Annotated in this window: 199 protein-coding genes and 1 pseudogene; 102 read left to right on the top strand and 98 right to left on the bottom strand. The window is 72.6% G+C overall.

What is annotated here, in order from left to right; all coding sequences use genetic code 11:
* Positions 1–167: 167 nt before the first annotated feature.
* From HNP84_RS37875 to HNP84_RS54075, 3 genes are all read right to left on the bottom strand, one after another.
* Complete coding sequence (locus HNP84_RS37875) at positions 168–2,501, bottom strand: golvesin C-terminal-like domain-containing protein (RefSeq protein ID WP_185054837.1); 2,334 nt, start codon at positions 2,499–2,501, stop codon at positions 168–170.
* A gap of 354 nt (positions 2,502–2,855) precedes the next feature.
* Complete coding sequence (locus tag HNP84_RS37870; RefSeq protein WP_312926661.1) at positions 2,856–3,551, bottom strand: sigma factor-like helix-turn-helix DNA-binding protein; 696 nt, start codon at positions 3,549–3,551, stop codon at positions 2,856–2,858.
* Complete coding sequence (locus tag HNP84_RS54075; protein ID WP_246519186.1) at positions 3,548–3,685, bottom strand: sigma factor; 138 nt, start codon at positions 3,683–3,685, stop codon at positions 3,548–3,550. The genes HNP84_RS37870 and HNP84_RS54075 overlap by 4 nt, the downstream gene beginning before the upstream one ends.
* 83 nt (positions 3,686–3,768) lie before the next feature.
* On the opposite strand from HNP84_RS54075, the gene HNP84_RS56425 reads away from it, so the two are divergent.
* Positions 3,769–4,194, top strand: a complete 426-nt coding sequence (locus tag HNP84_RS56425; protein ID WP_312926658.1) for an amidohydrolase family protein — start codon at positions 3,769–3,771, stop codon at positions 4,192–4,194.
* Positions 4,191–4,607, top strand: a complete 417-nt coding sequence (locus tag HNP84_RS56420) for an amidohydrolase family protein (protein ID WP_312926656.1) — start codon at positions 4,191–4,193, stop codon at positions 4,605–4,607. The genes HNP84_RS56425 and HNP84_RS56420 overlap by 4 nt, the downstream gene beginning before the upstream one ends.
* A gap of 74 nt (positions 4,608–4,681) precedes the next feature.
* Here the strand turns inward: HNP84_RS56420 and HNP84_RS37860 are convergent, their stop codons facing one another.
* Positions 4,682–5,464, bottom strand: a complete 783-nt coding sequence (locus HNP84_RS37860; protein WP_185054836.1) for a MerR family transcriptional regulator — start codon at positions 5,462–5,464, stop codon at positions 4,682–4,684.
* A gap of 74 nt (positions 5,465–5,538) precedes the next feature.
* On the opposite strand from HNP84_RS37860, the gene HNP84_RS37855 reads away from it, so the two are divergent.
* The 5 genes from HNP84_RS37855 to HNP84_RS37835 all read left to right on the top strand — a co-directional run bounded on the left by HNP84_RS37855 (position 5,539) and on the right by HNP84_RS37835 (position 8,943).
* Complete coding sequence (locus HNP84_RS37855; RefSeq protein ID WP_312926654.1) at positions 5,539–6,225, top strand: GNAT family N-acetyltransferase; 687 nt, start codon at positions 5,539–5,541, stop codon at positions 6,223–6,225.
* 122 nt (positions 6,226–6,347) lie between these two features.
* A complete protein-coding gene (locus HNP84_RS54070; protein WP_185054835.1) occupies positions 6,348–7,004 on the top strand; it encodes an arsenate reductase ArsC in 657 nt (218 codons plus the stop codon).
* Positions 7,005–7,069: 65 nt separating this feature from the next.
* Positions 7,070–7,411 (top strand): ArsR/SmtB family transcription factor, encoded by a 342-nt coding sequence (locus tag HNP84_RS37845; RefSeq protein WP_185054834.1) that lies wholly within the window; start codon positions 7,070–7,072, stop codon positions 7,409–7,411.
* 34 nt (positions 7,412–7,445) lie between these two features.
* Positions 7,446–8,540 (top strand): ACR3 family arsenite efflux transporter, encoded by a 1,095-nt coding sequence (gene arsB / locus HNP84_RS37840; protein ID WP_185054833.1) that lies wholly within the window; start codon positions 7,446–7,448, stop codon positions 8,538–8,540.
* Between the two features lie 55 nt (positions 8,541–8,595).
* Positions 8,596–8,943 carry an arsenate reductase ArsC gene (locus tag HNP84_RS37835; RefSeq protein ID WP_246519212.1) on the top strand — a complete coding sequence of 116 codons (348 nt, stop codon included), beginning with the start codon at positions 8,596–8,598 and terminating at the stop codon, positions 8,941–8,943.
* Positions 8,944–8,980: 37 nt separating this feature from the next.
* Here HNP84_RS37835 and HNP84_RS37830 read toward each other — a convergent pair whose 3' ends face one another.
* The 10 genes from HNP84_RS37830 to HNP84_RS56415 form a co-directional block, all read right to left on the bottom strand.
* The gene (locus HNP84_RS37830) at positions 8,981–9,991 is read right to left on the bottom strand and encodes a LacI family DNA-binding transcriptional regulator (RefSeq protein WP_185054831.1); all 1,011 of its coding nucleotides are present in this window, start codon (positions 9,989–9,991) and stop codon (positions 8,981–8,983) included.
* Positions 9,992–10,071: 80 nt separating this feature from the next.
* Complete coding sequence (locus HNP84_RS37825; protein ID WP_185054830.1) at positions 10,072–11,688, bottom strand: hypothetical protein; 1,617 nt, start codon at positions 11,686–11,688, stop codon at positions 10,072–10,074.
* A gap of 21 nt (positions 11,689–11,709) precedes the next feature.
* Complete coding sequence (locus tag HNP84_RS37820) at positions 11,710–12,588, bottom strand: carbohydrate ABC transporter permease (RefSeq protein ID WP_185054829.1); 879 nt, start codon at positions 12,586–12,588, stop codon at positions 11,710–11,712.
* Between the two features lie 13 nt (positions 12,589–12,601).
* Positions 12,602–13,519, bottom strand: a complete 918-nt coding sequence (locus HNP84_RS37815) for a carbohydrate ABC transporter permease (protein WP_185054828.1) — start codon at positions 13,517–13,519, stop codon at positions 12,602–12,604.
* The gene (locus tag HNP84_RS37810) at positions 13,516–14,919 is read right to left on the bottom strand and encodes an ABC transporter substrate-binding protein (protein WP_185054827.1); all 1,404 of its coding nucleotides are present in this window, start codon (positions 14,917–14,919) and stop codon (positions 13,516–13,518) included. Before HNP84_RS37810 ends, HNP84_RS37815 begins: the two co-directional genes overlap by 4 nt.
* A gap of 42 nt (positions 14,920–14,961) precedes the next feature.
* On the bottom strand, positions 14,962–16,206 hold the full coding sequence (locus tag HNP84_RS37805; protein ID WP_185054826.1) for an alpha-L-fucosidase: 1,245 nt from the start codon (positions 16,204–16,206) through the stop codon (positions 14,962–14,964).
* Positions 16,203–18,929, bottom strand: a complete 2,727-nt coding sequence (locus tag HNP84_RS37800) for a heparinase II/III family protein (protein ID WP_185054825.1) — start codon at positions 18,927–18,929, stop codon at positions 16,203–16,205. The genes HNP84_RS37805 and HNP84_RS37800 overlap by 4 nt, the downstream gene beginning before the upstream one ends.
* Before the next feature lie 233 nt (positions 18,930–19,162).
* Positions 19,163–20,074, bottom strand: a complete 912-nt coding sequence (locus HNP84_RS37795) for a hypothetical protein (protein WP_185054824.1) — start codon at positions 20,072–20,074, stop codon at positions 19,163–19,165.
* Positions 20,075–20,150: 76 nt separating this feature from the next.
* Entirely contained in the window at positions 20,151–20,798 is a 648-nt protein-coding gene (locus tag HNP84_RS37790; protein WP_185054823.1) for a response regulator transcription factor, read from the bottom strand.
* Positions 20,789–22,414: a sensor histidine kinase gene (locus HNP84_RS56415; protein ID WP_185054822.1), complete on the bottom strand. Its 1,626-nt coding sequence runs from the start codon at positions 22,412–22,414 to the stop codon at positions 20,789–20,791. Before HNP84_RS56415 ends, HNP84_RS37790 begins: the two co-directional genes overlap by 10 nt.
* 265 nt (positions 22,415–22,679) lie before the next feature.
* On the opposite strand from HNP84_RS56415, the gene HNP84_RS37780 reads away from it, so the two are divergent.
* From HNP84_RS37780 to HNP84_RS37770, 3 genes are all read left to right on the top strand, one after another.
* Positions 22,680–23,051: a hypothetical protein gene (locus HNP84_RS37780; protein ID WP_185054821.1), complete on the top strand. Its 372-nt coding sequence runs from the start codon at positions 22,680–22,682 to the stop codon at positions 23,049–23,051.
* The gene (locus HNP84_RS37775; protein ID WP_185054820.1) at positions 23,038–24,171 is read left to right on the top strand and encodes an SMP-30/gluconolactonase/LRE family protein; all 1,134 of its coding nucleotides are present in this window, start codon (positions 23,038–23,040) and stop codon (positions 24,169–24,171) included. The genes HNP84_RS37780 and HNP84_RS37775 overlap by 14 nt, the downstream gene beginning before the upstream one ends.
* A 232-nt stretch (positions 24,172–24,403) precedes the next feature.
* Entirely contained in the window at positions 24,404–25,105 is a 702-nt protein-coding gene (locus tag HNP84_RS37770; RefSeq protein ID WP_185054819.1) for a class I SAM-dependent methyltransferase, read from the top strand.
* A gap of 12 nt (positions 25,106–25,117) precedes the next feature.
* Here the strand turns inward: HNP84_RS37770 and HNP84_RS37765 are convergent, their stop codons facing one another.
* Positions 25,118–25,750 (bottom strand): TetR/AcrR family transcriptional regulator, encoded by a 633-nt coding sequence (locus HNP84_RS37765; protein ID WP_185054818.1) that lies wholly within the window; start codon positions 25,748–25,750, stop codon positions 25,118–25,120.
* A 75-nt stretch (positions 25,751–25,825) separates the two neighbouring features.
* On the opposite strand from HNP84_RS37765, the gene HNP84_RS37760 reads away from it, so the two are divergent.
* Positions 25,826–26,272 carry a nuclear transport factor 2 family protein gene (locus HNP84_RS37760; protein ID WP_185054817.1) on the top strand — a complete coding sequence of 149 codons (447 nt, stop codon included), beginning with the start codon at positions 25,826–25,828 and terminating at the stop codon, positions 26,270–26,272.
* Between the two features lie 42 nt (positions 26,273–26,314).
* Here HNP84_RS37760 and HNP84_RS37755 read toward each other — a convergent pair whose 3' ends face one another.
* Positions 26,315–27,013 (bottom strand): MerR family transcriptional regulator, encoded by a 699-nt coding sequence (locus HNP84_RS37755; protein WP_185054816.1) that lies wholly within the window; start codon positions 27,011–27,013, stop codon positions 26,315–26,317.
* An 87-nt stretch (positions 27,014–27,100) separates the two neighbouring features.
* Between HNP84_RS37755 and HNP84_RS37750 the strand changes: the two genes are divergently transcribed.
* Positions 27,101–27,571, top strand: a complete 471-nt coding sequence (locus HNP84_RS37750) for a DUF6194 family protein (protein ID WP_185054815.1) — start codon at positions 27,101–27,103, stop codon at positions 27,569–27,571.
* Positions 27,572–27,663: 92 nt separating this feature from the next.
* Here the strand turns inward: HNP84_RS37750 and HNP84_RS37745 are convergent, their stop codons facing one another.
* Complete coding sequence (locus HNP84_RS37745; protein ID WP_185054814.1) at positions 27,664–28,287, bottom strand: TetR/AcrR family transcriptional regulator; 624 nt, start codon at positions 28,285–28,287, stop codon at positions 27,664–27,666.
* An 82-nt stretch (positions 28,288–28,369) separates the two neighbouring features.
* Here HNP84_RS37745 and HNP84_RS37740 point away from each other — a divergent pair, with 82 nt between their 5' ends.
* Positions 28,370–31,075, top strand: coding sequence for a family 78 glycoside hydrolase catalytic domain (locus tag HNP84_RS37740; protein WP_185054813.1), 2,706 nt, complete (start codon positions 28,370–28,372; stop codon positions 31,073–31,075).
* Positions 31,076–31,090: 15 nt separating this feature from the next.
* On the opposite strand, the gene HNP84_RS37735 is transcribed toward HNP84_RS37740, so the two are convergent.
* The 5 genes from HNP84_RS37735 to HNP84_RS37715 all read right to left on the bottom strand — a co-directional run bounded on the left by HNP84_RS37735 (position 31,091) and on the right by HNP84_RS37715 (position 38,870).
* Positions 31,091–33,856 (bottom strand): Ig-like domain-containing protein, encoded by a 2,766-nt coding sequence (locus HNP84_RS37735; RefSeq protein WP_221337253.1) that lies wholly within the window; start codon positions 33,854–33,856, stop codon positions 31,091–31,093.
* Positions 33,857–34,165: 309 nt separating this feature from the next.
* Positions 34,166–35,137 carry a carbohydrate ABC transporter permease gene (locus HNP84_RS37730; protein WP_185054811.1) on the bottom strand — a complete coding sequence of 324 codons (972 nt, stop codon included), beginning with the start codon at positions 35,135–35,137 and terminating at the stop codon, positions 34,166–34,168.
* A gap of 17 nt (positions 35,138–35,154) precedes the next feature.
* On the bottom strand, positions 35,155–36,117 hold the full coding sequence (locus HNP84_RS37725; RefSeq protein WP_221337252.1) for a carbohydrate ABC transporter permease: 963 nt from the start codon (positions 36,115–36,117) through the stop codon (positions 35,155–35,157).
* On the bottom strand, positions 36,096–37,340 hold the full coding sequence (locus HNP84_RS37720; protein WP_185054810.1) for an ABC transporter substrate-binding protein: 1,245 nt from the start codon (positions 37,338–37,340) through the stop codon (positions 36,096–36,098). The genes HNP84_RS37725 and HNP84_RS37720 overlap by 22 nt, the downstream gene beginning before the upstream one ends.
* A 270-nt stretch (positions 37,341–37,610) precedes the next feature.
* Entirely contained in the window at positions 37,611–38,870 is a 1,260-nt protein-coding gene (locus tag HNP84_RS37715; protein WP_185054809.1) for an alpha-L-fucosidase, read from the bottom strand.
* A gap of 189 nt (positions 38,871–39,059) precedes the next feature.
* On the opposite strand from HNP84_RS37715, the gene HNP84_RS37710 reads away from it, so the two are divergent.
* Positions 39,060–39,809, top strand: a complete 750-nt coding sequence (locus HNP84_RS37710; RefSeq protein WP_185054808.1) for an RraA family protein — start codon at positions 39,060–39,062, stop codon at positions 39,807–39,809.
* A 53-nt stretch (positions 39,810–39,862) separates the two neighbouring features.
* Here the strand turns inward: HNP84_RS37710 and HNP84_RS37705 are convergent, their stop codons facing one another.
* Together HNP84_RS37705 and HNP84_RS37700 are read right to left on the bottom strand one after the other, a co-directional pair.
* Positions 39,863–40,768 (bottom strand): aldo/keto reductase, encoded by a 906-nt coding sequence (locus HNP84_RS37705; RefSeq protein ID WP_185054807.1) that lies wholly within the window; start codon positions 40,766–40,768, stop codon positions 39,863–39,865.
* Entirely contained in the window at positions 40,765–42,657 is a 1,893-nt protein-coding gene (locus HNP84_RS37700) for a DUF8034 domain-containing protein (protein ID WP_185054806.1), read from the bottom strand. The genes HNP84_RS37705 and HNP84_RS37700 overlap by 4 nt, the downstream gene beginning before the upstream one ends.
* A gap of 92 nt (positions 42,658–42,749) precedes the next feature.
* Between HNP84_RS37700 and HNP84_RS37695 the strand changes: the two genes are divergently transcribed.
* The 3 genes from HNP84_RS37695 to HNP84_RS37685 all read left to right on the top strand — a co-directional run bounded on the left by HNP84_RS37695 (position 42,750) and on the right by HNP84_RS37685 (position 45,400).
* Entirely contained in the window at positions 42,750–43,610 is an 861-nt protein-coding gene (locus HNP84_RS37695; protein ID WP_185054805.1) for an amidohydrolase family protein, read from the top strand.
* 17 nt (positions 43,611–43,627) lie between these two features.
* A complete protein-coding gene (locus HNP84_RS37690) occupies positions 43,628–44,632 on the top strand; it encodes an acetylxylan esterase (protein ID WP_185054804.1) in 1,005 nt (334 codons plus the stop codon).
* Between the two features lie 135 nt (positions 44,633–44,767).
* Positions 44,768–45,400 (top strand): GntR family transcriptional regulator, encoded by a 633-nt coding sequence (locus HNP84_RS37685; RefSeq protein ID WP_221337251.1) that lies wholly within the window; start codon positions 44,768–44,770, stop codon positions 45,398–45,400.
* Positions 45,401–45,473: 73 nt separating this feature from the next.
* Here the strand turns inward: HNP84_RS37685 and HNP84_RS37680 are convergent, their stop codons facing one another.
* Genes HNP84_RS37680 through HNP84_RS37665 form a run of 4 tightly spaced genes read right to left on the bottom strand, consistent with a single transcriptional unit; the run spans position 45,474 to position 50,089 of the window.
* The gene (locus tag HNP84_RS37680; protein ID WP_185054802.1) at positions 45,474–46,868 is read right to left on the bottom strand and encodes a GH1 family beta-glucosidase; all 1,395 of its coding nucleotides are present in this window, start codon (positions 46,866–46,868) and stop codon (positions 45,474–45,476) included.
* A 29-nt stretch (positions 46,869–46,897) separates the two neighbouring features.
* Positions 46,898–47,770: a carbohydrate ABC transporter permease gene (locus HNP84_RS37675; protein WP_185054801.1), complete on the bottom strand. Its 873-nt coding sequence runs from the start codon at positions 47,768–47,770 to the stop codon at positions 46,898–46,900.
* Positions 47,763–48,782: a carbohydrate ABC transporter permease gene (locus tag HNP84_RS37670; protein WP_312926649.1), complete on the bottom strand. Its 1,020-nt coding sequence runs from the start codon at positions 48,780–48,782 to the stop codon at positions 47,763–47,765. The genes HNP84_RS37675 and HNP84_RS37670 overlap by 8 nt, the downstream gene beginning before the upstream one ends.
* Positions 48,779–50,089: an ABC transporter substrate-binding protein gene (locus HNP84_RS37665; RefSeq protein ID WP_185054800.1), complete on the bottom strand. Its 1,311-nt coding sequence runs from the start codon at positions 50,087–50,089 to the stop codon at positions 48,779–48,781. Before HNP84_RS37665 ends, HNP84_RS37670 begins: the two co-directional genes overlap by 4 nt.
* 161 nt (positions 50,090–50,250) lie before the next feature.
* On the opposite strand from HNP84_RS37665, the gene HNP84_RS37660 reads away from it, so the two are divergent.
* A complete protein-coding gene (locus HNP84_RS37660; protein ID WP_185054799.1) occupies positions 50,251–51,561 on the top strand; it encodes an ROK family transcriptional regulator in 1,311 nt (436 codons plus the stop codon).
* A gap of 67 nt (positions 51,562–51,628) precedes the next feature.
* Here HNP84_RS37660 and HNP84_RS37655 read toward each other — a convergent pair whose 3' ends face one another.
* Together HNP84_RS37655 and HNP84_RS37650 are read right to left on the bottom strand one after the other, a co-directional pair.
* The gene (locus tag HNP84_RS37655; RefSeq protein WP_185054798.1) at positions 51,629–53,779 is read right to left on the bottom strand and encodes a discoidin domain-containing protein; all 2,151 of its coding nucleotides are present in this window, start codon (positions 53,777–53,779) and stop codon (positions 51,629–51,631) included.
* A gap of 38 nt (positions 53,780–53,817) precedes the next feature.
* Complete coding sequence (locus HNP84_RS37650; RefSeq protein ID WP_185054797.1) at positions 53,818–56,823, bottom strand: discoidin domain-containing protein; 3,006 nt, start codon at positions 56,821–56,823, stop codon at positions 53,818–53,820.
* Between the two features lie 287 nt (positions 56,824–57,110).
* On the opposite strand from HNP84_RS37650, the gene HNP84_RS37645 reads away from it, so the two are divergent.
* From HNP84_RS37645 to HNP84_RS37625, 5 genes are all read left to right on the top strand, one after another.
* Positions 57,111–58,469 carry a DUF1996 domain-containing protein gene (locus tag HNP84_RS37645; protein ID WP_185054796.1) on the top strand — a complete coding sequence of 453 codons (1,359 nt, stop codon included), beginning with the start codon at positions 57,111–57,113 and terminating at the stop codon, positions 58,467–58,469.
* A gap of 93 nt (positions 58,470–58,562) precedes the next feature.
* Positions 58,563–59,255: a DUF305 domain-containing protein gene (locus HNP84_RS37640; protein WP_185054795.1), complete on the top strand. Its 693-nt coding sequence runs from the start codon at positions 58,563–58,565 to the stop codon at positions 59,253–59,255.
* Positions 59,256–59,300: 45 nt separating this feature from the next.
* Positions 59,301–62,408, top strand: coding sequence for a glycoside hydrolase family 3 C-terminal domain-containing protein (locus tag HNP84_RS54060; RefSeq protein WP_185054794.1), 3,108 nt, complete (start codon positions 59,301–59,303; stop codon positions 62,406–62,408).
* A 60-nt stretch (positions 62,409–62,468) separates the two neighbouring features.
* Positions 62,469–63,524, top strand: coding sequence for a LacI family DNA-binding transcriptional regulator (locus HNP84_RS37630; RefSeq protein ID WP_185054793.1), 1,056 nt, complete (start codon positions 62,469–62,471; stop codon positions 63,522–63,524).
* A 186-nt stretch (positions 63,525–63,710) separates the two neighbouring features.
* Positions 63,711–65,288: a helix-turn-helix domain-containing protein gene (locus HNP84_RS37625; RefSeq protein WP_185054792.1), complete on the top strand. Its 1,578-nt coding sequence runs from the start codon at positions 63,711–63,713 to the stop codon at positions 65,286–65,288.
* Between the two features lie 24 nt (positions 65,289–65,312).
* On the opposite strand, the gene HNP84_RS37620 is transcribed toward HNP84_RS37625, so the two are convergent.
* The 6 genes from HNP84_RS37620 to HNP84_RS37595 form a co-directional block, all read right to left on the bottom strand.
* Positions 65,313–66,368 (bottom strand): 2,3-butanediol dehydrogenase, encoded by a 1,056-nt coding sequence (locus tag HNP84_RS37620; RefSeq protein ID WP_185054791.1) that lies wholly within the window; start codon positions 66,366–66,368, stop codon positions 65,313–65,315.
* 25 nt (positions 66,369–66,393) lie between these two features.
* Positions 66,394–67,512, bottom strand: coding sequence for an acetoin dehydrogenase dihydrolipoyllysine-residue acetyltransferase subunit (locus HNP84_RS37615; protein ID WP_185054790.1), 1,119 nt, complete (start codon positions 67,510–67,512; stop codon positions 66,394–66,396).
* Complete coding sequence (locus tag HNP84_RS37610; protein ID WP_185054789.1) at positions 67,509–68,525, bottom strand: alpha-ketoacid dehydrogenase subunit beta; 1,017 nt, start codon at positions 68,523–68,525, stop codon at positions 67,509–67,511. The genes HNP84_RS37615 and HNP84_RS37610 overlap by 4 nt, the downstream gene beginning before the upstream one ends.
* Positions 68,526–68,537: 12 nt before the next feature.
* Positions 68,538–69,533, bottom strand: coding sequence for a thiamine pyrophosphate-dependent dehydrogenase E1 component subunit alpha (locus HNP84_RS37605; protein WP_185054788.1), 996 nt, complete (start codon positions 69,531–69,533; stop codon positions 68,538–68,540).
* Positions 69,534–69,751: 218 nt separating this feature from the next.
* Positions 69,752–70,405, bottom strand: a complete 654-nt coding sequence (locus HNP84_RS37600) for a GntR family transcriptional regulator (RefSeq protein WP_185054787.1) — start codon at positions 70,403–70,405, stop codon at positions 69,752–69,754.
* Between the two features lie 194 nt (positions 70,406–70,599).
* The gene (locus HNP84_RS37595; RefSeq protein ID WP_185054786.1) at positions 70,600–71,961 is read right to left on the bottom strand and encodes an ammonium transporter; all 1,362 of its coding nucleotides are present in this window, start codon (positions 71,959–71,961) and stop codon (positions 70,600–70,602) included.
* Between the two features lie 320 nt (positions 71,962–72,281).
* On the opposite strand from HNP84_RS37595, the gene HNP84_RS37590 reads away from it, so the two are divergent.
* Genes HNP84_RS37590 through HNP84_RS37540 form a run of 11 tightly spaced genes read left to right on the top strand, consistent with a single transcriptional unit; the run spans position 72,282 to position 83,671 of the window.
* Positions 72,282–72,941 carry an isochorismatase family protein gene (locus HNP84_RS37590; RefSeq protein ID WP_312926642.1) on the top strand — a complete coding sequence of 220 codons (660 nt, stop codon included), beginning with the start codon at positions 72,282–72,284 and terminating at the stop codon, positions 72,939–72,941.
* A 49-nt stretch (positions 72,942–72,990) separates the two neighbouring features.
* On the top strand, positions 72,991–74,937 hold the full coding sequence (locus tag HNP84_RS37585) for a PEP-utilizing enzyme (protein WP_185054785.1): 1,947 nt from the start codon (positions 72,991–72,993) through the stop codon (positions 74,935–74,937).
* Positions 74,934–76,010 (top strand): PEP/pyruvate-binding domain-containing protein, encoded by a 1,077-nt coding sequence (locus HNP84_RS37580; protein ID WP_185054784.1) that lies wholly within the window; start codon positions 74,934–74,936, stop codon positions 76,008–76,010. Before HNP84_RS37585 ends, HNP84_RS37580 begins: the two co-directional genes overlap by 4 nt.
* Entirely contained in the window at positions 76,007–76,864 is an 858-nt protein-coding gene (locus tag HNP84_RS37575; protein ID WP_185054783.1) for an FAD binding domain-containing protein, read from the top strand. Before HNP84_RS37580 ends, HNP84_RS37575 begins: the two co-directional genes overlap by 4 nt.
* The gene (locus HNP84_RS37570; protein WP_185054782.1) at positions 76,861–77,493 is read left to right on the top strand and encodes an SRPBCC family protein; all 633 of its coding nucleotides are present in this window, start codon (positions 76,861–76,863) and stop codon (positions 77,491–77,493) included. Before HNP84_RS37575 ends, HNP84_RS37570 begins: the two co-directional genes overlap by 4 nt.
* Positions 77,490–78,110, top strand: coding sequence for a hypothetical protein (locus tag HNP84_RS37565; RefSeq protein WP_185054781.1), 621 nt, complete (start codon positions 77,490–77,492; stop codon positions 78,108–78,110). Before HNP84_RS37570 ends, HNP84_RS37565 begins: the two co-directional genes overlap by 4 nt.
* Positions 78,107–78,919 (top strand): alpha/beta fold hydrolase, encoded by an 813-nt coding sequence (locus HNP84_RS37560; protein ID WP_185054780.1) that lies wholly within the window; start codon positions 78,107–78,109, stop codon positions 78,917–78,919. Before HNP84_RS37565 ends, HNP84_RS37560 begins: the two co-directional genes overlap by 4 nt.
* 12 nt (positions 78,920–78,931) lie before the next feature.
* Entirely contained in the window at positions 78,932–79,975 is a 1,044-nt protein-coding gene (locus HNP84_RS37555; RefSeq protein WP_185054779.1) for a 2,5-dihydroxypyridine 5,6-dioxygenase NicX family protein, read from the top strand.
* Positions 79,972–80,520 (top strand): (2Fe-2S)-binding protein, encoded by a 549-nt coding sequence (locus HNP84_RS37550; RefSeq protein WP_312926637.1) that lies wholly within the window; start codon positions 79,972–79,974, stop codon positions 80,518–80,520. Before HNP84_RS37555 ends, HNP84_RS37550 begins: the two co-directional genes overlap by 4 nt.
* Entirely contained in the window at positions 80,517–82,907 is a 2,391-nt protein-coding gene (locus HNP84_RS37545; protein WP_185054778.1) for a xanthine dehydrogenase family protein molybdopterin-binding subunit, read from the top strand. The genes HNP84_RS37550 and HNP84_RS37545 overlap by 4 nt, the downstream gene beginning before the upstream one ends.
* Entirely contained in the window at positions 82,904–83,671 is a 768-nt protein-coding gene (locus HNP84_RS37540) for a maleate cis-trans isomerase family protein (protein ID WP_185054777.1), read from the top strand. Before HNP84_RS37545 ends, HNP84_RS37540 begins: the two co-directional genes overlap by 4 nt.
* Before the next feature lie 22 nt (positions 83,672–83,693).
* Here the strand turns inward: HNP84_RS37540 and HNP84_RS37535 are convergent, their stop codons facing one another.
* Entirely contained in the window at positions 83,694–85,508 is a 1,815-nt protein-coding gene (locus HNP84_RS37535) for a gamma-glutamyltransferase family protein (RefSeq protein WP_185054776.1), read from the bottom strand.
* Positions 85,509–85,782: 274 nt separating this feature from the next.
* On the opposite strand from HNP84_RS37535, the gene HNP84_RS37530 reads away from it, so the two are divergent.
* A complete protein-coding gene (locus tag HNP84_RS37530) occupies positions 85,783–86,505 on the top strand; it encodes a GntR family transcriptional regulator (RefSeq protein WP_221337250.1) in 723 nt (240 codons plus the stop codon).
* A 211-nt stretch (positions 86,506–86,716) separates the two neighbouring features.
* On the opposite strand, the gene HNP84_RS37525 is transcribed toward HNP84_RS37530, so the two are convergent.
* The 10 genes from HNP84_RS37525 to HNP84_RS37480 all read right to left on the bottom strand — a co-directional run bounded on the left by HNP84_RS37525 (position 86,717) and on the right by HNP84_RS37480 (position 96,537).
* Positions 86,717–87,727, bottom strand: coding sequence for a Glu/Leu/Phe/Val dehydrogenase family protein (locus HNP84_RS37525; protein ID WP_185054775.1), 1,011 nt, complete (start codon positions 87,725–87,727; stop codon positions 86,717–86,719).
* A gap of 22 nt (positions 87,728–87,749) precedes the next feature.
* Positions 87,750–88,235 carry a flavin reductase family protein gene (locus HNP84_RS37520; RefSeq protein WP_185054774.1) on the bottom strand — a complete coding sequence of 162 codons (486 nt, stop codon included), beginning with the start codon at positions 88,233–88,235 and terminating at the stop codon, positions 87,750–87,752.
* The gene (locus tag HNP84_RS37515) at positions 88,232–88,891 is read right to left on the bottom strand and encodes a TetR/AcrR family transcriptional regulator (RefSeq protein WP_185054773.1); all 660 of its coding nucleotides are present in this window, start codon (positions 88,889–88,891) and stop codon (positions 88,232–88,234) included. Before HNP84_RS37515 ends, HNP84_RS37520 begins: the two co-directional genes overlap by 4 nt.
* The gene (locus HNP84_RS37510; protein WP_221337249.1) at positions 88,888–89,850 is read right to left on the bottom strand and encodes an alpha/beta hydrolase; all 963 of its coding nucleotides are present in this window, start codon (positions 89,848–89,850) and stop codon (positions 88,888–88,890) included. Before HNP84_RS37510 ends, HNP84_RS37515 begins: the two co-directional genes overlap by 4 nt.
* A gap of 25 nt (positions 89,851–89,875) precedes the next feature.
* Complete coding sequence (locus HNP84_RS37505) at positions 89,876–91,093, bottom strand: acyl-CoA dehydrogenase family protein (RefSeq protein WP_185054772.1); 1,218 nt, start codon at positions 91,091–91,093, stop codon at positions 89,876–89,878.
* Between the two features lie 129 nt (positions 91,094–91,222).
* Positions 91,223–92,650 (bottom strand): APC family permease, encoded by a 1,428-nt coding sequence (locus HNP84_RS37500; RefSeq protein WP_185054771.1) that lies wholly within the window; start codon positions 92,648–92,650, stop codon positions 91,223–91,225.
* A gap of 434 nt (positions 92,651–93,084) precedes the next feature.
* On the bottom strand, positions 93,085–93,540 hold the full coding sequence (locus HNP84_RS37495; RefSeq protein ID WP_185054770.1) for a cupin domain-containing protein: 456 nt from the start codon (positions 93,538–93,540) through the stop codon (positions 93,085–93,087).
* A gap of 558 nt (positions 93,541–94,098) precedes the next feature.
* On the bottom strand, positions 94,099–94,812 hold the full coding sequence (locus HNP84_RS37490) for a hypothetical protein (protein ID WP_246519184.1): 714 nt from the start codon (positions 94,810–94,812) through the stop codon (positions 94,099–94,101).
* A gap of 16 nt (positions 94,813–94,828) precedes the next feature.
* On the bottom strand, positions 94,829–95,365 hold the full coding sequence (locus tag HNP84_RS37485) for a hypothetical protein (protein WP_185054769.1): 537 nt from the start codon (positions 95,363–95,365) through the stop codon (positions 94,829–94,831).
* Between the two features lie 224 nt (positions 95,366–95,589).
* On the bottom strand, positions 95,590–96,537 hold the full coding sequence (locus HNP84_RS37480; RefSeq protein WP_185054768.1) for an NAD-dependent epimerase/dehydratase family protein: 948 nt from the start codon (positions 96,535–96,537) through the stop codon (positions 95,590–95,592).
* 74 nt (positions 96,538–96,611) lie between these two features.
* Between HNP84_RS37480 and HNP84_RS37475 the strand changes: the two genes are divergently transcribed.
* The gene (locus HNP84_RS37475) at positions 96,612–97,058 is read left to right on the top strand and encodes a MarR family winged helix-turn-helix transcriptional regulator (protein WP_185054767.1); all 447 of its coding nucleotides are present in this window, start codon (positions 96,612–96,614) and stop codon (positions 97,056–97,058) included.
* 291 nt (positions 97,059–97,349) lie between these two features.
* Here HNP84_RS37475 and HNP84_RS37470 read toward each other — a convergent pair whose 3' ends face one another.
* The 4 genes from HNP84_RS37470 to HNP84_RS37455 all read right to left on the bottom strand — a co-directional run bounded on the left by HNP84_RS37470 (position 97,350) and on the right by HNP84_RS37455 (position 100,922).
* Positions 97,350–97,994, bottom strand: a complete 645-nt coding sequence (locus tag HNP84_RS37470) for a TetR/AcrR family transcriptional regulator (RefSeq protein ID WP_185054766.1) — start codon at positions 97,992–97,994, stop codon at positions 97,350–97,352.
* Between the two features lie 188 nt (positions 97,995–98,182).
* A complete protein-coding gene (locus HNP84_RS37465) occupies positions 98,183–99,160 on the bottom strand; it encodes a quinone oxidoreductase family protein (RefSeq protein WP_185054765.1) in 978 nt (325 codons plus the stop codon).
* A complete protein-coding gene (locus HNP84_RS37460) occupies positions 99,160–100,125 on the bottom strand; it encodes a 2-hydroxyacid dehydrogenase (protein ID WP_185054764.1) in 966 nt (321 codons plus the stop codon). Before HNP84_RS37460 ends, HNP84_RS37465 begins: the two co-directional genes overlap by 1 nt.
* The gene (locus tag HNP84_RS37455) at positions 100,122–100,922 is read right to left on the bottom strand and encodes an SDR family NAD(P)-dependent oxidoreductase (protein WP_185054763.1); all 801 of its coding nucleotides are present in this window, start codon (positions 100,920–100,922) and stop codon (positions 100,122–100,124) included. Before HNP84_RS37455 ends, HNP84_RS37460 begins: the two co-directional genes overlap by 4 nt.
* Positions 100,923–101,008: 86 nt before the next feature.
* Between HNP84_RS37455 and HNP84_RS37450 the strand changes: the two genes are divergently transcribed.
* Together HNP84_RS37450 and HNP84_RS37445 are read left to right on the top strand one after the other, a co-directional pair.
* Complete coding sequence (locus HNP84_RS37450) at positions 101,009–101,917, top strand: amidohydrolase family protein (protein ID WP_185054762.1); 909 nt, start codon at positions 101,009–101,011, stop codon at positions 101,915–101,917.
* Positions 101,917–102,822 (top strand): 3-hydroxyacyl-CoA dehydrogenase NAD-binding domain-containing protein, encoded by a 906-nt coding sequence (locus HNP84_RS37445; RefSeq protein WP_185054761.1) that lies wholly within the window; start codon positions 101,917–101,919, stop codon positions 102,820–102,822. The genes HNP84_RS37450 and HNP84_RS37445 overlap by 1 nt, the downstream gene beginning before the upstream one ends.
* Before the next feature lie 51 nt (positions 102,823–102,873).
* On the opposite strand, the gene HNP84_RS37440 is transcribed toward HNP84_RS37445, so the two are convergent.
* Together HNP84_RS37440 and HNP84_RS37435 are read right to left on the bottom strand one after the other, a co-directional pair.
* On the bottom strand, positions 102,874–103,626 hold the full coding sequence (locus HNP84_RS37440) for a maleate cis-trans isomerase family protein (RefSeq protein WP_185054760.1): 753 nt from the start codon (positions 103,624–103,626) through the stop codon (positions 102,874–102,876).
* Positions 103,627–103,700: 74 nt separating this feature from the next.
* A complete protein-coding gene (locus tag HNP84_RS37435) occupies positions 103,701–104,339 on the bottom strand; it encodes a TetR/AcrR family transcriptional regulator (protein ID WP_185054759.1) in 639 nt (212 codons plus the stop codon).
* 147 nt (positions 104,340–104,486) lie between these two features.
* Between HNP84_RS37435 and HNP84_RS37430 the strand changes: the two genes are divergently transcribed.
* From HNP84_RS37430 to HNP84_RS37380, 11 genes are all read left to right on the top strand, one after another.
* Positions 104,487–105,353, top strand: coding sequence for an isocitrate lyase/PEP mutase family protein (locus HNP84_RS37430; protein ID WP_221337248.1), 867 nt, complete (start codon positions 104,487–104,489; stop codon positions 105,351–105,353).
* A complete protein-coding gene (gene leuC, locus HNP84_RS37425; RefSeq protein ID WP_246519182.1) occupies positions 105,353–106,801 on the top strand; it encodes a 3-isopropylmalate dehydratase large subunit in 1,449 nt (482 codons plus the stop codon). The genes HNP84_RS37430 and leuC overlap by 1 nt, the downstream gene beginning before the upstream one ends.
* Positions 106,801–107,439 (top strand): 3-isopropylmalate dehydratase small subunit, encoded by a 639-nt coding sequence (leuD, locus tag HNP84_RS37420; protein ID WP_185054758.1) that lies wholly within the window; start codon positions 106,801–106,803, stop codon positions 107,437–107,439. Before leuC ends, leuD begins: the two co-directional genes overlap by 1 nt.
* Before the next feature lie 22 nt (positions 107,440–107,461).
* A complete protein-coding gene (locus tag HNP84_RS37415) occupies positions 107,462–108,781 on the top strand; it encodes a spinster family MFS transporter (protein ID WP_185054757.1) in 1,320 nt (439 codons plus the stop codon).
* Positions 108,782–108,914: 133 nt separating this feature from the next.
* Complete coding sequence (locus HNP84_RS37410; RefSeq protein WP_185054756.1) at positions 108,915–109,394, top strand: hypothetical protein; 480 nt, start codon at positions 108,915–108,917, stop codon at positions 109,392–109,394.
* Between the two features lie 109 nt (positions 109,395–109,503).
* Positions 109,504–110,991 (top strand): mannitol dehydrogenase family protein, encoded by a 1,488-nt coding sequence (locus tag HNP84_RS37405; RefSeq protein ID WP_185054755.1) that lies wholly within the window; start codon positions 109,504–109,506, stop codon positions 110,989–110,991.
* Positions 110,992–111,132: 141 nt separating this feature from the next.
* Positions 111,133–112,608: an extracellular solute-binding protein gene (locus tag HNP84_RS37400; RefSeq protein ID WP_312926623.1), complete on the top strand. Its 1,476-nt coding sequence runs from the start codon at positions 111,133–111,135 to the stop codon at positions 112,606–112,608.
* The gene (locus tag HNP84_RS37395; protein ID WP_185054754.1) at positions 112,609–113,544 is read left to right on the top strand and encodes a carbohydrate ABC transporter permease; all 936 of its coding nucleotides are present in this window, start codon (positions 112,609–112,611) and stop codon (positions 113,542–113,544) included. It abuts the gene before it with no gap.
* Positions 113,541–114,485: a carbohydrate ABC transporter permease gene (locus tag HNP84_RS37390; RefSeq protein ID WP_185054753.1), complete on the top strand. Its 945-nt coding sequence runs from the start codon at positions 113,541–113,543 to the stop codon at positions 114,483–114,485. The genes HNP84_RS37395 and HNP84_RS37390 overlap by 4 nt, the downstream gene beginning before the upstream one ends.
* A gap of 9 nt (positions 114,486–114,494) precedes the next feature.
* Positions 114,495–115,508, top strand: a complete 1,014-nt coding sequence (locus HNP84_RS37385; protein WP_185054752.1) for an NAD(P)-dependent alcohol dehydrogenase — start codon at positions 114,495–114,497, stop codon at positions 115,506–115,508.
* 10 nt (positions 115,509–115,518) lie between these two features.
* Positions 115,519–116,628: an ABC transporter ATP-binding protein gene (locus HNP84_RS37380; RefSeq protein WP_185054751.1), complete on the top strand. Its 1,110-nt coding sequence runs from the start codon at positions 115,519–115,521 to the stop codon at positions 116,626–116,628.
* Here the strand turns inward: HNP84_RS37380 and HNP84_RS37370 are convergent.
* Complete coding sequence (locus tag HNP84_RS37370; RefSeq protein ID WP_221337247.1) at positions 116,603–117,793, bottom strand: carboxylesterase family protein; 1,191 nt, start codon at positions 117,791–117,793, stop codon at positions 116,603–116,605. The genes HNP84_RS37380 and HNP84_RS37370 overlap by 26 nt on opposite strands.
* 100 nt (positions 117,794–117,893) lie before the next feature.
* Between HNP84_RS37370 and HNP84_RS37365 the strand changes: the two genes are divergently transcribed.
* Positions 117,894–118,295, top strand: coding sequence for a winged helix-turn-helix transcriptional regulator (locus HNP84_RS37365; RefSeq protein ID WP_312926618.1), 402 nt, complete (start codon positions 117,894–117,896; stop codon positions 118,293–118,295).
* 98 nt (positions 118,296–118,393) lie between these two features.
* Here HNP84_RS37365 and HNP84_RS37360 read toward each other — a convergent pair whose 3' ends face one another.
* From HNP84_RS37360 to HNP84_RS37340, 5 genes are read right to left on the bottom strand one after another with little or no spacing between them, the layout of a single operon-like run.
* Positions 118,394–119,134: an SDR family NAD(P)-dependent oxidoreductase gene (locus HNP84_RS37360; RefSeq protein ID WP_185054749.1), complete on the bottom strand. Its 741-nt coding sequence runs from the start codon at positions 119,132–119,134 to the stop codon at positions 118,394–118,396.
* A gap of 11 nt (positions 119,135–119,145) precedes the next feature.
* Positions 119,146–120,519 carry an aldehyde dehydrogenase family protein gene (locus HNP84_RS37355; RefSeq protein WP_185054748.1) on the bottom strand — a complete coding sequence of 458 codons (1,374 nt, stop codon included), beginning with the start codon at positions 120,517–120,519 and terminating at the stop codon, positions 119,146–119,148.
* Positions 120,520–120,531: 12 nt separating this feature from the next.
* Positions 120,532–120,843, bottom strand: a complete 312-nt coding sequence (locus tag HNP84_RS37350; RefSeq protein ID WP_185054747.1) for a putative quinol monooxygenase — start codon at positions 120,841–120,843, stop codon at positions 120,532–120,534.
* Positions 120,828–121,685 (bottom strand): fumarylacetoacetate hydrolase family protein, encoded by an 858-nt coding sequence (locus HNP84_RS37345; protein ID WP_185054746.1) that lies wholly within the window; start codon positions 121,683–121,685, stop codon positions 120,828–120,830. The genes HNP84_RS37350 and HNP84_RS37345 overlap by 16 nt, the downstream gene beginning before the upstream one ends.
* Before the next feature lie 10 nt (positions 121,686–121,695).
* Positions 121,696–122,541 (bottom strand): fumarylacetoacetate hydrolase family protein, encoded by an 846-nt coding sequence (locus tag HNP84_RS37340; protein ID WP_185054745.1) that lies wholly within the window; start codon positions 122,539–122,541, stop codon positions 121,696–121,698.
* Between the two features lie 119 nt (positions 122,542–122,660).
* Here HNP84_RS37340 and HNP84_RS37335 point away from each other — a divergent pair, with 119 nt between their 5' ends.
* Genes HNP84_RS37335 through mhpA form a run of 8 tightly spaced genes read left to right on the top strand, consistent with a single transcriptional unit; the run spans position 122,661 to position 131,933 of the window.
* Positions 122,661–124,202 carry a bifunctional 3-(3-hydroxy-phenyl)propionate/3-hydroxycinnamic acid hydroxylase gene (locus HNP84_RS37335; RefSeq protein ID WP_185054744.1) on the top strand — a complete coding sequence of 514 codons (1,542 nt, stop codon included), beginning with the start codon at positions 122,661–122,663 and terminating at the stop codon, positions 124,200–124,202.
* Positions 124,195–125,031 carry an SMP-30/gluconolactonase/LRE family protein gene (locus tag HNP84_RS37330; protein ID WP_185054743.1) on the top strand — a complete coding sequence of 279 codons (837 nt, stop codon included), beginning with the start codon at positions 124,195–124,197 and terminating at the stop codon, positions 125,029–125,031. Before HNP84_RS37335 ends, HNP84_RS37330 begins: the two co-directional genes overlap by 8 nt.
* A 19-nt stretch (positions 125,032–125,050) precedes the next feature.
* Positions 125,051–125,800 (top strand): SDR family oxidoreductase, encoded by a 750-nt coding sequence (locus HNP84_RS37325; protein WP_185054742.1) that lies wholly within the window; start codon positions 125,051–125,053, stop codon positions 125,798–125,800.
* 23 nt (positions 125,801–125,823) lie between these two features.
* Positions 125,824–127,029 (top strand): ABC transporter substrate-binding protein, encoded by a 1,206-nt coding sequence (locus tag HNP84_RS37320; RefSeq protein ID WP_185054741.1) that lies wholly within the window; start codon positions 125,824–125,826, stop codon positions 127,027–127,029.
* Positions 127,030–127,034: 5 nt separating this feature from the next.
* Positions 127,035–128,558, top strand: coding sequence for an ATP-binding cassette domain-containing protein (locus tag HNP84_RS37315; RefSeq protein WP_185054740.1), 1,524 nt, complete (start codon positions 127,035–127,037; stop codon positions 128,556–128,558).
* Positions 128,555–129,415 carry a branched-chain amino acid ABC transporter permease gene (locus tag HNP84_RS37310; protein WP_185054739.1) on the top strand — a complete coding sequence of 287 codons (861 nt, stop codon included), beginning with the start codon at positions 128,555–128,557 and terminating at the stop codon, positions 129,413–129,415. The genes HNP84_RS37315 and HNP84_RS37310 overlap by 4 nt, the downstream gene beginning before the upstream one ends.
* The gene (locus tag HNP84_RS37305; protein ID WP_185054738.1) at positions 129,412–130,386 is read left to right on the top strand and encodes a branched-chain amino acid ABC transporter permease; all 975 of its coding nucleotides are present in this window, start codon (positions 129,412–129,414) and stop codon (positions 130,384–130,386) included. Before HNP84_RS37310 ends, HNP84_RS37305 begins: the two co-directional genes overlap by 4 nt.
* Positions 130,383–131,933 (top strand): bifunctional 3-(3-hydroxy-phenyl)propionate/3-hydroxycinnamic acid hydroxylase MhpA, encoded by a 1,551-nt coding sequence (mhpA, locus tag HNP84_RS37300; protein WP_185054737.1) that lies wholly within the window; start codon positions 130,383–130,385, stop codon positions 131,931–131,933. The genes HNP84_RS37305 and mhpA overlap by 4 nt, the downstream gene beginning before the upstream one ends.
* Before the next feature lie 71 nt (positions 131,934–132,004).
* On the opposite strand, the gene HNP84_RS37295 is transcribed toward mhpA, so the two are convergent.
* Positions 132,005–132,712 (bottom strand): GntR family transcriptional regulator, encoded by a 708-nt coding sequence (locus HNP84_RS37295; RefSeq protein WP_185054736.1) that lies wholly within the window; start codon positions 132,710–132,712, stop codon positions 132,005–132,007.
* Positions 132,713–132,835: 123 nt separating this feature from the next.
* Here HNP84_RS37295 and HNP84_RS37290 point away from each other — a divergent pair, with 123 nt between their 5' ends.
* Positions 132,836–133,741 carry a VOC family protein gene (locus HNP84_RS37290; protein ID WP_185054735.1) on the top strand — a complete coding sequence of 302 codons (906 nt, stop codon included), beginning with the start codon at positions 132,836–132,838 and terminating at the stop codon, positions 133,739–133,741.
* A 61-nt stretch (positions 133,742–133,802) separates the two neighbouring features.
* On the opposite strand, the gene HNP84_RS54055 is transcribed toward HNP84_RS37290, so the two are convergent.
* The 9 genes from HNP84_RS54055 to HNP84_RS37245 form a co-directional block, all read right to left on the bottom strand.
* Positions 133,803–134,561, bottom strand: a complete 759-nt coding sequence (locus HNP84_RS54055) for an ABC transporter permease (RefSeq protein WP_185054734.1) — start codon at positions 134,559–134,561, stop codon at positions 133,803–133,805.
* Positions 134,558–135,355: an ABC transporter permease gene (locus HNP84_RS37280; protein WP_185054733.1), complete on the bottom strand. Its 798-nt coding sequence runs from the start codon at positions 135,353–135,355 to the stop codon at positions 134,558–134,560. Before HNP84_RS37280 ends, HNP84_RS54055 begins: the two co-directional genes overlap by 4 nt.
* Positions 135,352–136,161, bottom strand: a complete 810-nt coding sequence (locus HNP84_RS37275; protein ID WP_185054732.1) for an ABC transporter ATP-binding protein — start codon at positions 136,159–136,161, stop codon at positions 135,352–135,354. Before HNP84_RS37275 ends, HNP84_RS37280 begins: the two co-directional genes overlap by 4 nt.
* A complete protein-coding gene (locus HNP84_RS37270; protein ID WP_185054731.1) occupies positions 136,158–137,180 on the bottom strand; it encodes an ABC transporter substrate-binding protein in 1,023 nt (340 codons plus the stop codon). The genes HNP84_RS37275 and HNP84_RS37270 overlap by 4 nt, the downstream gene beginning before the upstream one ends.
* 250 nt (positions 137,181–137,430) lie before the next feature.
* Entirely contained in the window at positions 137,431–138,297 is an 867-nt protein-coding gene (locus HNP84_RS37265; RefSeq protein WP_185054730.1) for an SDR family NAD(P)-dependent oxidoreductase, read from the bottom strand.
* Positions 138,298–138,323: 26 nt separating this feature from the next.
* Positions 138,324–139,280, bottom strand: a complete 957-nt coding sequence (locus HNP84_RS37260) for an amidohydrolase family protein (RefSeq protein ID WP_221337246.1) — start codon at positions 139,278–139,280, stop codon at positions 138,324–138,326.
* Positions 139,281–139,834: 554 nt separating this feature from the next.
* Positions 139,835–140,485 (bottom strand): carbonic anhydrase, encoded by a 651-nt coding sequence (locus HNP84_RS37255; RefSeq protein WP_185054729.1) that lies wholly within the window; start codon positions 140,483–140,485, stop codon positions 139,835–139,837.
* Positions 140,486–140,662: 177 nt separating this feature from the next.
* The gene (locus HNP84_RS37250; protein WP_185054728.1) at positions 140,663–141,391 is read right to left on the bottom strand and encodes a neutral zinc metallopeptidase; all 729 of its coding nucleotides are present in this window, start codon (positions 141,389–141,391) and stop codon (positions 140,663–140,665) included.
* Between the two features lie 47 nt (positions 141,392–141,438).
* Positions 141,439–142,251: a TetR/AcrR family transcriptional regulator gene (locus tag HNP84_RS37245; RefSeq protein WP_185054727.1), complete on the bottom strand. Its 813-nt coding sequence runs from the start codon at positions 142,249–142,251 to the stop codon at positions 141,439–141,441.
* A gap of 87 nt (positions 142,252–142,338) precedes the next feature.
* Here HNP84_RS37245 and HNP84_RS37240 point away from each other — a divergent pair, with 87 nt between their 5' ends.
* A complete protein-coding gene (locus HNP84_RS37240; RefSeq protein WP_185054726.1) occupies positions 142,339–143,241 on the top strand; it encodes an NAD(P)H-binding protein in 903 nt (300 codons plus the stop codon).
* 88 nt (positions 143,242–143,329) lie between these two features.
* Here HNP84_RS37240 and HNP84_RS37235 read toward each other — a convergent pair whose 3' ends face one another.
* Entirely contained in the window at positions 143,330–144,292 is a 963-nt protein-coding gene (locus tag HNP84_RS37235; RefSeq protein WP_185054725.1) for an aldo/keto reductase, read from the bottom strand.
* A 99-nt stretch (positions 144,293–144,391) separates the two neighbouring features.
* Here HNP84_RS37235 and HNP84_RS37230 point away from each other — a divergent pair, with 99 nt between their 5' ends.
* Positions 144,392–144,970, top strand: coding sequence for a TetR/AcrR family transcriptional regulator (locus HNP84_RS37230; RefSeq protein ID WP_185054724.1), 579 nt, complete (start codon positions 144,392–144,394; stop codon positions 144,968–144,970).
* 18 nt (positions 144,971–144,988) lie between these two features.
* On the opposite strand, the gene HNP84_RS37225 is transcribed toward HNP84_RS37230, so the two are convergent.
* Positions 144,989–145,735, bottom strand: coding sequence for an SDR family NAD(P)-dependent oxidoreductase (locus HNP84_RS37225; protein WP_185054723.1), 747 nt, complete (start codon positions 145,733–145,735; stop codon positions 144,989–144,991).
* A 409-nt stretch (positions 145,736–146,144) separates the two neighbouring features.
* On the opposite strand from HNP84_RS37225, the gene HNP84_RS37220 reads away from it, so the two are divergent.
* The 3 genes from HNP84_RS37220 (at position 146,145) to HNP84_RS37210 (ending at position 150,671) form a co-directional block, all read left to right on the top strand.
* Positions 146,145–147,533 carry an MFS transporter gene (locus HNP84_RS37220; RefSeq protein WP_185054722.1) on the top strand — a complete coding sequence of 463 codons (1,389 nt, stop codon included), beginning with the start codon at positions 146,145–146,147 and terminating at the stop codon, positions 147,531–147,533.
* Positions 147,530–148,318 (top strand): class II aldolase/adducin family protein, encoded by a 789-nt coding sequence (locus HNP84_RS37215; RefSeq protein ID WP_185054721.1) that lies wholly within the window; start codon positions 147,530–147,532, stop codon positions 148,316–148,318. The genes HNP84_RS37220 and HNP84_RS37215 overlap by 4 nt, the downstream gene beginning before the upstream one ends.
* A 259-nt stretch (positions 148,319–148,577) precedes the next feature.
* Positions 148,578–150,671 carry a SpoIIE family protein phosphatase gene (locus HNP84_RS37210; RefSeq protein WP_185054720.1) on the top strand — a complete coding sequence of 698 codons (2,094 nt, stop codon included), beginning with the start codon at positions 148,578–148,580 and terminating at the stop codon, positions 150,669–150,671.
* Between the two features lie 6 nt (positions 150,672–150,677).
* On the opposite strand, the gene HNP84_RS37205 is transcribed toward HNP84_RS37210, so the two are convergent.
* Both HNP84_RS37205 and HNP84_RS37200 read right to left on the bottom strand, forming a co-directional pair.
* Complete coding sequence (locus tag HNP84_RS37205; RefSeq protein ID WP_185054719.1) at positions 150,678–151,811, bottom strand: iron-containing alcohol dehydrogenase family protein; 1,134 nt, start codon at positions 151,809–151,811, stop codon at positions 150,678–150,680.
* A gap of 150 nt (positions 151,812–151,961) precedes the next feature.
* Complete coding sequence (locus tag HNP84_RS37200) at positions 151,962–152,459, bottom strand: MarR family winged helix-turn-helix transcriptional regulator (RefSeq protein ID WP_185054718.1); 498 nt, start codon at positions 152,457–152,459, stop codon at positions 151,962–151,964.
* A gap of 228 nt (positions 152,460–152,687) precedes the next feature.
* Between HNP84_RS37200 and HNP84_RS37195 the strand changes: the two genes are divergently transcribed.
* The 10 genes from HNP84_RS37195 to HNP84_RS37150 all read left to right on the top strand — a co-directional run bounded on the left by HNP84_RS37195 (position 152,688) and on the right by HNP84_RS37150 (position 162,991).
* On the top strand, positions 152,688–154,262 hold the full coding sequence (locus HNP84_RS37195; RefSeq protein ID WP_312926606.1) for a class I adenylate-forming enzyme family protein: 1,575 nt from the start codon (positions 152,688–152,690) through the stop codon (positions 154,260–154,262).
* Positions 154,259–155,047, top strand: coding sequence for an enoyl-CoA hydratase/isomerase family protein (locus HNP84_RS37190; RefSeq protein WP_221337245.1), 789 nt, complete (start codon positions 154,259–154,261; stop codon positions 155,045–155,047). The genes HNP84_RS37195 and HNP84_RS37190 overlap by 4 nt, the downstream gene beginning before the upstream one ends.
* Positions 155,044–155,799: an SDR family NAD(P)-dependent oxidoreductase gene (locus HNP84_RS37185; protein WP_185054716.1), complete on the top strand. Its 756-nt coding sequence runs from the start codon at positions 155,044–155,046 to the stop codon at positions 155,797–155,799. The genes HNP84_RS37190 and HNP84_RS37185 overlap by 4 nt, the downstream gene beginning before the upstream one ends.
* Before the next feature lie 36 nt (positions 155,800–155,835).
* Positions 155,836–157,002, top strand: coding sequence for an acyl-CoA dehydrogenase family protein (locus HNP84_RS37180; protein ID WP_185054715.1), 1,167 nt, complete (start codon positions 155,836–155,838; stop codon positions 157,000–157,002).
* A 31-nt stretch (positions 157,003–157,033) separates the two neighbouring features.
* Positions 157,034–157,822: an SDR family NAD(P)-dependent oxidoreductase gene (locus HNP84_RS37175; RefSeq protein ID WP_221337244.1), complete on the top strand. Its 789-nt coding sequence runs from the start codon at positions 157,034–157,036 to the stop codon at positions 157,820–157,822.
* The gene (locus HNP84_RS37170) at positions 157,819–158,169 is read left to right on the top strand and encodes a Zn-ribbon domain-containing OB-fold protein (protein WP_185054714.1); all 351 of its coding nucleotides are present in this window, start codon (positions 157,819–157,821) and stop codon (positions 158,167–158,169) included. The genes HNP84_RS37175 and HNP84_RS37170 overlap by 4 nt, the downstream gene beginning before the upstream one ends.
* Positions 158,166–159,308 carry a thiolase family protein gene (locus HNP84_RS37165; RefSeq protein WP_185054713.1) on the top strand — a complete coding sequence of 381 codons (1,143 nt, stop codon included), beginning with the start codon at positions 158,166–158,168 and terminating at the stop codon, positions 159,306–159,308. Before HNP84_RS37170 ends, HNP84_RS37165 begins: the two co-directional genes overlap by 4 nt.
* Positions 159,309–159,319: 11 nt before the next feature.
* The gene (locus HNP84_RS37160; RefSeq protein ID WP_185054712.1) at positions 159,320–160,867 is read left to right on the top strand and encodes a class I adenylate-forming enzyme family protein; all 1,548 of its coding nucleotides are present in this window, start codon (positions 159,320–159,322) and stop codon (positions 160,865–160,867) included.
* Positions 160,864–161,985 carry a CaiB/BaiF CoA transferase family protein gene (locus HNP84_RS37155; protein WP_185054711.1) on the top strand — a complete coding sequence of 374 codons (1,122 nt, stop codon included), beginning with the start codon at positions 160,864–160,866 and terminating at the stop codon, positions 161,983–161,985. Before HNP84_RS37160 ends, HNP84_RS37155 begins: the two co-directional genes overlap by 4 nt.
* Before the next feature lie 112 nt (positions 161,986–162,097).
* Positions 162,098–162,991: a 2-dehydropantoate 2-reductase gene (locus tag HNP84_RS37150; RefSeq protein WP_185054710.1), complete on the top strand. Its 894-nt coding sequence runs from the start codon at positions 162,098–162,100 to the stop codon at positions 162,989–162,991.
* A 17-nt stretch (positions 162,992–163,008) separates the two neighbouring features.
* Here HNP84_RS37150 and HNP84_RS37145 read toward each other — a convergent pair whose 3' ends face one another.
* A complete protein-coding gene (locus tag HNP84_RS37145) occupies positions 163,009–163,593 on the bottom strand; it encodes a DUF1707 SHOCT-like domain-containing protein (RefSeq protein ID WP_185054709.1) in 585 nt (194 codons plus the stop codon).
* Positions 163,594–163,676: 83 nt separating this feature from the next.
* Between HNP84_RS37145 and HNP84_RS37140 the strand changes: the two genes are divergently transcribed.
* Positions 163,677–164,417 carry a TetR/AcrR family transcriptional regulator gene (locus HNP84_RS37140; RefSeq protein ID WP_185054708.1) on the top strand — a complete coding sequence of 247 codons (741 nt, stop codon included), beginning with the start codon at positions 163,677–163,679 and terminating at the stop codon, positions 164,415–164,417.
* 155 nt (positions 164,418–164,572) lie between these two features.
* Positions 164,573–167,344, top strand: a complete 2,772-nt coding sequence (locus HNP84_RS37135) for a CARDB domain-containing protein (protein ID WP_185054707.1) — start codon at positions 164,573–164,575, stop codon at positions 167,342–167,344.
* A gap of 34 nt (positions 167,345–167,378) precedes the next feature.
* Here the strand turns inward: HNP84_RS37135 and HNP84_RS37130 are convergent, their stop codons facing one another.
* Positions 167,379–168,017 carry a class F sortase gene (locus HNP84_RS37130; RefSeq protein WP_312926600.1) on the bottom strand — a complete coding sequence of 213 codons (639 nt, stop codon included), beginning with the start codon at positions 168,015–168,017 and terminating at the stop codon, positions 167,379–167,381.
* A 10-nt stretch (positions 168,018–168,027) separates the two neighbouring features.
* Complete coding sequence (locus HNP84_RS37125; RefSeq protein ID WP_185054706.1) at positions 168,028–168,300, bottom strand: hypothetical protein; 273 nt, start codon at positions 168,298–168,300, stop codon at positions 168,028–168,030.
* A 165-nt stretch (positions 168,301–168,465) separates the two neighbouring features.
* On the opposite strand from HNP84_RS37125, the gene HNP84_RS37120 reads away from it, so the two are divergent.
* From HNP84_RS37120 to HNP84_RS37110, 3 genes are read left to right on the top strand one after another with little or no spacing between them, the layout of a single operon-like run.
* Complete coding sequence (locus tag HNP84_RS37120) at positions 168,466–169,149, top strand: response regulator (RefSeq protein ID WP_185054705.1); 684 nt, start codon at positions 168,466–168,468, stop codon at positions 169,147–169,149.
* 44 nt (positions 169,150–169,193) lie between these two features.
* Positions 169,194–170,654: an ATP-binding protein gene (locus tag HNP84_RS37115; RefSeq protein WP_246519178.1), complete on the top strand. Its 1,461-nt coding sequence runs from the start codon at positions 169,194–169,196 to the stop codon at positions 170,652–170,654.
* Positions 170,651–171,181: a hypothetical protein gene (locus tag HNP84_RS37110; RefSeq protein ID WP_185054703.1), complete on the top strand. Its 531-nt coding sequence runs from the start codon at positions 170,651–170,653 to the stop codon at positions 171,179–171,181. The genes HNP84_RS37115 and HNP84_RS37110 overlap by 4 nt, the downstream gene beginning before the upstream one ends.
* A gap of 53 nt (positions 171,182–171,234) precedes the next feature.
* On the opposite strand, the gene HNP84_RS55505 is transcribed toward HNP84_RS37110, so the two are convergent.
* Entirely contained in the window at positions 171,235–173,568 is a 2,334-nt protein-coding gene (locus tag HNP84_RS55505; RefSeq protein ID WP_185054702.1) for a fibronectin type III domain-containing protein, read from the bottom strand.
* Between the two features lie 225 nt (positions 173,569–173,793).
* Between HNP84_RS55505 and HNP84_RS37100 the strand changes: the two genes are divergently transcribed.
* Genes HNP84_RS37100 through HNP84_RS37080 form a run of 5 tightly spaced genes read left to right on the top strand, consistent with a single transcriptional unit; the run spans position 173,794 to position 179,812 of the window.
* Positions 173,794–174,735 (top strand): carbohydrate ABC transporter permease, encoded by a 942-nt coding sequence (locus tag HNP84_RS37100; protein WP_185054701.1) that lies wholly within the window; start codon positions 173,794–173,796, stop codon positions 174,733–174,735.
* A gap of 12 nt (positions 174,736–174,747) precedes the next feature.
* Positions 174,748–175,629: a carbohydrate ABC transporter permease gene (locus HNP84_RS37095; protein WP_185054700.1), complete on the top strand. Its 882-nt coding sequence runs from the start codon at positions 174,748–174,750 to the stop codon at positions 175,627–175,629.
* Positions 175,630–175,654: 25 nt separating this feature from the next.
* Positions 175,655–177,016 (top strand): ABC transporter substrate-binding protein, encoded by a 1,362-nt coding sequence (locus HNP84_RS37090; RefSeq protein ID WP_185054699.1) that lies wholly within the window; start codon positions 175,655–175,657, stop codon positions 177,014–177,016.
* A gap of 56 nt (positions 177,017–177,072) precedes the next feature.
* A complete protein-coding gene (locus HNP84_RS37085; RefSeq protein WP_185054698.1) occupies positions 177,073–178,569 on the top strand; it encodes a glycoside hydrolase family 36 protein in 1,497 nt (498 codons plus the stop codon).
* Positions 178,570–178,627: 58 nt separating this feature from the next.
* On the top strand, positions 178,628–179,812 hold the full coding sequence (locus HNP84_RS37080; protein WP_221337242.1) for an ROK family transcriptional regulator: 1,185 nt from the start codon (positions 178,628–178,630) through the stop codon (positions 179,810–179,812).
* Between the two features lie 87 nt (positions 179,813–179,899).
* Here the strand turns inward: HNP84_RS37080 and HNP84_RS56915 are convergent, their stop codons facing one another.
* From HNP84_RS56915 to HNP84_RS37050, 7 genes and pseudogenes are all read right to left on the bottom strand, one after another.
* Positions 179,900–180,115 (bottom strand): hypothetical protein, encoded by a 216-nt coding sequence (locus tag HNP84_RS56915; RefSeq protein WP_376772018.1) that lies wholly within the window; start codon positions 180,113–180,115, stop codon positions 179,900–179,902.
* Between the two features lie 53 nt (positions 180,116–180,168).
* A pseudogene (locus tag HNP84_RS37075) lies at positions 180,169–180,624 on the bottom strand (PfkB family carbohydrate kinase); the annotation flags it as partial.
* A 5-nt stretch (positions 180,625–180,629) separates the two neighbouring features.
* On the bottom strand, positions 180,630–181,928 hold the full coding sequence (locus HNP84_RS37070; protein WP_221337240.1) for a hypothetical protein: 1,299 nt from the start codon (positions 181,926–181,928) through the stop codon (positions 180,630–180,632).
* A 98-nt stretch (positions 181,929–182,026) separates the two neighbouring features.
* Positions 182,027–183,040, bottom strand: coding sequence for an ABC transporter permease subunit (locus HNP84_RS37065; RefSeq protein ID WP_185054696.1), 1,014 nt, complete (start codon positions 183,038–183,040; stop codon positions 182,027–182,029).
* Positions 183,037–184,575 carry a sugar ABC transporter ATP-binding protein gene (locus tag HNP84_RS37060; RefSeq protein WP_185054695.1) on the bottom strand — a complete coding sequence of 513 codons (1,539 nt, stop codon included), beginning with the start codon at positions 184,573–184,575 and terminating at the stop codon, positions 183,037–183,039. The genes HNP84_RS37065 and HNP84_RS37060 overlap by 4 nt, the downstream gene beginning before the upstream one ends.
* A 45-nt stretch (positions 184,576–184,620) precedes the next feature.
* Positions 184,621–185,583 (bottom strand): ABC transporter substrate-binding protein, encoded by a 963-nt coding sequence (locus tag HNP84_RS37055; protein ID WP_221337239.1) that lies wholly within the window; start codon positions 185,581–185,583, stop codon positions 184,621–184,623.
* 167 nt (positions 185,584–185,750) lie between these two features.
* A complete protein-coding gene (locus HNP84_RS37050) occupies positions 185,751–186,806 on the bottom strand; it encodes a LacI family DNA-binding transcriptional regulator (protein WP_185054694.1) in 1,056 nt (351 codons plus the stop codon).
* 272 nt (positions 186,807–187,078) lie between these two features.
* On the opposite strand from HNP84_RS37050, the gene HNP84_RS37045 reads away from it, so the two are divergent.
* Both HNP84_RS37045 and HNP84_RS37040 read left to right on the top strand, forming a co-directional pair.
* A complete protein-coding gene (locus HNP84_RS37045) occupies positions 187,079–187,588 on the top strand; it encodes a SigE family RNA polymerase sigma factor (RefSeq protein ID WP_185054693.1) in 510 nt (169 codons plus the stop codon).
* Positions 187,588–188,289: a hypothetical protein gene (locus HNP84_RS37040; protein ID WP_185054692.1), complete on the top strand. Its 702-nt coding sequence runs from the start codon at positions 187,588–187,590 to the stop codon at positions 188,287–188,289. Before HNP84_RS37045 ends, HNP84_RS37040 begins: the two co-directional genes overlap by 1 nt.
* Before the next feature lie 42 nt (positions 188,290–188,331).
* Here the strand turns inward: HNP84_RS37040 and mftF are convergent, their stop codons facing one another.
* Genes mftF through mftA form a run of 6 tightly spaced genes read right to left on the bottom strand, consistent with a single transcriptional unit; the run spans position 188,332 to position 192,896 of the window.
* The gene (gene mftF, locus HNP84_RS37035) at positions 188,332–189,834 is read right to left on the bottom strand and encodes a mycofactocin biosynthesis glycosyltransferase MftF (protein WP_185054691.1); all 1,503 of its coding nucleotides are present in this window, start codon (positions 189,832–189,834) and stop codon (positions 188,332–188,334) included.
* Positions 189,831–189,995 (bottom strand): hypothetical protein, encoded by a 165-nt coding sequence (locus HNP84_RS37030; protein ID WP_185054690.1) that lies wholly within the window; start codon positions 189,993–189,995, stop codon positions 189,831–189,833. Before HNP84_RS37030 ends, mftF begins: the two co-directional genes overlap by 4 nt.
* The gene (gene mftD, locus HNP84_RS37025; protein ID WP_185054689.1) at positions 189,992–191,173 is read right to left on the bottom strand and encodes a pre-mycofactocin synthase MftD; all 1,182 of its coding nucleotides are present in this window, start codon (positions 191,171–191,173) and stop codon (positions 189,992–189,994) included. The genes HNP84_RS37030 and mftD overlap by 4 nt, the downstream gene beginning before the upstream one ends.
* A complete protein-coding gene (gene mftC, locus HNP84_RS37020; RefSeq protein ID WP_185054688.1) occupies positions 191,170–192,405 on the bottom strand; it encodes a mycofactocin radical SAM maturase in 1,236 nt (411 codons plus the stop codon). The genes mftD and mftC overlap by 4 nt, the downstream gene beginning before the upstream one ends.
* Before the next feature lie 22 nt (positions 192,406–192,427).
* On the bottom strand, positions 192,428–192,766 hold the full coding sequence (gene mftB / locus HNP84_RS37015) for a mycofactocin biosynthesis chaperone MftB (protein ID WP_185054687.1): 339 nt from the start codon (positions 192,764–192,766) through the stop codon (positions 192,428–192,430).
* A 10-nt stretch (positions 192,767–192,776) separates the two neighbouring features.
* Positions 192,777–192,896 (bottom strand): mycofactocin precursor MftA, encoded by a 120-nt coding sequence (gene mftA, locus HNP84_RS37010; RefSeq protein WP_185054686.1) that lies wholly within the window; start codon positions 192,894–192,896, stop codon positions 192,777–192,779.
* 250 nt (positions 192,897–193,146) lie between these two features.
* On the opposite strand from mftA, the gene mdo reads away from it, so the two are divergent.
* The 4 genes from mdo to mftM all read left to right on the top strand — a co-directional run bounded on the left by mdo (position 193,147) and on the right by mftM (position 198,353).
* Positions 193,147–194,439: an NDMA-dependent methanol dehydrogenase gene (mdo, locus tag HNP84_RS37005; protein WP_185054685.1), complete on the top strand. Its 1,293-nt coding sequence runs from the start codon at positions 193,147–193,149 to the stop codon at positions 194,437–194,439.
* Between the two features lie 181 nt (positions 194,440–194,620).
* Positions 194,621–195,700, top strand: coding sequence for an AAA family ATPase (locus HNP84_RS37000; RefSeq protein WP_312926592.1), 1,080 nt, complete (start codon positions 194,621–194,623; stop codon positions 195,698–195,700).
* 177 nt (positions 195,701–195,877) lie between these two features.
* Entirely contained in the window at positions 195,878–197,401 is a 1,524-nt protein-coding gene (locus HNP84_RS36995) for a VWA domain-containing protein (protein ID WP_185054684.1), read from the top strand.
* 4 nt (positions 197,402–197,405) lie between these two features.
* Positions 197,406–198,353 (top strand): mycofactocin oligosaccharide methyltransferase MftM, encoded by a 948-nt coding sequence (mftM, locus tag HNP84_RS36990; protein ID WP_185054683.1) that lies wholly within the window; start codon positions 197,406–197,408, stop codon positions 198,351–198,353.
* Between the two features lie 9 nt (positions 198,354–198,362).
* Here the strand turns inward: mftM and HNP84_RS36985 are convergent, their stop codons facing one another.
* From HNP84_RS36985 to HNP84_RS36975, 3 genes are read right to left on the bottom strand one after another with little or no spacing between them, the layout of a single operon-like run.
* Positions 198,363–199,118, bottom strand: a complete 756-nt coding sequence (locus tag HNP84_RS36985) for a MadR family response regulator transcription factor (RefSeq protein WP_246519176.1) — start codon at positions 199,116–199,118, stop codon at positions 198,363–198,365.
* Positions 199,108–200,475, bottom strand: coding sequence for a MadS family sensor histidine kinase (locus tag HNP84_RS36980; protein ID WP_185054682.1), 1,368 nt, complete (start codon positions 200,473–200,475; stop codon positions 199,108–199,110). The genes HNP84_RS36985 and HNP84_RS36980 overlap by 11 nt, the downstream gene beginning before the upstream one ends.
* Positions 200,472–201,716: an iron-containing alcohol dehydrogenase gene (locus HNP84_RS36975; protein ID WP_246519175.1), complete on the bottom strand. Its 1,245-nt coding sequence runs from the start codon at positions 201,714–201,716 to the stop codon at positions 200,472–200,474. Before HNP84_RS36975 ends, HNP84_RS36980 begins: the two co-directional genes overlap by 4 nt.
* A 413-nt stretch (positions 201,717–202,129) precedes the next feature.
* Here HNP84_RS36975 and HNP84_RS36970 point away from each other — a divergent pair, with 413 nt between their 5' ends.
* The 3 genes from HNP84_RS36970 to grpE are packed head-to-tail and all read left to right on the top strand — an operon-like array spanning position 202,130 to position 205,305.
* Complete coding sequence (locus HNP84_RS36970) at positions 202,130–202,627, top strand: J domain-containing protein (RefSeq protein WP_185054681.1); 498 nt, start codon at positions 202,130–202,132, stop codon at positions 202,625–202,627.
* Between the two features lie 57 nt (positions 202,628–202,684).
* Positions 202,685–204,562 (top strand): molecular chaperone DnaK, encoded by a 1,878-nt coding sequence (gene dnaK / locus HNP84_RS36965; RefSeq protein WP_185054680.1) that lies wholly within the window; start codon positions 202,685–202,687, stop codon positions 204,560–204,562.
* The gene (gene grpE, locus HNP84_RS36960; protein ID WP_185054679.1) at positions 204,559–205,305 is read left to right on the top strand and encodes a nucleotide exchange factor GrpE; all 747 of its coding nucleotides are present in this window, start codon (positions 204,559–204,561) and stop codon (positions 205,303–205,305) included. The genes dnaK and grpE overlap by 4 nt, the downstream gene beginning before the upstream one ends.
* On the opposite strand, the gene HNP84_RS36955 is transcribed toward grpE, so the two are convergent.
* Entirely contained in the window at positions 205,213–205,617 is a 405-nt protein-coding gene (locus HNP84_RS36955) for a VOC family protein (RefSeq protein WP_185054678.1), read from the bottom strand. The genes grpE and HNP84_RS36955 overlap by 93 nt on opposite strands.
* Before the next feature lie 139 nt (positions 205,618–205,756).
* On the opposite strand from HNP84_RS36955, the gene HNP84_RS36950 reads away from it, so the two are divergent.
* From HNP84_RS36950 to HNP84_RS36935, 4 genes are all read left to right on the top strand, one after another.
* Positions 205,757–206,707 carry an ABC transporter ATP-binding protein gene (locus HNP84_RS36950; protein WP_185054677.1) on the top strand — a complete coding sequence of 317 codons (951 nt, stop codon included), beginning with the start codon at positions 205,757–205,759 and terminating at the stop codon, positions 206,705–206,707.
* A gap of 3 nt (positions 206,708–206,710) precedes the next feature.
* A complete protein-coding gene (locus HNP84_RS36945; protein ID WP_185054676.1) occupies positions 206,711–207,442 on the top strand; it encodes an ABC transporter permease in 732 nt (243 codons plus the stop codon).
* 118 nt (positions 207,443–207,560) lie between these two features.
* A complete protein-coding gene (locus HNP84_RS36940) occupies positions 207,561–208,826 on the top strand; it encodes a sensor histidine kinase (RefSeq protein ID WP_185054675.1) in 1,266 nt (421 codons plus the stop codon).
* Positions 208,823–209,428 carry a response regulator transcription factor gene (locus HNP84_RS36935; RefSeq protein WP_185054674.1) on the top strand — a complete coding sequence of 202 codons (606 nt, stop codon included), beginning with the start codon at positions 208,823–208,825 and terminating at the stop codon, positions 209,426–209,428. Before HNP84_RS36940 ends, HNP84_RS36935 begins: the two co-directional genes overlap by 4 nt.
* Before the next feature lie 81 nt (positions 209,429–209,509).
* On the opposite strand, the gene HNP84_RS36930 is transcribed toward HNP84_RS36935, so the two are convergent.
* Positions 209,510–210,475 (bottom strand): alpha/beta fold hydrolase, encoded by a 966-nt coding sequence (locus tag HNP84_RS36930; protein ID WP_185054673.1) that lies wholly within the window; start codon positions 210,473–210,475, stop codon positions 209,510–209,512.
* Positions 210,476–210,553: 78 nt separating this feature from the next.
* Here HNP84_RS36930 and HNP84_RS36925 point away from each other — a divergent pair, with 78 nt between their 5' ends.
* Entirely contained in the window at positions 210,554–211,390 is an 837-nt protein-coding gene (locus HNP84_RS36925; protein WP_221337237.1) for a helix-turn-helix domain-containing protein, read from the top strand.
* A 37-nt stretch (positions 211,391–211,427) separates the two neighbouring features.
* Here the strand turns inward: HNP84_RS36925 and HNP84_RS36920 are convergent, their stop codons facing one another.
* Positions 211,428–212,108: a GAP family protein gene (locus tag HNP84_RS36920; RefSeq protein WP_185054672.1), complete on the bottom strand. Its 681-nt coding sequence runs from the start codon at positions 212,106–212,108 to the stop codon at positions 211,428–211,430.
* Between the two features lie 81 nt (positions 212,109–212,189).
* Here HNP84_RS36920 and HNP84_RS54040 point away from each other — a divergent pair, with 81 nt between their 5' ends.
* The gene (locus HNP84_RS54040; RefSeq protein ID WP_185054671.1) at positions 212,190–212,825 is read left to right on the top strand and encodes a TetR/AcrR family transcriptional regulator; all 636 of its coding nucleotides are present in this window, start codon (positions 212,190–212,192) and stop codon (positions 212,823–212,825) included.
* 24 nt (positions 212,826–212,849) lie between these two features.
* On the opposite strand, the gene HNP84_RS36910 is transcribed toward HNP84_RS54040, so the two are convergent.
* On the bottom strand, positions 212,850–213,707 hold the full coding sequence (locus tag HNP84_RS36910) for a helix-turn-helix transcriptional regulator (protein WP_185054670.1): 858 nt from the start codon (positions 213,705–213,707) through the stop codon (positions 212,850–212,852).
* An 87-nt stretch (positions 213,708–213,794) separates the two neighbouring features.
* Here HNP84_RS36910 and HNP84_RS36905 point away from each other — a divergent pair, with 87 nt between their 5' ends.
* Both HNP84_RS36905 and HNP84_RS36900 read left to right on the top strand, forming a co-directional pair.
* Positions 213,795–214,568 carry an SDR family NAD(P)-dependent oxidoreductase gene (locus tag HNP84_RS36905; protein WP_185054669.1) on the top strand — a complete coding sequence of 258 codons (774 nt, stop codon included), beginning with the start codon at positions 213,795–213,797 and terminating at the stop codon, positions 214,566–214,568.
* A 62-nt stretch (positions 214,569–214,630) separates the two neighbouring features.
* Positions 214,631–214,822: an alpha/beta fold hydrolase gene (locus HNP84_RS36900; RefSeq protein ID WP_185054668.1), complete on the top strand. Its 192-nt coding sequence runs from the start codon at positions 214,631–214,633 to the stop codon at positions 214,820–214,822.
* Between the two features lie 78 nt (positions 214,823–214,900).
* On the opposite strand, the gene HNP84_RS36895 is transcribed toward HNP84_RS36900, so the two are convergent.
* Positions 214,901–216,280 (bottom strand): DUF4832 domain-containing protein, encoded by a 1,380-nt coding sequence (locus HNP84_RS36895; protein ID WP_185054667.1) that lies wholly within the window; start codon positions 216,278–216,280, stop codon positions 214,901–214,903.
* 262 nt (positions 216,281–216,542) lie between these two features.
* Between HNP84_RS36895 and HNP84_RS36890 the strand changes: the two genes are divergently transcribed.
* On the top strand, positions 216,543–219,224 hold the full coding sequence (locus HNP84_RS36890; protein ID WP_185054666.1) for a fibronectin type III domain-containing protein: 2,682 nt from the start codon (positions 216,543–216,545) through the stop codon (positions 219,222–219,224).
* Positions 219,225–219,390: the final 166 nt, after the last annotated feature.

The following is a 219,390-nucleotide window of genomic DNA, read 5'->3' as shown; positions in this document are numbered from 1 at the left end:
CACTGGGGGGTGTAACCACCCCACAACCCGCAAAAAACCCGGGCCGCCGGTTGTCCTGTTGCGGGGCCCCCCCCCCCCCCCCCCCCCCCCCCCCCGGGGGGGGGGGGCGCCCCCCGCCCCCCGCGCCACATCCCTGCGCCGGGCTCAGCGCCGGGCCGGCCGGGGCGTCAGGGGGCCGGGGTGACCTTGAGCGTGGCGGTGGCGGTGAAGGCGCCCAGGCCGTAGGAGAACGTGACGGTGTCGCCGGGCATGAGCTGGAGCGTGCCGTCGCCCGGCCGTCCCGGCTCGGGCAGGGCCGGGATGCGGCCGGTGAAGTCCAGCGCGCCGGTTCCCGTCTCGGTCACCCGTACGGTCTCGGAGTCGCCGCGGGAGGTGCGCACCCTGACCGTGCCGTGCTCGGCGGTGGCCGGGTCCAGGTTGAGCGGCGCGCGGAGCCGTACGTTCACCGTGTCGGCGGGCGCCAGCGTGCCGGCGGCGAGGCCGGGCACGGAGCCGGAGACGTGCACGGACGTCTGGTCGGCGGCGAGCTGGGCCAGGCTGGCGTTCCATGCGGTGTTGAAGGCCACCCAGCCCTCGGTGTAGCCGAGGTCGGCCGTGGGGTCGTACGGGTAGGAGGCCTCCTTGGGCGAGCCGTCCAGCACGCCCCGCACCTCCTCCAGCTCACCCGCGCCCCGGCCGGGCGGGTACTCCTTCGGCCAGCCGCGCTCCACGCCCTCGAAGCCCTGCGGGGTGGCGGCGTCGTGGGAGAAGTGGGCGTCGGCGGGATTGCGCCCGAAGACGTTGTCGATCTGACCGGCGGCGATGCGGCGCAGCGCCGCCCGCTTCGCGGGATCGTCGATCACACGTGCCGCGGCGAGGGCGGCGGCGGGGAGACCGGCGACGTTGCCCGGCTCGTTGAACTCCGGAATGATCCACAGCGAGTCAGAGTATTTCCGGAAATCCCACATGTTCTGGGACCGGGCGATGGCCACGTCCGCCCACTGCTCGATCTTGGCCGTCAGCTCGGGATCGGGGTACCGCTCGGCGTAGTAGGCCAGCGACTCCATGGTGACGTGCTCGCTCATCCGCTGGCCCTTGGTGGTGGCCGGGTCGTTCCAGTCCAGGTTCGCCACGATCCAGTCCACCTGCGCGCGGGCGGCGTTCAGGTAGCGGCCCGGGTCGGGCAGCCCGTCGCGCCGGGCCACGTCGTACATCATGAGGTTCGGCACGATCGAGTGGCCGGGCGGGAACTGCCCCTTGCCGGTGCCGATGATCGTGTACGTCTGGAACAGGTCCGCGCTGTGCGGGATGTCGTACCAGTTCCACCGGTCCCGGGCGGGGTTCGACCAGTTCGCGACCAGGTGATCGCGGGCCTTGACGTACTGCTCGCGGGGGATCCACTTCGACAGGTGCGGATAGGCGTGGACGAACCAGGCCAGCTGCTCCTTGAGCAAGGTGTGGTTGACCTTCCCTTGCAGGTACAGGTCCACGCCCCAGTTGATCAGCTTGACGATCTCGGGCGCGTCCGGGGTCGTGGAGATGGCCAGCCCGTCGTAGCGGCCGGTCCCGGGCGACCTGGTGAACGCGTCCGGGTTGGACAGGTACAGCTCGATCAGGCTCTGCAGGGTGAAGGAGAACTGGTGGTCGTCCCGCCAGGCGACTCCGGTGTTGCCGCGGTTGCAGTGGTTGCCCGCCGGGTCGGTGAAGACGAGCTTGGTGGCGTCGCCGTGCGCGCATCGGCTCTGCACCATGAAGTCCACCGCGCGCTGGATCGACACCCGGTAGGTCCAGTACGGGCCGATGCCGAACGGGTGCGAGGTGCCCGTGCCGAGGTCGCCGGTCACGGTGACGACGTACGGCCCGGCGCCGGCCGGGCGGAACCCGGTGAAGTCCCCCACGCCGCCCTTGACGGTGCCCCGGAACAGAACCTCGGCGGAGCCCTCACGGGTGATCGTGAAGGTGTCGCCGTCGGTGGCGCGCGGGGCGGTGAACCGCTTGGGCCCGGTCAGGTCGTAGCCGCTCTGGTTGACCAGCACGTCCTGGCTCGGCCGGGTGGAGGAGAGCCGTACGGCGTCGGCCCGGGTGACCTTGCCGGCCGTCCGCGCGGTCACCGTGACGGTCAGCGTGGCCCCCCGAGCCAGCCGGACGGTGCCTAGGGTGTGCCAGGCGTCCCCGAAGGCGGCCTGGTTCGCCCTGACCGACGTGCCGTTCCAGCCATAGGTGACGGCCGGGTCGTTGACGTCGGACGAGGCGGGGATCCAGACGCCGATGGCGTACTCGTCGTCGGCGGGGGCGGTGAGCGTCCAACTCGCGGTGGCGCCGACCTCGCGGGTGAAGCGGGTGGTGCCGCCGAGGTAGCCGGTGCGCTGGGCCTGGGTCCAGGTGCCGGTCTCCCGGTACCCGGCGTCGCGGGTCGTGGAGACGACCTCCACCGGTCCGGGGGCGGCCACGGCGGGCGGGCCGATGGAGACGGCGAGGAGTAAGGCGAGCATGCAGCCGAGCATGCGGGTGAATGTGGGCATGGAGCACCTCTGTCGTGACGGGCAGGGGGGTGTGGGGGCCGCCGGGCGGAGCCGGGGTTCTCCGCGGAAATGCCGTTCCGCCGAGGACACCTGCCGGGCGGCTCCCCTACTTCCGCAGGGGACCGGCGATCTCGGCCTCGGGGCGGCGAACCGGAGACGGCGGCGACGATCTCGGAAGCGGACCGGCGCCGCCACGTACCGGGATCACCCGTTCCACGCTCTGTTTGTTGCTCTCACCGGAAGCCACCCTGCCTCCATTGCAAGTCCCTTGCGACACTTGGGATGTTTGCGCACATGTTGCAAGGGCGTCAACCCCCTGTGAACCCGCCGTCTCGGCGGCGGGCCGAGACCGGGTCAGCGGACCCCGGTGAGCTTGTCGGGATTGGTGACCGAGTAGATGCCGGCGATCCGATCGCCGCCCGGCGTGAGGTCCACGACCACCACGGCGAGCGGGCTGTCGCCGGCGAAGACGAGCGCGCACGGGTCGCCCGCCACCCGGCGGTAGCGGATGTCCAGCCCTTCGGCGGGGACCGTCGCGGCGACCGACATGAACAGCGCGGCCACCCGGTCGCGGCCGTGCACGGGCCGCAGGCTGGTGGCGGGCCCCTTGCCGCCGCCGTCGGTCCACAGCGTCACGTCCGGTGCCAGCACCTCGAGCAGGGCCTGGAGGTCGCCGCCGAGGGCGGCCACGGCGAAGCGCTCGGTGACCTGGGCGTGGACGTCCGGCTCGGTCCGGTGCCGAGGACGCCGCGCGTGGACGTGGCGCCGCGCGCGTGCCGCCAACTGGCGCACCGCCGCCGGCGTACGGCCGAGGATGCCGGCGATCTCCGGGTGGCCGAAGCCGAACACCTCGTGCAGCACGAACACCGCGCGTTCCAGCGGCGACAGCGTCTCCAGCACCACCAGCAGCGCCATCGACAACGACTCGGCGCGCTCGACGGCCCCGGCGGCGTCGTCCTCGGCGGTGACCAGCGGCTCCGGCAGCCAGGGTCCGACGTAGGTCTCCTGCCGCCGGCTCAGGTCCGCGCGGCGGGCCAGCGCCTGGTTCACGCGATCCGCACCAGGTAGGCCCGCGCGTTCCCGACCGGTCCCGCGTCCTGGCTGCGGTGCCGGGCGGACCAGGCCAGCCACACCTCCTGCAGCGTGTCCTCGGTGTCGGCGACGCGGCCGCGGATGTGATCCATGCCACGGCCGTAGGCGGCGATGTCACAGCCGGCACCCGGCGACGCTCGCCGCGCAGCGGCGGCTGGCCGCCGAGAACGACCACGTGGCCGACCTCCGCAGCGCGGGCATGCTGGCCACCGCACCCGGCGGGCACCCGACCCAGCTCCTGGCGGGCAGCGGCCTGGAGGCCGAGATGACCGAGTTCATCTCCGACGCCGCGCAGGCGCCGGCGTTCGTCCAGGCCCGGCTGGCCGAGGGAGCCGACTATCTCAAGATCGTCATCGACGACGGCGCGGTCCACGGCGCCGAGCTCCCGGCCATGACGCCGGACGTCGCCGCCGCCCTCGCCGCGGCGGCGCACGAGGCCGGACTGCGGGTCATCGCCCACGCCATCACCGCGTCGGAGGTGGAGATCGCGCTCGATGCCGGCGCCGACGGCCTGGCCCACGTGTGGAGCGACCTCGCCCCGGACGACCCCGCCTCACAGCGGCTGGCCGAGCGGGTCCGCGCCCAGGGGTCTTCGTCGTGACCACGCTCGCCTACTTCGAGGCGATCACCGCCCGAGACGTCCAGACCGCCGACTGCGCCCGGCCCGGTGGTTTCGCCAACGCGGTCGGCGCGCTGCGGGCCCTGTACCGCGCGGGCGCGGCCCTGCTCGCCGGGACCGACGCCACCCCGTTCGTCCCGGCCCACGGCACCGGCATGCACCGCGAGCTGCGGCTGCTCACCGAGGCCGGGCTCAGCCCCGAACAGACGCTGGCCGCCGCGACCAGCCTGCCCGCCCGGCACTTCGGCCTGGCCGACCGCGGCCGGATCGCCCCCGGTCGCCGCGCGGACCTGGTGCTGGTCGAAGGCGACCCGACCCGTGACATCACCGCCATCGGCTCCATCGCCGACGTGTGGCGCCGCGGGGTGCGCCGGCCCCACCTCGAATCGAGGTAGCGCGTGACCGGCCTTTGATCCGCGGGCGGGCGGCACGCACGCCCGCGGGCACCGCCCGGTCGTGCCACCCGGCGTCAGCTCTCCGCGCGCCCGGCGTCGCGCTCGGCGTTGGCGATGATGGCGTCGTGGACGTAGCGCGACAGTCCGGGGGCCACATCGTCGAAGTTGAGGCCGATCCGTTCGTTGGCGAGGTACGACCTGGCGAGAGCGCGGTGGGTGTCGTGATCGCAGTCGTGGTAGCGGCGGTCGATGTGCAGCCGGTGCTCCTCGGCCAGGTCCATGACGGCCGGATCGGTGGCCGGGGCACCGGCGCGCATGGCGTCGAGCAGGCGCTGGTGGATGCCGGCCTGCTCGCGGCGGATCTCCAGCCAGTCCTCGGCCGCGTAGCCCGAGGTGCGCCGCTGCCGCTGCCGCCACTGCTCGGAGCCGCCCCACCGCCGCTCCGCCTGCGCGGCGTTGTCCTCCAGACGGGTGCCGCCGAAGACCTCCAGCCGTTCCTCAGGGGTGAGGGTGATGCCGAGCCTGCGCGCGTCGAGCTCCCGGTCGATCACGGCGACCATGGCCTGATACCGTTCGATCCGGCCGGTCAGCAGCCGACGCTGCTCGCGCAACCGGTCGGCGTCCGTGCGTGCCGGATCGGCGAGGATGGCGCCGATGGTGCCCAGGTCGAAGTCCAGCTCCCGATAGAACAGGATGCGCTGAAGCCTGCGCAGGTCCTCGCCGGAGTAGAGCCGGTAGCCGGCGGCGCTGCGCTCGCTGGGTTCGAGCAGGCCGATCTCGTCGTAGTGGTGCAGCGTGCGCACCGACACCCCGGCCAGCTCCACGACGACGCCGACGGTGTACTCGTGTTCTCCCATGGCCCCACTGTGCGGGCTCACGCCGCGTAGGGGTCAAGCCGTCCGGCCTGGACTGCTGAGCCGAGGTGCGGTTCGTGCTCGTCGAGCGGCGGGGCACCTTGAGCCTGTACCGGATCGACGAGAACCGCGTGCGCTGCTTTCCCACCGCCGCCGAGGTGGTGATGGGCGATCCGGTCCCGGCCTCGCCGGTGTGTCGCACCTCCGGCCACGGCGACGGCGCAGATGCGGCGAGAACTCGGGCGGTCACGCCGGCCGCCGGCCCCGGCCTGGAGATCCGCCCGATGCGCGACGCCGACGCCGCCCAGGTGCTGGTGATCTACCAGGCGGGGCTGGACACCGGGCAGGCCGGTTTCGAGACGGTCGCGCCGAGCCGGGAGGGGTTCACGGCGGCCAAGCTGCCGCACCTGCGGTACGTGGCGGCCGACGCCGGCAGCGGCGAGGTGGTCGGCTGGGTCGCCGCCTCGGCCGTCTCGGCGCGGCCGGTGTACTCGGGGGTGGTCGAGCACAGCATCTACGTCCATCCCGGCTGCCAGGCCCAGGGCATCGGCCGCGCCCTGCTGTCCGCGTTCCTCGCCGCGAGCGAGGAGGCGGGCGTGTGGACCGTGCAGACCGGCGTCTTCCCCGAGAACGCCGCCGGCCTGGCGCTGCGCCGGGCGCTCGGCTTCCGCGTGGTCGGCACGCGGGAGCGGATCGGCCGCCACCACGGCGTGTGGCGCGACGTGCTGCTGATGGAGCGGCGCAGCGCGGTCGCCGGTCGCTGAGCCGGCCGGGCGTACACCGGGTGTTCATCCCCGGTTCGGTGTCCACGGGATCGACGGCCACCTATATTGATGGCTGTCCACATAGATGGCATTCGATTCAGGGATCTGCGGGGAGCGGCCCGATGACCAGCAGCAGCACCTACAAGCGCGATGACCTGTCCATCGACCAGCGGCTCGCCCTGGCCACCGCCGCGCGCCGCCTGGGCGAGGAGTTCACCGGCGTCTTCGGCGCCGAGACCATCGAGCGGTTCCTGCACACCAGCTACGAGCAGTTCGCCACCAAGGCCGCGGTGGCGAACTTCCTGCCGTTGCTGGCCGAGCGGTTCGCCCGCCAGCGCCTGCACGCCCTGGCCAGGGTGGAGGGCAAGAGCGACGGGCGGCCGATCGTGCTGTTCCTGTGCGTGCACAACGCCGGACGCAGCCAGATGGCCCTGGGCTTCTTCACCCACCTGGCCGGGGAGCACGCCGTGGGTTGGTCCGGCGGGTCGGAGTTCGCCTCCGAGATCAACCCGGCGGCCGTGGCCTCGATGGCCGAGGCCGGCATCGACATCTCCCGCGAGTTCCCCAAGCCGTGGACCGAGGAGATCGTCCGCGCCGCCGACGTGGTGGTCACCATGGGCTGCGGGGACGCCTGCCCGGTCTACCCCGGCAAGCGGTACCTGGACTGGGAGCTGGAGGACCCGGCCGGGCTCTCGGTGGAGCAGGTCCGCCCGATCCGGGACGAGATCGAGCGCCGGGTACGCGCCCTGCTGGCCGAGCTGAACGTCCCCGTGCCCTGATAGACCGCTGTCGATATAGATACACTGCAATTTCGACAGCCGTCTATGCGCGTGGAGGTGTCCAGGTGGAGCCGCTGGAGCTGCTGGAGTGCAGCCCCCCGCTCGCGCGCGAGCCGCTGACCGCCGAGCAGGCGGCCGGGGTGGCGCGGGTGTTCAAGGCGCTGGGCGACCCGGTACGCCTGCGGATCGTCTCGATCGTGGCCAGCCACGCCGGCGGCGAGGCGTGCGTGTGCGACATCACCGACGCCTTCGACGTGTCCCAGCCGACCATCAGCCACCACCTCAAGGTGCTCAAGGACGTCGGCGTGCTCACCTCCGAGCGGCGCGCCTCCTGGGTGTACTACCGCGTGGTGCCCGAGACCCTGCAGGAGCTGTCGGCCCTGCTGAACACGCCCGCCACGGTCTGAGCCCGTCGCCGCGAGCACACCTGGAGCCGCCTTCATGACCGCCCCCGCCCCACCGGACGAGCGCAACGTGCTGGCCGGGCTGTCCACCCTGGACCGGTTCCTGCCGGTGTGGATCGGCCTGGCCATGGCCGCCGGGCTGCTGCTCGGCAGGCTCGTCCCCGGCCTGGACGCCGCGCTCGACGCGGTCAAGATCGGCGAGATCTCGCTGCCGATCGCGCTCGGCCTGCTGCTGATGATGTACCCGGTGCTGGCCAAGGTCCGCTACGACCGCCTCGGCACCGTCACCGGCGACCGCCGGCTGCTGATCTCCAGCCTGGTGCTGAACTGGGTCCTCGGGCCCGCGCTCATGTTCGCCCTGGCCTGGATCCTCCTGCCCGACCTGCCGGAATACCGCACCGGCCTGATCATCGTCGGCCTGGCCCGGTGCATCGCCATGGTGCTCATCTGGAACGACCTGGCCTGCGGCGACCGCGAGGCCGCCGCCGTCCTGGTCGCGCTGAACTCCATCTTCCAGGTCGTCGCGTTCGGCGCGCTCGGCTGGTTCTACCTCCAGGTCCTGCCCGGCTGGCTCGGCCTGGCCCAGGACGCGCTGTCGGTCTCGGCCTGGGACATCGCCTCGTACGTGCTGATCTTCCTCGGTGTCCCGCTGGCCGCCGGCTACGCCTCCCGCAGGCTGGGCGAGCGCACCCGCGGCCGGGAGTGGTACGAGTCGCGCTTCCTGCCCCGCGTCGGCCCGCTGGCCCTGTACGGCCTGCTGTTCACCATCGTGATCCTGTTCGCCCTCCAGGGCGGCACCATCACCTCCCAGCCCGGCGACGTGGCCCGGATCGCGCTGCCGCTGCTGGCCTACTTCGCCCTGATGTGGGGTGGCTCGTTCCTGCTCGGCCGCGCGATCGGCCTGCCGTACGACCGCACCACCACCCTGGCCTTCACCGCCGCGGGCAACAACTTCGAACTGGCCATCGCGGTCGCGGTCGGCGTCTTCGGCGTCACCTCCGGGCAGGCCCTGGCCGGGGTGGTCGGCCCCCTGATCGAGGTGCCCGTCCTGGTCGCCCTGGTCTACGCGAGCCTGGCCGCCCGCCGCCTGTTCACCGCCCGCGCCACCGCCGAGGAGCCCGCCCGTGCCTGAGGACCGCAAGCCCAGCGTCCTGTTCGTGTGCGTGCACAACGCCGGACGCTCCCAGATGGCGGCCGGCTGGCTCACCCACCTGGCCGGCGACCGCATCGAGGTCCGCTCGGCCGGCTCCGCGCCCGCCGAGCGGATCAACCCGGTCGCGGTCGCGGCCATGGCCGAGGTGGGCATCGACATCACCGCGGAACGGCCCAAGGTCCTCACCCCCGACGCCGTGCAGGCGTCGGACGTGGTCATCACCATGGGCTGCGGCGACGCCTGCCCGATCTTCCCCGGCAAGCGCTACGAGGACTGGGCCCTCGACGACCCCGCCGGGCGCGGCATCGAGGCCGTACGCGCGATCCGCGACGAGATCCGCGCCCGCGTCGAGAAGCTGATCGCCGAAGTCCTCCCCCGCTGACGGCGCGTCCCGCCGGCCTCATATCCGGCTGGGACGATCACCACCGGGTGGCGGGACTGCCCAGGGTCGAGCCCTCGGTGAGGGCGCAGGGCAGCAGCCGCCGGACCGGCGGGCCGCCGTCCAGCAGCCCGGTGAGGATCTCCACGGCCTGGCGTCCCATCTCCTCGCGCGGCACCCGCAGGCCGGTGAAGCCGGGCCCGCCGGGCGTGGCCGGATCGCCGAGCGCGACGATCGACAGATCGCCCGGGACGGCGAGGCCGCGCCGCGCCGCGGCCTCCGCCACGGCGACGGCGACGGCGTGGTCCTCGGCGAACACCGCGGTGACGCCGGCCTCCAGGACCGCCGCCGGGTTCCCGGGGTTGAGCCGCAGCGTGCGCAGGCCCGCCGTGCCCTCCTCGAACCCGCGCAGGCGGTCGGCCCAGGACTCCGGGCCCGCGCCGTGTCCGAGGTAGGCCAGCCGCTCGTGCCCGAGCGCCCTGGCCCGCGCGGCCAGCGCGCGGACCGCCGCCGGGTAGTCGGCGCCGACCCAGGAGATCGGCGCGCCCACGTCGTCGCGGCGGCCGACCGACACGAACGGATGCCCCTCGGCCGCCAGCCCGGTCAGGTCCTCCGGATCGGGTTCGCGGCCCAGCAGGACGAGGCCGTCGGCCGGCCGGAGCCGGTGGTCCCGCCGGTGGGCGCGCTCGCGGCCGTGCATCGAAGGCGTGCCGGTCAGCAGCAGCAGGTGGCAGCCGGCCCGCCCGGCACCTTCCTCGATGCCGACCAGGAACGGGTGGTAGCGGTCGCCGGGGCCGCTGGGGAAGACCGGCTCGTAGGTGAACACGCCGATGATCCGGTTGCGGCCCGCGGCCGGCCCGCGGGGTGCCGGGGCCGCGACGTAGCCGGTCTCCTCGATCACGCGCAGCACCCTGTCCCTGGTCTCGCGCGGAATCCGGGACTCCGCTCCCATGCGGTTGTTGAGCACCAGGGACACGGTCGTCTGGCTGACGCCGGCCAGCCGGGCGATGTCGCGCTGGGTGACGCGGCGGGACCGCTTGGGGCTCGGCATGTCGTATCGCGCTCCGGGGGTGTTGCGGGGGTGAGTCGCGCTGATTACGAAACCCCGCAGCGGCCTCCGCGGTCAATACGCTAATACGAATTAGTGGCGACGATCGGGCCGAAGACGCCCCGGCGCTTCATGTCGTGGTAGGCGGCGGCCTCGATCATGTGCATGCGCGGGCTCTCGTGGGTGCCGTCACCGGTGGGCACGCACGCGAACGACGCCCCGGCCGGGCGGGCGCCCCGGGAGACGAAGCCGTGCTGGAGCAGGACCGTCCACTCCCCCGCGACGGCGCCCGGCGTGACCCTGCGCACGATGCCGCCGGCCACGGGGTCGGCGGGGTCGAAGTTGAGCCGGTCCCCGTACCTCGGGGCGAAGTCGAGGTGGATCGTGGTGGCCACGCCGTCCCAGGGGCGGGTGAGCGCTCCGGCCAGATCGGGGAAGGCCGGGAAGCGCGAGCGTTCGGCGTCGGTGGCGTCGCCGGCGCGGCCGTACCGGCCGGCGTCGAAGACCACGTCGAACAGGCCGTCGCGGTTGCTCAGGATGTCGTTGTTGAGCGCCGCCCGCGCCCCGGCGGGGTAGGCGTCCTCCGGCCGGGGCGACTGGCCGGACAGCGTGCGGTAGGCGTCGGTGGTGTCGCGTACCCGGGGCGGGATGGTGACCTTGACGTACGTCGTCCCGGGGAGCGTCTGCCGCAGCGTGCGCGCGTGCGCCGCCATCGACGCCCAGTCCATGTCGCCGTTGTTGCCGTGCTGGTCCAGGATGTGGGTGAAGGGGAACTCTCCGTAGTAGTCGCGCAGCGCCACCAGCGGCGCCGTGCGATGCGTCAGCCCCGGCGCCAGGTTCGTCTTGGCCGGTGACGAGCCCGGGATGCCGATGTGGCCGGTCGCGACGCGTCCTCCGGTCGTGCTGTCCAGGCCGCGTTCCGGCGCCGCGAGCGGCGCGCGGGGCTCGTCGTTCTCCAGCAGCAGGTCGTCGAAGTAGCTGCGGCTGTCGCCGATGATGAGCACCACGGGGTTCGCCGAGGCGTCCTGCGCGATCATGAACATCGGTGCGTACGCCGCGTACGGGGCGGCGCCGGCGCTGGTGATCGGGGCCGAGCCGGACAGCAGGGGCTCCAGGGCCGCGGCGTCCGGGGCCGTGCGGGCGCGGTCGCCGATCGGCGCCGCGACCCGCAGCGAGGCCGGGAACCGCGTCGCGGCGTCGCTCACCGCGACCGCGGTGCAGTGGAAGATCTGCGAGTTGGCCGGGATCTGGATCGGCAGCACGTCGCTCCACACGCCCCAGTCGAACGGGGTCGCCAGGCCGCGCTGGGCGCCGGTGCCGCCCCGGGTCGTCCACGGCGAGCCCCGGAACGTCGCCCGGTGCCGCACGCCGTTGACCTCCAGGGCGTACGCGACCCGGAACTCGCCGGCGTTCAGCCGCTCGGTGGGGCCGTCGCCGCCCGCGTTGAAGCAGTAGAAGCCGGGCACCAGCACCCGCGGGTTGTACACCGTGTACGGCGGCGAGCCGGCCGACAGGCGCCACAGCACGGCGAGCGATCCGGCCTCCCGCATCCACGTCTGCCGGTCCGGCACCCGCAGCCGGGTGGACGCGAACCGGTACGGGAGCGACGCGGCGGCGGCGCGGCCCGCACCGAGCGCCGGCACGGCCAGCGCGCCGGCCGCGCCCAGCCCGGCCAGCAGCAACCGGCGACGATCGAGCATGATCAGACCTCCTCGGTATCCCTAGCGCCCGCCCAGTCCGGTGAGCGTGATGCCGCGCACGAACGCCTTCTGGGCCAGGAAGAACAGCACCACGATCGGCATGACCGTCAGGGTGGAGACGGCCATCATGTGGTGGTAGGCGGTGGCGTGCTCGCCCTGGAACAGGCTGAGCCCGAGGGCCAGCGTGTACGCGTCCTGGTCGCGCAGGTAGATCAGGGGGCCGAGCAGGTTGTTCCAGTTGCCGATCACCGAGAACACCGTCACCGCGGCGATGGCCGGCTTGGCCAGCGGCAGCATGACCGACCACAGGATCCGCGCGTGCGAGGCGCCGTCGATGCGGGCGGCGTCCACGAGCTCCTGCGGGATCGTGCGGAAGAACTGGCGGAACAGGAAGATGTAGTAGGCGTAGCCGAACCAGGCGGGCAGGATCAGCGGCCAGTACGTGTTGACCATGCCCAGCTCCTTGAACAGCAGGAACTGCGGCACCAGGGTGATCTCCGCGGGGATCATCATGGTGCCGATCATGGCGGCGAACAGCACCGGGCGGCCCCGCGCCGGAAGCCGGGCGAAGGCGTAGGCGGGCACGATGCTCGACACCAGCGTGCCGGCCACCGCGAGCACCGTGACCAGCACGGTGTTGAGCAGGAACCGGGTGAAGGGCAACTGGGTCCACGCCTCGGGGAAGTTGTGCCAGGCGAAGGACGAGGGCAGGAAGTCCGGCGGGAACGCCAGCACCTCGTCCGCCGTCTTCAGCGCGGTCGTCACCATCCACAGGAACGGCAGCAGGTACATCGCCGCGCCGGCGCACAGCAGCGCGTACGCGGGCAGCCGCGACAGGTCGCGCGGCCTGCGGCGCTCCCGCGCGACGCCCGCGACCGCCGGGGAGATCTCCGCGACCATCAGGCGACCTCCATCAGGCGACCTCGTAGTGGACCCAGCGCCGGGCCAGCCGGAACTGCACCAGGGTGACGGCGATGATGATGGCGAACAGCGCCCACGACAGCGCGGCGGCGTAGCCCATGTCGAAGTACTCGAACGCCTGCCGGTAGACGTACAGGCCGAGCAGCAGCGTGGCGTTGGCCGGTCCGCCCTCGGTCATCACCAGCACCAGCACGTACGCCTGGAGGCTGGCGATGAAGCCGGTCACCACGTTGAAGAACACCACCGGCGACAGCATCGGCACGGTGATGTGCCACAGCCGCCGCCACCATCCGGCTCCGTCGATCATCGCCGCCTCGTACAGCGACCGCGGGATGCCCTGCAGCCCGGCCAGATAGATCACGATCGTGTTGCCCGCGCCCCACACGCTCATCAGGACCAGCGCGGGGATGGCCCACTCCTCGGAGGTGAGCCAGCCCGGCCCCTGGACGCCGGCGAGCCCGAGCAGGTAGTTGATCATACCGAAGTCGGGATGGAGGATGTTGACCCACAGCAGCGCGGTGGCGATCCCCGACACCACCGAGGGCAGGTAGAAGATCGTGCGGAAGACCGCGATGCCCCGCAGCGGCAGGTTGAGCAGCAGCGCCAGCGCCAGCGTGGAGACCACGCCGAGTCCCACCGAGGCGGCGGCGAAGTAGAGCGTGTTCCCCAATGCCGTGTAGAAGACCGGGTCCTCCACCAGCTTGACGTAGTTGTCCAGCCCCACGAACGACGGGCTGGACAGCAGGGACCAGTCGGTGAGGCTGATCACCGCGGAGGCGGCGATCGGGCCGCCGCCGAACAGCACGAACCCCACCACCCAGGGGGAGACGAAGAGGTAGAAGCTCCTCGCCTCCCTGCGCGCGAGCGGCCCCGGACGCCGCCGCCGTGCCGCTCCGGCGAGCGCGCTCAACGGTTCTCCGCGAGGACCGGGGTGACATCGGCGCGGATCTTGCGCAGGCCCTCGGGCAGGCCGATCCTGCCCGAGGCGATGCGGTCCCACGTGGGCGTCGCGGCGCTGACCACCTTCGGGCCCGCCGGCTGCCGGATCACGCCGTCGTTGGTGGCGTAGCCGGTGAGCGCCTTCTCCAGCAGGCCGGCGCCCTCGGGCGCGAGATCGGACCGCAGGTAGGACGGCCACGCCGACGTACGCGACGGGCTGCCCCTGCCGGTGCTGCCCCACATGAAGATCTGCCCCGCGGACGAGGTGAGCTCGTTGAGGTAGATCCAGGCGGCGTCCCTGGCCCCGCTGCCCGCGGTGATGGCGAAGCCGCTGCCGACCGCCGAGGTGAACCGGCCCTCCGGCCCCGACGGCATGTCGGTCATCGCCCAGCGGAACTTCGCGGTGGCCGCCAGGCTGGGCGCGGTCCACGACCCGTGCACGCCCATGGCCGCCCGCCCGATGCCGAACGGCTCGGCCTTCATGGCCTCGGCGTCCGCGGCGCTCGGCACCGCCTGGTACCGGTGCAGCAGGTCGAACCAGGGCCGCAGCGCGTTCACCGCGCCGGGCTGGTCGATCAGGCACGCGGTCTCGGTGGCGTCCAGGTAGCGCCCGCCGTACGCGAGGAGATAGGTCGGGGTGAGGTCGGCCACCGGCGCGGGCAGCCCGGCCATGCCGAACACCCTGCCCCCTCCCTTGCCGCGTGTGAGCTCCGCGGCCGCGGCCAGCATCTGCTCCACCGTCCAGGACGGGGTGGGGTACGCCATCCCGGCCGCGTCGAACAGGTCCTTGTTGTAGAAGAGCATCTTGGGGCCGCAGTCGTAGGGCAGGCCGTACAACTTGCCGTCGCGCTCGAAGTAGCCGAGCGAGGGGGCGGTGAAGTCCTCCCTGGCGAAGCCGGCCTGCCTGGCCGCGTAGTCGTCCAGTGGCAGGAACACGCCCTGCTTGACGAAGGCGGAGACCCACGAGTAGTGGCTGTACATGATGTCCGGCAGGCTGCCGCCCGCCGCCTGGGCCAGGTACTTCTGCAGGAACTGGGCGAACGGCGTGACCTCCCTGCGCACCTCGATCGTGGGGTGGCGGCGCATGAAGAACAGGTCGAACTGCTCCTGGCGGGGCAGGAAGGCGGCCTCCCAGTGCGACGCCACGGTGATCGTCACCTTCGAGGCGGGCTCGCCGATGGAGGCCGGCCAGGTGAGGCTCGCGTTGAGCTTCTCGGCCTCGGCGAAGGGGAACAGGGCTCCGCCGGGCTCGCCGCCGCCCGAGCGGCCCTCGGCGGTCAGCGGCGTACGGCCGCCGTCGCCGCAGGCGGCCAGCGCCCCGAGGGCGCCCAGGCCGGCGAGCACGGCACGGCGTGAGGGAAAGGCGTCCATGGGTTCTCCTACTCGGCTGTCTCCTGGTCGGATTTCTCCTGGTCAGGATTTCTCCTGGTCGGGTTTCTCCTGGTCGAGGAAGAGCTCGATGACGGGCACGGCGACGGCGGGGCGCCGGACGGGGACCTTGAGGGTGAGCGTGCCGGGCGGCACCCGGTCGCTCGGCTCCAGCCGGGGCACCTCGGAGGCGTCGTGCAGGAACTGGGCGTATCGCACCCGGCCGGCCAGCCCCGGCAGGTGCAGGTGGTCGAATGGCCAGGCGAAGATGTGGACGTACAGGCGGTCGCCGCGCCGGGTGTAGCGGCAGTCGGGCGGCGGCGTGTGCTCGCTCGGCCCGGCGCCGTAGATGGACCTCCCGTGCAGGCGCATCCACGCGCCGATCCCGCGCAGGGTCTCCAGCGCCCCCGGGTCGAGCTCGCCCCGCCCGTTGGGGCCGACGTTGAGCAGCAGGTTGCCGTCCTTGGCGACGGTGTCGACGAGCATGCGCACCAGCAGGTCCACCGACTTGACGTCGTGGTTGTCGCGGTCGTAGCCCCAGCTCCCGTTGAGCGTCTGGCACGCCTCCCAGACCACCGGGCGTCCGCCGACGGTGACCGGGCCCGCGGGCTGGTACTGCTCGGGGGTGACGAAGTCGCCGGGCACGTCCAGCCTGTCGTTGATCAGCGTGTCCGGGGAGAGCCTGCGGACCAGCTCGACGAGCTCCTCCGAGCCCCAGTCCTCGCGCCCCTTGCCGCCGGGGAACCTGGTGGGGTAGGAGAAGTCGAACCACATCGTGTCCACGGGCGCGTAGCGGGTGAGCAGCTCCTCCACCTGCCCGTGCAGGTACTTGCGGTAGATGCCGATGTCGCGGTCGCCGCCGGTGTCGCGGCCGTACGAAGGGTGCAGCTCGTCCAGCGGGAAATGCGGGTGGTGCCAGTCGATCAGGGAGTGGTAGAAGCCCACGCCCAGCCCGGCCGCGCGGAAGGCGGCGGCGATCGGGCCCACGAGGTCCCGGCCGTAGGGCGTGCCCGCCACGCTGTAGTCGGTGAGGCCGGAGTCCCACAAGCAGAAGCCGTCGTGGTGCTTGGTGGTCAGGACCAGGTACCGCATCCCGGCCCCGGCCGCCGCCTCGGCCCACGCCTCGGGGTCGAACAGGTCCGGGTCGAAGTGCTCCAGGTAGACCTGGTACTGCTCGTCGGTGAGCCGCTCGCGGTTCTTCACCCACTCATGCCTGGCCGGCAGGGCGTACAGGCCCCAGTGGACGAACATGCCGAACCTCTGCTCGCGGAACTCCTCCAGCCGGGTCATCGGGCCAGCTCCTTCGCCTGGTTGGTGAGCATGTCGCGGTGGGCCGCGGGCACCTTCGCCGCGGCCAGCCGGGTGACGTAGGACTCCAGCGCGGCGTTCCGCGCCGCGATCCGCCCCCGGCGGTCCTCGTGCTCGGCCCGGTCGAGCAGGTCGCACAGCCTCCCCGCCAGCGGCCGGTCCGTCACGTGCCGGCGGGTCAGGCGGCGCAGACCGGCGTAGGTGACGTCCAGGGTGAACGTGCGCGATCCGCGCCGCACCCGCACGGCCGCGCCGTTGACCGCGGGGAAGGCGGGCCCCGGCCCGAGGTGCCAGGCGTCGGTCACCCCGCCCGGCCAGGTCACGCTCGCCCGCTGGGCGTCGGAGACGATGGCGGGCAGGGGATCGCCGTTGCGGTGCGGGTACAGCAGGACCCGGAACCTGGGCTCGTCGGCGGTGACCCGGGCGCGCAGCTTGATGGTCCTGCCCCAGTACTCCCCGGTGTCGGTGCGCCGCCGTTCGAACATCTCGGCCGTGATCCGCGCCGCGGCCGGGTTGAGCACCGTGACCAGGCAGGCGGGGTGGGCGGTGTCGGGGGCGAGGCGCGTCCAGCCGGCCGGTGCCGCGACCTCGCCGAGCCGCACGGTGACGCTCCCGGCGGGAGGCGCGGTCTCGTACGGCCCCGCCGGGTCGTGGCCCTCCGGGGCGACCAGCAGAGCGTGGTAGACGTTGACGCCGGTGGCGGTGATCGTGGCGACGTGCTCGCCGGCGGCCAGGTCCACCGCGCCGCCCGGGTGCATCGCGGGCAGCCAGTGCGGCTGGGCGCAGTCGCCGTAGTCGTACTCGGAGGCCACGCTGACCGGCACCGCGGCCCCGCCGTCGAGCGCGAGGGTCGATCCCCACCGCCACACGCCGTCGTAGGCGTGCCCGGCCAGCAGCCAGACCCGGTACCTCCCCCGCGCGCCGACGGTGAAGGGCACCCGCAGCGGCTGAGCGCCCTGGAGCGGCGAGCGCAGGGCGCTGCCCACGTCCACCGGCCGCAGCAGCACGCTGCGTCCGTCCCGCGGCACGACCAGGGTGCCGAGCGGCACCAGCGCCTCCCAGGAGTACTCGTGGGCCTGGTCGTCCTTCCTGATGTCGTCGCAGATCACCACGTACGGATGCCGCCCGCGGACCAGCACGCCGCTGCGGTAGGCCCGCAGCACCGGGTTGTAGGGGTAGGACCACAGGCCGTTCACCTTGGCCCAGCCGGTGAAGTCGGTGATCCGGTGCTCGAACTCGGTGCGGTAGTCGTAGGCGTCCTTGGCGTCGCCCATGATGCCGCTCGCCCAGCCCTCGTCCTCGTATGTGAGGATCTTGCCGCGCTGCGGGAAGTACCCCTGGGCCTTGCCGTCGACGAAGACCAGGTTGTGCCCCACGTCGTGGGGGAAGAAGCCGCCGGCGTCCATCACCCACAGCCGGCTCTCGCCGGCGAGGGTGAAGGACGTGCGGTCGGCGTGGGCGTGGCTGGGACCGGCGCAGGCCGGGTCGCTCTGGAACTGGAAGTACACATCGTCGCCGCCCCACCCGGAGCGCAGGTAGGCCAGGCCGCTGTGCGCGAAGAACTGGCCCGGATTCAGCCCGAGCTGGTCGGCCGAGCGGGCCAGGTCGGCCTGGTCCAGGTCGCTGGCCCACAGCACGGCCGAGAGGTTGTCGGCGACCTGCTGCCAGCCCAGCATCACGTTGGTGTAGACCCAGCGCATCAGCGGGTCGCCGGGATAGGCCAGGCGCATCAGGTGGTAGACGACCGGCACGCCGTTGAAGACGTCCCTGGTGTCGGCGAGGGAGTTGAAGTCGCGCCCCCACGGGAACAGGTCGCTGCTCCACCAGCGCGGGACCATGCGCAGGTGCGGGTGGTCCAGGACCGGGTCGCCACGCCGGGCCATCGCGTTCATCAGGTACGCGCCCTGCCACATGCCGTAGGCGAAGTAGTGCACGAGCTCCAGGGGCGCGCCCTCGGGCCCGATGCCGTGGTCCAGGAAGTCGTGCATGCTCGCGACCGACTTGGCGTACCAGCGATCCAGGTAGCCCGGCTCCCCCTCGATGGCCAGGGCCGTGGTGCCGAAGGCGCCCACGTAGTGCGGCACCCAGTTGTCCCACCGCTCGGCGGCGGCGCCGGGCTTGAAGCCGTACGCCTTGTCGTCCAGGTAGGTCTCGTACGCCGTGACGCGGCGCACCAGCCAGTCGCGGGCCTCGGCGCGCTCGGCCTCGTTCAGGCGGGGGTGCAGCCAGTCGTAGGCGAGCCCCACGGCGTGGCTGGAACGGCTGAAGTCGGGCGAGGTCTCGGCGGGGATGGCCCGGACCCAGGTGAGCAGCGCGTCGCGGGCGGTGGCGGCGATCTCGGCCGAGTCGTCCAGCCACGCGGTGAGGGCGGCCCCCGCGACGGCCTTGGCGAGCCGTTCCTGCTCGCCGGAGGTGAGCTGACCGGTCTGCTGGAGCTTACGCAGATCGGCGTTGCCGGCGAGCGCGAGCGCGGCCGGCCGCAGCCCTTCGACGTGGTTCATCCTGGCGATCCCGCCCTGCACGCGCAGCCGGAGCGCGGCGAGGTCTGCGGGAGCGGTGACGACGCGCGGGTGGGCGCCGTACGGAGGAGGGGGCCCGAACCCGTAGTCGGCGGGGGTGGCACGCAGCTCCGGCATCGGGATCAGCGTGGCGCCGGCGGTGAGGGCCGTGAGCTGTAACAGGCGTCGGCGGGGTAACGGCGTCATGAGACACCTCCAACACAAAAGGTTGGATGTTTGTGAGGTCTTTTGGACGATAACAGGGGAAATTCGCACCGTCTAGCCTGGATATCGCGAGCGGAAACCATCCGGATCTGATTAGTAATCGGATGTCTGGGGTGCCTCAGACCTCGGAAAGCGCATTCCTAGCTGCGCCGATACTGCCCGATACTGGGCCGGTACTGGGCCGGTACTGCGCCGATCCCGGGACGACGCGGCCGTCAGCGCCGGTCGATGAGGCCCCCGCCGGGCCCCCAGATCGAGCGCGGGTGGACGTACGGCCGCAGCAGGGCCGTCAGCTCGGGGTCGCCGTGGCCGTGCAGGGCGTCCTCGGCTATCTTGCGTGCCGCGCCGGCGAGCAGGTCGGCCACCTGCACCCGGGGGTCGGTGCGGGAGTCCACCAGGCGCAGCCCGGCCAGCGTCGTCCCGGCCGCGGCGCGGAGGCGGGCGACGCGGTCGTCGGTGAGCAGGGTCTGCCGGTCGTGGACGAGCGAGACCGGGACGCTCGCCCCCCAGTGTGCGGCGGCCTGGAGGATCGCGGGGACGAGCGGGTCGAGGGCGGGCAGCGCCCCCGGGTCGGTACGGAGCTGCGCCCGCAGCGCCGCCGCCCCCGGCATGGCACGCCGCAGGTACGGCAGGCCGTCCACCAGGTGGAACACCGCCTCCGCGGACGGCCTCGGCCCGCGGCCGTTCCTGATGCCGACCGGTCCCGCGCGCAGCAGGTCGTTGAAGGCGGCCAGGAACGCGGTCCACCGCGCGTCGCCGAGCGCCCGGCGCCCCTGCCGGTGCACCACGTGCGGGTCGGCCTCGGGAAGCAGGCCCGCGAGCCGGGTGACCACCAGGAACGTCTTGTCGATCAGGTAGACGTGCGCGTTGCCGTGCAGGGGGCCCGACGGGCCGAGCAGCCACACCAGCGCGGCACGATGCTTGGCGCGGCGGATGACATCGGACTTGTACTCCACGGTCGGGGAAGGCGCCCGCGCCCGGGTCTCCTCCACGCAGCGGGCCGCGAGCGCGGTCGTCAGCCGTATCCCCGCGTGCGCGAACACGTCGGTGTTCCCGCCGACGAGCTTCTCCCCCTCGGAGCCGGACTCGTCGCAGGCCACCTCGAAAGACCCATTGGGCTCCGTCACCGCGTCGAGTCTGGCAAACCACCACAAGCATCCTCAAGCCGATTACGGACCGGCGGGCCCGGGTGACGCGGCGGGGTCAGGCGTTCAGGTAGCGCAGGACCGCCAGCACGCGGCGGTGGTCGTCGGGGCTGGCCGGCAGCGAGAGCTTGGCGAAGATGCCGGTGCAGTGCTTTTCGACCGTGCGCTCGGCGATGGCCAGGCGTTCGGCGATGGCCTGGTTGGTGCGTCCCTCCGCCATCAGGGCCAGGACGGTGCGCTCGCGGGCGGTGAGCGTGCGCAGCGGGTCGTCGCCGCTCGTGCGCCGCTCGACGAGCTGGTCCACCACGATCGGGTCGAACGCCGACCCGCCCCGCCCGACCTGGCGTACGGCCGCGGCGAACTCGGCGATGTCGGAGACCCGGTCCTTGAGCAGGTAGCCCACGCCGCGGGCGCCGCCGTCGAGAAGCTCGACGGTGTAGCTGACCCGGACGTACTGCGACAGGATGAGCACCCCGGTGCCGGCGAAGTCGCGGCGGATCTCGCGGGCGGCGCGCAGGCCCTCGTCGGTACGCGTCGGCGGCATGCGGATGTCCACGACGGCGACGTCCGGCCGGTGGCGGGCCACCTCGGCCAGCAGGGTGCGCGCGTCGCCCGCGGTCGCCACGACGTCGAAGCCGGTCTCGGTGAGCAGCCGGGCCACTCCCTCTCGCAGCAGCGTGCTGTCCTCGGCGATGATCACTCGCACGGCAGCACCGCCTCGATCCGGGTGCCCCCGCCCGCCGGGCTGTCCACCCGGAACGTGCCGCCGGCGGCCTCGACGCGGGCGGCGAGGCCGCGCAGGCCGGTGCCGGCGGCCGGATCGGCGCCGCCCTGCCCGTCGTCGCCGACCGTCACCAGCAGCCGCCCGCCCGACAGCACGAGGCCGACCTCGGCGCTCCCGGCGCCGGCGTGCTTGGCGAGGTTCGCCAGCCCTTCGGCCACCACGTAGTAGGCGGCGGTCTCGATCTCGGCGGGCAGCCGCTCCAGCGGGGGCGCGCCGTCCAGCCCTTCGGCCGCGATCGTGACCGGCACCGGGACGACGGCGGCCAGCTCGCGCACGGCGGCGAGCAGCCCGCGCTCGGTCAGGATCGGCGGGTGGATGCCCTGCGCCAGGGCGCGCACCTCCTCCAGCACCGCCAGCGCCACGCTCCTCGCCTCCGCGATCAGCGGGCGGGCCCGGTCCGGGCCCGACTCCAGCGCCGCCTCCGCCAGGCTGAGGGTGAGCGGTATGGACAGCAGCCGCTGCTGCACGCCGTCGTGCAGATCGCGCTCCAGCCGCCGGCGCTCGGCCTCGGCGGCGCGCAGCACCTGGGCGCGCGAGTCGCCGAGCTGGCGCAACCGCGCGCGCAGCTCCGCCATCAGCCGCTCGTTCGCCAGCGCGAGCCCCGCCGCGGCGCACACCGCCTCGATCAGCTCCGGGTCCTCCAGCAGCACCGGGTCGTGGACGAGCACCGCCAGCGGGCCGTCCCGGTCGATCCGGCTCAGCACCTGGCCGGGGGCCGGGGCCACCGGCCGGCCGTCGGCGTCGACGTAGCGGCCGGACTCGCCAACCCAGTAGCCCACGCGCAGCCCGGGATCGTGCAGCGCCTCGGCGAGCGCCGCCTGCAGCGCCGCCGGGGGCGGCTCGCCGGTCAGCCGTACGACCAGGCCGGCGACCCCGCCCTTGTCCATGCGGCGGCGCAGCAGGACCGCGAGGTAGGCCAGCGGCATCGCGGCCAGGGCGAGCTGCACGCCCAGCGACAGCAGCGGGGCCGACACCCCGGCGATCAGGGGCGGCTTCAGCGCGATGAACACCGCGGTCGCCACCACCGCCGCCCCCACGACCGGCACGAGCGCGCGCCGCCGCGTCACGCTGCTGCCGCGCAACCGTCCCACCTGCAGCGCGATGATCGCCAGGCCGATCGCCACCATCGCGTACGTCCCGGCCGTGCCGATCGCCGCGCCCGCCTCCGCGCCGGCCAGCCGGCGCGCCCCCATGACCGCGGCGCACGCGTAGGCGGCGCCCGTCACCACCCGCGCCCACGTGCCGCACAGGCGGCCCGTGGGGAAGGCGACCGCGAGGTGCGCCATCACCGCGGGCCACGGCGCGGAGACCAGCGCGGCGACCTCCTGCGGCAGGGGGAGCTGCACCTGGTGCGGCACCCAGGCCAGCCCGGCCGCCACCAGCAGCGGGCCCATCCGGTTGCGCGGCCGGGACCGCCACGCGACGACGCCCGCCCCCACGAAGCAGGCGGGGCCGGCCACGGCCGCGACATCGACGGGCACGCCGGGCACGCCGGGCGGCGGGGCGGCGAGCACGGTGGCGAGCGCAGTGGCGAGCACGGTGGCGAGGGTGAGCGCGGTGATGAGATCGGCCTTTCTGCGGCGGTTCGGCTCCGGGGTCCGGCGTCGGTTCCATCGTGCCCCGCGCCGGCGTCCGGCGGAGCCGTCATGGTGCGGCCAGCCGCACCATCGGCGTGCGGCGGGCACGGCCACAGGGGCGAGGCGGCCCGCTTCCGGCGCGCGCGGCGGCCCCGCAGACTTCCCGGCCAGGGCCAGCCTCGGGCGAGCCCGGACGATCCGTACCCCTTTGATGAAAGGCGATGCGATGCGTGCTTCCCAGACGAAGGCGGGCCCGGCGGTGAAACCGCTCATCGTGGCCAGAGCCGTGGCGGCCGTGATCAGCGTGATCATGGTCGTCCACGTCGCGACCGTGGCCCTGTGGCGCGACAGCGACCCGTTCCTGGTGCCGGACACGATCGTGGCGGTGCTGCTCGCCGTCTGCTGCCTGCTGCCGAACGCCGTCGCGCCCACCGTCATGCTCTTCTCCTTCGGGTGGACGGCCGGGGTGCTCACGGTCTCGGTCTTCACCTACGTCGTACGCGGCGAGTTCGCCTGGCCGAACTTCGGGATCGTGGTGGCCTCCCTGGCCATGGCGGTCCTGCTGCACCGGCACGGGCGGCGCGGTGCCGAAGCCTAGAACGCGGCGGCGGCGCCTGCTCCGGGCCGGCGCCGCCGCGCTCGCACTCGCGGCCGTGCTCGTGGCCGTGCTCGTGGCGGGGTTCCTCCTGCTGGTGGACCCGCCGGTACGGCCCTTCGACCCCGTCGCCTGGACGCCCGCGCCGGGACTCACCGTCGCGGCCGGGCGGACCGACACGGCCGCCGCCTCCCGCATCCGCACCCTGGCCGCCGTCGAGGGGCCGGAGGACGTGGCCGTCAGCGCCTCGGGCGAGGTCTTCGCCGGCGACAGGAACGGGAAGATCGTGCGGCTGAGGCCCGGCGCCGCGGCCCCCGAGGTGTTCGCGGACGTCGGCGGACGCCCCCTCGGCCTCGCGTTCGACGGCGACGGCGACCTGCTGGTCGCCAACCACGGGGTCGGGCTGCAGTCGGTCTCCCCCTCGGGCGCCGTCACCCTCCTCGCCTCCTCGGCGGCGGGCAGGCCGATCCTGTCGGCCAACGACCTGGTCGTGGGCGCCGACGGCGCCGTCTACCTGTCGGACTCGACCTGGAAGCACAACAGCACGACGATGGGGCCGCTCAACTCCTTCGCCGTCTACGACTTCCTGGAGGGCCGCCCGCACGGCAGGGTGATCCGGTACGACCCCGGCACCCGCACCGCGAGCGAGCTGGCGTCGGGCCTGTACTTCCCCAACGGCATGGTCCTCGCCCCCGACCGGCGCTCCCTGCTGGTCGCCGAGTCCACGCGCTACCGCGTCACCAGGATCTGGCTGACCGGCGACCGGGCGGGCGCGCGCGAGGTCTTCCTGGACCGCCTGCCCGGCATCGCCGACGGCCTCACCGTGGCGGACGGGCGCATCCTGGTGCCCGCGTACGACCGGGTGGCCGCGCTCGACGGCATCGTCCTGCCCCGGGCGTGGGCCCGCCAGATCCTGATCCGCACCCCGCCCCGGCTCTACCGCGACCCCGACGGGGCGGGCTCGGGCATGGTGCTCGTGCTGTCGCACGACGGCGAGGTCCTGCGCCGCCTGGACGGCTTCGCCGAGGCCCCCACCAACGTGGTCCCCTGGCGCGGCCAGTGGCTGCTGGGCACGCTGAGCGGCGGCACCGTCCGCACGCTCCCCGATCCCCTCGCGGGCTGAGGCGTCGCCCCTGCCGGGTGAATCCGGCGACCCTCGCGCCCGCGAGGGTCGCCGTACGGATCTCACACCTGGGAGCCCGGAACAGACGGTCTTTACCTCAGTTTTGGGTCGTGGCGGCCATGATCTCCACCAGACCGGGCGGCGCGACATGGATCCGCTGGACCAGGATCTCTCGCACGATTGCCACAGGCATCGGGCGAAGGGGTGCGACGACCACGACGATAGGAGCGATATGACCAAGGTGGGCGATGCCCTCCACCGCGCGTTCTTCACCCTCGTCTCCCACCTGCCGGCGGCCGGTTCGCGCCGGCTGCTGGGCGGCTACTTCGACTGGTGGCACAGAAGACCCGACCCGTGGCACTACACCACCGACCGGTACGAGCGCGACCGCCACAGCGCCACCCTGCGCCGCCTGCCCCGGCGCGACTACCGCCGCATCCTCGACGTCGGCTGCAGCGAGGGCACCTTCACCGATCTCCTGGCCGCCTCCTTCCCCGAGGCGGAGACGATCGGCGTGGACATCTCCTCCCACGCCGTACGCGCCGCCGCCGCGCGCCGGGCGTCGAAGGCCCGCTTCCTGCACCTGGACATCCGCCACCAGGCCCCGGAAGGGCTGTTCGACCTCGCCATCTGCTCCGAGATGCTCTACTACGTGGGCGATGCGGCCATGCTGCGCCAGGTGTCGCGCAGGCTCCGCGAACTGCTCGCCCCGGGCGGCCTGCTCGCCCTCGCCCACCCCTGGCCCGAGGCCAGGCGGCTGCACCGCCACTTCACCGCCGACGCCGGGCTGGAGGCCCTCGGCGAGCACGTCGTCCTGGACCGGAGCCGCCCCTACGCCATCGCCCTGTACCAGCGGCGGCCCTTCGAACAGGGCGCGACGGTCGGCAGCGGGTTCGTCCCCGGGGTCGCCGACCCGCTCGCCGGCTACAGCTAGAAGCCATCGGGTTCAGCTTCGCGCCGCGGAGCCGGGATCGCCCTCGTCCCCGGTCGGGGATCGTCCGGCGCCGAGCACCCGGAGCAGGCTGGTACGCAGCGCGTACGCCGCCTCCTCATCCGACATCCGGCCGGCTTCGGCCTCCTCGCCCGCGGCGTGGCCGAGCTTGATGGTGACCGCGACCTGCCAGTCGAGTGGGAGCCCGTCGTCGAACTCCCCGTTCTCCCGGCCGCGCCGGATCACCCGCCGCAGCCGGTCCGCCACCGGGGCGTGGCGATCACGGTCGGCCTGCGGGCTCAGGGGCAGCGAGGAGATCCTCCGGAGCAGGACCGGGTAGCGCCCGGCCGTCCGGGAGCCGGCGTCGAGCAGGCGCAGCAGCGCGTCCGCGGCCGATCCGGCATCGAGATCGGCCGCGTCCATCGCGGCGACGGCCTCTTCGGTGAGCCGGTCGAGGACCGCGTCCAGCAGTCGCTCCCGCGAGGAGAAATGGGCGTAGACGGTCTGGCGGGTCACCCCCGCCGCGGCGGCGATGGCCTCGACGCCGGCGTCGGGGTCGGCGTCGAGCAGCCGGAGCGCGGCGTCCAGGATCGCCGCCCGGCTCCGCCGGGCGTCCGCTCGGCGGTTGGGCGCCGGAGACCGATTCATCTCTTACACCTTGTCAAAATTAGTGGGCCGTGCATATCTTACAGGCCGTAAGAGATCCTTCGGAAGCAGGAGCGCATGCGCACACCCCACGGCACCGACCCCAAGCGGTTCATCGCCGGCTTCTTCACCTCCTTCACCGCCGACATCCTCGGCAGCGACGAGGATCCGGCGCGGATCGTGGACCGCTACCACACGCCCGACATCGTCCAGATCGCCGACGGGAACCGGATAGACCGCGACAAGCTCATCGCGCACACCCGCCCGGTGCGCAAGAACCGCCCGGTCAGCAGGGTGGAGGTGCACGAGGCCCTGGCGAGCGGGGACGACATCGCCGCCCGCTACACCCTGCACGTGCGGCAGCGCGGCAAGGAGCTGGCCATCGAGGTCCACTTCTTCGGGCGGTTCACCCCCGACGGACGGATGCGCCGGGCGCACATGCTCACCCGCACGCTCCCCGCTGCCGCGGCCGATGACGAGCGGTCGCACCCGGCACTCCCGGGCGACCACGATCCCGGCCTCTGACGGGGCATGGCCGTGCCTCATCCGACGGGCCGTGGCCGTGCCTCAACGGTCGCCCGCCAGTGAGAGCACGGCGCTGAGTGCGGCGGCGGCGTCGAGGAGGGCTCTGGAGCGGGCCGCGATGCCGGCGTCTCTGGCGGCCAGCACGGCGGCGACGTCCTCCAGCCGGCGGGCGCGCCTCAGCTCCGGCATGAGGGCCCGGAGGGGGGCGATGCGATAGCCGGCCCTGCGCAGTTGGTGAACGATCCGCGCGTCGCGCACCTGGGCCGGTGTGTAGCGTCGCGTTCCCCGCGCCGGGTCGCGGTCGGGGACGACGAGATCCTCCGCGTCCCAGTGCCGCAACGTCGATGGACGCACGCCGAGGGCGGCGGCGAGCTCGGAGACGCTCATCGAGTCCGATGCGCGTACGTCGGCGATCGGCTCGCTGGAGATCGCCTGGGCGGCCTCCTGTGCCAGCCTCAGGTCCGTGCGCTCCGCGTCGAGCCGGGCGTGCGCCGCGTCGAGAAGGGCGAGCGCCCGCGAGGCGGGGAACCGATGCACCGCCCGGACGATCTTCTTGGCCTCGATCGGGCCGGCGCCCGCCGCGAGCGCCCGGTAGGCCAGCGCGGACTGCAGATGGATCTCGCCATAGATCCGGTAGCCCGTGGCCGTGCGCCTCGCCGGCGGCAGCACGCCGTCGCGTTCGAGATTGCGCACCTGCTGAACGGAGTACCCGGCACGCCGCGCCACATCGACGGTCCGCATGTCGCCCGATTTGAGACTTAACACCCGCAAGCCCCTCGATCTCAGCCAGAAAGTCTCCACAAGCACTTTAATGCGACGCTGGAGCACATGACCATGGACGAGATCATCGGATTCGTGGGCGGCCTCGAAGGAGTCCTGACCCTCAAGCCCGGCCCCGGCGACGGCTCGCCGGAGCTCAGTTGGGGCGACACGTTCTTCTACTACTCACCCGACGGCGTCGTCCCGGCGGCGACCCAGCCGTTCGCGACGATCGTGACCAAGGACTACCCCGGCGATGAGACCTCGCGTCTGGACCGGCCCGGCGCCTTCCGCGTGAACATCTCCGCCGGGAAGGAGGAGTTCGTCCGGCGGACCGGGCACGCGCCACGCGAACCCGCGACCACCGACCCCAGCGCGATGGACACCCTGATCGCCCACCCCGTCTACGGCGCCCTCGGCTGGCTGGCCGTGGTGAACCCGGGCCCGCGCACCGAAGCCGCGACCCGCGAGCTGCTGCACACGGCCTACCGGCTCGCACGCTCGCGGTACGAGCGGCGCGCGGAGGCGACGGCGGGCTGACCCTCCTCGGTCAGGGGGCCGCGCGCCGGTCACCTACCGGCTGCGGCCCCCTTCCGGCCGGAACAACAGCTCGACGGACCGCCGCCGGCCCCTCATCTCCCGTCGCCCCGGGCGCACACGGCCCGGGCGAGCCGCCTGGTGTGGCCGCGTACGGACTCGACGAGGTCGAGCTCGCCGTCGCTGAGCACCCACTGCAGTTGCAGGCCGTCGCTGACGGCGATGCACTCGCGGGCCAGGGCCGCGCAGTCGGTGCCGGGGGCGAGCTCGGAGCGGGCGGCGCAGCGTTCGAAGATCTCGGTGAGCGAGTCCACTGCGGCCCGGTAGCGGGCGGCGAACGGGGCGTGCGCCGGGCTGGAGCCGTCGGCGGCCTCGGCCGAGACGAGCACGAACAGCTCGATCAGGCCGGGCTGGGCCAGGTTGCGGGCCGTGGCGTCCACCATGGCGTCCAGAACCGCGTGGACGGAGGCGTCGGCGGGCAACCGCCGCCACCATTCGGCCGCGGCGTCGATCCGGTGCTCGGCCACCGCGAGCAGCAGGTGCTTCTTCGACGGGAAGTGGTAGAGCAGGCCGCCCTCGGTGAGGCCGACGTCGGCGGCGATCTTCGCCATCGGGGCCCGGTGGTAGCCGCGGGTCGCGAAGTGCCGCGCGGCGGCCTCGACGATCCGCGCACGCCGCTCCCTGCCTGCCGCGTAGCCGCCGGTCTTCCGTCGTGCCATGCCGCTCACCCTATGGCCAGGGCCATGCCTGTACGGTAAAAACCTTGGAAGCTCAGTTTTTATCGTGCGGAGGAGCCGATCGATGACCGAGAGCACGGCGGACGTTCCCGTCCACCTGAGGATCGATCACCTGCCGCCGGGGCAGGCGTGCGGGTCCGCCCGGCCGCGCGGGTCCTGGTGGCTCCCGGCCGGGGCGACCGGCCAGCTCGGGTACGAGCTGCGGCTGGGCCGATCGGATCCCGGCGGCGGGTTCGACGTGGCGTGGGAGTCCGGCTACCGGGCATCGCTGCGGTCGGTGCTGGTCGGTCTCGACGTTCCCGAGTCCGCGCACCGCGCCCCGGAATGGCAGGTGCGGGTCCGGACCGACCTCGGACTCAGCGGCTGGTCGGCGCCCGCGCCCTGGACCGTGACCGGCCTGCCCGCGGCGCTCGGCACGGCCTGCTGGATCGAACCGGACGAACCCGTGATCCCACCGCCCGGCCGGCGTCCGGCGTACCGGCTGCGGCACGAGTTCTCCCTTCCCGGCCGCGTCGCCTCCGCCTCGGCCTGGGCGACCGCGCACGGCGTGTACGAGCTGTTCGTCAACGGCGACCGGATCGGCGACCTGGAGCTGACCCCGGGCTTCACCGCCTACCGCTCCCGGTTGCAGGTCCAGCCCTACGACGTCGGCGGCGCCCTCAGGCCCGGCGCCAACGCCGTCGAGATCCTGCTGTCCGACGGATGGTTCCGGGGCCGCCACGGGTTCGAGCGCGCCGCGGACGGGTTCGGCGACCGTACCGCCGCGCTCCTGGCCATCGAGGTGGCGCTCCAGGACGGCCGGAGCATGACGGTCACCACCGGGCCCGGCTGGTGGTCGCGCCCCGGCCACGTCGTCGCCGCCGACCTGATGGACGGCCAGCGCACCGACCTGCGCCTCACCGGCGCCGCCAGCCTGGACGAGCCCGGCTGGAGCCCCGCGCGGCCGGTGTCGCACGGACTCTACGCGCGGCGGGATCGGCTCCTGCTCACCGAGGCGCCGCCCGTCCGGAGCGTGGCCGAACTCCGCCCGGTGCGCGTCGCCCGGCTCGACGCCGAGACGGTCGTGGCCGACTTCGGGCACAACATCAACGGCCGGGTCAGGCTCAGCGGCCTCGGCCCCCGCGGCACCGAGATCACCCTGCGCCACGGCGAGCACCTGGACGCCGACGGCCGCCTCGACACCGAGCACCTGCGCGCGTTCGTGTTCACCACCGGTGAGAGGCTGCCCGCCGGGCAGATCGACAGCGTGGTCTCCGCCGGACGTCCCGAGGACGTCTTCGAACCCCGGCACACCACGCACGGCTTCCGCTACGTGGAGATCCACGGCCACCCGGGCCCGCTCGGCGCGGACGACGTCACCGCCGTGGAGGTGCGCTCCGATCTCGCCGCGACCGGCCGGTTCGCCTGCGACGACGCGCGCCTGGAAGCGCTGCACCAGGCCGCGGTGCGGAGCTTCCAGGCCAACGCCTGCGACATCCCCACCGACTGCCCGCAGCGGGAGCGGGCCGGATGGTCCGGAGACTGGCAGGTCTACGTCCAGGCCGCCGCGCTCACCCACGACGTCGCCGGATTCGGCGCCAAATGGCTGCGCGACCTGGCGGCCGACCAGTGGCCCGACGGAACCGTCCCGAACTACTCGCCCAACCCCTCCGGCCCCGGGCCCGTGGCCGGCTCGTTCTCCGACACGCTGCACGGCTCCGCCGGATGGGGCGACGCCGCCGTGCTCGTCCCCTGGGAGCTGTGGCGCGCCTACGGCGACCTCGACCTGCTGGAGCGGCAGTACGACTCCATGAGGCGATGGGTCGAGCGCGCCGCGACCGCGGCCCGGGAGGGCCGCCACCCCGCCCGCGCCGCCGCCCGGCCGCGGCCCGCGCCCCACGAGCGCTACCTGTGGGACACGGGCGCCCACTTCGGCGAGTGGCTCGAACCCGGCGTCGAGCCCGCCCTCGGCGACGGGACCGACCACGGCGCGGTGGCGACGGCGTACCTGGCCCACTCCGCCGACCGCCTCGGACGCGTCGCGGGCCTGCTGGGCAGGACCGCCGACGAGGAGCGCTACGCGCGGCTGGCCCACGCCGCGCGCGACGCCTGGCAGCGGGAGTTCCTCACCCCCGACGGCGACCTCGTCATCGACACCCAGGCCACGCACGTGCGCGCACTGGCGTTCCGGCTCGTCCCCGGCGAGCTGCGTGACCGCGTCGCCGGCCGGCTCGCCGCGCTGGTGGAGGCCGCCGGTCACCGCGTCGGCACCGGCTTCCTCAGCACCGGCCTCCTGCTGCCGGCCCTGGCCGACACCGGCCACCTCGACGCCGCCTACCGCGTGCTGCTCTCCACCGGAGTCCCGTCCTGGCTGGAGATGCTCGACCGCGGCGCGACCACCATCTGGGAGTGGTGGGACGGCGTCCAGGACGGGCGTGCGCGCGGCTCGCTGAACCACTACAGCAAGGGCGCCGTCGTCTCGTTCCTCTACACCCACGTCGCCGGCCTGCGCCTGCCCGAGTGCCCGGGGCTCGACGAGGCAGGCTACCGGCGCTTCATCGTCCAGCCCCGCCCCGGCGGGTCGCTCACCTGGGCCCGGGCCGAGCACCGCAGCCCGTACGGGCCGATCCGCTGCCACTGGCGTCTGGAGCGGGAAGCCCTGGAACTGACGGTGGACGTGCCGCCGGGCACACAGGCGGAGATCCGGCTGCCCGGCGGCCAGGTGCTGTACCGCACCGCCGGCCGCCACCGGGTGCGGGCACGAGCCCTTCCCACGTCCGAACCGGACTGACCGGCCCGGTTGTGGTCAGGGTGTCCGAGGGAGGGAGAAGGTGACGTCGTCGAAGTCGAGGCGGGCGAAGCCCGACGTATAGAACCCGACTCTGCCGGACGGGTTGTGCGTGGGGTTGTCGCCCTCGATGACGAGTTCGTCGTTGACGTAGACGCTGATGGACGGGCCACGGACGACCATTCGCAGGTCGTAGACCGTGTCCGGTTTCAGGCCGCGCTCTGCCGGCAGGACGACCTCGCGCAACGTCCGCCATTGGGAGTCGTAGAGAGTCCAGACCGGTCCGCTCTGCGCGTGCCGGTAGCGGACGTAGCCGCTGCCGGTCGGGGTGTGGCGGTCGTACATGATCAGGACGGCGCCGTCGGGCACCTGCGCCGGGGTCTTGAGCCGGTAGTCCAGCGCGTAGTCGGTGAAGGTGCGGTCGAGCAGCCCGTTGGCGCCGTTGACGATCCGGTACCAGTGGTTGCCGGAGCCGTCGGCCACGATGCTGCGGTTGGGGTCCACGGGCCAGCCGTTGCCGCCGGACTCGAAATCGGTGGCGTGCATGATGCCGTCACCCTCGGCCACGGTGACGGTGGCCTCGTCGGCGATCTTCGGATCGGCCTTGGACACCACCGAGATGGTCGTCTCGCCCGGTGCCAGCGCGGTGATCGAGCCGTCGCCGTCGACGGTGGCGACCGAGGTGTCGCCGCTCGTGTACGTCACCGCCTGGTCCGTGGCGTTCCACGGCACCGGCTCGGCGGGGAAGGACACGGTCCGGCCGAGCTGGACGGTGAGCTTGTCATCGGGAAGGTGGAGGCCCGTCAGCTCGATGTGGTCCGGCCCGTGGGGCAGCCCGATCTTGCCTTGGGTGCCGATCCGGTCGAACGGGATGGCCGTGAATCCGGGAATGCGGTCGAAGACCTCGGCGTCCTCGGTCAGGGAGAAGTCTCCGGCCTTCCAGTCGGCGAATCCGGGGTTTCGATCCGCGACCCAGTTGCCGGCGTAGTTGAGCAGGTTCTTGACGTCTCGCGCGCCGTGCTCGTTCACGCTCGCGGCCCTGCCGACCTCGGGGTTCCAGACCAGGTTCCGCTCGAAGAAGTTGTTCGCCGGGTAGTAGTGGTTCTCCTCGAAGAAGGTCAGCAGCTCGGGATACTTCTTCGCGTACGGCGTGCCGACGAACCCGTTGTTCTCCTCGAACAGCTTCTTCCAGGCCGGCATGTAGTTCTTGTCCACCGTGTTGCCCGGCTGGTCGCCCATCCACATCTCGTAGTTGTCGTAGGGGACGTGGGTGTCGACGAAGATGTTGTTCCTGGCCTTGATGTGGTCACCGGAGCCGCTCTTGATGGCGTCGTTGCCCATCCGGTAGAAGACGTTCTCGTCGATGGTCAGGCCCATCGTGAGGTTGTCCGCGTAGACGCCCTCGACACCGCCCCGTCCTTCGCCGATGTGGTGGAAGTAGTTGCGCCGGATCACGGTGCCCCGCTCGTGCGGCGTCATGCCGGCGTTCATGTAGATGGCGCCGAGGTCCTGGAAGTCCTTGCAGATGTCGTAGATCTCGTTGTACTCGATCAAGTGATCGTTCCCGTGGACGATGATGCCCGGGTGCGGCGCGTCGTGAATCTCGTTGCCGCGAGCCTGGTTTCCCACGCCGTCGAACATCACGCCCGGGTTGTATGCCTTGTGGTAGTAGGCGAAGTCGTGGATGTGGGAATTCTCCACGCGGTTGCCGCCCGGCTCCAGGGTCTTCTCGTCGCCGCCGTTGAGGACGACGCCCACGCCGCCGACGTGGCGGATGGTGGAGGACACGACGGCGTGGTTCCGGCCCTTCCCCTTGTCCGGGATGCCGTCGTAGACGTACCGGCCCGACGAGTTGATGTACACGCCGCCGTCGGCGAAGTTCTGGATGTCGCTGCGCTCGATGGTGACGTCGTTGCCGCCGAGGATGACGGCGGGCAGGCTCCGCCCGTACTCCATCACCAGTTCCCTGAAGGAGACGTGCGAGACGTTGGTGGCCCGGATCATCGGCTCCTTGAGCATGGTGACGGTGACGTCGCCCTGCCTGCCGCGGAAGGCGGCGTTGGGCACCAGGTACAGCACGCCCTTCTTGCGGTCGATGTAGTACTCGCCCGGCGCGTCGAGCTCCTCCAGCAGGTTCGTGGCGAAATGGAAGTCGGGGTACCAGGTCTTCATGAGCCCGGACATCTCGCCGTACCGCAGGGTGATCCGCTTCGCCTCGGTGTCGATCGAGGCGATCTTGTTGTACGACCACTCCCAGCTGTAGCCGAAGATGCCGTCCAGCCAGATGTCCTCGGCCTGGGTCCAGTACCGCGGCCGGTCGTAGGTGTAGCCGAACGTGCCGCCGCGATCCTGCAGGTCGGGGTCCTTCACGGTGGGCCCGGCGTCGATGATCTCGCCCATCTGGACCGTGCCGCGGTTCGGCCACCGGGCGAGGGTCATGCCCTGGCCCGCCACGTAGAGCTCCATGGGCGGCACGAGGCTGACGTCGTTGGCCTTCCAGTAACCGTGGCGGCTCTGCTGCCCGTAGTCGGTGATGCCCAGGGCCGCCAGGTCGGCCTGGAGGACCTTGCCGCGCGCCGGCTCGTCGATGATCCGCCGCAGCACGGCGTCGTCGGTCACGGGGGTGAAGCTGTCGTGGTCCAACCGCCGTCCGCCGGTGAGCCGGGCGGTCTCCCCGGGGTAGGAGCGGTAGACGACCGGCGCCTTGGCCGTGCCGGAGTCCTGCCGGTCCAGGGCGAACGACGCGGTGCGTTCGTAGGTCCCTTCCCGCAGGTAGACGGTCACTCCCCTGGGGGGCAGGCCACGGCGGGCCTTCAGTTCCCTGATCGCGTCCCTGGCCCCTTCGAGCGTGCGAAGGGGTTTGCCTCTCGTCCCTTTGTTCGAGTCGTTCCCGTCGGGCGCGACATAGAGCACCGCTCCGGGTTGCCCTGACGCGGTCTCGGCCTGCGCCACCGCGGGCGTTGCCGCGAGGAGGAGGCAAGCCACCAATGTGGCTCGCAGCCGTCGTTTCATGGAGACGATTCCCGCCTTTCCGGGGTCGGTACGGGGTCGGGATGAGCCGGGTGGGAGGTGGAGTCCGGCGGCCGGGGCGTCTCAGCCCTTGATCGCGCCGACCGTCAGCCCGCTGATGATGTGACGCTGCATGTAGATGAAGAAGATGATCACCGGTGCCACGGCCAGCAGGAGGTTGGGGAAGACCTTGGTCATGTCGGTCGAGTACTGGCTGATGCCGGCGTAGATGGCGGTGGTGACCGTGTAGTTGCCGGACCCGGGGCTCAACAGGATCTGCGGGCTGATGAAGTCGTTCCAGATGCCGATGGAGTTGAGGATCAGCACCGTGACGACGGCCGGGCGCGTCAGGGGGAAGATGACCTGCCAGTACGTTCGCAGCCGGCCGGCTCCGTCGATCGCGGCGGCGTGGTCGATGTCCCGGGGGACGGTGCGGATGAAGCCGACGAACAGGAAGATGCTCACCGGCAGCGTCATGGCGACGTCGTGCAGGATCAGCCCGGTCACGGTGTTCCCCAGCCCGATGGCGCGCAGCACGTAGATCAGCGGCACGATGAGGGCCGCCGAGGGGATGAAGGTGCCGGCGAGGAAGAACAGCAACAGGATCTGGGTGCGCCGCTTGAGGCTGCGCGCGATCACGTAGGCGGCCGGTCCGGCGAACAGGATGCACAGGATGTCGACGGACACGACCAGAAGGAGCGTGAAGCCGTAACTCCGCAGCACGTTGTACTGCGGGCTGTGGATCGCGGCTTCGAGGTACTCCAGCGAGATCCTGGTCAGCGGCAACGAGAACGGGCTGTTCTGGATGTCCTGCTGCGACTTGAAGCTGTTGACCAGCAGAAGGTAGACCGGCGCCGTCATGACGACGAACAGCAGCGTCAGCAGCGCGATGCGGATCGGCGACGGGCGCCGGCGCCTGGCCCGCGGCGCGTCGGCCTGCTGCCCCGCAGGCGGATCGGCCGGTGTATCGGCATGTGCATCGGCCGGTGTGTCGGCCGGCGGCTGCGACGCCGGCCGGACGGCGCGGGCGGCGCCGCCGAAGATGTTCAGGCTCATGGGTGCTCCTGGGGTGGCTAGCTCGCCGCCGCCCGGTCCTGCCGGTTCCGCAGGGCGGTGACGACGACCGAGAGCGCCGCGGACACCACCATCAGCCCCACGGCCTGGGCGGTGGCGAACCCGACGTCCGTGCCGGCGAACGACCGGCTGAGGATCAAGTAGGCGATGGTCTCGGTGGACCCGGCCGGACCGCCGTCGGTGAGGCTGACGACGATGTCGTACACCTTGATCAGTCCGACGAGGTTGAGCACCATGGCCACGGTGACCACCGGTGAGATCATCGGGATGACGATCCGGCGGTTGATCTGCCGCTGTGACGCGCCGTCGATCTGCGCGGCCTCGATGAGCTCGCGCGGCACGGTCTGCAGGCCGGCGACGAACAACACCACGTTGAAGCCGAATCCCGCCCACACGATGACGCCCACCAGGGTGATCACGGCCAGGTTCTCGTCGAAGAGGAAGCCGACGGGGCCGATCCCGAGATCGCGGAGGGTGTTGTTGATCGCGCCGTTGGTGCCGAGGATGGCGCTCCACAGAAAGCCCAGGATGAGCGCGCTGATGACGTGCGGGTAGTACGCGAGCGTACGGAAGAAGGAGTTGGACCAGCGCCTCTCCTTGAGCTGCAGGGCGTAGACCAGGCCGAGCCCGAGCATCCCCACGGCCCCGAAGAAGGCCACCACCAAGGTCACCAGCCCGGCCCGGGTGGTGTCGGGGTCGTCGAACAGGCGCGCGTAGTTCTCCAGGCCGATGAACGTCGCCGTCGAGAAGCCGTTCCAGTCGGTGAGGCTCAGGTACACCGCGACGATGACCGGGACGATGGTCATGACGGTGTACACCACGACGGCCGGGGCGAGCATGCCCGCGCTCACCGCCGCGCCACGGAAGCGGCGGCGCCGGCCGGTGGGCGTCCGGCGGCCGGATTCGGGACCCGGTGCGGGCGTCCGCACCGGGTCCGCGCTCAGCCCTGCGAGTCCCACCACTGATCCAGCTTCGTCGCGACGTCACCGGCCGAGGAGCCCGTGAACAGGGACTGGATCCGCGTGTTCAGTTCCTCGGCGTAGCCCTGAACCGGCTGGCGCTCGCCCTGCTTGACGATCACGAACGGCGCCTCGTCGAGGATCGCCTGCACGCCGTCTCCGAGGCTGGAGACGTCGTAGGCGAACCCCTTGCGCAGGTTGCCGTCGGCCGCGAGCTGGATCTTGATGGCTTCCTCGTCGGTCACCAGCCACTCGACCAGGTCGATCGCCGCCTCCCGGTTCTCGGACTGGCCGACCACCGTGTACGGCTGCGCCATGTTGCCGAACTGGCCGGGCGGGTAGGCGCCGTCGGACGGCACCGGGAAGACCCCGATGTCGTCGCTCTTGCCCGCATCGTCCGCCGCCGGCACGAAGTACGAGCCCATGATGTACATGGCCGAGTCGCCCTTGAGGAAGGCGGCCTGGCCGTCGGGGTACTGGAGCCCGAGCGAGCTCTTGTCGATGAACCCCTTGTCGAGCCACGACTCGTACAGCTGGTAGTAGCGCATGTAGCCGCTGCCGGCGAACGTCGTCTGGCCCTTCTTGCGTTTGACCGTCCACTCGGGGTCCGCGGTGAGCACACCGGCATCGGCGAGCATGGTGAACTGCGCCCCGGTGACCCACTGGCCGGCCGTCTGCAACGGCACGTAGCCGGCCTTCTTGAGCTTGCCCATCGCCTCTTCGAACTGGGCGATCGTGCGGATCTTCGTGGCATCCACGCCGGCTTCGGCGAAGGCCTTCTTGTTGTAGAAGACCAGCGACTGGATCTGTTCGCCGACACCGACGACGTAGTGCTTGCCGCCGATGGCGTACTCCTCGTACAGCGGGGTCTTGGCCGCCCACGCCTCCCCGGACAGGTCGACGAAGAGCTCGGCCGTCTCCGGGGTGGGCACCACGTGCTGCGCGATGTCCGGCGGGTCGCCGGCGGCCAGGTCCTGCCGCAGCTTGGCCTCCGCCTCGATCGTGCCGGTGAGCTCCAGTTGCACCGTCACGCCCGGGTTCTTGGCCTCGTAGAGGTCGAACAGCCCGGTCCAGAACTGTTCCGTGAGGTTGGGGGTGATATTGACGATCATGCGCAGCGTGGTCTTTCCGGGCTCGCCGCCTGTGCCGCCGGCGCCGCCACACGCCGTCGTCGCCGATAACACCAGGGCCGTCGCCGCGGCCGCCAGCAATCGCCACCTGTTCATGTGCCTCTTTTTCGTTCCTTGCGTCGCGTAGATCGGACAGATGATCGAGTTGTCGTCCTCGGACTCGCTCCGTGACCCGCACCGGCTCAGGGTCGTGTCGCCGGCGAGGCGGTGGCGGCGCTGACACCGGCGGAGATCTGCGTGGACCTCATCCGCCGTCCTCTCCGGGCGCCACGCCGAATTCCTAGCGTCTAACGCCTATCGATAGGCGATGTTATTTCGCCGACCTCACTTGTTCAAGAGCCATTTCGTGCGCCCCGCCCGGCGACGTCAGCGCCCCTCGTCGCGCAACACCAGCTCGACCACCGGGAGCGTCACCTCCGGCTGGACGACGGGCAGGGTCAGGGTGAGCGTCCCCGGCGGCCGGCCGGGCGGGGCGAGGTTGTTGTGCTCGTGGTCGCCGCCGTCCAGCTCGTGGAAGCGCACCTCCGAGCCGTCGTGCAGCAGTTGCGCGTACCGTACGCGCCCGGCGAGGCCGGGCAGGTGGACGTGCTTGAGCGGCCAGGTGAGCAGGTGGAGGTAGAGGCGGTCGCCCCGCTGGGTGTAGAGGGTGTTCGGCGGGGCCTCGAACGCGCTCGGACCGGCGCCGTGCACGGTCCGCGCGTGCAGGGACGTCCACGCGCCGATCGCGCGCAGCGTGTGCGCGGCCCGCGGCTCCAGCGCGCCCCGTCCCGTGGGCCCGACGTTGAGCAGCAGATTGCCGCCGCAGGCGACCGACTGCACGAGCATCCGCACCAGCAGGGCCGGATCCTTGTAGTCGTGGTTGTCGCGGTCGTACCCCCACGAGCCGTTGAGCGTGTGGCACGCCTCCCACATGACCTCGGCGCCGTCCCTGGTGAGCGGCCGGTCGGGCTGGTACTGCTCCGGCGTGACGTAGTCGCCCGGGATGCCGAGGCGGTCGTTGACGATGATCCGCGGCTGGAGGTCGCGGACCATCGCCATCAGCTCCTCCGCGCCCCAGTCGGCGGGCCCCTTCTCCGCGTACGTGAAGTCGAAGAACAGCAGGTCGATGGGGCCGTAGCCGGTGAGCAGCTCCCGCACCTGCCCGTGCATGTACGCGCGGTAGCGCGCCATGTCGCGCCCGGCGGCCTCCTCCGGCGGCACGCTGTCGCGCAGCGGGTGGTAGCGGTCGATGGTGAAGTCGGGGTGCCGCCAGTCCAGCAGCGAGTAGTACAGGCCCACCCGCAGCCCCTCCGCCCGCATCGCCTCGGCGAACTCGGCCACCAGGTCCCGCCCGGCCACCCGGGCCGAGGTGTAGCCGGTCAGCTCGGAATCGAACAGGCAGAAGCCGTCGTGGTGCTTGGCGGTCAGCACCGCGTAACGCATCCCGGCGTCGCGCGCCGCCCTGGCCAGCGCCGCGGCGTCGAACAGATCGGGATCGAACCGCTCCAGGTAGCGGTCGTAGTCGGCGTCCGGCATCGCCTCGCGGCTGCGCACCCACTCGTGCCGGGCGGCGAGGCTGTAGAGCTCGAAGTGGACGAACAATCCGAACCGCGCCGCCTCGAACCACTGGGTCGACCTAGCTGACACTGGCGTCTCCTCCCACGGTTGACAGCCCTCGCCGGTCGGCAGTTACATCTACCATCGATAGGCGATAATTGTCGACGTTGTTGGGTGAGGCATCGAATGAACACGAACGGGCACGGCGCGGAGACGGAGCCGGAGACGGAGCCAGAGACGGGGACGGAACCAGAGAGAGGGACGGAGACGTACGAGACGATGCTGGGGCCGGCGCAGTCCTCGCCCTTCGTCCGGCCGGCCGCTCGCATGGTGGAGGCGCTCGCCGGCGTGAGCGCGGCCACCGCCTGCGCCAAGCTCCACCAGATGGGCATCACCCGCACCTTCATCGACGGCCCCGTGCCGCTGCACCGGGAGCCCGACGTGCGGATCACCGGGGGCGCGGTGACGCTGCAGTTCCTGCCGCAGCGCGAGGACGTCTTCTCCGGCGGCGAGCAGGAGGACGCCGAGCGCAAGACCGCGCTGTGGGCGGTGCTGGAGTCGATCAGGCCGGGCGACGTGCTCGTCGTGTCGGCCCAGGCCAGCCACTTCACCGGCTGCCTCGGCGACATGCTGGTCCGCTACTTCAAGCTGCGCGGCGGCGCGGGCATCGTGGTCGACGGCCGGGTGCGCGACGCCGCGCGGGTGCGCGCCCTGGGCGTGCCGATCTGGTGCACCGGCGTGACGCCGCACTACGCCTCGCAGACGGAGCTGTTCCCCTCGGCCTTCAACGTCCCGGTCGGGGTGGGCGGCGCGCTGGTGACACCCGGCGATCTCATCGTCGCCGACGAGGACGGGGCGGTCGTCGTGCCGCAGCGCAGCGCCCTGGCGCTGGCCGAGGACTCCCTGCTGCACCAGGACCGCGAGGAGTTCGCCCGCCGCCGTCTGGACGAGGGCGGCCGGCTGTCCGACTACTACCCGCTGACCGGGGCCGGCCTGGAGGAGTACCTCGCCGCCCGCGACGCGGGCTGACGGGCCCCGGACGCAAGACCCGCCGGGCGACGCGTGGCCGCCCGGCGGGTCTTCTACGCCTCCAGCAGTTCCGGCGGGACGAAGCCCTCCTCGGCGAGGCGGTGCCACAGCTCCGGCGGGATCTCCGTCCGCGCCGACTCCGCGTTCCGGCTCACCTCGTCCGCCGACCGGCAGCCGACCACGACGGAGCGTACGGCCGGATGCAGGTAGGGGAACCGGATCGCCGCCGCCGCGAGCGGAACCCCGAACTCGGCGCAGACCGCGCGGCACCGCTGCGCGCGGGCGAGAACGCCGGCGGGTGCCTCGCGATAGTGGAACATGGCGCCGGGACGGGGGTCGGCCAGCAGGCCGGTGTTGAACACCCCGCCCACGACCACCGCCGTGCCGGTCTTCAGGCACAGCGGCAGCAGGGTCGTCAGCGCGTCGTGGTCGAGCAGCGAGAACCGTCCGGCGATGAGGACCACGTCCACCTCGAACTCGGCCACGTACGCCGCCAGCGGTTCGCAGTGGTTCATACCGAATCCGACGGCCCCGGCCAGACCTTCCTCGCGGAGCCTGCGCGCCGCGGGATAGCCGGTACGGCGGACCTCGTCGGCGAAGTCGTCCGGGTCGTGCAGGTACAGGATGTCGACGGCCGGGCGGCGCAGCCGCCGCAGGCTCGACTCCAGCGACTCGCGGATGCCGCGCTCGGTCCAGTCGGTCACGACCCGCTCCCCCGGCCGCAGCAGCCAGCCGGCCTTGGTCGAGATCACCGGCTCGGCGACGCCCGCGGTCTCGATGGCCCGGCCGAGCCGGTCCTCGGCCAGCCCGTGGCCGTAGCGCGGCGCGGTGTCGAAGTACGTGAGGCCCTCGCGGGCGGCCGCGGCCACCGTGGCGGCGGCGTCCTCCTCGCTCACCTCGCGGAAGAGGTTGCCGATGGGGGCGGTGCCGAGGCCCAGCCGGGGCAGGACGACGGTCATCGCGCGATCTCCCACGGCGGGGCCGCGTAGGTGGGTCTCCCGGCGCGGAGCGTCATGGTCAGCGTCAGCCGCACCTGCGTCGCGCCCGGCAGCCGCACGCCGACGTACGGCCCCTCGACCGGCCGGGGCGCCTCGTCGTCGGCGCGGACGGTGTGGATGCGGTGCTCGGCGAACGCGCCGGCCTGCACCACGAGCGAGCACGGCGCGGCGCCGAGGTTGACCAGCTCGACCACGGTGTGGTCCGGGTCGATGGCGGAGACGAGCGCCGCCACGCCGGGGGGCAGCCCGGGACGGCGATGATCGGCGTCGAAGTGGCGCACGTGCATCTGGGCCAGGCCGCCGTTGTAGAGCACCTGCGGGGAGCCGGTGGTCAGTTGCAGGAGCGCCTCGGTGACGACCGGGTTGCGGTCCTGCCAGTCGTGGATGCCGAACGCGTCGGGGCCGACGGCCGGGTCCACCGGGTCGTTCTCGATCGACTCGACCCGCTCGGCGCAGGTGTCGATGGCGCTTTGCAGCATGCGCTCGGGGAAGCCGGGGTTGCGGCCGGCGAGGTACTCGTACCAGGGCTCCTCGTGGCCCGACTCCTCCTTGGTCCGCTGGGTGTGCACCGCCGTCCAGTCCCAGCTCGACCCCACGCGCAGCCGGTCGATGCGCTCCCGGTCGGCGGGGTCCCGGCTGAACTGCCACAGGGCGACGGGCAACTGCGTCGGCATGACGTTGTGGTCGAACCAGCCGGAGTCGTCGCGGCGCATCGGGGCCAGCAGGGTCGGCTCGCCCTCCAGCCCGCGCAGGTGGGGCCGCCAGCGTTTGGTGATCGTGGACACCTCGCGGGGCCGCATCGGCGCGGCGTGGCGGAGCACCACGTCCAGGGGGTTGCGCGCCAGCTCCAGGTACGACCGGTCGCCGGTCAGCAGCGTCGCGTTGACCGCGCCGACGATCGCCGCGGTGCCCACCGGCGGCAGCCCGTGCGGCCACGACCAGCCGTAGTGCCCGCCGTACCAACGGCCGTCCAGGTGCTCCCCCACGATCCCGTGCGTCCCGGCGTTGTCCGGCACGACCTCGCGGCCGTCCAGGCGCTCCCGCCAGGCGCCGGTGTACTCCACCACCCACGCGGCGTGGCGCGGGTCGCCGCCGAGAAGGTAGGCGTTGGTGACGAGGCCGGTCGCGGCCAGGTTGACGATCGTGTCGCCGCGTCCCATGCGGTCCCACATGACCCGGCCGTACGCGCGCGCCCGCTCGGGGTCGGCGGCCAGCTCGTCGAAGGGCGCGGCCTCGGCGATCCAGTCGAGCGGCAGCCCGTACGGGCGCAGCGCCAGGCTCCACGGGAAGTACACGTCGTGGTCGCTGAAGCCCCAGCGGGGCCCCGCGGCGCCGTTGTGCGGGGCCCGGATGATCCGGTGCCCGGGGTCGTAGTTGGGTCCGCCGGGCAGGTAGAGGTCGGCGAAGCGCCCGGCGAGCTCCCTGAGCTCGCCGTCGTCCGGTTCGGCCATGCAGAGCCCGTAGAACAGCAGCATGCCCTCGCCCTGGTGGAACCAGTCGTAGCCGCGCTCGAACCCGTCCACGAGCATGCCCATCTCCGTCAACTGGCGGGTGACTCCCCGCCAGTGCCGGCGCGCCGCGGCGAGCACGTCCGCGCTGCCGCCGAGCAGGTAGAGGGTCGGCCAGTTGAAGAACGCCTCGTAGAAGTCGTCCACGCCGTCGCGGCCGTCGAGCCCCTGCCCCAGCGTGTCGCGGAACACCAGCCGCCCGTCGCCCTCGGTGTAGCGGTCGGAGAAGATCCGCCACGCCTTGTCCTGAGCGGCGAACAGCTCCCGTTGCAGGCCCGCCCACCGTGGCGGGGACGTCAGGACGCGGCTCGCCCGCACTGCCGGCGGGTGTGAGATGTGCATGCGAACACCAATCGTTCATCGATAGCCGATGACTAGAATCTTCATAAGCCCCAATCGGTGTGTCAATACACGAGAAACCCCGTGGAGACGACGTGATCGACTGCCATGCCCACCTGTGGGATCTCGATGGCGGATATCCCTGGATCCGGCCGGGGACGCCGTACCACCGGACGTTCACCGCCGAGGACCTGGCCGAGTCGGGCGCGGACCTGGAGCTGACCGGCACCATCCTGGTCGAGTCCTCTCGCGGCGACCGCGGCGAGAACGTGCTGCTGCGCGACCTGCGCCTGCGCCACCCGGACCTGATCGCCGGCCACGTCGGCAACCTCAACTCCTGCGCCGGCCTCGGCCCGGCGCGCTTCGCGGAGTTCCTGGCACAGACACGCCCGAACGGGATGCGCCTCGGCGGGGCGTCCTGGGACGCCACGCCGCCCTCGGCCCGGTCGCTCGTCCCCACGCTGGCCGGTCTCGGCGTGGCGCTCGGACTCAACCTCCACCACGCCGCCGTCCGGGTGGCCGCCGAGGTCGCCGCCCGGCATCCCGCGCTGACCGTGATCGTGGACCACCTCGGCAACCCCGCGAACCTCGGCACCGCCGACCCGGGCGAGTGGCGCGAGCAGGTGCGGCGGGCGGCCCGCGTACCGAACGTGATCATGAAGATCTCCGGCCTGCTCACCCAGCAGCACGGCGTGCCGGAGGAGCGGGTGGCAGACCTGGTCGCGTACGCGGCCGAGGCGTTCGGCCCGGACCGGTGCGTGATCGGCTCCGACTGGCCGATCTGCCTGCCCCGGGGATCGCGGGGCGAGTCGCTGCGGCTCGCGCGGCGCGGGCTGGCCGCGCTGAGCGACGCCGAGCGCCTGCGCGTGCTGCGCACGACCGCCGAGCGCGTCTACGGCCTGGCGGCTCCGGTTGACAACGGTCCGGAGCCCTTGCTTCGATGCTCTGATCGATAAGCGATGATTGGTGGACGATGGCGCAATTCGACCTCCCCCAGGACCGGCTCGAGCAGTACCTGCCGGCCCTGCCGGAGCCGGCGGATCTCGACGCGTTCTGGGCGAAGACGCTCGCCGAGAACGACGGCTTCGGCCTGGCGACGACGGCCGAGCCGGTGGCGAACGGGCTGGCGACGATCGACACCTTCGACGTCACGTTCGCCGGCTTCGGCGGCCACCCCGTCCGGGGATGGCTGCACCTGCCGGTGACCAGGACCGGCCCGCTGCCCGCCGTCGTGGAGTACCTGGGGTACGGCAGCGGGCGCGGCGTGCCCCACGAGAAGCGGCTGTGGGCGTGCGCCGGCTACGCGCACTTCGTCATGGACACCCGCGGCCAGGGGACCGAGACGCCCGACCCCCACCCCGCGACCGGCGACGTCGCGGCGCCCGGCTTCCTCACCCGCGGCGTGCTCGACCCGGAGCGGTACTACTACCGCCGCCTGTACACCGACGCGGTGCGCGCGGTGGCGGCGATCCGCGCCCACCCGGCGGTGGACGCGTCCAAGGTCGCGGTCACCGGCACCAGCCAGGGCGGCGGCATCGCCCTCGCCGTGGCCGGCCTCGTCCCGGACCTGCTGGCCGTCATGCCCGACGTGCCGTTCCTGTGCGACTTCCCGCGCGCCGCCACGTTCACCGACCAGCCGCCGTACGCGGAGATCACCAGGTACGCCAAGCTCCACCGCGGGCACGCCGGCACCGTGATGCGCACGCTGTCCTACTTCGACGGCGCCACCCTCGCCCGACGGGCCACGGCCCCGGCGCTCTTCTCGGTCGGCCTGATGGACCGCATCTGCCCGCCGTCCACCGTGTACGCGGCGTTCAACCACTACGGAGCGCGCTGCGAGATGCCGGCGACCGGCAAGCACATCAGCGTGTACCCGTTCAACGACCACGAGGGCGGCGGCCCCGAGCACGAGGTGGTCAAGCTGGCATGGCTGGCCGGGCGCCTGAACGATTCACAATCGATACCTGCTAAACGATGAGCGCGTATCATCTACTGGGGGGACGCGACAGCGCACGATGGGGAGTACATGGCATCGACACGGCAAGCGAGTGACTTCGCCTCCAGGTTGGCCACGAGCAAGGATTCGGTTCGCCCCACCCTGATCTCCGATCGGGTGTACGAACTGCTCCGCCAGGCCATCGTCGAGGGCGACCTCGCGCCGAACGACCGCGTGGTGGAGTCGGAGATCGCACGCCGCCTCGGTGTGAGTCAAGCGCCGGTTCGCGAAGCCGTCAAGCAGCTCGCGCGTGAAGGGCTGCTCGTGCACGTGCCGCGGCGCGGCAACTTCGTCGTCGAGATCTCCGCCCAGGACGCCGAACACGCCCGCCAGGTGCGCGAGCCGCTCGAACGGCTGGCCGCCACGATGGCCGCAGAACGCATCACCGACGAGCAGCTCGGCGAGCTCGGGGAGCTGGTGGACCAGATGCACCGGGCAGTGGCGGTCAACGACGTCGGCAAGTTCCGCGACGCCGACATCGCCTTCCACACCCGGGTCGTCCAGATCGCCGGAAACCCGTTCCTGACCCGCATGTGGGAGGTCCTCGAACCGAACCTGCGCGCGCTGCGCGCCATCGCCGACCCCCTCTTCGAGGGTGACTGGCGGGCGATGGCCGACGAGCACGGGCGCCTGGTCTCGCTGCTGCGCGACGGCGACGCTGGCAAGGCCGCCGACGCGTTCGCCGACCACGCCGCCGGCCGCTCCCCCGTGCCCGACCGCCGCGCCCGCAAGAAGCCCGCGCCCCGCTGACCCCGCCGCGTCATCATCCGGGCCGTACGGCGAGTGGAGGATGCCCGGCGCCCCGGGACCGCGTGCGGCGTCCCTAGAGGGCGCCGAGGCGCTCGGCCGGCGGGGCGGGTGTGGCACGGGCGTGGAGGCGGTGGTCGCGGATGATGGCGGCGTAGCGGCGGCCGCTGGTCTTGATGGTGCGGCGCTGGGTGGCGTAGTCCACGTGGACGAGGCCGAACCGCTTGTCGTAGCCGTACGCCCATTCGAAGTTGTCCAGCAGCGACCAGGCGTAGTAGCCGGCCAGGGGCGCGCCCCGGCGGGCCGCGCGGGCGCAGGCGGACAGGTGTTCCTCCAGGTACCGGGTGCGTTCGGGGTCGTGGACGGTTCCGTCGGAGGCGACGGTGTCGGGGTAGGCGGAGCCGTTCTCGGTGACGTAGATGCGGCGGGCGCCGTACTCGTCGGTGAGCCGCATGAGCAGCGTCTCCAGGCCGCCGGGATCGACCTCCCAGTCCATCCCGGTGCGGGGCGCGCCCGGCCGGCGGATCTGGCGGGCGAAGGGGGGCGGGCCGCCGGGGTCGTCGGCGATCAGGGCCGGGAAGTAGTAGTTGAGGCCCAGCCAGTCCAGGGGCTCGGCGATGGCGGCGAGGTCGCCGGGGCGTTCGGGCAGGTCCACGCCGTACACCTCGCGCATGTCGGCGGGGAATCCGCGGCCGTGCACGGGGTCGAGCCACCAGCGGTTGGTGTGGCCGTCCATGCGGCGGGCGGCGGCCGCGTCGGCGTCGGAGCCGGAGGCGGGCTCGACCGTGGACAGGTTGTTGACGATGCCGATCCGCGCGCCGGGCGCGGCGGCCCGTACGGCCTGGACGGCCAGGCCGTGGCCCAGCAGCAGGTGGTAGGAGGCGCGGACCGCGGCGGTGACGTCGGTGAGGCCGGGGGCCATGGTGCCTTCGAGATGGCCGATCCAGGCCGAGCAGAGCGGCTCGTTGAGCGTGGCCCACTGCCGCACCCGGTCGCCGAGGGCGCCGGCGACGATCGCGGCGTAGGCGGCGAAGCGCTCGGCGGTCTCGCGGGCGGGCCAGCCGCCGCGTTCCTGGAGGTTCTGCGGCAGGTCCCAGTGGTAGAGGGTGACGTTCGGGGTGATCCCGGCCTCCAGGAGGGCGTCCACGAGCCGGGAGTAGAAGTCCAGGCCCCGCCGGTTGACCGCGCCGTCACCGCCGGGGACGACGCGCGGCCAGGCGACGGAGAACCGGTAGGAGCCGACGCCGAGCTCCCTCATCAGGGCGATGTCCTCCGGCCAGCGGCGATAGTGGTCGCAGGCCACGTCGCCGGTGTCACCGTTGTCGATCTTGCCGGGGATGCGGCAGAAGGTGTCCCAGATCGACGGGGATCGGCCGTCCTCCGCCACGGCTCCCTCGATCTGGTACGCCGAGGTGGCCACGCCCCAGGTGAAGTCCCGGGGCAGGGCGGTGAGGTCGATGGGCTGGGTCACGGCGGTCCTTTCGAGAGGGGGCGCGGGCGTCACTTGACGGCACCGGCGGTGAGCCCGGTGACCAGGTAGCGCTGCAGGAGGAGGAACCCGGCGACGACCGGCACGCTGACGACCAGCGAGGCGGCCATGACCTGGTTCCAGTAGACGTCGTTCTGCGTGGCGTATCCCTGCAGGCCGACGGAGAGCGTCCGGGTGGTGTCGTTGGTCATGATGGAGGCGAACAGCACCTCGCCCCACGCGGTCATGAACGCGTAGACGGCGACGGCGACGATCCCGGGGATCGCGGCGGGGATGACGATCCGGAAGAGCGTGCCGACGGGCCCGGACCCGTCGACGGCCGCCGCCTCGTCCAGCGCGCGCGGGATCGACTCGAAGTACCCGATCAGCATCCAGATGGAGAAGGGCAGCGAGAAGGTGAGGTAGGTCAGGATGAGGCCCCCGCGCGAGCCGTACAGCGCGATCCCGGTCGCGTTCCCGATGTTGACGTAGATCAGGAACAGCGGCAGCAGGAAGAGGATGCCCGGGAACATCTGGGTGGACAGGACGGTGACGGTGAAGATCCGCTTGCCGGGGAAGCGGTAGCGGCTGACCGCGTAGGCCGCGAAGACCGCGATGGCCACCGAGCAGACCGTGGCCGCACCCGCCACGATCAGGGAGTTCGCGAAGTAGCGGGCGAGCGGGACGGTCTGCCAGATATCGAAGTACGGGCGGATCGTCAGGCCGCTGGGCAGCCAGCGGAACCGGCCCGATACGTCCTGGAGCGGCTTGAGGGAGCTGCTGACCATGACGTACACCGGCAGCAGCACGAACCCGGCCAGCAGGGTCAGGAACACGCGGCGGGCCCACAGGAAGGACCGGGGAGGCGCGGACGGCGAGCGCCGCGCGGAGGCCGGGCTAGACATCGGCGGTCTTCCTTCCGCGTGAGGTGGCCAGGAGGTAGGCGGCCGTCACCACGAGCAGGAACAGCAGCAGCAGGACCGACATGGCCGATCCCGTGCCGAAGTTCCAGGTGACGAACGAGGACTGGTAGATGTGCACCGAGATCAGGTTCGCGGACGCCGGCGCCGCCTCCCCGAACAGCAGGTACGGCGTGTTGAAGTCGTTGAACGTCCACAGGAACAGCACCAGGACGAGGACCTGGTTGATCGGGCGCAGCGACGGCAGGGTGATCTTCCGGATCTGCTGCCAGATCCCGGCTCCGTCGATCGAGGCGGCCTCGTACAGCTCGCGGGGGATGTTCTGCAGGGCGGCCATGACGATCAGGAACGCGAACGGCCAGGTCTTCCACACGGCGACGACGGCGAGCGCGGCGAAGCTGTTGCCGCCCAGCAGCCAGAAGGGACGCTCGCCGGTCAGCCCGAGCTGGTCGTGCAGGACGTGGTTGACCATGCCGTTGTCCCGCTGGAACATGAACGCCCAGGTGATCACCGCGGCGTAGACGGGCAGCGCGTACGGGGTGAGGAAGACGGCGCGCAGCAGGCCGCGGCCCCGGAAGTCCTCCTGCATGAAGATCGCGGCCGTGGTCCCGAGGAGCCAGCACAGGCCGACCGCCAGGAGGCTGAAGGCGCAGGTGACGAGGAAGGAGTTGAGCAGGTCCTGGCCGACGGGCGCGTTGAGGTCGATCGAGACGCGGTAGTTCTCCAGCCCGCGCCAGGGGGCCGAGCCCCAGTCGCGGATGTAGAACTGGGTCAGCTCCTTGAAGCTCATCATGATGCCGATGAGCATCGGCACGAGGTGGACGAGGAGCTCCAGCAGCACGGCGGGGAGCAACAGCAGGTACGGCAGGCCGAGGCGGCGCAGCCGCGCGGGCAGGCGGGGCGCCCCGCCGCGCCGCCCGCCGGCCCCGCCGGGCCGCGCGGGGCGGGCCGGCGGGGCGTGGCCCTCGGTGGCGATGGTCATCTCCGAGCCGCTCACGGCATCTGCTGCTGGGCCTTGGTCAGCCGCTCCCTGACCAGCTCGGTGGTGATGGGGCGCCCGGCGGCGGCGTCGGCGAAGAGCTCCTTGACGGCGGTGCCGACCGCGGTCTCGAACTGCGACTCGGCGGGGACCTGCGGGAGCGGGGCGGCGCTGGTGGCGAGGGTGTCGCGCAGCACGGCGAGGTCGGGGCTGTCGAACGCCGGGTCCTGCTGGGCGGACTTGACCGGCGGGATGGAGCCGTAGGTCTTGTTGAGGATCTTCTGCTCCTCGTCGCTGGTCATGAACTTCACGAACCGCAGCGCGCCGTCGAGGTTGTCGGTGTTCTTGAAGACGGCCATGTTGATGCCGGCGACCATGGAGTTGACGTTCTGGCCGGTGCCGGGGGTGCCGGAGGGGACCGGGACGGGGGCGATGCCCCACTCGTCCGGCTTCATACCGTGGGACGCGAGGGTGGTGGCGGCCGTCTGCCACAGGATCATGGCGGTCTTGTCGTTGGCGAAGTCCTGCAGCGACTGGTTCTGGGCGTACTCGGCGTTGCCCGGGGCGACGATCTTGTGCTCGGCCATGAAGCCGACGTACTGCTTCACGGCCGCTACGGCGCCGTCGGAGGTGAAGTCGGGCTCGCCGGAGGCGTCGAAGAAGTCGGCGCCGTGCTGCTTGGCGAGGACGAAGACCTGGTGGATGTTGTTGGACAGGTTCGAACCCTCCACGCCGAGGGCCCACTTGCCGTCCTTGGACAGGGTCTTGCCCGCGGCGACCAGTTCGTCCCAGGTCGCGGGCGGCTTGCCGATCCCCGCGTCCGCGAACATCTTCTTGTTGTAGTAGAGCGCGTACGCCATGGAGTACAGCGGCACCGCGGCCGGGTCCTTGCCGGGGGCGCCGGCGGAGGCGAGGGCCGACTCCACGAACCGGTCCCTGCCGCCGATCTTGGCGAAGTTCTGCGCGTCCCAGGGCAGCAGGGCGCCGGTGGCCTGCAGGGACGCCGACCAGGTGTTGCCGATGTTGAGAACGTCCGGTCCCTGGCCGGAGGTGGTGGCGGCCAGGATCCGGTTGAGCAGGTCCGCCCAGGGCACGACCTCCAGCTCCACCTTGATCCCGGTCTGCTGCTCGAACTTCTTCAGCTCGGGCGTGAGGATCTCCTTGTCCGCCTCGATGCTCGGCCCCTGGTTGGACGCCCAGTAGGTCAGCGTCTTCGGTGACTCGTCGCCCGCCCCGCCGCCGGTGGGGGTGCCGCCCCCGCAGGCGGCGGTGGCGGCGAGGGCGGTGAGAGCGACGGCGGCTGCTGCGGCTCGCATTCTGTGCATGGCGGGTGGTCCCTTTCCGGGAGTCCTGTGGGGGGTGGCGGCAACCTGTGGAGCTGCGCATCAAGTTCTTCGCGACTTAATTCAAGGCATGAGTTAATACCTGAGCAAAGTTGGCGTCAAGGGCCGGTACGGCGATAGGTTTCGCTACGGAAAGGAGCCCCATGGCCAAGCCGAACAGACAGACCGTCCGCGACCTGCGGCGCAACAGCCGCAGGGCCGTGCTGCAACAGTTGTATTTCAACGGTCCGATGAGCCGGCAGGCGCTGGGCCCGGCCACCGGGCTGAGCTCGGGCTCGATCAGCACCATCGTGGCCGAGCTGGTCAGCGAGGAACTGGTGGAGGACGCCGGCACGGTCGGCTCCGACGGGGGCCGCCCGCGCAACCTCCTGCGCGTCTCCCCCGGCTGGGCCCACCTGATCGGCGTAGACGTCGGCGAGACCCGGGTCAGGGTCGAGCTGTTCGACCTCGGCCTCACCGAGCTCGCACGCTGCGAGCACCCCCTGGAGCGGGGAGGCCGCGACGTCGCCTCGGTCGTCCGGCACATCAGCGAGGGCGTGGCGGACGTCCTCGCCCGCGCGGACGTCCCGGCCGGCCCGCTCCTCGGCGTCGGCGTCGGCGTCCCCGGCATCGTGGACCGCGGCTCCCCCGGCGGCGCGGTGGTGCACGGGCAGACCTTCGGCTGGGACGCCGTCCCCCTGGAGGCGCTGCTGCGCTCCGCGGTCGCCCTCCCCGACGGGGCGCGCCTGTTCATCGAGAACGGCGCCAAGACCCTCGGCCGGGCCGAGATGTGGTTCGGCGGAGGGAGGGGGGTGAGCGACGCGGCCATCGTCTTGTTCGGGTCCGGCGTCGGCGCGTGCGTCGTCATCGGGGGGACCGTCCTGGAGGGTACGCACAGCAGCGCGTCGGAGTGGGGGCACACCACCGTCCACGTGCGCGGCCGGCGCTGCCGCTGCGGCGCGCTGGGCTGCCTGGAGGCGTACGCCGGGGCCGAGGCGCTGATCCAGCGCTGGCGCGAGGCCGGCGCGCGGCTCGACCCGGGCGCCGACGAGGAGACGGCGCTCACCGCCCTGATCGCCGCCGCGTACCCGGACGATCCCGGCGTCGCGCCCGACCCGGTGGCCGTGGCCGTCCTGGAGGAGACGGCCGAATACCTGGGCGCGGGCCTGTCCGACCTGATCAACCTGTGCAACCCCGAGCGCATCCTCCTCGGCGGCTGGGCCGGGTTGCAGCTCGCGCCGTACATCATGGACTCCGTGCGGCGGCACGCGACCTCCTACGCGTTGCGGCACCCGGCCGAGCGGGTCGTGATCGAGCCGGGGCGGCTCGGCCCCGACGCCGTCACGGTCGGCGCCGCCACACTGCCGCTCGCCGACTTCTTCGCCCGCGGCGGGCGCCGGGACGAACCGGAGGGCGAGGACGGCGTGGTGCCCGAGCGGGCGGGATGGCGGGCCGCGGCCGGCCTCCGGCCCTGAGGCCCGCCTCCGGCCCTGCGGCCCGCGCCGGGGGCGGCACCCCCGGCGCGGGCGCGCGTCAGGCGGGTCAGGGATAGGAGACGACCATGGACGGGATGGTCTCGACGCCGTACGCCGGGGCGCCGGTGTCGTTGATGACGTGGTTGTAGCGGCCCTTGCCGCCGAGGGAGACGACCAGGAGGCTGTGGAACCTCACGCCCGGCTTCACCGGGGTCTCGAAGCCCCGGTCCACCTCGATACCGGGGTCGCTGGTGAAGACGCAGTAGCTGCCCATGCCCCAGCCCTCGTGCGCATCGACGGAGTCGTCCACCTTGTAGGCGGCCCAGCCCTTGACGGTGCCGTTCATGTACGCGGCCTGGTTCGGCGGGTCGTAGGGCAACTCGTTCTGGAAGAAGATCGTCCGTCCGCGCTCGCCGAACCACTCCACGTTGTACTTGCGGAAGTGCTCCACGAACAGGCCCGTGGCCAGCACGTCGTCGCCGTGGACCCGCAGGCCGTAGTCGGCGGTGTTGACGTTCCAGCCGACGCCGTCGCCGTGATCGGCGCGCCAGATCCAGGTGTGGTCGATGATCGTGTCATCGCTGTGCACCACCATGCTGCTGGTGGCCTTCCCGGCGAACTGGCCGCCGATCCGGATGAACACGTCCTGCACGCTGATGGGGTCGGCGGAGTGGTCGGTGTGCACGCCCTGCCTGCCGATCTCCAGGAGGGTCTGCGAGTTGACCGTTCCGGCGTCGATGAGCAGGCCGGCCAGCCTCACCCCGTCCACGTCGGCCACCCTCATCGCGGTGATCCCGCCCTCCGGGACCAGCGTCGCCAGGCCGAGGCCCATGACGATGGTGCCGGCGCGATCGACCTCGATCGTCCGGTCGAGGTGGTAGATGCCCGGGGTGAACAGCAGGTGCAGGCCCTGGGCGAGCGCCCGGTTCAGGGTCTCGGCCGTGACGCCCGGCTTGGCGACGTAGAAGCCGGCGAGCGGGATGGACGTGCCGGGAGTGGAGCCGTTCGCCCAGCTCACGCCGCGGGCGGAGGTGCGCTTGGCCGGCACGAACACCTTGTAGTCACCGCCGTCCAGGAACAGGTACGGCTTCTCCCGGCTGATCGGGGTGGTGTCCAGCGTGGTGTAGCGCGGCTCGGGGAAGCCGGTGGGGGGAGCCCCCTCCACGCCGGAGAAGGTCATGTTCCAGACGCTGTTGATCCAGCCTCCGACGCTGCTGTCTCGGGTGTACCACTGCTGCTGCGAGTACGGCCCGACCTGGCCGTCGATCTTGCTGTCGGCGATGTAGCCGCCGGACGCCCAGCCGTATCCGGACGGCGCCAGGTTGAGCGAGCCCTTGATGTGCATGCGGCGGAACGGCGCGGCCTGGGAGACCGCCCACCGGTTGGTGCCGTCGTAGGGCGCCACCGACAGGTTCTCGGTGGAGCGCCAGAAGTTCTGCGTGGCGTTGCCGTTGAACCAGCCCGCGTCCACGCTCACGCCCTTGACGGTGACGGCGCCGGGATCGCGGCCGAGACCGTGGACCGAGGTGTAGAAGCCGGTGTTGACGTTGACGTCGTAGCTTCCGGGCTTGAACATCAGCGCGTAGCGGCCGGTGCCGAACTGGGCGGCCTCCTGCTGGGTGAAGATCTGGTCGATCTGGGCCTGGATCGCGGCCGCCGGCATGGACGGGTCGAAGATCTTCACGTTGGGGCCGAGGTCACCGCCGCCGGGCAGTTGCCCTCCGCCGTCGCCGCCGCCGGTGCGCACGCCGATCTCCCACAGTGAGTAGCCGTAGCCGGTGCCGCGGGCGGTGCCGTGGACGCGCAGGTAGCGGCCGGAGCCGGCCACCTCGTAGGAGGCGGTGCCGCCGGTGGCGCCGGTGACCGTCTTCAGGGTGGTCCAGGCGGCGCCGTCGGCCGACGCCTGGATGGTGAAGTCCCGGCCGTAGGCGGCCTCCCAGCTCAGCTCGACCGCGCAGATCTCCTTCACCGAGCCGAGGTCGACCTGGATCCACTGCGGGTCGCTGAAGGCGCTGGACCAGCGGGTGCCGGTGTTCCCGTCGAAGGCGTTCCCGGCCGAGAAGGCGGCGCCCTCGGCGGAGGAGGCCGTGGCGGGCCTGCCCAGCGCGGCGTTCGCGGCCCCGCACTCGGCGCGGGCGTGCGCCGGAACGCCGGCCACGGGCACGGCCAGCAGGCCGGCCAGGACCGCGAGCGCGGTCCCTGTTCGTCTGATTCTCATGGTCGTCCACTTCTGTCGCAGGGTGACATGCGGAGGCTTCAGCGGTAGACGCCGAACTCCCACAGCGAGTAGCCGTACGCCGTGCCTCGCTGGGTGAGGTCGAGCCGGACGTACCGGGCGGAGGCGTTCAGGTCGATGCCGTCGAAGCCGCCGTCGCCCGCGGTGGTCTCGTGCACGGTGGTCCAGTCCGTGCCGTTGGCCGAGATCCGGAGCCGGTAGGCCCTGGCGTAGGCGGCCTCCCAGCCGAGCTGGACGTGCCTGACCGGAGTGACCTCGCCGAGGTCCACCTGGATCCACTGGGGGTCGGCCCACTCGCTGGCCCAGCGGGAGGTGAAGCTGCCGTCGGTGGCCCGGTCGGGGGTGAACGGGCCGCCGTCGCCGGTCGCCTGGTGGGTGGATGCGGTGGTCGGCTTGCCGCGTGCCACGTTGGTCCCCTGGACGGCCGGTGGCACCACGCGGAAGGAGCGCTGCTCGATGCCGACGTTGCCGTGTCCGTCGAAGGCGTAGACGTAGACCTTCCACACGCCCATCCGCTCGGGCGCGGTCACCGAGAACGTCCCGGGGCCGGTCTGGGTGAACCTCACGTGGCTCAGGCCGCGGTTGCCGGTGATGTGCTTGTCGCTGAACATCAGGTTGTAGCGGACCGGGTCGCCGTCCGGGTCGGTGACGTCCGCCTCGACGGTGAAGGTCCCGCCGGCCGGGACGGCGGTCTGGGAGCCGACCCTCATGGCGGTGATCTCGGGCGGCGTGTTCGCCGGCTCCTGGCCGGAGTAGGCCTCCTTGAGCGCGTGGTAGCCGTGCCGCCGCCAGCCTCCGGGGACGATGTTCAGCCAGACGCCGCCGAAGTCGTTCTCCAGGCCGTAGTGGAACTGGGTGGCGCCCAGGGCCACACCGGTGTGCCCGCGGATGGCGTTCCAGCTCGCCCGGTACATCTCCCGCTTCTCCAGGTCGTCCGGTTCGTCCGGGACGCCGTTGACGTCGTCCGGCACCTCCCACTCGCCGTCCGGCCCCGCCTCGGTGACGATGTACGGCCTGGTGTGGCCGCCCTTGATCCAGTCGTCCTTGACGGTGTGGATCGCGCCGTAGGAGTTGACGGCGAGCAGGTCGAGGGCGGGGGTGTGCGCCTTGTAGTAGGTCCAGGCGTGGGTGTAGGCGTCGGTCGAGGTGACCGGGTGGTTCGGGTCGGCGGCGTGGATCGCCTCGGCCACCTCGTTGACGAACTTCGCGTACGCCACCCGCCGCTGCTCGACCACGTCGGCCGGAAGGCCGTGGTCCTGCATGGTGAGGATGACCTCGTTGCCGACGTCCCACATCAGCACGCCCTGGCGGTTCTTCAGCGCGTTGACCCGGGCCACGATCTCGTTCTTCACGCTGGTCTTGTAGGCGGTGTCGTTCACGTAGTCGGCGCCCTGGTTGAGCCAGTGCCCGACGATGACCTTGATGCCATGCCGCGCGGCCGTGTCCAGCAGCGCCGGGGTGTGGGTGTCGTCCACTCCCCAGGTGCGGATCGTGTTGACGCCCATCGCCTTCAGGTCGCGCATGTAGCCGTCGGCGGCGGCCTGCGGCGGGCCGTAGGTCAGCCCCCTGATCTCGTACGGCGCGCCGTTCACCTCCAGCCGCCAGTTCCCCTGGGAGCCGGTCACCCTGACGGTGCTCGGCCCGGCGGGGACGGGCGGGTCGGTCATGGCGGCGGGGACGGTGCCGGTCTGCCGGGCGACCGTGACCCGGTCCACGCTCAGCACGCCGCCGGAGGTGGTGGCGGGCGTCGGCGTGGTGAAGCCCGCGACGGCGTTCGGCAGCGAGCCGCCGATGGCCAGGTCGAGGCGGAGGTAGAAGCCGTGGTGCACCGCCGCCTTCCAGGCGGCCACGCCGACCTGGCTCTGCCGTACCACCCAGGTCTGCTTGCCGTCCAGGTAGAAGCGGATCTCCTCGTCGGTCCTGGTCCGGTCGATGATCTGCGTGTACTCGTGGTAGCCGGTCTGACAGCCGGCGCAGGTGGCGAATCCGCTGCTGCGGCCGGTGTACTCGTTGCACACCCCGTCGGGGGCGGTGCCGCAGTGCAGGGTGTTGGCCAGTTGGCCGCGGCCGTTGACGCCGGTCATGATGTCGGTCTCGCCGACGCCCGGCCAGTTGGTGTGGTCGCCGCGGTAGGCGGCGCCGGTCGCCCGGAAGCCGGGCCAGTAGCCCATGGCGTTGGCGACGTCGGGCTGCTTGAGCCGGGCGCTGAACTTCAGCATCTCGCCCGGCCTGGGCTCGAAGTCGGTGCGCCGGGTCTCGATCCGGCCGGAGGTCCAGTTCCCGGCCGCGTCCCGGATCGCCTTGATGTTCAGGTTGCCGTCGCCGTCGAGGAATACGTTGGCGGTGGAGTCGCTCATGGTCTCGACCTCGCCGGTGCCCCAGTTCGCGGGGCCGCCGGGGTAGGAGGTGCCGGTGCGCAGGATCCAGTTCTCCGCCGAGGGGGAGGTGCCCTCCGGGCCGGTGAAGTCATCCCTCCAGACCTCGGTCCAGGTGCCGGAGTCCGGGCCGCCGGGGTCGTCCGGCTCCTCCCCGGGGCCGTAGACCTGGAACTCCCACAGCGAGTAGCCGTAGCCGGTGGCGCGCGCGGTGCCGTACATGCGGACGTAGCGGCCGGTGCCGCTCACGTCGAGGGTCTGGGTGCCGCCGGCGCCGGTCGTGGTCGAGTAGACGTCCGTCCACGTCCTGCCGTCACCGGAGGTCTGGATCCGGAACGCCTTGCCGTACGCGGCTTCCCAGACCAGGACGACGCGCGAGATCGTGGCGGTGGCCCCGAGGTCGACCTGGAGCCACTGCGGGTCCGCCCACGAGCTGGCCCACCGGGTGCCCGTCAGGTCGCCGTCTACCGCCGCCGCCGCGCTGTAGGCGGCTCCTTCCGACGACGAGGCCGTCGCCTGCTTGCCCTGTGACAGCAGGGCGTCGGCCGCCCGCGCCGGGCTGGTGAACGCCAGACCGGAGATGACCAGGCCCGCCAGAACGACGAGGACCAGGCCCGACCGGAACCGGCCTGTACTGCGAGTTGGATGCACGACCTCTCCTGGAAGCGGGGGGTGTCCGCCGCGCGGGGCGGCGGGGATTCGGAGAGCGCTCTCCGCACCCGAGGGTCCTCCGGGCGTCGGACGGCGTCAAGACCCGTTTCTTCACCGGTTCGAAACCTGCTGCTCACAGGGCCGAAACAGGATCGGGTGTCCGCTGCCGCCCCTGATCGGCGGGTTTCCCCGGTTGACAACCGCGTACGCGAGGGGTCACGCTCTCGGAGAGCGCTCTCCTACGCCGTCGTCCCCGCACGGCGATCCCCCCGTCGAAGGAGAGACCCATGCACTCCTCCCGAAGTCCCGTCAGGCTCCGCTCACGGCCGGCGATCGTCGCGCTGGCCACCGTCGCCGCGCTGATCGCGACCGTCCTGGCCACCGTCGTCCCCGTCGCCGCGGCCGACACGCCGCTCTCCCAGGGCCGGCCCGCGACCGCCTCCTCCGTCGAAGGAGGGGCGTACGGCGCCGGAGCGGCCTTCGACGGCAGCCGCGCCACCCGCTGGTCCAGCGCCGCCGCCGACCCGCAGTGGCTCCAGGTCGACCTCGGCGGCACCGCCACGATCTCCCGCGTCGTCCTGGACTGGGAGGGCGCGTACGCCACCGCCTTCACGATCCAGGTCTCCGCGGACGGCGCGAACTGGACCGGCGTGTACTCCACCACGACCGGCGCCGGCGGCGTCCAGACCCTCGACGTGAGCGGCACCGGCCGCTACGTCCGCATGTACGGCACCGCGCGCGCCACCGGCTACGGCTACTCGCTGTGGGAGTTCCAGGTCTACGGCACCGGCGGCGCCGGGACGACGCCGAGGCCGAAGCCGACCTTCACCGACGAGGTGACGCACCACGAGTTCCAGGCCAACTGCTCGGTGACGGCGAACCGGCCCGACGACCCGATCGTCTATCCGGGCCTGCCCGGCGCCTCCCACATGCACACCTTCGTCGGCAACCGGACGACCGACGCGAACAGCACCGCGTCGTCGCTCCTCGCCGGCGGCACCTCCTGCACCAATCCGCACGACCGGTCGGCCTACTGGTTCCCGAGCTTCTACAAGGGCGACGAGCTGATCCAGCCGACCGGCCCTCAGGTCATCTACTACAAGTCCGGCATCCTGGAGTACTGGCGGGTGCAGCCCTTCCCGCAGGGCCTGCGCTTCGTCGTGGGCAGCCCGACGGCGACCCTGGAGCAGTTCCGCGACTCCCCCGGGGCCGTCGAGGGCTTCGAGTGCGGGGACATCTCCCGTAGCTGGGACATCCCGCGCACGTGCCCGGCGGGCACCCAGGTGAACGTCCGCTACCAGGCGCCGAGCTGCTGGGACGGCGTCCGCCTCGACAGCCCCGACCACAAGAGCCACATGTCCTACCCCGTGGCCGGTTACTGCCCGGCGAGCCACCCGGTGGCGGTGCCGATGCTGGAATTCAAGATCGCCTTCCCGGCCGACGGCGACCTGTCCCAGGCCCGGCTGTCCAGTGGCCGGGGTTACTCCTGGCACTACGACTTCTTCAACGCCTGGGACGATCCCGCGATCCTCGACGCGCTGGTGACCCACTGCATCAACGGCGGCCTCCAGTGCGACCCTCGCGGTTACGACCAGTACAAGCCGCACCGCGGCGCCGCCCTCACCGAGGACTTCGAGCTGCCCTGACCTCCGGCTCGTCCTGACCCCGCGATGCCCGGCACCCGCGCCGGAACCCGCCGGCCGGGCCGGGCATCGCGCTCACCTGCGGAGAAAGGCCCCATGGGAGAAGCCGACAGCGACCGGCGCCACATCCCCGGCGGCGCGGGGAAGACCGCCGCGGTCCCGGACAGGGCGACGGCGGGACACCCCCGCACGGCGCTCGCCGTGCTCCTCACGTCCGGCCTGGTGATCGCCCTGGTGATCGGGCTGGGCTCCGGCTGTGCCGCCCGGACGGCCCCGGCCGGGCCGGGCGCTCGGCACGGGTCCCCCACCGCGACCGCCGCTCCCGCCACGGCGCCGGGCGGCTTCAACGCCACCGACGTCGCGTGGCTCCAGCTCATGATCCCGATGGACGAACGGGTGCTGCCCCTGCTCGACCTGGGTGCCGGGCGCGGGCACGATCCGGCCGTACGGCGGCTGGCCGCCCGGTTCCGGCACGCCCACCTGGCCGAGCTCGCGCGCCTGAGGGAGGCACTGGGCCGCACCGGCCTGCCCCCGTCCGGCGAGCACGAGGGGCACGACATGCCGGGGATGGTCACCGCCGCCGGCCTGGCCGAGCTGAAGGCGGCCACGGGCCCCGCCTTCGACCGGCTCTTCGCCGGGCACCTGCGCGAGCACCTGGACCGGTCGGCCGCGGTCGCCCGGTCGGAACAGGCCGCCGGCGCCGACCCCGCCACCAGGGCCCTGGCCGCCGCCGTCGAGCGGTCCCGCACCACCCAGCGCGCCCTGCTCGACGCCCTCCGGCTGGGCTGACGACGCCGCTTGGAGAGCGCTCTCCAACGATCGAAGGGAACCCGCTTGCGTACCGACGACCTCGACCGCCTGGTGGAGAAACTGGACCTGGAACGAAAGGTGAGGCTGCTCACCGGAGCGACGGTCTGGCGCACCCACGCCGAGCCGGACATCGGACTGGCGGCCATGGTGACCTCCGACGGCCCCGCCGGCGTGCGCGGAGAGGGCTGGGACGAGCGCAGCACCTCGCTGACCCTGCCCTCCGCGACCGCGCTCGCCGCGACCTGGGACGAGGATCTCGTCGGCAGGCTGGGTGGACTGCTCGCCGCCGAGGCGCGGCGCAAGAACGTCCACGTCGTGCTCGCCCCGACGCTCAACCTGCACCGCTCGCCGCTCGGCGGGCGCCACTTCGAGTGCTTCTCCGAGGACCCGCTGCTGACCGGCCGGATCGGCGCCGCGCTCATCCGCGGCGTCCAGGCGGGCGGGGTGGCGGCCACCGCCAAGCACTACGTCGCCAACGACTCCGAGACCGAACGCCTCACGCTCGACGTCCGCATCGACGAACGGACCCTGCGCGAGGTGTACCTCGCGCCCTTCGAGGCCGCGGTGGAAGCGGGCGTCTGGGTCGTCATGTCGGCCTACAACGCGGTGAACGGGACCACGATGTCGCAGAGCCCGCTGCTGACCGAGCCGCTGAAGGGAGAGTGGGGCTTCGACGGGGTCGTGGTGTCGGACTGGGGAGGCGTGCGCTCCACCGGCCCGGCCGCCCGGGCCGGGCAGGACCTGGCCATGCCCGGCCCGCACGGCCCCTGGGGGGAGGCACTGGTCGCCGCGGTGCGCGCGGGCGAGGTGCCGGAGGCCGCCATCGACGACAAGGTCCGCCGCCTGCTCCGGCTGGCCGCCCGGGTCGGCGCACTGGACCTCACCGGCGACGCCCCCAACCCCGACGGCCCCGCCCACTCCCCCGGTCCGCCCGCTCCGGGCGTACCGGAGGCAGCGGCGGCAGCGACCGCACCGACCGCAGCGACGGCACCGGCGGCACCAACGGCACCGGCCGGACCGGCCGTACCAGCGCTCGGCTTCGCCCTTACGGCCGAGCCCGTGCCTGCGGCCGAGCCCGTGCCTGTGGCTGGGGCCGAGCCCGCGCCTGCGGCCCAGCCAGCGACCCCGACCCAAGCGGCACGACAGACCCAACCGGCACCACTGACCCAACGGGCACCGGCACAACCGGCACCCCCCACCCAACCGGCACCGTCGACCAAACCCGCACCATCAACCCAAGCGGCACGAGCCACCCAAGCCACACCCCCAACCCAAGACGCACCAACCCACTCCATACCCCCCACCCAACCCGCACCTGCGCCTGCCGCAGGGCCCACGCCAGTCGCCGGGGTCGGCGGGGCGGCTGCGTGTGCCGGCCCGTTGGACGGCGACGGTCATGACGCCGCACCTGCGCCTGCGCCTGCCGCAGGGCCCACGCCAGTCGACGAGGTCGGCGGGGCGGCTGCGTGTGCCGGCCCATTGGACGGCGACGGTCATGACGCCGCACCTGCGCCTGCGCCTGCGCCTGCCGCAGGGCCCACGCCAGTCGCCGGGGTCGGCGGGGCGGCTGCGTGTGCCGGCCCATTGGACGGCGACGGTCATGACGCCGCGCGTGCGCTGTTGCGCCGGGCCGTCGCCGCCGGGACGGTGCTGCTGCGCAACGAGGGCATGCTGCTCCCTCTGGACCCGGCGCGGCTGCGCAGGGTCGCCGTGCTCGGGCCGAACGCGGCCACCGCCCGGATCCAGGGCGGCGGGAGCGCGGGCGTGTACCCGGTCCGCGTCGTGTCCCCGCTCGACGGGGTCCGGGAGGCGCTCTCCGGCGCGGCGGAGGTGCTCCACTCCCCCGGTGTCCACGCCGGCGACCATCCCACCCCGCTGGGCACCGGCAACGCGCGCGACCCCCGCACCGGCGAGCCGGGGGTGCTGGTCCGGCTGCTGGACGCCGCCGGTGCGGAGGTGCACGCCGAGCACCGGCTGACCGGCCGCATCCTGGAGCCGGCCCGGGTGGCCCGCGCCGCCGTCGTGGAGATCCGGGCGGTCCTGCGCCCGGACGCCGATGGCCCATGGGACGTGGCCGTCGCCGGATGGGGGCGCCTCACCCTGGAGGCCGGCGGCCGTGTCCTGGTCGATGAGGAGGTGGAGCGGGACACCGACGACCCCGCCACGGTGCACCTGTCCCCGCCGTATCGGCGCGCCCGTCTGGAGATGGCCGCGGGCCGGGACGTGGAGCTCGTCTTCCGGCGGCGGCTCGCCCCGGGCACCGGTGTGGCCTCGATCCTGGCCGCCGACCCGCCCCGGCGCGGCGAGGAGGTGGAACTGGCCGCCGCGGTCGAGCTCGCGCGCTCCTGCGACGTGGCCGTCGTCGTGGTGGGCACCACCGGCGCGGTCGAGAGCGAGGGCGTGGACCGGGAGAGCCTGGACCTGCCGGGCCGTCAGGACGAGCTCGTCCGGGCGGTGGCGGCGGCCAACCCGGCCACGGTCGTGGTCGTCAACTCGGGCGGCCCGGTCACGCTGCCGTGGCGGGAGGAGGTGCCCGCGCTGCTGCTGAGCTGGTTTCCGGGGCAGGAGGCCGGGCACGGGCTGGCCGACGTGCTGTTCGGCCGTGCCGAACCCGGCGGCCGGCTGCCCACCACCTGGGGCGGGCGGGCGCTCGCCACCACCGTCCCCGAGGACGGCGTGCTGGCCTACGCCGAGGGGCTGGACATCGGCTACCGCGCCTGGCTGCGGGAGGCCGAGGCGCCCGCGTACTGGTTCGGGCACGGGCTGGGCTACACGTCCTGGTCCTACGAGGGGTTGTCCGTGCCCGGGGAGGCGGCGCCGGGCACTCCGCTGCGGGTCCGGGTGCGGGTGCGCAACACCGGCGGGCGCGCCGGGCGCGAGGTCGTCCAGGTCTACCTGTCGCGGACGGACACGGCCGTCGCCCGCCCCACGCGGTGGCTGGCCGGATACGCCCTGGCGGACGCGGCGCCGGGCGAGAGCGTCGAGGTCGCGCTCGACCTCCCGGCACGGGCCTTCCAGCACTGGTCGGCCGGGGACGGCGCCTGGCGCACCGAACCGGGCGTCTTCGCGGTGCTCGCCGGCCGCTCGGCCGCCGACCTGCCGCTGCGGGCCACCACACGCCTCGGCGGGTGAAGCGATCGGCGCGCCGACCTGCGGGAGAGCGCTCTCCGGTCGATGTGCTATAAAGGCGCAATGAGGCAAGGTCTCCCGCCGTCATCGGGATCATCGCCCACTCTGGAGGACGTGGCCCGGGCGGCGGGGGTCTCCCGCGCCACCGTCTCCCGGGTGATCAACGGCATCCGCAACGTGGATCCCGCGATCCAGGAGACGGTCAGGCGGGCCATCGCCGCCACCGGCTACGTCCCCAACCGGGCGGCCCGCTCACTGGTCACGCGCCGCACCGGGACCGTCGCCCTGGTCGTCTCCGGCGCGGGCGGCGGGAGCCAGGACGATCCCTTCCCCAGCCAGGTGTTCACCGACCCCTTCTTCGGCCGGGTCGCCGGCGGCATCGTGGGCTTCCTGCGTCCCCGGGGCATCCATCCGGTCCTGATGTTCGCCGAGACCGCCGAGACCCGGGCGCAGGTGCTCACCTACCTGCGGCAGGGCGACGCCGACGGCGCGCTCCTGGTCTCGACCCACGCCGAGGACCCGCTCCCGGCGCTCCTCGCCGAGGCGAAACTGCCGGCCGTGCTGTTCGCCAGGCCCGCGCGGGCGATCCCGATCAGCTACGTGGACGTCGATCACCGAGCCGGCGCGAAGCTGGCCGCCGACCACCTCGTCGCCCAGGGGCGCCGCAGGATCGCGACGATCTCCGGCCCGCTGGACGTGCCCGCCAGCCAGGCCCGCCTGGCCGGTTTCCAGGACGCGATGGCCGCGCACGGCCACCCGTACATCCCCTGCGCCGAGGGCGGCTTCACCTACCACAGCGGCGAGGCGGCCATGGAGCGCCTGCTGGCCGAGCATCCCGATCTCGACGGCGTCTTCGTGGCCAACGATCTGATGGCCCAGGGGGCCCTGCTGGTGCTGCGGCACCACGGCCGGGCGGTGCCGGGCGACGTCGCCGTGGTCGGCTTCGACGACAGCAGCGCCGCGACGGCCTGCCGCCCTCCGCTCACCACGGTCCGCCATCCGGTGGAGGACATGGCCGCCGAGATGGCCCGCCTCCTGCTGGAGCACATCGACCAGCCGGGGCGCCCGCCGACCTCGGTCATCTTCGAGCCCGCCCTGGTCGTCCGCGCATCCGCCTGATCCCCTCCCGCCGAGAGCCGGCGCCCAGTCCGATCCGCCCCTGACGGTAACGGTCATGGCAGTTGGGTAAGCCCGTAAGGGTTGCATCGGAGTTGCGATGCCTTGTCCGGGACGTTACGGGCATCCATCATCGACTGATCGGGCGCGCGCGCCCTGCTTCGACCGTATTCACGTGGGGAGGTGCCGATGGACGCCGGCCAGCAGTTGTCCACCACCCAGATCGCGACCGACACCGCGGGTTTCGCCCCCCTCCTGGCCGAGGTCCGGCACGCCGTCCTCAGCGGGGACCGGGCGCCCGCGGTCCCCCGGTCCGTGGTCTCCGAGTCCTGGTTGCGGTGCCTGCGCGCCGGGCTCGACCCCGACCGGCAGCAGTCGCTGAGCCTGGTCGATCCCAAGACGGTTCTGGAGATACGGGCCGCCCACCCGCTCGCCCAGGTGCTCCCGCTGCTGCGTTCCACGCTCCTGTGCGTCGCCGAGGAGTCCCTGCACGTCATGGTGATCACGGACGCCGAGGGCCACGTGCTGTGGATGGACGGGCAGCGAGAGGTGCGGAAGCTGGCCGACCGCTTCCAGTTCGTCGAGGGCGTGACGTGGACCGAGGACACCGTGGGGACCAACGCGATCGGGACCGCGCTGGCGATCGGCGGGCCCGTCCAGATCTACGCCCACGAGCACTACGCCAGCGGTCAGCACGTCTGGACGTGCGCGGCGGCGCCCATCCGCGACCCCGAGACCGACGCCCTGCTCGGCGTGGTGGACGTCAGCGGGCCGTTCCAGACGATCCACCCGGCCACGTCCACGCTCGTCACCGGCGCGGCCCGGCTCGCCGAGGAGCACCTGCGCATCCGCATGCTCGCCCGGGACGAAGGGCTGCGCCGGCGGAACATGCCCCACCTCGACCGGCTGGGCGGCGCGCCGGGCGCGCTGCTGAGCCCGTCGGGACGGGTCCTCGCCACGTCGCCGGCCGGGTGGATCGACGGCCGCCTGGCCGTTCCCGAGGAAGGCGGGGAATGCCTGCTGCCCACCGGTGATCTCGCGGTCGCCGAGCCCGTCCCGGGCGGTTTCCTGGTGCGCCCGGCGGAGCCGGGGCGTCCGCGGGGGTACCGGCCCGCCCTGACGCTCGCCTTCCTGGGCGACGGCCCGCCGACGGCCGTGTTCGCCGGGCGGTCCCGGCCGCTGACGCTGCGGCACGCCGAGCTGCTGACGATGCTGGCGCTGTATCCGCGCGGGCTCACCGCCGACCAGCTCGCCGCCCACCTGTACGGCGACGCCGGCAACCCGGTGACGGTACGCGCGGAGATGCACCGGCTGCGCGGGCTGCTCGGCGGCCTGGTCGAGGCCAAGCCGTACCGGCTGGCGGCGGACGTCGAGGCGGACTTCGTCACCGTCCGCCGCCTGCTCGACGAGGGCCGGGTCACGGAGGTGATGGCCGCGTACCGCGGCGCCCTGCTGCCGATGTCGGACGCGCCCGCGGTCCGCGCCGAGCGGGAGGAGCTGACGGCCGCGGTGCGGCGGGCGGTCATCGACCGGGGCGACCCGGCGGCCCTGCTGCGGTGGACGGAGCTGAAGGACGGCCGGGAGGACCTGGAGGCGCTGTCGCGGCTGCTGTCGCGGCTGCCGCAGGCCGACCCGCGCCGGGCCGCGCTCATCGCCCGGCACGACCGGCTGTCGGCCCAGGCCGAGCACGAGGCCCGCCTGCTGCGGCTGCGCCGCGCCCAGGCCGGGCCCCGCGCCGTCCCGCCGCGCGTCCGCCGCCTCCCCTGACCGGCCAGGGCCGGACGAGGCCGGCTACGGCCGGACGAGGATCTTCACGTGCTCGTCCTTGTTGCCGATCAGCTCGCGGAAGCCCCGCTCTACGATGTCCTCCAGCCGGACGCGGCCGGTGATGAACCGCTCGGCGTCGATCTTCCCGTCGGCGAGCAGCCGGATCGTGTCGGGGTGGTCGTCGCAGTAGGCGAGCACCCCGAGCACGTTCACCTCCTTCATCACCAGGTCGTTCATCTGGACCGCCGCCGGGCGCCCCCAGATGGCGACGTTCACCACCGTGCCGCCGGCCCGTACCGACGTGATCGCCTGGGCGAGCACGCTGTCGATGCCGGCGCACTCGAACGCCACGTCCGCGCCCGCGCCGCCGGTCAGGTCGGCGACCGCCTCGGGCACGGCGGTCTCGGCCGGGTCCAGTACGACGTCCGCCCCCGCGGCGGGCGCCTTGGCCTTGCGCGCCGCCGCGGGCTCGACGACGACGATGGGACCGGCCCCGGCCGCGCGCAGGCAGGCCGTGGTCACCAGCCCGATCGGTCCCGCGCCGAACACGACGGCGCTCTGCCCGGCCCGTACGCCCGACATCCGCACCGCGTGGCGGCCGACGGCGAGCGGTTCGACGAGCGCGCCCAGATGGGTGGGGATGTCGCCGAGCGGGTGCGCCCTGAGGGCGTCCACCACGCAGTACTCGGCGAACCCGCCACCCCCGCCCGAGAGCCCGATGAAGCCGAGGTGGTGGCAGACGTTGTACCGGCCCGCCAGGCACGCCGGGCACTTCCCGCACGTGTGGTAGGGCTCCACCGCCACCCGGTCGCCCTCGGCCAGGCCGGTGACCCCGGGCCCGGTCTCCGTGACGACGCCGGCGAACTCGTGCCCCATGACGACCGGCGGCTCCTCGCCGGTCAGCGGGTGCGGGCTGCCAGGCGCCGGGACGAAGATCGGTCCTTCGAGGAACTCGTGCAGGTCGGTGCCGCAGATGCCGCACCACTCGACGCGTATCTTCACCGTCCCGGGCCGGACCCGCGGTTCGGGGACCTCCTCGACGCGGATGTCCCCCCGGCCGTGGAACCTGGCGGCTCTCATCGTGATCCTCCTCCTCTCGGCGACGTCACTCGCCGGCCAGGAAACTCGCGAGCAGGCGGTTGACGTCGGCGGGCTTTTCGATGTGGGGGGAGTGACCGGCGCCCTCGATCAGGTCGATCCGGGCGTGCGCGGGGGCGCGGGACGCGTGCGACGGCGGGATGATCTGGTCGCGGTCGCCCCACAGGACCAGGGTCGGGATCTCCAGCCGCGCCACCTCGTCCACCGGCACGTGCCGTTGCGCGCCGCCGGGGAACAGCTCGCCGGCCAGCAGCCGCAGCGCCGCGTCCACCCCGTCGAGCCGCTTGTACTTCAGCACGTCGTCCACGAGCCGGCGGGTGACCGCGTCCGGATCGGCGAACAGCAGCCGCAGCACCGGCGTGAGGTCGCGCCGGCCGGTGGCGCGGACGAAGCCGTCGATGTAGGCGGCGTTCATCTCCGTGCCGAAGCCCGCGGTCGCGATCAGGGCGAGCGAGGCGACGCACCGCGGATCGCGCAGCGCCGCCGCCATCGCCACCAGGCCGCCCATGGAGTGCCCGACCAGGTGGGCCCGGTCGATCCCGTGCACCGCGAGGAAGCCGAGCAGCGTGCGCGCCAGCGAGTTCAGGTCGCCGGGTTCCACGCTCTTGTCGGACCCGCCGTGTCCGGGCAGGTCGAGCGCGTAGACGCGGTGCCGTTCCGCCAGGGCGGGCATGGTGAACAGCCAGTTGCCGAGGTCGCCGCCGAAGCCGTGCAGCAGCACGACCGCATCGCCGCTCTCGCCCTGCCGGACGTAGGAGATGGTGCGGCCGCCCACCTCGACGGTCTCCGGACCGGCCTCGGCGGGCTCCTCGCCCTCCTCCTCCGGGACCCAGGACGCCCGGTACTCCTCGACGAACCGGTCGATCTCCTCCTCCGGCACCGACGGGTCCGCGATGACGGCGACCAGCCCGCTGACCGGCACCCAGGAGCCCTTCTCGACCAGGCGGCGCCGCAGCACCCCGCCCACCGGCGACTCCAGCACCCCGTTGATCTTCTCGGTCTCGATCTCCACGAGGTCGTCACCGGCGGCGATCTCGTCGCCCACCTCGGCGATCCAGTCGATGATCTGGCCCTTGGTCATGGACAGCCCCCACTTGGGCATGCCCACGGGGTGGATCTCGGTCACACGGACTCCTTCACGGCGATCGAGCGGACGGCCTCGGCCACGCGGGCGGCGCCGGGGACGTACGCGTCCTCCAGGACCGGGCTGAACGGCACCGGGGTGTGCGGCGGCGTCACGGTGCGGATCGGGGCGCGCAGCGCGCCGAAGGCCCGGGTGGCGACGAGCGAGGCGATGTCGGCCGCCATGCCGCAGCGCGGGCCGGACTCGTCCACGACCACCAGCCGGCCGGTGCGCTCGACGCTCTCCAGGATCGTCTCCTCGTCCAGCGGCGAGGTGGTGCGCGGGTCGATCACCTCGCAGCCCACGCCTTCGGCCGCCAGCGTGTCGGCGGCCTGCGCCGCCATGTGCACCATGCGCCCCAGGGCCACGATGGTGACGTCGTCGCCCTCGCGGACGATCTCCGCCTCCCCGAACGGGATCGTGTACGCCTCCTCGGGCACCTCGCCCTGCAGCGTGTAGAGGACCTTGTGCTCGAAGAAGATCACCGGGTCGTCGTCGCGGATCGCCTGGATCAGCAGCCCTTTGGCGTCGTAAGGAGTGGCGGGGACGACGACCTTGAGCCCCGGGATGTGCGTGAACAGCGGGTACAGGGTCTGCGAGTGCTGCGAGGCGGCGCGGATGCCCGCCCCGTACATGGTGCGGATCACCATGGGGGTCTTCGCCTTGCCGCCGAACATGTACTTGAACTTCGCGGCCTGGTTGAAGATCTGGTCGAAGCACACGCCCATGAAGTCGACGAACATCAGCTCCGCGACCGGCCGCAGCCCGGCCGAGGCCGCTCCCGCCGCCGCCCCGATGTAGGCGGACTCGCTGATCGGCGTGTCCAGGACGCGGTCGGGGAACTCCGGCCACAGCCCCTTGGTGACGCCGAGCACGCCGCCCCAGGCGTCCTTGTCCTGCTCGGTGCCCATGCCGCCGGCGACGTCCTCGCCGAACACGACGACGGCCGGGTCGCGGCGCATCTCCTGCGCGAGCGCCTCGTTGATCGCCTGCTGGTATGAGATGGTGCGTGCCATCGGGTCCTCCGGTCAGTACGAGACGTAGACGTCGGTCAGAAGGTCGGCGGGGACGGGATCGGGCGCCTGCTTGGCCTCGGCGACCGCCTCGTCGATCAGCGCGAGCACCTGCTTGTCGATCGCCCGCAGCTCGTCCTCGCCGACGATCCCCGCGTTCACCGTGCTCCGCTCGAACAGCAGCAGGCAGTCCTTGGTCGCGCGGGCGTTCTCGACCTCGCCCGGCTCCCGGTAGGACTGCTGGTCGCCCTCGAAGTGCCCGTAGTACCGCAGGACCTTGCACTCGATCAGCGACGGCCCGCCGCCCGCGCGCGCCCGCTCGATCGCCTCCCGCGCCGCCTCGTACACGGCGAAGAAGTCGTGCCCGTCCACCACCACTCCGGGCAGGCCGAAGCCGTCGGCCCGCTTGGCGACGTCGATCCCGGACTGGTGGAACCGGGGCGCGGTGGACTCGGCGTAGCCGTTGTTCTCCACCACGAAGACGACCGGCAGGCGCCAGACCGCCGCCAGGTTCAGGCTCTCCAGGAACGTGCCCTGGTTGGAGCCCCCGTCACCGGTGAACGAGACCGCCACCTGGTCGGTGCCGGTCACCCTGGCCTTGAGCCCGACGCCGCAGACCAGGGGCGGGCCGCCGCCGACGATACCGTTGGCGCCCAGCATGCCGACCGCCAGGTCGGCGATGTGCATGGACCCGCCCTTGCCGTGGCAGATCCCGGTGGCCTTGCCGTAGATCTCGGCCATCATGCCCTTGACGTCGCAGCCCTTGGCGATGGCGTGCCCGTGGCCGCGATGGGTGCTGGCGATGTAGTCGTCGTCGCGAAGGTTCGCGCAGAACCCGGCGGCGATGGCCTCCTCCCCCGCGTACAGGTGGACGAATCCGGGGATCTCGCCGGTCGCGAACTCCAGGTGCAGCCTCTCCTCGAATTCCCGGATGGTGCGCATCACGCGGTAGTGCCGAAGCAGGTCCTCCTTGGCGAGAGCCCTTCCCGACACGTGCAGGTCCGTCCTCATGCCGATACTCCTTGCGGAACGTGACCGAAGCCACAGCGAAGTGCCCGTGACGCTACGTTCGTCCGGGTTGCATCGGCATAGCGATGGGCGACGGCACCGTGCCCCGGTGTCATCGCGGCGCGATCACGTGACAGGCGCGGTCACGTGACAGGCGCGGTCACGAAACAGGCGGGGTCACGGGGTATCGGCGAGGAGGACCCGGCGCGTTCGCCGGGCGGCTACAGCAGGGCCGCGTCGGTGGCGGTCTCCTCCTGGTCGCCCGCGTGGAACTGCTCCAGCGCGAACCGGCAGGAGGACTCGACGTGGGCGCGCATCAGGCGGCCCGCGAGAGCGGCGTCGCGGGAGCGGATGGCCTCGAAGATGTCCTGGTGCTCGGCGAGGGCGGTCTGGCTGCGGGCCTCGGGGTATCGGTAGTTGGCGCGGAAGCTGACGGTGAAGGCCAGCACCTGTGACAACAGGCTGGTCAGCAGCGGGCTGCCGGTGGCCTCGCTCAGGGCGGTGTGGAAGGCGAGGTCGGCGGCGGCCTGGTCGGCCGCGGAGCCGCGGGACACCATGCGGCGCAGCCGGATCTGCGCGTCCTCCATCGCGTCGAGCTGCTCCTCGGAGCAGCGCTCGGCCGCCAGCTCGGCCGCGTGGCCCTCCAGCAGGCCGCGGATGCTGTAGATCTCGGTGAGATCGTCGGCGGTGATCCTGCGCACCGAGGCCCCGCGGTTGGGCACCAGCTCGACCAGGCCCTCGCTCTGCAGTATGAACAGGGCCTCCCGCACCGGGGTCCGGCTGACCCGCAGCCGGGCGGCCAGGGCGCGCTCGGGCAGCGCCTCCCCGGCCCTCAGCTTGCCGGCGAAGATCTCGGAACGAAGAACGCGAGCCACACCCTCGCTGGTCCGCTGGGCGAGGGGAAGGGGTTCCCGCCCCCAGGCTTCCATGTGTCTCCCTATGGTCGGCACGTCGGCACGATCTGGCGCCACGCCCCGGTACGCGCCCGATGCCAGGATATCCGCCCAGGTGATCAGGTGAGGCCCAGGGTGCGGGCGGGGCCGCATCGCGCCCGCCCGCACCCGTACGGTCAGGTCAGCGCGGGCTCGCTCTCGCCGCGGCCGGCCGCGGCCGGGACGCCCCAGTGGTGGGCGTCGATGCCGTCCAGCTCGGCCGCCTCGCTGATCCGCAGCCCGCCGAAACGCTCGAAGATCAGGCACATCAGGAGCGCGGGCACCCCCACGACCACGATCGTCGCGCCGACGCCGATGAGCTGCCACCACGGGGTGATCTCCGCGACGCCCACGGCGTACTCGCCCTTGAGGCCGATGTACCCGCCGGTGGCCGTGCCCCACTCGATGAAGCCGGTGGCGACGGCGCCGGCCACGCCGGGGCCCAGGGCGAGCGGCGCCACCTTGGGGTCGTCCACGCCGAGGCGGCGCACCAGCGCGGCGGTGGCCGCGGCGACCAGCGGGCCGGCGGCGCCCAGGAGCAGGCAGGCCCAGGCGGTGCCGATGTCGAGCAGGGTGCCGCAGATCACCACGCCGGCGATCGGGCCCAGCAGCGCCCAGCTCGCCTCGCGGCGGCGGTGGGCCAGCGCCAGGCCGGAGACGGCGCCGCCGAGGAGCGCGGCGAACAGGTTGACGATGACCAGCCCGATGCCGCTCTCGGTGAAGGAGATGCCGAAGAACCCGGCGTCGGGCACGATGTAGCCGCTGCCGATGGTGACGAACGGCAGCGCGAAGACGATCAGCAGCGAGCCGGCGGCCAGGTACGCCGGCCGGTGCGGGGCCGGCGCGGCGCCGCCGGCGTGCGGGGTCAAGGCGCCGAGGCGCGGGCCCACCCGCCAGGCGAGCACCAGGGCGAACGTCCCGGCCGTGATGTAGAGCGGGAAGACTCCTTCGAAGTCGTGCGTGCCGCGCAGCGTCAGCGGCGAGAGCGATCCCCAGCACAGGTAGCCGACCACCGGCGAGAGCACGGCGCCGAGGACGAACGACATCACGTAGAACGGCAGCGACCTGATCCGCTCGACCACGCCGGAGTGGATGAGGCCCGCGGTGGCCATGCTGAAGGTGACGAAGAAGACCAGGAAGATCTGCAGCACGTCCGCCTCGGGCAGCGCGGCCGGGTCGATGTGGCGCGAGGCGGTGGTGGTGTACCCACCGCCGAGCCACCAGTCCTTGACCGCCCGCCACAGCGGGGCGTCCAGGCCGAACGCCTGGTTGAACTGCCACTGCCAGATCGGGTAGCCGATCAGCAGCGTGCCCAGGCCGGCGAGCATCGCGCCGCCGATCTTCTGCACGACGGTGTCGAGCACGTTGCGCTCGCGGACCATGCCCATGTCGATGAAGACCAGGCCGAGCAGGACGAGGACCACGGCGACGGCGCCGACGGTGTAGATGAAGGCGGACATGATCCAGGCGATGGACGCCTGTTCTGGGAACTGCTCCAAGGCGGTCTCCTGTGGGTGAGCAGCGGCAGAGGCGCGCGGCTTGAGATGGATGGTTGGCACGACCCCCGTGGGACCCCGTGGCCGCGCGTCGGCCGGCCGGGTCCGCCTCGTGAGGCTGGACGGTATACCGGTATTCCAGTCAGGACAAGACATCGCGCGAAGATGACGTGCGACCACTCACCCGTGTGTCATGGACGTTTCTGACCTGGTGATATGTGTCGGCAATGTGAACCGGCGCACCCTCTTGCCAGAATGGCCGACGTCGGTATGGTGGTATACCAACGCAGCGCCCACCCCCTGGCAAGCATGAGGAGCGACCGGTGCCGGCACCTGAGGACACGACCGCCATCTACGACCGGGCCGGCTTCGGACGCAGGGTGGAGCGCGGCGCGCGCCCCGCCGTCGTCGTGGTCGACCTCACCTACGGCTTCACCGACCCGGCGCAGCCCACCGGCGCCGATCTCGGCGACGTGGTGCGGGCGACCCGCGAGCTGATCGACGTGGCGCGCGCGGGCGGCACGCCGGTCGTCTTCACCACGATCGCCTACGACGAGGGGGCGGTCGCGGCCTCGGCCTGGGTGCGCAAGGCGACCGGCCTGCGGGCGCTGAGGGCCGGGTCGCGCCTGGCCGAGGTGGACGCGCGGCTCGGCCGCCGCGACGGGGAGCACCTCGTCGTCAAGCACGGCGCCTCGGCGTTCTTCGGCACCGGCCTGGCCGCGATCCTCGCCTCGCGCCGGGTGGACACCGTCATCGTGACCGGGGCCACCACCAGCGGCTGCGTACGCGCCACGGCGGTGGACGCGGTCCAGAGCGGCTACCCCGTGCTCGTGCCCCGCGAGTGCGTCGGCGACCGGGCGCGCGGCCCGCACGAGGCGAGCCTGTTCGACATCGACGAGAAGTACGGCGACGTCGTCACGGCCGCCGACGTGGCCTCCTACCTCAACGATCTCCCGCGAAGGGTGTCCATCGGCCACCCCTGACCCCGAGAATAAGTCCCCATTCGTCCGTTTCTCGCCTGGCGGAGATGACATGACAGCGACCAGCCCCCAGTCCCCACCCCCGCCGACACCGCCCACCTCCGAGCCCACCCCCCAGCCCGCCGCCGCGGCCGTCCCCGGCGTGCGGTTCGCCAGCCCTTTCGCCGTCCCCACGCCCCCCGGCGCCGAGGGCTGGGAGTCGATGTACCCCTACTACGCGCTGCTGAGCGAGGACCGCCGCAAGGACGAGGACGCGCGGTTCTGGTTCTTCGACGGGATGCACAACCCCGAGCCCCTGTACCCCTTCGACACCATCGCCACGGAGAACTGGTGGGTGGCGGTCAGCCAGATGTCCACCCGCGTGTGGCCCATCCCGCTCGCCGGCGGCATCGACCACCGCATCGTCAACGGCTACCTGTACGTCAGCCCGACCGCGGTCACCGACCAGGAGCAGATCGCCGCGCGGGCCCGGCACTTCGCCGAGCGCGCGGGCCACTACTACGAGAACTGGGATGAGATCTACGCCGGGTGGGAGGCCAAGGCCAGGGACTGCATCGAGCGGCTCAAGGCCATCGACTTCGCGCCGCTGCCGGACCTGGAGCCGCTGGAGAGCGTCACCGGCGGCAGGGGCCTGTACTCCAGCTACGACCTCCTGACCCGCTACACCACGCTGATCAACAACTTCTTCGAGATGGGCTCCTACCACTTCGAGATGCTCAATCTCGGCTACGGGGCCTACCTGACCTTCCGCGAGTTCTGCCAGGCGGCGTTCCCCGGCATCAGCGACCAGACCATCGCCTCGATGGTCTCCGGCATCGACATCATGCTGTTCCGCCCCGACGACGAGGTGCGCAAGCTCGCCGCCCTCGCCGTGGAGCTCGGCCTGGACCGGGCGCTGCTCTCCAGCGAGGACCCGGACGAGGCCCTGGCCGCGGTGGCGGGCGCCGGGGACCCGGGCGCCCGCTGGCTGGCGGCGTTCGAGGCCGCCAAGGACCCGTGGTTCTGGTTCTCCACCGGCGCCGGCTACCAGCACAGCGACCGGGCGTGGATCGACGACCTGCGGCTCCCGTTCCGCGCCCTGCGCGGCTACATCGCGGGCCTGCGCGCCGGCGAGGACATCCGCCGCCCGCTTGAGGCGATCACCGAGGAGCGCGAGAGGGTCACCGCCGAGTACCGCTCCTACCTGCCCACCGACGAGGACCGCGAGAGCTTCGACGGGCTGGTCGCACTGGCCAGGAAGGTGTTCCCGTTCGTCGAGAACCACAACTTCTACGTCGAGCACTGGCACCACTCGATGTTCTGGAGCAAGGTGCGCTCGCTCGGCCGGGTCTTCGTGGCCCATGGCTTCTTCGACGACGAGGAGGACATCTTCTACCTGCACCGCACGGAGGTGCAGTCGGCCCTGTACGACCTCCTCATCGGCTGGGGGACCGGCATCGAGCCGCGCGGCGTGACCTACTGGCGTCCCGAGATCGCCCGGCGCCGCCGCATCCGCGAGGCGCTCAAGGCCCACTCGCCCGCGCCCGCGCTGGGCGTGCCGCCGGAGTTCCTCACCGAGCCGCTGACGATCATGCTGTGGGGCATCACGCCCGAGGCGGTCCAGGACTGGCTCGGCGTGGCCGACTCCGGCGAGCGGGTGCTGCGCGGCGTCGCGGCCTCGCCGGGCAGGGCCGTCGGGCGGGCCCGGGTGATCCTGGACCCCGAGCAGCTCCACGAGGTCCGGGACGGCGAGATCCTGGTCTGCCGCATCACCGCGCCGAGCTGGGCCCCGGTGTTCTCCCGGCTGGCCGCCGCGGTCTCCGACGTCGGCGGGATCATGGCCCACACCGCGATCGTGTGCCGCGAGTACGGCCTCCCCTCGGTCGTGGGCACCGGCTTCGCCACCACGACCGTGCGGACCGGCGAGCTCCTGGAGGTGGACGGGGACACCGGGACGGTCCGCGTCCTGGAGGAGCCCGAGGCGGCCGAGGACGCCGGGATCGCGGCGGTGGGCGCATGACGTACATCCTGTGGCTGGACTCCCCGGACTCGGCCGGAGACCCCCGGCTCGGCGGGAAGTTCGCCAGCCTCGCCGAGATGACGGCCGCCGGGTTCACCGTACCGGGCGGCTTCGGGGTGACCACCGACGCCTACCGCGCCTTCCTGGCCGCGGCGGGCCTGGCCGAGCAGGCGCGCGAGACGCGGCGGCGAGCCCGCGGCGCCGGACTGGAGACCGTGGAGTCCCTCAGCGCCGCGATGACCCGGGCCGTGGAGTCCGCGCCGATGCCGGCCGAGGTCGAGGACGCGATCCGCGGCGCGTACGCCGCCCTCGCCGAGCGCGCGGGCGACCCGGCGGCGCCGGTCGCGGTGCGCTCCAGCGGGGAGTCCGAGGACCTCGCGGGGGCGAGCTTCGCCGGGCAGTACCACACCTACCTGTGGGTGTCCGGCGCGGACCAGGTGCTCGCCCACGTACGCCGCTGCTGGGCGGGCATGTTCGGCCCCGCGGTCCTCACCTACCGGCCCGCGGCCGGCCAGGAGGAGGAGACCGACTTCGCCATCTGCGTCGGCGTGCAGGAGATGGTGCCCGCCCGCTGCGCCGGGGTCGTGTTCACGCTCGACCCGGTGACCGGCGACCGCTCCAAGGTGGTCATCGAGGGCTGCTGGGGGCTCGGCGAGGGCGTCGTGAGCGGCGCGATCACGCCCAGCAGGTTCGTGGTGGACAAGGTGACCTTCGAACGGGTCGGCTCGTCCGTCGCCGTCCAGGAGACGATGTTCGCCCTCGATCCGGGGACCGGGACCACGGGCCTGGTGGACGTGCCCGCGGAGCTGCGCGAGCAGTCGTGCCTGACCGACGACCAGATCCGCGAGCTGGCCGGCCTGGCCAAGCGGATCGAGCGGCACCGCGGCGCGGCGCAGGACATCGAGTGGGCGCTCGGGCCGGACGGCGGCCTGCGGGTGCTGCAGGTCCGCCCGGAGACGGTCTGGAGCAACCGGGCGAGGGAACGGCTCGTGTCGTCCCCGGCCAGGGCCATCGACCAGGTCGTGGCCCGGTTCGCCGGGATCGGCGTCACCCGCGGGCCAGGACGCGCATGAAGCCCGCCGTCTTCGCCTACCACCGCCCCACCGAGGTCGCGGAGGCGCTGGCGATCCTGGACGCGTACGGCGGGCAGGCGCGGGTGCTCGCCGGCGGGCAGAGCCTGATGCCGCTGCTCAACATGCGGCTGCTGAGGCCCGAGGCCCTGATCGACATCAACGACATCGACGACCTGGACCAGGTCCTGCTGGAGGGCGACCGGACCGTGCTGGGGGCGCTGGTGCGCTACACCACCGTCGAGCGCACGCTCGCGGCCCGGCTGCCGCTGCTCGCCGAGGCGATCACGCACGTCGGCGACCGGCAGGTGCGCAACCGCGGCACCGTCGGGGGCGCGCTCGCCCAGGGCGACCCCACCGGCGAGCTGCCGCTGGCCTGCCTGGTCCTGGACGCCGTGGTCGTGGTGCGGGGCGCCGCCGGCGTGCGGCGCATACCGGTGCGCGAGTTCTACGAGGGGCCGTACGCCACCGTGCTCGGCCCGGCCGAGATGGTGGTCGCCGCCGAGTTCCCCAGGCCGCCGGCGCACCACGCGTTCGGCGAGATCTGCCGCAGGCACAACGACTTCGCGGTCGTCGCCGTCGCCGCGGCGGGTGACCGGCGCCCGGACGGCACCTGGCACGACGTGCGGCTCGGCGTCGGCGGCGTGGCCGACACGCCGCTTCGGATACCGGCCGCCGAGCGGGCGCTGGAAGGCACCCGGCTCGCGGAGGAGGACCTGCGGGCCGCCGCCGGGGAGGTCGAGGGCGCCATCGACCCGCCGGATGACGTACGCGCGAGCGCGGAGTATCGGCGCCACCTGACGGGCGTACAGGTGATGCGGGTGCTCGGCCGCCTGCGAGCGGAAGGAGAGAAGTGAAACTGCGGGAAGAGTTCGTGGTCGCGCGGCCGGTCGCGGACGTGTGGTCCCTCCTCGACCGCCCGGAGGCCGTCGCGGGCTGCGTGCCGGGCGTCGAGGAGATCGACGTGCGGGCGGCCGAGGACATCGGCGTGCGGGTCACCCAGAACGTGGGCCCGATGACGGCGACCTTCGCCGCCACCGTGAGGATCACCGAGCGCGAGCCGGAGAAGCGGATCGCGTTCACGGTGACGGGCAAGAGCGTGCGCGGCGCGATCGGCAACGTCCGGGCCTCGGCGGTCGTGGGCCTGGCCCCGGCCGCGACCGGCACCCTCGTCACCGTCGCCGGGGACGTCGCGCTCGCGGGGGCGCTCGGCAGCGTGGGGCAGAAGGTCGTGGCCAAGCAGGCCGGCAGGGTCGCCGCGGAGTTCGCCCGCAGGCTGGAGTCCGCCCTCGGCGGCGCGGCGCCGGCGACGCCGACGGCGCGGCCTCCGGCTCGTCCTGCGGCCCGAAAGGACGAGCCGGAGGCGCCCGTCTCCGTCCCCGTCCCCGTCTCCGACCGCTGGGTCAAGGCGGCGGTCGCGCTCAGCGGGGCCTCGGTGGTGCTGGGCGTCCTGATCCTGATCCGGGGATGGAGGTGCCGCTCATGACCGGGGGGCCGACGGCCACGCTGCCCTGGGTGCCGCCGCGGGCGGAGTTCGCGACCGAGGCGGAGAAGGCGGCGGCGGAGTGGATCGCGCCGTACGGCCAGGCGTGGCACCTGCTGCGCACGCGTGACTGGCTGATGCATCTCGACCCCGCCGCCACCGTCGAGATGCGGCTGGCCGCGATGACCCACGACATCGAGCGCATGTTCCCCGGCGGCCCCCGGGTCGACTTCACGGTCGCCTCCTGGGACGACCCCGTCTACCTGTACGCCCACCAGCTCCGCTCCGCCGAGATCGTGGGCGTCTGGCTCGCCGGTCGCGAGGCCCGGGCGGAGGGCGTGGACGCCGCCGAGGTGCGCCGGCTGGTCGCCCTGCACGAGGTCGGCGGGCTGCGCGGCGCGGACCTGGTCCAGGCGGCCGACTCGCTGTCGTTCCTGGAGACGCTGGCCGGGCTGGCCCGCGACTGGGTGACCTCCGGCACCTGCACCCGGGCCGTGGCGGCGGCCAAGCTCCGCTACAGCGTGGACCGCATCCGCGTGCCGGAGGCGGTGGAGCCCGCCCGCGCCCTGTTCGACTGGGCCGTCGCCCAGCTTCCGCCGGAAGAGGAGGAGGACGCGTGAGCGCCTGCGAGCGCGGGCGGCGTACCGCGGTCCACGCCAACGGCCTGCGGCACGAGGTCCTGCTCTACAACGAGGACGCCGATCGCGACCTGTACCTCGTGCCGGGGATCACCAGCCCCGCCGTCACCGCCGACTTCGTGGCGGTGGAGCTGGCCGCGATGGGGTTGCGCGTGGCGGTGCCCGACGTGCGCGGCCGGGGCGGGAGCGACGTCGCACCCTCCGGCGGGTACACGCTTGCCGACTACACCGAGGACGCGGTGGGCGTGATCAGGGCGCTGGGTCTGCGCGACCCGGTGCTGCTGGGCCACTCGATGGGCGCCAGGATCGTGGCCGCCGCCTCGCCCGCCCTGCCCGGCGCCGGGCCGGTGATCCTGGTCGATCCGCCGGTATCCGGGCCCGGGCGCAGGCCGTACCCGACGACGCGGGAGCAGTTCCTGCGGCAGCTCCACGAGGCGAAGGCCGGGACCGACGCCGAGGCCGTGCGCCGGTTCTACCCGCGCTGGCCGGAGCGCGAGCTGCGGATCCGGGCCCAGGTCCTCGCGTCCTGCGACGAGACCGCGGTCGTGGAGACCCACCGCGGTTTCGAGACCGAGGAGTTCCACCCGCACTACGCCGCGCTCGCCGCGCCCGCGGTGCTCGTACGCGGCGCCGACAGCCCCGTGCTCCGCGACGAGGACGCCGCCGAGCTGAGCCGGCTGCGCCCCGACATCCCCATCGTCAGTGTTCCGGCGGCCGGGCACATGGTGCCCTGGGACAACCTCGCCGGCTTCCTGGACGCCGTGCGGCCGTTCGCCGCCCCCGCCCGATAGACGGGAGAGATCATGGACCAGAACCTGTTCAACGAGATCTGCCTGCGGCAGCTCACGCTCTCGGCGGTGCACGAGGGCGAGACGGTGGCCGTGCTGACCCGCGGCGCCGACCGCGCCGAGTACGCCGACGCGTTCCTGTGGGCCGCGCAGAAGCTGGGCGCGCAGGCGTTCCACCTGCGCCTGCCCCCGCCGGCGAGCACGTCCGGCGCGTGGGCGGTCGGCGACTCCGGGCTGGCCGGCAACCGCCGCGCGGTGGAGGCGCTCAAGAGCGTCGACATGGTGGTGGACTGCACCTTCCTGCTGTTCTCCCCCGAGCAGTTCGAGATCCAGGGCGCGGGCACGCGCATCCTCACCGCGGTCGAGCCGCCGCCGCTGCTGGCCCGGCTGATGCCGACCAAGGAGCTGCGCGAGCGGGTGGAGGTCGGGGCGGAGCTGCTGGCCAAGGCCAAGACGATGCGGATCACCAGCCCGCATGGCACCGACGTCACCTACAGGCTGGGCGTCTACCCCACGATGAGCGAGTACGGCTACACCGACCAGCCCGGCCGCTGGGACCACTGGCCGGCCGCGTTCGTGTTCACCGGCGGCGCCGACGACGGAGTGGACGGCAGGATCGTGCTCGCGCCCGGCGACGTGCTGCTGCCGTTCAACACCTATGTGCAGACCCCGGTCGAGCTGACCATCGAGGAGGGCTTCATCCGCGACATCCGCGGCGGGCTCGACGCCGAGCTGCTCGACTCCTACATCAGGAGCTTCGACGACCCGCGCGGCTACGGCATGTCCCACGTCGGCTGGGGCCTGGACGAGCGCGCCCACTGGCACGGGCTGACCCAGTTCGGCGGCGGCATGGGCATGGAACTGCGCAGCTTCTACGGCAACGTCATGTTCTCCATCGGCCCGAACAACGAGCTGGGCGGCCCCAACGACACGCCCTGCCACTTCGACATCCCCATGCGCGGCAACAGCCTGTACCTCGACGACGAGCTGATCGTCGATGCCGGTGAGATCACCGTGCCGGAGATGCGGCCGCTCTCACGCCGCGGGGGAAGGCCGTGACGGCCGTGCACGACTCCCCCGGCTCCCTGGACCAGGACGCCGAGCCGACGGCCGTGGTCACCGTGTCGGTCAACGGCGCCGAGGTCACCGGCCGGGTGCCGGTGCGGATGCACGCCGCCGACTTCCTGCGCCAGCGGCTCGGCCTCACCGGCACGCATGTCGGGTGCGAGCAGGGCGTGTGCGGCATGTGCACGGTGATCGTGGACGGCGAGGCGGTCAAGTCCTGCCTGATGCTGGCCTGCCAGCTCGACGGGCGGGCCGTGCGCACCGTCGAGTCGCTCGCCGAGGGCGACCGGCTCGGCCCGCTCCAGGAGGCGTTCGCCGCGCGGGGCGCGTTGCAGTGCGGGTTCTGCACCCCGGGTCTGCTGATGACGGCCACCGCGCTGGCCTACCAGGGTGGCCGGCCGGACCGTGAGGCCGTACGCGAGGAGATCGCCGGGGTGCTGTGCCGGTGCACCGGCTACGAGCCGATCGTCACGGCGATCGAGGAGTACTTCGCCGGCCTGCCCGAGACCGGCGAAGAGGAGGAGAACGCTCGGACATGACCGTTGCCGACCTGAGCCGCTCCGAGATGGACCGGCCCGACCTGCCAGCGCGGGGCGTGCTCGGCGCGTCGGCGCCGCGCAAGGAGGACCACCGCCTGCTGCGCGGCGACGGGGCGTTCACCGACGACGTCCAGCCCGCGCGGGCGGCGCAGATGGCGGTCGCCCGCTGCCCCTACCCGCACGCCCGGATCGTCTCCATCGACACCTCGCGGGCCGAGCGGCTGCCGGGCGTGCTGCACATCCTGACCGGCGCCGACATCAGGGAGACCACCGGGCCGCTGACCGTGCTGCGCCCGGTCCCGGGCGCGCCGGAGCTGCCGTACCGGGCGCTCGCGGACGGCGTCGCCACGCACGAGGGCCAGCCGGTGGTCAGCGTGGTCGCGACGAGCAGGCACATCGCCGAGGACGCGCTGGACCTGCTGGACATCGAGTACGAGCCGCTGCCGCACGTCGTGGACACGATGGAGGCGCTCGGCCCCGGCGCCCCGGTGCTGCAGCCCGCCGTGCTCGACTCCAACCTCCTGGCCGCGCAGACCGACCGGCGCGGCGACCCCGAGGCACGCCTGCGGGAGGCGGACGTGGTGGTCGGCGCCCGGTTCCGGATCAACCGGGTCACCGCGCTGCCCATGGAGCCCCGCGCCGTGGTGGCGCAGTGGCGGCCGGGCGCCCGGATGCTCACCGTGCACGCCTCCACCCAGGTCCCGCACCTGGTGCGCAAGCAGCTCGCCGAGACCCTGGGCCTGGACGAGAGCGAGATCCGAACCGTGGCGGGCGACGTCGGCGGCGGCTTCGGGCTGAAGCTGGGCGTCTTCCCCGAGGACGTGCTGGCGTGCGTGCACGCGATGGCGCTGCGGCTCCCGGTCAAGTGGGTGGAGGACCGGGGCGAGCACTTCCGGGGATCCACGCACGCGCGCGAATCGGTGCACGACTACACCATCGGCGCCGACGCCGAGGGCCGGATCGTGGCGATGATGGACCGGTACGTCACCGACCTCGGCGGCTGGAACTCCCCGTTCGGGTCCGCCCAACTGTCCAGCGTGGTGTTCAACGGGCCGTACAAGGTGCACGACGGGCTGGTCGAGCGGCGGGTCGCGCTCACCAACAAGACCCCGATCGGGGCCTACCGCGGCTACGGGCAGCCCGAGGTCAACTTCGCCTACGAGCGTCTCATGGACATGCTCGCGCGCGAACTGGGCGCCGACCCGGTGGAGCTGCGCGCCCGCAACATGGTCACGCAGGCCGAGCTGCCGTGGGAGAACCCGGCGGGCGCGGTCTACGACAGCGGCGACTACGAGCGCTGCCTGCGCATGGCCGCCGAGGCGGTGGGCTGGTCCCGGCACCGCGACGCGCCCCGCACGCTTCGAGAGGACGGGCGGATCGTGGGCATCGGGTTCTCCTCCTTCGTGGAGCGGACCGGGTACGCCAGCTCCCGGTTCCTGGCCAGGCGCGGCTCCAGGTTCGGCGCCCACGAGAGCGTCACGCTGCGGGCCAACCGGAGCGGGGGCGTGGACGCGTACACGGGCGTGTCCTCGATGGGGCAGAGCAGCGAGACGGCCTTCGCCCAGGTGATCTCGCACGTCACCGGCATCGCCTACGACGCGGTCCGGGTGCACGGGGGCGACACCGCGGCCTCGCCGCTGAACACCGGCGCCTTCGCCTCCCGCACGATGATCGCCGCCTCGGGGGCCCTGAAGGCCGCGGGCGAGGAGTTCGCGGCCAAGACGCGGCGGATCGCGGCGTACGCGCTGGGGTGCGCGCCGGAGGAGGTCCGCATCGAGGGCCGCGAGGCCCGCGCCGACGGCCGTACGGTGCCGCTCGCGGAGGTCTTCACCCGCGCGCTGACCGGCCAGGGCATCCCGCCGGAGGAGGAACCCGGGCTGGAGTGCACCGCGCACTTCGAGCCCATGGACGCGGCCTACTCCTTCGGCACCGCGGCGGCCGTGGTGAGCGTCGATCCGGTGACCGGCGAGTTCGACGTGGAGCGGTTCGTCCTGGCGCACGACGGCGGCACGCTCGTCAACCCGGCTGTGGTGGAGGGCCAGATCCGCGGCGCGCTCGCGCAGGGATTCGGCGCGGCCCTGGGCGAGGAGCTGCGCTACGACCCCGGCACCGGCCAGCTCGTCAACGGCTCGATGATGGACTACTTCGTGCCCACGGCCGCCGACGTCCCGCCGGTCGAGCTGCTGCACACCGAGGTGCCCTCCCCGGTCACCCCCTTCGGCGTGCGCGGGGTCGGCGAGGCGGGCACCATCCCGCCCGCCGCCGCGGTGGCCAACGCGGTCTGCGACGCGCTCTCGGCGTGGGGCGTGGAGCTGTTCACCCTTCCGATCACCCCCGAGTCGATCTGGCGCGCCATGCGCGCCGCCACAGGCCAGGAGGCCCCATGAACGCGTCCCGGGTCGGGCTCATCGTGCCCAGCTCCAACACCACGATGGAGACCGAGCTGCCCGAGCTGTTCCGGCGGCAGAGCGCCGCCACCGGGCACCGCTACACCTTCCACTCCGCCCGCGCCACGATGAAGAACGTCAACACCGCCGAACTGCTGGCGATGGTCGGCAGGGCGGCCGAGTGCGCGAGCGCGGTGTCCGACGCCGACGTGGACGTCATCGCCTACGCGTGCCTGGTCGCGGTGATGGCGCAGGGCCCCGGCGCCCACCGCCACTCCGAGAAGGTCATCGCCGAGGCCGCCGAGCGCAACGGCCACCCCGCGGCCGTGGTCAGCAGCGCCGGAGCCCTGGTCCGGGCGCTGGGCTCGCTGGGCGCCCGCCGGGTCGCGATCGTCACCCCTTACGTCCCGGCGCTGACCCAGATGGTGCGCGAGTACCTGGAGGGCGAGGGGATCACGGTGCTCGACGCGGTCGCACTGGGCGTGGACGACAACCTCGCCGTCGGCCGCCTGGACACGGCGCGCCTGCCGGACCTGGCCCGCGGGCTGCGCCGCGAGGGCGCCGAGGCGATCGTGCTGTCGGCCTGCGTGCAGATGCCCTCGCTGGCGGCCGTGCAACCGGTGGAGGACGAGCTCGGCCTGCCCGTGATCACGGCGGCGACGGCGACCGCGTACGAGGTCCTGACCGCCCTCGGCCACCGCCCCTCGATCCCGGGTGCCGGCGCCCTGCTGACCGGCGCCGGCCCGGCCGCCGGGGGGAGATGACGTCACCGTCACACCGCGCCCGTCAGCGGCCCACCGCGTAGCCCTGCATGCCGCGGGGGTTGGCGGCGGCCCACAGGACGCCCGGGCGGGCCGGGTCGCGGCCGACGGCCGACAGGCGGCCGAGGGCCCAGTCGCCGGCGCGGGTGACGCGGTGGCCGCGGCGTTCCAGGGCGGCGATGACCCGCTCGCCGAGCCGGTCCTCGACCACGGCCCCGGCCGGGGTGCGGTGGCGCGGCCAGAAGGAGCTGGGCGCCGAGGTCGTGTGGAAGGCGGGGGCGTCGATGGCCTGCTGCGGCGTGTAACCCCCGACGATGGTGCGCAGCAGGTACAGCAGCTGCCACTGGTCCTGCTGGTCGCCGCCGGGAGAGCCGAGCGCCGCGATCGGGGTCTCCTCGCGCAGCACCAGTGTCGGGGTCAGTGTGGTACGCGGGCGGCGGCCCGGGGTGAGCGTGGCGGGCAGGCCGTCCTGCAGCCAGGTCATCTGCAGCCGCGTGCCGAGGGCGAAGCCCAGCGCCGGGATCACCGGCGAGGACTGCAGCCAGCCGCCCGACGGCGTGGCCGAGACGAGGTTGCCCCAGCGGTCCACGACGTCCAGATGGCAGGTGTCGCCCCGGACCTCCCCGCCGATCCGCACCGTCGGCTCGCCCACCGCCCCCTCATCGGCCTCTTCCCCGGCCTGCTCCGGCGCCTCCACGCGGGCGAGGTCGGGCAGGCGCGGGACCAGGCCGCCGAGGCGTCCCGGGCGCAGGTCCGCCGACGCCTCCTCGCCGATCAGGCTTCGCCGCTCGGCGACGTAGCCGGGGTCCAGCAGATCCTCGACGTCGAGGAGGGCGCCGTCGCTCTCGCCGTACCAGGCGTCGCGGTCGGCCAGGGCGAGCTTCATCGCCTCCAGTACGAGGTGCGCGCCGCGCTCGGTGGACGGGTCGAGGTCGCAGTCGTCGAACCCGTCGAGGGTGGCCAGCGCGGCGAGCAGCGCCGGGCCCTGCCCCCACGGGGGCGTCTTGGCGATCCGGTACCCCCGGAACCCGCCCACCGCCGCGGCGGTGATCCGGGCGCGGTAGCCGGCCATGTCGGCGCCGGTCAGGACGCCCGCGTGGTCGGTGCCGCAGGAATGCCGGTGCGGCACGACGCAGAACTTCTCCACCGCCTCGGCGACGAAGCCCTCGGCCCAGGCCCTGCGCACCGCGTCCACCCGGGCCTGCCTGGTCGGCCCGGTCGCGGCGGCGGCCAGGCGTTCCAGCGTGCCGGCCCAGACCGGGTTGCGCAGCACCTGCCCCGGCACGGGCGGCCGGCCGCCGGGCAGCCACAGGGCGGCGGAGTCGGCCCAGTGCTCGCGGAACAGACCGGCCACGGCCGAGATCGTGGTGCACAGCCCCGTCACCGCCGGGAACCCGTGGCGGGCGTAGCCGATCGCGGGCCCCACCACGTCGGCGACCTCCCAGGTTCCGTGGTCGCGCAGCAGCATCAGCCAGGCGTCCACGGCTCCGGGGATCGCCGCGGCCAGGGCCCCCGCGCCCGGCACCCGGTCCAGGCCCAGCTCGCGGTACCGCTTCGCGCTCGCTCCCGCCGGGGCCGGGCCTTGACCGTCGAGCACGCGCGGAGTGGGGTCGCCCGCCGTGGTGAACAGGGCGACGAGGTCGCCGCCGGGGCCGTTGAGGTGCGGCTCGACGACCTGGAGCACGAACCCGGCGGCCACGGCGGCGTCGAACGCCGTGCCGCCGCGCTCCAGCACGCCCATCGCGGTCGCCGAGGCCGCCCAGTGCGTCGAGGCCGCCATGCCCACGGTGCCCTCCAGTGTCGGGCGGGTGGTGAACGGCGCGGGCCTGGTCCATCCCATGGTCTCTCCGGAACTCCTTCGGGGCCGGCCGGACGGTCACGCTCGTGGCGCCCGGCGCTCGATCGCCGGGCGGCAGGCGGAGGCACGCCGGGTCAGGGGGAGATCGTTCGTCTGATCCATGGATAGCATATTGCATCCGATCAATCCAGATTGGATACAAATCGAGCGCACTGGAATGTGCCGGGTCCCGCGATCCTCGTTAGTATCCAATCGAGAAAGCTCCGCATCCCACCCTCGGGCGACCGGCTCGCCCGCCGCAGAAGGGAAGCCGACGGTGCCGAAGCCCGGCCCAGTGCCGGCCGCGTCCTCGTCGCCCCGCGATCAGGACCGCCTGGTCGCCGGCCTGGTGAACGCGCTGCAAGACCGGATCAGCACGGGGGACATCAAGATCGGCTCCTGGATCCGGCAGGAGCGGATCGCGCAGGAGTACGGCGTGAGCCGCACCCCGGTCCGCGAAGCCCTGCGCCAGCTCGACGCCCTCGGCGTGGTCGAGATCGTCGCCAACCGTGGCGCCCGGGTGAAGCTCCCGTCGATTCGCGACATCACCGAGGCGTTCGAGGTGCGCGGGGTGCTCGAAGGGCACGCCGCCTGCCTCGCGGCCCGCAACATCACCCAGGCCCAGCTCGACGTGCTGCGCGAGACCGACGGGATCTTCCGCGAGGCCGTGCGGCACGCGCGATCCGGCGGCGAGGATTCGCGGGCCGAGTCGCGCGCCCTGTGGTACCGGGCCAACGACGCCTTCCACGCCACCATCGTCACCGCCTGCGGCAACCGCCAGCTCCAGCTCACCCTGGAGACCCTGCACCACCGCATGCCGCGCAACCTCACCTGGTCGGCGCTGGACGGCGACCCCCGGCTGCTGGAGGAGAACGCCGAGGAGCACGTCCGGATCGCCGACGCCATCGACAGGCGCGACGGCGAGCGGGCCCGCGAGCTCATCATGGCGCACACCCAGCGGGCCCAGGAGCTGATCCTGCTCCGCTTCCAGGAGCCGTGACCCGCTCCCGCGGCCCACGGCGCCCCGAAGTCAGGGCCGCCGCCGTCCCGGGGTGGTGGTGGTCCCGGGACGGCGGCGGCGTCCCCGGGCGGTGACGGGCGCCCGAGGGGTCGGGGGGTGCGGCCCCGGTCAGGCCGCGCCGGTCCGGCGGGTAACGGTCACGCCGCGCCTCACGCCGCGCCGGTCCGCCGGGTAACGGTCACGCCGCGCCTCACGCCGCGCCGGCCAGCCGGGCGCGGGCGGCGCGCTCGGCGGCGGCCAGCGGGGTGATGCCCTCCGCGTCCGACTCGGCCAGCAGCCGGGCCACCCGGGTGCCGATGGCGGCGAGGGCGTCGTCCAGCTCGCCCTGGCTCAGCCCGCGGTGCACGGCGTCCATCTGGATCACTCCGCCGGCGTTGGCCACGAAGTCGGGCACGTAGGTGATGCCCCGGGCGTGCAGCAGATCGGCACAGGAGGGGTGGGCCAGCGTGTCGTTCGCCGCCCCCGCGATGATGTCGCACCGCAGGGTGGCGATCGAGCCCGGGTGCACCACCCGGGCCGCCGCGCACGGCGCGTACACGTCGCAGGGGGTGGCGGTGACCTCCTCCGGCGGCACGACCCGCCCGCCCAGCTCGCGGGCCAGCGCGGCGGCGCGTTCCCCGTCCAGGTCCGACAGCAGCAGGCGGGCCCCGTCCGCGGCGGCCAGCCGGGCCAGCGACGCCCCGACATGGCCCACGCCCTGCACCAGCACGGTCCGCCCGTCCAGGGTGTCCGCGCCGAACCGGTGCGCGACCGCCGCCCGGATGGCGTGGTGCACGCCCACCGCCGTGGACGGGGACGGGTTCTCCTCGCCGGAGATGACCGGGGCGCCGCCCTCGGCCATCCAGCGCAGGTCGTCCATGGTGGTGCCCATGTCCACCCCGGGCAGGTAGCTGCCGCCGAGCCGCGCGGTGAACTCGCCGAACGCCCGCATGAAGGCCCGGCGGTCGCCCGGCTCGGTGGCGAAGATGACCGCCTTGGCGCCGCCGTAGCCCAGCCCGGCGGCGGCGTTCTTCAGGGTCATGGCGGCGGCCAGCCGCTGCGCCTCGCGGATGCCGGCCCCGTACGACGGGTAGTGCTTGAAGCGCACCCCGCCGAGTCCGCCGCCGAGCACCGTGCTGTCCACCGCGATCACGGCGCGCAGTCCGAGGGCGTCGTCCTTGCAGAGCACGACCTGCTCTCCGGACCACTCGAAGTCGTCCATCTGATCTCCTTACCGGCCCCGCCTAGGCGAGCCTGCGGAACGTGCTGCCGTGGAACACCAGCGGGGCGCTGGCCGGGCACGCCGCCAGGGCGTGCACCCGCAGCAGCGCGATGGAATGGTCGCCCGCCTCCACCTCGCGGTGAAGCGAGCAGTCGAACTGGGCGGGCGCGCCCCGCACGAACATCGCGCCGCTGTCCGCGATGTCCCACGGGATGCCGCCGAAGCGGTCGCCGGTGCGGCGGGACAGCCGCCGGCAGTGGTCGCCGTGCCGGTCGGCCAGCACGCTGACCCCGATGCGGGCCGCGCGGCGCAGCCGCACCCAGGTGCGGGAGGTGTTCTGGATGCACACCGAGATCAGCGGCGGCTCCAGCGACACCGAGGTGAACGAGCTGACCGCCATCCCGGCCGGCTCGCCGTCGATCACGGCGCAGATGGCGGTGACCCCGCTGGGGAAGCAGCCGAAGGCCGCGCGCAGCACCGTCGTGTCGGTCGGCTCGGTGAGGATCATGATGACCTCCGGGGCGGGCTGGTCAGGTAGAGCAGGGCGATCTCGGTCAGCTCCGCGGCGTACTGGCGCCAGCCGGGGACCGAGCGGTAGGTGCGCTCGCCGTCGGCGATGGTGCCGGCCGAGACGGCGCGGATGGTGATGCTCTGCACCACGACCTCGTAGACGACGTCGATCCGGTCCGCCTCCCCCGGCCCGGCCGGCTCGATCGGGTACGGGGCGAGCGCGTCGCGCAGCGCGTCCTTCATCCGCTGGTGGAAGTCGAACCCGCGGCGCCGCATCACCGCGTCGTCGGCGCTCTGCAGGAAGACGAAGGCGAACAGCCGGGTGCGGGCGTACAGGTGCTCCGACAGGCCGGTGACGAACGCCTCCAGCACCTCGGCCGGGCCGCCGCCGCTCTCGCCGACGGCGGCGAGGCGTTCGGCGATGGCCTCCTCCAGCTCGGTCAGCACCTCGTTCTTGACCTCGCGGAGCAGGCTCTGCTTGTTCGGGAAGCGCCCGTAGACGCCGCCCACGGACAGCCCGGCGAGCTCGGAGACGCTGGACATGGTGAAGTCGGCGATGCCGTCGGCCGTCAGCACGTCCACCGCGGCGGCGAGGATCTGCTGCGCGGAGCGCCGGCTGCGCTCCTGCTGCGGCGCCGCGGGCCCGCCGCTCATCGCGCCGCCCCCGGCACGGCCGGCGTCCCGGCGGGCGCGGCCCTCCAGGTCCGCCACAGGAAGTCCACCACCCGGTCCACCGACTCCGGCGCGGCGAACTCCGGCCCGGCGTGGTCGGCCCCGGGCAGCACGACCAGCTCCGCGTCGATGCCCGCGGCGGTCAGCCCGGCGTGCAGGCGGCGGCTCTGCGCCAGGCCCACCCGGCGGTCCGCGTCGCCGTGCATGATCAGGAACGGCGGCCCGCCGCCGTGCCGGGCCACCAGCCGCTCCGCACGGCGCACCGGGTCGGCGCCGGCCCACAGGTCCGGTTCGGCCCTCGGGTCGAAGCCCAGGAAGTGCCGCAGGATGCGCTCGGCCGCCAGGATCTCCTCCTCCGGGCCGCCGGACGCGTCCTCTCTGATCCGGGCCAGGTCGGCGACCCCGTAGTGGTCCACCACGGCCGACAGCGCGGCGGACTCGCCGGTGTGCTCGCCGACCACCCGGCCCAGCGGCTCGTCCCAGGTCAGCGCGGCCATCATCATCAGGTACGCGCCCGCCGAACCGCCCCACCCGGCGACCCGCCCCGGGTCCAGCCCGTACCGGCCCGCGTGCGCGCGCAGCCAGCGGATCGCGGCCCGCAGGTCCTCGACCGGGTCCGGGAAGCGCACCTCCCCGGCCAGCCGGTACGCCACCGAGGCGACCGCTATGCCCCGGGCCGGCAGGTCGTACCAGCAGCCCAGCGCCTTGATGCCGCCCAGGAAGGAGCCGCCGTGCGCGTACACCACCACCGGGAACGGGCCTTCGCCCGCGTCCGGCAGGTGCAGGTCGAGCTGGAGCGGCCGCCAACCGATCACGGTCGCGTACGGCACGTTGAGGTGGCTGCGCGCACCCGGCAGCACCGAGACGGGCGGCGGCTCGGTGAGCGCCCGGGGCGCCAGCGCGGCGTAGTCCATCGGCGCCAGCAGCTCGCTGGGGTGCATCGATTCCTCCCTTCCCGGCACCGGTTCAGGCCCGCATGTACGCCGACAGCGGGGGCACGGTGCCGGTCAGCTCCGCCGCGCCGATGAAGGCGTTCTTGGCGTCCAGCGAGTCGTGGCTGCCGAAGGTGCGGGCGTTGCGCCAGAAGCGGTCGAAGCGGTACTTGTTCGCCGTGCTGCGCGCCCCGGTGAGGTCGAAGATCCTGGCGGTCACGTCCAGCCCGGCCCGGGTGCCGGCCACCTTGGCCCGGAACCCGCGCACCATGACCTCCTCGGCGGGGTCGATCAGCTCCGGATGGTCCAGCTCGGCGGCGGTGGCCAGCAGCAGCGCCCGTGACGCGGCCAGCTCGCTGGACATCTCGCCGATCTGCCGGTGCATCAACGGGTCCTCGGCGGCGGAGGGGAAGGAGGGCATGCTCGGCCGGTTCAGCTCGCGCAGGTACGCGATGGCGGCGGCCAGGGCGCCCTCGCCGATCCCCTGGAGCAGCGCCCCGTGGAGTTGCAGGGCCGAGCCGACGAAGTACGGCGTCAGCCCGTGCGAGGGGAAGTGCCACCCGTCCGGTACGAACACGTCCCGGTAGGTGATGGTCTGGCTGTAGGTGCCGCGCTGTCCCATGTTGTCCCAGTCGTGCCCCAGTTCCAGGGCGGGATCGTCCAGCCGGATCAGCGCGTGGTGCCGCGGCGCGGCGGCGGTGTCCCCGTCCTCACCGAGCAGCGCGAAGCTGACGCAGCTCAGGTCGCGGCCACCGCCGCCGCTGTTGCTGTTGAAGGTCTTGACACCGCTGACCACCACGCCACCGGGCACCCTGCGGCCCACCACCCGCCCGCTTGCGCCGGTCTCGGCGTTCGAGGCGACCAGGCGGCGGCCCTCGTACAGCAGTTCGTGGGCGAGCCGGGCCTTGGTCTCCTTGTCCAGCTCGTCGTTGTGGAAGATCTCGCGGGCCACCAGGCCGGTGGTGGACCAGCACTGGCCGGTAGAGCCGTCGGCGGCGGACACCTCGATCAGCGCCTCGACGAAGTGACGCCAGCCTCCGTAGGGGGGACCGTCCCACAGGCCGCCGTACTCGACGGGCACGTTGATCGCGTGCAGCCCGGCTTCGCCGAGCAGCCTCATGTTCCGGGCCGGGTCGCAGCCGGTCGCGTCGATCTCGGGGCCGTCCTCGGCCAGGACCGGCCGCAGCATCCTGGCGCGCTCGACGACTTCCTGTGGGGTGGCGGGCAGCGTACGGGTGTCGGTGCTTTCCATGGGCTGTCCTCTCGCGAACGCGAATCCGCATTCGGTTTTGACGATATACAGAGACTTATGCAGTTTTGAAGGGTTTTATCCGGATTTAGTGGGGCGCTGGCCCGCCAGGGGCGGGCCTGCGCTCCGCGGCTAGGCGGCCGGCACGTCGTCCAGCAGCGCCTGACCCCTGCGCCGGGACACCAGCACCCCGTACAGCGCCGCGAGGACGGGGAGGGCCGGCATGAGCGCCACCAAGGGCGAGTCGCTGCCGGTGACGGCCTGGTAGTTCGCCACCACGATGACCGTGATGGCCAGCACCCCGCTCCCGGCGACCGCCGGCGCCAGCACCGTCTCCCACCACCGCTCGGTGACCTTGCCGCGCAGCGCGGCCACCGCGACGCTGACGCAGCAGCCGAGCATCAGCGTCAGCAGCGACAGCGAGGTGATCCCGGAGACCGCGGGGAAGAGGTTCACGATCGGGTCCGCGCCGCTCGCCGCGAAGGGGACCAGCATCACCAGGGTGATCGCCACCTGCACGTACGTGCTCAGGTAGGGGGTGCCGTGCCGGTCGTGCACCCGCGCCAGGAAGACGGGCAGCAGGCGGGCGCGGCCCAGGGCGAACATGTACCGGGTGGACATGTTGTGGAAGGCCACCGCCGCGGCCAGGAAGCTGAAGGCGACCAGCGCGCTGAACAGCGGGCCGGACCACTCGCCGAGGTAGAGGTTCGCGGCGCGGAAGACCAACGACCCGGGGTCCTCGCCGGCCGCGGACTTCACATCCCCGTACGCGGCGGCCAGCGACCAGGTGGAGAAGGCGAAGACCACCACCAGCAGGGCCAGCCCCAGGTACGTCGCGACCCTGATCGCCCGGCGCGGCGCGTGCGCCTCCTCGCCGTAGATCGCCGTCGCCTCGAACCCGCCGAAGCACAGCAGGCAGAACACCAGGGTCATCGCCACGTTGCCGGAGAACATCTCGCCCGGCGAGAGCACCGACAGCGACCATCCGCCGGGCCTGCCCACGAGGATCGCCAGGCCGAGCAGCAGGATGATGCCGAACTGGGCGACCGAGATGACGCTGGTCACCCGCTGGGCCATCTCCACCCCGCGCAGCCCCAGGAAGAAGGTGATCACCAGCGCCACCGCCCCGTACGCGTACCAGGGCAGGTCCACGCCCAGGTAGGAGGTGACGGCGATGTCGGCGAAGTAGCCGGTCGCCGCGATCATCCCGCCGGCCGCGAGGTTGTAGGCCAGCGTGGCGACGAACGCGGCCGCCGCCCCGGTCTCCCGGCCGAGGCCGAAGCCGATGAAGGCGTAGTAGGCGCCGGCGTTGGTGACGTACCTGGTCAGCACGACGTACCCGACGGCGAACACCGCGAGCAGCGCCCCGGTGAGCAGCAGCAGCCCGACGCTGCCCGCGCCGACGCCGAAGCCGAGGCTCAGGGACATGTTGGAGGCCATCGCGGTCAGCGGCGCGGTGGCCGCGATGACCATGAAGACCATCCCGAACACCCCGATCGTCCCTTTCCGCAACTGGCCTGCGCGCGCCTGCCCGGCAACGCTTTGATCTTGTAGGGTCATGCTTTCCTCCAGGTGGACGCCACGAGAGCGGACGCGGAGCGGAAACCGGCGGCCACGACGGGGCGCCGCCGGGCGATGTGAGCGATCACGACGAACGGGACGAGACAGTCCTGCGCCACCGGCCCGCCGGACGGACACACGGCCGGGCAGCGGCAGCACAGGATGAACAACGGTGAATCGAACGAATCGGCCGGCCTGTTCGGCGACCGGCACAGGAGAACTCGGCGGTCGGCCGACCGCCGCGGCCGGCGCGCACCCCGGCCCTCACGGCCGTCCGCGCCCCAGCCTCAGGCGCGCCCCGCCCGTACCGGCGGACGGCGCCCACCTATGGCGACCACTCCTCGGACCACGGCCCCGTCACATTCACGCCGCCGCCCGTTCCACCCCTCCGCGCGCCGCCACCCCGGCGCCCCTGGAGGATGGCTAGCCTCGCGTCACCCCGCGGCCCCCTCCTTCACCTCGGCCTTGACGTCCTCCAGCGCGCCGAACACGCCGCGCCCGTTGGACACCCACGGGTGCGCCTCGGCGCTGGGCGACGTCTCCAGCAGCTCGATGATGTAGTGCGTGACCGTGTTGCTCCCCACGTTCCTGATCCGGTGCGGCGTGAGCGGCGCGGTGTGGCCCACGGTCCGGTACAGCACGAACCCGGGCTCGGCGTTCTGCACCAGGCCCCACTCCTCACTGCCCAGCTCGTTGGCCTGCGCCTGCCCCGCGTCCGGCCACAGCACCACGTGGTCGTGGTGGTGCTGGTGATAGTCGACCGCCTGACCGGGCTCCAGGGTCATCGACCAGACCCGCACCCGGTCGTTCTCGAACAGCAACGTGTCACCGGGCGCCCCGGAGTACACCTTGTCCCCACTGCCTTCACGGTGCCCACTGCCTTCACGCATGTTGCCCTCACTCACGCCAGGCCACCTCCTGCCGGCGAACCCGTCTCACTCCCGCCGGATGGGCGGGACGCCATGGGTTGGATGCCTACAGAGGTAAATTGGATACATTCCGGAGACTGCCACCCGCCATCGGCGGAGTCAAGACATCCCCCGCCCGGGATCGAAGGAAGTAACGCGCCCCGCCCCCCCGGTAACGCCCCCGTAATGAACCTCCCCGCCGCCGGCCGTCACCCCACCCCGGCCAGGCGGAGCCGCGAGGACACGACCAAGTCGCCGGCCGGAGAACGAATTCCGCCACCATCTCGAACGCTCGACCGCGCAGCCGGGAGAAAGGCGATCAGCCAGGAGGCACTGGGGATCACCCCGGCCCCCTCGATCCCGATGCCCATCTCCCCCGCCTCCCGCCACGCCGGAACAACCCGGCCGAGTAGCGCCACCGGCCCGGCGCCCGAGACCGCGCCCGGCGCGGCAGCGGCGAATGCCCCCGTTCGTGAGCAGACGGGGTGAAACGACCACGTTTCCGCCATCCCGCCTTGTGGAAGATGCCCCGTTGCCCGATCACTCCCCGGTAACAGACCGCCGCCGATCGCCGGCCGGTGTGAAGGTGAAGGTGTCCTCGAACGCGCCCCTTCCGAAGCGGACGGCCAACAGGACGGGTTCGTCGTGGATCGGGGACCAGGTCGATCCGGCTTTCCGCGAGGACCCGTTCCACAGATGAAAGAAGATGATCGGTTCCGTGGCCGATTCGGTCAGGTAGGCCAGCGTCTTGCCGTAGAAGGGGTTGTCGCCGCCGAAGATCACGGAGGGCGGGCCGAACGTCTGTCGTACCTCGGTGAGTGTGCGGTCGTGCGCGGTCCAGGCGCTGAGGGCCCTGCGCAGGGACGCGTACTCCCCGGCGGTCAGCGTTCTGTCGGATCGCAGCCAACCCTGATCGTGGGCGAGTTCCGCGTAGATCGAGGCGACGTCGTTTTCGCAGGAACCGGGCAGCACCGTGCCGAACGCCCCGGTCACGCCGGCGGAATCGAAGGCGCCCCGGGATTTCAGCGCCCGCAACGCCTCCGCCCACCACTCCTCCTGGTGCTCCGCGTAGGCCAGGTGATCGATCATCAGGCGCAGGGCGAGCTCACCGCCGTACATGCCGGACCGGCGAAGCGCATCGTTGAGCCGGGCCCTGAGGTAGGCACGGATCTCCGCGGAAGACCGCGGCCCGGGGGAGATCGTCATACCCCTCACTCCGATGAGAGAGCGTTCAGGCGGGTCGCCGCCTGTCATCGTCGCCTTCGCGCCGTCAGCGCAGCGACATGCCCTTCTGGGCCAGTGACTCGGACAGGATCCGCACGGCCTTCGGGCCGACCCCGTGCAGGGCGAGCAGTTCGTCCCGGGTGCGGGTGGCGACCTGGGCGAGAGTGGTCAGGCCGGCGCCGAGCAGGGCATGCGTGGCCGGCCTGCCGATGGCGGCCGGCAGGTCGCAATCGGCAGGCTTGGTTCCCGCGTCGGCCTCGGCGAGCGCCGCCGCCAGCCGCTTGGGAGCACGGTGGAACCACGCCACCCGGACCAGGGCGTTGAGGTCTTTGCCGTCGATGTCGGCCACCGGCACCCGGAAGCCGATGAGCGCGCCGTTGCGGAACAGCCGCTCGCCGCTCGGATGCGCGGACACCGCGGCCTCGACCTCGGCCTCCCCCAGGTGGAGTTGCACCTGGCCGTCCTTCGTCACCGAGGCGAACCCCTTGCCGCGCACCGAGAACGCGACCATGCCGAAGTGGGCGCCTTCCTCGACCTCGGGAAGGCCGAGCGCCGCCTTGCGAAGCTGGGACACAGTGGTCATGGGCTCGATGCTAGAGATCCGCACCGACACTTTGGACGACGCGGACGGCCTGGCGGGCGCGAGGGGGGCCGGGCAGGCGGCACGCTTCAGCGCTCCCTCCAGGGGTCCCCGGGACGGGACTCAGGTCCTGCCCCGGAGAACCCCCAGGTTCTCCGCCCCGAGCCGGCTCATCCAGCGGCCCGGCCACCGGCTCTCCCCGCACGGACGCCCGCGCCCGGAGGCCCTCAGTACTCGTTGCCGGCGCGCAGCCAGGCGATGTACTCGGCGGCCGCGCGCTCGGCGTCGTATTCGGGCTTGTAGCCGGTGTCCTGCTGGAGCCGGGTGATGTCGAGGTAGCTCTGCCGGCCCAGCCCTCCGGTGGGCAGGTCGACCCGGGCGTCGGGGACGACCTGCTTGATCGCGGCGATGATCTCGGCGTTGGTCGTCGCGCGGCCGGACCCGACGTTGTACGTGCGGTGGTTGAGCCGGTCCGCGAGCTGGAGGAGCGCGATGGCCCGGCCGGTGTCCTTGACGTAGCACAGGTCGATCGCGTCTTCCGCGTGCGGAGGCACGAAGAGCGTGGAGAGGTCCGGCTCAGTGCCCTTGGCGGCGGCATGGATGAGTTCGGGGGCGGCGAAGAACATCGCGCCGTGGGGGTCGCCCGGGCCCCAGGTGCCGGAGATGCGGTGGTTGATGACCTCGATGCCGGTGACGTCGGCCACGTGGCCGTTGAGCATCTCGCCGATCTTCTTGAAGGTCGGGATCACGTGGGGTGCGGTCATCGGCAACGGAGAGTCCTCCCTGAGCGGGCCCTCGTCCGCGATGCCGGAGTAGACGCCGATCGTGCTCGCGACGCCCACTCGGGCCACGCCCCAGTCCTGGGCGGCCTGCATGATGTTGAGCAGGCTGCCCAGGGCCTTTCGCGTTTGCTCAATGGGCTGGTCGGGCGCGGGCGGCCACGGCATGGAGAACGCGAGATGCACGATGCCGGTGATCTTGTGGCGCTTGCCGACGTCGAGCAACGCGTCGAGATCGGTGATGTCGGCCCGCTCGACCGCCACGTTCTCGCCGACGAGGCCGGCCGGCACCTCGCCGGTCCTGCGCTGGACCAGCACGCAGCCCTCGCCCATGTCGAGCAGTGCCCGAACGGTGTGGGAGCCGATGAAACCCAAGCCTCCGGTGACCAGGATCATTGCTTTCCTCTTCTTGTGTCGTCGAGCTGATTGTCAGTGGTACTGACGATCAGCCTAGCAATAGAATGGAGAGCATGTCCAGCAACGACGGGCCGGGCCCCGAGCTGAGCAGGAATCTGATCTACCTGCTCAAGCACGCGCACCTTCGGATGGCCGAGCTCACCACCAAGGCGTTGACGCCGTACGGCATCGACGGGCGCGAGCTCGGGGTGCTGCTCGCCCTCACCGGCCGCGAGCCGACGTCTCAGCAGCAGGCGGCGCAGCGGCTGGGCATCGACCGCACGACGATGGTCGCGATGCTGGACGCGCTGGAGGCCAAAGGTCTGGTGTCACGTCACCCCGACGCGGAGGACCGGCGCCGCAACGTGGTCGAACTGACCGACGCCGGAAAGGACACTCTCCGCCAGGCCGTCAAGGCGACCGATGACGCCGAGCGCGAGTTCCTCGCGCGGCTCACCCCCCAGGCCGCCGAGCAGCTACGGAACTCGTTGCAGACGATCGTGATCCGTCCGAACGGCTAGATCTCCGGAAGGCCCCTGGGCCGCGCCGGAAGCCGAGAGGCGCACGCCGCGCCCCTGTAGCCCGGCCGCCCGCCTTCGACCTCCGGCTGCACAACCGGCTCGAACGCCATCGCGCGGTGGCCACACGGGACGACAAGCTCTCCCGGGCGGCCGAGGCACGCGCGAGCGAGGCGTGTGGTGGTTCACGGGGCCGGACAGGTGGATCCCGCCGGCTTCCGCGGCGAGGCGGCCCCCCTGGCTCGCCTTCACCGGCGGGCGCGAACCGTCGTGACGCCTCAGCGTCCGGCACGGTCACGACCTCTCGGGTGAGCCGTACAGGCGGTAGAACAAGGCGACGGCGTGTGCGGCGCGCGCCTGGATCGCCTGTTGCGTCCACTCCTTTCCGGCACCGAGCAGGGCGGTGATCTGCGCGTCGCGGACGGCGAGTCCGAACAGCACGCCGAACGCCTCGACGGAGTCCGGGCAGGTCAGCTCCCCATCGCGGGCGGCTTGGGCGAGCAGCGCCTCGAACAGCGGCCCGGTCGTCGCCCGGCCGGCCGCGTACAGCGCGTCGGCCAGTTCACGATCGCCCGGCACGCCGGCGATCGCGGCGCGGTTGAGGGCGAGGGATCTGGCGCCGGTCAGCAGCGTCAACAACCCGCGCACCGCCTCTTCGAGGACGGCGCGCACGGGCTGTCCGCCCGGCTCGTCGAGCGCGCTGCGCAGACGCCGGTTGGTCTCGGCCGACTGCCGTTGCACCAGGGCTTCGAGCAGCCCGCGCCGGCCGCCGAAGTGCGCGTAGATGGTCTCCTTCGAGGCGTGCGCCTGCTCGGCGATCCTGCGCGCGGACATCGCCGTGATGCCCTCGCTCTCCAGGATCTGCGCGGCCGCGGCCAGGATCGCCTCGCGCCGTGCCTCGCCTCGGGCGGGCGACTTCAGGGTCGCCCTCCGGGTCATCCCTGATTCCGTCATACCTCGTACGCACCATCGCCTCGACGGTCGCGTTCGCGTTCGCCGCCGCCGGCCTCTACCAGCTCGGCCGGGCAGCGCCGGGCCGGTAGCCCACCCTCCCGCTCGGGCGAGCTGTTCATCGGGGAGGACGGCCCGCGGGTCACCCCCGAAAGCGCTGCCGCGGGGAAGCGGTGTCAGGCCGGCGGTATCTGGAGAACCAGCTTGCCGACCGACCTGCCCGACTCCAGCAGGGCGTGTGCCGCGGAGGCCTCCGACAGCGGATAGGCGCCGGTGACGGTGCTCTGCAGGCGACCCTCACGGGCCAGGCGCAGCACGGACTCGGCGGCCGGGCGCCACAGTCCGGGGCTCTGCCAGGCCAGGCCGCCCAGGGAGAAGCCGAGGACTCCGTGGTTGGCGGAGCGGAGCCGCTGGACCGGGACGGTGGCCTGGCTGGCGAAGTCCGGGTCGCCGAAGTAGACGACCCGGCCGCCCGGGGCCAGTGCGTCGAGGCTGCGGGTGACGTGCTCGCCGCCCAGCATCTCCAGGACGACGTCGACGCCGCGTCCCTTCGTCAGGTCGGCCACCGCCGAGGTGAAGTCCTGGCGGTCGAACACCTCGTCGTAGCCGAGTCCGGCGGCGTACTCGGCCTTGCCCGGGCGGCCGACGGTGCCCAGGACGCGCTCTGCCCCCAGCGCGCGGGCGATCTGCGCGGCCAGGCCGCCGACACCTCCGGCGGCCCCGTGGATCAGCACCGTCTCCCCCTGCCGCAGCCGGGCGAGGTGGTCCAGCATCAGATATCCGCTCACCGCGGCGCAGGGAACGGTGGCCGCGAACGCGGTGTCCGGGAAATCGCCGAGCGGCACGGCCAGCCGGGCGTCCACCGCGGCGAACTGGGCGTAGCCGGAGAAGGTGAACGCGGCGACGGGCGCGCCGGGCGTGAAGCCGCGCACGCCCTCGCCGACCGCGGCGACCCGACCGGCGGCCTCCAGGCCGGGGACGACCGGGGGCCGCAGGCCGGGCATCTTCCCCTGGCGCATCAGGACTTCGGCGAAGTTCACGCCCGCTGTCTCCACCGCCATGACGATCTGACCGGCAAGGGGTTCGGGCGCCGGGACCTCGGTCTCGCGAAGCACCTCGGGGCCGCCGAAGGCGGTGATCTGCGCGGCACGCATCAGCGCTTCCTCCAGGGGGTCTCGGGGACGGGACTGAGGGGTCCCGCGCCGGAGAACCAGGACACCAGGTTCTCCACCACCAGCCGGCTCATCTCCAGCACCGTGTGCAGGGAGCCCGCCCCGGTGTGGGGCGTGACGACGACGTGGTCGAAGGCCAGCAGGTCGCGCGGCGTCTCGGGCTCACCGGCGAACACGTCCAGAGCGGCGGTCCGGATGGTGCCCTCGCGCAGCGCCTCCAGCAGGGCGGGCTGGTCGACGATCGAGCCGCGGGCGACGTTGACCAGCACCCCGTCGGGGCCGAGGGCGCGCAGCACCTGCGCGTCGACCAGGCCGGCGGTGCCGGGCCCGCCCGCCGCGGTGACGATCAGCGTGTCCACGGCCGCGGCCAGGCTGCGCGGGGAGTCGTAGTACGGGTACGGTACGCCGGCCTGCCTGGTGCGGCCGTGGTAGGCCACCGGAAGGCCGAACCCCTCGCAGCGGCGGGCCACGGCCCGGCCGATCGCGCCGAGGCCGAGGATGCCCACCCGCCGCCCGCGCAGCGTGGCGGTGAGCGGGAAGAACCGGCCCGGGCCCCACTCCCCGTCGCTCAGGTAGCGGGCGGCCTGCGGGATCTGCCGGACGGCGGCCAGCAGCAGGCCGAGGGCGAAGTCGGCGACCTCCTCGGTGGGCGCGCCGGCGGTGTTGGTGACCACGACCCCGTGCCGCGCGGCCGCGGCCACGTCGATGGTCTCGTACCCGACGCCGAACTTGGCGATGATCTCCAGGGCGGGCAGGGCGGCGATGAGGCCGGCGTCCACGACCGCCTTGGGGCCGACGGCGATGGCCCGGATGTCCCGGCCCGCCTTCTCGATCGCCTGCTCTCTTCCAATCTCCCAGAGGCGGTGGACCTCGAAGTGCGGGGCCAGGCCCTCGATGATGGGCGGCACCGGCTCGGTCAGCAGCACGTGCGCGTGTTCGGGGCTCATGGCCGGCCCGCCGAGGCCCGCGCGGTGGTGGTGTAGTTCAGGGCCAGCCGCCCGCCGTCGATGTAAAGGGTCTGGCCGGTCAGGTAGGCGGCGTCATCGCCGGCGAGGAAGGCGACGACGCCGGCGATGTCCTCGGGCCGGGCGTACCGTCCGAGCGGGGTGCGTGACAGGATCTGGTCCGCCAGCTCCTGGTGGGCCAGGGCGGGCGCCATCATCTCGGTGGCGACGGTGCCGGGGCCGATCGCGTTCACCCGGATGCCGTGCCGGGCCAGGCTGAGTGCCATCGCCCTGGTCAGTGCGGCCACTCCGCCCTTGGAGGCGCTGTACGCGGCGCCCTCGGGCGCGGTCAGCAGGACGGCGATCGAGGCGGTGTTGACGATCGCCCCGGGACGCCGAGCGGAGATCATCAGCCGGGCGGCGGCCTGCCCGCACAGGAACACCGAGGTCAGATTGCCGGTCAGAACCGCGTTCCACTCCTCCTCGGTGGTGTCGGGGAAGTCGCTGCCACGCAGGATGCCCGCGTTGGCGTGCAGCACGTCGGGCACGCCCAGCTCGGCGGCGATCTTGTCGAACGTCCCGTTCACCGCCGGGCGATCCGTGACGTCGCAGGGGTAGAAGCGGGCCGTGTGCCCCTCGGCGGCGAGCCGTTCGGCCTGAGCGGCGCCGTCCGAGCCGGGCAGGTCGACCAGCGCCACCGAGGCGCCCTCCTCGGCGAACCTGCGGGCACAGGCGAGCCCGATACCCCTGGCCGCCCCGGTCACCACGGCCGTCCGGCCGGCGAATCTGGTGGGTTGCATGGTTTACATATATGACAAAACGCGAAAATATGTCAACGAATCGATACGGGGCGGCCAACGTCCCGACCCGGAGAGGAAACACCCACGTGCACATCGCGCCGCAGTTCGCACCTCCCAACCTCAGGCCCCGGCCGCCGTCCGAGCCGCTGCCGCCGGGGGCCTGCGACACCCACTTCCACGTCTTCGGCCCCACCGGCCGGTATCCCTATGCGGCCGAGCGCGCCTACACCCCGGCCGACGCCTTCCTGGAGCACTACCTCCAGGTCAGCGAGCGGGTCGGCCTGGAACGGGGGGTGCTCGTGCAGCCCAGCGTCTACGGCGTGGACAACACCCTGCTGCTGGACGCGCTGGCCGCGCACGGCGACCGGCTGCGCGGTGTCGCGGTGGTCCCGCCCGGCGTCACCGACGACGAGCTGGCCAGGCTGCACATCGCCGGTGTGCGAGGCGTCCGGGTCAACCCCCTGTACCGTGCCGCCCTCACCCCGGCGGACCTGCCCGCCTTCGCCCCGCGGCTCGCGGACCTGGGCTGGCACGTCCAGGTCATCCTGGACGGAGCGGGTCTCGCCGAGCACGCCGGGCTGCTGGCGGGCCTGCCGGTGCCGGTCGTGGTCGACCACATGGGGACGCTGCCGGCCTCCGAGGTCCCCGGCGGTCCCGGCTTCATCGCGCTGCGGCGCCTGCTGGCGGACGCGGGCGCCTGGGTCAAGCTGTCCGCGCCGTACCTGGTGTCTCCCCACCGGCCCGGGCACGACGACACCCGCGAGCTGATGGCCGCGCTGCACGAGCTGGCGCCCGACCGGACGCTGTGGGGGAGCAACTGGCCGCATCCCGGCATGGGCGCGCCCATGCCGGAGGAGGGCGACCTGCTGGACCTGCTGGCCCGCGCCGTACCGGGGCCCGAGGACCGCAGGGCGATCCTGGTCGACAACCCGGCCAGGCTGTACGGCTTCACCCGGGACGCCGTGCGGACGGCCGGCGGAAAGGACGGACGCTGATGCGGATCGCACTGGTCGGCGGCGGGTTGATGGGGGCGGGCTGGGCGGCCGCCTTCCTCGCCCACGGGCACCGGGTCGTCGTCACCGACACCGACCCGAAGGCCGAGCCGGCGCTGCGGGCCCGGCTGGAACGGGCCTGGCCGCTGCTGCGGGAGGTGGGCGACCTGGCCACGGAGGCCGACCCCGACCCGGACCTGCTGGCCTTCGCGCCCGACATCGCCTCCGCGGTGACCGGCGCCGACTTCGTCCAGGAGAGCGGGCCGGAGGACCTCGGCCTCAAGCGGTCGCTGTTCGCCGAGATCGACAAGGCGGCGCCGGAGGGCGCCGTCATCGCCTCCAGCTCGTCCGGCATTCCGATCAGCGAGATCCAGCGGGGGCAGGCGCGCCCCGAGCGCATGGTCATCGGCCATCCGCTCAACCCTCCGCACCTGATGCCGCTGGTGGAAGTCGTGGGCGGCGAGCAGACGGCCGAGGCCGCGGTGACCGCGGCGATACAGGTCTACCGCTCGGTCGGCAAACGCCCGCTGCGGCTGGACCGCGAGACACCGGGCCACATCGTCAACCGGCTGCAGTCGGCCCTCACCCGCGAGGCCGTCGCCATCGTCCTGGAGGGCGTCGGTGACGCGCGGGCCGTGGACGACGCGCTGACCTGGGGCCCTGGCCTGCGTTCGGCGCTGGTCGGGCCGCTGCTCAACATGCACCTGGCCGGAGGGGAACGGGGCATCGAGGGGTTCCTCGCCGCGTTCGGCACGCTGACCGGAGACCTTCCGGCGGGCGATCCGATGGCGCGGCTGATCGCGGGCGTTCACGCGGAGGCGGCGGGACGCTCGATCGCCGAGATCGAGGACGAGCGGGACCGCTGGGTGATCCGCTGCAGGCGCCTGCTGGCCGAGTTCGGCCGCTGACGGGAAAGGCCGGGCCGCCCTCGGGCGGCCCGGCCGGTCGCGGCGGGCGGATCAGTGGTGGCTGAGCAGTGAGCCGAAGCCCTGCACCTTGTCCTGGATGCCGTCCGAGCGCAGCGCGTGCCAGTAGGTGGCGGTGTTCACCGCGATCACCGGCTTGCCCAGCCACCGTTCGGCCTCGCCCATCAGCCGGGCGGCCGGCAGGTTGGCGCCGAACTGCACGATGGCCTCGACGTCGTCGCCGTCGGCTTTGCGCAGGGCCCCGATCAGCTCGGCGTCGGTGGTGTGCGCGATCAGCGTGGGGCTCTTGGCGGGAACGTGGGCACAGCGCACCAGCTCGAATCCGGCCTCGTCGAAGAACTGCGCGAGGTGACCTTCGGCGATCTCGGAGTAGGGGTCCACCACCGCGACCCGGCGGCCGACGCCCACCGCCTTCAGCGCGGCCGGCAGAGCGTCGGCGGCCTGCGTCACCGGCAGGTCGCCGGCCCGGGCGCGGATGCGCTCGGCGATCCGCCGGGCGGGCTCCAGGCCGCCGCCCCAGATGCTCTCGGCCGAGATGCCCAGCACGATGTGGTCGGGCCGGCAGGTGGCCAGCCGGTCGACGGCGTTCTCCAGCGCGGCGTCGATGCGGCGGATCAGTTCCTCGCCGTCGTCGCCGGTGCGCAGCGGGTCGTCGGGGATGTGCATCCCCTCCACGTGGTTGGTCACGCCCACCGGGCGCATGGCGTCGTACTCGGGCTGGACGACGGTGTTGGTGGACGGGGTGGCGATGCCGTAGACGCGGCGCCAGCCCAGAGTGTCGGTCATGGTGGACTCCTTCGGGATCGCTGCGTTACATAGTTTCTTCTGGTGTCAACTATGTCAACGCTGGACCCCGAAGGTCACCTGTGGCCGGCGGAGGCCCGGCGGCGGGTGCGCGCCGGCTCGTCCGGCTGCGCCGCCAGCGCGCCGTCCACCAGCAGGTCGACCAACTGCCGCAGGTCGGCGCGGAAACGGTCCAGATCGGGCGTGGGACGGGCGTTCTTGAGCCCTCGGGAGGCATGGATGACCAGGTGGGCGAGCCGTTCGGGGGTCAGGCCGGGGCGCAGCGACAGCCCGTCCACCGTGATCGCGGCGCGGATCACCCGGGTCACCGCCTCGCGCAGCAGCTCGGCGTACCGGGCCGCGGTGTCGGCCGCCAGCGCCGTGTTCTCCTCGGTGAGCTCCTCGGTGTGCGGGGAGTGCTCCAGCCGGTCCATGAAGTGGCCGAACCGCGCGTCGAGCTGGGCGTACAGGACGTCGGCCAGGCCCCTGCCCTCGCGGGTGGCGGTGACCACGGCGGCCTCACCGGCCTCCAGCGCCGCGCGGTGCAGATCCTCCACCACGCCCGTGAACAGCGACTCCTTGTTGGGGAAGTAGCGGTACAGCGCCTGTCTCGACAGTCCCGCCTCCTGGGCGATGATCTCCATGTTCGTCTGCCGGAAGCCGTACCGGCTGAACACGGTGGCGGCGGCCTTCAAGATCCGATCCCGAGTGTCCATGTGGGCATGATGGACCGTTTTCGCTGCTCTGTCGAAAAGGGCCGGCCCGCGCACACCCCTCCGTACACGGCCCGACACCTCAGGGCGTTGACAAAGACGACAAAAGAAGAAAGTTTGTAATCCTCCGTTAATGCGAGGAGGTCCGAGGTGACGACAACGGAGCAGGGAGCGGCCCTGCTGCGGGCCATGCTCCGCCGTGACGACCTGGTGGTCGCGCCCGGCGCGTACGACTGCATCACCGCCCGCGCGGTGGCGCAGGCCGGAGCGGAGGCGGTCTACATGACCGGTGCCGGAACCGCGGCCGCGCTCGGCTATCCCGACTACGGGCTGCTCACGCAGACCGAGATGGCCGACAACGCCGGGCGGATGGCACAGGCGGTGGCCGTCCCGCTGATCGCCGACGCCGACACCGGATACGGCAACGAGCTGAACACGATCCGCACCGTCCGCGAGTACGAGCGGCGTGGGGTCGCCGCGCTGCACCTGGAGGACCAGCGGTTCCCCAAGAAGTGCGGGCACCTGGACGACAAGTCCGTGATCGACGCCGCCGAGTTCGTCAGCCGGATCAGGGCCGCCGTGGACGCCCGCCGCGAAATGCTGATCATCGCCCGCACCGACGCCCGCGCCGAGCACGGCCTGCCGGAGGCCGTCGCCCGGGCCAACGCGGCACTGGACGCCGGAGCCGATCTGGCGTTCGTGGAGGCGCCGCAGACCGTGGAGGAGGTCGAGGCGGTACCCCGGCTCGTACACGGCCCCTGCCTGCTCAACCTGGTCCCCGGCGGCCGGACACCGCTGCTGGACTTCGCCGCCGTCCAGCGCGCCGGGTACAAGGTGGCGATCCTGCCCGGCGTGCTGCTGGCCGCAGTGGTCGGCGCGTGCGACCGGATACTGGGGACCACCCTGGCCGAAGGGCGCCATCCGGACTTCGGATCGGTCACGCCGCGCAAGGGCTTCTCCCGCTTCGGCGCCGACGAGTGGGACGCCCACCGCGAGCGGTACGCGGAGGTGCCGTGATGAGCGCGCCGCTGACCATGTTCGAGCCGCTGACCATGTTCGAGCCGCTGACCATGTTCGAGAAGATCTGGCGCCGCCACACCGTCACCGAGGACGACGACGGCCAGGCCCTGCTGGCCATCGACCGCCACCTGGTGCACGAGGGTTCGGCGCGCGGCTTCGAGATCCTGGCCCGGCGCGGCCTGAAGGTGCGCCGCCCCGACCGCACCGTGGGGATGGCCGACCACATCGTGCCCACCGCACCGGGCCGCACCGCCCTGACCGGCTTCCAGCGCGCGGCCCTGGAACTGTTCCAGCGGAACCTGGACGGCGCGGGCGTCCGCGCCTTCGGCCTCGGCGACGACCGGCAGGGCATCGTGCACGTCGTCGGGCCGGAGCAGGGCATCACCCTGCCCGGCATGACGGTGGTGTGCGGCGACAGCCACGCCTCCACGCACGGTGCGCTCGGCGCGTACGGCCTGGGGATCGGCGCCTCCGAGGTCGCCCACGTGCTGGCCACCCAGACGCTGTGGCAGCGGCGGCCCCGGACCATGCGGATCACGGTGACCGGTGACCTCGGCCCCGGCGTCACCGCCAAGGACCTGATCCTGGCCGTCATCGGCCGCATCGGCGCGGACGGCGCCACCGGTCATGTCATCGAGTACGCCGGGCCCGCGATCCGGGCGCTGAGCATGGAGGGCCGCCTCACCGTCTGCAACATGTCGATCGAGGCCGGCGCCCGCGCCGGGCTCATCGCCCCCGACGAGACGACCCTGCGGTACGTCCGCGGACGCCCGTTCGCCCCCGCCGGAGCCGACTGGGACCGGGCCGCGCAGGACTGGCTCGGCCTGGCCACCGACCCCGGCGCGCGGTTCGACCAGGAGATCCGGATGGACGCCACGGCCGTCGCCCCCATGGTCACCTGGGGCACCAGCCCTCAGGACGTGGTCGGCGTAGACGGGCGCGTCCCCGATCCCGGACAGGCCGACGAGACCCGGCGGGAGGCGATGCGCCAAGCGCTGGACTACCTCGGCCTCGTCCCGGGCACCCCGATCGAGGGCATCCCGGTCGACCGGGTGTTCATCGGCTCCTGCACGAACGGCCGGCTGGAGGACCTGCGGGCCGCCGCCGAGGTCGTCCGCGGCCGATCGGTCGCTCCCGGGGTCACCGCGGTGGTCGTTCCCGGGTCCACCCCCGTGCGGCACGCCGCCCAGCGCGAAGGGCTCGACGAGGTGTTCCGCGCCGCCGGGTTCGAGTGGCGCGAGGCGGGATGCTCCATGTGCGTCGGGCTCAACGGCGACATCGCCGCCCCCGGCGAACGCGTCGCCTCCACCTCCAACCGCAACTTCGTGGGCCGCCAGGGCCCCGGTGCGCGCACCCACCTGATGAGTCCGGCGATGGCCGCCGCCGCCGCGGTGACCGGATGCCTCACCGACGTACGGCGGCTGATCGAAGGGAGGACCGGCTGATGGACCCGTTCCGCACCCTGACGGCGATAGCCGCGCCGCTGCCCATGCCCAACGTGGACACCGACCAGATCATCCCGGCCAGGTTCCTGCGCGCCGGGCGGGATGGCGGGTTCGGCCGCGCCTGCCTGCACGACGTGCGGTTCGGCCCGGACGGCGAGCCGCGCGCCGACCTGCCCCTCAACCATCCGGCCGTCCAGGGCGCCCAGATCCTGGTGTCCGGGCCCAACTTCGGCTGCGGCTCCTCCCGCGAAGAGGCCGTCTACGCACTGTGGGACTTCGGCATCCGCGCCGTCATCGCGCCCGGCTTCGGGGACATCTTCTACGGCAACGCGCTCAAGAACGGCATGGTGCCGGTCGTCCTGCCCGAACCGGAGGTGGCGGAGCTGACCGCCCGCCTCCAGGCCGCACCGGGCAGCCGCCTCACCGTCGACCTGGACGCGCGCACGGTCAGCGACGAGGACGGCGTCGCCCGCCCCTTCGCCATCACCGAGTTCGCCCGCCGCCGCCTGCTGGAGGGGCTGGACGAACTGGACCACACATTGAGCCTGCTGCCGGAGATCGACGCGCTGGAGCAGCAGATGCGACGGCAGTGGCCGTGGAACGCCGGACTGCCCTCCCCCACCCCCTCGTCGGACTGACCCGCCTCGGAGGTAGCCGGCCATGACCGCTCGCACGCCCGTCTCGCCGACCCGTCGCCGACTCACCCTGCTGATCCTGCTCGGGGTCACCCTGGTCAGCCTGCTCGACCGGCAGATCATGGCGATCCTCGCCCACCCCATCGCCGAGGATCTGAACCTCACCGACTCCCAGCTCGGCCTGCTCAGCGGGGTCGCCTTCGCCGCCGTCTACGCCACCCTCACCATCCCGGTCGGCTGGATGGCCGACCGCGTGGACCGCACCAGGATCATCGCCGTGGCGACCGCGTCCTGGAGTGTGATCAGCGCGACCTGCGGGCTGGCGGGGAACTTCTGGCACCTGCTGATCTCGCGCATGGGCGTCGCGGTGGGCGAGGCCGGCGCCACGCCCAGCGCCCACTCCATCGCCTCCGACCTGTATCCCCCCGAACGCCGGGGCTTCGCCATCGCCACCATCCAGGCCGGTTCGCCGCTGGGACTGCTGCTGGCGTTCGCCGTGGGCGGCCTGATCGCCCAGGAATACGGCTGGCGCGCGGCCTTCTACGCCTCCGCCGTGCCCGGCCTGGTGATGACCGTCCTGGTGCTGGCGGTGATGCGGGACCCGCGGGCCCGCGGCGGTACCGGTGCGGCAGCGCACCGCGCCGGCCTGCCCCGGCACGGCTTCCGGTCAGCGACACGGGAGCTTCTGGCCAACCCTCCGATGCGCTCCATCCTGGCGGGCGGTGTGCTGTGCGCGTTCGGCGTGTACGGGGCCCTGGCCTGGCTGCCCGCCTACTTCCAGCGGACCTTCGACTGGTCGTCCGGCCGCGCGGGGATCGTCCTGGGGCTGATGTTCGGGGTCGTCGGACTCGCCGGCACCTGGGGCGGCGGCGTCCTCGGCGACCGGCTGTACCTGCGGCGACGCGACGGCCACACCCGCGTCGTCCTGCTGTCCTCCGTGGTGGTCGTCGCGCTGTTCCCCCTTTTCCTCGCCGCCCCCGGTGGCCTGGCGGCGCTGCTCGTCCTGGCGATCCCGGCGGGACTGCTCGGCCTCTTCCAGGGCCCGCTGGCCGCCGCCGTACAGAACGTATGCCCGCCCTCCCGGCGCGGCCTGGCGTCGGCCTTCTACATCTTCTCGGTCAACCTGCTGGGCCAGAGTCTGGGCCCCACTGCCATCGGTGTGGTCAGCGACCTGGCCGAATCCGCCGGGCTCGGCAACGGCCTGCGCGCGGGCCTGCTGCTGGTCCCGCTGTCCGCGCTGGCAGCCGTCATCGTCCTGCGTCGTGCGGGCGCCCGCATCCTCGCTCATACCACCCCGGACGACGACCACGCCGTCCCGGTGCAGCACACCTCCCCCAAGCCGTGACCTCGCCGCGGGGAGCGCGCGAACGCGGGCCCGGGGGCACGGCCAAGTGATCGACCAGTGGGATCCAAGCGGGCCCGATTAGAGCGGAGGTGTGAATGATGACGTCCATCCCCTGAGCCGGAGGGAGGGGCCGGTGGCGCGGCCCGGCCCCTCCGGGCACGTCGTCCCGCTCGACGACTCCCCGCTCGACGACTCCCTGCCCGACGTGTGCGTGGCCCGGCGGGCGTGTCTCGCACGGCACGTCCGGTCGGAGGGCGGCATGGGCAAGCTGCTGGGCGGCCTGGTGCTCCAATGGGTGCTGTACGCGGTCGCGTGGACGGCGGGCGTGATCTGGTGGTGGGGGCCGCCGGGGCTCGTCCTCATGTCGGCGGTGACACTCGTGCTCCTGCTGACCGCGGCGGTGGTGTACGGCAGGCAGGGGCACCGCGGCTGGTGCCGGCTCCTGCGATCGCTGGACCCGGGCGAGATCGCGGAGGCCGTCCTGCTGACCCCGCTCGCCTGGATCGAGCGGCTGCTGGTGTGGATCCTGTGGCCCTTCCGCCGGATCGCACACCTCCTCGTGCGCCTGATCGTGTGGATCTGGAGGTGCCTGTCGGCGCTGGGGAACCTCTGAGCGGCATCACGCGCCCTCGTACGACCGCCGCGCGCCAGGGCCGGGAGTTTGAAGCCGGCCGGGTCGGCCATGCTGGGCGTAAGGGGGGCGCTGAAGGGGGCTGAGGGCAGTGACGGCGCTGACGCAGGAGACGGTGACCGGTCTTGCGAGGCAGGTGGCGGTGCCCTCCTACGACCGGTCGCGGCTCACGGCCGGCATCGTCCACTTCGGGGTGGGCGGGTTCCACCGCGCGCATCAGGCGATGTACCTCGACCGGCTGATGAACGCGGGCAAGGCGTTCGACTGGGCGATCTGCGGCGTCGGGGTCCTGCCGGAGGACGTGCGGATGCGCGAGGCGCTGACCGCGCAGGACGGCCTCTACACGCTGGTGCTGAAGCACCCCGACGGGACCCTCGAAGCCCGGGTCATCGGGTCGATCGTCGAGTATCTCTTCGCGCCCGACGACCCCGAGGCGGTCATCGAGAAGATGGCCGGCCCCGCCGTACGCATCGTGTCGCTGACCATCACCGAAGGCGGCTACAACATCCATCCCGTGACCGGCGAGTTCGACGCGGAGGCACCCGCGATCCGCGCCGACCTGGAGCCGGGGGCCACTCCGGCCACGGTGTTCGGCCTGGTCACCGAGGCGCTTCGCCGGCGGCGCGAGCGAGGGCTGACGCCGTTCACGATCATGTCGTGCGACAACGTCCAGGAGAACGGCGCCGTCGCACGGCGGGCCTTCACCGCGTTCGCCCGGCTCGCCGACCCCGGTCTCGCGGCATGGATCGACGGCAATGTCGCGTTCCCCGGCTCCATGGTCGATCGCATCACGCCGGCCACCACCGACCGGGATCGCGAGGCCGTGGCCCGGCGGTTCGGCGTCCGGGACGCCTGGCCGGTCGTCTGCGAGCCGTTCACGCAGTGGGTGCTGCAGGAGGGCTTCACCGACGGCCGTCCGCCGCTGGAAGAGGCGGGGGTGCAGGTCGTCGCGGACGTCGAGCCGTACGAGCTGATGAAGCTGCGCCTGCTCAACGCCGGGCACCAGGCGCTGGCCTACTTCGGCTACCTGAGCGGGTACCGGTACGTCCACGAGGCGGCCACCGACGCCGCTCTCGCGGCGTTCCTGCTCGACTACATGGACATCGAGGCCACCCCGGTGCTGCGGCCGGTGCCGGGCGTCGATCTGGACGCCTACAAGCGGACCCTGATCGAGCGATTCTCCAACCCCGAGGTACGCGACACGCTCGCGAGACTGTGCGCCGCCTCCTCCGACCGGATCCCCAAGTGGGTGCTCCCCGTCGTGCGCGAGCAGTTGGCCGGGGCCGGTGAGGTGACCCGCGCGGCCGCCGTGGTGGCCAGTTGGGCGCGCTACGCCGAGGGCGTCGACGAATCGGGCGAGCCCATCACGATCGTCGATCGGCTCGCGGATCGGTTGACGGCCATCGCGCGAACGCAGCACCGGCGGCCCACGGCGTTCATCGCGAACCGCGAGATCTTCGGCGATCTCGCCGAGGACGAACGGTTCGTGGCGCCGTACCTGCGCACGCTGGAGTCGCTGCACACCAAGGGCGCCCGTGCGACGGTGCGGGAGCTCGCCGAGCCGGGCCGGCGCGCGTGACCACCGGGTGATCCGTTTTACCCGACCAGCTAAAGCCAAAATCTCATATTAAGTCTGCGAAAGTCTTACATATTCGTTTCCATAATTGTCCATATGGGATGACCCTGGAACCGTTGCCCTTTCCTGCGACGGTACTCGGGGGTGAAGTGGACAGTGGACCGCTATCCACCTCAGCCGAGCAGACGCGACGTCCTGCGCGGGGCCTTGGCCGCCGGGGCGTCGGCGGCTCTGGGCGCCGGCCTGGTCTCGTGCGGCTCCCGCAGTGACGTGGCGCGAACCGCCGACGCCGGCCCGTGGCGCCAGTTCCAGGGCGCCACCTTGAACCTCATCTCGGAGAACACCGCTCCCACCGCCGCCATCGCCGCCCACACCAAGCCGTTCACCGACCTGACGGGGATCGAGGTCAGGATCGTGACGCTCGAACTGAGCGCGCTGGTCCAGCGGGTCGCCCTGGACCTGGCCTCCGGCCGGGCCCAGTACCAGGTGATCTACGCCGACCCCTACCAGGTGCTCGCGCCGTACCAGCGAGGGCTGGTGGACCTGCGCTCGCTGCAGGCGGACCCGAACCTGCCCGACCTGCCCGGCGGTGTCGGCGACTTCATCCCCGTCCAGATGGACGCCGCCGGCCGGTTCGCCGATCCCGAGCCGTTCTACGCCCTGCCGTACGACGCGCCGACGATGATCTGGCAGTACCGGCGCGACCTGTTCGAGAAATACCACGACCGCATGGCCGGCGACCTCGGGTTCGACCCCACCCCGGGCGGTGACCGGACCTGGGAGGAGTACTTCCGCATCGCCCGGTGGTTCAACGAGAACGCGGCCTCGGACGTCAGGTACGGCACCGGGCACCAGGCCAGGCAGCACGACTCCCTGATGAACGACTTCAGCAACGTGCTGTGGTCCTACGGCGGGACCTACTTCGACAACGGCAGGGAAGTGGGACGTCTGGGCACCCGCGATCCGGGACCGTGCCGGCTCGACTCCGACGCCGCCATCGCGGGCGCGGAGTTCTACAACAGGCTGCTGTCGATAGCCGACCCCGCCTCCAAGACCTGGGACTGGGACGGTGTCGGCGCCGCGTTCCGCGCGGGCCGGCTGGCGATGTGCCCGAACTGGCATGAGTTCGCGGCCAGCAACGAGACGGCGCTGCCCGGCAGGGTCGGCTACGCGGTGCTGCCCAGGGGCCCGGTCGCCACGGCCAACATGTACGGGGGCACGGGGGTCGGGATCAGCGGGAACACGCTGCCCCACGAGCGCGGCGCCGCCTGGCTGTTCCTGGTGTGGGCCACCTCGCCGGAGACCCAGTTGGCCAACCTGCGCAGCGAGGCCGGCGGCGGCACCCCCACGCGCACCTCCGTCTACGAGATGCCCGAGGTGCGCGCGGCCGAGAGGCGCCCCTCGCCGATGCCCAACATGCTCACGGCCGCCGCCGTACGGCAGGCATGGCAGCCCGACCGGATCGGCCTGCGGCCCAAGATCCCGATGTGGAACGAGTGCAACACCGCGATCTTCACCCAGTTGTCCCGCATGCTCAGCGGAGCGGAGTCACCGCGGGAGACGATGCGTTCGATCAAGTCGCGGGTGGACCGGATCGTGGCGCGAGGGTGGGTGGCCTAGATGGCGCACGCGGCGCAGTCCTCACCGGTGGCGCGCGGCTCGGCCGAGCAGCGGATCACCGCGCGCAAGGAGCCGCGGATCGGCTTCGAAGGCAAGATGATGTCACCCGGCCTGGTGCTGCTGGCCGCGCTGTCGATCGTGCCCTTCCTCGCCCTGATCGCGATGAGCTTCTCCCGCGTCCGGTTGCTGGGCGGGGTGCGGCTCGACGTGGCGGGCCTGACGAACTGGGCGCGCTTCTTCACCGACGCGGACATGTGGATGTCCTGGCTGCGGACGGTCGTCTACTTCGTCCTCACCGTCGGGCTGGAGATGGTCCTGGGCGTGGGCATCGCCCTATGCCTGTTCCGGGTGCTGCGCGGCCGCAACATCCTGCTCAGCCTGCTGCTGCTGCCGATGTTCGCCGCGCCCTCGATCGTCGGCCTGCTGGGCCGCTACCTCACCGACTCCACCTTCGGCCTGTACGCGTGGGTGCTGCGCTCGCTGGGCTACACCGGCGACATCCTCGGCTCCCCGGTCAGCGCCTTCGCCGCGGTCGTGCTGATGGACGTGTGGGAGTGGACCCCGCTGATCGCCCTGATCACCCTCGCGGGACTGTCCAGCGTGCCGCAGTCGGTGCGGGAGGCCGCCGCCGTGGACGGCGCCGGGGGATGGATGACGCTGCGCTACATCCTCTTCCCGGCGATCTCCAACGTGCTGCTCGTCGCGCTGCTCATCCGGTCGATGGACGCCATCCGCTACTTCGACATCATCTGGGTCACCACCAACGGCGGCCCCGCCGACGCGACCAAGATCGTCCCAGTCCGGCTGTACGAGACCGCGTTCCGCTTCTTCGACCTCGGCTACGCCGCCGCCATCGGCCTGGCGATGCTGGTCTTCTCGATCCTCATCGCCCGTACCTTCGTCCGGCTGCTGGATGTGAGGGGGTTGACCCGATGAGCACCTCGACGACGCCGCCGTCGCCCACACCGCGGCCGGCCGTCGCGGACGAGGCCGCGCACGGCCGGGCGATCGCCGCCGCCCCGCGCGGCGAACCGCAGTCGCCGCTGGAGTCGAGCAGCCGGCGCACGCGATGGCTGGTGACGCTGCTCATCGTCCTGGCGATGCTCTGGACGCTGGTCCCCCTGGCCTGGATGCTGCTGTCGTCGTTCAAGAACCGCGTGGACGTGACCGCGTCCACACCGCAGGTCTTCTTCACCCCGACCCTGGACAACTACCGCAACCTGTTCCGCGGCCCCAACAACCTCGCGCCGTACATCCTGCACAGCGTGCTCGCCGCCGGGATCTCCGCGCTGCTCGCGGTCTTCCTGGGCGCCCTGGCCGGGTACGGCCTGGCGCGCACCCAGATGCGCGGGAAGAGGCACCTGGCCTTCTGGATCATCTCCACCCGCATGGCGCCGATCGCGGCGATCGTGGTGCCGCTGTTCCTGATCTTCCGTGGGCTGGGCCTGATCGACTCGATCCCCGGGCTGGTGCTGGCCTACCTGACCTTCAACCTGCCCTTCGCCATCTGGCTGATGAGCGCCTTCTTCGCCGAGGTGCCCTCGTCGCTGGAGGAGTCGGCGCTCGTCTCCGGCTGCTCCCGCTGGCAGGCGTTCTACCTGGTCATCCTGCCGCTGACCAAGTCGGGGCTGGTCACCACGTTCATCCTGTGCCTGGTCTTCGCCTGGAACGACTACGCGTTCGCCGTGGTCTTCTCCGGGCCGAACTCCCAGACGCTGCCCATCGCCGCCTCCCAGCTGGTCACCCAGACCGGCATCGACTGGGGCCAGCTCACCGCGATCGGCACCATCGTGGTCGTGCCGATGATGCTCGCCGGGCTGGCCGTGCGCCGCTGGCTGGTCACCGGGCTCACCCTCGGCGCCGTAACCGGAGAGTAGGTGCTCGCCATGCGCGCGGCCGTACTGCACGGGGTGGGAAAGATCCTTCTGGAGGAGCGGCCCCGGCCCGAGCCCGGCCCCCGGCAGGTGCTGGTGCGGGTCGAATCGGTCGGGACGTGCGGCTCGGACGTCCACTACTACGAACACGGCCGGATCGGCGACTTCGTGGTGGAGGCGCCGCTGGTGCTGGGCCACGAGCCGGCCGGGACCGTGGTCGCCGCCGGGCCCGGGACCGGCCGCGGTCTCCTGGGGCGGCGCGTCTCGGTGGAGCCCGGCCTGCCCGACTTCACCTGCGTGCACTGCCGGGCCGGCCGGTACAACCTGTGCCCGCGCATGCGGTTCTTCGGCACCCCTCCGATCGACGGCGCCTTCTGCGAGTACGTCGTCGTGCACGAGGAGTTCGCCCACCCGGTGCCCGACGCCCTGTCCGACGACGCCGCCGCCCTGATCGAGCCGCTGTCGGTGGGCGTGTGGGCCTGCCGGAAGGCCCGGGTCCAGCCGGGCGCCCGCGTGCTGGTCACCGGCGCCGGCCCGGTCGGGCTGCTGTGCATGCAGGCCGCGCTGGCCTTCGGCGCCACCGATGTCGTGATCACCGACGTGAACCCCGCCCGGCTCAGGGTGGCCCGTGACCTGGGCGCGAGCGCGACCCTCGACGTGCGCGAGAACCCGGTGTCCGGCGCCGGGCTGGAGCCGGATGTGCTGCTCGAATGCTCGGGTCATCCGGCCGCGATCGGCGAGGCCGTCCGCGCGGTGGGACGGGCGGGGCGGGTCGTGCTCATCGGCATGGGCGGGGATGAGATACCGCTGCCGCTGTCCCATGTGCAGACGCGCGAGCTGGAGGTGACGGGCACGTTCCGCTACGCCGGCACCTGGCCGCAGGCCATCGCCCTGGCCGCGGCGGGCCGCGTCCGGCTGGACGCGCTGGTGACCGGGCACTACGGCCTGGCCGAGGTCGAGCGGGCGCTGACGGCCGGCGCCCGTGATCCCGAGCTGGTCAAGGCAGTCGTCCGACCGCAGGAGTGAGGAGAGATCGATGGCCGGAGTCCTGTACGAAGAGGCGACCCGCGTCTATCCCGGGTCCGACCGCCCCGCGGTGGACGCGCTCGATCTCGACGTCCACGACGGCGAGTTCCTGGTCCTCGTCGGCCCGTCGGGATGCGGGAAGTCCACCTCCCTGCGCATGCTCGCCGGGCTCGAAAGGGTGGACGGGGGCCGCATCGCCATCGGCGACCGCGATGTCACCCACCTGCCGCCGCGCGATCGGGACATCGCGATGGTGTTCCAGAACTACGCGCTCTATCCGCACATGTCGGTGGCCGACAACATGGGCTTCGCGCTGCGGGTGATGAAGGCGCCCAGGGAGGAGATCGCCCGCCGGGTCCGCGAGGCCGCCCGCCTGCTGGACCTGGAGGAGTTCCTGGACCGCAAGCCCAAGGCGCTGTCCGGTGGGCAGCGGCAGCGCGTGGCCATGGGCCGGGCGATCGTGCGCGAACCGAAGGTGTTCCTGATGGACGAGCCGCTGTCCAACCTGGACGCCAAACTGCGGGTGCAGACCCGTACGCAGATCGCCGCCCTGCAGCGCCGGCTCGGGGTGACGACGGTCTACGTGACCCACGACCAGGTCGAGGCCATGACGATGGGAGATCGCGTCGCCGTCCTGAAGGACGGGGTCCTCCAGCAGGTCGACACGCCGTTGCACCTGTACCAGCATCCGGCCAACGTCTTCGTGGCCGACTTCATCGGCTCCCCGTCGATGAACCTCGCCGAGTACCCCGTCGTGGCGGACGAAGCGGTCCTCGGCGAGCTGCGGGTACCGCTGAGCCGCGAAACGCTCAAAGCGCTCCAGGACGAGGGCGGCGACCGGGTCATCCTGGGCTTCCGCCCCGAGGCCGTCGAGGTGGTGGGCGAGGGCGAGCCGGCGGGCTTCCCCGTGACCGTGACCGTCGTGGAGGAACTCGGCTCGGACGCCTTCCTCTACGGCCAGTACGCCGACACGGCCGATCCGGCGCGTCTCGCCCAGACCGTCATCGCCCGGGTGGACCCCGCCGATCCCCCGGCCAAGGGCGAGCGGGTCCGGCTGCGCATCCAGCCGGGCAAGGAACGGCTCTTCTCCGCCGTCACCGGCCGCCGCCTCCCCACCTGACCGCCGCGGCCAGGAGCGCGGCGATCAGCTCGCCCGGCGGCGGGTGTAGTACTCGTCGAGCAGGTCCAGACGGGCGCGGTGCGGCACCTCCCCCTGCTCCACGCGCTCGCCGAAGCGCAGCGCGCTGGGCCGTCCGGGGTCGAAGGGGGTCCACTGGGGGCGGCCGCCGCCGTTGGGATCCCCGGTCGCGGCGAACCGGACCCAGTAGCCGGACATCAGGCGGGACAGCATGGCCGTCGATGATCGGCCAGGCGGTGTCGAAGTCGCCGCGGCCGACCGGCACCGGCAGGAAGTCCATCCGGAAGGGCCGCTCGGCCTGGGGGTGCACGCTCGCCAGGCGCTGCGGCGAAAGCGCCCGCAACTCCTCCGGCGAACGCACGCCGAGCAGGTCGCCGAGCCGGACGCCGCTGCGTTCCGCGGCGGGCAGGTCCTGGATCAGATCGTTGATGCCGCAGCTCTCCGCGACCGGGCCGAACAGGCCGCCGCTGCCGGCGATGGCGCGGTGGAACAGGCCGCGCGCGAGCGGGGAGGTCATCAGGGCGCTGATGCTCGCGGCGCCGGCGGAGACCCCGGCGACGGTGACGCGGGTCGGGTCGCCGCCGAAGACCTCGATGTTCTCCTGGACCCAGCGCAGCGCGGCGATCTGGTCGAGCAGCCCGTAGTTGCCGGAGGCGCCATCGGGCGACTCGGCCGTCAGCCACGGATGAGCCAGGAAGCCCAGGCGTCCGAGGCGGTGGTTCACCGTCACGACGACGGCGCCGGCGCGGGCCAGGGCCTCGCCGTCGTAGTCGGACACCGGTCCCGCCCCCGCCGATCCCGAGCCGAACAGGAACGCGCCGATGTGGAACCAGACGATCACAGGCCGCCGCTCCGCGGGGTCCGCCGGGCCCCAGACGTTGAGGTAGAGGCAGTCCTCGCTCTGCGACTGGTCTCCCGCGAAGTACAGCGAGGTGGCGGGGATCGCGGGCTGCGGCGCCACCGGGCCGTAGGCGGTGGCCGGGCGGACGCCGTCCCAGCGCGGAGCCGGCCGCGGCGGGCGCCAGCGCAGCGGGCCGACGGGCGGGGCGGCGTACGGGATCCCCTTGAAGGCGCGGACCGCGCGGTCGCCGCTGAGCGTGCCCCCGAGCCGTCCGTGCGCGGTCCGCACCTCCGTGCGAGTGGTCACCGATGTCTCCTTCAGAAGTAACCAGCAGGTACGTGGTAACCATAGGAGACTGCTGCTATCGTGCGAAGACGGCACTTTTCCGATACGAGGTGAGCTGCAGGTGACCACCCCCACCACGAAGACGGCCCCCGGAGACCTCTTCGACCCGGCCTGCCCCACCCGGCAGGTGCTCGACCGCATCGGCGGGAAATGGGAGTCCATGCTCATCAAGGTGCTCGCCGACGCCGCGCCCGGCGAGGTGCGCTTCGCCGAGTTGCGCCGGCGCGTCACCGGAATCTCGCAGAAGGTGCTGTCGCAGACGCTGCGGTCCCTCGAACGCGACGGCCTGGTGCGGCGCCGCGTCGAGCCGACGGTGCCCCCGGCCGTCCACTACTCGCTCACGCCGCTCGGGCGCTCGCTCGACGGCCCGCTCGCCGGTGTGCGCGCCTGGGCGGAGATGAACATCCTCGCCATCGAGTCGGCGCGGGCCGCGTACGACGAGCACGGCCAGGCGGATCGCTGAGGGTCGCGCCCTGATGGCGGCCCGGCTCCCCCGCGCCCGCCGCGGCCGGGAGGGCGCGGAGCGGCACGGAGGCAGCCAGGGCCTGCGGGCGGGCGGCGCTATTCCGCCTTCAGCACGGCGAAGCCTCCGTCCACGTTGAGGATGTGGCCGGTGATGAAGGACGCCTCGTCGCTGAGCAGGAACCGGATCGCGGCGGCGACCTCGGCGGGGCTCCCGAGCCGCTTCATCGCGGCCCAGCCGGCGGCGACGTCGGCGTCCACCAGGCCGATGCGGGCGACCTCCTTCATCATCGGGGTCTCGATGTAGCCGGGGGTCACGGCGTTGACCCGGATGCCACGCCCGGCCCACTCCACGGCGAGGGTCTTGGTGATGGAGTGGACGGCGGCCTTGGCGGCGCCGTAGGCGATGCGCCGCGGATGGCCGAACTGGCCCGCGATCGAGCCGATGTTGACGATCGAGCCCGGCCCGTGCAGGGAGCGGGCGACCTGCCGGCACCACAGCAGCGTGCCCTCGACATGGACCGCGAGCATGGCGCGGAAGCGGTCCATCGGCATGTCGATGCTCGCGTCGTTGTGCACGATCCCGGCGCCGTTGACCAGGGAGTCCACGGACGGCATCGCGGCGCGGATCTCGGCCCCGGTGGCGGCGACGGACTGCTCGTCGGTCACGTCGCAGGCGAAGACGGCGACCCGGCCGCCGTAGGCGGCGAGCGGCTCGGGGATGTCGGAGACCTTGAGGTCCACCAGGGCGACGGCGCGGTCGGGCGAGGCCGCGAGCAGGGCCCGCGCGGTCTCGACGCCGATCCCGCCGGTGCCTCCGGTGATGACGGTCGTGGGCATGCGGTCCTCCCCTACCCCTTCCAGACGGTCTTGGCGTTGCAGAACTCGCGCAGCCCCAGGTCGGACAGCTCGCGGCCGTAGCCGGAGTCCTTGACGCCCCCGAAGGGGAGCTCGGGATAGGACGCCGACATGCCGTTGACGAACACCGCCCCCGCCCGCAGCTCGGCGACGAGCCGCCCCGCCTCCTCCTGCGAGCCGGTCCAGGCGTTGGAGCTGAGCCCGAGGTCGGTGGCGTTGGCGACCTCGATCGCCTCGTCCAGGCCGGCGACCTCGATCACGGCGGCGACCGGCCCGAACGCCTCCTCCGACCACAGCCTCATCTCCTCGGTGACGCCGTCGATCACCGTGGGCGGGTAGTACCAGCCCGGTCCGGGGCCGGGCTTGCCGCCGCACAGCACCCGCGCGCCCTTGGCGGCGGCGTCGTCCACGAGGGCCTGGAGGTCGTCCAGAGCGCGGCGGGTCGCGAGCGGGCCGAGCGCGGTGTCCTCGCGCATCGGGTCGCCGGGCGTCAGCGCCTCGGCGTGCTCCCGGAAGGCCCGCGTGAACTCGCCGTGGCAGTCGCGGTGCACGATGAACCGCTTGGCCGCGATACAGCTCTGCCCGGCGTTCTGGAAGCGCGAGGCCGCGGCGACACGCGCGGCCTCGCCCACGTCCGCGCTCGGCATGACGACGAACGGATCGCTGCCGCCGAGTTCCAGGACCGTCTTCTTGATCGCCCGCCCGGCCGCGGCGGCCACGGCCCGGCCCGCGCCCTCGCTACCGGTGAGGGTGACGGCGGCCACCCGCCGGTCGCGCACGACCTCCTCGACGGCGCGGGAGCCGATCAGCAGGGTCTGGAACGCCGCCTCGGGGAAGCCCGCCGCGCGGAAGACCTCCTCCAGCGCCAGGGCGCAGGCGGGCACATTGGACGCGTGCTTGAGCAGCACGACGTTCCCGGCCATGAGCGCCGGGGCGGCGAACCGCACCACCTGCCAGAACGGGTAGTTCCACGGCATGACCGCCAGCACGGGGCCGAGCGGCTCGTAGCGTACGTACGCCTCCGACGCCCCGACCGCCGCGGCGTCGGCCGGGACCGGCTCCAGCATCCGCGCGGCGTTGGCGGCGTAGTAACGGGACGCCCTGGCGCACTTGAGCACCTCGGCCCGCCCCGCGGAGACCGGCTTGCCCATCTCGCGCGCGGCCAGTGCGGCCAGCTCGCCGGCGCGCTCCTCCAGCAGCCGCGCCGCGGCGAGCAGCCAGGCGGCGCGCCGTTCCAGGGAGGTCGTCCGGTACGTCTCCCAGGCCGCGGCGGCGCGGGCCAGACGCCGTTCCACCTCCTCCGGACGCAGTGCGTCGTAGGTCTGCCAGGTGCGGCCCGTGGCCGGGTCCGTGCTGGCGATCGTCATGCCGGGCCTCCCTCAGCCGGCCTGGGAGCCGTCGGGCTCCCAGGTCTCGTAGAACCAGCGCTCGCGGGACTCCAGCAGCGGGATCGCCTGCCCGAAGCCGAGCTTCTGGAAGTGCTCGGAGGAGCCGTGCGCCTCGTACGCGGCCCGGTCGGTGTACTGCTCGTAGAAGAAGAACCTGCGTGGGTCCTCCGGGTCGCGGTGCGGCTGGTAGAACAGGCTCCCCGGCTCGTCGCGCGAGGGGCCGACCAGCTCGGCGAGGATCCTGGCGACGTTCTCCTCCTCTCCCCGCTTGGCGGTCCACAGGGCCGTCACGACGAAGGCCATGGCTTCCTCCTCTTCTCCCCGACCACGTTGGCCAGGACTCCGATGCCCTCGATCTCCATCTCGATCCGGTCGCCGGGCGCGAGCCACCGGTCGATCTCCAGCCCGGACCCGCCGGAGGCGGTGCCCGAGCCGAGCAGCTCCCCGGGGTGGAGCCGCTGGTCCTGCGAGGCATACGCGATCAGCTCGGCGAAGCCGTGCCGCATGGACGCGGAGTTGTCGCGCCCCCACTCCTCGCCGTTGACGCGCACGGCCATGTCCAGGGCCTGGCCGTCCACCTCGTCGTGGGTGACGATGCACGGCCCGAGGACGTTGGAGCCGTCCCAGTCCTTGGCCTTGGCCGGGCCGAGGGACAGCGGGACCTCGCGGACCTGCACGTCGCGGGCCGAGACGTCGTTCCAGATCGTCCAGCCGAAGATGTGGTCGGCCGCGCGGCCGGCCGGGATGTCCGCGCCGGCCCGGCCGATGACGCAGCCCAGCTCCAGCTCGTGGTCCAGGCGGTCGGTGTAGGCGGGCCAGGGGATGACGTCGCCGGGGCCGATGACGGTGTCGGGCATGCCCTTGTAGTAGGCGGGCACGGTCCAGAACTCCTGCGGGATCTCGCGGCCCAGGCGGACCAGGGCGTTGTCGAGATGTCCCTTGAACTGCAGGAAGTCGCGCATGGAGCGCGGGCGCAGCGGGGCGAGCAGGCGCGGTGTCCCGGCGACCGGGCGCATCCTGGCGTGCGGCGCGCCGGCCTCGATGAAGGCGACCATGTCGCCGTCGAAGCCCAGGTCGGCGACCTCGCCGTCCACCAGGGCGCCGACCCTGGGGCCGTCCGCGCTCGCGTAGGTGACGTACCTCATCGTGCCGGCTTCATCGTGCCGGTCCGGCGGTCATGCGGTTGCGCATGGTCCCGATGCCGGCGATGCGGCTCTCCAGGACCTCGCCCGGCCGCAGGAAGCGCTTGGGCTCGCGGACGGCTCCGACGCCGCTCGGCGTGCCGGTGAAGATGAGGTCGCCGGGCAGCAGCGGGCAGATGGCGGAGATCTTCTCGATCAGCACCGGGATCGGGAAGATCATGTGCGAGGTGCGCGCGTGCTGCATCACCTCGCCGTCGATGCTGCAGGAGATCTCCAGGTCGCCGGGGTCGGGCAGCTCGTCGGGGGTGACCAGCTCCGGGCCGGTCGGGGAGAACCCGGGGAAGGACTTGCCCAGCGAGAACTGCGGCACGGGGGGCCGCAACTGGACGGTCCGCTCGCTGAGGTCCTGCCCGACGGTCAGGCCGGCGACGTGCTCCCACGCGTCGGCCTCCTTGACCCGGTGGGCGCGCTTGCCGATGACCACGACCAGTTCGACCTCCCAGTCCACGGTGTCGCTGGGCAGCTCGATCGGCGCGTACGCCCCGGTGAGCGAGGCGGGGAACTTGGTGAAGGTGGTGGGGAAGCCGGGCTCCTCGATCGCCGACTCCTCGGCGTGGGCCCGGTAGTTCAGCCCGATGGCGAACACCTGGCGCGGCCGGGGCGCCGGGGCCTGGAGCGTCTCGGGCGCGAGGGGCCTGACCTCCCCTTCGGCGGTGGCCGCCCAGGCGCGGAACTCGGCCCAGCGGTCGTAGACGTCCTGGGGGTCGGGGCCGAACAGGCCCAGGCTCGCCTTCTCGACGTCGAGGCCGCCGCCGTCGCGCACCAGCACGAGCCGCCCCGCGTCATTCGCGATGCGCAAGTAAGCCTCCAAACGATTGTGCTCAGCAGAATCGATACTGAGGCTAGCATCCGGCGATCCACTTAGGCGAGACACAATCGATATGGACATTCACAATCGATAATGACAGCATGTGACCTGTGCACTACATCACAGATGTTCCGTCTGTCACCGATGTCCTGGTGATCGGCGGAGGTCCCACCGGCCTCATGACCGCCGCCGGGCTCGCGCGGCGCGGCCACCGGGTCGTCCTGCTGGAGAAGCACGCGACGCCGTTCGGGCTGCCGCGGGCGGGGCACGTGGACCATGAGGCGGTGCGGATACTCCAGGCGGTGGGCGCGCACGAGGACCTGCTCGCCGACGCCCGGCCGTACGGCGACTACACCTGGTACGACGGCGAAGGCGAGCGGCTGTTCACCGTCGACTTCGGCGCCCGCTCGGTCTCCGGCTGGTTCACCGACTACACGATCTACCAGCCCACCCTGGAGTCCGGCCTGCTGCGCGCCCTGGCCGGGATGGGCGAGCGGGTCACCCTGTGCTACGGCGCCCGCGCCCTGGCCGTCCGCCAGACCGGTGACGCGGTGGAGGTGGACGTCGCCCCCCGGGAGGGCGGGCCGGCGCGGACCCTGACCGCCCGCTACCTCGTCGCCGCCGACGGCGCGCGCAGCCCCGTCCGCGAGTCCCTGGGCATCGAGCGCTCCGACCTGGGCTTCGGCGAGCGCTGGCTGATCGTGGACGCGGCCGTCCGGGAGCGCTGGCCGGGGCAGGGCGGCGGCGCGCAGTACTGCGACTGGCGCAGGCCCGCGTTCGAGACGCCGCTCGGCGCCCGCCACCACCGCTGGGAGTGGTACCTGCACCAGGACGAGGACGCCGCGGAGTTCGAGCGGCCCGAGACCGCCTGGCGGCTGCTGGCCGCGCGGGGCATCGAGCCGCGGCACGTCCGGATCGTCCGCCGCCAGGTCTACGCCTTCGAGGCCCGCACCGCCACGCGCTGGCGGGAGGGGCGGATCCTGCTGGCCGGCGACGCCGCGCACACGATGCCCCCGTTCATGGGGCAGGGCATGTGCTCGGGCCTGCGCGACGCCGCCGACCTGGCGTGGAAGCTGGACCTGGTGCTGCGCGGCGCGGCGGGCGATCGGCTGCTGGACTCCTACGAGAGCGAGCGCCGCCCCCACGCCGAGACCTGGACCCTCATCTCCAAGATCGCCGGGGAGATCTCCTGCGTCACCGACCGTGAGGCCGCCCGCGAGCGCGACGCCCGCCTGCGCGCCGGGCCCGAGCCGCTGCCGCCCTTCCCCCGGCTCACCGGCCCCCTGATCTCCTCCCGGCCCGGCCCACTGTCCGGGACGCTGTTCCGCCAGGACCTGGTGGGCCACGAGGGCGGCGCCGGCCTGTTCGACGACGTGACGCCCGCGGCGTTCCTGCTGGTCACCCTGGACGGCGACGAACTGGTGGTCCGCCCGCAGGCCCTCGGGTCCGCGGAGCCGCCCGGCCCGTCGCGGCTGCGCGACGTGACCGGGGCCTACCGGGCCTACTTCGGCGAGCACGGCGTCGCCGCCATCGCCGTACGACCGGACAGGTACGTCTTCGGCGCCGCGGCCGGCGCGCCCGGACTGCTGGAGGAGCTGCACGCCGCGCTTGAGGCGGCCGGGGCCGAACCCGCCGAGGCCGTCCGTGGCTGACCCCACCCGCCCCGCCGTCCTGGCCGGCGGCCTGGTCTACCCCGAGTCCCCCCGGTGGGACCGCGGCTCGCTGCTCGTCTCCGACGTGCACGCCTTCCGCCTGGTCCGCGTACGCCCCGACGGCACGTGGCGGACGGTCCGCGAGGTCCCCGGCCGGCCCGCGGGACTGGGCCGCCTCCCCGACGGGCGGCTGCTCCTGGCCACCGCGCTGGACCGCACGCTGCTGGCCGGCCCCGAGGACGGCCCCATGTCCGTGCACGCCGACCTGTCCGGGCTGACCACCGGCCTGCTCAACGACATGATCGTCGATCCCGGCGGGGGCGCCTGGGTCGGCGACACCGGCCACGCGCTCGGCGCGCCCGAGCGGCCCGGACGGCTGCTGCGCGTCGAGGCCGACGGCACCGCCCGCGTGGCCTGCGAGGACCTGGTCTTCCCCAACGGCCTGGCCCTCACCCCCGACGGCCGCACCCTGTACGTGGCCGAGACGTTCGCCCGCAGGATCACCCGCTTCGACGTCGCCCCGGACGGCGCGCTGTCCGGCCGGGCCGTGCACGCCGTTCTCGACGGCATCCCCGACGGCCTGTGCCTGGACGGGCTGGGCCGATTGTGGGTCGCCCTGCCCGAGCTGTTCCGGTGCGACACGGTCACCCCGGCCGGGGACGTGGAGACGGCGTTCGGCACCGGCGACTGGCGGCCGATCGCGGTCTGCTCCGGCGGCCCCGGGCGGCGCACCCTGTTCTGCACCCTGGCCCGCCTGCCCGAGGACGGAACCCGCAGCGGGCGCGTCGCCGCGCTGCCCCTGGAGCCGGGCGGAGCCGGCACCCCCTGACCGACGAAGGAGAACGCACATGAGGATCGCCTGGATCTCCGGGGCGTCGAGCGGGATCGGCGCCGCCTGCCTGGAGGCGGCGCCGGCCGAGATCGGCACGATCGTCGGCGTCGCGCGCCGCGCCCCCGCCTCCCCGCGCGCCGCCCACCTCGCCGCCGACCTGGCCCGCCCGCGGGCGTGGCAGGACGTGGCCGCCGACGTGGACGCGCGGCTCGCCGCGGCCGACGTCGAGCACGCCTACTTCCTCCACCTCGCCGGCGGCACCGCACCCCTCGGCCCCGCCGTGACGGCGGACCCGGCCGGCTACGCCGAGGGGTTCCTGCTCAACGCCGGCTCCACGATCGCCCTCGGCCAGGCGTTCCTGGCCGCCTGCGCCCGTCACGACGTGCCCGGCACGCTGGTCGTCTGCTCCTCCCCGGCCGCCTCGGACGTCGTCCCCGGCCTGTCCCAGTACGGCGCCGCCAAGGCCGCGGTCGAGCACTGGCTGCGGATCGTCGCGGCCGAGCTGGCCGCCGCCCCCGGCATCGCGTGCCGCGCCATCGCGGTCGTGCCGCACGCGGTGGACACGCCGATGGTGCGGGGCGTCATGGCCGAGGACCCGGCGGCCGTGCCGCTGGCCGCGTACTTCGGCGACCTGGACCGCGACGGCGGCCTGGCCACGCCCGAGCAGGCCGCCGCGCACATCTGGCAGGCCGCCCTGGACGAGGGCGCGCCGGGGAGCGTCATCCCCGTCGGCGCCCGCCACCTCGCCGCGGACATCCCCGCCTGACCGCCATCGAAGGACACACCCCCATGAACCGCACCGCCATCCTCACCGCGCTCCTGCCCGCGCTGCTGCTGACCGCCGCCTGCGGCGCCGGCGCCGGGCAGGACGCCGACGCGCCCGTCGTTCTGGGCGCCTCGCTCTCCCTCACCGGCCCGCTCGGCACGATCGGCCGGCCGCAGCAGGCCGGGCTGGAACGCCTGGTCGCCGACGTCAACGCCCGCGGCGGCGTCCAGGTCGGAGGCGTCCGGCGGGAGCTGGCCCTGCGCGTCCTGGACAACAGGAGCGAGGCCGCCGCGGCCGGGCAGCAGGCGAGCGAACTGATCCTCAAGGACTCCGCGGCCGCCCTGGTGGGCGGGTGCACCCCGCCGATCAACACCCCGATCGCCCAGATCGCCGAGAAGAACCGGGTGCCGCTGGTCACCTCCTGCTTCCCCCTGGGGGCCTTCCGCGACGCCGCGCCCGCCGGCGGCTGGACGTACGCGTGGGACTTCCACTTCGAGGAGACCGAGCAGGCGCGGGTGCTGGTGGAGGCGGCCGGTCTGGCCGGGGCCGCCAAGAAGGCCGCCCTGTTCACCGACAACGAGGTGGACGGCGTCATCCAGCGCAAACTGTTCCGCGACGCCGCGGTCAAGGCCGGCTACGAGATCGTCGGCGACTACACCTTCCCCGTCGGCCAGTCCGACTTCTCCTCCTTCGTCAACGACGCCAAGCGGGCCGGGGCCGAGGTCGTCCTGGGGCAGATGATCCCGCCGGACGGCATCGCCCTGGTCAAGCAGATGAAGTCGCTGTCGTACACGCCGAAGGTCATCGGCATCGCCAAGGCGGCCGACACCGCGTCCTGGCTCGACGGGCTGGGCGAGCTGGCCGACAACACCGTGCACAACGGCTTCTGGGTGCCCGACCGCGCCCGCCCCGCCACCGCGGCCTTCCTCAAGGCGATGGAGGGCAGGTTCGCCGACACCGCATCGCTCGGCATCGCCGCGGCGGCGTACTCGGTGGGCGAGGTCGTCGCCGACGCCCTGGCCAGGGCCGGCAGTACCGACCCGGAGAAGCTGAACGAGGCGATCGGCGCCACCAAGGGCGCCTTCGTCTTCGCCGAGGTGGCCTTCGGCCCCGACCACACCTCGCCCACCCCCGTGACGGCCGAACAGTGGCAGGACGGCGTGACCCGGCAGGTCTTCCCCGCCGTCGAGGGCGTCACGCTGCGCACGCCGCCGCTCGGCCTGGAGTGACCCGCATGCAGGAGGACCACGTGTTCAACGGCGACGGCCGCGAGGCGCCGGAGCTGATCGTGCGCGGCCTGACCAAGCGCTTCGGCGGCGTCACCGCGGTGGACGACGTCGGCTTCCGCCTCCCGGGCGGGCAGGCCTTGGCGGTCGTCGGCCCCAACGGCGCCGGCAAGAGCACCCTGCTCAAGCTGCTCGCCGGCGCGCACACCCCGACCAGCGGCAGCATCGAGTTCGGCGGACGCCGCCTGGAGCGCGCCTCGGCCCGCCAGGTGGTGCGCGCCGGCATCGCGCTGGCGCACCAGATCCCCCGCCCGTTCACCGGGCTGACGGTCTGGGAGAACGTCGCGATCGGCGCGGGCGCCCGCGGACGCGCCGCCGAGGAGCACATCGCCGCGGTCATCGCCGAGTGCGGCCTTCAGGACAAGATGCGCCGGCGCGCGGAGAACCTGCGCCTGCTCGACCTGAAACGGCTGGAGCTGGCCCGCGCGCTGTCCACCCGGCCGCGCTGCATCCTGCTGGACGAGGTCGCCGCCGGGCTGTCCGGACGCGAGCTGGACGAGGTGATCGCGCTGATCGCCCGGATCTCGGCGACCGGATGCGGGCTGGTGCTCGTCGAGCACGTGGAAGGGGTCGTCCAGTCCCTGGTGGACCGGGTGATCGTGATGGACTGGGGCCGGATCATCGCCGAGGGCACCCCGGCGCAGATCGCCGCCGACGCCACGGTCCGGCAGGTCTACCTCGGAGACGGGGCCCGCCCCCGTACGGCGGCGCGCGAGACTCCCCCGGCGCGCTCCGGGCCGCCGCTGCTGCGGCTGGAGGGCGTGGACCTGGCCTACGGCGACATCCCCGCGCTGCGCGGGGTGGACCTGGAGGTGTGGCCGGGCGAGGTGGTCGCCGTGCTCGGCGCCAACGGCGCCGGCAAGTCCTCCCTGGCCGCGGCCATCAGCGGCGCCGAGCGCGTACGCTCCGGATCGGTGCGCTTCGGCGCCGACGACGTGACCGCGCTGCCCGCCTACCGGCGGGCCCGCCGCGGCATCGCCCACTGCCCCGAGGGCCGCCGGGTCTTCCCCGCCCTGAGCGTGGAGGAGAACCTGAAGCTGGCCCTGCCGCTGCGGATGCCGGCCAAGGAGGTGGCCGGGCGGCTGGAGGACGTCTACGCCGTCTTCCCCGCGCTGGCCGAGATGCGCGCCCGCCGCGGCGGCGCCCTGTCCGGCGGCCAGCAGCAGATGCTCGCCATCGGCCGGGCGCTGATCGGCCGGCCCCGGCTCGTCGTGCTCGACGAGATCTCCCTCGGCCTGGCCCCGGTCGTCATCGACGGCCTGTACGAGGCGATCGAGGCGATCAGGTCCGAGGGGATCGCGGTCGTGGTCGTCGAGCAGAACGTGCACCGCTGCCTGGCCGTGGCCGACCGGGCGTACGTGCTGGACCGGGGCGTGGTGTCCTACGCCGGCGACCCCGCCCCGCTGTCGGACCCGCGCCTGCTGGAACGGCTCTACTTCGGCTCCCCCCGGGAGGAGGCGCTGTCGCCATGAGCGCTGCCGTCGTGCTCAACGGAATCCTGCTCGGCGGACTGTACGGCATGTCCGCCATGGGGCTGTCACTGGTGTTCGGCGTGCTGCGGCTGGTGAACATGGCCCACGGCGCGATGCTGGTGCTCGGGGCGTACCTGGCCGTGCTGATCACGGCCGGCACGCCGCTGCCGCTGCCCGTGGCCGGGGCCTGCGCGGTGCTCCTGGCCGGGGGCCTGGGCTACGTGCTGCAGCGGCACCTGCTCACCGCCATGCTGGTACGCGGCGCGAACGGGCCGCTCGTCGCCACCTTCGGCCTGTCGCTGATCGCCTCCGGGCTGGTCGCGCTGCGCTTCGGCTCCGACCCCGTGTCCATCCCGACCGCGCTCGGCACCGCCGGGTGGAGCCTGTGGGGCCTGGATGTGCGGGCGGCGTACGCGGTGTCCTTCGCGCTGGCCGGCGTCGTCGCGGTGGCGCTGCACCTGACGTTGTCCAGGACCCGCCTGGGCGCCGCCGTGCGCGCCGCCGCCGCCGACCCGCGCACCGCCGACCTGATCGGCATCGACGTCAGGACGCTGTACGCGCTGGTGTTCGCGGTGGCCTCGGCCCTGGCGGCGCTGGCCGGGCTGCTGGTGGGCGTCGCCTTCAGCGTCAGCCCCCAAAGCGGCACGTCGTACCTGCTCATCGCGATGGCCGTGGTCGTGCTCGGCGGCATCGGGAACGTGCTGGGCACCTTCGCCGGCGCGATCCTGCTGGGCGTGGTGCAGACCCTCGCCGCGGCGCAGTTCGGCGGCGGCTACCGCGACCTGGTCGTCTACATCCTGTTCTTCGTGGTCCTGGCCGTGCTGCCGCGCGGGCTCTTCGGACGGAGGCTGACATGACCATCCCTCTCCGCACGCCGGACGGGCGCTGGCGGCTGTGGCCGGGGCTCGCGCTCATCGCGGCCCTGGCGGCAGGGGCGGCGGCCGCCTCCGGGGCGCTGGGCCGCTACGAGCTGAACGTGCTGACCACGATGCTGTGCTACCTGGTGCTCGCCCAGGCGTGGAACATCCTGGCCGGGTACGGCGGGCTGATCTCGCTGGGCGTCAGCGCCTTCGCCGGCGGCGGGGCGTACTGCGTCGCGCTGCTGGCCTCCCACACGGGCGCCGGCCTGCCGCTCACGCTGGGCGCCGCGCCGCTGCTCGGGGCGCTGGCCGCGCTGGCGCTGTCGGTCCCGCTGCTGCGCCTGCGCGGCGACTACTTCACGATCGGCACCCTGGCCGCCGCGCTCGCGCTTCAGGCGTGGGTGTACAACTGGGACTTCGCGGGCGGCTCGGTGGGGCTGTCGGTGCCGATCGCGCGCTCGCCGGACCTGGCCCAGACGTACCTGCTGGCGTGCGGCGCCGCGACGCTGGCCGTGGGCGCGGCGTACTGGACGGCGTACTCGACGTTCGGCATGCGCCTGCGCGCGGTGCGCGACAACGAGGAGGCCGCGGCCGGGCTGGGCGTGCCCACCGTGCGCTACCGGCTCGCGGCGTTCGTGCTGTGCGGCGCGCTGAGCGGGCTGGCCGGCGGACTGATCGCCTACCAGCAGATCGCCTTCGAGCCGGGCGGGATGCTCGGGCCGGGCTGGTCGATCAACGCGCTGCTGATGTGCGTGGTCGGCGGAGTGGGGACGGTGGCCGGTCCCGTGGTCGGCACGCTGGTCGTGTACTACCTGCTCACGACGCTGCTGGCGGGCTACGACGCGGTCAGCCTCGTGGTGGAGGGGCTGCTGCTCGTCCTGATCGTCCGTTTCGCACCCCAGGGCATCTGGCCGCTGGCCACCAGGTACGCAGGCACGCTGCTCGTCAGGATGAGGAGGACCGCATGACCCCGGAATTCGACGTCGCGATCGTCGGCTACGGCCCGGTCGGCCAGATGCTGAGCATCCTGCTCGGCCGGCGCGGCTGGAAGGTGGTGGCCGCCGAGCGCTGGCCCAGCCCGTTCCGGCTGCCGCGCGCGGTCCACTTCGACGCCGAGGTCGCCCGGCTGCTGCAGGGGGTGGGGCTGCGCAGCGACACCTCCCCGGTGGTGGAGCCGTATGACGACCTGTACGAGTGGCGCAACGCCGCCGGGGAGACGCTGCTCGCGGTGGACTGGCGCGGGCGCGGGGAGTCGGGCTGGCACACGGCCAACCACTTCTCCCAGCCGGAGCTGGAGGACGCGTTGTGCCGGCTCGCGGCCGGGCAGCCGACCGTCACCGTACGCCGCGGGCTTGAGGTGACCGGCATCGCCCAGGAGGACGGCCAGGTGCGGCTGTCCACCCTCTCCCACACCGGCGAGCGCGGCGAGCTGACCGCCCGCTACGTCGTCGGCTGCGACGGCGCCAACAGCTTCGTCCGCCGGGCGGCCGGCATCGAGGCCGTCGATCTGGGCTTCTTCTTCGACTGGCTGATCGTGGACGTGGTGCCGCACGTGCCGATGACGTTCACCCCCAGGGCCTGGCAGCTCTGCGACCCGGCGCGGCCGACCACGGTCACGCCCTCCGGCCCCGGGCGGCGGCGTTGGGAGTTCATGGTGCTGCCCGGTGAGGACCCGGCCGAGCTGAACACCCTGGACAAGGCGATCGAGCTGCTGGCGCCGTGGGGCGTGGACGACCTCAACTCCAAGATCGAGCGGCACACCGTGTACCGGTTCCAGGCGCGCTGGGCGGAGCGGTGGCGCAGCGGGCGGGTGCTGATCGCGGGGGACGCCGCGCACCAGATGCCGCCCTTCGCGGGGCAGGGCATGTGCTCGGGGTTCCGCGATGTGTGCAACCTGGAGTGGAAGCTGGACGCGGTGCTGTCGGGCGCGGCCGGAGAGGGCCTGCTCGACACCTACGGCGCCGAGCGGGCGCCGCACGTCAGGGACCTGGTGGAGTACTCGATGATGCTCGGCGAGATCATCTGCGTCACCGATCCGGAGCAGGCCGCCCTGCGCGACCGGCGGATGACGGCCGAGCGCGCCCGCAGTGGCGAGACCGTCCCGCCGCCGCGTCCCCGTCTCGGCCCCGGCGTGCTGCGGCACGGCGACCCGCGCACCGGGCGGCCCTCGGTGCAGGGCACGGTGCGCCTGGGGGCGGCCGAAGGACTGGCCGACGACGTCTTCGGGCGCGGCTGGCGGCTGGTCGCCTGGGAGGGCGGGCCGCGGCTGCGCGCCGTCGCGGAGGCGAGCCCGGTGCCGGTGACGGTGGTGCCGCTGGCCGATCTGGGCGACGGGAGACACGCCGAGGACGTGGAGGGCGTGTACGCGGCCTGGCGCGCGTCCCTCGCCGCGACGGGGCCGGCTCCGGCCGCGGCCCTGGTGCGGCCGGACGACTACACGCACTCGGTGCTGCGTGACGCCGATGACGCCGCCGCCGCGCTGCGCGAGGTCGCGGCGGCGTACGCGGGCGGGTGACCGGGTACGCGCGGAACACGCGGCCCCGCACTCGCGGGGCCGCGTCATCCGGCCCGTCGCCGGGCGGCGGGTCAGGCGGGCTGCTCGCCCGCCGCCTCGCGGGCGAGGGCCGGGATGCCGGTCAGCGCCATGTCGCGGGTGGTCCTGATGTGCTCGACCAGCAGTTTCTCGGCCAGCTCGGCGTCGTGCTCCAGCGCCGCCGCCGCCAGGTCGCGGTGCTCCTTGGCGACATCGCGGGTCACGGTGGAGGTGCCGGTCTCGTTCCAGCGCCGGTACAGCTCGGCCATGTCGAACAGGGAGGCGCAGACGTCGAGGATGATGCTGTTGCCGCACGCCTCCAGCAGCGTGGCGTGGAAGGCGGCGTGCACCGAGACCCACTCGGGGTTGATGACCTTCTCCGGCCCCTCCAGCCAGATCGGGGTGCCTTCGAGGCGGTGGTGGACGGCCAGCACCTTGGACTCCCACTCCAGGTCGCCGCGCGCCACGGACATCCGGATGGCCAGCCCCTCGATCGAGCAGCGGGCCTCGACGAGCTCCTCCAGGTGCGCCCGGGTGAGCGGGGCGACCGAGAAGCCCTGGTTCGGCTCGGCCACGACCAGCCGCTGCTCGGCCAGCCGGGTGAGGACCTCGCGGACGACGGAGATGCTGACGTCGTACTCCTCGCGCAGGGCCGTGGGCTTGAGCCGCTCGCCCGGCCGCACCTGGCCGAGCAGGATCGCGTCGCGGAGCTGGGAGTAGACGTCGCCGCTGAGGGTTTTCGAAGTTCCGCGTCTGGCCATACGACAACCTTACCAGTAAACCGCTTCTGGGCAATGAAACGATCCTGAGCTAACTATCGATTCTTATTGCGATTATCGGATACTCCTGGCTACGCTGGGGACAGGAACAGGGAGAGGACAGTTATGGGTCTCCACCGGCTTGTGGGCGTCACGATGGGCGTCCCGAACGTCGATGCCACGCGGGAGTACTACCGCGACTTCGGTCTCCAGCCCTCCGCCGACGGCTATCTGCACACCGTGGACGGAGGGCCGCAACTGCGCGTGGTCCACGCCGAGCGCCGCCGTCTGCTGGCCCTGGCGGTCGGAGTGGACGACGCGGACGACCTCGACCGCATCGCCCGCGATCTCGCCGGGCTCGGCGTCGAGGCGGCCCGCTCCGGCGACCGGCTCGTCGCCACCGACCCCGGCACGGCGATCAGCGTCACCGTGCGCATCGCCGAGCGCATCCCCGATCCGGCGCCCGCGCCCCCGCAGCCCCGCCCCGGCAACCGCCGCTCCCCCGCCGTGGAGCGCACCGGCCCCGTACGGCCGCGCAAGCTCGGCCACGTGGTCGTCGGCAGCGTGGACCAGGAGGCCAGCCAGCGCTTCTTCATGCGCGGCATCGGGTTCAAGCTCAGCGACAGCATCGGCGGCGAGGCGTCGTTCCTGCGCTGCTCGACCGACCACCACAACCTGCTGGTCGCGCGGGCGCCGGTGCCGTACCTGCACCACACGGCCTGGGAGGTCGCCGACGTGGACGAGATCGGCCGCGGGGCGACCGCGATGCTGGAGGGCCACCCCGAGCGCCACGCGTGGGGCCTGGGCCGCCACCACATCGGCTCCAACATGTTCTGGTACCTGCGCGACCCCGCCGGCAACTTCTCGGAGTACTACTCCGATCTCGACTGCATCATCGACGACTCCGAATGGACGCCGGAGGTGTTCGAGGGATCGCAGGGCCTGTACAACTGGGGGCCGCGCCCGCCGCGCGACTGGATGCTCCCCGAGGACATCGCCGCGGGCATGATGGGCCTGCACTCGGCCCGCTGACGTCCGAAACGACACATGACCTCCCGGGCCGTACGGCCCGGGAGGTCAACCGCGTTCCAGGTCATCGCGCGGCACGCCGCTCCACCAGCCAGATCGCCAGGTTGCCGGCCAGGCCGACCAGGACGACCAGCACGACCAGGCCGTACATCAGCGGCAGTTGCTGCAGCGAGTACGCGGCCTGGATGCGCAGCCCGATGCCCCGCGTGGCCGCCACGAACTCCGACAGGATCACCGCCAGCAGCGCCAGGCTGAACCCGATGCGCAGCCCCGACATGATCACGGGCAGCGCGGCGGGCACGATCACCCGGCGCAGCAGGGCCCAGCGCGACATCGCCAGCGAGCGGCCGAGCTTGACCAGCGTCGGGTTGACGGTGCGGGTGCCGGCCATCGAGGTGAGCACGATCGGCACGATGGCCGCCGAAACCGCCATGGCGATCTTGGCGTCCACGGTGATGCCGAACAGCGACAGGAACACCGGCAGCAGGACGATGCGCGGCACCGCCGCGGTACCGGCGAACAGCGGCTCGACGACCTGGTAGGTGTAGCCTCCGCGGGCCGCCCACACGCCGAAGGGGATGCCGGCCGCGGCCGACAGCGCGAACCCGGCCACCACGGCCTGCAGTGTGTCCAGCACGTCCGGCCGCAGAGTCCCGTCCGCCCAGGCGGCGGCCACCGCGCGTACGGACTCCGCGACCGGGGCGATCTCGGGCGTGACCGCGGCGGCGGCGGCCCACGCGGCCACCAGCACCAGCGGGACGGCGATGCGCCCGGCGACGACGAGACCGCGCGCGCCTGCGGTCCCAACGGTCGGTGTCGTCACGTCAGATCCCTTCGCACGATCCGTTCGACCAGGTTGAACAGGCTGTTGCAGCCGACCGCGAAGGCGATCATCACGATGATGTGCACGTACATGTCCACCGCCTCGAAGTTGCGGTACAGCTCGCCGATGCGGAAGCCCAGGCCGGCGTCGGCGACGATGAACTCCGCCCCGACCGTGGCCGCCATCGCGTACACGAAGCCGAGCTTGAGGCCGGGCAGCAGCAGCGGCAGCGCCGAGGGCAGCAGGATCAGCCGCGCCGCCTGGCCGCGGGTGCAGCACAGCGAGCGGGCCAGCTTGCGGTGGGCGGGCCGCAGCTCCCCCAGCGCGACCATGGTCGTCAGCAGGACCGGCACGACGGCCATCAGGAACGCGGTCAGCACGATCGGCACCGTGCCGAGCCCGAAGACGACCAGGAAGGTCGGGTAGAACACCACGACCGGCACGGCGTACGCGCCGACGAGGTACGGCTCCAGGATCTTGGCCACGAGCGGGAACCTGGCCAGCACGGCCCCGCCCGCCAGGCCGGCCAGGGCCGCGGCGGCGAACGCCTCGGCGGTGGTCAGCAGCGAGCGCGCGGCGTCGGACCAGAAGCGGGCCCCGCCGAGGACCTCCGGCAGGCGGCGCAGGCACTCCAGCGGCGCGGGCACGCCCGCAGACGCGGCAGCCCCGCTCGCCACGGCGAGCTGCCAGGCCGCGAGCAGGGCGGCTGCCAGCGCGGCGCGCGCCGCCCAGGCGGGCACCCGCAGCGCCGGCCGCGCCGGGGGCCGCGGACGGTCGAGGTTCAGCACGCTCACGAGGCCGCCCGTTCCTGTTCCCGCATCGCCGAGGCGACCTCCGCCTGGATCACGTCCCACAGGCCGTTGACGTACGTCTCGAACTCCGGGCCGCGCAGCACCTCGGCGTCGCGCGGGCGGGGCAGGTCGATGCGCACGACGTCGAGGATGGTCGAGGGACGCCGCGACATCACCCACACCTCGTCCGACAGCGTGACGGCCTCGCGGATGTCATGGGTGACGAACAGCACGCTGGTGCGCGTCTCCTCCCAGATGCGCAGCAGCTCGATGCCGACCAGGGTGCGGGTCTGCTGGTCCAGGGCGCCGAAGGGCTCGTCCATGAGCAGCATCGCGGGCTCCATGACCAGGGCGCGCGCGATGGCCACGCGCTGGCGCATGCCGCCGGAGAGCTGGCGCGGGCGGTGGTTCTCGAAGCCGCGCAGCCCGACCAGCCCCAGCATGTCGTACGCGCGGGCGCGCCGCTCGGCCTTGGGCACTCCGGCCACCTCCAGGCCGAGCGCGACGTTGTCCAGCACGGTCCGCCAGTGCAACGTGGAGTCGTCCTGGAAGACCATGGCGAAGTCGCGCCGCGGCGCGGTGACGCGCTCTCCGCCGATGCGCACCTGGCCCGACGTCGGAGCCGTCAGGCCGGCGACGATGTCGAGCAGCGTGCTCTTGCCGCAGCCGCTCGGGCCGAGGATCGACACGAAGCGGCCCCGCCCGATCGTGCCGGAGGCGTTCTGGATGGCGACCGTGGGCCGTCCCTGGGAGTGGTAGGTCATGGTGACGGCGTCCATGACGACGTCACCGGCACCGGGGGCGCTCATCGGGTCGCCTCCGGGAAGTCGCCGGAGAGCATCGCGCCGGCGTCCACGCCGGCCGCCACGAGCTTCATCGAGGCCCCCGCCGCCACCACGGCGTCCAGCCCTTCGCGGCCCACGGTCGCGGCCCAGGCCCGCTCCGGCACGCCCTCCAGGGCCTTCCTGGCGACGCGCTCGTCCAGCCGGGCGTTGCGCGCCCAGGCGGCGGCGGCCCGGTCGCGGTCCTCGCGCAGCAGCGCCTGCGCCTTGGCCAGCCCCTGCCGGATCGCGGCGATCGTGTCGCGGCCGGCGTCGGCCTTGGCCGCCGTGGTCACCAGCGCGGTGTCGAGCCACTGGGGCACCAGCTCGGCGGCCGTGGCGACGAGCTTGGCCTCGCCGGAGGCGATGAGCCCGGTGTCGAAGGGTGGGTTGGACCAGGCCACGTCCACCAGGCCCTTCTTGGCGGCCGTCCACGCGTCCGGCGCCCGGCCGAGGGTGAGGATCTGCACGTCCTTGCCCGGGACCAGGCCGGCCTCGCGGACCAGGACCTCGGCGAAGTACGTCGGCGGCGTGGCCGCGAGCGCGGCGCCGATCTTCATCCCGGGCTTGAGGTCGGCGGCGGAGGAGACGGGCGAACCGGCCGGGGCGATGAAGGTGGTCTGTGCGGCGGAGTAGACCGGGGCGATCACCCTCAGGTCCTTGACCCCCTTGGTGAAGGCCACGAGCGCCGGCAGGGCGCCGGCGACGCCCACGATGGCCTGGGTCTGGACGGTGCGGATCACGTCGGTGCCCAGCACGTCGGCCAGCTCCACCTTCTGCCGCGCCCCGGAGAAGTAGCCCTCGGCCATGGCCACGTGCAGCGGCGCGTTGCCGATCAGGGCGTTCAGGCTGGGCGCGGGCATGGCCGTGGTGCCGCCCCCGCCCGCGCCCGCCCCGTCCGAGCCGCATCCGACCACGCCGGCGAACAACCCGGCGACGGCGCCGGCGCGCAGGACGTCCCTGCGGGTCAGCGCCACTGGACGCACGGTGAGTCGTTGGCTTGTCATTGTCGCTCCTTCGCACACGCGCTGCGGGCCCGAGATCCGGCGCGCTTCGCCGCACTTGCCAGAGACTCCAGAGCAGATTCGATAGCGTCTCTGAGAATCGATTTATCCGACTATCGTTCATCCGCTGGTTCACGTCAAGAGCCGGAACCGTGTGAGCCGCCGTCCGAAATGCCGGCAAGCCCGGGGAAAGCACGAGCACCGGGCCCGAGCAGGGCTCGGACCCGGTGCGGGAGTGCGGCGACGGAGCGGATCAGGAGGGCGGCACGACCTCCGGCACGCCGTAGGCCGTGCTGCGGGCCACGGCCTCCCACTCGCGTATGTTCACGCCGATGGCGTCCAGCGCGGCCGTGATGTTGTCGTACGCGTCGCCGCCCAGCGGGAGGCGCAGCGGCAGCTCGCCGTCACGGCGGGCGACCTCCACGATGATCCGGGCGGCGCGTTCCGGATCGCCGGGCTGCAGCCCGTCGGAGGAGGCGATGAACCGGCGCGTCGGGCCGACGATGTCCTCGTAGCACGGCATCTCCGCCGCAGCGGACGACTGGCCGGCGGAGAAGACCGGCGTGCGGTGGGCCCCCGGCTGCACGATCAGCACCCGCACGCCGAACGGCGCCAGCTCCTGCGCCAGCGTCGCCGACAGCCCTTCGAAGGCGGCCTTGCTCGCGGTGTAGGAGGAGAACCCCGGCGTGATGAAGAAGCTGCCCATCGTCGAGATCTGCACGATCGTGCCCGAACGCCGGGCGCGCATCTGGGGCAGGACCGCGCGCACGAGCCTGGCCGGCCCGAAGACGTGCAGGTCGAACAGGCCCTTCAGCTCCTGGTCCGTCACCTCCTCCACCGCGCCGATGTGCACGCGGCCAGCGTTGTTCACCAGGAAGTCGATCGGCCCGAACGCCTCGGTGGCCTCGCGCACGGCCGGCTCGGCCCGCGCCGGGTCGGTCACGTCGAGCGCGAGCGGCAGAACCCGCCCTCCGTACGCCCCCGCCCACTCGGCCAGCGACTCCGCCTTCCGCGCGGTCGCCACCACCCGGTCGCCGGCCGCGAGGGCCGCCTCGGCGATGGCCCGCCCGAAGCCGGAGGAGCATCCGGTGACGAACCAGGTCTTCTGCGCGTCGTCCATGTGGCGCCTGCTTTCGAAGGTGGGGTTCACCGCGCGGCGACGGACGCGCCGAGCAGACGGCCGGCGTTGGCGGCCATGAGCTCCAGCCAGCGGGGACCGTCGCCGGCCAGCCCCGCGACGTGGCGCAGGACGGCGGGCGGCCTGGTGAAACAGTAGTCGCTGCCGTACAGCAGCCGCTCCCGCCCGACCACCCGGGCCAGGGCGGGCAGGCCGAAGGGCAACGGGGTGCCCGCGCAGTCGAACCACAGCCGGCCGACCAGCTCGCGGATCGTCCCGGCCCGCGCGGCCTCGCCGCCCAGCTCCGGATCGCTGAAGAACAGGTCGATCCGCTCCAGCAGCACCGGCAGGGCGCCGCCGCTGTGGGAGACGACGAACCTGATCCGGGGAAAGCGCGTCAGGATCCCGGCGAACAGCAGATCGACCACGGTACGCGCCTCGTCGAAAACGAACTCGATCATCGGGTACGGGCGGGCGGGACTGACGAGTGCGGCGTTCGGCGGCGCGGTGGGATGGACGAACACCACGGCCCCGCGCTCGTCCAGCAGCGCCCACAGCCGCTCGAACCGCTCGTCGCCGAGATACACCCCGTCGGCGTTGGACATGACGCAAAAGCCCGCCGCCCCCAGAACGTCCAGCGCGTGCCGGGCCTCCGCCACGGCCTCGTCGGTGTAGGGCAGCGGCAGCGAGGCGAAGAACCCGAACCGCGCGGGATGCGCAGCCACCTGCGCCGCGGCGAACTCGTTGACCTCCCGCGCCAGCGCGGCCCTCTCCCCCGGCCCGCCGAAGCAGACCCCCGGCGACGACAACGACAACACCGCCCGCTCCACGCCCGCCTCGTCCATCAGGGCGAGATGCTCCTCCGCCGACCACACGGGCCAGGCGGGCATCCGATCGGGAACGCCATGCCCGGCCCGCCGGGCCGCGGTCACGTACTCGTCGAAGAGGAAATGCGCGTGGGTGTCCACGAGCCCGGTTCCTGACACTGCCACTCCAGCCCACAATCGAATGCCTAAGAGACAATCGATTATTGGGGGGCTATGTGGAAAGCGTCAAGACCCACACCACGGCTCCATGGCACTGAAACGGGCGCGGCCGCCGCCGGCCAACGTGCCGACCCGGTCCAGGCGGCGCGAGCCGGCGACCGGCACGATGTCCTCGCCCTGTGCTGCGCCTCAGGCGATCGTCGGTTGCGCGAAGGAAGCGCCCTTCGCAGCGGCCGTCTCCTCCAGCCGTGCGGGGAGGGCGCTGTTGTGCTCGTGGTCGGCACCTTGGAAACGCGGAACGCGGCACGGAGTTCCGCACGCTGCGGGAACGGCACGAAAGCGGGGTGCCCGGAAGCCGGAATGTTGCATCATGACCTGCGAAGTGCTGCTCACCCCGAAGAAGACCTCGAGGTGCTGACGCGGAACTTCCGGAGGGCCGTATGACCCGGTCGTGCCGGTGACCACGACCAAAACCCGCAGGGGTACGCCGCGCTGCGCGGCGTACCCCTGCATGAGTTCCAGGAAGCGCGGTGGCCCTGGGCGTCGCCGGAGCGTCAGGCGCTGAGGTCCGGGACGGCCGCGGGCGCCGGAAGGCCATGGGTGGTGACGACCCGGGCGCTGCCGTCGGCCAGCCGGTAGGACAGGCCCACCACGGCCGTCTGCCCGGCGGCGACCTGGTCGGCGAGCACCCGGGAGCGGCCCAGGAGCAGGTCGGCGGTGTGCCGTATGTGTTCGGCGATGATGTCGTCGTCCCCGGTGAGCCCGGCGGCGCGCGCGGCCAGGACGCTGGGGGTGACGCGCTCGATCACGTCGCGCACGTATCCGGTGGTGGCGACGCCGTCGGCCACGGCGGCGCGGGCGGCAGCGACGGCGCCGCAGGAGTCGTGGCCGAGCACCACGACCAGCGGGCAGTTCAGCACACTCACTCCGTATTCGATGCTGCCCAGCACCTCCGACCCGGCCACGTGGCCCGCGGTGCGGACCACGAACAGGTCGCCCAGGCCCCGGTCGAAGATGATCTCAGCGGCGAGCCGTGAGTCGGAGCAGCCGAAGAGCACGGCGAACGGTCGCTGGGCGGGTGCGGTCTCGGCGCGGCGAGCGGCGTCCTGGTTCGGGTGCTGCGGGGTGCCCGCAACGAAGCGCCGGTTGCCGGCCAGCAGCAGTTCGAAGGCATCGGTGGGTGTCAGCGGTGGGACGTCGGTCATGACCGTAGGCTACGGCCAGTCCCGGCTCACCACCGCGCAGGGCCCGCCGTGGCGCGCGTGGACGTCTGATCCCTGTGCGCCGGCGTCTCCCCGTGCGCCGGCGTCGAGGTCCACGCCGGGCAGGGCACCCCGCCCGGAGCTCACCGTGACCCGGCACCGGTACTGCCGCCGCCCGGCTCAGGCGACCTTGGAGGAGCTCGCCGTCCAGGTGTTGCAGGCGCCGGGCTTGCCCGCCTTGTAGCCCTTCTCCATCCAGTGGAGGCGGTTGGCGGTCTTGCCGTGGAACCTGTTCTTCCAGAACTCCGGCACCCTGGTGACGGGCTTCCAGTCCTTGACCTGCCGCCCCAGGGCCTTCGCCGACACGCCCTGGAAGCAGTCGATCTGCAGGTAGTACCGGCGGTTGTGCTCGTTCATGACGGATTCCGACCCATCGCCGTCCAGCGCCCACCAGGCTTCGCCGATGCCGGTCTGCCCCGTCACGACGCCGCCCCAGGTCCTGGTGATGGACGTGAACACCACGAGGTCGTTCTTGGCCTTGATCCAGTCATCGGCCAGCCGGACGTGGATCTGCGCGGCGCAGATCTCGGAGAACGAGGCCGAGACCGTCATGCCGGTGGAGCAGGACTCCTTGTCGTCCGCGTCCTTGAACACCACCTTCACCGGGGTGAAGCCCTTGATCGCCGACTTCCACGCCTTGTTCAGGCAGCCGACGAGTGCGCTGATGTACTTCCGGGTGGACGCCTCGTTCGTGCCCTTGGCCGGCTTGCAGGCGACCTTGGGGAGCTTGGCCGCCTGGTACAGCTCGTTGTGGGTCAGCTCGGGAACGCCCTTGATCGGCTCGGCGAAGGCCGGACCGGACAGGAGCGCCAGACCGACGGCGGCCCCGGCTGATAAGCGAATGATCATAGGGCTGGATCCTAGGCCACCGCGCGGGACGGCGGCCTCCGGTGCGGTCAGGGGCGTGACGCCCGGGGTGGCCGGGTGGCCGCTTCGATGCCGTCCAGCAGCCGCTGCAGCCCGTACATGTACGGGTCCTCGGTCGAGGTGTCGTCGTCTCCGGCGTCGTCGAAGCCGCCGTCGAGCCAGACCTGGGTCATGGTGGGGTAGGCGTCGGCGTCGAAGTGCTCGTCCCACAGATGCCGGCGTTCGCCCCACCACGCGTCCCACGTCTGACCGGTCGCCTGCTCGATCTGGATGTCCTCGGCCTCCTGTCGCGCGGCGGCCACGACATAGGTGACGATCGTGCCGGAGGCGGCGAACATCTGCGACGGCGGCAGGCCGGCGTCCCGCAGGGCGGACAGCAGGTACTCGTACTCGGCCATCATGCCGGGGCCGAGCGGTGGCCGCGCCGTGGAGACCTCCCGCAGCCAGGGATGGCGCACGTGGAGGGCTCTGGTCTGGGCGGCGTAGTGCTCGACCTGCGCCCGCCAGCCGGCCGGGCGGGCGGGGTGGCCGGGGCCGGGGAGCTCGCGCTCGGTCATCACCGCGTCGACCATGAGCTCGATCAGCTCGGCCTTGCCGGGGACGTGCGTGTACAAGGTCATCGGCCCGACCCCCAACTGCTCGGCGACCCTGGCCATCGACACCGCGGTCAGGCCGCCGGCGTCGGCGACGGCCACGGCCGCGTGGACGATCTGGTCGACGCCGATCCTCGGCTTCCGGCCTTTGACCGGCTTGCCCGGTGGCCGGCCGGCGGCGGTGCGCCCGCGCCACAGCAGCGCCAGCGTTCGTCCGGGGTCTCCGCCGCCGTCGTGCTCGCTCGCCATGGGTGTCCTCTGGTTGCCGCCGGTTCGCACTCCCGTATAGCATACGGAAAATAATTCCCGTATGCCCTACGAAAATAGGAGCGGGGCATGACCACACTGCTGACGATCGTGGGACACCGCGACCTTCCCGGCCACGTGCCGACCGCCGGCCCGGTCGGGCACCGCCTCGCCGCCCGGCTGGTCTCGGCCGGCGAGGCGGTACGGGTGCTGGCGCCGCCGTCCGAGGCCGGCGGCTGGCCGGACGGCGTCGAAGTGGTCGTCGGGGACGTCGCCCGGCCGGCGGAGTCAGCGGCGGCGTTCGCCGGCATCCGGCGGCTGTTCCTCTCCGGCGCCGTCCCCGGGACGGCCTACGAGCTGGTCACACTGGCACGCCAGGGCGGCGCCGAGCACATCGTGGTGCTGTCGTCGCACGGCCCCGAGTTCGAGATCCAGTACGAGCCCGAGGCGTGGCACTGGCTGGCGGTCGAGGTGGTGGCCGAGCGCTCCGGGGCGCGCTGGACGCACCTGCGCCCCTCGCCCGTGATGGCCCACCAGACCCTCCAGGACGGCTACTCCTACACCCGCTCGAACTGGGCGGACGTCATCAAGCACGGCGGCGTCATCCGCGAGCCGTACGCCGATGCGCGCTACCCGCTCATCCACGAGGACGACCTCGCCGCCGTCGCGGTGGAGCTGCTGGCCGACGACCGGTACGCCGGGCGGACGGTGACGGCGTACGGGCCACCGATCAGCCCGCGCGAGCAGGTCCGGCTCATCGGGCAGGCGCTCGGCCGGGAGATCCCGTTCGAGGAGATCACCCCGGAGCAGGCCGCCGAGCGGGACCGCGAGGCCGGCGTCGCCGAGGAGCTGATCGCCCTGGGCCACTCAGTGAGCGCGGACCTCCTCGCCGACCCGATGGAGCCGGACGACACCGTCGCGCGTGTCCTGGGCCGGCCCCCGCGCGGCTACGCCGAATGGCTGGCCGGCAATCTCGACGCGTTCCTCCCCTGACCACCGGGCCAAGCCGGTTGCACGACGGTTTCCCGTACGCCCTGGTCCCCGCCTGACCCGCGAGCCGGCAGGCCGTGCACGCCGGCCCTCACGCGGCGGTCCGGGTGGCGGCGAAGGCGTCGGAGGCCGCGGTGAGCCTGTCGAGCTGGCCGGGAGAGAGGTCGAGCGTCGCCGAGGCGAGCAGGGCGTCGAGCTGCTCGGCGGCGCTGACGCTGGCGATCGGGGCGACGACGGTGGGCTGGACGCGCAGCCAGGCCAGCGCCACGGTCGCGGGGGCCACGCTCAGCTCGGCGGCGACCGCCCGGAGTTCGCTCACGGCGGCGAAGCCCGCCTCGGTGAGGTAGTCGCCGATCGTGGCGCCGCGCCGGGTTCCGGCGGCGTCGGCCGCCGAGCGGTACTTGCCGGTCAGGAAACCGGAGGCCAGCCCGTAGTACGGCACGACGCCGAGGTCGTTGCGCTCGGCCACGGGCCGCAGGCGCCGCTCGAAATCGGTGCGGTGGAGCAGGTTGTAGTGGGGTTGCAGGGATACCGGCAGGGCGGCTCCGCAGGCCCGCGCGACGTCGATCCACGCCTGCGCCCGCTCGGCGGTGTAGTTGGACAGTCCCACGTGGCGCACGAGGCCGCGCCGGACGAGGTCGTCGAAGGCGGCGACGGACTCCTCCAGCGGTGTGTCCGGGTCGTCGATGTGGGCGTAGTAGACGTCCACGTAGTCGGTCTGCAGGCGCTTGAGCGACTGCTCGATCGCCGTGGCGATGGTGCCGGGCTTCAGTCCCGGGAGCGCGGGATGGGCGGAGACCTTGGTGGCGATCACCACCTTGTCGCGGTCGGCTCCGGCGGCCAGCCACTCGCCGATCACCGTTTCGGCGTCACCGCCGGTGCTGCCCGGCGCCCACACCGAGTACACGTCGGCGGTGTCGATGAACGTGCCGCCGCCCGCGACGAAGGCGTCCAGGATCCGGTGCGACTCCTCGGCGCTCGCCGTCCAGCGGAAGGTGTTGGTCCCCAGGGCCAGAGGGAAGACCTCCAGGCCCGATGATCCCAGAACGGGCATGCCGTGCTCCTTGCTACGATGCACGTACCGGGGAATTCCCCGGAACGCGGCTCAGGATAAGCGGGGAATTCCCCGCTTCGCAACCGGGTGGAGGCGGACGTGACCACGGCCACACCGAACCGGCGCGCCGACGCGCGCGAGAACCGCGAGGCGATCCTCGCCGTCGCGCTCCAGGCGCTCACCGAGTCGGCCGACGTGTCGCTGAACGCCATCGCCAAACGGGCCGGCGTCGCCAACGCGACCCTGTACCGGCACTTCCCCACCCGGGAGGCCCTGGTGCTCGCCGTTTACCAGTGCGATGTGGAGCGGATGCGGCACGCCGCGACCGAGTTGCTGGCCGAGCACCCGCCGCTCGAAGCGCTGCGGCGATGGATGCGCGCGCTCGCGGAGTGCACGATGACCAAGCGCGGACTGGCGGACGCCATGCGCCTGGCGACCGGGGCCGGCAGGTCACTGTTCCCGGAGACCTACCAGGCGATGAGGGGGGCCGTCGCCGAGCTCCTCGCCGCCGGCCACGAGGCCGGCACGGTCCGCCCCGGCCTCGACCCCGAGATCATCCTGCTGGCGCTGTGCGGCATCTGGCAGCTCGATCCGGACAGCCAGGAGCAGGCCGACGCCCTCATCGACCTGCTCGTCACCGGGCTCAGCGCGGCGACGACCGGATCGGCGTCGCCGTGACGGGCGCCGCCCGCCCGGTCATGCGCCGCGGCCCCCGTCGATCGGATACGTCTGGCCGGTGATGTACGACGCGTCGTCCGACAGCAGGAACGCGACGAGACGGGCGACCTCCTCCGGCCTGCCCATGCGGCCCAACGGCGTGCGCGTCACCGCCTCTGCCCGCATCGCGGGCGTGAGATCGTCCACCAGGGCCGTTTCGATGAGGCCGGGGGCCACCCCGTTCACCCTGATGCCGTCGCCGGCGTACTCCAGCGCGGCCTGGCGGGTCAGCATCACCAGCGCGGCCTTCGACGCGGTGTAGGCGCCGAAACCCGGCCGCGCCCGGAAGGCGCCGATCGACGCCGTGTTGACGATCGCGCCACCCTGATCGAGCATCAACGGCAGCGCGGCCCGAAGCACCAGGAACGCGCCGCGCAGGTTGACGCCGAGCACCCTGTCCCACAGGTCAGGCTCGTACTCGTGGAGCCGCCGGCCGGGCGCGCCGCTGACCCCCGCGTTGTTGAAGAGCAGGTCGACCCTGCCGAAGCGCCGCCGGCACACGTCGAACAGCCGCTCGACGTCCGCTTCGTCCGCAACGTCGCACGGGACGGCGACGAGGTGCTCCCCCGTGGCCGTTTCAATGTCCGCCCCTTCAATGTCCGCCCCTTCAATGTCCGCCCCGACCACGGTGGCGCCTTCGGCGTACAGCTTGCGCGCGACCGCGGCGCCCAGGCCGCGCGCGGCCCCCGTGACGACGGCGACCTTGCCCTCGAACGCCCCGCTCATGCGACCTTCAGCCGGGTCCATTTCGTCTCACTTCAAATGATTTGAGTCTTGACAGTTGCACTCCTCACTTCTTAGCGTGCCAACACGTCGCCGGTCAACGGCGACCGGGCTGGAGGTACAGCAGAGATGACCCGGTTCACCACGCTTCCCGCAGGGCCGAAGATCGCCTGTCAGGACGCCGGGCAGGGCGTTCCCCCGGTGCTCGGACACCGGTTCCCGCACTCGTCCGGCCGGTCCATGCCGGGCGCGAGATGAGCCGCCGTCCCATCCGGTCACGGCCCGCGTACACGGCTTCCGTCCTCTGAGCCGCCCCTTCACCACCGGCGCCCATCGCGCTCCCCGACGCGCCGAGCCGGCGCATGCCCGCCCGGCCGCACCACAGCTCCTTCTATCCGGATGGACGGCAACAATGACCGAAGTCACGTCAGGAACGGACCGCGAGACAGTGTGGCGAAAAGTCGCCCTGCGGACGTTCCCGCTGCTGGGCGCCGCCTACGTGCTCGGCTACATCGACAGGGTCAACATCGGCTTCGTCGCGGCCCCACTCTCCCGTGACCTCGGGATGACCAATGTGGAGATCGGCCTGACGTCCACGCTCTTCTTCATCGGCTACATCCTCGCGACGGTTCCGAGCAATCTCCTCCTGAGGCGTTTCGGCGCGCCGAGATGGATCGGCTTCACCCTGCTCGCCTGGGGCACGATCACCGCGGTGACCGCGTTCGCCGACTCCGCGCAGACTCTCTACGTCCTGCGCGTCCTGCTCGGTTTCGCGGAGGCCGGACTCGCCCCCGGCGTCCTGCTCTACATCACCTACTGGTTCCCCGCCAGGCAGCGGGCATGGGCCTACCCCGTGTTCATATCCGTCATCGCCGTCTCCGGCATCATCGGCGCGCCGCTCACGGCCGGGCTGCTCGAATGGGGACGGCACCTGACCGGGCTCACCGGCTGGCGCTCGGTGTTCCTCATCGAGGGCCTTCTCACGATCCTGGTCGGCGTCCTGGTGATGACCCGGCTCGCGAAGGGCCCGGAGACCGCCAAGTGGCTGTCCGTTCCGGAACGCGAGCGGATTCAGCGCCGCCTGGACGCCGAGACGGCCCTGAAGCACGAGAACGCGGTGCCGGCCGGCATCATGGACGCGTTCAGGAGCGGGCGCGTCTGGGCCTTCGCCTTCGCGTTCTTCGCGCTCACCTTCGGCATCTACTCCTTCAGCTACTTCCTGCCGCAGATGCTGCAACTCCTCGCCGACGAGGGGGGAACATCACCCACGGACGCGACCAGCGTCCTGCTCACGGCCATCCCATCGACGGTCGCGCTCGTCGTCATGCTGGTGTGGCCGCGGATCTTCGCCAAGCGCAGCGCCGTCTTCTCCACCGTGGTGCCCCTCACGGCGGGCACGGCCGGTGTCGTACTGGCGGCGCTGACCGACAACGGCGTCGCGTTCATCGCCGGCACGTGCCTGGCCTTCTCCGGCATCTACACGGCGTTGTCCCAGTTCTGGCGCATCCCGGTGCTCGGCCTGACCGGAGCCGCCGCGGCGGCCGGGATCGCCGTGATCAACTCGGCCGGGAACCTGACCGGCATGGTCAGTCCCCTGCTGACAGGGGCCATACAGGAGGCGACCGGCGGCTTCCGTCACGCCCTCCTGCTCATCGCGTTCGTCATGTCGCTCGGCGTCCTGACCATGCTCATCGTCGGGCCGCGCGTCGAGCGAACCGGAGCCGGCTCCCCGCCGGCGTCGCAGCGCCCGCAGCGTGTCACCGCCGGCCGCGACGACTCCCCGAGGAAGGAGACATCATGAACACCACTCTGCCCACCTTCGACCACCCCGCCTACAGGCTCCCGAAGCCGCCGATCGCGGAAACGCCGGAGGAGGAGCGCCTTCGCCGTAAGCGCGAACTGGCCGCGGCCTTCCGGCTGTTCGGCCGGTTCGGGTTCGGCGAGGGGGTGGGCGGCCACGTCACGGCCCGCGACCCCCTCCGCCCGAACTGCTTCTGGGTCAACCCGTTCGGCGTGCCGTTCGAGCACATCCGCGTCTCGGACCTCCTGCTGGTCGAGGAGACCGGGATGCTCGTCGAGGGCGAAGGGCTGGTCAACCTGGCGGGCTTCTACATCCACTCCCGCGTGCACGCGGCGCGGCCCGACGTCCAAGCGGTCGCCCACGCGCATTCCCTGTACGGCAAGACGTTCTCCAGCTTCGGCCGGCCGCTGGACCCGATCACTCAGGACTCGCTCGCCTTCTACGAGGACCACAGCGTGTACGACGGGTTCGGCGGACTGGTCTTCGACCCCGAAGAGGGTGACAGGATCGCCAAGGCACTCGGCCCGCACAAGGCCGTCATCCTCAGGAATCACGGCCTGCTGACGGTCGGCCGGACGGTGGCCGAGACAGCGTGGTGGTTCATCTCGATGGAAAGGTCGTGCCAGGCTCAACTGATCGCCATGGCGGCCGGCGAGCCCACCCTCATCGACGAGGAGGAGGCCCGCCAGGTAGCCGGCGTGACCGGCACCGCCGACTTCGGCTGGTTCAACTTCCAGCCGCTCCATCGGAAGATCCTCGCCCTGGAGCCCGACCATCTGGACTGAGCCGGTCCGCGCCCGATGTGGAGGCGGGCGCAAAGACCGGGACGGCGCCTCGTGGTACCCGCCACGAGGCGCCGTCCCGGTTGCGGCGATCATGGTCGTGGCCCGGTACACCAGCCGGTGCCAAGGGGGCATAACGGCGCGTCCTAGGAGGCCCAAAGCGGCGGTCACTTACCGGTCACTCTCCTGGACATGCCTTTTGACCACGTGTGATGCTGAAGCTTGATCGCGGATCGTGGCTCCGACGACGGCGAGGCGTGAGATGGGCGCAGCGGATGAGTTCCGGCAGAACGCCGCTGTCGCGCGCGCGTTCGGGCAGAACCGGATCGCGGTCGTCATACGGGGGCGCGACCTGCGGGTCGTGCAGAGCCACCTGTCCTCGGAGATGCTCGGCGGCCTGACGATCCCGGTGGGCAGCGAGCTGGACGAGCTGATGACGCCCGAGGACGCGCGGGAGGTCGAGCGGCGGCTGCGCGAGGTGCTCGACACGGGCCGGCCGTTCACCGACTGGCGGCGTTCGGTGCGCCCGCGGCGGTTCCCGGAGCAGGAGTGGGACGTGTCGGTGTCGGCGTTCCCGCTGGACGGCGCCGACGGCCGGCCGGCGGGCGTCGCCGTCGTGTTCATCGACCTGACCGAGCAGCGGCGCGCCCGGCAGCGGCTGGACCTGCTCTATCGGGCGGCGGCGGACATCGGCGCCTCGCTCGACGTGACCCGCACGACGCAGGACCTCGTGGACGTCCTCGTCCCGGCGTTCGCCGACCACGCGGCCGTGAGCCTGGCGGAAGCGGTGCTCGCCGGCGACGAGCCGCCGCAGGGCGCCAGGGTGGACACGCGGCACTACCGGCGGGTCAGCGTCAGCAAGGGGTGGCCCGGCCACATGCTCCAGCCGGGCGACGCCCTCCCGGCGACACCGCTTCAGCCCGGGATTGACGCCGGCCGTGTCCTGCTCGTATCCGGCCGTGCCCGGATCACGCAGACGTTGGGTGACGACCCCGCTCTCGTCCGGCTGATGGTGCCCGGCGACGCCCACTCGTTGCTGATCGCGCCGCTGTACGCCCGGGGCCGGGTGCTCGGCGGGGTCAACGTGTGGCGCACGGGGCGCTCCGAGCCCTTCGACGCCGAAGACGCGCGGCTCCTGGAGGAGATCGTCTCCCGCGCGGCGCTGAGCGTGGACAACGCCCGCCGTTACACGCGCGAGCACAGCGCGGCGGTGACGCTGCAACGCAGCCTGCTCCCGCAGGTGCCCGCCGAGCTCTCCGCGGCGATGACGGCCGGGACCTACCTGCCCGCCGGCGGAGGGGCCGGCGTGGGCGGGGACTGGTTCGACGTCATCCCGCTGTCGTCGCTGCGGGTGGCGTTCGTCGTCGGCGACGTCGCCGGGCACGGCCTGCACGCGAGCGCCACCATGGGCCGGCTGCGCACCGCCGTGCAGACTCTCGCCGACCTGGACCTGCCGCCCGACGAGCTCCTGGCCCACCTGGACGACCTCGTGCTGCGGCTGGAGGAGGAGCGCGGCGCGGGGCAGGAGAACGCCGTCGGGGCCACGTGCCTGTACGCCACCTATGATCCGGTGACGCGCCGGTGCGCCGTGGCCAGCGCCGGCCATCCGCCGCCGTTGCTGCTTCGGCCGGGCGAGCCGGCCGCCTTCGTCGAGCTGTCCCCCGGCCCGCCGCTCGGGGTGGGGGGCATGCCGTTCGAGCCCACCGAGATCGTCCTTCCCGAGGGGAGCGTCCTCGCCCTGTACACCGACGGCCTGGTGGAGGGGGACGACCACGACTTCGACGACGGCATGGGCCGGCTGCGCCGCCGTCTGGAGGTCCTGTGCCGTCCGGGCCGCGCGGTCGCCGACATCAGCCGCGACCTGCTGGCGGAGTTCGCCGGCGCCCCACCCGCCGACGACATCGCCCTGCTGCTGGCCCGCACCCGGGTCGTGCCGGCCCGCGACACCGCCTCCTGGGAGTTCGCCGCCGATCCGTCCGTCGTCGCGGAGGCGCGGAAGGCGGCCGGCGAGCGGCTGGCCGCCTGGGACCTGGGCGAGATGGCCTCCGTCACCGAGCTGGTGGTCAGCGAGCTGGTCACGAACGCGATCCGCTACGGCGGCGCGCCCGTGGGGCTCCGGCTGATCCGGGACGGGGGGACCCTGATCTGCGAGGTCTCCGATCCCAGCAGCACCCAGCCCCGGCTGCGCCGGGCCCGCGACACCGACGAGGGCGGCCGCGGCCTGTTCCTGGTCGCCCAGTTGAGCACCCGCTGGGGCAGCCGGTACACGCACACCGGCAAGACCATCTGGACCGAGCAGCCCATCACCGGCGCGGACCCCCTCTCGGCGGAGGCGGGCGGCGGCCACGCGGGCTGAGCCGCGTCACCAGTTCGCCGGCAGCTCGCCGGACCACGCGTGGCCGAGGATGCGCAGCAGGCCCTCGCGGCCGCGGACGGGCCGGGGATTGGCGGGCGGTCCCGAAGCTCGCAGGAGCGCGTCGGCCACGAGGGGCAGCCGGTCGCGCCGGACACCGGCGTCGCGCAGGCCCCGGGGGACGCCGAGCCCGTCCAGCAGCGACGTGACGCGGTCGAGCGCCGCCGCCGGTCCGGTGCCGCGGGCGTCCAGCGCGGCGGCGATCAGTGCGTGGCGGTCCCCCACCGACGGCGCGGTGTAACTCATCACCGTCCGGCACAGGACGCCGTGCGCGACGGCGTGCGAGACCCCGAGGAGCGGGCTCAGCGTGTGCACGATGGCGTGGGCCGCCGACATCCGCACCCGCGGCAGGGCGGCGAGGACCGACGCCGCCTGGAACGCGCCGAGCGCGACGGGGCGCCGCCCGGAAAGGTGCCGCGCCCCGTGCTGGATCAGTGCCAGGGATCGCAGGTAGAAGGCGTCGGACATCGGTGAACGGTCGGGGGCGGCCAGCCCTTCGACGCAGTGGGCCAGCGCGTTGGCGACCGAGGCGTGCGCGAGCCCGGGGGGCAGGGCGGCCGGCACGCGTGGATCGAGCACGACGGCGTCGGGCACGATCCGCTCGCTGGTGAGGCCGGTCTTCTCGCCGCTGTCGGTCACGCCGGCGCGCGGCGTGACCTCCGCTCCCCCGAACGTCGCCGGCACGGCGACCGCCCGCGGCTTCGCGCCGTCCCGGTCCAGCCACACGGCCGCCTTCATGGCGTCGATGACGCTGGACCCGCCGATGGCGACATAGCAGTCGGCGCCGCGGGTCACCGCCGAGTCGCGCAGCGAGCGCACGTCCTCCATGGGGGTGTGCGGTGTGACCGTGGGGTGCACACCGGCGAGGCGGTCGCCCACCTGCTCGCGCGCGAGCCCGAATATCGCGCTGCGCGACATCGACGGGCTGGTCACCAGCACGACCCGGCTGACGCCGAGATCGGACAGGAGTCCGGGCAGGCGCGCCAGCGCGTCCGGTCCCGCCACGACGCGTCCCGACGCGGGGGACGCCCAGTCGAAGGCGGCCACGCCGTCGTTCCCAGGGCTCCACGTGTCCTCGGCCATGTCGATGGCGCACCTCCCACGGCGTCTCGCACCTCGCATCTCGCGGAGCAGCCGCCGACGAGGGAACGTCGCCGATCTGCCCGCCCATGCGAGGGCGACCGTAGACCGCACCCGGACAGGTAGTCAAGCCTGAGACGATTAGATTCCTTACTACTCGGCGTGGTGCTCGACGATCCGGCGGAGGAGATCCGCGAGGATGCGGCGCTCCTCGGCCGACAGGCCGCTGGTCCACTCGTGCTCCCGGGCGTGGTGGTCGCCGAAGGTGTCGAGCACCGTCTCCAGGCCGCGCCGGGTCAGGTCCACGGTGACGACCCGGCGGTCGGCCGACTCCCGGCGCCGCTGCACCAGGCCGGCGGCTTCGAGGGTGTTGAGCACGCTCGACACGCTCGACCGGGTGACCGCGGCGAGCTGCGCCAGCCGCCTCGGCTCGCTCTCGCCCACGACCCAGAGCGCGAACAGCACCCGGAAGCCCGCGTAGCTGACCCCGCGCGCCCGGTAGACGTTCTGCTCCAGATCGGAGACGAGCTTGTTCGCCGCGCGGACGAGGTTGAACGTCACGGCGAGCACGTCGAGGTCGATCTCAAGCCCGGAGCGCCGGGCCCGCTCGACCGCGAGCGCCTCGTATTCCTTGGCATGGACGTGATCCACGAACACCCCTGTCATCGCTCGTGCCGGCCGGTCCCTGATGATCAGCCCCCACTCTATTCGAGTTCTTCTCGTCGTGGAGCCCCGGCTCACGGCCCGTTCGTACCCCCACTCCATCAAGATGATCAGAGTCGAGATGATTTGACTCTTGATTAGTTGGCGTCGATGGTGGGACTGTAGAAGGCGTCAGGGCCGGGAACCGACCCATATGCGAGCGGTGTCGGGAAGGAAGTGAATGCTGGCGTGCGCACTCTGACTGATGTGACGCGTCGAGGGGCAAGACGCTTCGCGGACAGGACGGCGGTGTCGATGGGCGGCTACGCCCTGACCTACGCCGAGCTCGACCGCGATGTCAACAGGCTGACCGCGGCCTTCCTGGGGCTGGGCGTCCGCCCGGGAGACCGGGTCGCGATCATGGCCGAGAACTGTGTGGAGTTCGTGGTCGTGGCCTTCGCGGCGATGAAGGCGGGGGCCTGGTTCGTGCCCCTCAACTTCCGCTACGGGCCGGCCGAGCTCGCCTACGTCCTGCGCGACATCACGCCACGGGTCGTGGTCGCCGGCACGGGCTACGCCGACGCCGTCGAGGCGGCACTGGCGGACCCACCCGGTGTCCCCGACCGGCCCGCGGTCGTGGTGCTCGACGAGCGCGACCGCGCCGGCGGTGACCGCCTGGCCTATCGCGACCTGCTGGCCACGGACCCGGGAGCCGAACCGGTCGATCTCGCCGAGCCGGGCGGCATCGCCACGGTCCTGTACACGAGCGGCACCACCGGGTTCCCGAAGGGCGTCCTGGCGACGCACGACGCGACCGTGCGGTTGCTCCCCGTGTACGCGATCGAGGGTGACCTGCGCTCCGGCGACGTCATGCTGATCTCGATGCCGCTGTTCCACGGCGGCGGGCTGGTCATCCAGTTGTTCCCGGCGCTGGCCTTCGGCGCGACGGTGGTGCTGACCGGCAGGGGGTTCTCCCCCGACGGCGTGCTGAGGCTGATCGAGCGGGAGCGGGTGACCGTCACCCTGTGGTCGCCGACCATGCTCGCCATGATCCTGCGCGACACCGATGCGGCCCGGTACGACACGACATCCCTGACCAAGATCTGGTACGGCTCGTCGCCGATCGCCTCCACCACCCTCGCCCGCGCCCGGCGGGCGTTCCCGCGGGCGGGTTTCTACCAGTGGTACGGCACCACCGAGGCCACGACGATCGCGGTGCTCCGCCCGGAGGACCACGACACGCGCGGCGACCAGACCGGCCGCGAGGTCTTCCTCGTCGATGCCCGGATCGTGGACGCGCAGGGCGCGGAGGTGCCGGTGGGCGGGACCGGCGAGGTCGTCGTGAGCGCGACGGGCACCTGCATGGCCGGCTACCACAACAAGCCCGAGGCCACCGCCGCGACCATCCGCGGCGGGTGGCTGCACACCGGCGATCTCGCCGTGCGCGGCACGGAGGGGTTCTTCACCGTCATCGACCGGATCAGCGACGTCATCATCTCCGGCGGGGAGAACATCTACCCCGGCGAGGTCGAGGAGGCGCTGTACAGCCATCCGGCCGTCGCCGAAGCGGCAGTGTTCGGCGTGCCCGACGAGGTGTACGGCGAGGCCGTCGCCGCCGCCGTCGTCCTGCTCCCGGGCGCCCAGGCCACCCCGGCCGAACTCACCGCCCATGTCGCCGAGCGCATCGCGCGCTACAAGCGGCCATCGAAGCTGCTGGTGCTCGACCGGCTTCCCCGCAACGCCTCCGGCAAGGTGCTCAAGCGCACACTCCGCGACGACTTCGTGACGAGCGTGAAGGCGGGGTCGGCGTGAGCGTGCCGGAGCTGGAGACGCTGCTGGTGGCCGATCGCGAGCAGGTCCGCTGGATCACGCTGAACCGGCCCGACCGGCTCAACGCGATCTCGCCGGCGATGCTCGACGAGCTGGAGTCGGTCCTGACCGCCTCGGCGGACGACCCCTCCGTCCGGGTGCTGGTCATCACCGGAGCCGGGCGCGCGTTCTGCGCCGGGGCCGACCTCTCGCCCGGCCCCGGCGATCCGGACGCGCTGCCGGATGTGGACCTCGCCCGCAGCGACGCGGTGTTCGAGCTGCTGGAACGCCAGCCCCAGCCGGTGGTGGCCGCCGTGAACGGGATGGCCTGCGCCGGCGGGCTGGAACTGCTGCTGTGCTGCGATGTCGTGCTCGCCGCCGCCGGCGTCCCGATCGGTGACATGCACGCCAACGCCGGGCTGCTGCCCGGCGCCGGCGGCACGTATCGGCTCCCACGGCGCGTGGGCCTGAACCCCGCCATGTGGCTGCTGCTGACGGGACGGACCGCTCCGGCCGAGGACTTCCTTCGCTGGGGCCTGGTGCATCGGGTCGTGGCGGCCGGGGAGCTGACCGCGGCGGCCGAAGAGCTGGCGAAGCTGCTCAGCGGCAAGAGCCCGCTCGGCCTGCGCCGGATGAAGGAACTGGTCCGGGACGGGCTGGCGCAGGATCGCCGCACCGGACTGGCCCACGCCCTGGCTGTCGCCCAGGCCCACCAGAAGTCGGCCGACTACGCCGAGGGGGTCCGGGCGTTCGCCGCCCGCCGCACACCGAGGTTCACCGGGCGATGACCGGCATCGAGGGCAAGGTCGCGCTGGTCACCGGGGCCTCCTCCGGGCTGGGCGAGCACATCGCCCGCGTCCTGGCCGGGCGGGGCGCCACGGTGATCGGCGCCGCCCGGCGCGCCGGCCGGATACCCCGCCTCGCCTGCTCCGAGCCCGGCCCGGGGCGGATCGTGCCGCTGGAGCTGGACGTCACCGACCGGGCCGCCGTGCGCGAGGCGATACCGCGCCTGGCCGGGACGTACGGCTGGCCCGAGATCGTGGTGAACAACGCCGGCGGCGGTGCGGTGAAGCCCGCGTTCGAGCACACCGACGAGGACTGGGATCAGGCCCTGGCGGTCAATCTGACCGGCGCGTGGACGGTGTCCCGCGTGGTCGCCGAAGGGCTGCGCCGCACCGGCCGTCCGGGCACGATCGTGAACATCGCCTCGGCGGCAGGGCTGCGCCCCATGGCCGGCGCCGCCGCCTACGGCGCGAGCAAGGCGGCGCTCATCCATCTCACGCAGCAGCTCGCCCTCGAATGGGCGCCGCTGGGCATCCGGGTCAACGCGATCTGCCCGGGACACTTCCCCACCGAGCTCAACGCGGACTTCCTCGCCGAGGAAGGCTTCCGGGACCGGCTGACCCGCCGGGTCCCGCTCGGCCGGCTCGGCAGGCTCGACGACCTCACCGGGCTGGTGCTCCTGCTGGCCTCCGACGCCTCGGCCTATCTCACCGGCGCCGTCATCCCGCTCGACGGCGGCCTCACCCTGCGTTCCTGAAGAACACCCCAACCCGACGACCGGCAAAGGACGGGCATGGACGACACCGATTATCGCAAGCTGCGCCAGGCGATCTCGCGGGCGATGTGGGACCTCATCCCCCCGCTGGAGGACCAGATCGAGGAGACGGACTGGATACCCAAGGACGTCCTGGTCCCGGCGCTGCGCGAGGTGAACGCCTTCGGGCTGCTGATCCCCGAGCAGTACGGCGGCTCCGGCCTCACGGTCTCGCAGTACCTGCCGATCCTGGCCGACCTGTCGCGCGTCCACGGCGGCCTGCGCGGGTTCGTCCACGCCCACAACTCCTCCGCCCACGTCTTCGCGATGCTGGCCGGCGAGGAGCAGAAGGACGAGCTCCTGCCCCTGGTGGCCACCGGTCACGCGTCCTTCGGCATGGGCATCACCGAGCCCGACCACGGCACCGGCGCCGACCTCGGCACCACCTGCCTGCGCGAGGGGGAGGACTATCGCGTCAACGGGCAGAAATGGCTGACCACGAACTCCGACTGGGTGAGCCATTTCATCGTCTTCGCCAAGACCGATCCCGACGCCGGCGCCCGCGGGGTGAGCGCCGTGCTCGTCGAGCGCGACCGGCCCGGCCTGACGATCGAGCCGCTGCCCGGAACGCTGGGCACCCGGGGACTCCAGCACGGCCACCTGACCTTCCGCGACGTGCTCGTGCCCGCGGCGAACCGGCTCGGCGAGGAAGGGCAGGGCCTGAGCCTGATCGAGCGGGGCATGGAGGTCAGCCGGGTCTTCGTCGCGGCCTCCTCGCTCGGCACCGCGGAACAGGCCCTGGCCCTCAGCGTGGCGCGGGCCAACGACCGGGTGACCTTCGGCCGTCCGATCGGCGCCCGCCAGTCCATTCAGCGCTACCTCGCGGAGATGGCCGCCGACGTGTACGCCCTGCGCACCATGCTGGAGGACGCCGCGGCCAAGCTCGACGCGGGCCTACGCATCCCCATCGAGGCCTCGGCGTGCAAGCTGTTCGGGTCGGAGGCCGTCTGCCGGGTGACCGACCGGGCGCTGCTCGTCTTCGGCGGGATCGGATTCACCCGGAAATACCCGGTCGAACGCATGCTGCGGGACGCCCGCGCGAACGTGGTCGAGGAAGGCCCGCCCACCATCCAGCACTTCGTGATCGCCAGAACCCTTCTCGACGGCGGCGCGCTCCAGGGCCCGTCGATCTTCGAGCCGGCGTGACGGCACTTCCATCGCACCGACAGGCGGAGACGTGAAGCAGAATCTACTGTCCATGCAGGGGCGGGTCGCCCTGGTGACCGGCGCGGGGCAGGGGGTCGGCCGTGCGGTCGCCCTGCATTTCGCGGCGCACGACGCGCGCGCCGTCGTGGTGAACGACTTCTACGAGGAGCGTGCCGAGAAGACCGCGGAGGAGGTGCGCGCCCAGGGCACCGAGGCCCTTCCGCTGGCGTTCGACGTGACCGACTACGCACAGGTCGCCGACGCCTTCGCCCGCGTCGGCAAGGAGTACGGCCAGTTGCACGCCCTGGTCAACAACGCGGGCAACGCCGGCCCAGGCGGGCGCGCGGGCTTCTCCGACTTCTGGTCGGAGGAGCCGAGCGACTGGGAGCGGTGGCTGGGCACCAACCTCTACGGCGTGTTCAACTGCGTCAGGCACGGGGTGCCGCTGATGCGCGAGCACGGCACCGGACGGGTGGTCACCGTGATCTCGGACGCGGGACGCCAGGGCGAACCCGGCCTCGAGGTCTATTCGGCGGCGAAGGCCGGCGCGGCCGGGTTCACCCGGGCCGTCGCCCGGAGCACCGGCCGCTTCGGCATCACCGCGAACGCGGTCTCGATCAGCGCCACCCGCACCCCGTTCGTCGCCGACATGCTCGCGGACGAGGAAGCGGCGAAGGCCCAGCTCAAGCGGTACATCATCCGCCGCTTCGGCGAACCGGAGGACGTGGCGAACATGGTCCTGTTCCTCAGCTCCCACGCGAGCTCCTGGGTGACCGGGCAGACGATCCCGGTCAACGGCGGCTACTCGGTGGCGCTGTGAGCACGCCCGAGACCGCCTCCGCCCTGCCGGCCGCCCGTCGCTGCGCCTGCTGCGACGCGGCGTTCCCGCTCCCCGAGGGCCCGGACCGGTGCCCCTACTGCGGAGACGACAGGCTCGGCGAGGTCACCCTCGCGGAGACCGGCGAGGTCGTCTCCAGCACGGTCGTCCGGGTCGCGCCGCCGGGTGCCGACGTGCCCTACACCCTGGCGTACGCCGATTTCGCCCCCGGGGCGCGGCTGTTCGCCCGGGTACGCGGCGGGGCCGCGCCGATCGGCACGCCGGTACGGCTGGTCGCCGCACCCGAACCGGACCACTACATCTTCGAGGTCGAGGAGCACCACCCATGACGAGCAGGCGGGTCGCCGTGATCGGGACCGGATCGGTGCCGTTCGGCAAGCACGAGGACGCCTCGCTGGAGGATCTCGGCGGCTCCGCGGCCAGGGCCGCGCTGGCCGAGGCGGGCTTCGAGCCCGGCCGGATCGAGGCCGCGTTCTCCTCGAACGTCCTCGGCGGAGGCGGCGCGGGCCAGCGGATACTCGCCCGCGCCGGTGTGCACGGCGTACCGGTCGTCAACGCCGAGAACGCCTGCGCGAGCGGAACCACGGCCGTGCACCTGGCCCGCCTCGCGGTCGCCGCCGGGGTGCACGACGTCGTGCTCGTCGTGGGCGCGGAGAAGATGACCGGGAGGTTCCAGGGCGGGATCACCCTGGACCGGACCGACCGTCCGACGCTGCTGGGCCTGACCATGCCCGCCATCTACGCGCTCAACGCCCAGCGCTACGCCTACGACCACGGGGCCGACCTGGACGATCTCGCCGAGGTCAGCGTCAAGAACCGCGCCGCGGGCGCCGCCAACCCGCAGGCGATGTTCCGCAAGCCGGTCACCCGCGCGGAGGTGCTGGGCTCCCGGCCGGTCGCCGACCCGCTGACCCTGCTGCAGTGCTGCGCGAACGCCGACGGCGCCGCCGCGCTGGTGCTGGCGGCCGAGAACGCCGTGTCGTCCCGGCACGACCCGGTATGGCTGCTGGGGTCCGGACTCGCCTCCGGCTCCCCCATAGGGCCGGCGACGGAGTTCGGCACCTCCCGGCCCTCCCGCCTCGCCGCCCGTCGCGCGTACGCGGCGGCGGGGGTCACCCCGGACGCCATCGACCTGGCCGAAGTCCACGACGCGTTCACGATCGGGGAGATCATGTCGGTCGAGGCGCTGGGACTGGCCGGTCCCGGCAAGGCCCTGCACGCCGTCGCCGGCGGAGAGCTGAGCCTGGGCGGCAGGGTGCCGGTGAACGCCGGCGGCGGGCTGCTCTCCAAGGGCCACCCGGTGGGGGCGACCGGTGTCGGCCAGGTCGTCGAACTGGTCGCGCAGCTCCGCGGGCGAGCCGGAGAACGGCAGGTCGGCGGCGCCTCGCTCGCCCTGGCCCACACCGTCGGCGGCGGCGTGGCGACGCTCGACGCCATCGCCTCCGGTGTCGTCATAGCCGGCGTGTGAGGGGAGGCGGGATGAGTGCGACGCCGACGATCGGCGGCTTGCTGCGGCGAGGTCACGCCCGTTACGCGGACCTCGTCGCGCTGCGCGGCGCCGGCAGGGCGGTGACGTACGGGGAGCTCGGCTCCCTGGTGCGCAGGGCGGTCGCGGGACTGACCGAGCTGGGCCTCCACCCGGGCGACCGGGTCGTCACGATCGCCGCCAACTCGATGGAGTACGCGATCCTCGACCAGGCGTGCTTCCTGGGCGGATTCGTCCGGGTCGGCCTCAACCGGCGACTGAATCCCCGGGAACTTCCGGCGATCCTGGCGACGGCGCGGCCGAGGCTGCTGTGCGTCGATGCCGAATGGGCCGGCCGGTTGCGCGCGGAGCCCGCGGTGCGGGGCGGCCTTCCGGTGCTGGAACTGGACGGAGACGGCCCGCCGGGCTTCGCGGCGCTGACGGATCGGCCCGAGCCGGGGCCGGCCCCGGCGCCGCCCGCCGAGGCCCCCGCCGCCCTGCTGTTCACCTCCGGCACCTCAGGGGAGCCGAAAGCGGTCGTGGCCACCCAGCGCAGCATGGCGGCGATGGTCCGCAACGTGCTGATCTCCGTTCCGGTGCGGCCGGGGGATCGCGCCCTGCACGCGATACCGCTGAGCCACGCCGCGGGTCATCTCCTCCCGGCCTTCGCCTGCCAGGGCGCCGACCAGGAGGTGACGCCCTCGTTCGTGGTGGAAGAGGTGCTGCACCGCATGGTCCGGGACCGGGTCACGCTGCTCTCGGCGGTCCCGACCGTGATCGGCCCGCTCGCCAGGGCGGCCCTCGCCGCCGGGCACGACGTCCCGTCGCCGTCCGCCATCGTCTACGGCGGCTCACCCATCGGCCGCGCCGATCTCGCCACCGCCGTGCGGGCGTTCCCCGGCGCCTTGTACCAGGTCTACGCGCAGAGCGAGAGCCTCCTGCCGATCACCGTGCTCACCCCGGCCGATCACCGCGCCGCGGCCGGCGTCAGGCCCGAGCTGGGGGACGCCGCCGGCAGGCCGGTGCCCTTCATCGACCTGCGCGTCGTCGATGCCGAGGGCGAGCGCTGTGCCGCCGGCGAGTGCGGTGAGGTGCAGGTGCGCGGCGACACCGTGATGACGTCGTACTACGGCGACCCGGAGGCGACGGCGAAGGCGCTGGACGCGGACGGCTGGTTGCGCACCGGTGACGTGGGCTACCTCGACCGGTCCGGATACCTCCACCTCGTCGACCGCATCAGCGACGTGATCATCACCGGTGGCTTCAACGTCATGCCGTCCGAGGTGGAGCGGGTGCTGGCCGAGCTGCCCGCGGTGCGTGAGGCCGCCGTGTTCGGCGTGCCCGATCCGCGCTGGGGCGAGACGATCTGCGCCGCCGTGGTGCCCGTCGCACCGCACGACGCCCCGGCCTTGGAGTCGGTGCAGGAGTTCTGCCGCCGCCGGCTGGCCGGCTTCAAGGTCCCCCGGCGGCTCGTCGTGCTGGACGACCTGCCGTACAACGCGACGGGCAAGCTCGACCGGCGTGCCCTCCGCGCCCGCTACCGCCAGGAGGAACGGGCATGACCGCCGGCCCTCTCGACGGGATCCGGGTCGTCAACCTGAGCGAGACCGTTCCCGGCCCCCTCGCCGCGCTGCTGCTCGCGGACCTCGGCGCCGAGGTGATCACGGTGGAACGCCCGCCGCCCGGCGACCCCGCCCGTATCTTTCCCGCCGTCTTCGCCGCGCTGTCCCGCAACCAGCGATCGGTGTCGCTCGACCTGCGCGACCACCGCGGGCTCGCGCTGTTCCTGCGCCTCGCCGGCACCGCCGACGCCGTCATCACCGGACAGCGTCCGCAGGTCGCACGCAAGCTCGGCGTCCACCCGGACCAGCTACGCGCCCGGTTCCCGGACCTGTGCGTCGTCAGCGTCTCCTCCTTCGGGCTCGCCGGTCCGTACGCCTCCCACCCCGGACACGACCTGGTGTTCCAGGCCCTGGCCGGACTGCTCGACGGCGTGCGTCCACGGGCCGGCGCGGTGCCGGTCATCGACATCGTCTCCGGCTTCGTCACCGCCATCGGCGCCCTCGCCGCCCTGGCCGGGCGGGCGCGGGGAAGGGCGGCCGTCACCGTCGAGACCGCGATGCGGGACAGCGCGCTGACCCTGAACCTCTTCGCGCTCACCCGCGAACTCGCCGGCCTCCCGGGCAATGCCACGCCGGTCGCCCCGGCCGGATACGACGTCTACCCCCTCGACGACGGCACCCGCCTGTGCCTGGCCGTGTCGTACGAGGCGCATCACTGGCGCGCGCTGTGCGAAGCGCTCGATCTGCCGGAACTGTCGGCCGTGACGTTCGAGGAACGCGTCGCGCGCCGCGAGGAGCTCAACACCCGCCTGGCCGGGCGGCTGCGCGAGCTGACGGCCGGCGAGGTGCGCGCCCGGATCGCCGGACGGGGCGTGCCCGCCGAACCGGTGCTCAGCCCCGCCGAGGTGGTGACCGCGACCGAGGTCCAGGCACGCAACATCGGCGCGTCGGGCCACGGGCGGTACCTGGCGCCGCCGCTTCGGATCGACGGCGGGCGGATCGGCGAATCGCACGGTGTGCCCAGGATCGGCCGCGACACCGCGGCGGTGTTCGGCGGCCTGGGAGTGGACCACGGCGAGCTGGCCCGGCTCCAGGCCGACGGGGTCCTCACCCTGTGACCGCCCGTGCGAGCGGCCCGGACGGCCGCGGACCTGGCCGGATGATCGGCAAGGCTGATGGAGGATCAGCGGTGATGAGGGTGATGAGGCCGGCGATGGGAGCGCGGGACCGTTGAGCTCCATCGCCGTCATCGGAGCCGGAGGGATCGGCACCGTCCTGGCCGCGGCGTTCGCCGACGCCGGACACGAGGTCGTCGCGTGCACCCGGCCGGTGCCGGGCCCGCTCGTCCTGGAACGCGGCGGCTCGGTGCACGAGCTCAAGGTACGGATGGTCACCGACCCCGCGGCGGCGACCCCGGCGGAATGGGTGTTGCTGTGCACCAAGGCGCACGACACCCGGGCCGCGGCCCCATGGCTGGCGCGTACGTGCGTGGCCGGGACGACGGTGGTGGTGTGCCAGAACGGCATCGGCCACCTGGGACGGGTGGCCGGTCTCGTCGGGCCGGCCACCCCGCTCCCCGCGCTGGTGTACATCGCGGCCGAGCGGGTCGGTCCCGCGCGGGTGCGCCACCACCGGGGCACCCTGATCGTGGTGCCCGCCGGTGAGCCCGCCGACCGCCTGGCCGGGCTCGCTCCGGCCGGCATCGAGGTACGGGGCGAGCCCGACTTCGTCACCGCCTCGTGGCGCAAGTTGCTGACCAACGTGGCGGCCAACCCGATCACCGCGCTGACGCTGCGGCGGATGAGCGTGCTCGGCGATCCGGAGGTCCGGGAGCTGGCCACGGCCCTTCTCACCGAGGCGGTGGCGGTGGGCCGGGCGGCGGGCGCGGACCTCGGCCCGGACGACGTGACCCGGATCCTCGCCTTCTACTCCGAGCTGGGCCCGGAGGACGGCACCTCGATGCTCTACGACAGGCTGGCCGGCAGGCCCACCGAGTACGAGCTGTTCAACGGGGCGGTGACCGCACTGGGCCGCCGGCACGGCGTCCCGACCCCGGCCAACCAGGCGGTCTACGCCCTGTTGCGAGCCGGCGAACAGGCGCAGGCCCGGGGCGGGCATCACTGACGCCCGGGTGCCGGGTCTCAACGCCGCGCGTGGCGGATCTTCAACCGTCCCAACCCCATGGACCCGGAGATCCGGATCCGGGGGCCGCCGGGGCGGGAGCGGCGCCGGGTCTTGTGGATCGGGTCCTTCCATCCGGTGTGCAGGTCCTCGATGTCGACGATCGCGTCGCGGGGGACCGTGATCCGGGCGCTGCCGGTGCCGAGGTGCAGCTCGATGTCGATCACCGGGTGCTCGATGACCGCCCGGGACAGGTCCAGGCGCACCCTTCCGAGGGCGGACTCGACCTTGAGCGTCCGAGGTACTCGCCATGCGCCGCGGCGCCTGATCCGTCCGCCGACGGCGGCGATCGTGGACGTGGCGCCCGCGCTCTCCTCCGGGAGCGCGGCCAGAGCCGACGCGAGCTCGCCGCGCGTCTCGGCGGTGAGCACCTGGTGGAGGCGTTCGTCCAGTTCCTCGTGAGGGATGTGCCCTTCGGCGTACGCCTCGCGCAGGCGCCGCACGGCCGTGTCGCGCTCGTCGTCGCCGATCCGCCGCCGGTCCGGGTGGTCGCCGCCGCCCGGCACCCGGGTCGCGCCCTCGGCGACCACGCTCGGGTCGGCCATGATCCCTCCACTGGGTACGTTGTACGCGATTATGCCGCCAGACTAGGTTACTGGGTACTATGTACGCAATAGGGGGTGGAACGGTGGCCGGCGTCGAGCACGTGAGCATCTGGATGCGGCCCGAGCGCCCGGCCCGCGGGCCGAAACCGGCCTACAGCCGCGCGCAGATCACCGATGCGGCGATCCGGATCGCCGACGCCGAAGGGCTGGAGGCCGCCACCATGCGGCGGATCGCCGCCGAGATCGGCGCGGGGGCGATGTCCCTCTACCGGTACGTCCCGAGCCGTGACGACCTCATCGAGCTCATGGCCGACCGGCTGATGGGCGAGATCGACGTCGCGGGACTGCCCTCCGGCGACTGGCGCGCGGACCTGACGCACTACGCCGGGGAGGTGCGGGCGATGTGGCTGCGGCACCGGTGGATCGCCACCGTGCAGCGGTCGCTCGCCGGCCTCGGCCCCAGCCAACTGCTCCTGATCGAACGGGTGATGGGGGTCCTCGACCCCCATCTGTCCATCGACGAGAACCTCGGCCTCATGGCCATCCTGCACGGCTACGTCGAGAGCGCCGTCCGCGAGGAGATCAGCTCGGCCGAGGAGGTCCGCCGCAGCGGGCTCAGCGAGCCGGAGTGGATGGCGCGCAGCTCCCCGCGCATCCGGCAGATCGTGGGGAGCGGGGAGTACCCGATCTTCACCAAGATCGTGATGGAGGCCCGCCACCCGCGCCTGAGCCGCGACGACCAGTTCCGGTACGGGCTGGAGCGCGTCCTCGACTGCATCGCCGCGGCCCTCCCGGAACCGCGCCGGCGGTCACGCCGCCGGTGAGCCGGCGAGCGATCCTCGAGCTGCCTGCCGCCTTCCGCGCTCCGGTGGCGAGCGGGAGCCCGACCTTCACCATGGGTTGAGTAGGGGCCTACTCATGGCGCGGGCGCGCCGATCGGCGACGATCTGCCGGGAGCACACCTGAGGAGGCCACCGGTATGCACGCCCGGCAGCGCGGACCCGTCCGTACGATCCTGGTTTCCCTGCTGGTCGCCGCGGTGGCGCTGGTGCCGCTGCCGGGGCACGCGGCCGAGCCGGTCCGGGCCTCGTGCGAGTTCCCGGCGGGCGGGCTGTTCATGATGGAGGGAGACAGCCTGCCGGCCGAGGTCGCGTTCACCAACGACAGCGATCACGCCGTGGTGTTCCGGGTCGTGATGCGGGAGAACTTCCACTACGGGCCCGAGCACGTCGTCCTCAGCCACGTGCTCGGCGAGGGGCGTGCCCACCAGGCCGAGATCGACCTGGGGCCGGCGTACGGGCTGGGGCTCGGCCCGGCCGACATCGTGCTGGACGTCGAGACCTCCGACACGGGAGAGACCGCCATCGCCACCTGCACGGTGACCGTGCGGGTCCTGCCGCTGCCCGACTCCGACGGCGACGGCCTGCCCGACGAGTGGGAGACCAAGGGCATCGACTACGACAAGGACGGCGATGTGGACTTCGCCCTGCACGAGGAGGCCGTCGATCCCGAGCGCAAGGACGTCTTCGTCGAGCTCGACGCCATGCTGTGCGACCGCTCCGACCCCGCCACCTCCTTCTGCCGGCGCCCGCGTACGATCTCGCCGGAGGCGGTGGGCCGGGCGCAGTGGGAGTTCGCCGAGCAGGGGATCGCGCTCCACGTGGACCGCGACGTGGACCCGGTGTCGGAGATCCGGTTCCTGCGGTTCGACACCAAGGGACCGGGCGGCCTGGACGACTTCGACGACCTCAAGATCGGCTACCCGGAGCGCCCGTGCGACGGCACGTTCGGCACCCGGGCCGACCGCGAGTCCTCGAACTGCGAGAACATCCTCGGGGCCAAGCGGCTGGTGTACCACTACGGGATCCTGGCCCACGCCCTCGCGGACCGGGGCACCACGTCGGGCTACGCCGAGACCGGCGACGACTCCGCCGCCACGGTCGCGGACGCCCTGCGGGCGGGCACGGCCCTGCCCGGCGGCAACGACTTCGTGATCACGCTCGGCGCCTGGACCGACGAGATGATCGCCAGGAACGGCGGGCTGAGCGCAGTGCAGGCGGGCGTGTTCCTGCACGAGCTCGGCCACAACCTCGGCCTGCAGCACGGTGGAGCGGACCCGATCAACTGCAAGCCGCACTACCTGAGCGTGATGAACTACCTCTACCAGTTCCCCGCCAACCTCTCGCAGAGGACGCCGGACTTCCAGGACGAGGAGCGCGGCACGCTGAACGAGAAAGGCGGCCTGGACGAGACCGTCGCCGCCGTCCCGGGCACGGAGAACGAGGTGGAGCCCAAGAGCGTCGTCTACGGCGTGGGCGGGGTGCGCCACTCCGGCTACGCCGACGCCGCCGCCGACTGGAACGGTGACGGTCAGTACCAGACCGGCGTGACCGCCGACATCAACCACGTCCGGCTGGGCGAGGACACGACCTCCTGCCCCGCCTCCCCCGATCAGACCCTGAGCGCGTGGAACGACTGGGAGCACGCGCGGTACAACTTCCGGCAGAGCCGCATGTTCGCCGACGGCGCGCACAAGGGCGCCTCCGGCGCCGCCGGCGACGAGATCACCGGCGAGGCCGCGCTCAGCCTGAACTCGCCCATCGACCTCGCCGTCACCGCGACGGTGGACAAGGCCGAGGCCGGCGCCGGCGACACGCTCACCTACACGGCCACGGCCACCAACAAGGGGCCCGCCGCCGCCCGGCGGGTCGCGCTCACCGGCACCCCGCCGGACGGTCCCGCGGTGAACCGGCCCCTGCCCGACCTGGCGGCCGGGGCCGAGGCCACCGAGACCTTCACCTACACGATCCCGTGCGGCACCCCGGACGCGGCCACCCTCACCGGCAAGGTCCAGGTGACGGGCACCAACGAGTACGGCTCCCCCGAGCAGGGCACGCTCGGCGACAACACCGCCACGGCCTCCACCACGGTGCGCCGCCCGGTCCTGGAGGTGACGGCGACCGCCGCCCCGGCCGGGAACGCGGGCGAGGCGATCGGCTACACGCTCGCCTACCGCAACACGGGCGGCGGACCGGTGACCTCGGCCACGGTCACCGCCACGCTGCCCGCCGAGACGTACTACAGCCCGCCGCTCGACCAGGGCGCGGGGCCGCGGCCGGACGCCGTCGTCCGCGACGCCGACGGCACCACCACCCTGCGCTGGGACACCGGGCCGATCGCCGCCGGGGCCGCCGCGCCCGCCGTGGCCTTCACCGCGCGCCCCGGCCTGCTCCACCCGGAGGGCGCGACCGTCTCCGTGCCGGTCTCGGTGCGCTTCGCCGACGGCGGCTGCTCCTTCACCCCGGCCGCGACCTCGGCGAGCACCCGGATCACCACGGTCGCGCCCACCCGCGACCCCATGCTCGTCACGCTCTGGTCGCTGCTGCCCGGCCTGCGCACGCCGGAGGCCCTGGCCCGGGTCCAGGCCACCGACACCCGGTTCGACGCGGACGCCGACGGCGCGCTGTCGCAGGCCGAGGTCGCGGACGCGTTCCGCCTCCCGCTGCTCCAGCCGCGCACCCTGCGCGCGGAGCTGCTGGCGACGTACCTCAATCTGGCGACGCGCCGGATCGACGCGGGCACCGCGATCGACTCGCTCACCGCGCGCCGGCTCGGCCTGCACACGGTCCGCGACGCCGTACGGCACGCCCGCGCCGCGCTCGCCCGGCCGCCGCACCAGGACCCGCTGGGCCACACCGCCGCCACGGTGCTGCTCGTGGAGATCAACAGCGGCGTCGCGGCGCGGTACTGATCCGCGGCGGCCATGTGGGCGCCCGAGGGGCCGATCAGGCGAGACGCGCGTAGACGATGACGTTGTCCCGGTAGTGGCCGGTCTGACGGTCGAAGCCGCCGCCACAGGTCACCAGGCGCAGGCCCGCGTGGTCGAGCGGACCGTACACCCGCTGGGAGGGGAAACGGCTCTTGGGCACCTGTTCCACCGACTGCACCACGAAGGTGGCGACCGACCCGTCCGCGCGGGTGACGGAGACGGTATCGCCGCGGCGCAGCCGGCCGAGATCGTGGAAGACGCCCCTGCGTCCGTCGCCGTCCACGTGTCCGAGGATCACGGCCGCCCCGCGCTCCCCGGGCGTGTAGCCGCGCGCGTACCAGCCGGCCTGCTCGGGCCGGTCCACCGGCGGCACCTGCACGGTCCCGTCGGCGTTGAGGCCGAGCCGGGAGAGGGGAACGTGCACGCCGATCCTCGGCACGTCCAGGCGGCGCGGCTCGGAACGGGGCAGGACGGGAGCGGCCGAACGGGAGCCCGTCTCCGGCGTTCGCCCGCGGGACGGGTGACTCGCCTCCACCGCCTGGGGCGGGGCCGGAGGGGTCGCCGGGGGCAGGACACCGGTGCCCACGAGCACGGCGCCGGTCACGGTGAGGGCGGCGGCCGCCAGGCCGAGAGCCCGGTGGCCGCTCCCTGTCACACCCGGCACCTCACACCCGGGCGTGCTTACGGCGGCGCAGCACCAGCAGGCCCGTCCCGGCCCCCGCCGCGAGAAGGACCCCGCCGACCGGCACGAGAACGCTTTCGCCGCTGCCGCCGCCGGTCTCCGGAGCCCCCTCCGGCACCGGGTGGGGCGCCTCTTCCGACGGCTTGGCCGGTGACGGCACGGGGGTGGGCGCCGTGGCCGCCAGGGCCGGTCCGGCGCCGTTCAGCACGGCGACGGCGAGCCCCGCCGCGGCCAGGGCGTTACGAGCGAATCGCATACATCCTCCTAGGGGCGGCCACACACCGCCCGCGTTCAGGGTTCCGATGGAGAGCGCTCAGATGCTGGCAGGGCGATGTCCGCTGGCGATGAGTGGAATGTCATGAGCGTGTAATGAATATCGCTATCCTCCGGAATCGCGGTGACCAAGCCGGATACTTGGACGGTGGCCAGAGTGATGCTGATCGAGGACGATCCGTCCGTGCGGGAGGGGTTGCGTCTCTCGCTCAGCCGCCATGGCCACCAGGTCGACGCCGTCGGCACGGGCGAGGAAGGGCTGCGGCGGCTGCGGGGCGCCCCCGCGGACATCGTCGTGCTCGATCTGATGCTTCCCGGCCTGGACGGCTTCGAGGTGTGCCGCCGGATCCGGGCGGACGGCCCCACGCCCATCGTCATGCTCACGGCCCGTGGCGACGACCTGGACGTGGTCAGCGGCCTGGAGGCGGGCGCCGACGACTATGTGGTCAAGCCGGTACGGCCGCGCGTGCTGGAGGCGCGGATCCGCGCGGTGCTGCGGCGCGGGAGCCCGTCCGCGGCGTCCGGGGCCGGGCCCGAGGTGCACGGTGACCTGACGATCGACCGCGGCGCGCTCACCGTGTGCAAGGCCGGCGTCCAGATCACACTGCCGCCGCTGGAGCTACGGCTGCTCCTGGAGCTGTCGGCGGCGGCCGGCCAGGTCTTCAGCCGCCAGCAGCTCCTGGAGTCGGTGTGGGACCTCGATTTCCTGGGTGACTCCCGGCTGGTGGACGCGTGCGTGCAACGGCTGCGCACGAAGATCGAGGACGTGCCGTCGAAGCCCCGGTACGTCCAGACCGTGCGCGGGTTCGGGTACCGGTTCGGCCCTCTGTGACACCCGCTGGAGAAGGCAGGCGGAGGCCGCGGCTCCCGCTGGGGTTGCGCGGGCTCCGGGCCCGGCTGGTGGTCGTGTTCGTGCTGCTCGCCGGACTGAGCGCGCTGACCGCCGCCGGACTCGTCTACCGTCAGTCACGCGACCTGATGCTGACCCGGACGGAGTGGTCGGTCGTCAACGAGTTCCGGCTGCGCGTCGCGTCCCTCACCGAGAACATGCAGCACCCTCCCGACCGCGCGGCCCTGCAACGGCTCGCCAACGGTGTGGCCCCCGCGTTCCTGGAGGCGACCGGCGCCGCCGTCTACCGCGGCTCGGGCTTGATCGCCTCTGGAGACGGCACCGGGCCGATCACGTCCGCGCTGCGCAGCAGCGTCGCCGGGCGGCATCGCCTGGTCTACCAGCGCGTCGTCTCCGCCGGTACCCCGTACCTCGTCGTGGGCACGCCGGTGCTGCTGGGCCGGCAGCGGACCCCTTCCGGAGTGGAGGTCTACCTCGTGACCCCGCTGGAGAAGGAGGCGGCGGACCAGGACGCGCTGGTCGCCGCCGCGTGGAACGGCGTGCTCCCGGTCCTGGCGCTGGCCGTGCTGTTCGCCCTGCTGGCGGCCGGGGGCGTGCTGCGTCCGGTCCGCGATCTCGACCGGGCGGCGCGCAGGCTGGGCGCGGGTGAGCTGGACACGCGGCTGAAGGTGACCGGCGGCGACGAACTGGCCCGGCTGGTGAAGACCTTCAACGCCACGGCCGCCGCCCTGGAGGCCAACGTGTCCGAGCTGCGCGAGATGGAGGTCAGGGCCCGCAGGTTCGCCGCCGACGTGTCCCACGAGCTGCGTACCCCGCTCGCGTCCATCTTGGCGATGGCGGAGATGTTCGAGGAGGAGGCCGGCCACCTCGAAGGCGACCTGGCCCAGGCGGCCCGGCTGCTGAACCTGGAAGTGGGCAGGCTGGTGCGGCTCGTGGAGGACCTCATGGAGATCTCCCGCTTCGACGCGGGGGCGGTGCGGCTCATCCTCGACGACGTCGATGTGGCGCAGGCGATCCGAGGCTGCCTGCGTACCCGCGGCTGGAACGACAGCGCCGTCCTGGACCTGCCCCCGGGTGTGCGGATACGCATGGACCCGCGCCGGTTCGACGTGATCGTGGCCAATCTGGTCGGCAACGCCTTCCGGCACGGCGCTCCCCCTGTCACCGTACGGCTGCGCGCGGACGGCCCGCGGGACACCGGCCACGTCGTCATCGAGGTCCAGGACGCGGGCCCGGGGGTGGACCCGGATCTTCTCCCGCACGTCTTCGACCGCTTCTTCAAGGCCGACGCGGCCCGGGCGAGGTCGGACGGGAGCGGGCTCGGCCTGGCCATCGCCCTGGAGAACGCGCGCCTGCACGGCGGCTCGATCGACGTGGCCAACCCGCCCGGCGGCGGCGCCCTGTTCCGGATCACACTCCCCCGCCGCCCGACGCCCCCGGCCGCCCGGCCCGAGACCTTCTCGCCGCCTCGTGCGGAGCCGAGATGAGCGCCCGCGTGCCGGCATGGGCGCTGGCGGCCGCCTCCCTGCTGGCCGGCTGCGCCATCAGCCCGACCGGCGTGATGGACGGGGGCGAACCCCCCACCGGTTTCCAGCCCAGCACCCGGCTCTACTTCGTCTCGGACGCGCGGCTGCGGGCCGTGAGCCGGCCCATGCCGTGGCCCTCGGTGCGGGACACGCTGGACCTGCTGCTGGAAGGGCCCACCTCGGCCGAGCGGCGGCAGGGGCTACGCACCGAGCTGCAGCCCGGCATGGACACGCCGGCCGAGGTCACCTCGGACACGGCGAGGGTCCGCATCACCCTCGCCGACCCCGTACCGGTGCCCCGCGAGAGCGCGCCGGTCAGGTCGCGTTCCCAGAACCTGTGGCTGGGGCAGCTCACCTGCACCGCCGCGAGCGCCCTGGCCGCGCGCTCGAACATCGACCCCGACGCCGTCACGGTCGTCATCCGGCGCGGCAGGGCCGAACGGCTCGGCTCCTTCCGGTGCTCGGAGTTCCCCCGCGCCCCGGAGTGACGCTCGGGGAGGCCGGCATCCGAGCCGCGTCCGATACCGGCCTCCCCGGCGCGTCACCGGAACGAGATGGAGTCGATGGCGACGGTGCCGTTGCCGCCGTACCAGAAGCCCATCGCGAGTTGCCCGGGGGACGCGCGGTCGATCCCGTTGGCGGACATCGGGATCTTGACGTCCTGGTAGGCGGTGGTGATGGCCGGGCGGCCGCCGCCGTCGAGGGTGAAGTCACCGAAGACCTTGGTCACCCCGCCGAGGCTGAGGTTGAAGTGGGCCTGCTCGCCCCCTGCCGCGCCCTTGATCCGGATGACGAGGTGGGTGTACGCGGACAGGCCGGTGTTCACGTCGCTGCCGAACCAGCCGCAGTTGTCGTACCGCAGGCTGAGCGCCCCGCCGGACTCCGCGCCGGAGCCGCCGCCGTTGAGGAAGCAGTTGCCGCCGGTCCACCGGCCGAGGTCGTTGCGTGCGGCCGACGGATACCCCGGGTCGCCGTCGAAGTCGTCGAGGACCAGGCCGGTGGCCGGCGACGGCAGGGTGACGACGGTGACGGGCGCGGACGCGGCGGAGGTGTTGCCCGCGGCGTCGTACGCCCTCACGGTGTAGGTGTAGGAGGTCGCGGGGGCCAGCCCGGTGTCGGTGAAGGAGGTCGTCGCCGACGTGCCGACCTCGGTTGCGCCGCGGTAGATGCGGTATCCGGTCACGCCGACGTTGTCGGTGGACGCCGTCCAGGACAGGGTGACCGAGTCCGCGGTGCGCGACGGAGAGGTCAGCCCGGTGGGCGCGGCCGGCGCCGTGGTGTCGCCGCCGCCGGTGCCGACGGTGACCGAGCCGAGGCCGAGCCAGCCGTCGGGGCCCTGGGTGGCGTTGGCGAAGCGGAGCTTCTTGGCGTTGGCGGAGACGGCTTCCAGCGGGTTCTTCACCCGCAGGACCCACTGGTAGCTCCCGTTGGGCACGCCGGACAGGTTCACGCTCGTCTGGAAGTACTGCGGATACCCGAAGTCAAGATATGTCGGATTTGAACCCACGCCCCAGTCGGGGAACGCGCGGATCTTGAGCGGCATGACCGTGCGGAGGTCCCAGGACGTGTCGAAGGTCTTGACCACGGTGCCGGCGCCGTTCCTCAGGCCGAGCGTGACCGTCCACGGGTAGTAGAACGGGGCCACGCCGTTGTTGCGGATGCGCACGCCCACGTTGGTGGTCCCGCTCGCGGTGTTCTTGAAGTACGCGTTGTCGACGGTGAGGTCGTAGCCCATGAGCCGGACGGCGGCCGCCACGTTCGGGTCGCCCGGCGCGTAGTTCCGGCTTCCTTCGTTGATCTTCCAGGTGGTGTGCTCCAGCTCGATGCAGGCCTTCATGTCGTCCACCTGCCCGGAGCCGCCGGGCCAGGACGCGAACGCCGAGGACTGGATCTCGGGCCGGACCTCGCCGCCCATCGAGGCGGTGATCCACTTGTTCTCGGCGCCCTCGTCGAGGGCCCGCTGGAGCTGGGCGTAGCCGGCCCCGCCGAGCGACCGCGGCAGCGTGACGCCGGCCGGCGGCGAGCCTTCGCGGTAGCAGAAGGAGTCGTCGTGGTATCCGATGTCCCGGTTCGTCGCCGCGCCTCCCGCCGAGTCGGGGTAGCGCATCTCCAGCTTGGTCTCGTCGAACGCGTCGTCGTACGCCTGGAGGATCCGCGTGGCGTTCGCGTCGGTCGGCATGAAGTTCGGGTAGGTGTCACCGCCGGTGTCGGTGTCGAACGGCCAGGTGTGCCACTCGCCCCACAGCCCGATCAGGCCCAGGTGGATGAACCCGATGCGCGGGTCGCCGTCGTACCGGGCGCCGAAGGCCGCGATGAAGTCGCTCAGCGCGTCGAGCAGGTACGGGCTGTCGTAGTCCGGGCTGGTGGTGCCCCAGTAGGTGTTGGCCCGGTACGTGACGTGCCCGTCGAAGCAGCGCGGGATGGCGTTGGCCGGGTGGCTCCCGCTGCCGCCGGGATACTCCAGGTAGAACCGCACGGCCGCCTGGTTGCCGTACGAGGCGATCTCGTTCAGCGCGTCGTCCAGGACCGACCAGTCGTACTTCGAGCAGTCGCCGGGGTCGGTCATCACCTCCGACAGGCCGAAGTAGCTCCACATGAGGGAGTGCGGGTAGCCGGTGTTCTGGTCGCTGCCGGGCCAGTAGAAGCGGGCGAATCCCTTGAGCGGGTTGTCCAGCGGCGCGGGCGCGGACGCCAGCGGATGCGCCTGGAGCGACGGGTCGGGCGATGGCGGGGCCGCGGGCCGCGGCGGCACCCCGCCCGGGACCGGGGCCGCCGCTCTCGCCTGGACGGCCGGGAGCAGGGCCAGCGCGACGGCGGCGAGGGCCGCGAGCGCGGCACGGAGAAGCCGCCGCGACGGCAGGGCTAAGGCAGGCATGACTGAGGAACCTCCGAAGTACGTGGGCGGCAGGCGCCTGCGGCGGGCCGCGGATGAGCCGCCGCATGGGGGTTGACGTGGGACGGAAGGGTTCGGAGAGGTCGCTACGCGCTCACAAGATATGAGGAGCTATTGACAAACTTACGATGCCTCACATCATTATTCCGAAGTGACCGCGTGACAAGAGGTCAATTTCACTGAGCCCCGAGGACGATGATGAGAACGATGCGGACCGAGGAACGGTCGCAGGTCGCCGAGCCGCGCGATGCCGGCGCACCCCGGCGAAGACGGGCCCGGCCGCGTGACGATCGCCGGGCGGCCTGGATCTTCCTGATCCCCGCGATCGCCGGCTTCGTGATCTTCTACGGCTACCCGACGGTCCGCGGATTCTGGTACTCCCTGACCGACTACAACCTGCTCACCGACCCGGCCTACGTGGGCGGGGACAACTACGCCCAGCTCGTGCGCGACCCGCAGTTCTGGCACTCGCTCACGGTCACCGGCTACTACGTCCTGATCAACATCGGCTCGCAGATGCTGCTCGGGCTGCTCCTGGCCGCGCTCATGCACCGCCTCACCCGGTCGGTGATGCTCCGCGCGATGCTGCTGCTGCCGTGGCTGGTGCCGAACGTCACCGTCGGCCTGCTGTGGATCTGGCTGCTCGACGCCGACCTCGGCTTCGTCAACCACCTGCTGAAGGCGCTCGGCCTCGGCACGGTCGGCTTCTTCGTCTCGCCCGACTGGGCGATGCCGACGATCGCGATGGTCAACACCTGGGCGTACACGGGCTACACCGCGCTCCTGCTGTACGCCGGCATGCTGCAGATCCCGCAGCACCTGTACGAGAGCGCCGCCATCGACGGCGCCGGCGAGCTGCGCATGTTCCGCTCGATCACGCTGCCGATGCTGCGGCCCGTCCTCGCCCTGGTGCTGGTGGTGTCGCTGATCGGCTCGTTCCAGATCTTCGACACGGTCGCCGTGGTCGCGGGCGGCAGCGGGGAGAGCAGCGCGATCAGAGTCATCTACTACTTCATCTACCAGCAGGCCTTCAAGTACTTCCACATGGGCTACGCCTCGGCGGCGGCACTCACGCTCGCGCTGATCCTCGGCGTGCTCACGGTCGTGCAGATGCGGCTGCTGCGGGCGTCCCGCTCGGACCTGGCCTGAGGAGAGAACACCTTGCGGCGCATCGCGAAGATCGGCCGGTTGCCGGCCTGGGCAATCCTGGCCGTGGCCCTCGTGCTCACCCTGTTCCCCTTCTACTGGATGGTCCGTACGGCCCTCACCCCGGCCGCCGACCTCTACTCCGACAGCGGCGCCCTGTTCCCGCAGAACCCGACGATGGTGAACTTCCAGCGCATCCTGGGGCTCACCACCCAGGAGGAGGCCCGCGCGGCGGGCGGGTCGGGCGCACAGATCGACTTCGCCCGCTACCTGCTCAACTCGGTCGTCTACAGCGGCCTGATCGCGACGCTGCAGACGTTCTTCTGCGCGATGGCCGGGTACGCGTTCGCCCGGCTGCGCTTCCCCGGGCGCGAGCTCGTCTTCGGCATCATGATCGCCGCGCTCATGGTGCCGCCGATCTTCACGCTGCTGCCCAACTTCGTGCTGGTGAAGAGCCTCGACTGGGTCAACACCTTCGCCGGGATGGTGGCCCCGTCGATACTGATGACCCCGTTCGCGGTCTTCTTCCTGCGGCAGTTCTTCCTGTCCATCCCGCGCGACGTGGAGGAGGCGGCCCGGCTCGACGGCAACGGCGCGTGGGGCGTGTTCTGGCGCATCGTGCTGCCGATGAGCCGCGGGCCGCTGATCACCATCGGGCTCACCACGACCGTGTGGGCGTGGAAGGACTACCTGTGGCCGCTGCTGGTCGGACGCGAGGAGGAGACCCGCGTCCTCACCGTCGCGCTCGGCGTCTTCCTGCAGCAGTCGCCCAACACCCGCCCCGACTGGACCGGGCTCATGGCCGGTTCGACCCTCTCGGTCCTGCCGGTTCTGCTCCTGCTGGTCTTCCTCGGCCGGCGGCTGGTCCAGTCGCTGAACTTCTCCGGAATCAAATAACCCCCCGCAAGAGAGGCATCGACCTATGAACACCACCAAGCGGGCAGGCATGGCACTGCTGTCGCTGGCGCTCGCCGGCACGCTCGCCGCCTGCGGGTCCGGCGGCGAGTCGCAGGACGGCGCGGCCGGCGGCGACGTCACGATCGACTACTGGCTCTGGGACGACAAGCAGCAGCCCTCGTACCAGGCCTGCGCCGATGCCTTTCACGCGGCCAACCCGAACATCACCGTAAAGATCACCCAGACGGCGTGGGCCCAGTACTGGCAGAACCTCACCACCCAGCTCGCCGCGGGCCAGGCCCCGGACGTGTGGACCGACCACGTCTCCTACTACCCGCAGTTCGTCTCCAGCGGGCAGATCCTCGACATCCAGCCGTACGTCACCCGGGACAAGGTGGACCTGAGCCAGTACCAGGAGGGCCTGGCCGACGTGTGGGTGAAGGACGGCAAGCGGTTCGGCCTGCCCAAGGACTGGGACACCATCGCGCTCGTCTACAACAGCACGATGCTCGCCGAGCAGGGGATCAAGGCCGAGGAGATGGCGAACCTCACCTGGAACCCCACCGATGGCGGCACGCTCCAGCAGGTTATCGCCAAGCTCACGGTGGACGAGGACGGGCGTAACGGCCTGGACCCGAAGTTCGACAAGAACCGCGTCAAGGTGTACGGCTTCCTGCCGGAGTGGGCCGACGGCTCCCAGGGCCAGAACGGCTGGGGCGACCTGGCCGTGGCCAACGGGTGGACGTACCTGGACAAGAACCCCTGGGGAACGCGCTACAAGTACGATGACCCCAAGCTCGCCCAGACCATCGACTGGTACAAGCAGCTCATCGACAAGGGGTACGCGCCGAAGTTCGACAAGCAGTCCACCCTGGGCCGGGACGCGGTGCTCAACGCCGGCAAGGGCGCGATGACCTTCGCCGGGTCGTGGACGATCAACACCTTCCTGGGCCCGGACGCCGAGCAGAAGTTCGCCCTCGCCCCCATGCCCCTCGGCCCGGCCGGCGTGCGCAAGACCGCCATCAACGGCCTGTCCGACGCGATCTTCGCCGGCACGGAGCACAAGGAGGAGGCCTGGAAGTGGGTAAAGTTCCTCGCCTCGGCCGACTGCCAGAACATCGTCGCCGGCAACGCCGTCGTCTTCCCCGCGATCAAGAGCGCGAGCGACAAGGCCGCGGCCGCCCACAAGGCCAAGGGGCGTGACGTCCAGGCCTACCTCGACCCGACGAAGACGCCGGGCGGCACGTTCCTGCTGCCCATCACCGACCACGGCAACGAGGTGAGCCAGATCGTGCAGGACGCGATCCAGTCGGTCGTCCTCGGCCAGATCGGCGCCGCCGAGGCCCTGAAGAAGGCCAACGACCAGGTCAACGCGCTGTTCACCTGAACACCGTCACCTGAACACCGTCACCTGACCTCGCGACGTCACAGAGAAGGAGCATCATGCCGCTGCTCGTCGAGCTGGCAGGCCGTACCGTAGCCGTCGAGCCGACCGGCTCCGAGCCACCCCAGAAGATCGAGGGCGGGGTCGTGCTGCCGCCCGGCCGGGTGGCGGTGCTGCACGGCCTCGGCGACGCGCTGTTCTACCGGCACGGGCAGAACTCGTGGAGCCCGTGCGGGTGGCGGCGGCTGTCGGAGCCGCCGCTGCGCATCGCCGACCCGCGGCGCCGGGTCACCGCGGACGACCCCGTCTGGGACGACCCGGCCCGCCACCACTCCTCGGCCGTCGCCGCCCTGCAGGGCGGCGACGGGCGGGTGCTGCTGCTCGGCGCGCTCGGCATCGGCACGCCGCGCCTGGCGGCCGACCGCGACACGCTCGCCGGCTGGTACGAGGACGACGGGGCGCCGTGGTTCCTCGCATACGGCGAAGAGGAGGAGGTCTTCGGCGCCTACACCCGCGCGCTCGCCGCCCGCCTCGGCAGCGGCGCCCGGCGCGCCGGGAACGTCTGGTGTAGCTGGTACGCCTACTACGAGGGCATCACCGAGACGGGACTCGCCAAGGACATCGCCGCGCTGAACGGGCTGCCCTTCGACGTGGTGCAGGTCGACGACGGCTGGGAGGAGATGGTCGGCGACTGGGAGCCGAACGCCAAGTTCCCCTCGGGGATGCGCGCGCTCGCCGACCGGATCGCCGGCGCCGGGATGACCCCGGGACTGTGGCTGGCGCCGTTCATCGTGCTGCCGGGCTCGCGCACCGCCCGCGAGCGGCCCGAGCTGCTGCTGCGGGACGAGCGGGGCGAGCCCGTCGTCGCCGGCTACAACTGGGGCACCGGGTACTGGGCGCTGGACCTGTCGCGGGCCGACGCGCTCGACCATGTGGAGCGGCTCATCCGGCGGGTCGTGCACGAGTGGGGCTTCGGCTACCTCAAGCTCGACTTCATCAACGCCGGCGCCGCCCCCGGCGTACGGCAGGGCGGGGTCGGGCGCGAGCATGCCTACCGGCAGGCGCTGGAGCTGATCCGGCGGACGGCGGGAGAGGAGGTGTACCTGCTGGGCAGCGGCGCGATCCTGCTGCCCTCGCTCGGCCTGCTCGACGGGCTGCGCAGCGGGCCGGACGTGGCGCCGATGTGGCAGAACTACGCCAGCGACGACCCGTCCGACGCGATGGCGCGCAACGCCGTGGTAAACACGCTGCACCGGCTGTGGCACGCGCCGCTGGCCGAGGTCGATCCCGACGTGGTGTACTTCCGCAGCCGCCTGAACCTGCTCACCGACCAGCAGCTCGGCTGGCTGCGCGACCTGGCCACGGTGTGCGGCTTCCGTGCGGTGTCCGATCCGCCGGGGTGGCTGCGCGCGGAGGAGCTGGCGGACATGACGGCGTACCTGTCGGCCCGGCCGGAGGTCGTGCGGAAGGGCCGGTACGTCTTCGCCATCGACGGCCGCGAGGTGGACTTCGGCCCGGCCGTCGCAGCCGACGAGCAGCGGTATCCGATCTCCTGACTTCGGACTACCCTTTTGTAAAGGGTGCAGCATTATTAAGGGGATTGAGGGGGCGACGGTGACCGAGCAGGTCACGACGGGGACTCTGGTCACGACCGGGACGGACGTGACCCGGATGCGCGAGCTCAACGCGCTCAGCATCGTCCGGGCGCTGCGGGGCAACCCGCCGTCCACCGTCACGGAGCTGGCCACCCGCACCGGGCTGTCCCGGCCCGGGACGGACGTCATCGTGCAGGGCCTCGTCGCCGACGGCTGGCTCACCGTCGTGGAGCCCGACGGCAGCAGCGTCGTCGGGCGCCCCGCCCGCCGCTACCGGTTCAACGCCGGCGCCGGGCACGTCCTCGGCGTCGATGTCGGCGCGCACAAGGTGCTGGCCATGCTCGCCGACCTGGACGGCACCGTCGCCTCGACCAGCCGGCTGCCGGTCGGCCCCGACGCCGACCCCGCAGCGCGGCTCGCCGTCGTCGACGCGGCCGTCGATGAGTGCCTGACCGCGGCCGGCCTGAGCCCGGACGAGATCTGGGCGATCACCGTCGGCGTGACCGGGCCGGTCGACGCCAGCGGCCGTACCACGCTGTTCACGCCGCTGCCCGGGTGGGCGAGCGTGAACCCGGCCGAGCACCTGGCCGCGCGCTTCTCCTGCCCGATCCAGGTGGAGAACGACTGCAAGCTGGCCGCTCTCGCCGAGCGCTGGCAGGGGGCGGCCCGCGACGCCGACGACATCGTCTACGTGCTGGCGGGCATGCGCACCGGCGCCGGCCTGATCATCGACGGCACGCTGCGCCGCGGCTACGGCGGCGCCGCCGGCGAGATCGGCGCGCTGCGCGCCGTACGCTGGCTCACCGCGCCCTCCCACCTGGAGAACTGCGCCAGCCTGCCCCCGGGCATCGACACCGACAACGCGGCGGCCTGGGTGTTCAACGCCGCCCGCTCCGGCGACAAGGCGGCCAGGACCGCCGTCCGCCGCTACACCCGCGACCTCGCCGTCGGCACCGCCGCCCTGGTCCTCACCCTCGACCCGCAGGTCGTCATCCTCGGCGGCGGCTTCTCCCGCTCCGCCGACCTCATCCTCGACCACCTGGCCCGCGAGCTCGCCCGCACCTGCCTGCGCGTCCCCGAGATCCGCGCCTCCACCCTCGGCGCCGAGAGCGTCGCCCTGGGCGCGCTGCGCCTGGCCCTCAACGAGGTGGACGCCCGCCTGTTCGGCATGGGCCTGTCCACACCGGCCGCCCCACGCGCCTGACCGCCGCCCAGGGAGACCCGGCCCCGAACACGAACACGAACACGGACACGGACACGGACACGGACACGGACACGAACACGGCCCCGGTCATCGGGGACGACCGAGCCTGCCGGCCACGGCCTCGCGGACGGGTGGGTCGGCTCCGGCCCGCGTCAGCGCGGCGACCGTGGCCGCGTGGTCGAGGATCCCGGCCAGGGCCGTGGCCGGCAGACCGCCGATCGAGCGGGGATCGGCGTGGCCGTCGCGTACCAGCGCGTCCAGCAGGCCGGCGGTGAAGGCGTCTCCCGCGCCGACCGTGTCCACGACGCGCGCACGCGCGGCGGGCCGGCGTACCAGGCCCGCGCGGGCCGGACGTTGGGGTCGAAGCTGACCAGCACGCCGTCCTCAGCCCGCGCCCGCGTGAGCGCCGCGGCGATGCGGTCGCCGCCGGGAGGCGTCCACGAGGCCAGAGACCCCGCGTGCAGCACCCGGGGTCTCGGCGGGAAGCGGGGTTCGGCGTCCTGCCACTGCCAGTCGGCGGTGCCCTCGACGTACAGGTCGTTGGCGGGCTGCCGCGTCTGGTCGATGCGGACGAGCGCGAGGGTGGCCGGTTCCCGCGCCGGGACCGACCAGCGCAGATCCACGCCGTTCGCCCTGGCGTGCTCGCGCAGCATCTCCCCAGGCGCCCCGCCGGAGATGCGGGCCACGAACGCGGTGGGCCGGCCCAGACGGGCGAGCCCGACCGCGACGTTGAGCGGGCTGCCGCCGGGATGGGCGGTGTAGGTGCGGCCGCCGTCCCGGCTGACCAGGTCGAGGACCGACTCGCCGACCACGGTGATCACCCGGCGCCCCCCGTCACCAGGGGCGGGGTGGCGAGCTGGTCGGCGACGTCGGTCCAGGTGTCGCGGAACATCCCGTACGCGGTCTTGATCTCCACGCCGACCGGGAGCTCCGGGCACTCGTTCTCGCCGTTGGTCCCCCAGTTGACCCAGCCGGACTGGCGGCGCTGCACGATCTGGAAGGCGCCCGACGGGGCCGAGGTCCACCAGACCATCGTCCGGCCCGTCCCGGTGTGGAACTCCGCCGTCTTCGACGCCGGCCCAGGGAAGATCGTCTCATCCGGGGCGGCGGACACCTCGACGGGCTCGTCCGCCAGTGTCCACGCGCGCTCCGGCAGGTCGGCGCGCACATGGGCGGCGGCGCGTACGCGGGCCAGACGCTCGCGGATCTCGTCGTCCTCCAGCGCCCCCTCCCAGGCGCAGAACAGGCGCCAGTAGAGATCCCAGTGCGCCGACCGCATGTCGCCGGTCAGCAGCCGCCGGAACTCCTCGAACTTCGGCGACGCGGCGGGCCTGGGGGCGGCGGTGGTCTCCGCGACCATCTTGACCAGCTCCTCCGCGTACGGGTCGCCCGCCCGGTAGCGGGTGCCGCCGTAGGCCGCGAACCGGTCGAAGAGCAACTCGCCCTTGCCGCCCTCGAACTCGTCGCCGACGGTGATCTTGTTGGTGATCGACCGGCCGTTGATGACGGTCTGGAAGTCGTCCACGTGGTAGACACGGGTGAAGTACGGCGTGCCGTAGGTGAAGATCCAGTCGATGGCGAACCGCTTGCCCCTCAGCTCGTCGAGCAGGCCGTCGGGCACGGTGCCGCGCATCCGGTAGTGGTGCATGACCGGCCCCCGCTCCACCACCTCGACGTCCACGGTGGTGTGCTCGGGCGGGTTGACGAGCCCGTTCTCCGGGGTGAAGAACGGCCCGTAGAACCCGCCGATCGCGTTGTCGCCGGACGGGAGCAGGTCCACGCCCTCGGCCACGCTGCCGAAGTGGCGCAGGCCCCACTTGGACGAGCCGGTGCCGCCGGCGGTGCCGGTGCACATCTCCAGGTCGAAGTAGCCCGTGTCCAGCCGGACGAACGCGTCCGCCTCCCGCGCCCGGCCTTCCCGGATGCCGTCGCGCGGTTGCGCCGCCGGGCCCACCAGGGTCAGCTCCACCCGCTTGTCGAAGGTGACGACGGCGGCGAACGTGGTCCTCCCGGGCGCGGACCGGGAGGCGAGCCGCTGGCAGGTCACCTCGTCCCCGGCGTCGGTGCGGGCGAGCCACAGATCGCCGCCGAGATCCTCCTCGACAGTGAAGATCACCGGTTCGCACACGCGGCGACCTGGTACGACGTCGCTGACGACGACAGTAGGGGGAGCCAAGGCCCGTCCTTTCATCGATCGAGTTCGCTGAGTGGGGGTCATCGGGACAGGCGCAGCGGGCGCCGTTTCAGGCTGTCGATCCCGATGGCGAGGATGATGACGACGCCCTTGATGAGCAGTTGCGTGAAGAAGGGGACGTTCATCAGGATCAGACCGGTGCTGAGCACGCCGAGGATGATCGAGCCGACGAGCGTGCCGAGGATCCGGCCGCGCCCGCCCATGAGGCTCGTGCCCCCGAGGACGACCGCGGCGATGGCGTCCAGCTCGTAGCCGGTGCCGGCCGTGGGCTGCGCCGACACCACGCGTGCGGCGAAGATGACGCCGGCCAGGCCCGCGCAGGCGCCGGCGAGCACGTACACGGAGGTCGTGACGAGCCGTACGTTGACGCCCGCGAGCCGGGCGGCCTCGGCGTTCCCGCCGACCGCGTACACGTGCCGGCCGTACCTGGTGCGTTCCAGCAGGAACCAGGCGACGAGGTAGACGACGGCCATGACCACCACCGGCACCGGGACGCCGAGCATGTAACCGTTGCCGATGTCGCGGAAGTTCAGCGTGTTGGACACGATCGGCTGTCCGTCCGTCATCGTGTACGCCAGCCCGCGCAGGCAGGTCATCGTGCCCAGGGTGACGATGAACGCGGCGAGCGCCAGGTACGACGTGAGCAGCCCGTTCAGCAGCCCGGCCACGGCCCCGGCGAGGACGCCGGCGAGGATGGCGAGCGGCGCCGGGACGTCCGCCACGGCGCACAGGACCGCCACGACCCCCGACACGGCCACGATCGAGCCCACCGACAGGTCGATGCCGGCGGTGAGGATGACGAAGGTCATGCCCGCCGCCAGGATCGCGTTGATGGAGATCGACCGCGCGATGTTGAGCAGGTTGTCCACGGTGGCGAAGTTGGGGGCGATCGCGGCCATCAGCGCCACCAGCACGATCAGGACGGCGACGATGCCCAGCCGGTCCCACCAGTAGGCGAAGCCCGGCGTCGGCGCCGGCACACCGTCGCGCCGCGCGGCGCCGTCGCGCTCGCCGGCGATCGTGTGATCAGTCATTCGGTCCTCCAGCTCGGTCCTCCGGCCGTCCGCGCCAGGGTTCCCGTGGCGTGGAGCATCACGTCCTCCTCCGTCGCGGTGCGCGAGTCCAGCTCGTGCACGATGCGGCCCTCGCGCATGACGAGGATCCGGTCGCTGATGCCGATGGCCTCCGGCAGGTCGGACGAGACGACCAGCACGGCCTTCCCGGCCGCCACCAGCTCGGCGACGATCTCGTAGATCTCGCTCTTGGCCCCGATGTCGACGCCCCGGGTCGGCTCGTCGAGGATCAGCACGTCCGCGTCCCGCAGTAGCCAGCGCGCGAGCACCGCCTTCTGCTGGTTTCCGCCGGACAGGTCCTTGGCCGCCAGGTCCAGGGCGGACAGGCGCAGCCGGAGCCGGCGCATCTGGTCCTTGACCGCGCCGCGGATGTGGCCGCGCCTGAGCACGCCGCCGCCGCCGAAACGCTCCAGCGAGCCGAGGGCGATGTTGTCCTCCACCGAGTGGTCGAGGAACAGCGCCTGCTCCTTGCGGCTCTCGGGGACCATGGCGATCCCCGCCGCGATCGCCCGCCTGGGACCGCTCGCGGTGACCGAGGCGCCCTTGACGGTCACCGTGCCGCCGGCGGCGCGGTCGGCGCCGAAGATCATCCTGGCCACCTCGGTACGCCCGGCGCCCACCAGCCCGGCCAGGCAGACCACCTCGCCGGCCCGCACCTGGAAGCTCACCGGCCCCACCCGGCCGCCGTCGGTCAGATCGCGCACGTCCAGCACGACCTCGCCCGGTGTGCGCGGCCCACGGTGGTACAGGTCGTCGAGGTCGCGGCCCACCATCATGGACACGACGTCGGGAGGGCTGATCTCCCCCTTGTCGCGGGTCGCGACGTACCTGCCGTCGCGGAAGACGGTCACCCGGTCCGCGAGCCGCCAGACCTCCTCCATCCGGTGGGAGATGTAGACCAGGCCGGCGCCCGCGGCGCGCATCTCGTCGATGATGTCGTACAGGTGCAGCGCCTCGCCCTGCGAGAGCGCCGCGGTCGGCTCGTCGAGCACCAGGATCCGCGCGTCCTCGCTGACCGCGCGGGCGATCTCCACCATCTGCTGCATGCCGACGCTCAGCTCGCCCAGCTCGCGGCGCGGGTCGATCCTGGCCCCGATCCGAGCGAGCTTCTCGTGGGCGGATTCGAGCATCGCCCGCCGGTCGAGCGCGCCGTACCGGTTGCGGGGCTCCCGGCCGAGCGCCAGGTTCTCCGCGACCGTCATCGCCGGGACCGTGTTCAGCTCCTGGTGGATGATCGCGATGCCGTGCGCCTTCGCCTCGGCCGGGGAGCGGATCTCGACCTCCGCGCCGTCCAGGAGGATCCGGCCGGAGTCGCGCTGGATGTTCCCCGCCAGGATCTTCATCAGCGTGGACTTGCCGGCGCCGTTCTCGCCCATCAGGGCGTGGACCTCGCCGGCGCGCAGCTCGAAGTCCACGCCGTCCAGCGCGACCGTGGAGCCGAAGCGCTTGGTCACGCCCTCCAGCCGCAGCAGCGGCCGGACGCCGGGCGCGCTCATCTCGCCACCTCCCGGGGACTCCCCCGCCGGCCGGCCCCGCGGCCGCTACCAGCCCTGGTACTCATCGACGTTGTCGCGGGTGACGAGCTCGCTCGGGATGAGAATGGTCTTCTCCGCCGGCGGCTTCTTGGCGACGATGTCCTGCGCGACCTGCACGGCGCGGCGCACCATCTCGGCCGGGTTCTGGGTCGCGGTGCCGATGAACGGCGATCCCGAGCGCCGCAGCTCGGCCACCGCCTCCGGGCTGCCGTCCACGCCGGTGACCTTCACCTGCCCCGACTTGCCCGCCTGCTCCACGGCCAGGACGGCGCCCAGCGCGGAGGGGTCGTTCATGCCGAAGATGCCCTGGACGTCCGGGGAGGCGGTCAACATGTCCGTGGTGACGGCCAGCCCCGACGCGCGGTCGTTCTTCGACGCCTGCTGGCCCACGACCTTGATGCCCGGGTAGTTCTTCAGCACGTTCTTGCACCCGGTGATGCGGTCGCGGATCGTCTGGATCGGCGTGCCGTCCACGAGCAGGACGTTGCCCTTGCCGCCCATCTCCTTGAACAGGTAATCGCACGATTTCTCGCCCGCCTGCACGGCGTCGGTCATGATGACGGCGTCCGCGCCCTTGGCCGGGGTGTCCACGGCGATGACGATGATGCCGGCCTGCTTGGCGCGCACGATCGCGGGCTCGATGCCGTTCTCGTCGACCGCGCTGATCACGATCAGGTCGACGCCCTGCTGGATGAACGCGTCGATCTGGTTGTTCTGGTTGGCCAGGTCGAGCTGCGCGTCCTGGGTGTTCTCACCGGCCCCGATCTTCGCCGCGGCCTCCTTGGCGCCCTTGTCCATGGCGGAGAAGAACGGGTTGGACATGTCCTGGACCATCAGGCCGATCTGCTCGATCTTCTGCGGGGTTCCGCCGGCCTCGGCGTCGCCGGACGTACAGGCGGTGAGGCCCAGCATCGCGACGGCGGCCGTGGCCGTGGCAAGCGCGCGGCGGCGCCTGGGGGTGGGCTGCATTCGAATCTCTCCTGTGCATACGAGGGCTCGCGGGACCGGTAGCGAGATGATCACTTTCGGTCACGGCAAGAGGGCGCGCGGCATCGTGAGCCGTCCCCGCCGGGGGGAGCGGGCTCAGGCCGCGGGACTGTCAGGGGGGTGGATCGCGTACGGCCCGGGGCCGCGCGTCAGCAGCCGCACGATCTCCTGATGATGAGATCGGAGCTGAGCTCGCGGCGGTCTTCGGGCCGGTAGGCCGGGGTGGGAGGGTCACCGCGCAGCTCGGCCTTGATCTGGTCGTCGATGATGCGCGTGAGCGTCTGCGCCGCGATGACGCCGATGGTCTCGCTGTCCTCGTTGAGCACGGTCAGCGGGGGGTCCAGCAGCGCGGCCCAGGCGAACTCGTCGAAGGCGACGACCGCGACGTCGTCCGGTATCCTCACGCCTCTGGCGTGGAGCACGCGCAGGGCTCCGTGCAGCATCGGGTTGTTGCCCGCGATGACGGCCCGGGGCAGGGCGCGGCCGGGGGTGTCGAGGTAGGCCGTCAGCGTGGCGTAGGCGGACTCAACATCGTTCTCACTCTCTATCACCTCGATGCCGGCGCCGTACTTCAGCGCCGCGGCGCGGATCCCGCGCTCGCGCTCCGCGCGGGTGGACCAGCGCGCCGGGTAGGCCAGGAACAGCCAGTCGCGGTAGCCGTGCTCGCCCAGGTGCGCGCCGACCTTCATGCTCGCGGAGAAGTTGTCGGTCGTGATGCTCGGGACCCGGGTCGCCGACTCGTGCGGGATCGAGTCCACGAAGACGACGGGGATGTCCCAGTCTTCGAGCAGTTTCATGTTGTGCGGAGCGAGCGTGAGGGTGGCGATCACTCCGGCGGTGCGTGACTGGATCAGGTCCTGGATGGTCGCGTCCTCCAGCTCGGGCGTGTAGACGCCCTCGGCCGCGATGTCGGCCACGATGGCGGTCCGGTCGGACAGGCGCAACGTGCGCTGGATGCCCTTCATCAGGTCGATGTAGTAGTAGTTGGAGGTGCTGGCCGTGACCACCGCGACCGAGCTGCGCGTGTTCTTGCGGAGCTCCTGCGCCGCCCGGTTGGGCACGTAGCCCAGTTCGCGCGCGACCTTCAGCACCAGCTCCCGGCTCGCCGCGGACACGCCGTCGCCGTTGCTGAGGGCGCGCGACACCGTGTAGACCGACAGGCCCGCCGCCCGGCTCACGTCACGAAGAGTGGGCTTCCGTGCCACCAAGGACCTCCTAAACGATTAGGTTCGCGGGTTGGCTCTCGCTCAGGGCCTGCCTTCCTAAACGATTAGGGCGATCGTAGGGGCCGGTGACCTGGGCGTCAATAGTGCGTGTCCATAACCTCACAATCCGTCCTGCCACAAGGACAGGCACTCCCCGTGTCCGGGGACCGCTCCCGCCGTCCCGGCCCACAGCGGCGCCTGTCCCTTCCATGCAACCGGCGCCCGGGCCGGACGCATCTCCTGTGGTGTGAAGCCGTCTATCTGGGAGACCCATGAACGTTGACGAGGAGTACACCGCCTACGTGAGCGCCCGGCTGCCCTGGCTGCGGAAGATCGCTTACCCGTTGTGCCAGGACTGGCACCGCGCCGACGACCTGGTGCAGACGGCGATAACGCGGCTCTACGTCAAGTGGCGCCAGGCGCGGGCCGCCGACGACCTCGACGCGTACGTACGGACGATGCTGATCCGGGTCTTCCTCGCCGAACAGCGGGGCGGTTGGTTTTCCCGGGTGCGGCTGACGTCCGCGATATCCCATCAGCCGTCCGAAGGCGGCGACCGGGACATGGCCATGGACGTCAGCCGGGCCCTCGCCGCCGTCCCTCCGCGCCAGCGCGCCACCCTCGTGCTGCGCTTTCACTGCGATCTGAGCGTCGAGCAGACCGCCCGCGCGCTGGGCTGCTCGACCGGAACCGTCAAGAGCCAGACCGCCCGCGGCCTCGCCGCTCTGCGCGCGATGCTCGGCGAGCAGGAGTCCCGTCTCGTGCGTACGGAGGAATGCTGATGGACGTCAAGCAGGTGTTCGACTCGCTGGCGCGGCAGGAGCAGCCGCCCACCGCGGTGGACGTGAACATGGCCATCGTGGCGGGACGCGCCATGCGCAGACGTCGTCGTGCGGCCGTCGCCGGGATCACGGCGGCGGCGGTGGTCGCGGCCGTCCTCGTGGCCGGGGTGGTTCGCCCGTGGTCGGGGCAGCGCGACGGCGTCGCCGTGGCCGTGCCCGCCGCGCCGTCCGTCACGGCCACGCCCTCCCCCACGGCCACGCCCTCCCCCACGGCCACGCCATGGCCCGGCTACAAGGGATTCGCGGAGCTGAAGAAGAGCCATCCCCCCAAGGGGAGGATCGCCTTCGTGCCGCCGCTGCTGATGTGGGTGAGCGACGCGCCCCGTGAGAACGAGCTCTTCCTGTGCGAGAGCGGGCCGAACGGCGGCTCCTGCTCCGGATTTCCCCCGCTCGCCGGCAAGGAGTTCGCCCGTACGCAGGGCAAGCTTCGCGGCGTGGGCGTCTGGTTCGGCGTGGCCAGGGACGACGTTCACGCGGTGACGGCCGTCACCGAGGACGGGCGGAGGCTTCCGGCCGACCTGACGCGGGGTGTCGGCGCCGGGCTCGGGCTGTGGGCCGTCGAGTATCCCTCCGGAACCGAGGTGCGCGGGCTCGTCGTGACCGGTGCGAGGGGGGAGACCCTGCAGCGGATCGCCCTGTGACGCCTCCGGCCGGCTCCCGACGGGCCGAGGCGACCACCCGGTTCACGATCCGGGAGTCCGCGGCGGCCCGCCGGCGTCCGGCGGCCTGTGCCCCTGCCCCACCTTGCGCACGGCGAATCGCGGGACCAGCGGCGCCGCGGTGAGCCGGCGGGCGGCGCCCAGCCAGACGCCCCACCCGTAGGCGAGGTCGTCGAGGCGGCGGACGGCCACGTGGGCGAGCGGCCCGAGCCCGGAGCCCGAACGGCGGTGATCGGCCAAGCCCTCGGCGACGGCGGCCGCGATCAGCGCGTAGCGGGCCTTGCGGTTCACGGCCGCGGCGGCGACGGCGACCGGCCAGTGGTGCCGGGTGGCGCAGCGCAGCAGTTGCTCGGCGGTGCCGCGCAGCGCGGCCAGCGACAGCAGGGCTCCGGCCCTGACCGGGGTGTCGGCGTCGGGCATACGCCGCGCCAGCCGGGCGGCGGCCACCCCCGTCAGGACGGCGGCGAGGGCGGCCGGGGCGGGTCTGCCCCGCAGCAGCAGCGTGCAGGCGGCCAGGGACCACGGTGAGGCGTACAGCGGCGGCACCTGCCCGGGATGCCGCAGCGCCAGGTCCGCGGCGCCGGTGCCGTAGCCGACCCGTTGGGCGATCCAGGAGCGCAGGCCCGTGCGGTTGGCGTGGCGGACGCGGGAGGCGGGGACGTAGCGCAGCCGCCAGCCCGCCCCGTGCAACCGCAGGCACAGGTCGACGTCCTCCCCGACGCGCATCGCGGGGTCGAAGCCGGCGCCGACGGCGCGGCGCCTGAGCACGACGGTGGCGCTCGGCACGTACGGCAGCGCGGTCAGCGGCACGACCGGCCCTTCCCGCGCGCCCATGTCGAGGGGCGAGCGCACCTGCTCGTACCGGTCCAGTACGCCCGGCGCCGCCACGGGCAGGGCCGACACCCGGGGCGCCGCCAGGGCCACCATCGGGTCGGCGAACTGCGCCAGGAGCGGGGCGAGCCAGCCGGGTTCCGGGACGACGTCGGAGTCGCAGCACGCCACGTACGCCGTCCGGGCGTGGCGCAGGCCGGTGTTGCGGGCCGCCGCCGGGCCCATGTTGTGCGGGTGGACGAGAAGGCGCGCGCCGTGACTGCGGACGACGCGTGCCACCGCGTCCGGAGCCTTCGAGCCGTCGTCCACGACCAGGATCGGCAGGCCGCGGGTGTCCGGGTCGGCGCGCAGGGCGGCCAGCAGCCGGTCCAGCCGGTCGGCGCGGTCGCGTACGGGGATCACGATCGTGGTGTCACGCACGGGGAAGGCGGCCGGACGCGGATGGACGACGCCCGCGTCCAGGAGGCGGCGGGCGAGGGCGGCGCTCAGCGGGTCGGTGACGGTGAACCGGCCGCTCTCCAGCAGGCGGACCGCCCGGCCGCCCAGGCGCAGCAGGCGCGGCGGAGAGCCTCCGAGCATCAGCCGCCCGTCGCGGGAGCGGTGCGTGTCGGAGGCGAGCTCGACCGCGAACCCGTCGGGCAGGCGGCCGCCGCACGGCGGGGACGGCAGGGGCTCCGGGCAGACCCGCGGCCTCATGCCGTGAACCCTCCGTCCGCGTGCTCGCGCACGTCCGCCCGGATCGCGCGGACCGAGGGGAACTCCTCGGCGAGCGCGTCCAGCAGGGCCGGGCCCGCGAGCGGGCAGGGCACGGCCGGGCCGGCGGCGCACCGGTCTGCGGCGACGAGAGGGGACGTCATGACGTCTCACCGGTGCCGAGGGATCGGGTGAACCCCGGGGGGATCACCACGTCGTCCCTGGTCAGCTCGCGAACCGACGAGCGGCCCAGGCCGAGCAGCGCCGAGTCGATGCCGCCGCGCAGGATGTCCAGCACGTTCTCCACCCCGGCCTGCCCGCCCGCGGCCAGGCCCCACAGGTACGCGCGGCCGATCAGCACGGCCTTGGCGCCGAGTGACAACGCCTTGACCACGTCGCTGCCGCGCCGGACGCCGCCGTCCAGCAGCACGTCGACATCGTCGCCCACCGCGTCGGCGATGGAAGGCAGCACGCGTATGGGTGCCGGGGTCGAGTCAAGGTTGTTGCCGCCGTGATTGGACACCGAGATCGCGGTGACGCCCGCGTCGACCGCGCGCAGGGCGTCGTCCACCCGGCACACGCCCTTGAGCATGAACGGCCCGTCCCACTGCTCGCGCAGCCACCGCACGTCCTCCCACGAGGGCGGCGGGGTCAGCATCCACTCGCCGTACGCGCCGAAGAACGTGGGCGGGGCCTGGCCTGGCTCGGCCAAGTTGGGCGTCGTCAGGTCGGGCAGGCTCCGGGATCTCAGGTAGCCGGCCAGCCAGCGCGGGCGGGTCAGGGCCTCCGGCGCGAAGCGCGCCATCTCCCTGAGCGTCAGCCGCTCCGGAATGCGCGGGCTGCCCCAGTCGCGGCCGTGGGAGAAGGACCAGTCGAGGGTGACGATCAGCCCCTTCGCCCCGGCCTCGCGGGCGCGCTCGACGCGGCGCGCCATCGCCTCCTTGCCGCCCATCCAGTACATCTGGAAGAACGTCCGCGGATTGGCCGCCACGACCTCCTCAAGCGGCCTGCCGGCGAACGAGCTGAGCCCCATCGCGGTGCCCCGCGACGCCGCCGCCCGCGCCACCGCGACCTCCCCACCGGGGTGCACGGCCTGCACCCCGGTGGGCGAGATGATCACGGGCAGCGAGATCTGCTCCCCCATGACCGTCGTCGTCTGGTCGCGCTTCTCCGACAGGCCCGCCACGTGCGGCGCGAAGCCCAGCTCGGCGAACGCCGCGGTGTTGTCGCCGTATGAGACGCCCTGCTCCGACCCGGCGAGCAGCGCGCCGTACACGGATCTGGGCAGCCGCTTCCTGGCCAGGCGCTGCGCGTGCGCGACCGTCTCGAACCAACCGCTCATGACCGTCCTCCCATCGGGTGCACCGGCTCCATGCCGGACAGCGGGCTCTCGTCGCAGAAGCGGTCCGGCCGGCCCGGCCGGACGGCGGGCATGCCCAGGGCCACGGTGCGGCGCGAGTGATCGTTGCCCTGGCGGGGCAGCGCGCCCGGCTCGACCGACCGCAGGGCCGCCTCGCCATGGCCCTTGACGCACTCGGGGTCGGGCCCGTCCAGAGGCAGGCCGGTGAAGAACTTCGCGGCCATGCACCCACCCTGGCAGGTGTCGTAGGCCGGGCACCGGGCGCAGGCTCCCCCGGACGACGGCCGCCGCAGCTCGGCGAACAGCGGCGACTCGCGCCACACCCGCTCGAACCCGCCGGGCGAGCGGACGTTGCCCGCCTGGAACGCGTCGTGGATGGCGAACGGGCAGGCGTACACGTCGCCGACCGGGTCGATGAGGCAGACCACCCGTCCCGCGCCGCACAGGTTCAGCCCCGGCAGCGGCGCCGAGCCGAGGGCGTTGAGATGGAAGAACGAGTCCCCGGTGAGCACCCGGTCGCCGCGGTCGAGCAGCCAGGCGTAGATCTCGCGCTGCTGGGCGGCCGTGGGGTGCAGGTCGTCCCACACGTCGGCCCCGCGGCCGGACGGCCGCAGCCGGGTGATCCGCAACTGCGCCCCGTACCGGTCGGCGATGGCGGCGAAGGCGTCGAGCTGCCCGACGTTCCGCCGGGTCATCACCACCGAGATCTTGAAGCCGGAGAACCCGGCGGCGGCGAGGTTCTCCATGGCCCGCACCGCCATGTCGTACGAGCCGGGGCCGCGCACCGCGTCGTTGACCTCGCGGGTCGCCCCGTCGAGGGAGATCTGCACGTCGACGTAGTCGGTGGCGGCCAGCCGCCGCGCCCGCTCGGGACTCAGCCGCACCCCGTTGGTGGAGAACTTCACGCCGACGTGGTGGTCGATCGCGTAGTCCAGCAGGTGCCAGAAGTCGGAGCGGACGGTGGGTTCCCCGCCGCCGACGTTGACGTAGAAGACCTGCATCCGCTCCAGCTCGTCGATGACGGCCTCGATCTCCGCGGTGGACAGCTCGCGGGGGTCACGCCGTCCGGACGAGGACAGGCAGTGCGCGCAGGACAGGTTGCATGCGTACGTCCACTCCCAGGTCAGGCAGATGGGAGCGGCCAGCCCGCCCTTGAACTGCTCGGCCAGGGCTGGGACGCGCTCGGCGCGCGGAGGGTCGTGAAGGGTCGTCATCAGCGCACTCCCGTCGGGCCCCCTAGCGGGGGACGATCATGCCGGCCGCGGCCAGCGAGGCCAGCGCGCGCAGGAAGGCGCCGCGCCGGGTGCCGGGGACGCCGGCGAGGGCGTCCCCGGCGCTGGGGTACCGTTCCAGCTCTCGGACGAGCTCCACCAGTTCGGGCGCCTTCAGGAACGAGAGCCGCCGGTTGCCGAAGTGGTACGCGAGCGCTCCGAACGGCTCGGGGCGCAGCGCGACCGACCGGCTCAGCCGGTACGGCCGTCCCGGGTCGAAGGCCGCCCCGCCCGCGTCCGCCGTCCCGGCGGCGTCCGGCGTCCCGGGGGTCCCCCGTGCCGCGGAGGGCGTGGATGAGGGCATCGCCGGGCTCTCAGTAGACGCCGCACATGCCGTCGATGGAGACCTCCTCGACCAGGAGCTCCTCGGTCAGGTCATCGGGCTCGGGCACGGCGTCGTGTGCCTGCTCGGCGTGGTGGATGTCCCGTTGCATGAAATGCCTCCCAAGGTGTGCGCCGGCTGAGCCGGAGCCGAATGGGCGCCAGTGGCCAGGAACGACGTTAGGCCGGGCGGCGCCGGGCGTTCGCCCTGCTTCCGGCCCTGCCCCGCCTGTCCGATCGGATGGGGAACCGGCCCCTCCCCTCGCGCCCGGCTTCCGTCCGGACGACCGGTACCGGTGCCGCCCGGCTTCCCGGAGGGTGAAGCACACGCGCAGCCCACCCCATAGAGAGGAACGTGGCGCCATGCAAGTCGAGGAGCTGCTCAAGCCCTTCCCCATCAAGGAGTTCCACCCCTTCCCCCGGGCCCTGCTCGGTCCGGGCGCGCACGAGCTGATCGGCCCGGAGGCCAAGAAGCTGGGATTCCGGCGGACGCTGGTGATGACCACGGGCCTGCGCGGCAGCGACACGGTGCACAAGATCGTCGAGTCGATGAAGTACCACGGGCTTGAGGTCGTGGTGTACGACAAGGTCGAGTCGAACCCCAAGGACTACAACGTCATGGACGCCGTGGCGCTGTACCAGGAGAACAGGTGCGACTCGTTCGTGTCGATCGGCGGCGGGTCCTCGCACGACGCGTGCAAGGGCGCCCGGATCTCGGTCGCCCACGACGGCCGCAGCGTCAACGAGTTCGAGGGCTTCAACAAGTCCGAGAACCCGCAGAACCCACCGCACATCGCGGTGTCCACCACGGCGGGGACCGGTTCGGAGACGTCCTGGGCCTATGTCATCACCGACACCACCACCGACCCCGGCAACCCCCACAAGTACGTCGCGTTCGACGACGCGTGCGTGGCCACGCTGGCGATCGACGACCCCACGCTCTACTACGACTGCCCGCTCGACTACACCGCCCAGTGCGGGTTCGACGTGCTCGCCCACGCCTCCGAGCCCTACGTGTCCCGGCTGAACTTCCAGCCGTCGCTGGGCAACGCGCTGCACGCGATCAGGCTCACCGCCCAGCACCTGCGGCAGGCGGTGTGGAACGGCCAGGACCTGGCCGGACGCGAGGGCATGATGTACGCGCAGTACATCGCGGCGCAGGCGTTCAACTCCGGCGGCCTGGGCATCATCCACTCGATCTCGCACGCGGTCAGCGCGTTCTACGACACCCACCACGGGCTCAACAACGCCATCGCGCTGCCCCGGGTGTGGGCGTTCAACATGCCGGCGCACTACGAGCGGTTCGCCGACATCGCCGAGGCGATGGGCGTCGACACGCACGGCATGACCAAGGTGAAGGCGGCCGAGGCGGCGCTCGCCGCGGGCATCCGGCTGCTGCGCGACGTCGGCATCCCGGAGAAGTTCACCGACGTCAAGCAGGACACCTACAGCAAGAACCGGCTGGGCCAGGGACCGACGAAGTTCTACGAGCAGGCCTGGGAGATCAAGGGCGACGCCGCCGACATCGACCGGATCACCAGCCACGTCCTCGGCGACGCCTGCACCCCGGGCAACGCCAAGGAGTGCACGTTCGAGACGGTCCGGCCCGTCGTCGAGCACTGCATGACCGGCGACCTGGACGACCTGCTCGGCTGACCGGCCGCCCGGCGACACCCCACGCCTTCCAGGGAGGGGAGAGCACGGCGCCCCCGTGCACCTCCCCTCCCGCCGACACCCCCGATTCCAGTGCCCACCGCCCTTTTCGACCTCGGACCGTCTTCGCACCGGCCGTGCACGTACGCCGGTTGAGAAGGGTCCGCTCCCGGATGGAGGAGTTGTGCCCGACACGCCCCAGCAACCCGACACGACGCCACCGGAGTTCGGCTCGGTCGATGAGGTCGCCGACCGGTTCGCCGCCCACGGCTACATCACCGACCGCCGCCTGGCCACCACCGTTTTCCTGCTGTCGCGCCTGGGCAAGCCCGTCCTGCTGGAGGGGCCGGCCGGTGTCGGCAAGACCGAGCTGGCCAAGACGCTGGCGGCCGTGACCGGGCGCCGCCTGCTGCGCCTGCAGTGCTACGAGGGCCAGGACGAGAGCCGGGCGCTGTACGACTGGGACTACGGCAAGCAGCTCCTGTACACGCAGATGCTGCGGGACAAGATCGGTGACCTCACCGCGGACGCCCCGGACCTGGCCACGGCGGTGGGGCGGATCGAGGCGCAGGACAGCGTGTTCTTCTCCGAGCGCTTCCTGGCCCCGCGCCCGGTGCTGGAGGCGGTGCGCGGCGAACGGCCCGCGGTGCTGCTGGTCGACGAGGTCGACCGCGCGGACGAGGCCCTGGAGGCGATGCTGCTGGAGTGCCTGGCCGAGTACCAGGTGTCGGTGCCCGAGATCGGCACGTTCACCGCGAAGATCCCGCCGTACGTGGTGCTGACGTCCAACAACACGCGGGATCTGTCGGCGGCTCTCAAGCGCCGCTGCCTGCATCTGTTCCTCGACTACCCCGACGCCGATCGTGAGCTGGAGATCCTGCGCGCCAAGCGGACCGGGCTGCCCGAGGCCGCGGAACGGCATCTGGTCCAGGTCGTCCGCGGCCTGCGCGCGTTGCGGCTGCGCAAGAACCCCAGCATCTCCGAGACCGTGGACTGGGCCCGGACCTTGGCGGTGCTCGGCGTGGAGGAGCTCGACCCGCAGGTGCTCGCGCAGACGGTCAACGTCGTGCTGAAGTACGAGCGTGACCTGAACCAGGCCCTCGACGTGCTGCCGCGCCTCGTGGACCCCAACCGCGCGCTCCCCGAACCCGGCCACGGGCACGGACACGAGCACAGCCACAGGCACGGGCACAGCCACGGCCATGGGCACAGCCACGGGCACGAGCACGGCCACTCGCGAAACCGGAGGGCATCGCGGCCATGACGAGGTGGACGGCCGGGAGGTACGCCTCGCCAAGGATCGTCCCGGCCGCCACGACGAGGGCTACTACGGGGCGCCTGGCGCGGGCCCGGCGCGCCCTTCCGCCCCAGGCGGGGGCCAGGGGGCCCGCGCGTTCGCCGCGATCACGCGGCGCCGCAGCGGCTGACGGGAGGATGCGGGATGGAGACCGCGGTTCACCGGTTCGTGCGCGCGCTCCGGCTGTTCGGGATGCGCGTGTCGGTGTCGGAGGCGATGGACGCCATGCTCGCCGCCGCGCAGCCCGGCGTGCTCGACGGACGGCCGGCGCTGCGCGAGGCCCTGCGCATCACCCTGGTCAAGGACCGCCGCGACGACGCGCTGTTCGACGAGCTGTTCTCGGCGTTCTTCTCGCTGCGCCCCCTGGACGGCGGCACGGACGGCCACGGCCACGGCCACGAGCACGACGGCCTGACCGACACCGGCGAGCTGGAGTCGTTCACGGTGTCCGAGGAGCCGTCGCAGACGCCGCGGCAGGGCCACAGCCACGGCAAGCCCGCCGACATCCGCGACCTGTTCGACCAGCGGGACCTCGCCCAGCGCTACAACCTGCACCAGGAGGCCAACAAGGTCGACCTGACCTCGCTGACCGACGAGATCGTCCTGTCCCAGGACGGCGGCCGCGCCGGGCCGGGAGGCACGCCCTCGGCGCAGTTGCAGATCGAGCGCCTGCACGGGGCGGGGATACCCGGGCTGCTCGCGCCCGACACCGGGCACCGGATCGACTCCGAGCTGACCGTCGCCCGGCACGACGTGCCCGGTCGTCCCGGTGCGCCCGGCGACGACCCGGACTCCGCCGCCCCGGGCCACCTGCCGGCCGGGATCATCGACCACCTGCCGGAGCTGCTGAAACGCCATCTGGACCGGCTGGCCGAGCTGGAGGAGCCGGCCGTGGAGCCGGCCCGGCTCGCCGAACGTGCCCGCGTCGAGGCGGTCGACGAGCACGAGCGGACGCGGCTGGAGGAGACGCTGCGCCGGGTCGGCCGGTCCCTGAAGGGCGCCCCCACCAGCCGCAGGCGCGACACTCCGCGCGGACGCGTCCATCCCGCCCGCACCATGCGCAGGAACATGCGCTACGACGGGGTGCCCTTCCGTCCCGTCACCGTGACCCGCGCCGAAGACCGGCCCCGTCTGGTGGTGCTGGCGGACGTCTCGCTGTCGGTGCGGGCGAGCGCCCGGCTCACGCTGCACATGGTGCACGGCCTGCAGGCGCTGTTCGGACAGGTCCGTTCCTTCGCGTTCGTGGACGAGCCCGCCGAGATCACCGAGCTGTTCGCCGAACACCCCCTCGAAAAGGCGTTGGGGCTGGTCTTCGACGGGCTGCCGGACGGGGGCCTGCTCGACACCGACGCGCATTCCGACTACGGAAGGACCTTCGCGACGCTGCTGGCCGAGCACTCCCCCGTGCTCGGCCGGCGGACCACCCTGGTCGTCCTGGGCGACGGCCGGGGGAACGGCAACGACCCGGCGATCGGCGCGTTCGAGGAGATCACGCGGCGGGTCCGGGAGACCGTCTGGCTCACCCCCGAGCCCCGGTACTCCTGGGGCCTGGGCGCCTGCGACCTGCCGCTCTACGCCGAGCACTGCGACCATGTGCACGTGGTCGCGGACCTGTCCGGGCTGGAACGCGCGGCGCACCGGATGGCGGAGAGGGCGGCGGGACGGTGACGTCATGACGGACCCCGCCCAGGCCCTCGACACGGCGGCGCATCGTATCGACCCCCTCGCACCGCATCCGCCCGGGGTGTACGTCGATCACCTCGTCCGGGTCATCCGCATCGGCCGTCCCCCCGGCGACGCGCCCGGCCCGCCGGCCCTGGCACCGGTGACCCGGACCGAGCACTTCCGCCTGCGCCGCCGCGGCCGCCGGATCGAGGTGGACCACTGGCTGCGCCCCGAACGGCTCGACAACGACCTGGCCGGGCTGCTCGCCGGGGAGCTGTTCGCCCCCGGCTGGCTGTCCGGCCCGGACATCTTCGAACGGGTCTTCACCGGGGTCGTCCGCACCTGCGTGGACGGACCGCTGACCGCGTGGTGCACGTTCTACGACAACACCCTGGCGCGCATCAGGCGGTGCTGGCGCATGCCCGCCCCTTCCGGCCACTCGTCGATCGCCGGTTTCGCCCCCGTGTACCGCCGCGCCATGGACCTGACCCCGCCGGGGGCTGTGCTGGACGTGGGCTCCTGCTTCGGTTTCCTGCCCCTGCTGCTGGCCGAGCGGGGCGCCGGCCAGGTGATCGCCTCGGATCTGTCCCGCGGCACCATGCGTCTGCTGGACGCCGTCGCAGGCGCGCGAGGGGTGGGGCTGGACACGCTGACCTGCGACGCCATGCGGGTGCCGCTGCCGGACGGCTGCGTGGACACCGTCACCGCCGTCCACGTCCTGGAGCACATGGACGGCGCGCGGGGCGAGGCCGTCGTGCGCGAGGCGCTGCGGCTCGCCAGGCGGCGGGTCGTCGTGGCCGTGCCGTACGAGGAGGAACCCACCGCCGCGTACGGGCATGTGCGGGTGTTCGACCAGGCCGCCCTCACCGCTCTGGGACGCGCCGTCGCCGCCGAGGGCCGCCGCTTCACCGTCGAGGACCACCACGGCGGCTGGCTCGTCATCGACGCCGGCTGACGGAAGGGCTCAGATGACGCCCATCTTGGTGGCCTCGTAAACCACCTCCGCGCGGCTGCCGGCGTCCATCTTCCGCATGATGTTGCGGATGTGGAACTTCACCGTCGTCTCCGAGATGTACATCTCCGCGCCGATGTTCCTGTTGCTCAGGCCGCGGGCGAGGAGCCGCAGAACCGTCAGCTCGCGTTCGGTGAACCTCGGCTGTTCGGGCACCGTCCGCATCGACCGCATCATCGCCGCGGACGAGTGCGAGTCGAAGGCGCACTCGTTGCGGGCGACGGCGCGGATGGACCGCAGCAGCTCGGTGGTGTCCACGTCCTTGACCACATAGCCGCGCGCGCCGTGCCGAATCGCCTCCACCACCAGGGAGTCGTCGAGGAAGGTGGTCAGCACCAGCACCGCGATGCCCGGATGGTCCCCGGTCAGCCGCGCGCACAGCTCCAGGCCCTCGGTGTCGGCCCCCGTGGACAGCTTCAGGTCGAGCAGGACGATCGAGGGGCGGGTCCGCTCGACGACCACGACGGCCTCGGCGGCCGTGCTCGCCTCCCCCACGACCCGCAGATCGCTCTCGCGCCCCAAGATCGACCTCAGCCCGTGCCGGACGATCGCGTGGTCGTCGACGAGGACGATCCGCACCGGCTCCGCGGCCTGCGCGGCCCCGGGCGCGGCCTCCGGTGCGGTCCTCGTCCCCTGGTCACTGGTCCCCTGGTCAGTGGCCCCCTGGTCAGTGGTCATCTGGTCAGTGGTCATCTGGTCAGTGGTCATCGTCCGCCTCCCTCGGGGTACGCACCGGCAGCGGGATCTCGACCCGCACCATGACGCCTCCCATCCCCGAGCGGACGATGGACAGCCGGCCGCCCAGTTCCTCCGCCCGGGCGACCATGTTGGTCAGCCCTCGGTGGCGTCCCGACAGGTCGGCGGCCCGCGACAGCCGCAGCGCGCGGCGCAACTGGGCCGGATCGCCGGTGCCGTCGTCGGACACGCTGACGGTCACGGCCTCCGGCCGGTACCGCACCCGTACCAGCGCGCGTCCCGCCTTCCCGTGCGCGGCGGAGTTGAACAGCGCCTCCCCGACCAGCCGCAGGATGGACTGCTCGGCGTGCGGCGGGAGCAGCACCGGGCTGCCCTCCATCCGCACCCGCACGTCCAGGTCGGTGGGCAGGTGCACGATCGACAGCCGCTCCAGCATCACCGGCAGCGGCCCGGCGGGCTCCTCCGAGGTGTGGTGGAGGGCGTAGATCGCGGCGCGCAGCCGTTCCACGGCCTGCCGGTTGAGGTCCTTGGCGGTGGCCAGGCGGCCGGCGATCTCGGCGGCCCGGCCGCCCTGCGCCTCCAGCTCCGCCCGGCACACCTCGACGGTCATGCCCGCGCTGAGCACGTACTGGGTGACGCTGTCGTGCAGCTCCCGCGCGATGCGGTGCCGCTCGTCGTCCAGCGCCTGCCTCTGCATCGCACCGAACAGCCGCTCCTGGGTCGCGGCCAGCTCGGCGTTGCGGGCGGCCAGGTCACGGGCCTGCCGCTCGGCGGCCTCCGACAGCTCCTCGGTCCGCCCGCGCAGCATGGCCGCGGCGTGGAAGAGGTAGGAGTTGTGCAGCGCGACGGCCGCCTGGTTGGCCAGCACCCTCAGGATCGCCAGGTCGGTGTCGGCCACGTCCACGCCCGGCCCGGGACGCGCCGCGATCCCGCCGACCGGTTCGCCGTCCAGCGTCATCGGGGCCCGCACCCAGGCGCGGCCGGGGGCCGAGGACGCGGCCTCCCACGGCCGGGACCGCAGCACCGCCAGATGCTCGCGCGGCTCGGCGGGCAGCCGGGCCTCGTCGTCGATCAGCACGTCGTCGGCGTACAGCAGGAACCTCGGCCGGGCGGCGCGCAGGGCGCCGTCGGCGACGGCCAGCAGCAGCCAGTGCGCCTGCAGGTGTTCGGCCGCCGCCCGCACCACCGCCTCGACGAGGGCGCGCGGGCCCTCGGCGGTGCGGACGAGGGCGCGGGAGATGCCGTCGAGGGCCTGCACCGTGCGTTCCAGTCGTTCCGTGGACCGGACGTAGGCCGGGTAGAAGGAGCGTTTCCCCGAGCGCAGCCCGGTGAGGACGCCCAGGTCGTGCTTGGGGTCCGGGGGGCTCATAGGGCCTCGTAGAACAGGGTCTGAACGTCGTGGACGTCCAGCTCCCTGGGATTGGTGGCCATGCAGGCGTCCTTGAGGGTGGTGCGCGAGAGCCGGGGGACGTCGGCTTCGGCGACGCCGAGGCTGGCCAGGCCCTTGGGCACGCCGACGTCGTCGGCCAGGGTGCGGACCCGCTCGGCGAGCCGCAGCGCGGCCTCGTAGGGCGGCATCCCCTCGACCGGGATCCCCGCCGCCTCGGCCAGGGGCACGAACCGCTCCGGCCACGCCTGGGCGTTCAACCGTATGACGTGGGGCAGGAGCACGCCGTTGACGACGCCGTGCGGCGCGTCCAGCAGGCCGCCGACCTGATGGCTCATCGCGTGCGTCGCGCCCAGGATCGCGTTGGTGAACGCCATCCCGGCCTCCAGCGACGCCTGGGCCATGGCGAGCCTGGCGTCGAAGTCCCCGGGGCGCACCTGGGTGCGCGTCAGATTCTCGATGATGAGCCGGACCGCGTGCAGGGCGTGGTTGTCGGTCAGCGGGTTGTGCGCCCGCGACACGAACGCCTCGACGGCGTGCGTCAGGGCGTCCAGGCCGGTCGCCGCGTTCAGCCAGCCCGGCATGGTGGTCAGCAGCCGCGGGTCGATCAGCGAGGTCTCCGGTACCAGCGTCCGGCTGACAATGGTGATCTTGGTGTGCTCGGTGGTGTCGGTGATGACGGCGAACTGCGACACGTCGGCCCCGGTGCCCGAGGTGGACGGCACCATCACCGTGGGCGGGATCGGGTGGACGACCTGGTCGACCCCTTCGTAGTCGAGGATCCGGCCGCCGTTGCCCGACAGGATCGCCACGCCCTTGGCCGCGTCGATGCAGGACCCGCCGCCCAGCCCGATGATCACGTCGGCGCCGCTCTCGGCGTACCGGCGGAACCCCGCCTCGACCTCGTGGTCCTTGGGGTTCGGGGTGACGTCGTGCCACAGCACCGGCCGCAGCCCGGCGCGCCGCAGGTGCCTGATCGCCTCGTCCGCCCAGCCCGCCTCGATCAGCCCCGGATCGGTGACCAGGAACGGCCGGCGGCCGCCCAGGCGCAACGCGCAGTGGCCGATCTCGGCCAGGGACCCCGGCCCAAAGACGATCTCCGGGACATGGAACTTGGCCAGCCGCACGGCGGCCCGGCCGTCCTCGGCGCCCGGCTCCGCCGTGCCCCTGTCCGCGCCCGGCTCGCCACCATGAGCGACCGTCGTGCCCACCATCAGCGACATGTCACCCTCCCGAGCCCGTCCGCGCCCATGACGCCGGCAACGCGCCACCATCCGAATCTTACGGATGAATCAGCCCGATATCGCGTACGTCACACTCTGCGCCAAAGCTAGACGCACAGCCCCGCTTGGGACACCTGTCCGATCGGACAGGGAGGACCCCTCCCCCGGCACAGGCCGTAGGGCCGGCCGGAGGCTCCCGGCAGGGCCGTGCGGATGTCAGATGAGCAAAGGCCCAGCAAGAGCGATCAAGAGATATTTTTGCCCTCGCAAGATCCATCTATTACCCCTAATCAACACAAAACGGGCATTGTTATACGTGTTCCGGTGACAACCCACCCATCGAGGTTCCGTTCATACCTCCAGGTCACAGTGCATCCAGCCGGCGATCGTCCGGGCGCGGGGAGGTGAGTACGGTGCCCGTTCGGCACGACGGCGAGCAGCAGCCCCGGCGGGACCACTACACGGTGCTCGGCGTGGACAGAACGGCGTCCGCGGCGCAGGTCACGTCCGCCTACCGCCGGCTGGTACGCGAGCTGCATCCGGACGCCCGCCCGGCCGGGCAGGCGGCACGGGAACGGTTCGCCGAGGTGATCGACGCCTATGCCGTGCTGCGCGACCCCGCCCGGCGCGCGGCCTACGACGCCGGGAGCGGACGCGAGGCTCCGCTGCGAGGGCGGCCGGTCACCGTCAGGGTCACGCACACGCCGGGTCCCGGCCTGTCCGCGCGAACCGTCCGCCGGCGTGCTCCGGCGCGAACGGCCGGCGTGGCCGTGATCGTCGATCTTTCCGCCGCCGCGCCGTTGGGACACGCGCTGCTGCGGGTGGGCCCGGCCCGGCTCGACCCGCCTCGCGGAGGCGCGTACGACATGCCTTTCCTCGGCAGGCTCAGCGCACGCCTCTGGCGGCTGTGACATCCGAAAGGCGGCGTTCGTGCCATGACGAGGAGGGCGTGAGGAAGGAGGCCGTCGATGACCCGACCCGTCGGTATCGACCTCGGCACGACCAACTCGGTCGTCTGCGTGCTGGAAGCCGGCGAGCCCACCGTCGTCACCAACACCGAGGGATCGCGGACCACCCCTTCGGTGGTCGCGTTCGCCAAGAGCGGTGAGGTGCTGGTCGGCGAGATCGCCAAACGGCAGGCGGTGACCAACGTCGAGCGCACCGCGCGCTCGGTGAAACGCCACATGGGCGACGCGGCGTGGCGGTTCCCCGAGACGGGGAGCATAAACGGCAAGCGGTACACGGCACAGGAGATCTCCGCGCGCGTGCTGCAGAAGCTCAAGCGCGACGCCGAGGCCTACCTCGGAGAGCACGTCACGGAGGCCGTCATCACCGTGCCGGCGTACTTCGACGACGCGCAGCGTACCGCGACCAAGGAGGCGGGCGAGATCGCCGGCCTCAAGGTGCTGCGCATCATCAACGAACCGACCGCCGCCGCGCTGGCCTACGGCCTGGACAAGGAGAACGACCAGTCCATCCTGGTCTTCGACCTGGGCGGCGGCACCTTCGACGTGTCGCTGCTGTCCATCGGCGAGGGCGTGGTCGAGGTCAAGGCCACCGCCGGCGACACCCACCTCGGCGGCGACGACTGGGACCAGCGGATCGTCGATCATCTGGTCACCCAGTTCAAGAACGCCCACGGGGTGGATCTGTCCAAGGACAAGATGGCGATGCAGCGGATGCGCGAGGCGGCCGAGCGGGCCAAGATCGAGCTGTCGTCCACCAGTGAGACCTCGATCAGCCTGCCCTACATCACCGCCTCCGACCAGGGCCCGCTGCACATGGACGAGAAGCTGACCCGCGTGCAGTTCCAGCGGCTCACCCAGGACCTGCTGGAGCGCTGCAAGGGCCCCTTCCACCAGGCGATCGGCGATGCCCGGCTGCAGACCTCCGACATCGACCACGTCATCCTCGTCGGCGGCGCGACGCGCATGCCGGCCGTCGTCGACCTGGTACGGGAGCTGACCGGCGGCAAGGAGCCGCACAAGGGGGTCAACCCGGACGAGGTGGTGGCGATCGGCGCCGCCCTGCAGGCCGGGGTGCTCAAGGGCGAGGTCAAGGACGTCCTGCTGCTGGACGTCACCCCGCTGTCGCTGGGCATCGAGACCAAGGGCGGGATCATGACCAAGCTCATCGAGCGCAACACCACGATCCCGACCAGGCGCTCGGAGGTGTTCACCACGGCCGAGGACAACCAGCCGTCCGTGGCCATCCAGGTCTACCAGGGCGAGCGGGAGATCGCCGCGTACAACAAGAAGCTGGGCATGTTCGAGCTGACCGGCCTGCCGCCCGCCCCGCGCGGGGTCCCGCAGATCGAGGTCGCCTTCGACATCGACGCCAACGGCATCATGAACGTCTCCGCGAAGGATCTCGGTACGGGCCGCGAGCAGTCGATCGTGATCACCGGCGGTTCGGCGCTGCCGAAGGACGACATCGACCGGATGGTGCGCGAGGCCGAGCGGCACGCCGAGGAGGACCGCCGCAGGCGTGAGGAGGCCGAGACCCGCAACAACGCCGAGACGCTCGTCTACTCCACCGAACGGCTGCTGCGCGACAACCCGGACAAGGTGCCCGCAGACGTCAAGTCCGAGGTGGAGGCCGCGCTCGCCGACCTGAAGGACAAGCTGAAGGGCGACGACGTCAACGCCATCAGGCAGGCCACGGAGAAGGCCGCGGCCACCGCCCAGAAGATCGGTCAGGCGATCTACGCGCAGACGCGGAGCACCGCCCCCGGAGGGAGCACGGGCACGGGCGCAGGCGCGGGCGATCAGCACAAGGCCGGTGAAGAGGAGGTGGTGGAGGCGGAGATCGTCGATGAGGACAAGCACCAGGAGGGCGAGCGATGAACCGCCGGTCCGATCCCCCTCGGCAAGGGCGGCCGCCCGCCGGCCTTCCGCTGCCCGCCCAGACCGCGGGCGACAGGACCGGCCCCGCCGGCACGCCGGTTCGCGACGCGCCGGCGTCACCGCCACGGGCCGCGACCGGCCGGGCCGCCGGACGGCCACGGTCACGGACGACGCGGCTGCAGGCCGACCTCGCCGAACGCACCGCCGACCTGCAGCGGCTCAAGGCGGAGTACGACAACTACCGCAAGCGGGCCCAGCGCGACCGGTCGGCGATGTACGACATGGGGGTGGCGCACGCGCTCCGCAGCCTGCTGCCGGTTCTCGACGCCATCACCCGGGCCCGCGAGCTCGGCGACGTCTACGGCGGCTTTCAGCTCGTCGCCGAGACGCTGGAAGCTGAGCTCGCGGAGCTCGGCCTGGAGGCGTTCGGCATGCCGGGCGACGCCTTCGACCCGACGCGCCACGAGGCGGTGGGCTACGTGCCCTCGGCTCGGACCGGCCGCGCGACCTGCAGCGAGGTCCTGCTCCGCGGCTACCGGGTCGGCGACCGCCTGCTGCGCCCGGCCCGGGTCACGGTGACCGGGCCGCCCCCGCAGCGCAGGGGCTTACAGCCGGCTCACGGTGAGCGGTCGCCGGTTCCGCCCGGCCCGTCAGGCGAAGTCGGCCGCGGTCATCCCGGCCGGATGGCCGGGCGGCCACTGCACGAGTTCGATCCTGTAGCCGTCGGGGTCGGTCAGCCATGACGTCCGCATCCCCTGCCCCAGGTCCGCCGGCGGCTCGGCCGTGACGCCCCTGCCCGCGAGGTCGGCGATCGTGGCGTCGAGATCGTCCACCTGGACGACGAGGTGGTTGACGGCGCTGATGTCCGTGACCGGTCGTGCGGGGTCGTGCACGAGTTCGAGGCTGACGAACGGGTCGCCGGGCAGTTGGAGCATGGTCAGGCTGCCGAACTCCGTCTCGGCGACATGGCCGAGCTCGGCGTACCCGAGCGCGGTGTAGAAGGCCGGCGAGCGTTCCAGGTCGGTGACCCGCAGCCCGAGGTGCAGCATGCGCATGCCGGGCAGAGTAGTTCCACCCGGGCGAGGGCACCATCCCGACCGGCGCCGGTCCACTCCGGGGCCGTGACATCTGTCATGGGCAGACGATGACAGATGGTCGAGGTGACCGCCGGCGACCGGCGGGATAGTCGGGATCATGATGGAGGATGCCGAATCCGGCGCCGCGGTCAGCCTGCGCGGGCTGCGCAGGTCCTTCGGGGACGTGCGCGCGGTGGACGGAGTGGACCTGCTGGTCGCGCCCGGTGAGCTGGTGGCCCTGCTCGGGCCGAACGGGGCGGGCAAGACCAGCACGATGGAGATCCTGCTGGGGCTCAGCGCCCCGGACGAGGGCGAGGCCCGCCTGTTCGGCCGTCCCCCGCGGCGGGCGGCCGCGCAGGGACTGGTCGGCGCGATGCTCCAGTCCGGCGGGTTCCTGCACGAGATGACCGGCCGGGAGATCGTCCAGATCATGGCGGCCCAGTACCCCAGGCCGCTCAAGGTGGACGAGGCGCTGCGCCGGGCCGGCGTGGCCAAGGAGGCCAGGCTCAGGTACGGCGGCCTGTCCGGGGGCCAGCGGCAGCGGATCCGGTTCGCCGCGGCGCTGGTGTGCGACCCCGACCTGCTGGTGCTGGACGAGCCGACCGTGGCCATGGACGTACAGGGCAGGCAGGACTTCTGGGCGGCGATGCGCGAGTACGCCACCGGAGGCCGGACCGTGCTGTTCGCCACCCACTACCTGGCCGAGGCGCAGGACTTCGCCGACCGGGTGGTGCTGATGCGGCACGGCCGCATCGTCGCCGACGGCTCGGTGGCGGAGATCTGCGCCAGGGTCGAGGGGCGCACCATCCGCGCCGTACTCGACGACGCCGACCCCGCGTGGCTGCGCGGCCTGCCCGGGGTCAGCGCCGCCTCCGTGCACGGCGAGCGGGTGGAGCTGCACTGCCAGGACTCCGACCGGGCGCTGCGCGCCCTGCTGCAGCGGCCGGCCAGGGACGTGGAGGTGTCCGCGATGACCCTGGAGGACGCCTTCGTCGCGCTCACCGGCGACTCCGGGCCGCGGGGATCGGCGGGCGGTCACACCGTGGTCACGGCCGCCAAGGAGGTCTGAGCCATGGGAACGCTGGTCTACACCGAGCTGCGGCTGCTGACGCGGTCGATGGAGTTCCTGGTCCTGGCCGTCGCCTCGCCGGTGGTGTTCTTCCTGGTCATGTCGGAGGTGTTCGGCGGCTTGGACACCAAGGGCGCCGTCGACATGACCACCTACATCATGATCAGCATGGCGGCGTTCGGGGCGATCTCCGGCGCGCTGGCCATCGGCAGCCGGGTCGCGCTGGAGCGGCAGGCGGGCTGGCACCGCCAGTTGCGGCTCACCCCGCTGCCGGGGTGGTCCTACGTCGCCTCGAAGGTGGCCGCGTCCATGGTCATCGTGCTGCCCGCACTCCTGCTGATCTTCCTGGCCGGACTGCTGGTGAAGGGCGTGGACCTGACGGCGGAGCAGTGGCTGCGGGTACTGGTCGCGAGCTGGGTGGGGGCGCTGCCGTTCGCGGTGCTCGGCCCGCTGATCGGCCTGTCCGCCAAGCCGGACGCGGTGTCGGCGCTGACGGTGTCGGCCTTCCTGCTGATGGCCATGTTCGGCGGGCTGTTCATGCCGGTGGAGGTGATGCCGGAGGTCATGGCGACGCTGGCCAAGGCGCTGCCGAGCTTCTGGCTGGCCGAGCACGCGCGGAACCAGGTCGAGGGCGCCCCGATCGACCCGCTCGGCCCGGCGGTCGTGGCCGCCTGGTTCGCGGTGACGGCCGCGCTGGTCGTCGTGCTGTACCGGCGCGACTCCCAGCGGGTCTGACCCGGTGGGACACCCGCTCCCGTACGCCGGCCGGCGACGTTCCGGCGTACGGGAACGCGGGCGACGCGGGCACGATCGAGGCTTACCCGCCGGGAGGAGGGCGGTTATCGTGGGGGGGATGAGCGCCGACGCCGCCGGCGTACCCGCCGCCCCCGACCAGGCCGCCGCGGCCGGTGCGCGCCGGACCCCCGCTCCCCCGCCGGCCGGGCGACCGCAGGGCGCGTCCAGCGGTGACACGCCCGCTTCGACGCTGCCCGAGGTGTCCGCGGCGGCCTGGGACGACCCCGAGGCGCCCCCGTGGCCGATGGCCAAGGGCTGGGTGGCGATCGGCGTGCTGTTCAGCCCGCCGCTGTGGCTGGAGCTCTACCGGGCGGTGCGCGAGGGGACCGGCCCGGTGCCGGTCGCGCTGGCGTGCGCGCTGATCCTCGGCTACCTGGCCTGCTACCTGGCCGGGCCCGTGCTGGTGATGCGCAGGCCCGTCGCCGCGCGGGCCGTCCTCAGCGGCGCGGCGCTGGCCGTGGCGACCGTGCTGGTGACGGTGTTCGGCATCTCCCCCTGGAACTACAGCTACGCGCTGGCCGTGGCCGCGGTCGTGCTGCCCTGGGGGTGGGCGGTGATCCTGGCCGCGCCCGCCATCGCCACCGGCGTCGTGCTCGGCCTGCTGTCCACCGGGTCACCGGACTGGACCCTGCTGTTCCTGCTCTCGGTGGTGCTCATCGTGGGACCGCTGCGCGCGACCTGGACGGCCAACCGGGCGCTGGAGCGGGCGAACGCCACCATGGCCGAACTCGCGATAGCCGCCGACCGCGAGCGCCTGGCGCGCGACCTGCACGACGCGCTCGGCTCGACCCTGACCACGCTCACGGTCAAGGCCGGGCTGGCCCGCCGCCTGCTGGAGAGCGGCGAGCCGGAGCGGGCCGGGCAGGAGGTGCGCGACATCGAGGAGCTCGGCCGCCAGGCGCTGAACGACGTACGCGCCACCGTGGCGGCCACCCACGAGCCGTCGCTCGCGAGCGCCCTGGAGGACGCCCGCGGCGCGCTCGCCGCGGCGGGCATCGAGGCCCGCCTCCCCCGGCCGGACACCGTGCCCGAGCACCGGGTCCTCGCCTACGTGGTGCGCGAGGGCGTCACCAACGTGATCCGGCACAGCCGGGCGCGCCGCTGCGAGATACGGGCCGGCCGCGGCTTCGTCGAGATCCTCGACGACGGCGTGGGCCGCCCGCGACCGGCGGAGGACGACACGGCCGGTGGGACGGGCCGCCCCGGACACGGGCTCAAGGGCCTGGCCGCCCGGCTGGAGGCGGCCGGCGGGCGGCTGGAGGCCGGGCCGCTGCCCGGCGGCGGCTACCGGCTCCGAGCCGAGTGTCCCAGGGGGAGCAGATGATCCGCGTACTGCTGGCCGACGACCAGGCCCTGGTCAGAGGGGCGTTCGCGGCGCTGCTCGGCCTGGAGCGGGACATCCGCGTGGTGGCCGAGGCCGGCACGGGCGAACAAGCCGTGGAGGCCGCCGCGCGCACCCGTCCCGACGTGGCGCTGCTGGACATCCAGATGCCCGGCCAGGACGGGCTGGCCACCGCCGCCGCCCTGCGCGCCGCCGCACCCGGCTGCCGCGTGATCATGCTGACGACCTTCGGCCGCCCCGGCTACCTGTCCCGCGCCATGGCGGCGGGCGCGGCGGGCTTCCTGGTGAAGGACATCCCGCCGGAGCAACTGGTGAACGCGCTGCGCAAGGTGCACGCCGGCCTGGTGGTCGTCGATCCCGTCCTGGCCGCCGAGTCCCTCAGCCAGGGCGTCAGCCCGCTCACCGCCCGCGAGCACGAGGTCCTGGTGGCCGCCGCGGAGGGCGGCACCGTAGGCGACATGGCCAGGCAGCTCCACCTGTCCGAGGGCACGGTGCGCAACCACCTGTCGGCGGCCATCGGCAAGACCGGCGCCCGCACCCGCGCCGAGGCCGTCCGGATCGCCGACGAGCGCGGCTGGCTGTGACCCCGGAACCGCGCACCGCCGCCCGCGGTGGGCTCGCCGTCGCCGGGGGACGTGGAGAGTGCGCTCGTCAACGTGGCTCGTTCACGCGGTCTTGGGGGCGGGCGTCTCGATGCGCTCATCGGCGAGGAAGGAGCGGATCGGTGCCGCGGTACGGCCCGCGTCGTCGAGCCAGGGGCTGTGACCGCCGGGCACGACCGTCAGGTGCGCCTGCGGGATCTTCGCCACACTTGGGCCACCGGTCCGGGGTGGGCAGAACACGTCCTGCTCGCCCCAGACGAACAGCAGCGGCACCGTGATCCCCGCCAGCTCGGCGTCGGTGAGGACGTTCTCGGGGCGCGGGGCGCGTCCGCGCATCAGGCGGCGCAGCAACGCCCGGTACGACGCGGCCCGCCCCGGCAACCGGAGCGGAAGGCGGTGCAGGTCGAGCAGGTCGCCGGACATCCCGTGCGCCGCGCCGGTCCCGATGGCCTCCGCCAGGGCGGCGCGCGCGACGAACCTCGGCGAGGGCAGCCGCATCGACCACTGCGTGAGCGGGCCGCGTACCGCGGAGGTCATCGCCGCCATCGCGGCGGTCCCGCGGGTTCCCGGCAGCGCCGTCGCGGGCGCGCCGACGATCGCCGCCCGGGGCAGGCGCGCCGGTGCGTCGATCGCCGTCCACAGCGTGAACAGGCCGCCCAGGGAGCTGCCGACGAATGCCGCCTGTGGCACTCCGAGCGCGTCCAGCGTCCTCGTCAGCACACCGACCGCCAGGTCGCGGAGGGGGCGATCCCGCCAGTGGTAGGGCGCCGCGAGATTGTGCCCGGGCAGGTCGAGCAGCAGATGACGGTACCCGGGCAGTTGGGCGACGAGCGGCGCGAAGCCCATGGCCGGGGCCGAGATGCCGTTCACGTGGATCACCGGGGTGCCCGAGCCCGTGGCCAGGGCGCGCAGCCGGACCGGCGGATCTTCGAGCACGATCGTGTGCTCGGTCATCGTCAGCCCGTAGGTGGCGGAGACGCGCCGTTCCGCCGCCCGGATCCGTTCCGTGAGCCTGGTGGAAACTCTCATGAGCCCACCGTCACCGTGGGCGCGCGCCGGTGTCTTGCACGAATGTCCCGGCCGGGCACCGGCTCATAGCATGGGAGGATGCGATCCACCGTGCCCGAGCGCGACGCCGCTCTCGCGTGGGACGTCGCGCGGCCGTCTCGCTCCAGCCGGGTGGCCGGCCTCAGCATGGCCGGGTTCCGCGCTCGGGCCACGGGCCCGATCGACCTGCGGGCGATCCCGCACCCGGCCGTCACACTGGTCCTGGAGTCCGGCAACGGCCCGCTGGTCGTGGACAACGCCACCGGCCGGCAGCAGCGGGGAAGCCTGGTCGCCAGGCTCGCGTTCGGCGGGGTCCGGGTGCGCGGTGAGAAGATCGAATGCGTGCAGGTGCGCCTGTCCCCCGTGGTCGCGCGCGCCGTGCTGGGCGTCTCCCCGGCAGAGCTGGACCATGCGGTCGTCGCCCTCGACGACCTGTGGGGCCGCGAGGTGTCACGGATCCGGGAGCGACTCGGCCAGGCCAGGTCCTGGCAGGAGCGTTTCGCGGTGACGGACGCCCTGCTCGTCCGCCGGCGCGAGGCGGGGCCCTCGGTGGACCCGGAGGTGGCCTGGATCTGGACGCGGATCGTGGGCAGCCGTGGCCGGGCACGGATCGACGAGCTGGCGCTGGAGATCGGATGGAGCCGCAAGCGCCTGTGGTCCCGGTTCCGGTCGCAGATCGGCCTGTCTCCCAAGCGCGCCGCGAGGCTGGTCCGCTTCGACCACGCCGCCCACCGGCTGGCCGCGGGCGAAGGCGCGGCCCGGGTCGCGGCCGAGGAAGGTTATACCGACCAGTCCCACCTGCATCGGGACATCCTGGCCTTCAGCGGCGTGACCCCGGGAACCGTGGCCGGCGAGCCGTGGCTGGCGGTGGACGGCACCGCCTGGGCCGGTTCGTGACCGTGCCCAAGGGCACTGGCACCGCCTGAGAGGACGACTACGACCACGGAGTGACGACGGTCACCTCCGTGAACAGCGTGTCCACCGCCTCCAGGAGGATCAGGCATCCCGCTATCCAGACGATCCAGCTCACCATGGTGCGGGATCCGGAGGAGACCTTGTCGCGCCACCGTTCGAACCGTGCGCGCAGCCGTTCGCCCAGGGCGGCCCATGCGGCGTAGAGCAGGATGCCGGGGAGGATCATGATGGTCACGTACGCGCCGAGGAGCGGCGACCATTGGACGGCGGACAGGCCGGCCGAGGTCATGATGCCGATCGCGCCGAAGTACGGCACGGCGGTGGCGAACTCGAACAGCCAGGTCCCCAGCCCCAACAGCAGCATCGAGCGCAGGGTGAAGGACCGAGCCCGGACGGACGCGCGCTCGGGTTTCTCGCCCGGGATGAAGTAGCTCCCCACGATGAGCCCCGCGCCGAGGACGGCCTGCCCCCAGGCCCACGCGGTTTCATCGACATGTGGCACGACGGCGCCCAGGCCGAGCATGAGCAGCGCGCCCAGGGCGAAGTACGCGACCGCGACGGATCCGAGGTACACGGCGAGCAGCGCGCCCACGCGGCGCGGCCTGGCCAGCAGCAGATAGAGGGTGATCCCGATCACGGTGGGGCTCAGCGTGTCGAGCAGCGCCAGTCCGAGCACCGCCCCGATCGTCTCGATCGACAAAACCGTCTCCCCCGGGAGTCAGCGATTTGTAATAACACGCCCGTGCTAATTATGGTAGCACGGGCGTGTTAGCATGTGGACGTGCCACGACTCGTTGATCACGACCGGCGACGGGCCGAGATCGGCGAGGCCGCCATCCGGGTGATCCTGCGCGAGGGCCTTGCCGGCGTCACCGTCCGCGGAGTCGCCGCCGAAGCCGGCTGGTCCACCGGGTCGCTGCGGCACTACTTCCGCAACCAGCACGAACTGCAGGCCTACGTCGTACAGGCCACCACAGAGACCCTGCGCCGGCGGGTCCTCCCGCGCGTCCAGCGACCCCGCACCGCGGACTCGGTGGTCGAAGGGATCGCCACGATCGTGGAGGAGATGCTGCCGCTCGACGCCGAGCGGCGCGAGGAGTACGCGCTGTGGTCGGCGATCGTGGAATGGGAACGCCGGCACCCTCCGGCAGGAGGCTCGGTGACCTGGAACGACCAACGCGCGCTGTACCGTCAGTGCGTCGCCGTCCTACGCGGGCACGAGCCGATCCGCGAACCGGGCCAGGCCACGCTCCCGCACCCTGATGACCAGGTCGAGCTCTGGGCGGCGCTCCTGCACACGTTCGTCGACGGGCTCGCCTCCCAGATCGTGAACACGCCCGGCGAGATGCCCGCCGGCACCGCCGCGCGACTGCTGCGTTCACTGCTGGAAGCCGTACCTCCCGCAGCCCGGCCGTGAACGGCGCGGGCCTGATCGGGCGGTTCAGCCCGGCACGTCCATGCGCTGCGTGCCGATCACCGAGAGCAGCCGCAGCGCCTCCTCGGCCGGGGAGCCCGGGTCGGCCGTGTAGATCACCAGGTGCTGGTCCCGGTCGGAGATGTCCAACACGTGGCAGTTGAGGGTGATCGGGCCCACCATTCGGTGGTGCAGGGTCTTGCGCAGGCTCGGCTCGGGGGACACGTCGTGCGAGGCCCACAGCCGGGCGAACTCCGCGCTGCCGTCCAGGAGTTCGGCCACCAGCTCGGCCACTTCGGGGGCGCCGGGGTAGCGGGCGGCGACGGCGCGCAGCCGCCGGGCCGCGCCGTGGGCGAACGCGACCCGGTCCGCCTCCGCCGCGAGGAGCAGCCGGGCCCCGTCCGCCGACGGGCCGAGGAAGGCGTGCCGGATCAGGTTGCGGTCGCGCCGGGGCAGCGCGGAGAAGTCCGCCATCAGTGCCGCCGCCAGGTCGTTCCAGGCGATCACCTCGTAGGTCGCGGACAGCACGAGCGCGGCGGCCTGCGGCAGCCGGTCCAGCAGGTCGAGGATGCTGTGGTGCACCTCCCGGCACGGGCCGGGCGGCGGGCTCGGCGGGGCGCCGGCCAGGTGGTGCAGGTGGTCGCGCTCGGCGTCGGACAGGCGCAGCGCCCGGGTCAGCCCGGCCAGCACCTCCTGGGACGGGCGCGGGGCGCGTGCCTGTTCCAGGCGGGTGTAGTACTCGGTCGAGATGTACGCGAGCTGGGCCACCTCCTCGCGGCGCAGCCCCGGGGTGCGGCGCCGCCGCCCGGCCGGGAGGCCCACGTCGGCGGTGGTGATCCGCTCCCGCCTGCTGCGCAGGAAGGCGGCCAGTTCCTGTCTGTCCACGTTTCCACTATGCGCGGCCGGCGCCGCGCTCAGCCAGGTACAGCCGGTGCCTGGCTGGGCTCCGTGGCGGGGACCAGGCTCGATGCCATGACCGATGACACGAACACGGGCCTGCTGGCCGGCAAGGTCGCCTTCGTCACCGGTGCCGGGCGCGGCATCGGCGCCGCCGCGGCGCGGCTGTTCGCCCGCGAGGGCGCCAGGGTGCTGCTCGCCGCCCGGACCGAGGACCAGCTCAAGGCGGTGGCCGAGGAGATCGGGGCGGCGGGCGGCACCGCCGGCCACGTGGTGTGCGACCTGGCCGACCCGGGCAGCGTGCGCGCCGCGGTGGACCGGGCGGTGGAGCTGTACGGCAGGCTCGACGTCGCCTTCAACAACGGCGCGACGGCGGTGCCGCCGGCGCCGATGGACCAGATTCCGGAGGCCGACTTCGACCTGATGTACCAGGTGAACCTCAAGGGACAGTGGGTCGCCATGTCCGCCGAGGTGGCCGCCATCCGGGCCACCGCCGGGACCGGGGCGATCGTCAACACCTCCACCGTCGGCAGTTGGGGGCCCAACCCCGTGCTGCCCGCCTACGGCGCGATGAAGCGGGCGCTCAACAGCCTCACCGAGTCGGCCGCCGCCACCTACGGCCCGGAGGGCATCCGGGTCAACGGGATCGCACCCGGCACCACGCTGACCGACATGGTGCGCGCCTGGGAGGCCGTCTCCCCCGGGATCGTCGAGCAGCTCGCCGCGCAGACCTCGCTGCGGCGCGCGGCCGAGCCGGAGGAGATCGCCGAGGCCGCCGCCTGGCTGCTCAGCGACCGCTCCTCCTACGTCAACGGGGCGGTGCTGCGGGTGGACGGCGGCCTGGGCTGAGCGGGGTCGTTCATCCCCGGCAACCTCCAGGCGCCGCCCGTCCCGGTGCCCACCATGGGCGTGTGGAGCAGCGGCGACCGCTACTCACCGAGCAGGCGATGACCGGCAGCGCCGGGCACATCACCTCGTCCTGGCGCTACGAGCGGCTGGAGGGCGCGGGCCACTGGATGCAGCTCGACCATCCGGAGAAGGTCAGCGAGCTGCTGCTCGACTTCTTCTCGACGGTCTGGGAAGCGCCGCTCGTGAGCCGATGACGGTGTTCTCCTCCGCATATCGGCGAAGGAGAACACCGTCCAGGCCAGGGTGTCCAGGCCAGGGTGTCCGGGCGCGGGTCAGCCGACCGTCAGCCGGCCGAGGGTGAGCAGGCCGGAGTGCACGTCCTGGGCCGCGTTGGCGAAGCGCAGGTCGTTGCCGCCGGGGAGGGGGTTCACGACCCGCAGCGTGAGGTCGTACTCGCCCTTGCCGAGGCCGGCGAGTTTGAGCTGGGCGGTCATTTCCGCGGGGGCCGCGCCGGGCTGGATGCCGGTGATCGTCCATGGGACCGTCCACCGCTTGGCGACGCGCCCGGCGGAGTCAACGGCGGCCAGCTCGGCCTTCCAGTCGTAGTAGAACGGCGCGAGGCCCCGGTTCGCGATGCGCACCCCGACGGTGGCGTTGCCGCGGGCGGGGGCGGCGGGGAGCGCGGCCTCGGTGACGGTGAGCTCGTAACCGAGGGAGCGGGCGCCGGCCACGGCGCGGAACCATTCGTCGCCGGTGAACCCGCCGCCCTCGAACGGGGCCTGGTTCAGCAGGAACGACGCGTGCGACCGGGTCACCGACTCGTCGTAGTCCTCGTACTGCGCGCAGCTCACGGGGGCGTCGAAGATGCACGACTGCACCTCTGGGCGGAGTTCGCCGCCGATGGGCTCGGCGCGCCACTTCTCGGTGACGCCGTTGTCGATCAGCCGTTGCACGAAGTGCCACGGGGTGGGCGGCAGCGTCTCGAAGGCCATCGAGTCGTCGTGGTAGCCCATGTGCAGGTCCTTGTTGAGCGCCGACGGGTAGCGGACCAGCAGCCGGGTCCGCTTGAAGGCGCTCTCGAACCGGTTCAGCACCACCGCCTGCGTCGCCTCGGACGCCATCCAGTTCTCCGGCCGGGTGCCGCCGTCGTACGGCCAGGTGTGCCACTCGCCCCAGAAGCCGACCAGGCCGACCTGGATGAAGCCGATCCGCGGGTCCCCGTCGTAGCGGCGGCCGAGCGCGCCGATGAACCGGTCGAGGGCGGCGACCAGGCGAGGGTCCTCGTAGTCCGGGGAGACGCTGAGGCCGTTGTTGCCGTGGTCGGGATACGAGTGCGTGGCCAGGCCCTGGTCCAGCAGGAACTGCGGGATGCCGGTGGGCTTGGCGGGGTAGTCCAGGTAGACGCGGAAGACGGCGTGGTGGCCGCGCCGGGCGATGGCGTTGAGCCGCCGTTCCAGAGGAACCCAGTCGAACGTGGCGGGGCCGGTCATGAGGTCGCGCAGCGGCAGGTAGAACCACTCCATGCTGTGCGGGAAGGTCTGGTAGCTGCCGGCGTACGGCATGAAGCCCTTGAGCGGGTTGTCGGCGGGCGCCTGCTGGTAGGTGAGCGGCGTCCAGGTGGACGTCGGGGTGGCGGACGCGGGGACGCCGGCGGCGGTCACCGCGGTGAGGGCGAGTGCCAGGGCGAGCACGGCCCGGACGGCTCGTGTCATTCGACCGTCTCCTGGGGGATAGCGGATGTCCAGCGCATCAAAACAGAACAATGCAAGCAAACGCAAGACATCAACATGCGATTTCGAAGGGTGATTTGTAGCTACACATCCCTTTTATGCTGATCAGTGATGCAACATGCTTGCCGTATCGCAGGAACAGGTCTTGTGATACAGCAAGCGTTCTGGTCTCATGTGGATCGCCGGGCGGACGCCCTTCGGGCACCCCCCACGCCTGTGCCGTCCTTTCCCCCGGAGGGGATACATGAGACGCAAGCTCTCAACGCTCCTGCTCACCCTGACAGCCGTGCTGCTCGCCGCGACCACCGCCGCGACCACCGCCACGGCCGCGGCGGGCCCGCCGCCCCGCCCGCCCGCCGGTCCGGGTCCCGACCCCGGCCTCACCACCCACACCTACGCCTACGCCGACGCCCCGGTCGGCCAGCCGCTCAAGGGCTTCGCCCCCTACCTCTTCCCGGGCGACAACTACGACAACAAGTTCCCCGGCGGCCTGATGTGGAGCTACTTCGCGCTCAGCGAGGTGATGAAGCACCCCGCGAACTGCTCGGTCTTCGACTGGAGCGTGTTCGAGAAGGCCCTGGACGAGGCCGCCGTGTGGAGCCGCCAGCTCGCCTTCCGGTTCTACGTCGAGTATCCCGGCGGCTCCGGCACGCACCCCGGCAACGGCATCCCGCCCTGCCTGGACGGCAAGACGGCGCTGCGCACCAACGGGCAGTGGGGCACCGTCAGCCCGGACTACGACGACCCCGACGTGATCGGCGCCTTCACCGGCTTCATCGACGCCTTCGCCGACCGGTACGACCACGCCGGCCCCGGCGGCACCGCCGACCCGCGGATCGGCTTCATGTCGCTGGGCCTGGTCGGGCTGTGGGGCGAGTGGCACACCTGGCCGTACGACCGGGACACCGCGGACGGCTACCCGGACCTGATGCCCACCGACGCCACGATCACCACCCTCATCCACGCCTACGACGCGGCCTTCGACAACATCCAGCTCGAGGTCCGGTACCCGCTGGCCGGAGCGGAGACGCCGGGCATCGGGTTCCACGACGACTCCTGGCCGTACCGGGAGTGGCGGAACGGGCAGCTCAAGAGCATGACGCTGCCGGTGTCGATGGGCGGCTGGGACGACGCGTTCACCCAGCTCCTGCTGAACCGCAACCTGGAGAACCGGTGGACCACGCAGTCCATCGGCGGCGAGGCCCGGCCGGAGATCCAGGGCAGCCTGTACGCCAACTGGCCGGGCGGCGGCAACCAGGTGGACGACGTGCTGGCCGCCACCGAGCTCACCCACATCACCTGGATGATCAACCAGACCGGCGCGAGCGGCTACAGCCCCACCGACCCGAAGGTCGCGGCCGGGGTCCGCAAGATGGGCTACAACCTGCACATCCCGCAGGCCCAGTTCGACGCCTCCGCGTCCGGCCCGTTCCGGGTCGGCGTCACCATCCAGAACGACGGCGTGGCCCCCTTCTACTACCCGTGGACCGTCGTCCTCGGGCTGAAGGACGCCTCGGGCACGGTGGTGAAGACCTGGGACACCGACTGGGACCTGCGGAAGGTCCAGCCGCTGCGGATCCGCGCCTTCCCGGACTGGAACGTGCCCGGCGACCCCACCCGGATCGACTTCGGGCGGCCGGTGAACTTCTTCGCCGACCTCAGCACCGCGGGCGTCCCGGCGGGCGCCTACAGCCTGGTGCTCAAGGTCCGCAACCCGCTTGAGGCGGTCACCCCGGACGTGCTGCGGTCCCGTCCGCCGGAGTCCCGGCTCACCGACTGGGTGATCGACCGGCACCGGCCGCCGTACCCGCTGTCGTTCGCCAACGCCGAGCAGAGCACAGACGGCTGGATGAACCTGGGCACGCTGTCCACCTCGGGCACCTGCACCGGCGACTGCGCCGCGCCCAGCACCCCCGGCGGCCTGACGGTCACCGGCGTCACCGACACCAGCGTCTCGCTGTCCTGGTCGGCGGCGACGGACACCGGCGGCAGCGGGCTGCGCGGCTACGACGTCTACCGGGACGGCACGAAGATCACCTCGACTCCGCTGACCGGCACCACGTACACCGACACCGGGCGCACGGCCGGGCAGACCTACCGGTACGCGGTGCGGGCGGTGGACAACGCGGGCAACGCCTCCGGCCTGTCGGCGAGCGTGTCCGCGACCACCACCGGATGCGCCGGGGACTGCTCGGCGCCGACCGCTCCCACCCTGACCAGCACCGGCAAGACGTCCACCAGCGTGTCGCTGTCCTGGAGCGGGGCCACCGACGACGTCGGGGTCACCGGGTACGAGGTGTTCCGCGACGGCGTGCTCGTCGGCTCCCCGGCGGGCACCACGTTCACCGACACCGGGCTCACCCCGTCCACCGCGTACGCCTACACGGTCAAGGCCCGCGACGCGGCCGGCAACCGGTCGGCGGCCGGCAACACCGTGACCGTCACCACCGACCCGCCCGCGCCGGCCACCGGGCTGCTGCTTGACGACTTCGACGGCTCGCCCGCCTACCCGGCCGCGGCCCGGAACGACCTGGGCAAATGGACCGGCGGCAACTGCTTCCTGGACGGCGGCGGCTCCGGCACCGTCACCGGCGGCGCACTCCACCTGCGCTACGACAACTGCGGCTGGTTCGGCAGCGACGTCGGAACCGACCTGACCACCAAAACCCACCTGGTGATCCGGATCAAAGGCGCCACCGGCGGCGAACACACCCACTTCAACCTCAGCCTCGGCGGCACCACCAAACTGTTCGGCCAATACACCCTGGACGACGGTAGCCACCCTCAGATCACCACCTCCTACCAGGACATCCGCATCCCCATGACCGCCAACGGCATCAACCGGACCAGTCCCAGCCAGCTCGCCATGGGCTTCTGGCACGGCGGCGACTCCACCATCGCCATCGACGAGATCCGCTTCGAATGACGGCTGCCGGCAGCCTCATGTGATCCCCGGGCCGGCACGGTCGTGGCGGCCCCGCCCCGCCCCGCGCGCAGGCCCGCGGGGTGCGGGGGATGGAGGGTTTAGGATCGGTTAACTACAGCGTTCAGGGGGTGAGTAATGGAAATGTGGGCGTGGGAGGGGCGGGGGA

It is taken from the genome of Thermocatellispora tengchongensis (assembly GCF_014202315.1).
Classification (GTDB): Bacteria; Actinomycetota; Actinomycetes; order Streptosporangiales; family Streptosporangiaceae; genus Thermocatellispora; species Thermocatellispora tengchongensis.
This window is presented reverse-complemented; position numbering and strand designations above follow the sequence as displayed.

Coding starts and splice junctions, on each gene's coding strand:
- HNP84_RS37720 (WP_185054810.1), bottom strand. CDS start 37,340: ATGAACAGGTGGCGATTGCTGGCGGCCGCGGCGACGGCCCTGGTGTTA.
- HNP84_RS37495 (WP_185054770.1), bottom strand. CDS start 93,540: ATGCGTGAAGGCAGTGGGCACCGTGAAGGCAGTGGGGACAAGGTGTAC.
- HNP84_RS37820 (WP_185054829.1), bottom strand. CDS start 12,588: ATGGTCGCGGAGATCTCCCCGGCGGTCGCGGGCGTCGCGCGGGAGCGC.
- HNP84_RS37620 (WP_185054791.1), bottom strand. CDS start 66,368: ATGAGAGCCGCCAGGTTCCACGGCCGGGGGGACATCCGCGTCGAGGAG.
- HNP84_RS37585 (WP_185054785.1), top strand. CDS start 72,991: ATGACAGCGACCAGCCCCCAGTCCCCACCCCCGCCGACACCGCCCACC.
- HNP84_RS37830 (WP_185054831.1), bottom strand. CDS start 9,991: ATGCCGAGCCCCAAGCGGTCCCGCCGCGTCACCCAGCGCGACATCGCC.
- HNP84_RS37090 (WP_185054699.1), top strand. CDS start 175,655: ATGAACACCACCAAGCGGGCAGGCATGGCACTGCTGTCGCTGGCGCTC.
- HNP84_RS37100 (WP_185054701.1), top strand. CDS start 173,794: ATGCGGACCGAGGAACGGTCGCAGGTCGCCGAGCCGCGCGATGCCGGC.
- HNP84_RS37480 (WP_185054768.1), bottom strand. CDS start 96,537: ATGATCCTGGTCACCGGAGGCTTGGGTTTCATCGGCTCCCACACCGTT.
- HNP84_RS37750 (WP_185054815.1), top strand. CDS start 27,101: ATGACCATGGACGAGATCATCGGATTCGTGGGCGGCCTCGAAGGAGTC.
- HNP84_RS37145 (WP_185054709.1), bottom strand. CDS start 163,593: ATGGCCGACCCGAGCGTGGTCGCCGAGGGCGCGACCCGGGTGCCGGGC.
- HNP84_RS37805 (WP_185054826.1), bottom strand. CDS start 16,206: ATGACCCGGCTGGAGGAGTTCCGCGAGCAGAGGTTCGGCATGTTCGTC.
- HNP84_RS37180 (WP_185054715.1), top strand. CDS start 155,836: ATGGACGACACCGATTATCGCAAGCTGCGCCAGGCGATCTCGCGGGCG.
- HNP84_RS37665 (WP_185054800.1), bottom strand. CDS start 50,089: ATGCACAGAATGCGAGCCGCAGCAGCCGCCGTCGCTCTCACCGCCCTC.
- HNP84_RS37455 (WP_185054763.1), bottom strand. CDS start 100,922: ATGCAACCCACCAGATTCGCCGGCCGGACGGCCGTGGTGACCGGGGCG.
- HNP84_RS37810 (WP_185054827.1), bottom strand. CDS start 14,919: ATGGACGCCTTTCCCTCACGCCGTGCCGTGCTCGCCGGCCTGGGCGCC.
- HNP84_RS37440 (WP_185054760.1), bottom strand. CDS start 103,626: ATGACCGACACTCTGGGCTGGCGCCGCGTCTACGGCATCGCCACCCCG.
- HNP84_RS37160 (WP_185054712.1), top strand. CDS start 159,320: ATGAGTGCGACGCCGACGATCGGCGGCTTGCTGCGGCGAGGTCACGCC.
- mftF (WP_185054691.1), bottom strand. CDS start 189,834: ATGAGGCCGCGGGTCTGCCCGGAGCCCCTGCCGTCCCCGCCGTGCGGC.
- HNP84_RS37460 (WP_185054764.1), bottom strand. CDS start 100,125: ATGAGCCCCGAACACGCGCACGTGCTGCTGACCGAGCCGGTGCCGCCC.
- HNP84_RS37435 (WP_185054759.1), bottom strand. CDS start 104,339: ATGGACACTCGGGATCGGATCTTGAAGGCCGCCGCCACCGTGTTCAGC.
- HNP84_RS37210 (WP_185054720.1), top strand. CDS start 148,578: ATGGGCGCAGCGGATGAGTTCCGGCAGAACGCCGCTGTCGCGCGCGCG.
- HNP84_RS37605 (WP_185054788.1), bottom strand. CDS start 69,533: ATGAGGACGGACCTGCACGTGTCGGGAAGGGCTCTCGCCAAGGAGGAC.
- HNP84_RS36950 (WP_185054677.1), top strand. CDS start 205,757: ATGATGGAGGATGCCGAATCCGGCGCCGCGGTCAGCCTGCGCGGGCTG.
- HNP84_RS37745 (WP_185054814.1), bottom strand. CDS start 28,287: ATGGCACGACGGAAGACCGGCGGCTACGCGGCAGGCAGGGAGCGGCGT.
- HNP84_RS37385 (WP_185054752.1), top strand. CDS start 114,495: ATGCGCGCGGCCGTACTGCACGGGGTGGGAAAGATCCTTCTGGAGGAG.
- HNP84_RS37755 (WP_185054816.1), bottom strand. CDS start 27,013: ATGCGGACCGTCGATGTGGCGCGGCGTGCCGGGTACTCCGTTCAGCAG.
- HNP84_RS37645 (WP_185054796.1), top strand. CDS start 57,111: ATGCACTCCTCCCGAAGTCCCGTCAGGCTCCGCTCACGGCCGGCGATC.
- HNP84_RS37315 (WP_185054740.1), top strand. CDS start 127,035: ATGCAGGAGGACCACGTGTTCAACGGCGACGGCCGCGAGGCGCCGGAG.
- HNP84_RS36930 (WP_185054673.1), bottom strand. CDS start 210,475: ATGAGAGTTTCCACCAGGCTCACGGAACGGATCCGGGCGGCGGAACGG.
- HNP84_RS37730 (WP_185054811.1), bottom strand. CDS start 35,137: ATGAGCCTGAACATCTTCGGCGGCGCCGCCCGCGCCGTCCGGCCGGCG.
- HNP84_RS37770 (WP_185054819.1), top strand. CDS start 24,404: ATGACCAAGGTGGGCGATGCCCTCCACCGCGCGTTCTTCACCCTCGTC.
- HNP84_RS37575 (WP_185054783.1), top strand. CDS start 76,007: ATGAAGCCCGCCGTCTTCGCCTACCACCGCCCCACCGAGGTCGCGGAG.
- HNP84_RS37345 (WP_185054746.1), bottom strand. CDS start 121,685: ATGAGGTACGTCACCTACGCGAGCGCGGACGGCCCCAGGGTCGGCGCC.
- mftC (WP_185054688.1), bottom strand. CDS start 192,405: ATGACGACCCTTCACGACCCTCCGCGCGCCGAGCGCGTCCCAGCCCTG.
- leuC (WP_246519182.1), top strand. CDS start 105,353: ATGAGCGCGCCGCTGACCATGTTCGAGCCGCTGACCATGTTCGAGCCG.
- grpE (WP_185054679.1), top strand. CDS start 204,559: ATGAACCGCCGGTCCGATCCCCCTCGGCAAGGGCGGCCGCCCGCCGGC.
- mhpA (WP_185054737.1), top strand. CDS start 130,383: ATGACCCCGGAATTCGACGTCGCGATCGTCGGCTACGGCCCGGTCGGC.
- HNP84_RS37040 (WP_185054692.1), top strand. CDS start 187,588: ATGGACGTCAAGCAGGTGTTCGACTCGCTGGCGCGGCAGGAGCAGCCG.
- HNP84_RS37295 (WP_185054736.1), bottom strand. CDS start 132,712: ATGGCCAGACGCGGAACTTCGAAAACCCTCAGCGGCGACGTCTACTCC.
- HNP84_RS37250 (WP_185054728.1), bottom strand. CDS start 141,391: ATGATCATTCGCTTATCAGCCGGGGCCGCCGTCGGTCTGGCGCTCCTG.
- HNP84_RS37135 (WP_185054707.1), top strand. CDS start 164,573: ATGCACGCCCGGCAGCGCGGACCCGTCCGTACGATCCTGGTTTCCCTG.
- HNP84_RS37705 (WP_185054807.1), bottom strand. CDS start 40,768: ATGACCGTCGTCCTGCCCCGGCTGGGCCTCGGCACCGCCCCCATCGGC.
- HNP84_RS54070 (WP_185054835.1), top strand. CDS start 6,348: ATGACCAGCAGCAGCACCTACAAGCGCGATGACCTGTCCATCGACCAG.
- HNP84_RS37320 (WP_185054741.1), top strand. CDS start 125,824: ATGAACCGCACCGCCATCCTCACCGCGCTCCTGCCCGCGCTGCTGCTG.
- HNP84_RS37765 (WP_185054818.1), bottom strand. CDS start 25,750: ATGAATCGGTCTCCGGCGCCCAACCGCCGAGCGGACGCCCGGCGGAGC.
- HNP84_RS36935 (WP_185054674.1), top strand. CDS start 208,823: ATGATCCGCGTACTGCTGGCCGACGACCAGGCCCTGGTCAGAGGGGCG.
- HNP84_RS37470 (WP_185054766.1), bottom strand. CDS start 97,994: ATGACCCGGAGGGCGACCCTGAAGTCGCCCGCCCGAGGCGAGGCACGG.
- HNP84_RS37520 (WP_185054774.1), bottom strand. CDS start 88,235: ATGATCCTCACCGAGCCGACCGACACGACGGTGCTGCGCGCGGCCTTC.
- HNP84_RS37215 (WP_185054721.1), top strand. CDS start 147,530: ATGAACACCACTCTGCCCACCTTCGACCACCCCGCCTACAGGCTCCCG.
- HNP84_RS37710 (WP_185054808.1), top strand. CDS start 39,060: ATGCTGGGGCCGGCGCAGTCCTCGCCCTTCGTCCGGCCGGCCGCTCGC.
- HNP84_RS36940 (WP_185054675.1), top strand. CDS start 207,561: ATGAGCGCCGACGCCGCCGGCGTACCCGCCGCCCCCGACCAGGCCGCC.
- HNP84_RS37355 (WP_185054748.1), bottom strand. CDS start 120,519: ATGACGATCGCCAGCACGGACCCGGCCACGGGCCGCACCTGGCAGACC.
- HNP84_RS37065 (WP_185054696.1), bottom strand. CDS start 183,040: ATGACTGATCACACGATCGCCGGCGAGCGCGACGGCGCCGCGCGGCGC.
- HNP84_RS36985 (WP_246519176.1), bottom strand. CDS start 199,118: ATGACCACTGACCAGATGACCACTGACCAGATGACCACTGACCAGGGG.
- HNP84_RS37155 (WP_185054711.1), top strand. CDS start 160,864: ATGACCGCCGGCCCTCTCGACGGGATCCGGGTCGTCAACCTGAGCGAG.
- HNP84_RS37225 (WP_185054723.1), bottom strand. CDS start 145,735: ATGAGCGGGGCGTTCGAGGGCAAGGTCGCCGTCGTCACGGGGGCCGCG.
- HNP84_RS37290 (WP_185054735.1), top strand. CDS start 132,836: ATGGGTCTCCACCGGCTTGTGGGCGTCACGATGGGCGTCCCGAACGTC.
- HNP84_RS55505 (WP_185054702.1), bottom strand. CDS start 173,568: ATGCCTGCCTTAGCCCTGCCGTCGCGGCGGCTTCTCCGTGCCGCGCTC.
- HNP84_RS36890 (WP_185054666.1), top strand. CDS start 216,543: ATGAGACGCAAGCTCTCAACGCTCCTGCTCACCCTGACAGCCGTGCTG.
- HNP84_RS37185 (WP_185054716.1), top strand. CDS start 155,044: ATGACCGGCATCGAGGGCAAGGTCGCGCTGGTCACCGGGGCCTCCTCC.
- HNP84_RS37740 (WP_185054813.1), top strand. CDS start 28,370: ATGACCGAGAGCACGGCGGACGTTCCCGTCCACCTGAGGATCGATCAC.
- leuD (WP_185054758.1), top strand. CDS start 106,801: ATGGACCCGTTCCGCACCCTGACGGCGATAGCCGCGCCGCTGCCCATG.
- HNP84_RS37525 (WP_185054775.1), bottom strand. CDS start 87,727: ATGGACGACTTCGAGTGGTCCGGAGAGCAGGTCGTGCTCTGCAAGGAC.
- HNP84_RS37675 (WP_185054801.1), bottom strand. CDS start 47,770: ATGTCTAGCCCGGCCTCCGCGCGGCGCTCGCCGTCCGCGCCTCCCCGG.
- HNP84_RS37110 (WP_185054703.1), top strand. CDS start 170,651: ATGAGCGCCCGCGTGCCGGCATGGGCGCTGGCGGCCGCCTCCCTGCTG.
- HNP84_RS37275 (WP_185054732.1), bottom strand. CDS start 136,161: ATGAGCGCCCCCGGTGCCGGTGACGTCGTCATGGACGCCGTCACCATG.
- HNP84_RS37060 (WP_185054695.1), bottom strand. CDS start 184,575: ATGAGCGCGCCCGGCGTCCGGCCGCTGCTGCGGCTGGAGGGCGTGACC.
- HNP84_RS37465 (WP_185054765.1), bottom strand. CDS start 99,160: ATGCGTGCCGCGCAGATCACCGCCTTCGGCGGCCCCGAGGTGCTTCGC.
- HNP84_RS37445 (WP_185054761.1), top strand. CDS start 101,917: ATGCGGATCGCACTGGTCGGCGGCGGGTTGATGGGGGCGGGCTGGGCG.
- HNP84_RS37235 (WP_185054725.1), bottom strand. CDS start 144,292: ATGCCCGTTCTGGGATCATCGGGCCTGGAGGTCTTCCCTCTGGCCCTG.
- HNP84_RS37245 (WP_185054727.1), bottom strand. CDS start 142,251: ATGGCGAGCGAGCACGACGGCGGCGGAGACCCCGGACGAACGCTGGCG.
- HNP84_RS37380 (WP_185054751.1), top strand. CDS start 115,519: ATGGCCGGAGTCCTGTACGAAGAGGCGACCCGCGTCTATCCCGGGTCC.
- HNP84_RS37655 (WP_185054798.1), bottom strand. CDS start 53,779: ATGAGAATCAGACGAACAGGGACCGCGCTCGCGGTCCTGGCCGGCCTG.
- HNP84_RS37565 (WP_185054781.1), top strand. CDS start 77,490: ATGACCGGGGGGCCGACGGCCACGCTGCCCTGGGTGCCGCCGCGGGCG.
- HNP84_RS37625 (WP_185054792.1), top strand. CDS start 63,711: ATGGACGCCGGCCAGCAGTTGTCCACCACCCAGATCGCGACCGACACC.
- HNP84_RS37055 (WP_221337239.1), bottom strand. CDS start 185,583: ATGCAGCCCACCCCCAGGCGCCGCCGCGCGCTTGCCACGGCCACGGCC.
- HNP84_RS37640 (WP_185054795.1), top strand. CDS start 58,563: ATGGGAGAAGCCGACAGCGACCGGCGCCACATCCCCGGCGGCGCGGGG.
- HNP84_RS37780 (WP_185054821.1), top strand. CDS start 22,680: ATGCGTGCTTCCCAGACGAAGGCGGGCCCGGCGGTGAAACCGCTCATC.
- HNP84_RS37760 (WP_185054817.1), top strand. CDS start 25,826: ATGCGCACACCCCACGGCACCGACCCCAAGCGGTTCATCGCCGGCTTC.
- HNP84_RS36955 (WP_185054678.1), bottom strand. CDS start 205,617: ATGCGCATGCTGCACCTCGGGCTGCGGGTCACCGACCTGGAACGCTCG.
- mftM (WP_185054683.1), top strand. CDS start 197,406: ATGACGGACCCCGCCCAGGCCCTCGACACGGCGGCGCATCGTATCGAC.
- HNP84_RS36980 (WP_185054682.1), bottom strand. CDS start 200,475: ATGAGCCCCCCGGACCCCAAGCACGACCTGGGCGTCCTCACCGGGCTG.
- HNP84_RS37610 (WP_185054789.1), bottom strand. CDS start 68,525: ATGGCACGCACCATCTCATACCAGCAGGCGATCAACGAGGCGCTCGCG.
- HNP84_RS37630 (WP_185054793.1), top strand. CDS start 62,469: ATGAGGCAAGGTCTCCCGCCGTCATCGGGATCATCGCCCACTCTGGAG.
- HNP84_RS37270 (WP_185054731.1), bottom strand. CDS start 137,180: ATGACAAGCCAACGACTCACCGTGCGTCCAGTGGCGCTGACCCGCAGG.
- HNP84_RS37325 (WP_185054742.1), top strand. CDS start 125,051: ATGAGGATCGCCTGGATCTCCGGGGCGTCGAGCGGGATCGGCGCCGCC.
- HNP84_RS37505 (WP_185054772.1), bottom strand. CDS start 91,093: ATGGAAAGCACCGACACCCGTACGCTGCCCGCCACCCCACAGGAAGTC.
- HNP84_RS37690 (WP_185054804.1), top strand. CDS start 43,628: ATGGCGCAATTCGACCTCCCCCAGGACCGGCTCGAGCAGTACCTGCCG.
- HNP84_RS37415 (WP_185054757.1), top strand. CDS start 107,462: ATGACCGCTCGCACGCCCGTCTCGCCGACCCGTCGCCGACTCACCCTG.
- mftD (WP_185054689.1), bottom strand. CDS start 191,173: ATGAGCGGTTGGTTCGAGACGGTCGCGCACGCGCAGCGCCTGGCCAGG.
- HNP84_RS37165 (WP_185054713.1), top strand. CDS start 158,166: ATGACGAGCAGGCGGGTCGCCGTGATCGGGACCGGATCGGTGCCGTTC.
- HNP84_RS37800 (WP_185054825.1), bottom strand. CDS start 18,929: ATGACGCCGTTACCCCGCCGACGCCTGTTACAGCTCACGGCCCTCACC.
- HNP84_RS37085 (WP_185054698.1), top strand. CDS start 177,073: ATGCCGCTGCTCGTCGAGCTGGCAGGCCGTACCGTAGCCGTCGAGCCG.
- HNP84_RS37350 (WP_185054747.1), bottom strand. CDS start 120,843: ATGGCCTTCGTCGTGACGGCCCTGTGGACCGCCAAGCGGGGAGAGGAG.
- HNP84_RS37515 (WP_185054773.1), bottom strand. CDS start 88,891: ATGAGCGGCGGGCCCGCGGCGCCGCAGCAGGAGCGCAGCCGGCGCTCC.
- HNP84_RS37305 (WP_185054738.1), top strand. CDS start 129,412: ATGACCATCCCTCTCCGCACGCCGGACGGGCGCTGGCGGCTGTGGCCG.
- HNP84_RS37660 (WP_185054799.1), top strand. CDS start 50,251: ATGGCCAAGCCGAACAGACAGACCGTCCGCGACCTGCGGCGCAACAGC.
- HNP84_RS37240 (WP_185054726.1), top strand. CDS start 142,339: ATGACCACACTGCTGACGATCGTGGGACACCGCGACCTTCCCGGCCAC.
- mdo (WP_185054685.1), top strand. CDS start 193,147: ATGCAAGTCGAGGAGCTGCTCAAGCCCTTCCCCATCAAGGAGTTCCAC.
- HNP84_RS36905 (WP_185054669.1), top strand. CDS start 213,795: ATGACCGATGACACGAACACGGGCCTGCTGGCCGGCAAGGTCGCCTTC.
- HNP84_RS37310 (WP_185054739.1), top strand. CDS start 128,555: ATGAGCGCTGCCGTCGTGCTCAACGGAATCCTGCTCGGCGGACTGTAC.
- HNP84_RS37500 (WP_185054771.1), bottom strand. CDS start 92,650: ATGACCCTACAAGATCAAAGCGTTGCCGGGCAGGCGCGCGCAGGCCAG.
- dnaK (WP_185054680.1), top strand. CDS start 202,685: ATGACCCGACCCGTCGGTATCGACCTCGGCACGACCAACTCGGTCGTC.
- HNP84_RS37220 (WP_185054722.1), top strand. CDS start 146,145: ATGACCGAAGTCACGTCAGGAACGGACCGCGAGACAGTGTGGCGAAAA.
- mftB (WP_185054687.1), bottom strand. CDS start 192,766: ATGCCCTCATCCACGCCCTCCGCGGCACGGGGGACCCCCGGGACGCCG.
- HNP84_RS37490 (WP_246519184.1), bottom strand. CDS start 94,812: ATGACAGGCGGCGACCCGCCTGAACGCTCTCTCATCGGAGTGAGGGGT.
- HNP84_RS37535 (WP_185054776.1), bottom strand. CDS start 85,508: ATGGGATGGACCAGGCCCGCGCCGTTCACCACCCGCCCGACACTGGAG.
- HNP84_RS37125 (WP_185054706.1), bottom strand. CDS start 168,300: ATGCGATTCGCTCGTAACGCCCTGGCCGCGGCGGGGCTCGCCGTCGCC.
- HNP84_RS37510 (WP_221337249.1), bottom strand. CDS start 89,850: ATGCACCCCAGCGAGCTGCTGGCGCCGATGGACTACGCCGCGCTGGCG.
- arsB (WP_185054833.1), top strand. CDS start 7,446: ATGACCGCCCCCGCCCCACCGGACGAGCGCAACGTGCTGGCCGGGCTG.
- HNP84_RS37360 (WP_185054749.1), bottom strand. CDS start 119,134: ATGCCCACGACCGTCATCACCGGAGGCACCGGCGGGATCGGCGTCGAG.
- HNP84_RS37700 (WP_185054806.1), bottom strand. CDS start 42,657: ATGCACATCTCACACCCGCCGGCAGTGCGGGCGAGCCGCGTCCTGACG.
- HNP84_RS37485 (WP_185054769.1), bottom strand. CDS start 95,365: ATGACCACTGTGTCCCAGCTTCGCAAGGCGGCGCTCGGCCTTCCCGAG.
- HNP84_RS37545 (WP_185054778.1), top strand. CDS start 80,517: ATGACCGTTGCCGACCTGAGCCGCTCCGAGATGGACCGGCCCGACCTG.
- HNP84_RS37030 (WP_185054690.1), bottom strand. CDS start 189,995: ATGACGTCCCCTCTCGTCGCCGCAGACCGGTGCGCCGCCGGCCCGGCC.
- HNP84_RS54075 (WP_246519186.1), bottom strand. CDS start 3,685: ATGGATCACATCCGCGGCCGCGTCGCCGACACCGAGGACACGCTGCAG.
- HNP84_RS36925 (WP_221337237.1), top strand. CDS start 210,554: ATGCGATCCACCGTGCCCGAGCGCGACGCCGCTCTCGCGTGGGACGTC.
- HNP84_RS36945 (WP_185054676.1), top strand. CDS start 206,711: ATGGGAACGCTGGTCTACACCGAGCTGCGGCTGCTGACGCGGTCGATG.
- HNP84_RS37580 (WP_185054784.1), top strand. CDS start 74,934: ATGACGTACATCCTGTGGCTGGACTCCCCGGACTCGGCCGGAGACCCC.
- HNP84_RS37875 (WP_185054837.1), bottom strand. CDS start 2,501: ATGCCCACATTCACCCGCATGCTCGGCTGCATGCTCGCCTTACTCCTC.
- HNP84_RS37265 (WP_185054730.1), bottom strand. CDS start 138,297: ATGGACGACGCGCAGAAGACCTGGTTCGTCACCGGATGCTCCTCCGGC.
- HNP84_RS36975 (WP_246519175.1), bottom strand. CDS start 201,716: ATGTCGCTGATGGTGGGCACGACGGTCGCTCATGGTGGCGAGCCGGGC.
- HNP84_RS37255 (WP_185054729.1), bottom strand. CDS start 140,485: ATGACCGACGTCCCACCGCTGACACCCACCGATGCCTTCGAACTGCTG.
- HNP84_RS37390 (WP_185054753.1), top strand. CDS start 113,541: ATGAGCACCTCGACGACGCCGCCGTCGCCCACACCGCGGCCGGCCGTC.
- HNP84_RS37475 (WP_185054767.1), top strand. CDS start 96,612: ATGTCCAGCAACGACGGGCCGGGCCCCGAGCTGAGCAGGAATCTGATC.
- HNP84_RS36995 (WP_185054684.1), top strand. CDS start 195,878: ATGGAGACCGCGGTTCACCGGTTCGTGCGCGCGCTCCGGCTGTTCGGG.
- HNP84_RS37555 (WP_185054779.1), top strand. CDS start 78,932: ATGGACCAGAACCTGTTCAACGAGATCTGCCTGCGGCAGCTCACGCTC.
- HNP84_RS37825 (WP_185054830.1), bottom strand. CDS start 11,688: ATGCTCGATCGTCGCCGGTTGCTGCTGGCCGGGCTGGGCGCGGCCGGC.
- HNP84_RS37395 (WP_185054754.1), top strand. CDS start 112,609: ATGGCGCACGCGGCGCAGTCCTCACCGGTGGCGCGCGGCTCGGCCGAG.
- HNP84_RS37205 (WP_185054719.1), bottom strand. CDS start 151,811: ATGGCCGAGGACACGTGGAGCCCTGGGAACGACGGCGTGGCCGCCTTC.
- HNP84_RS37540 (WP_185054777.1), top strand. CDS start 82,904: ATGAACGCGTCCCGGGTCGGGCTCATCGTGCCCAGCTCCAACACCACG.
- HNP84_RS37860 (WP_185054836.1), bottom strand. CDS start 5,464: ATGGGAGAACACGAGTACACCGTCGGCGTCGTCGTGGAGCTGGCCGGG.
- HNP84_RS37835 (WP_246519212.1), top strand. CDS start 8,596: ATGGCGGCCGGCTGGCTCACCCACCTGGCCGGCGACCGCATCGAGGTC.
- mftA (WP_185054686.1), bottom strand. CDS start 192,896: ATGCAACGGGACATCCACCACGCCGAGCAGGCACACGACGCCGTGCCC.
- HNP84_RS36895 (WP_185054667.1), bottom strand. CDS start 216,280: ATGACACGAGCCGTCCGGGCCGTGCTCGCCCTGGCACTCGCCCTCACC.
- HNP84_RS37045 (WP_185054693.1), top strand. CDS start 187,079: ATGAACGTTGACGAGGAGTACACCGCCTACGTGAGCGCCCGGCTGCCC.